This window comes from Photobacterium sp. R1, assembly GCF_054600795.1.
In genome coordinates this window covers 56,898-287,583 of the sequence record NZ_BAAHZP010000002.1, presented here as the reverse complement: position 1 = coordinate 287,583, position 230,686 = coordinate 56,898, and the positions used below count along the sequence as shown (strand labels likewise).

Genomic DNA, 230,686 nt, shown 5'->3' with positions numbered 1-230,686 from the left:
CGGGTGCATTGTATGGCGAGAGAAATCTGCGTCCGGTGAGAAATACTGACTGTCGATACCATTTTCAAGTGTTTTGATTTTCGGGTGACAGGCCGGTGGGACCAGAGCCGTGAACGCATTTTTCTCTGTTTCGGTGACAAAGCAACTGAAATCAAACTTGTCGCAGACTTGCTGTTCAAAGCGTGCCAGCGTCCGGTATTCCCGCTGAAAGACATAACTCGCCAGCCCGGTTTTTTTCTCGGCGTACTGGCGCCATTTTTCAGAATCGAGGTCGACGAAGTGCATCACTTTATGCAAGGCAGATGGGGTATCCATCAGGTATTGCGCCATACTGCTGGAAAACACCATGGCTTTGTCAATTTGCTTGCGTTTCAGGCAGGATTTCACCCAGGCTGACATGGCCGGATGGTGATAATAAGGCAGCGTCATGGGATGACGGCCCAGCAGGGCAGTCAGGGCTTTGATGCGGGCAACAGAGGGATGCAAGCGGACAAAGAAAGCCTCGTGGCACAGCGCTTTGACTTTATCCTGGTATTGCAGATCGTAAGGGTCATCCACAAAGCATCCCAGACAGACCTCATAGTGCTGATTGAGGTATTTCAGCAGATGATAGCTGGCAATTTTATCCCCTTTATTGGGCGGATACGGGATTCGGTGACACAGATACAGGATGAAAGGTTTCATGTGCTTGCTCCGATCAGCCCAGGTATTTGGATAACATCGGCCCGATGTGTTTGCTCAGACCTAAAGGCAGGTTCTGCCAGGCTCGAATAAAATAGCGATATTTGGGGTTATTGGGCGAGAGGTTCGGCGGCCTTTTGGCCTTCACCAGTGCGATGCGGTAATGCAGCGGCTGCTCTTCCATACCCCAGTGTTTTTTGTAGTGATAGGCGCCAGAATCAATTTTACTGCGGCCAAAGTCGAACATTTCAGCGCCGCGTTGCCTGGCCTGAACCATTAACTGGTAGTACATAAAATCGTTACTTTTCAGATCCCGGGCTGCTTGTGTTCCGCCGCCGTAATAAGGCAGTACCTGATTCTTATAGTAAAAACTGAGCACGCCGGAGACTGGCTTTCCATTTGTATCCCGTACCACCAGAGTTTCGCAGCTTTTGCCAAAAGTCTGTTTCAGTTTCTGAAACAGGCTGGGGTGAAATACCGGGGTACCCAGATTTCTCACACTCTCAGCATAGAGTTCAAAACAAAGGTCAGGATTGTCTTCCGTTTCCCAGCTCAGGTTATTTTTCTGGGCATGACGAATGACAGCGCGTTGCTTGCGTTTGATGCCGGAGAGAATGTCATCTTCTGAATCCGCCAGTTTGTTTTTGAACGTGGCATGATGGCAGTGCCTGATCCAGGGGGCCTGGCAATCTTGTTCCTGACGGTCACGCAGTTCGATGTAATCCACCTGAAGCTTGCAGCCTAATTCCAGAGCAGCGGCTTCCAGCTGATGCCGGATCGTGTCCTGATCAGCAATCACACCGCCATAGACACAGAAAGGCGTCGAAACTAATGCATGTCCAAACAGAACACTTTTTTGTTCAAACATAGGCAAAACGCCCACCACCTGACCTTCCCGCTGAGCCATCAGGTAGTGGGGCTGATGTCCAAAGACGTCATTGATGACATCCAGCCAGCCGGACAGATGAAAAAAACTGCCTTGCTGATGTGTATTAACGTACTGATCCCAGGCTGTGTAATCTTTCCGGGTTAGTTTGCGAATCGTCAGGTCCTGATTCATAGTCATACTCATTCAATTGATAGGCCTGGCTAATCGTGCTCCACCGGAAGTCTTCCAGCAGACTGTGGAGCCGTGCTGCCATATGTTCAAGGTTCAGGTAATGCCGGAAACGGGATTTAAATGGCGCCTGCGAAATTCGGGGTTGCCCGGCATCAATCTCCCACGGATGAAAATAAAAACAGAAGGGCTGGTCGTATCGTTCGGTGAAGCTGCGGATGAACCGTTTACTGAATGCGTAAGGATAAAAACGAAAATAGCCGCCGCCACCGATAGGAATATTCGTTCCCAGGGTCTGATAGGTCGGGATCGGTATTTCCATTAATCTTTCTGCCCGCTGGTGGATAAAGCGCGGCCAGTCCGGACAGCCATAATGATCGTGCCTGACCGGGTAAGTGCTGCTGCTGAAGGTAAACCCCAGTGACTGAAGAATATCGAATGCCCAAAGGTTACTCGGATCGATCGAGAAACTGGGTGCACGATAACCATGGACTTCTTTACCAGAAATGTCTTCGAGCAGATGTTTGCTCCTGCTGACATCCTGATAAAAGGCATCTCGGGTTTGCTGATTGGCTTTGATGTGCGCGTACCCATGGCAGGCAAGCTCATGGCCTTGTTCTGTAATGGCTCTGATCAGGGAAGGGCAGGCATCTGCGACCCAGCCTAAGACGAAAAAAGTGGCTTTGACATGATGCTGCGCAAAAATATCCAGGACTTCTCTTGTGCTGTAATCAACGCGTAAGGGGTAAGTTGTCCCCCAGTCTTGGCGGTGAATAACAGACGAAAATGCGGAGACATGGAAATAATCTTCAACATCGACCGTCATGGCATTTAATTTTGAAGAAAATTTTGGCGCGTTTAAAAAACTCATACTAACGCCCCTTGCCAAACAGAACGATTTCAGAAGTTCTGATCAAAATTAATATATCTAACATCAGGCTTCTGTGCTTAATGTAATAAAGGTCAAACTTCAGTTTTTCAATGGCATCTTCAATGCCTTCCCCATAAGGGTATTTTAATTGGGCCCATCCGGTCAGGCCGGGTTTCACATATAAGCGATGGTTGTAGTAAGGAATAGACTGTTCGAACTGACTGGTAAAAACTGGTCTTTCAGGACGGGGGCCAACAAAGTTCATATCGCCTTTCAGAACATTGATAAGTTGTGGCAGTTCATCGAGTCTGTATTTTCGGATGAACTGTCCTACCCGTGTGATACGGGGATCATCGCGGCTGGCCATTCGTGCTCCTGCCTTTTCCGCATCCAGATGCATGCTTCTGAATTTATAGATGGAGAACGGCTCGCCTTTCAGACCGGTACGTTCCTGCGAATACAGAACCGGTGCGTTGAGGCCGTCTTCCCATTTGATCATCAGGATGACCGCGATTATCAAGGGCCAGGTTGCCAGCAGAATCAATAAAGCGATACAGCAGTTAAACAGCCAGTAAAATTGTTGCCGGGTGCGATTGCGTGCAGACAGCGTGTTGAAGATAACCCAAGACGGATGAATGTGATCGACGGCAACCTGTCCGGACTCTCTCTCGATGAAATCGATGATCTCAATGATTTGAATCCCCTGCATTTTGCACCGGGACAGGCTTTCTATGGGGAGATTTCCCCGGCGTTCATCGGCAGCAATAACAATTTCTTTGATGTGATGTTGCCGGACGACATCTTCCAGCGGTTCATTCAGCGGGATGATCGGAGAAACACCGGTTGTTTCCAGATTATCACCCGGCATCGGGATATAGCCGACAATATCAATCCGAACGCGGTCGGACTGGCGTCGCATACAGCGATTGATCAGACTGGCACGCTCACCGGCCCCTAAAATCAGGACTTTTAGTCTGCCCAGCATTTGATAACGGGAACGGATGGCGATATAGCGCACGATGACCAGCGCAACGAGTGCCGTACTGTACATCCATTCTCTGCTGAACCCTTCCGGAAAGGACAGGGGTGTGATCAGGTACAGACTCGTCGAGAGCATATACGCCAAACTTATGGCGACTAATATTCTGGCGGCAATGCCACTGTAAGATTCTCTGATCTTTTCATTATAAAGGCCAACTGATAACAGAGTCAGCTGTAAGGGAAGTGTAAAATAAATGAGATGAACAACATTTATGACATTCCAGACATACAAAGACCCCGATGACTCGGGGTGGTTTGCAATCAGCTGAACACACCAGAATATGCCGGAAAGCACTAATATGTCTGAAAAAATGAGTACAGCGTTACTTAAATTTAAATCATGAAATTTTGCTTTTGTCATATTCACCACATCCGAGGTGTAATTTATTAATTAATCGCCTCTTATGTAATGAGTATCGGCAAGCATAAAAAATCTGCAAAATAAAAAAATCATATATAGTTAAATTAGTTCAATGAGGCATTCGCCGGCAGTCATTGCAACTTCACTGAACCCATCAAGCCTTAGAAAAAGGCATGTAAGACACGGACTTAAATGCAGGATGGATGCTGTTATGACAAGAAGCGGTCACCTATCGAAGATTACAAGTTTGACAGCTGCAACGCTGATGGTGCTTCTGGCTGGTTGTTCGTCGAACTCGTTGCCACCTTTACCTACGGCAACCCCGCAACCCTCTCTGACAAAAAATATCAATCAATACAAATACCTGATTGGTCCCGGCGATACCCTGAATATCTTTGTCTGGGGCAATCCTGAAATTTCTGGGACTTACGTTGTCCGTCCGGACGGCATGCTGACGACATCTCTGGTGGAGGATGTCCCGGCATCCGGCCGCACGCCGACTGAACTGGCCAACAGTTTAGAAGCACGTCTGGCAGAGTATGTCCGGGATCCGATTGTCAGCGTCATCGTGAATGGCTTTGTCGGACCTTACAGCGAGCAGGTCAGGGTGATTGGCGAAGCACAACAACCGATGGCAATCAATTACCGTGAAAATATGACATTGCTGGATGTGATGGTGGCTGCCGGTGGTCTGACAGATTTTGCCGATGGCAATGATGCACGGCTGATCCGTGTGGTTGGCGGTCAGCAGAAAGCCTATGCCTTGCAGTTAGGTGATCTGCTGAGAAGTGGTGATATCACCAGAAATGTCGACATTTTGCCCGGCGATATCATCATCATCCCTGAAGCCTGGTTCTAATTGGAGGTTTTATGCAGGAACAATTCCAGAACCTGATTGAATACTTGCATGGGGTTTGGGTACGGCGGCGCTGGATCATTATAGCCAGTTGGATCCTCTGTCCGCTGGGTTGGGCCGTTGTGACTCTGTGGCCCAATCAGTACACGGTTGAGGCGAGAGTGTATGCCGATACCCGCTCGATTCTTCAGCCGCTGTTAAAAGGTCTGGCTATTCCGAATGACTCCAATCAGGAACTGAGCCTGATGGTCAAAACACTGCTCAGCCGCAAAAACCTGGAGACGATTGCCCGGTATACCGATGCTGATCTGAAAGCGACAAATAATGAAGAGTATGAGGATATCCTCAAAGAGCTGAAAGACCACATTGTGATCAAGTCTGCTGGCCGGGAAAACCTTTTCACCATCAGTTACAGCGGAACAGACCCGGTGTTTGTGAAAAATGTCGTGCAGTCTGCCCTGGATGTTTTTGTTGAGAATACTTTGGGGAAAAACCGTCAGGATACGGATAAAGCGAATGAGTTCATCAACCGTCAGCTCTCTGATTACGAAAAGCGGCTCGCTGAAGCGGAAAGTAAGCTGGCAGATTTTAAGCGCAAGCATGCCGGTTATCTGCCGAGTTCCGAACAAGGGTTCCAGCGTCAGCTTGATGGGCTGAACAGTGAGATCGAAGGCACGCATCTTCAGTTGCAGGAACGCCGGACCCAGCTGGAGACGGCCAAAAATAAGCTGAATGAGGAGATGGACACAGCTGCCAGAAATCAGAGAGAGCAACCGACGGCGTATGACGACAGGCTGGAATCGCTCCGGACCCGTCTGGATGAGCTGTTGTTCCGCTTTACCGACAAGCATCCGGATGTGAAAGAAACCAAGCGTCAAATCAGTGAACTGGAACAGCAGAAACAAGAATTGCTGTCAGTTTCTGGGGGAGACAGAAACAGTGAGTTCAGAAATACCGAACTGTTTCAGAATCTGAAGCTTCTGATCAGTCAGCTTGAAAACGAGGTCGCGTCTTTACAGGTGCGTGAAAAAGCCCAGTTGGAAAAAGCGGCTGACCTCCGGGAAAAATTAGTGAAGATGCCTGAAGTTGAAGCGCAGCTGACAGGGCTGACCCGGAGTTATGACATTACCAAGAGCAAGTATGAAGAGCTGTTGTCCCGTCGGGAGTCTGCCCTGATTTCCCAAAAAGTGGGCGCAGCTTCTGATGATATTACGTTCCGGGTCGTTGACCCGCCGCGTGCGCCGATCAAACCATCCGGACCGTTTCGTCCGCTGCTGCTGGCTATCGTCCTGGTCTTCGGGGTCGGAGCAGGGCTCGGACTGGCTTTCTTTGTCAGTCAGCTTTATCCGACAACAACCTCCGCAAGACAGCTCTATCAGATGACAAGTTTACCGGTTCTTGGTGGCGTCTCTCCAACCCGGCAATCTGGCATCATGGCTGCAGTACGCAGGGAGCATTGGCGGTTTGTCTGGATGAGTACCGCATTAGTGGTGTGTTTTTTGGGTTTCATGGCGCTGAACCTTGATGCCTCAATTCATGCGCGAATTATGCAGGAGATGGGGTGGTTATGAGTATTATTCAAAAAGCAATGCAGCAGAAAACTGCGCAGGACAACAAACAGAAAGAGCCTCAAAATCCTGAACGAGACGGCAGTCCCGATTTGGTGCACACGGATCCTGTGCCGCATCCGGGTGATCAGCCGATTGTCGCCGATGGTTTCCCTTCGGTATGGCTTCCGCCTGCGACGATCGAGATTGATTTGGATCGTCTGATGCAGATGGGGATGGTGTCTCATACGGATGAGCAGGCGAACGCGACAATCACCAATGAATTCAGGGCGATTAAACAAAAACTCTTTCACAATGCCTTCAGCAGCGGGGCGCAGTACCATCAGCGGTCAAATCTGGTTATGGTGACCAGTGCCGGATATCAGGAGGGTAAAACCTTCACCTCGGTGAATCTGGCACTCAGCATGGCTTCAGAAAAAGATAAAACAGTCTTACTGGTGGATACTGATGTCCTGAAGCCCGGGGTCAGCGACATGCTGGGGATTGATGATCGCGTCGGACTCATTGATTACCTTCAGGGGAAAGTGAATCATCTGTCGGAGATTATTTATCCGACCTCAATTCCGAATCTGCGTATCATCCCTGCCGGTCAGCCGCATCACCTGAGCAATGAACTGCTCGCCAGTAACAAAATGGAGCGCGTGATGAACGAGCTGGCGCACCGGTATCCGGATCGGATGGTGATTTTTGACTGTCCGCCGGTTCTGGGCGTGGTTGAAACGATTACTTTGTCGAAATTGCTGGGACAGGCCGTGTTTGTCGTGGAGCAGGACAAGACGCGTCTTGATGACGTCGACGTCGCAGTGTCACAACTCAATAAGGATATGGCAATCGGATTTGTGATGAACAAAGCCGTACGCAGTGTATTTGGTCAATACAGACATGGATATGACTATGGCTCGACAGAGGATCAATCCTAGTGTTTATCTGCTGGGAAGTCTTTCTCTGATAGGGCACCCCAGCCAGGCGGCGGATGTGAAGTTAACGCCATATGTGGGCACTGAATTTACCTTTACGGACAATGTAAACAGAACAGATACCGATAAAAAGAGCAGTCTGATCACCACGCTGGAGGCTGGTATAGAAGCCACAGTGCAAGGGAGCCGGGGATATATTGGTCTGGATTATGCGCTGAACTATCTCTTTTACACGAATGCCGACGGAAATGATGAGTTTTATCAGAATCTGGACTTTAACGCCTTTAAGGGATTAGGCCGGAGCGGGTTTCAGATCGACGCCAGCGCTTCGATTGAGAATATTGCCACCGATATCGCTACGGATGCGAATGCGGATGTGATTAGTGGCGATACCATTCAGAGTAATCAGGCTGAGCTGGGGCTGAGCTATCAAACAAATCCTCTCAGCACCATGGACTTACGCTCCCGAATCTATGCCCGGGTGATCACGAATGAAGACGACATCGGAAATTACACCGGATGGGGGGGGAATGTAACCTACGCCAATGGCCGGTCAGTGAAAGATGTCTTTTGGCTGTTCAGCCTGAATTATGATGACCGCGAAGGCAAAGATGACGGTGTATCGACGCAGTTCACCCGGATCAGTGAAATATTTGGATTACAGACAATCGGTGGTTTCGCGCCCTTCATACGCCTGAATTACGAAAACTATGATGGTGTGACGGATTCTTCCGAGAATGAAATCTTCAACTGGGGAATCGGGACCCGTTACTTCTGGGATCGTTATTCATACTTCGATGTGAGCTATAACTTTTCAGAAGATGATGTGAACAGTGATTTCTGGGCGGGGGCATTGAATCTCAGTCCGAATGACAAAACACGGTTTTATTTTGAGTATGACAAGCGCTTGCGAGGGGATGCGTACACTGCGGAAATCCGGAACCGCTCCCGGCGCTGGACCAACATTTTTACCTATGACGAAAGGCCGGACAGCTACGAGCGTGATCGCTTTGTGGAGGGTGGACGTATTGATGAACTCTACCTGAGAAAAGAAGCGCGCTGGTTGTCTGAACTGGGCTTACGCCGGACGCGGTACAGCTTTTCGCTGTATCAGATTGACAGGGAGACCCTCGAGTCATTGTCTGATCTGACAGACGATTATTCTCGGGGTATTGCGCTGGACGTGAACCACCGCTTATCCCGGGCATTATCCGGCCATATCGGCTATGGCTATGAACGTTACGAGTTTACTTATGTCTCTCAGGGCAAAGACAGTGACGATTATCATCGGTTTAGTCTGGATGCGACCTATGCTTTCAGACCGGAGCTGACGACCAGAACCGGGGCAGAATATTACAACCGTTCATCATCGAATTCTTTGAGAGATTACGATGAAACCCGACTATTTCTTGATGTGAGGGTGGAGTTTTAACTATGTATGAAGCGCACTTTGGATTTACGGATAAACCGTTCAAATTAAGTCCCGACCCACGCTTTTTCTTTTCCAGTCCACATCATGAAAAAGCGTTGTCCTATCTGCAATACGGCATCTCTTTGGGGGAAGGATTTATTGTGGTTTCCGGACCGGTGGGAACCGGTAAAACGATTCTGGTACATCGGCTGTTATCCGGGATTGATGAGTCAATTGTGGCGGTGCAAATCTCCACAACCCGGTTATCTGCAGATGAGCTCGTGAAGCTGGTGGCGTCTAAATTCGGAATTGCCACGGAAGGGTTGTCGAAAGCCGATATTCTGAAACGGCTCGAACAATTTTTATACGGGCTGCGCCAGCAAGGGCGCAGGGCGGTACTGCTGGTGGATGAAGCTCAAAATTTACCTGCAGATACAGTTGAAGAGCTGAGAATGTTATCGAATTTTCAGTATAACGATAAACCGCTGCTGCAAAGTTTTCTGCTGGGACAGGAAGAACTCAAAAGCATTATTCGCTTGCCTGAAATGGAACAGTTAAGACAGCGAATCATTGCGTCCTGTAATCTGCAGCCTTTTAACGCTGATCAGGTGAAAGAATACATTTTACACCGCCTCAGCTGTGTTGGCTGGCGCGGTACGCCCTCCCTGAGTGACGGCGTGTTTGAGGTCATCACACGATATACGCACGGAGTACCGAGAAAAATTAATCTTCTTGCGGATCGAATTTTTCTGTACGCCTGTATGGAAGGACTCAGTGCCATTAATACGGTGAATGCTGAGAAAGTTGTTGCTGAAATGAATCTTGAGTTACCGGCAGAATCTTCCCGGGAAACAGCTCGCGATCCGGCCGAAGACAAAGCGCACAGATATGAATACTCAGCCCGGGAAGAATATGACAACTATCATAGTCAGTATGAATCACTCAAACCGTCCGGTTCGTCGAATGCATTTCAGGCTCTCAATGAGATTGAAAAAGTCCTGAACAATGTGATCGAACGGAAGATCGCAACGATCCGAAAACTGGATCAGTTGTTGATTATGAAGCGGAAGGTGTTGTTGCAAACCGGAGAAGAAGGCATTGATGATGAAATGATTCTCAATGAAGACTATCCGCCCGGTTTACGGGAAAAATACTGGGTGAAACAGTTGATGAAATTATCTGAGTAACCCGTTTCACGAAAAGCATCGAGCCAGTAAAGATTCACTGGCTTTTTTATTGAAACATTGGAGAAAAATGCAGCCTGCCCCGAACAATTCGGCGGCAGGCACTATTTGTTGGGGATGAGTGGAGTTGTACCAGTCCTTGATAGAGAAGCGGCAATTAATCATTCTTCACCATGTATTTGTCCATCAGTGAATAAAGGGTCGGACGGGTAATCCCTAATATATTGGCGGTATTGGACATATTCCCGTTACTCAGTGACAGGGCTTTGGTGATGGCCTGCTTTTCGGCAGTCTCACGAACCTGACGAAGATTCAGAGCGATGGGCGCTGATTCCTCTTCATCGGGTTGAAGAGCCAGATCGAGGGCACTGATCAGTTTGTTGTCTGACATGATCACAGCCGACTTCACCTTATTTTGCAGCTCCCGGATATTACCGGGCCATGGGTGGCGCAGCATAGCGCGTATGGCATCGTCGGTGAAGCCATTGATTTTGCGCTGGCCGTTCGGTTGAGTGGCTTGTTGCAGGAAATACCGGGCAAGTAAGAGGATATCCTGTTCGCGCTCGCGCAGGGGCGGATTCTGAATCGTAATTTCACTGATGCGATAGAAAAGGTCTTCCCGGAAGGTTTTTTCCAGCATCATCTGTTCAAGATTCTGATGTGTTGCACAGATGATTTTGACATCGACCGGAATTTCCTGGCGTCCGCCGACACGTTCAATCACCTTTTCTTGCAGAAAACGGAGAATCTTTGCCTGAAGGGGATAAGGCATATCCCCAATCTCATCCAGAAACAGGGTACCGCCGTCGGCGCATTCGATCTTACCTGCCGTCGTTTTATGAGCTCCGGTAAAAGCGCCTTTTTCGAACCCAAAAAGCTCACTTTCCAGCAGGTGCTCGGGAATGGACGCACAGTTGATTGCGATAAAGGGCTTTTCCGCTCTGGGGCCTTTGGCGTGAATCGCCCGGGCGATGACTTCCTTTCCGGTACCGCTTTCACCCAGAATAAGGGTTGTAATCTCGGTTGGCGCGATGCGATCAATCATGCGGCAGACCTGCTGAACTTGCGGGCTGTTACCGATGAATCCGTTCGCTTCCAGTGACGACTGGCGTAGATGCGTATTTTCTATTTCAATGTTGGCAACGATAAAGGCACGATCGATGATCACGGCCAGGATGTCGTCATCAATTGGTTTTTGATAAAAGTCGTGGGCGCCCAGTTCAATTGCTTTTAAAGCATTAACTTTGTCATCGTTGCCGGTGATGACAATGACTTTGATAAAAGGTGAAAGTGCCAGTATTTCCTGTAAAACGATCAGACCTTCTGAAGCATTGGCTTCATCCGGCGGTAAGCCAAGGTCGAGGGTCACCACTTTGGGCTCATGGCGGCGCAGGGCAGTGATGGCTGAGCGGCGATCATGTGCCATCACCACGTCATACTGCGGGAAGCACCACTTCAGTTGCTTTTGAATGCCTGGATCATCTTCTATGACAAGTAACGTATCCATATTCTCTTCCTTACTTGCAAATTTCATGGTTGCTGGCGGAGCGGGGTGCGGTATTGAATGGCAGATGAATCGATATTGTTGTGCCATTATCGGGTTCAGATTCAACATCAATATAGCCACCCAGCTGCTCAATCAGGTTTTTTGCGTCATAGGCCCCAATCCCCATGCCGGCATTGCCTTTTGTGGTGTCAAAGGGTTTGAAGAGCCGGTTCTCAACGAAATCACGGCTCATGCCGACACCGTTATCCGCGATCGTAATGAGGTAGTCATGCCCGCTTCTGGCCGTTGAGAGATAGACATACCCGGACTCATCTGTTGCCTCCTGTGCATTCTGCACCAGATGAGACAGGATGTTGGTGAATCGTTCTTTGTCTGCCCTGAGCTGAAAGGGCTCATTGGTCAGCTCAATGATCAGCGGAGAAGGCGCCTTCACTGAGCGGCTGTCGCAGACCTGCCGGATGAGTGCATGGATATCAATGAATTCCACAGATTGGGTCTCTGCAGACTGAGTCTCGACCCGCTTGTTGTTCAGTTGCGTTAACACTTTTGTCAGCCTGATGGCTGCGGAGTCAACGGTCTCAAAGGCATCATCGATGAACTCCGGATTATGTTTATGCCGAGCGGCATTTTTGGTCAGGAGTTGCAGTTGCGCCAGCACATTTTTCAGATCATGAACCAGAAAAGCAGACATGCGGTTGAAAGTATCAAATTGCTGGCTTTCAGCGAGTTTCCGGTTTGTTTCAAAAACATTGAGGTAAACCGAGAGCTGACGGCTGATGGCGTTCATTAAATCTCTGTCTTCCCAGTTGACCTTCTCGGTTGATGTGGGTCTGGACAGCAGGCACACCCCGCGGGTCCCGTTGCTGCTGGTCAGCGGGATGAGGTAAGCCATTTCAGACACCCGGGCTAAAGCCGCCGCATCGACTGGAAATGGTGCAGGTTCTTGTCCCTGTCTGGCCTGTTCAATATCGAGTATCCATTGATGTTCAATCGCAGGTAAGGCAACTGTGGCAAGCAAAAGCGCGATATCCGGGTGCTGGCTGTCTATTGACTGACAGGCACGGACTTTCAGTCTGGGGCCCTGCAGTGTGGCGAGCACACCCTGGTCACAGCCAAAGGGATGCATCATCGCCTGCAGAGCTGTGTCGTACTGTGTACCTTCAGGGTTTTCAAGGGCAGTGGCAAACTGCATCCACTCCTCACGGTACTCATATTTATTTGCGAAGAAGTGTTTGGTAATAAACACCATGATGTTTTTGCGAAAGGTGTCAGACAGAAACAAACTTGCCAGCACCAGACCACTGAGGGCAAAAAAGAGAATCTGGACAGTATCACTCCATGTTTCTCCCATCGACTTGATATAAAAACCGGCCAGCGACATCACCAGCAGGTAGCTTGCCGCGACCAGTAACAAACTGCTGTGATAAATGATGTCGCGCGAAACATATACCCGGCTTTGCCAGTGTTCTGCGCGCCGGGCTGTCAGTAAGATCAGAGGCAGGGAAATCAACGTGACCCAGCCGCGACTCAGCCAGAAACCTTGGGTGAGAATATTGGTCAGAAATGCATCGGCGTAGAGGGCAAAGTGATACGCAAAATACATCCCCAGCCCCAGACAGAGCGGTTTGATGGCCCGATGCTCTTCTCTGGCTGTGCGTCGGTAGCGCAGTTCGACAAACCACAGACCAATAATGGACTGACAAAGATGCAGGAACAGAAAAATTCGTTGCTCAAGGACCGGCCAGAAGAAGCGGACGGCCTCGGTCAAGGCAGCCACCAGAATCACAAGACACAAAATGGCCTGCGCTTTTTCCGAAAATATGCGGGTGAAATGATGAGAATCCGACAAACTGCTGGTGATGAGCAGACACCAGCCCAGGCTCAGCAGGCTTTCTGTGAAGAGAACGGACAGAATGGACAGCTGATACTGAATTTGAATAAATGACGCTGATGCCCAGACTGTGCCCAAGAGGCAGGTCATTTGCAGTAACCGTTTGGGCAAACTGCTTGCTTTTGTGGTCAGCAATAGCAGGAATACGAACAGAAAGCCCGCTGCGGCCGACAAATATCCAATCTTGCCAAGCAAAGTATCCAAATGCCACGTCCTTTATTGAAGCCGGGATCATCCGTTGTGTTGAGATGACTTTTTAGACGCGGGTCAACGCCGCGTTCTGGAACATTTTTGTGATCTCTATTGAGAGAATAGTCCAGAAAGTGTCAATTTGTTGGCAGGGGTTGCGAACTGAATAGCTCTGAAGCGGAAGTCGTACAGATCGATTGGAGTGTGGCCTCGGGTTTGTGATTCAGCCAGTTGATCAGACCTGCCATTGTATTTTCACAATGCTCGGGAAGCCAGGTCAGGGCCAGTAGCATAAACAGCAGCGGCACAAAATTAAGGACCAGGATCAGCATGATTTTTTTCATGGTAACTCATCCTCTTCTATTCGAAGCCCTCCTTCCTTAGTGAACATTTCTTCTCTGATGATGTCAAACATAGCCTGACCACAGGTACATTTTTGGCTTAATGTTAAGAATGTCAGACAGAATACGCTGACAGAGCAGACATTTCGTCTGACTTCATGAAACTGACGTATTTCTCTCATCATACTGCCGCACAACTGACACGGTTGAGTCACAAATCATTCTCATACTTGTCCCGAATACCTACTTCGGATGGAGATAGTATGGAAACCGTAAGTCCTTTTCGTTTGCCACGGAAAACCCCGTTTGGGGTTGGTGAAAAACTGACTGAATGGGCAACTGGTTTGCACAGATTGAGTCGCTTTTATGCAGAGCGCCCGGCGGGACAAGATACAGAAGCTTTCCTGCGGTATACCCTGGATGTGCTTGGCATCGATTACCAGGTTGTGAAGGGCGGATGTCAGCATATTCCCGGACAGGGGGCAACGGTCGTTGTCGCGAACCATCCTTTAGGCTGTGCAGAAGGCGTGATTCTGGCACAGATTCTGCGACAGATCCGTCCGGATGTAAAAATCCTTGCCAATCATTATCTGAAAAATGTCCCGGAGCTTGATGCACTGTTTATCGGTGTGGATGTGTTTGAAGGCCAGGGTGCCGTTCGTGCAAACGCCAGAGCTTTGCGTGAAGCCAACCGGCATTTATCGGCTGGTGGATTGCTGCTGATGTTTCCGGCCGGTGAGGTGTCTGTATACGACAGAAAATCCGGACAATTACGGGACAAAGTATGGAGTAAATCCGTCAGTCGTTTAATACATAAACATAAAGCGACGACAGTCCCTGTCTTTATCGGTGGACGGAACAGTCGTCAGTTCTATATGGCCGGCAAGGTTCATCCGATGTTGCGGACGCTGATGCTGGGCCGGGAAATGCTGAATAAGCGGGCAACCCAGATCCCGATTGCGATTGGCGAAAGTATTCGCTACAGCGAAGTCAAAAATATTCTGGATGACCAGCAACTGGTGAATTATCTGAAGTTCAACACTTATCTCCTGGGCAGTGAGGCCAGCAGGAGAGAGTCGTGCTTTGCTGCAAGCCAGGCTGCTGTCAGAACCATGCTGAATGCTGAACCGATTGAATCCCCTGTTGCCGCTGATTTGCTGGAACAAGATATTGTAAACCTGAGTGAATCGGAGCGGATGCTCAGCAGCGGCGAGTTTGATGTTTATTGTGCCGCTGCTGAGCGTATTCCATCGGTCCTGAAAGAACTTGGCCGTATTCGGGAAATCAATTTTCGCGCTGTGGGTGAGGGAACCGGGAAATCGACAGATCTGGATGCGTTTGATCAAACCTATCTGCACCTGTTTGTCTGGGACCGTCAGGCCAGAAAAATTGTCGGTGCTTATCGTTTAGGCCTGACGGATGAACTGATGGCAGCCAGGGGACTGGGCGGGCTGTATTCCCGTACACTGTTTCGCTATGATGAGCGGTTTATCCGACAGTATGGAGCATCAATTGAACTGGGACGATCAGTTGTAGCTGAAGAGTATCAACGCAGTTTGAGTGCACTGTTGTTACTGTGGAAAGGGATATCTGCATTTGTTAGCCGCCATCCCCGGTATACACATTTGTTCGGGCCGGTCAGTATCAGTGATGAATACAGCCAGGAAGCCAGACAGTTACTGGCAGCTTGTATGACAGTGCATCACTCTGATCAGGACAGCGCAAAATTGGTGGCTCCTACCTGTCCCCTGACGAGTGATAAACGTGTCTTCTGGCAGCCGGATATGCTGACTGCGCTGGCTGATGTACAGCTGCTGTCGCGGGTGATTTCCCGGATGGATACAGGGAAAAGCGTTCCTGTGCTGTTGCGTCAGTACCTTGGCCTGAACGGGAAGCTGGTTTGCTTTAACGTGGATCCGGATTTTAATGACGCGCTGGACGGGCTCATCGTGGTTGATTTAACCCGGGTTCCGGAAAAAACACTGGCTAAATATATGGAGCCGGAAAAGGCATCAGCCTATCTGGCATACCATGAAGTCAAGGCATAACACTTAAGGTTGACCCGCAGGCGGCATGTGCATTTCTTCCGGCACAAATGTCAGCACATGCTGCTCTGTGGTCAGTGTCAGCGTATTACTTTCCAGAGACGTGGTATTCCACTGCTGCAGAGAACTGACGATCACGGTTTCTATGGTCGCAATTTCATTTTGAATACAAGCCATTTTGGTTGAAACGAAAGACGTGATACGAAACTGGTTCCCATTTTTGAGTTCAGCCAACCCCATAAATTGATTACAGCCGCTGAACCCGGTTGCTTTGAACTGGCTGTCCAGAGTCAGGCCAATCGGTGACCGGCTCTCTGCCAGAGCAAAATCTCTGCCATCTATCTTGGTGAGCACCCAGTCTTGCTGCAAATCTTTGGCGGTGAAGCCAGCTTTAGGCGGCTGTTCACACCCGGTCAGGCTCAGCAAGACAGCAAATAGTAACCACTTTTTCATGTGAGCGTCACTCGCAGTGTGAAGGAGATGTCCCTATTAATAGTAGCAGTTTACGACTGCAGAAGCGGTAACCCGGAAAGGCAGGCCCGGCAAATACATTGGCCTTTCGGTAAACCACTGGTGTCACGTTTGGCCAGCTCAAAACACCAGCATTCCTGATGTCCGGCTTCAATACCGCAGTAAGCCGGTTGCCAGCATAAGGCGCAATTATGGGTCGTTGCCGTGCCCTGAATTTGAGCCATGGTCTGAGTATGCGTGTCATCATTCATCAGTCGCCACTCACTGATTTCTTTCATGGTTCTCAGGCAGCCGCTACAGATGCCTTCATTGTTCTTACATTTAGCAACGCAAGGGGTTTTCACGTGTCTGACTCGCCGCAGTTAAAAGCGGGCATTCTACCCCAGACCATGTGAAATGTATCGGTCCGGGGCAGAAGCAATTTTACCTCAGCGTTTCCGCCAGATCGTCATCTCTGAAACGGTATGCTGGAACTTGCGTTTGGTTTCACGAATCACAAACGGAATTTCCTTCACGGCAATCAGTTCAAAGTGTGGGATCAGCGTTTCGGTCAGACCATCTAAGGTTGTGAAATTCTCACCATTGACTTTGATTCCCCCCAGCCATTTATCTTTGGGCGTATATTCCTCAAGCCAGGTGTACGGTGAGGTCATCACCAGATAGCCCCCCTCAGTAATGCGATCGGCAATACTGGTCAGGAACACTTTGGGATCCGCTAAACGGTCCAGCAGATTCGAGGCGTAGACCAGATCATAGTTGCTGAACTGAGGCTTGAGGTTACAGGCATCTCCCTGACTGAAGTGAATTTTGTCCTTGAGATTCCGGTAACCAAGGTCATTGAGGGTGACACTTTTGAATTCAACCAAATCTCCTTCTGTGGGAATCGTGTAGCGCTTTTCTCCTTGTTCCAGCAGAGAATAGGCCTGTTGAATAAAACGGGCAGAAAAGTCGATTCCGTCCACATGATCAAAGATTTTCGCCAGCTCAAAGCTAGCTCGGCCCACGGAACAGCCAATATCCAGTGCTCGATGGGTATGGTGCAGGGAAATCTCCTGCATACATTGTGATACGCCATTCACACAGAAATTCGGGACATTGAAGTACTGGTTGCCGTAATGAAACTCCAGGTACTGGGCAATCAGCTCGTTGGTTTCGTAGATGTTCAGATGGGTCATGCTTTCCGGATCCTGTTTTGAAATGACATAACGGAATCCGGCGTGCTGATAAAAGTGGCGACGGAAAGCGTAGCGTGACTCTGGAATGGTTTCATTACCGGTTGAAATCCAGGAACCGCCTTTCATCAGGTTATGCTTGCCATCAAAGGTTGGAGTGGAGAAGTCATCATATAAAGGATGAACTTTGAATCCCTGAAATCCGTCAATCGCTGTTTCTGTCCATTGCCAGACATTGCCGATAATGTCGCACAGACCGTTATGTTCAAAACGATCGACCGGACATGACGAAGCAAAGTATGCCAGTTCAGTATTGCCCGGCACTTCCTGCCACGCTGGAGAAGCCGTATTCAGACACTGGCGCAGCAGAGACCATTCTGCTTCTGTCGGTAAGCGGACAGGGAGCTGTTCTTTGTCTGCTTTCCAGTTACAAAACGCTTTGGCTTCTAACTGGTTAATTTCAACTGGCCAATTGAGCGGCAGCGGCATTTCACTGCACAGGTTACGCTGTAACATAATGCCGTCCCGTTCAACCCAGAAACGCGGCATCTGCGCCTGTGTATACTGAAGCCAGGCAACACCTTCTTCAGACCAGTATCTTTCCTGCTGATAACCGCCATCTTTGACAAATTCCAGAAATTCCTGATTTGAGACCAGGTATTTGCTGGTTTTGAAATCATCGACCTTGTATTGCTGCACACCGTACTCATTATCCCAGCCATAGGTGTCTGCACCTTCCTGCTTACCCAGGGTGATTTTACGGCCTGAAATGGCAATCAGCTGATTTTCCGGAGCGTCTCCGGCTTCTTCGCAGGGAGCCCATTGCGGGGATGGCGTTAAGTCTGAGAGGGGAAGCTGGCGGATGATGACGGAGGTGGTTTCAAGGTGAATGCGTTCGTGTTCTATGCCCATCAAAATGACCCAGGCCGGATCGTCTTCTTTGATGGGTAACGACAGTGGCATGGTGTCAATGAACTGGCTGACGGTGGACTTCACTTGATCACGATAGTTGCGGACATCATCAACGCTGGGCCAATCGTAATGGGCATCGTTCAGATCATCCCAGGACATTTCATCGACACCAATGGCAAACATTGATTCAAAGTGAGCATTCAGCCTGCGATCAATGTATTTACCCAGTTTCAACTTATTGATATAGAAGACAGCCGTATGGCCAAAGTAGAAAATCAAGGGGTGGCGAAGAGGTTCAGCTTTCTTGTAAAAGGCCTGGTGATTGTTAATCAATGAGAAAAGAGATTCATACACTTCCCATGTCTGGTTGAATGCGGCTTTTAACGTTTGCCGTTTGGCCTGCTCGGAGCTTCCTGTAAGTAACACACTTCTTGTTGCTGCTGTTGGAAAATGAACCATAGCTGCTTACTCTCCTGTAATCGTAAATCCTTTTTGATATTGCGTATGTTGGGGCTCGCTCAGTTCAGTTGCACCGTTTCGCTGACGGTATGACTTATGGTGCAACCATACGTCCCCAAGAGCAAGCCGGTGTATTTATTTTTGATCGGTAAACTCAATATTAAGAAGCGTTTGGCTTCTGCATTCTGAGATTGTCTGAAAAACTAAAAGGCCCCCGGATGGGAGCCTTCAATCGGATAACTAAGTTCTGAGCTTAGTTTTTACGTGAGCCAGTAAATGCGTAACGTGATGATTTTTTACCGTTTTCAGTCGTTGCTTCAAACTTCACTGAACGAGAAGAGTTCAGTTGCAGTGGAATGAAGACTCGACCACGCTCATCTGTGGTATAAGTTTTGCGTTGTTGAGGTACGTTCGCAACAGAGACTGAAGCGTTTGCAGCGGGTTGGCCATTTTCGGTTACGGTGACCCAGGCGCCGTTGTTGGCATCGGTTACGCGGATGTCAGCAAGGGCTGATGTAGACATGATCAGTACAGCGGTTGCAGTGAGTACTTTAAAGCTAGTCATAATATTCACCTCATTTATCAGTGGCAAAGCCATTGATTAGGTTGCGCCTAAATTTCTTAGGGTTAATTGTTACAGGGCTCTCACATTTAGACCTACTTATTGCCAAGAAATTTCAATCCTGTGTTAAGTCTATCCCAATTTGGGTGGTCACTTCCTGTAGCCGCTTGGTTCGTATGTCTGCCCACTCATTACCCTAGTGAATATAGTGATTGATAACTTAATCATTGCTTAACCATCATCATTATTATAGTAACCCGCAAATCGAACGGATGATTATTTCATTTCAGGGTGTAAATGAAGTGAATAATTTTGTGGTATTTTTTTGAGGTGTGATATTTTTTTGCCTTAAGAGAAGCCTGAATCTCAAGCTTCTACCAGAGAGGATGACATTGCTTCATAGTAAGATAAATCTTCTGTGATTCTGTTGACCCGGATTGCATCTGTCTTAACACAGATAAATGAGAGGCCTGCTTTTTCAAGTACTTTGCCCGGTTTTGGGTCCAGCCGTCGGTGCTGAGCAAAAATTTTGGTGAGATGGAGATGAGTAAATCCGAAGTCTACGATGCGCCGGGCTGCCTCTGTACAGTACCCTTGTTGCCAGAAAGGGACACCCAGCCAAAAACCAAGCTGGGCTGTGTTGTCTTGGATATGATGCAAACCAATCGATCCGATGAGTTGCTCTGTATCTTTCAATGTAATTGCGAAGATAGCCAGTGTTCCCTGATCCCAGCCAGCCAAAGCTCTGCCGATCCACTGTCCAGCCATGCCAGAATCATAAGGATAGGGCACATTGGTTGTGCCTAATGCAATTTCAGGGGCGCCAGCCATTTTTTGGATTCGCCCGGCATCTGCAAGCTGTAACGGACGGAGTAACAAACGCTCTGTGGTTAAGGTTGGTTGCCTCATCTCATTCTCCTGGAAACCGGATAGATAAAATAAAGCCTATATTAAATATGTTTCATCTTGGTTGAACTGAATCTGGATCAAAAATACGAGCAATGAGGCCCGTAAACCAGTATCGTTTTTACGGGCTGTTACTTCAGGCCGTTGTTCAGTCCTGACCGGGTGGACCAAACAGGCGGTATAAACGGGATCTCACAGACTGTTCGGGGGCGAATGCGCGGCTGAAGATATGTTTCCAGTGGTGAAAGGTGGCTGTGACAGGATGCCAGCCGGCAAAATCTTCCTGGATCCCATAACGGATGAGTGTGTGTTCGTTTTCCGGGACGAAAGTGCCAAACATTTTATCCCAGATAATCAAGACACCTGCGAAGTTTTTATCAATGTATTCAGGGTTACGGGCGTGATGCACCCTGTGGTGTGACGGGGTGTTAAAGATCAGTTCCAGCCAGCCTAAGCGATGAATGACCCGGGTATGCACAAAGAACTGAAAGGCCAGATTGATTGCGACAACCAGAACGACTGTCTCTGGCGGATAACCAATCAGAATCAACGGTAACCAGAAGATCCACATGCCGGATAACGGGTAGGTCAGGCTTTGCCGGAAAGCAGTGGTGAAGTTCATGTGCTGTGAAGAGTGATGCACAATGTGAGAAGCCCACAGCCAGTTGATATGGTGCGACGCCCGGTGAAACCAGTAATAGCAAAAATCCTGAAGCAGGAAGGCAAGGGCGACCGTAGCCGGCGATAAGTGAATCTCAAATATTCTGTATTGATATAGCCAGAGAAAAAAAGGCATCAACAGCAGGGTCGCAATGACATCAGCTGTCTGGTGCAATCCAGCCAGGGTCAGGTTACAGGCGACTTCTTTCCAGTGATAGTCTTTGTTGTCATGAAGACGTAATCGACGGTATTCCCATACCATCGCAAGGAAGAACAGGGGACTGACGGCGAGTAAAATTAGCGCTTCCATGATGATTCACCGTGTCGTGCAACGTTGATGAGAGCTTTCTGGATACTTTTTTTCACTAAGAACTTGATTAGCCAGCCGGTACCTTTCACTTTGGGTGAAAAGCTGATTCGGTACTGAATTTTACTGGTATCTGCATTCAGGCTTTGCACTTGAATCCATCCGCCATGCTCTTGCACGGGGCCGCCATTCACGATTCTGTAGTGCAAGTGTTCATTCTCTTTATAGTCGATCACTTTTTCATCGAAAGTGAATGGTCCGGCAGATACACGGCGTATTGCGCCAATACCATTCGGTTTAGGTTTTCCAGGCTTCACCAAACGGTAAGTGCCGTTAAAGAATCGACCAAGGTTTTGATGATCTGTTAATAACTCGAACAAGATTTTTTTTGGAGCCTGGGCAGATTGTTCTAATAAGATAGTATGCACTGGCATGATGGATTCCTGTTAAGTTGTCAACAATATGTTAACAGTGAATTTTATGATGTCAAATTTGGTCAAAATGATACTTTTCTTATTTTACAAAGGCTTATTTGTGGTTGTGGTCATTTGGAGGTTTCTTCAGGCAAGAAATAATATGCAATTGGTTTGAATTTTGTGTGTTTATTTTGTTAACGCTTGTTAAGGTCTTGATTCACATTGCTTTGTAATCAGTCGGATCTGACGTTAACGAAAATGTGAGCAAAAACTCACAAAAAAGGTCAAAAATACGGTTGAAAAAATTGCCCGGGGCTCTTATATTGATTTGGTTGATGTGGACTAGATGGTGATAACACTGAAAAAAACTTGGATAACCTGAGCCCCACAAAGTGATCTGGCCCTGATAGCAGCATTTCCCCAAATGCAATGACAGGTCAGTGATTAAATCAGGAAGTTCAGTAAGCAAACCATCTCGCTTCATACTTATCTTACTTCCAGACTCTGAGTACCAAGGACACGACAGTCATCTGTTGATGGTGTAATTCAGATTTGTTTTGGAATAAGTCACGTTAACGATATCCAAATGTCATTCAACTGTCATCGGTATTTGGGTAAAGTGAAACGGATTAGGTAGCAAAGCTTTGAATAAAACTTAGCTTTTTATCTATGTTTTATCGAGAGGTGAATTATGACAAATAGAAGCCGTAGACAATGGTTTTATTATCAATCACAGTCTTCTAAGTCAAAACTAAGAAGTAAATAACGTGTTTCTCGCGGAAGCGAGAAATTAGAACGATCAGATTGATAATTGATTCCAACCATTGAAAGTAGCCAGAAACACCCATGAATTGTGTTTCTGGCTTAAGTCTTTTTTGGGGAATGGAAAATGAAAAGAATCGAAGTATGAAAAGATTTGAATACTGAGTGACTGGATTCCCGGTGAAAACGATGCCTGAATCTAAATTACCGGTAAATTTTTCCGCCAATCATCATGTTTTCAGGAATCGACTTTAGTTCAATTCCACCTAAATAAATATCTCCCTTCACTGTAATACTCGCCGGAAGTTCTGTGATTTTTGTATGTGCCAGATACAAGTTGCCGCCTACTTGCAAATAGGGAGGCAGCTGAGTGAGCGGCATGCCAATCAGGCTTAAATCACCCGGAACGCGTAAATGTGGGTTTAGCTGAGTCAGCCTGGTGTGCGCCAGATTCAGATATCCGCCAATCTCCAGTTTTCGGGGTAACATCGTAATGTCGCTATAGGCCAGATCCAGATTCCCATCCACACGAATTGTTTTGGGTAAAACTCGTATATCACTGTTTTCCAGATTCAAATTTCCTTTGACATGCAGAGGGTCGGGCAAACGGATCAATTTAGAATGCCTTAACGACACGTTGCCATAGCTGTCGGTATAGTTCAGTAGTTTTAATTCAGAAACAAACTGGCTGGCTGCCTGAGCCTGATGAAAAGACAAGGTTAGTGTAAATACACTGAAATGACAGAACTGGCGGAGTCTTTTCGACATTCTTCTCATGGATTGGCTTATTTTGTGCATTGATTACGTGGAATTGTAATCCGTAAATACAGAAAAGACAGCGCCATAAAACAAAATGGGAGTAGTATCACCGAATGCAGCCGACGGGAAACATTCTGGATTTTGCGCTGCCTGAAACACAGCGCAAAATTGGAATCAAGAATCAAACTGCTTAATTAAAACTGAGGTATCAGCCCGATTCAGACCTCTTTGCTGCAGCTTTTCATATTCAGCATCGACCTGATGAGTCAACGGAAGTGATACGTTTAATTTCTCTGCAGCTTCAAAACAAATTGCGAGATCTTTCCGCATCCAGTCGATGGCAAATCCGAAATCAAATTTGTCTTCAGCCATGGTGACAGCCCGGTTTTCCAGCTGCCAGGAGCCAGCAGCACCGTGTTTCAAAACATCGGTCATTTTCTGAATATCTAATCCGGCTGCTTTTGCCAACGTGATCGCTTCAGAGAGTCCCTGAAGTACGCCGGCAATACAGATCTGATTCGCCATTTTGGTGATCTGGCCAAAACCGATACTGCCCATCAGTGTTGAAGCTTTTGCGTAGGGCTGAAAGACAGCTTGAGCTTTGCTGAAATCTTCCTCACTCCCACCAACCATGATGGTCAGGCAGCCATTTACAGCTCCAGCTTCACCGCCTGACACGGGTGCATCCAGAAATGATGCTGAAACTTGTTGTGCTGCTTCAGCGATTTCACGGGCAACGTCGGCGGATGCAGTTGTGTGGTCAATCAGTAAGGTACCAGGGCGGACAGCGGAAAGGATACCTTCTTCCCCGCAGTAAACCTCGCGGACATCGTGATCATTACCGACACAGGTTAAGACGACATCAGCATTTTGTGCCGCTTCAGCGGGTGTCCGGGCCATTTTCCCTGCGTAGGTCTCAAGCCATTTCTCTGCCGTCGCAGTGGTGCGGTTAAAGACCACAACCTGAAACCCGGCATTTGCTAAATGTCCGGCCATAGGAAAACCCATGGTGCCCAAGCCGATGAAGGCGATCGTTTTATCTGTCATGATTGTGCATCCTATTGCGTTTCTATCCGGCAGGGATGATATCACAGCCCTGATGCGAAAGTGTTATCAGAGAAAAAGTGGCGGAGCAGGGGAAGCTGACATTGGATGTTATGGCGCGAAAAAATCAATCGGATGTGTTACAGGGTGGTGTATTGAAGACGAAGGTGTGAGACCTAGGCTTACATGCACAATGCGGCACAATGCAGCACAATCAATGCGCTGCATTGTGAAAGAAGACAGAGTTAACGCGCTGTAAGTGAACGGGATTTGAGGTCAAAAATTATCTTTTCTGCACTGCATTCAAATTGCAGGCGGGCAGTCATCTGCTTTCCGTCATCACTATAAATTGTCTGATGCTTAACATTACTGTTGACGCCTTGAGCCAGCGCCAGATAGGGGGCAAACTCCGATTCAATTGCTGCTTGACTCTCACCATCAAAGGCGAGCTCTGAAACTTCATCACCTTCACGAATCAAAAAGCCTATCTCGGCAACGACACCACAGGCTTCACAGGGTTCTTCGGTTTGATGCAGATCAGCCATAATCTATCCTTTAAACTCATACGACGTTTGAGTATGAGTGTATCTGCGGATTGGCAGATGCGCTATCAAAGTCAAAGCGAAAGGTTTGTCACAGATCAAAGCAAGCGGAAGTACTTTTAAAACAGCCAGGGCGAGGATAAACAAAGAAAAGGCTGACCTTCCAGGAAGGCCAGCTGTATCAGAAGAGATTACTTTTCCTCAAACCGCTTCGCCAGTGCTTCAAAGTCATCGACTTTGCCACTGAGTCCAGCGCTTGATTCTTCAACCAGCAGTAACTCTTTAAAGTTCTGCTCAGAGGCTGCAGCGATAGAGTGGATATGCTGACGGGTATGATCGGTGAGCTGCTCCTGATCTCCGGCCGCCTGCGCCATTTGCCCGATGAGCCTGTTCATTTCAATCATATTGGCTTCCATGCTCCTCAGGCTTTCTGAACCCTTGGCAGCAATTGAAACACATTCATTGGTTTGATCACGATTATGCTCTATCACCGAACGCCATTCGTCGATGGTGCTCAGCATGTGTTCAATACTGTTCTGGATTTGTTCTGTTGCCGTCTGAGTTCTTGAGGATAACGCCCGGACTTCATCTGCAACGACCGCGAAACCACGGCCATGCTCACCAGCACGCGCGGCTTCGATCGCAGCGTTCAGCGCCAGCAGGTTGGTTTGATCGGCGATCCCACGAATCTCTGTCATCACCGTACTGACTTTGGCGGCTTCATCACTGAGTTGCACTGTTGCTGCGGTTGCCTGTTCAGCCTGAGCAGAAAGAACCTGCAGGTTTTGCTGAGTTGCGTCTAACTGATGACGCGTTTGATCGCTGAAATTTTGCGTACTTTGCAGCAATTGTTCGGACTCTTCCGCGTGCTGGCTGACATGCTGCGCAGAGCCGGTCATGTCATCAAGTGCACTGGCAACATTCCGAATGTTATCGTTTTGATGGCGGATTGCCTGATTGACCCGGGTTGCTGTTTCACTCAGATTTTCTGCCAATACATGTAAAGGCTGGGCGGCATCTGTCATTCTGCCAAGAACCGTACGCATACGGGCCGATGCCATTTTCAGGTGGTAGTCGGCAATGGAGTACTGACCGTTTCCTGAATAAATCAGGCGGCTGATGCTGTCATAATTCTGTCTGAGCTGATGAAGCTGTTGTGGTGTATTGAACAGTTCCTCCCGGAACCAAAGCGCCAGCACCAGCAAAGGCATCATGGAAAATAAAACACTCCATGAGAAACCATCCTGCATGAGGCTGTATAAGCCGGGGAGCAGAGTCGCTGCACCAAGCAAGCTATAACGCACAGCTGAAGGCACTGTGAGATTCAGTGTACTTTTGCCTTCATTTCCCCGCAGGACTTTATAAGCCTGCGCTGCGGTTTTTACCATTTCCGGGGTTGGTTTTACCCGGACAGATTGATAACCGACCATTTTCCCGTGTTCATAGATCGGCGTCACGTAGGCATCAACCCAGTAGTAACCGCCATTTTTGGTTCGGTTTTTAACCACGCCGCGCCAGGCATTTCCTTTTTTCAGGTGACTCCACATATCCGCGAAAGCGGCTTTTGGCATATCGGCATGGCGAATAATATTGTGGGGTTTACCGAGTAATTCAGATTCAGCGTAGCCTGCAACCTGGCAGAAACATGGGTTGCAATAAGTAATGGTTCCTTTCAGATCAGTCGCAGATACAAGCTGTTCGCCAGCCGGAAATGTGACTTCACCGTCCTTCATGGTGTGAATGGAGATAGCAGACACGTATAACCCTTGTTTTAATATGATTTTTTATCGGGTGAATAAGAGCATAGATGCATCTGAGATTTCAATAGGAGGATAGCGAAATCATCTATAACCGCACGAAAATTAATGGCAAAGATGGTTGGTGGTGTGAGGTTGCGCTAAAAATCCGATACTCAATCCAACGCTTATGATCCGGCGAGGGGGAGAAGGTGAATCACTCGGATGACAGACCAGTGAGCGTTCAATGGAAATTATGCAATAAATTTGAGTGGTAGGGTTTATTTGACATCAAAGCATCGCTTGCTATGCTGTTGGGGTATCGAATTGATGTGCGTTTGAATTCATAAAGGTACTTATTCACATGATGGCTAATCAGAGATAAGGAGCATTTATGAAAATCGTTTATGGCAACATAGATAAAAATGGAAACATTGTATCTGGTAGTGGTGACTTTACAGTTGAAAATGTTGGTGCGGGCCATTACAAAGTTGGCTTTAAACAAGCTTTTCACTTAGCGCCAAGTGTTGTCGGGTCTCAAACTGACTACGATAGCTCTAATCAAAGCCCACTCGACAACATCGTTTTTCCTTTTGTTGAAACAACAGGGTTTTCAGCCAATGTTGGCGGTGCGAATGGGAGCTTTCAGAATAGAAGCTTCTCATTTATTGCAATTGGCGAATAAATTTTGTTTACGATGTCGTCATAAAATTGAAGCCTGCAAACGCAGGCTTCAGAGAAGTTTGTCTCCTCTTCTTGCAACCCTCTCTTCGAAGAAGATGATGTTTAACCAGCCTGATGGCATCCCGCGCTGAAGTCTGCTGTTCTTTATCCCCGTAATCCGGTTGATCTCAAACGCTAATTCAGTCGGAATCGATGGTTCAATTTCTTGTCTTCCACGTTACTGAAGTCAGTGCCCGCAGGAACGGTTCACCTGCGACTCGGGAAACGGTCAGAATTAGCTATATTTATATTGTTAAGAATCGTGATGAGGTGGAGAAGGGATTTCTATTCTTTATCCAAGCAGTGAGAGGATTTGATTATGGTTCTTTCTGAATGTCGCGAAATGTTCAACCAACATACACTGGTCGAGGCGAGGCTGGTGCATGACTTTCTGAGTGCCGGCTGGAGTGTGAACTTCAAGGATAATGATGGGAATGATTATCCGCTGACGGATGTGTACGGGATCCCCTGCAGCTATGATTCTCTGAAACAGGCAGAGGATATTGTTCACGAAATTGGCGACTGTCCGATTCAGGTCGACAGTCTGTTTCATTTCTCTGAACGCTAGCACTAACTCTTTGTTGTCCTGCTGAGATCGTGGATTTCAAGCGGACGGAAGAATTGAGTGGTCGGAAGTAACCATGCTGGTTCGACCACTCTTTCCTTGTCTGAAATAGAACGATCGTGCTTTACTTGGTCGGTCTGTTGATCACCATTGGCTGTCTGACAGCACGAATGGGTTCTTCGGCGAAGTTGGTGTCACCCGAGTGGCGTGTGCAGGCACAATCAGCAGACTCAGGGAATGAGAAAGGAAGTGCAATGAGTAAAGGGCGGGTCACTCGCGAACACATACTGAAAACGGCATTCGATCTGGCCAGCAAAGATGGACTGGACAGTCTGACCATTGGTCAGCTTGCCAAAGCATCCGGGATGTCGAAAAGCGGGCTGTTCGCACACTTTAATTCCAAGGAAAATCTGCAGGTATCAGTGTTGCAGTATGCGGGAGATTATTTTGCACTACATGTTATTCAGCCCGTCCGTCGGATTCAATTTGACTCGGTTGAACAAAAACTCAGGTCATTGCTGAGCCACTGGCTGGCCTGGAACCATTCTTTTCAGGGCCGGTGTATGTTTATTGATGCCTGGAAAGAACGACGGCACGGTGACGATTCTGTCCAGTTGGAGCTCGACATCATTACAAGGCGTTGGCTGGATTATCTCTGCCTCCAGGTGGAGAAAGGGAAGTTGTCAGGTGAGTTCAGAGCAGACTTAGATACCTGGCAGTCAGTTTTTCGGCTGTATGGCGCTTATCTGAGCAGTCAGCTCTTTCATTCTCTGGCGCTGGAAGACGATGAAAGTCGCCGGTTCTGGTGTGAAGTCGAAACCGTTTTTGCCGAGTGGCGAACACCATAATTTTTAAAAACTTAAAAAAGCACGACCGTTCTTTTTTGTGGAGGCAAGCAATGAGCAGCAAAATTTATTTCAATACAGCGGGTGGCCTGAATCTCAGACGCCGCGCAACGAATCTGATCACCCGTGCTTATCACAGAATGGCTCCATCTCATGCTGTAAATACGGCGCGGAAATTGTTACTGACGCCAGAAAAAATAATCAAGCAAGCGGAACAGCCTGACGGGATGCGCATTAAAGCGATTCAAAGCACTGAAGGCAGTCTGATGACTTATGCATTGGGGGATGGCCCGGTGTGGCTGCTGGGGCATGGCTGGTCAGGTTCAGCCAGTCAGTTTTTCCCGCTGATGGAAACAATTGCAGCGGCGGGGTTTACCGCATTGGCGTTTGATAATCCCGCTCATGGGAACAGTGAAGGGCAGTATGGCCACTTACCGGGATTCGTAAAGGGGCTGGAAGCTGTGATTGATCAGGAAGTGGAAGAGCTGGCGGGCGTCGTGGCTCACAGCATGGGCTGTACTATGGTCCTGGAAAGTAAACATCCGAAGCTGGCTGGAAAACCGATGTTTTTGATTGCCCCGGTACTGAACTACAGGGACAACCTTTATCGGATGGTTGATGTGTCCGGTTTTTCGCTTCGTTTATTCCGGGATGTGGTCGGGGAAATCGAGCAGCAATATCAGTATCCGATTGATACAGTCGATACTTTTGCCCGGTTGTCTGAACATCAGGGGAAGGTTCTGATCGTACATGACGTTTCAGATCGGTTTGCACAGATTGAGCAATCCCGGGATGCGAATGCCCTGAACCACGTCGAATTGATAGAAACCGAAGGGTTAGGGCATAGTCGGATCCTGAGCAGTCAGGTGGTCCTGGATGCATTTGATGTCATCAGTCCGTCCGCATTATCGCGGCACCGGATCAGCTCGATTTCGCTGCAACAGTTTCAGATTGAGCGGTAAGTGCAGCAACTTCTGCATCCAGTTTAGCAATATGATTCAGCATCATTTCATGGCAGTGGTCAGCCAGTGCTCTGGCGTCCTGGACGGTCATTGCTGAAGTGTCAATAGGGTCAAGATACTCAGCAATCACGGTCCCGTTGTCCCGGTTGCTGAGATCAATCTTGTTGTAAGTGCTGCTGACCACCATAGGCACAATGGGTACACCTGCCTCAATGGCCATTCTGAATGCACCAGTTTTAAAGGGCAGCAGACCTCGTCCTTTACTTCGGGTGCCTTCCGGATACATCCAGACCGACAGATTTCGCTCGTGAATAGCAGTGACAACCTGTTTGATGGTGTCTCGGGCTTTGGCTTTGTTTTCCCTGTCAATCAGGATATTACCGGTAATCCAGTAAAGCGGACCGAAAAAAGGGATCCAAAGCAGGCTTTTCTTGCCGATGGAAACTGTTCTGGGCCGAACCATTCCGGGGGAGGTGACGAAATCAAAAACGGTCTGGTGGTTTGAGATGTAGACTGCCTTGCCGATCCTGGTAACTTTTTCCTCCCCGCGCTCAATAATCTGCACGTTGACAATTTTTCTCAGCACTTTAAACCATTGGCTGAAAAAATAGACATGTTTCGGATCGCGCGGACTGAACAGACAGTAAATCAACGCGAACAGACAGGTGAACACAATAAAAACGGTAGCCAGTAAGAGGCGGATAAAAGCGAGCACAACAACTCCTTATATACACAAACTGCTTTTTCTTTAGCGTAATCCAGTACAGGAATTTCGCAAAAGAGGTCTGATGAGTTGTATGCAACAACTCACAAAATCGCATGCTAATTCACTGAAAATGAAAACAATTTCTTGCGTATCCTGCGCATTAATGAATTTGGACTGTTCTGTAGGGTGAAAATATCTTTGTCAGAAGTGCTTTAAGATTGTCCAGATGGCGGCGACATGAGTGCATCAGGACAGGGCTTCGTGCATAATCACTCCTTTGTGGTACTTTTTTGCGCTGAGGTTGAAATGGTCACGACGAAGCTGATTTCATTCTTCTGCTTCCGACAGAAACTGCTGAAAATGTTTGTCCTTGTCGCAATTCTTGTCCTGACGGGCTGCAGCAGTAAGCCTGATATAAACGATGAAGCCGCAGAAAAAACGCTGACTGCAAAGACGCCAACTCATGTTCCAGTAAGTCTTGCCATTCAACCACCTGCACCCAGTTTTCAGACCGTATACCAAAGCTGGAAAGGGACACCATACCGGTTGGGCGGAACCACCCGAAGCGGCATTGACTGTTCTGCATTCGTGCAACTGACTTATTCAGAGGTATATCAGCAAATGTTGCCCCGAACGACGTCGGAGCAATCCCGTTTAGGGAAGCCGGTGCCATTATCTCTGGCGAAAAAAGGTGATCTGATTTTTTTTCGGACGGGCCGAACCATGCGTCATGTTGGGATTTACATGGGAAACAATGAGTTCCTGCATGCTTCTACGTCACAGGGGGTTGTTGTTTCCAGCATGGATGCCCCCTATTGGCAGCGGGCATTTTGGCAGGTACGTCGGTTACAGTGATTCTTGGTCGCTGACCTTTACATATGCCACCAAAATTTCTGGGCCTCTGGCTCGCAAAATGGCCGGAGCCCCCTCATAATTTGTGTGGGACTGGATTTCCAGGAGGTGACCTATGGCGATGGCAATGACAGTCGGGCAATTCCTCAACAGCCATAATGTGGACTTCAGCCTGACACATCACAGACATACTGATACGTCTTTCAGCTCTGCAATCTCTGCACATGTGCCCACATCTCAAGTGGCAAAAGCGGTCTTACTGAAAGATCAGCAGGGAGACCATCTGATGGCGGTTGTCCCCTCAAACCGGCGGGTGATGATTGATAAAATCAACCGGATTATGGGCAAACAGTATTTTCTGGTGGGTGAGCATGAATTGTCCAAGATCTTCCAGGACTGTGAGCCGGGTGCGGTTCCTTCGCTGGGACAGGCATATCAGATCAATATGCTGGTGGATGATTTGCTGCTTGAACAAGATGAACTGTATATCGAATCAGGGGACCATGAAAACCTGATCCATCTGAACAACAAGCAGTTCCACAAAGTGATGCGGGATATTCCACACCGCAATATTTCAGGCTACCGGATGCTGTTTACACAGGAACATGACGGACGTCACTGGGAATGGGAATAGCAGACCGTAAGTGATCGGCCTGAATAAACAAAGACGAGATCCCCGGCGGGAATCTCGTCTTTTTTGTCTGTGATTCTTAATCAATGCAATTCAGCATGAAATTAATAATCGGATCCGTCTCTGTGTTCATCGACAGGGCCTTAGGCATGTACTGTGGGGGTAACAGTATCTCGCGTTCAATCAGCTCGTCTAACAACGGTTTGAATTCAAAGCCGGTTTTCCCGATAAACAGTGAAGTCAGATCGGTTTCTCTGTGTAAGCGGAGCGCATCTTTCAGACCTCGCAGATAGAGGAAGTCTTTTGTGAAGCCACCGCCCCGGTAAGCACGGGTGGTAATCGTAAACGCCGTATCGTCAGACAGCCCGTAGTCGAATTTCAGGGTGCTGAAGGTTTCATTGAAGCTGCGCTTATTTACCATCATATCCACGGCTACGACGCGAAGTGCCAATGTTTTCAGCCGGTGGAGCGGGAAGTTCCCTGACAGGTGCTCACACAAAATTGCCAGACCCTCCTGCGTATGCGTGTTGCCGGGCAGGCCCAGCTGCAGCACTTTCAGGGGTTGGGCTTCAGCATTTACGCTGGTGACCATGTGCACACCCATTTCGTGGTGAATCAGGGCATACAGGTCTGCAGGGGTGAAGCGGCTGTTCAGGTTCACCTTCACTGTGCGTCCGCTGACCATCGCGCGGGCGATCAGTTTGGTTGTGCCCTGGATTTTACAGCTGAAACCGTAGTCCTCGGCAGCCAGGTTGAAGGCATCAATCGCCTCTTCTGCGCTGATTGTAGCTGTTTCACGCTCTGCGTATTCACGGGCATGCAGGATGAACCGGGCATTGGCGATGTCGCTTTCATCCGGGCGACCGTAGTAACGCAATGAGTTATAAAGAAACTCTTCATGGCCCAGACTGGTCAGCAGGTCGATACGAACAGCCAGCTGGTCAATCACCTTGCGGTACATGGCCTGAATACCTGCGTCACGAATGTCTTCTACAGGCAAACGATAGAGCTGCTCACGGAATTTATACGGATCCAGATCCAACTGCCGGTACGTAAACTTAGGCTGGTACGCATCACGATTATGCAGGAAGCGTCTTTTTTCCTGCTTCAGGTTGATCGGGTTGATATAGCTGAGGGTATTCAGGCCACGGGCAAACCGGTATAACTGGCGATCAAGCTGCACAACTTCCTTTGGCAGTTTAGAGTCCAGTACGTGCGCTTTCTGACGTCGGCGCGTTGAAGGCTTCTTCATACGTGATTCAATCACATAAGCCGCATGGCCGGTCAGAGTGCTTTTCAGCTCGGTTTTGAGTTGCTCTATGACCAGAGGGTAACTTTCACCACCATTCTCATTCATATACACCTTCTTAATCTCAATCGGTAAGATCAGGGTGCGGGAGAAATGATCACGGACAAAGGTGGCCTGATATCCCATCCCCTGGAAGACCAGATTTTCACCGGCAGTCACTGCCAGGTTGGGCAGGTTCACCTGACCCAGACGCGTCAGTAAATCCTTAATTTCTGACTGCCACTCTTTACGATCAACCTGCGCCGTACCCAGGTTAAAGGTAGGGCACGGTGTGGTAATGCGTTCGTAATTATATGAGTGTACGTCATAGACGACACAGTAGCCGAACTTATGCTCCAGAGCCGTGATCAGCGCATGAAAAATCCGGTAGTAGCAACTGTGCTTTGCAAGGGATGCGAACCTTTCTGCATCGGTCAGCGGAGCGTGCCAGACATCTTTGCCCCAAGCCTGAGAGTAGATGCAGCTTTTCGGATCGCGATTGAGATCGTATTCATAGCGGGAATCTTCGCCCTGCAGCACAATCGGCATGGATGCGACGAATTCACCTGTATAAGGATCTTCTTCGAAATATCTTTCCTGTGCAGAAAGGTGGCACTTGGCCACCAGTTCAGGACGCATTCTGCTGCCGTGATGAATGGCTGTTGCCACAAACGGCTGGTACTCAGAAATACGGATGGTCAGACTGCCATCAGCCAGCTGAGCTTCAAAAGGTATATTTTGCTGGATTAGTGCCAGCACTTCATGCTCAGCTAGTTGCCGCATCTTCGATAACCTGTCTGAATTTATTTTTACGCGCGATGCTGACATCTTTCGCTTTCACAACGCTCTCGACAAAGTCGATTACTTCACGTTGCAGTTTTGTGCGGTTCAGTCGGTTGATACGGGTAATCCCGCCCGGGCTGAGTACATTGACTTCAACCAGTTTGCCGTTGATCACATCCAGACCGACGAAGTACAGGCCGTCACGGACCAGTTTCGGGCCTATATGACGACACAGGCGCAGTTCCTGTTTGGTCAGCGTGTGCTTCACTTCCTGACCACCGGCATGAATGTTCGAACGGACATCATCTTTTGCCGGAACACGCTTCATTGCACCAATAGGTTCACCATTCAGCATCATGATGCGCACGTCGCCTTGTTCAGCGCCTTCAATGTAATCCTGCAAAATCACATAGTTGTGGTCATCGCCGATATAGAAGTCGAGCAAAGAACGCACACTGGATTTAGCGCTTTTCTCAACCAGAATCACGCCTTTGCCGCCGTAACCGTTCAGCGGTTTCATGATCATGCGGTCATTCGGGTTTTCTTCCAGCACACGCTCGAGATATTCACGGTTTTTGGAAACGTGAGTGACCGGAATGAACTCACGGTTCGGGTCAGGCAGGGAAGCCGTGTAAAGTTTGTTATTGGCAACCCGCAGGCCGTCAATATCATTAAAAATGAAAGTATCGTCACGTACCGAGTCCAGGAAGTTCAGCGCCATCGTGTCCAGCGGCGGGTTAGCACGCATGATAATGGCGTCAAACCCTGCCAGAGGTAGTTCGGCTTTGCGGAATTCTGCTTTCCGGTAAAAGCTTGGAACATTGTTGGAAACGGTTGTCTTCTTCAGCACTCGGCAAAAGGCAATTGCCATACTGTCACGCATGGTCAGGTTACTAGGCGTTGTCAGAGCAACAGTATGGCCACGACTGGCAACTTCATGGATCAATCGTAGAGTAGAGTCGGTTTCCGGTTCTACTTTGTGCCAAGGGTACATCACGAAACAAATTTTCATTTCTATAAACCAGTTTATTGCCCGGTTGCATGGGGCAAAAAAGAAAAGAGCCACGCGCTATTAGGCGAATGGCTCGGTAAAGCATCTTGCTATGGCGATAGTCAACAGATTACTCAGTAATCCATATCCTCATCGCTACCGCCGCTATCATCGCTGTCATCTTCAAAGCTGTTCACCGAAGATTTGCGAGGAGAATTGCACAAGGTATAGCTACGTACCTTGGTGGATGTCTGTTTCAGGTACTTCATCCAGCACTTCGCGAAATCTGATGCAATTTCCTGCTGACCTGTAATTTCAGCAAAAAACTGCACTTCTTCCGGGTTTTCAGGCTGAAGCAAACCTTCCTGGATACCACGCATGGTACGTCCGTAACTTTCCAGAATATTGGCTTCGCTGAGTGTGAATACGCCTGAGCGGTTGAAGCCGCGTGGGAAATTTTTATCGTCGTAAAATTTGCCTACACTTCTCATCTGATCACCTGCCATGTGAGATTTGCGCTGATATTCTTTCAGGTTTGTCGAGTTGTAAATCAAAGGTTTTTCGTCGTCACGATAAAACTTTTTAATGATAAGTGCGGGTCGCTCAGTGTAGTATCGCCATGAGTCCCTTCTTCTATATATACGGGTTAACTTGTGGACACCGAATTACTGAAAACATTTCTTGAAGTCACCAAAACAAGGCACTTTGGCCGGGCTGCCGACAATTTATATCTGACGCAGTCGGCTGTCAGCTTTCGGATACGGCAGCTCGAATCACAACTGGGTAATGCTTTGTTTTCTCGCCAGCGTGGGAATGTTCACCTCACGGCAGCCGGTGAGCGGCTGCAGCCTTATGCTGAGGCGATTTTACAGACCTGGAGCCGAGCGAGGCAGGATGTTGCTTTATCAGACTCCTGTAATAATCAGATAACGCTGGGGGCTTCGGCACTGGTGTGGGAGTTTGATGGCATCTCAGACTGGATCAGCCGCATCTATGGCGCGATTCCGGACCTAGCTTTGCGACTCGAGACGGTTTCAAGACAGGGGCTGGCAAAACAGATTCTGAATAAAAGCATTGATGTGGTCATTACCAGTGAACCGCCCAAGATTGACAACCTGATTGTCAATAAAGTCAGGGAGTATCAGTTACAGCTAGTTTGTCATATGCCGGATTGTGATATGACAGGTGTCAAAGATATGCCTTTAGTTTATCTGGACTGGGGAACCCGTTTCGCGGTAGAGCATAGCCGCATATATGAGTTACAGAAAACACCGATACTGCATACCCATTCAAGCAAGATGGCGCTGGAGCATTTGCTGAATAATGGTGGTGTCGGTTATCTGCCATCGCCTGTGATTGCTCACAGTGTTGAAGCAGGGGAGCTTTATGTCGTCAAGAATGCACCCGTGATGGAGCAAACTTTGTATCTGATATGGCGCGATGACAACGAGAAAATTGAGTTGCTGGATCGCTTGCTGGACGTTGCGTTCAGCGAGATTAGTGAAAGTGTATAAGCACAGTTTTCTGAACAATATATTTTGTTGTCATGATTAAAATATCTTGTTGTACAGAGATTCAGGCTTTGCATTAGTCTCGCTGCTGGAAGGAGGGCGGTTCTGGTGAATTCAAGCTCTCGCTGTATTGGCTATGTGCAGCGAATGAACCGACTTTCTTGTCATACCGCTGAGCATTTGTGTTTTTTTGAATTGTTCCCCTATGCTTAGTGGTGATGGTCAGCCCGGTTTGGGGTGGCCCAACATCCTCAATGTTTTTATCTGGTTGTGTGTCAGGAAACAAGCATGGCAAAGTTAGATGAGAAGTTCCGCAAAGGGTCGAAGTCCAAACTCAAGAGTGATTTTGATGATGACTTTTTTGATTACAATCAGCAGGCGCGGAAGAAAAAACGCCGCCCATCGCGCCAGCGTCAGGACAGCGGTGAGTACATGGATTTCGACTACGAGTAATTAAAATTTCACGACATAGCCTCCAGTAAGTAACGATTCACGTTCAGCTGGAAACCAGACACGAGAAGCGCACCCCAGGGTGCGCTTTGTTATTTTTGGAATCTCTTCAGCACAATCTTTTGAATCAACACTGAATTTTACTGTACGTCTTTCAGTAAGAGTGAAGACAGCTCATCCAGGTGGCTGACGATATAACTCGGACGAATACCTTCCGGTGCCTCGTGATCGTGATGATTCAGCCAGCAGGTATCCATGCCTGCATTGATGCCCCCCAGAATGTCTGAATGCGGATTGTCACCGACCATGAGCACTTTGCTGCGTTCTGGGTTACCGATCGCATTCAGCGCGTAATCAAAAATCTCAGGGGCTGGTTTGGCTGCGCCGACCTGTTCTGAAATGATTAATGTAGAGAAGTAATCTGTGACCCCGGTCCGGCGTAAACGGACATCCTGAAGTTCAGTAAACCCGTTGGTAATAATGCCCATTTTTACGTGCGGATTCAGCCGTTCCAGCATTGAAGCCGCGCCTGGCAGTAATGAACAGGTGTCTGCCATCGCCTCAAGAAATGCGCTGTTCAGAGTGACTGTCGTGACATTGAGCTTGGAAGCCCAGTATTCAAAGCGCAGGTGTTTGATTTGCCCAGCGTTGATATCACCGTTTTGATAATCCACCCAAAGTGGTTTGTTGATACGTTGATATTCAGAGAAATGCTCAGGGGTAAAATCAACCTCAAAACGGGAAAACATCAGTTTGAGGCCGCTGTAAGCATCGAAATGGAAAAGTGTTTCGTCAGCATCAAACAATATCCACTGGTATTTCATAGAGTCAGCCTGTGAAGTTGAGGAAACCCACATCTTACTCTTTTCATCGCCCGGCAACAAAAGAAACCGGGCAACAGCGGAATTACATGATTGATACAGCAGCGGAAATGGCAGTGTGATGATTATGCTGCCAGATGGTCGGTCATCATCCCTGTGGGTTCATTGTAGAGCTTAATCACCAGGGTCAGCGTTTCTTTTTGTGTATCTTCTTTAATGGTGTCTATGGTGTAGAACTGGCCGGTTTTATTTTTTAAAGATTTCTTCACCAGCTGGGCAATGCTGTCGTCGATGTCACCTTTGACTTCAATCGTTTCGACTAATTGAAAGTAACCATGATTTGCTTCATCAGGGGCAAGCAGTTCAGGATTGGCTAAAGCTGAGCCGGAGGCGCTGAGAAGAATGGCACTGAAAATGATGCGCTGAAACATGTTGGTTCCGTCAATGAAAGATGAATATTGCTCATAGCGGCAACTGTGCCATAGCTGCCGCAGTGAATGTCAGCATTCTGTTAATTTGGATTATTCGACATAATTTTTTTGATCTTCAGTCAACACATTTTCCTGGTGCTGATGTGCACCTCTTAACATGGCATGAATCAGCTCATTCGCTTCGAATTTAGTCAGCGCTTCATGGGCACCCACCTGATGTGCCTGAGAGACACTGATTTCGCTCGACAGCGATGTGTGCAGGATTATATAGGTGCCACTCAGTTTGGCACTGTTCTGGACTTCAAATGCCAACTCGTAGCCGTCCAGTCCCGGCATTTCAATGTCACTGACCAGAATTTCAAAGGGGTGACCCGCGTCGGCAGCCTGATTCAGCATTCTGAGGGCGTCAGTCCCGGTAGTTGCAATATGATAAGGGATGCTCACGCTGTCCATTGCCTGACAAAGCTGGCGGCGGGCAACGGCAGAATCATCTACCAGCAGAATTTTCAGCGGGCGCAGAATTTCGCGCTGAACATCGGTCAGAACCGGATGAAGGCTTTCAGGAGAATCAGGAAACACTTTAGACAACAACAACTCAATATCTAATAACTGAACCAGCTGGTTCTCAATATTTGTCACACCGGTAACAAAGATGTTTCGGCCCAGCGATGGCGGCGGGGCGTCAATGTTATGCCAGTTACACTCTGTAATTTTGTTGATCCCACGAACCAGAAAACCAACCAGCCGGCGGCGGCAGTCGGTGATAATGATATAGCATTGCTTCAGTTCTTCCGGTGTGAGCGCAGGGTAACCGATGGCCTTAGCCATATCGATCACCGGCAAGGTGTCACCACGGAGGCTGGCTGCTCCTAAAACCGTTGGATGGGATTGCGGAATAGCAGTTAAAGGCGTAAAAGGAACGATTTCTTTCACTTTCAGTGTGCCAATGGCAAACAGTTGCCGGGAATTCAGCCGAAAAAGCAGCATCCCCTGAGATTGATTGGTTGCGGTTTTGAGCATTGCAGCTTCCCTTTTCCACCCGTCAAATTGTCTTCTGTTGCAACAGAAGAGGACAAGATTTTAATCCGATTATAGTAGCCTGTGGTTCTGGCAAAAGGAATTCATCGTATTGATTTTATTCTTAGTACTTGAACTTTGAGGCTGATCCAGCTTTTTCCCGGTTCAGGAGAAATCTGTTGTCCCAAATGACCTCGTGGCGCGGATTATGCGGGGGAAGATTGGGCTTTTATATAGCGGGTCATCTGGAGCTGAATGCGCTTGGAATGTCGCCGGAGTGCGTTGATTACAGCTATAGTTATAGTCAAAAGGCATACAGGGAAGGGGCTGTGAACCCGGTGCAGTGAAACGCATGGAATGCTGAGGACGTTGAACTCTGAGATAGGTGTGGTTATGGAATTACGGAATAGAACTGGCGATATTGCTCACCTGGCAGACAATCTTACGTTGAAAGAAATTGTCGATATGGGATTTTCAATTGATCTGTGTGACGAAAACTATGATCCCAATGAACACTGGACGATCAGGCAATCCCGTCAGAAAAAAGAAGGTGAGTATCCTTCGAATCAATGAATTGATGGCCAGAGCATTTTGCTCTGGCTTTTTTCTATTTCAGCATGGATTGATATTCGTGAAATAAACACGTTATGCTTTGTACTTCCTGTGGTGAAATGGGAGTCGTTTTTGTCTGTTTCAAATATTCATGGGAATCACATTGATGAATGGAGAATATAAATCATCTGTTTTCATCATTTCATTTCAGTCTTCATTCTGATTCGCGATAGAAAATTAAAGAACTCGGTTTTAAAAAGGATGTTATACGTATGCGTGGTCGCTTTATTTGTTATCAGCCAAACCCGACAGCGGAAGTGAATCTTGTTTGTTTTCCATTTGCGGGCGGAAGTGCAGCAATATTTCATCCATGGGTGGCGCAGTTGCCCCGCCATGTCCAGTTGTTAGCTTATCAGCCTCCCGGGCGGTCGCAGCGTATGGCTGAACCTGGCTGTATCACGATGCAGGAGTATATTGAGGATATCTGGGGTGGTTTACAGGGACACTTAGAAAAACCATTGATTCTCTTTGGCCATAGCATGGGTGCGCTTATTGCCTATGAAGTTGTCAGAAAATTGCATCTAGAGAACCCGCATGTGCCAGTGAAAGCATTTTTTTCTGCGGCAAAGTCACCCTGGAAAAAAAATCGGGCGAAACTCATCAGCCACCTCAATGATGATGAATTTATCAACGAGCTGAAAAGAAAAGGGGGCTTTCCGGAAGAGATTCTGAACAATCAGGAGTTGATGGCACTGTGTACGCCATTTATTAAATCTGATTATCAGCTTGTTGAACAATACTGCTCTGAAGAAACACGTCAATTGGCTGTCCCTGCGACTGTTCTTGCCGGTCTGGAGGATGAAATCTCAGAACAGGAACTGGCTGAGTGGGAAAATGGGTTTACTGAATCACCGGATATTCATCATTTTCCTGGAGGTCATTTCTTTCTCCATGAGCATGCGGTAATGAATGAGATGATTGCCTTAATCACCCGTTAACCGAACATTGAACATTGCAGACACCCGTGGATTTTAACGCCATCGGGTGTTTGCATGGCTGAACTGACGTCACTGATTCGTCTGCTTACTTTTCCAGCCATCCGGCGACAGTCTGTACCGGGACAAAACTGTTTTCTCTGGTGAGCCAGACAGCTACAGCATCTGCATTGAGTGGAATCTCAACCTGCGTGAAAGTCCAGGTGGATTCTGAGGCTTTACGGGAATCACTCAGGACAATATGGTCATACACAAGATTTTTTCCGGCATTTTCACCCCGCTTTATCTGAGTTTGCTCATCCATCGCCAGAATGACTAATTGAGCAATAAAGCGACCTTTGCCTTTGTAATCGAGCTGAAATGTATTTCCATTTCGGGTGAGTTTCAGAATTTCTGTAGCTCGGGAATTGTGCGCCGGTAACGGCTGCCTGCGAAAAAAGCCACGCCACTCCTTGCCGTCAATCACAAATCCCGGCGTATAGACGCCGCTTAAGATTCTGTACTGATGATAGAGCCGCTGCTTCAGGCTGTATTCTGGCTTTGAAAATGTATCTTTCCAACCCAGTGAATCCCAGTAATCAACATGATAGACGACTGGAAGGATCTCTTCCCAGAGCTGATATTTCTGTTTCAATGCGCTGGTGAAGTGATCGGCCGGCGGACAACTGGAGCAGCCTTGTGACGTAAACAACTCAATGACCTGCGCTGGGGGGCCAGAATGTTGCCAAGTTTGTGCAGGAGTAATTGGGCTGACAAGAAGTAAGCTGGCAGCGATGACTGTTTTCATTTCTCTTTTCCCACTGGACGTCTTATCTGAACAGACCTGGGTTGAGGCACTTGCATTTCAGACAGCATGCAATGATTTGAATCTGAAGGGCCAGGTGGATCATTGCGAACCCGGCAATCAGCAGAAAAACAATTAATGAACGGTTGCGTTTCATAATTATGGTGACTATATTTTCACCCTGATTGTTGACAAAGAATATCGTGATGAACACAGAAACTCGTAACGGTTTAGCCGGGCGGCCAGTTGATTCCCAAAAGACATTGCAGATTTTTTCAGCCATTGACGAAATACTGGCGGCTGAAGGAATCGCCCGTCTTTCCATTGAACGGATTGCAAGTACAGCCAAAGTGTCGAAAGTCACTTTATATCGGCGCTTTACTAACCTCGAAGGGGTGATCAGTGCTTATGTCGAAAGTTTCACACAAACTGCGCTTGAGCGTTCTCTCTCTGAAATGCAATCACTTGGGCAGTTCAGTCCTGAACAGAAACTGGTCCGGTTAGGGACACAAGTGATGGTGCTGCTCAGTCAGCCCAGTGTGATTGCATTTGATAACGCAATTGCCGCGGCAGGACCTAAATTTCAGGGGTTAAAGGAAGAATTGTTTCGTCACGGTCCCCAGCGTGTGGTCAGTGAAATCAGCGCTATTTTGTCGCAGTCAGGCGTGAATTCACTGTCGTTCACGCTTGCGCAACTGGCTGACATGCTGTTTCAGCTCTGGAAAAGTGATTTTTATGATGAACTGCGGTTCACGGGACACATGCCGTTGTCCCTGGCGCAGCTTGAACAACACGTGCTCATCAGAACACAATTTTTTCTCAACGCACTGGAGCGGGAGTCGGGTGCATGACAAGTTCTACGAAAATATTACTGGCCGGTGCAACGGGTTATCTTGGGATGCACCTGACAAAGCAATTACAACAGCACGGTTATGATTTCCAGGCGTTAGCACGGAGTCCTGAGAAGCTGAAAGCAATGGGGCTTCACGATGAACAGATCCGTATTGCACAAGTTACCGAACCAGCATCACTGAAAGGATGCTGTGAAGGTGTTGAGGTTGTGATTTCCTGCGTTGGGATCACCCGTCAGCGAGATGGACTGAGTTATATGGACGTTGATTATCAGGCCAATCTGAATTTGTTACTGGAAGCAGAACGCGCGGGTGTGAAGCGATTTATCTATATTTCAGCTTTCAATGCACCCAAATTTCAGACCGTTCGGTTATTGAAAGCAAAAGAGCAATTTGCAAATCGCCTGCTGATTTCCACTATCGCGAGTCCCTGTGTTATCCGTCCAAACGGATTTTTCTCGGATATGACAGAGTTCTACAAGATGGCCAAGCGGGGGCGTGTGTATCTTTTTGGAACCGGGCAACTGAAACTGAACCCGATTCATGGGGATGATCTGGCAAATTTTTGTATAGAAGCCATCAATTCCAATCATACAGAACTGGATGTTGGTGGACCGCAAATCCTCACCCACCGGGAAATTGGAAAAGTTGCATTTCGTGTATTGCAACAACCTGAAAAAATCACCTGCCTGCCCGACTGGTTACGGAAGGGGGTCCTGGCTGTCGCTCGCTTGTTGCCTGTGCAAGTTGCCGGCCCGGTTGAGTTTTTTGCGGCTGCGACCGCTCAGGATATGGTGGCTCCTGTGTATGGTCAGCATACGCTTGAAGCATTTTATACAAGTTACGCGCGTTCAACCGATCCAAATTAAGAAAGAGTGAATTCACAAAATAGGATGGGGTGATGACTTGCTTCTGATTCAGTCAACAGTCAGTATGAATGAAACAAAATGCATAAATAAGCATTCAGGGACAAATAATCAAGGAATCAGGCATGACCAGCAAACACAATACGATAAAAATCTGGGGAATTTCCATTGCCACCTTACTTGGCATTGCAGCCTGCGGCGGTGGCGGCGAAAAGGGGAATGCTCCGGCAGCATTTAATCTGACGGATGTTGCGATTGAGCAGGAAGGGGCCGGAAGGATCAGTTTTGCCTGGCAGCCATCAGAAAGAGCAGAGCGCTATCAGATCTGCATTGAAGAGCAGCGTCAGTGTACAGCCATTGGCGAAACCACGGGTCTTGAACGGATCCTCACCCTCCAAAACAGTAAGGCACTGACACAACCCCAGTATTTCATCCGCGCAATTAATTCAGACGGTTATACCGATTCCAACCTGATGGCACTTCCGGTTTCAGACCTGATTAAAACAGCCAGGGTCTATTTCCCATCTGACAGCCAAAAAAAATCGATCTTTGCAGCCAATGTTAGTATGAGTGCGGACGGCAACACCATTGCAGTTGCTGCGCCGTTTGACAATATCAGCGAGTCATTTTTTGAACAAAATGCGGGTGCCGTTTACATTTACAGACGTGATCAGGCTGGTTACTGGAAAGATCCGGTTCAGATTATTGCCAGCAATCGAGATGGCTACGATTGGTTTGGTATCGGTATCAGCTTGTCGGATGATGGAAAAACACTGGCAGTCGGGGCAAGTGGCGAACAGTCAACATTCGTTGACCAACCGACGCAAAATATGAATGATGCCGTTGGAGCTGTGTATATTTTCGAATCAAATGATGATGGTCAATGGCAGGAAGCAGCGTACATCAAAAGTTCTTCCAGCCTGGATTTATGGGATTACTTCGGTGGACAGGTTGAACTCAGTGGCAACGGAAAAACGCTTGCCATTGCCGCTATAGGTCACGATGCCGCGACAACCGATGATCCGTTTGATAACTCCAGAGCAGATACGGGAGGGGTGTATTTGTTCGAACGTCAATCCGATGGCAGCTGGATTGAAAACCAATATCTGAAAGCTGCAGGATTGGAAAGAGGGGCTGGCTATGGTTACGCGATGGCGATGGATGGCGCTGGAACGCAACTTGTCGTCGGAATGCCTTATTCTGGTGGCACATACCGCTATGGTGAAGTATTTACTTATTCAAAAGATGCAGAAGGTCACTGGCAGTTCAAAGGAATTCTGAAAGGAGAAAGGGAACCTGTTGCTGAATTCGGATCAGAAATTGATATGGACAGCCGTGGCGATACATTGGCGATTACGATGCCTGGCAGAAAAGGGGATGTAACAGGGGTAGTTCGGGTGTACAAACGAACGTCTTCGGGTTCTTGGATACTTAGTACAGAAATTTCTGATCCACAGCAGGATAAATACAGTGATTTTGGTCAACGGGGACTGAGTGTCAGCCAGAATGGTAAAGTGATTGCCATTGGAGCAATTACTACAGATGTGACTGATCCGGACAATCCGGGAACTCAAATCATCAAAGCAGGTACAACTTATATTTACAAGTCAGATGAACAGCAAAATTGGCAGCACAGTGTCACACTGCGTGCGACTGAAATAAAAAGTGATGCTTATTTTGGTCATGCGATTGATCTCAATCAGGATGGCAGTGCTGTTGCGATCGGGGCCAGTGGTTTAATGCTTAGAAATCCTCAGATGGCAACCACTGACGTTGACCTAAACAGCAGTGTGGTCATTTATTGATCTCTCTGTTTGCACATATAGCGGTAGAACAGGCAAGTACGGCCATGCAGCCGTGCTTGCAATCCATTGAGTATGCCGTTAGTGTGTTGAGCATGAACTCAAATATTCCTCAATTCACCTTATCAATTCGCTGGTGGCGCTCCTGAAGGAGCGGCACTGAATTTTTACGTTCATTTGCCGCCGGAATTGGCAGCCAATGAACGCAATGTCTCCGATCTGATGTTTCCTTTGGCTGCCGTAGACTGGCTTTATTCAAGGAAACTCAAGATGAAAGAACGCATTCTTACCGGTGACAGACCGACCGGTTCATTACATTTAGGGCACTTTATCGGCTCGCTTCAGCAACGGATCAAACTTCAGCATACCCATGAACAAACCATTTTGGTTGCAGATTTACAGGCGCTGACCGATAACGGTCAGAACCCGAAAAAAATCTCAGACAATATTCTGAATGTTGTCGCAGACTATCTGGCTGTGGGGATTGATCCCTGCAAAACAACGATCTGTCTTCAGTCTGCATTACCGGCTTTGTCTGAATTAACCATGTATTACTCGAACCTGGTGTCGATTGCCCGGCTGGAACGGAACCCAACGGTTAAGAACGAAATTCATTTTCGGGGATTCGGAAAAACTATACCTGCCGGATTTTTAACTTATCCAATCAGCCAGGCTGCTGACATTACAGCATTCCGTGCAACCCAAGTGCCGGTTGGTGATGATCAATTGCCCATGATAGAGCAGACCAATGAAATTGTTCGCCGGTTTAATTCAGTTGTTCACGAGCCGGTTCTTTATGAGTGTCGGGCGTTGTTGAGCCAGTTTCCAAGATTGCCCGGTGTTGATGGTAAAGCAAAGATGTCGAAATCGCTGGGGACGGCCATTCCATTGGGAGCGACAGCTGATGAAATAAGAACAGCGGTGAAAGCCATGTACACAGATCCGAATCATTTACGTATTGAAGATCCGGGGCAGGTTGAAGGAAATATCGTCTTTACATATCTGGATGCCTTTCACCCGGACAAAGCATTTGTTGAGGAACTGAAATCCCACTATCGTCAGGGGGGATTAGGTGACGGAAAAACAAAGCAAATTCTCGAAGACTGTTTGCAGTCTATGTTGACGCCTATCCGGGAAGAGCGCGAAAAGTTACTGGCAGATAAAACGATGCTGGTTGAGGTCCTCAGAGCCGGCACGGAGAAAGCCAATGAAGTCAGCCAAGGCGTGTTACTTGATGTGAAACGGGCATTAGGCATTGCCATGTTTTGAGTGAGCATGAAAAAATCCGGCTGTATAAGGCCGGATTTTTCAGCACTTGATATGGTGTCATATCAGGATTACAGACGAACACCCTCAACATGCAGTTCCATGTCCGCATAGCTTGACGTGCCCATGACCGGAATGCCGAAATCAGCCAGTTCAATGCGGGTTGTGCCTGTAAATCCTGCGCGGTAACCGCCCCATGGATCTTTACCTGCACCTACAAATTCTGCATCAATTGTGATTGGTTTGGTTTGGCCTCGCAGTGTCAGATCACCGTCAATCGCCAGTTTTCCATTGCCTTTGTCGGTCACTTTGGTGCTGGTGAACGTCGCTTTAGGGAATTTGCGGACTTCAAGAAAATCTTCACTGCGAACGTGTTTGTCACGGTCAGCCTGGTTTGAATCGAAGCTGGTGGTATCAATATTCACTTTAACTTTTGAAGCACTGATGTTCTCAGGGTCATAGCTGAAATTACCGTCAAAAGTATTAAAACGCGCTTTAATAAAGCTGTAGCCCAGGTGGCTGATTTTCAGGTTAACGGATGCATGCGCACCTTTGTTATCAATCATGTAATCTGCAGCATTGGCAATTCCCGGAACAACCAGGGCCGCAGCCAGACTTAAAGCGGTAAGATGCTTCTTCATTTTTCCTTCACTCCCAACATTTTTTTCAGGGTATTATCTTTATGAATAAAGTGGTGCTTGAATGCCGCCACTGCATGGAGCAGTGCCAGTCCAATCAGGGTGTAAGCCAGATATTCATGAATTTCTCCGGCAATATCGGATTGATCCAGGAACAATTCTCCCATCGACGGAACCGTCAGCCAGTTGAAAACTTCAATACCGCGACCATCAGAGGTCGAAATCAGGTAACCACTGATAAACAATCCGAACAGTAAAATATAGATGACGGCATGCGCTGATTTCGCGGAGATTTTTTCCAGTCCGGAACCAATAATTTCAGGTTGATTCTTGATGGTTTTCCAAAGAAGACGAAACAGCGTCGCAGCCATCAGACTCAGGCCGATAGATTTGTGCCAGTGTGGTGCAACGGTATACCAAGAAGAATAATAATTGAGATCGACCATCCATAGGCCAACCGCAAAGAGTCCGATAATGACGACAGCACTGAGCCAATGCAGGGTAATGGAGACCCAATCGTAATGCGTGACCTCTTTTTTCATGTATCCGGATATCCTGAATGAGAACTACTTCCCTATTCTAGAGGCAAATGTTTCAAAAATCAGTGCATTATGTTGAACAAGCTCTTCGAAGAAATTGAACAAGTCGGAAAAAGCCAATGAAATCGTGATGTAATCGGCCGAAGTCAAGAGTGATAAATTTGTAACCAGATATAACAACCCTCTCAGACGGAGGGCTGTTGAGCAATTTTGTGCTTTTTAATCATGCAATTAGCGCTGGATGTCATTTTCATGGCGCCAATTCATAATTGTCCACTCCTGCATTTGAGCATGCAGGGCTAAAGCTGGATCCGGATTGACTGCAAATGGGAAATCAACAGCCTGGAGAAGTGGGAGGTCGTTCATTGAATCAGTATAGCAATACAGGCTGTGAAACTGGGTTAACTGATCCTGCAGCCATGCCTTCAATCGCGTGACTTTCCCTTCACGATAGCTCAGCGTACCGGTGGTGCTGCCGGTATAAATGCCGTTAATGGTTTCAAGCCGAATCGCAAGCGCATCATCAACCTGGAGTAATTCAGCGATTGGTTTAACGAGATGTTCACTGGTCGCAGAGATAATAATGACAGTATCACCGCGCTTTTTGTGCCAGGTGATTCGTTCAGAGGCATCAGGAAAAATAGCGGGCTGAATGCGCTGTTCGACGAATTCACGAATCATTGGCGCCAGATCCAGTTCAGATTTACCTGAAATCGGCGCAAGCGTCGCAGTCATATAGGACTGCATATCCATCTTGCCTTTCGCATAATCCTGCATCAGTGCCTGCTCTTGTTCGAGCAGATGCTCAGATGCCAGTCCTTTGTCGACAAGGAATTTTACCCACAATGAAGCCGAATCTGCGGCAATCAGGGTTTCATCTAAATCGAAGATGGCAAGATTGGGTAATTTTGTGATGGGATGAATGTTGGATAACAACTTGTCTTTCCTTTCCTTCAGATTTAAGGGGTAAGATTATGTGCGAACCATGACACGAATGTTTCAGTGAAATGTCGGTTTGAAGTCATCTCGCGATAGATAAATCAGGAAAATTAACTTTTTTGTGACATTTTTCCCAGCATGAGCGCATAAACTTCACATGTCTCAATCTTGAGACAGTTTTTGGTCGCCACTCTCTATATAGTTCGGCGGTTTTACGTGAGTATGCAGGCAGGAGTGCAAGCTTTCATGAGCGTATGCCATTTCATTCATCGTGTGAAGAGATAAATGTGAGCAAAATTATCGCCACAATCAAAGACATTGATATGCACCTGAGAACGGAATCTGACGGTAGTATTAGTGCAGCGTACGATGCCTATCAAATCAAAACCGCATTTCAGCCGATTCATACCGTTCATGGTGAGTTTTTTGGCTATGAAGCACTGGCCCGGGTTTTTAATGAGGCTGGTGAAGAACTGAAAACTGAGCCTTTTTTTACTTCTGAATATCTCGACATGACAGACCAGGTCAACCTGGATCGGTTGGCACGAGCAATTCATGTGAAAAACTTTGCCAGTTTTTTTCCTGCCCATTTCCTCTTCATTAATATGATGCCTGATGTGCTGCTGGCTCATAACAGGCAAGCTTCTGCAGAAAAGTTTAATGACTTCGGTTTGATGTCCAGTCAGGTTTATGTCGAGTTACTTGAACACGATTGTTCATGTAATCATGAACTTCAATGTGTGCTGGGTCAGATGCGGGCACAGGGCTTGAAAATTGCAATTGATGACTATGGCGTGAAAGCTTCGTCAGAACGCCGGGCGCGTTTGTTAAACCCGGATATGATCAAAGTGGATCGCTCTTTGCTGGCCGGTTATCTGGCCGGAGACACGCAGCCGCTGATTCAGGTTGTGAAACTGGCTCAGGAACTCGGCGCAAAACTGTTGCTGGAAGGCGTAGAAAACGAGGAAGGGCGGGAAGTAGCGACGCAGCTGGGGGTTGACTATATGCAAGGATTCTATCTTGGCCGTCCGCAGTTATTGTCTGAGATGCTGGAATCAAGGGTTTACTGAGGTAAACCCTTGAGACTATGTTCTTAATGAGCGACGCCGCCCGTCGTGAGCTTCTGCGGATCCAGTAAACTTTCCAGTTCGCTGCGCGTCAGTTCAGTTTCCTCTTCAGCAACATCCAGAATATCCCGTTTCTCTTTGTAAGCCTTTTTAGCGATTTCAGCCGCTTTCAAATAGCCGATCACCGGATTCAGTGCCGTCACTAGAATTGGGTTTTTCGCCAGTGCTTCCTGAAGTTTATCCTCACGGACATGAAAACCGGCAATGGCTTTATCTGCCAGCAGGGTGAAGGCGTTTGCCAGCAGCTCAATGCTTTGCAACAGGTTATAAGCAATCACAGGCAACATCACATTCAGCTGGAAGTTCCCGGATTGTCCTGCCACTGTGATGGTTGAATCATTGCCGATGACTTGTGCAGAGACCATGGCTGCCGCCTCTGGAATCACCGGGTTGACTTTACCGGGCATGATGGATGATCCGGGTTGTAAGGCTTCCAGCTCTATTTCGCCTAAACCAGCCAGCGGTCCGGAGTTCATCCAGCGCAGATCATTGGCAATTTTCATCATGGCGACGGCAGCTGTTTTCAGCTGTCCGGATAAGGCCACAATGGCGTCCTGGCTGCTCAGGTTGTAGAAAAAGTTATCACTGCAGCTGAAAGGTATTTCAGCAGAAACGGACAAGTTGTTGGCAAAGGTTGCAGCAAATTTCGGATCTGCATTGATCCCGGTACCAACCGCGGTGCCGCCCTGGGCCAGCGCGGTGACGTTTTCAAGACTCTGAACAATGCCGTGGTGTGCTTTTTCAATTTGCGTCTTCCAGCCCTGCAGTTCTTGCGCCAGTGTCACCGGCATCGCATCCATTAAATGAGTGCGGCCAGTTTTGACGATATGACCGACTGCCGCCGATTTTTCATCCAGCGTTTTGCTGATATGTGCCATGGCCGGGAACAGGTGTTCATGACATGCAATAGCTGCACTGACCTGAATGGTTGTCGGAATAACGTCATTACTGCTTTGTCCCATGTTGACATGGTCATTTGGATTGACGGTCATACCTGACCGGTTTGATGCCAGCGTTGCAATGACCTCATTGGCATTCATGTTAGAGCTGGTGCCGGACCCTGTCTGGAAGACATCAATCGGGAACTGATCAAGATGATGGCCGTCAATGATCTCCTGACAGCTGTCGATAATGGCATGAGCGATATCATTGTCGAGCAGGCCCAGTTCAAGATTACTTCTCGCGGCAGCTTGTTTGACAAATGCAAGAGCCTGAATGAACCGGGCTGGCATGGTCAGGCCGCTGACAGGGAAGTTATTCACCGCGCGTTGGGTCTGTGCCTGATACAGCGCATTCTGGGGAACCTGTACTTCACCCATGCTGTCTTTTTCAATTCGGTAATCTTTCGTCATGTCAGCGGTTCCTTATAATCCGGACGAATGTTGTAACTGTAGAAGGTTTTGTTTCAGGGAAAGGAATTTGTCGGTGTGGCTGTCACCGTAGAATTTTTTCAGGGCCAGGAGCGGGCAGTGCAGATAATCCAGACAGATACGACGAAAAATTCTCGACTGATGCCGGTTATCGATCGTGTTCAGCAAATGGAAAAAGACCCGCCGGAGAAAAAGCTCCTGGAGTAAGGGGTTTCTGACGGGTGTCGGTTGTCCGTAATAAGCGGCCAGGTTCATGCCCGCCTGCGTCATGTCGATGATGACGTCCTGCTCATATCCCGGGATCAGAGGGTGGTTGAGAAAACGATCCTCAGCCAGGAAATATTGCCGGTACAGCTCTCTGGTTTTGTCCATAAAACGCTCCACACCCCAATAAAATAATGATAATTATTATCATTATCGTGGTTGGGTTTCAAGCCTGTTCCCTGAAGTTTATACGAGGTCGCAGGCTTGTCGGGGTTTTAGCGTCATGAACAAAACTGACTGTCATCAGTCTGGCGCTCGGTGGAGAATCATCATTGAATGCGGACGCACATAAGTGGCGGTTTGTCTTAAGATTTTCGTCAGAACGCGACTATCGGCAGTATCTGTCAGGCATCTCCAGTGTGAATCCGGCAGAGCAAAACGCACGGGCAATTCGCCTGAATTGAATATGTACATCAGACTTTCTTCGCACGGTATGCGGATCAGACAGGCAAAGGGGGAGTTTTCAGCCCAAGTCTGTTCTGAAAGTCTTGCTCCGCAGTGATTCAGCCATTGAATTTCGACGGACTGAGTTTGAGCCGATAGAGCTTGTGTGAATGCCGGCATGATTGTCTGTCGCAATGTCAGTAATGACTGACAGTACTGCCTGAAATCGCCCGACTGTGCTTCATCTTCCCAGTTCACCCAACTGATCGCGTTATCCTGGCAATATGCATTGTTATTTCCCAGCTGGCTGTGAGCGTGCAGATCGGCACCTAACAAGTGAGGGATGCCGAAGCTGAAGAGCAGACTGGTCATCAGGTTTCGTTTTTGCTGCTCGCGTTTTTTGATGATCGCCGGAGCGTTGCTTTGACCTTCAATGCCATGATTATTCGACCGGTTGTCCGGGTGCCCGTCCCGATTGTCTTCACCGTTGTCACGGTTATGTTTTTCGCCGTAGGAAACTAAGTCCTGAAGCGTAAAGCCGTCATGGTAGCAGATATAATTGACGCTCATCTTTTCCGGCCAGTTCCAGGCCGGGAACCTTTCTTGTGAACCAAGCAACAAGGATGCGATTTCTGCGTTGGTGGCACGGTGCAGCCAGTAACTGCGCCAGGTATCCCTGAATGTGTCATTGCACTCGTGCCAGTGACCCGGAAAATGGCCAAGTTGATAGCCATTCGGGCCAATATCCCAGGGCTCGGCAATCAGTTTGACCTGGCTGAGGACAGGATCATTGTTGATGGCTCTGAAAAATGCTGCGTTTTTACAAAACCTGTCGTCCTGCCGTCCCAGAGTTGCAGCCAGATCAAAACGAAAGCCATCAACCTGATAATTCAGAACCCAATGCCGTAATGATTGCAATACGGCTTCCAGTGCAGGCGGATGGCTGAGATCCACGGTATTGCCGCAGCCGGTGAAGTTTTTCATGCCGCCGTTCTGATGGTGCAGATACGTTTGCTGATCCAGTGCTTTGAAGTGATAAATCGGTCCGCCGTCGCCTTCCTCGGCGGTGTGGTTGTAAACCACATCCAGAATGACCTCGATTCCGTGGGCATGCAGGGTACGGATCATGGTTTTACACTCCTTAACCGGATCTGCAATGGCAAAACGTCTGTCCGGCGCTGACCATGCCAGCGGGTTGTATCCCCAGTAATTCGTCAGTGATTTTGTCTTAAGGTGACTTTCATCCGCTTTTGTTGCGATGGGCATGAGTTGCAGGCAGGTGATGTTGTTCTCTTTGAAATCGGCGAGTATGGCCGGGTGACACAGCCCCAGATAAGTGCCTCTTTGTTCAGGCGGAATCGCCGGGTGTTGTCTGGTATATCCTTTGACATGAATTTCACTGATGACAGTGTTGCTCAGCGGGGTTTCCGGATGTCTCCGGGTTTGCCAGTCGAAGTGATGACATGTTGTGAGTGAAACCCATTCCGGTGTGTCGTTTCCAGCGGTTATCTTCTCCGATGATGTTTGATGGTGTGAAAATTGGTGACGCTGTAACACATTGTGCGCATGTGGGTCCAACAGCCATTGGCGGGACTGAGTGGCCGGGTTGATCTGATAAAAACTGTAAGCTGAATCAGCCTGAAGCGACGGAATGTACAGATACCAGTCACCATTGGGCTGTCGTGACATCGGGAAAATCTCGATGATCTGACCGTTATCTCCGAACCGTGCTACAAATAATTGCTGGCTGTCCGGAGCATGTACACGAAAGTGGCAGCCTTGTTCCGTCAGTGTCGAGCCCAGGGGAACACCGGGGTCCAAAGTTATATCCTGTCCCAAAGTTGGTTCTGGAATAGAAATTTTCATGAAAAACCTTAAAGGGCTGAAAAAAGAACAGCCAGTCTTTGAAGACTGGCTGTTTTGTCACTCAATGCAATGGTGATTACCACCAGGCTTCAACCTGAGCACCGATGTTATATTCGGTGTCGTTGCCAGAGCCAAAGGCATTATCATTGTCGTAGTCAGACAGATAACTGGCGTAGAAGCGCAGTTCAGGACGCGCCCAGAAGCCTGGGCCAGCGGTAAATGCCTGAGCCAGAGTCAGCTTGCTGCCAGATTTGTCGACGCCAGAATCATCTTCATCATAATAACCGGCTTCAATGATGGTTTTCATGTTGTTGTTCCACTTGTACTCAGGACGAACAACTGCACTCAGAATGGTGTGATCATCTTTGCTGTCAAAACTGGTTTTTGCAAAAATCAGCTGATGGCCGATTTCCCAGGACGTTGAAGGCGCAATCACACCCCAGTTAATCAGGCGGTAGCCCAGTGCGTCATCATTCGAGGTCGCATTAAAGTAGTGCCCTGCGCCCAGACCGGCCATTTGTTCGCCATACCCGTTTGAACCGGCCTGAACGGTTGATTTGTTGAAGCCGCCAAAGAAGTTGCCGATAGTCAGTTCACCAGTGAACATCGCACCATCATTGAAGGTCTCTGCGGCTTTCTGTGCATCTGTCTCATTCACCAGACCATAGTTCAGACCCAGTTCCAGGCTCAGGTCGCGTGCCAGTTTGATTTCAGAATAACGCAGGTCGATGTTATTGACGTTGACTTCACCGGAGTCATCCCGAATGACGGCAAAGGACACCTTACCCGGGCCAAAACTCAGTTTCTCGATACCGGCACCGGCACCTGATGTATCCCAGTAGTAGAAGTCTGAGATGTGAATGTCGTGGCGCTGGTAGTAACGTTTACCGGCCCACAGTGTGGCGTCTGCATCACCCGCAATGAAACCTTTTGCCTGAACGTTGAACTGGCGCAGTGCGATGTTGTCTGAACCGTCGTCGTTCACACCCAGGCCTTCCCAGTCGTTCGAACCGTCAGTTGCAACTGCCAGCATGGAGTCGACATAGAATGATTTGCCATTCTCGTTGTAGACTTCTTTTCCTAAACCCAGCTCGCCGTAAACATCATTTTCGTTCCCTAAACGGCCAACTTTGTTTTTCTCATAGGCGACAGGCGCACCGTTTTCACCGCTGATTCCGACACCGGCACGCATATAACCGTGAAAGTCGACGTCTTCTGCGTAGGTTGCAGCAGACATCAGTGCAGCGGATACAGCTGCTGCAGTCAGACAAATTTTGTTCAGTTTCATTGCATAAACTCCTTGATGGATGCGCTTTTTATTATCTTGCTCCGTTCCGGCTATTACCGAATCAGGCAGTCAGAGTGACCTGGTACAGATCTTGTCACTCTGTTGATCGCGTCCCTCAGCTGAATGACGGCACCGGGTCCTGTGAATCCGAGTGCCTCTGCAAAGGGGCGTCCGCTTTGGATGGTTTCATTCTGCGCCTGTCATAGACCAGTAACATCCTCCTCAATAACCTTGATTGATGGAGGAGCAGGGGGGATGAGTGTGGAGATCACACTTTGTAGGGGGAAGGTGAATTTTTATGCTGAATTTGAACTTTTTTGATCACTGGATCACGAATTTTCCGTCCAGGAAGGGGAACGTGCTTGAAATAAGCCCTTCAGATCACGTTTTCGCTGGGATGAGAAGTAAGGTGTAAGCCTAAGGTACAGAGCAGGAACCAATCAACATTGTGCTCTGTCATGAATTTGATTGTGTCTGCCCCACAGCATTGAGTGCTAACTAGAGACACAATAAGAAACTGGTGGTATATATGTAACAAGATGTTTCTGTGGCTCGACTATGAATATTGAATATTTCCTTCAAAATCCATTTATTCCTTTTCCTGAAGGGTATCTTGTTGTCAAAAACAAAAAACACCAGATTGTCGCCTGCAATGAAGCTCACCAGAAGTTAACAGGGATCCGTGAACATGCTCAGATGCTTGGCCTGACGGACAATGACTTGCCTTGGCGAAGTTATGCCAGCCTTTATCAGATGTATGAGAAAGATATTATGAGCGGGCGGCAATATAGCTTACGTCTGCCACTGATTGATGTGTCAGGGTGCGTTCACCAGTTGTATATAAAGAAGCAAGTCATTCTGGATCAGCATGGCTTCATCGCCGGAACCGTGACACACGCACTATCCTTGAGCAGTCGTGAGAATGAGGGGATGTTCAATACACAATTTACTGCAATTGAGCAAATTTCCCGCCTGAGAGACTGGCGCTTATTTCAAGTGTGCAAGCGGTTGTTACTGAACCCGAAGTGCGATCTTCCGATTGAGCAATATGCTGCGGATGTAGGGATGGCATCAAGAAGTTTATCAAGACTGTTTAAATCAGAACTTGGCTTAGGCTTTTCGCAAATGCGCAAGCTGATCCGTGTCTACCTTTCGATTCCAGAATTGTTACATGGTCGCAGACCGAGCCAGGTTGCACTGGATTTTGGCTACCAGTCTCAAGCGAGTTATTCAACCGTCTTTAAACAAATCACCGGCTTTTCTCCCGTATGTTACGTCAAAGCTCATGCTTGTGAATGAACTTTGAGATGATCCGGCACGGATTGAATAACCAGCATTAGGCAGAAGAAGCCAAGTGCACCGTGTTCATCGGAGACACTTGGCCAAAGCGGTTCAATTAATGCAGCTTAATTGACCGATTCAATGATCATAGCAACACCTTGTCCTACGCCAACACACATAGAACATAATGCATAACGCCCGTTTGATTCTTTAAGTTGTCGCGTGGCTGTACCGACAATACGTGTGCCACTCATGCCGAGCGGGTGCCCAAGTGCAATCGCACCGCCATTCGGGTTAATGCGCGGATCGGTTGCATTCAAATTTAAGGCTTTTAATACCGCAAGTACCTGAGCAGAGAAGGCTTCGTTGATTTCAATCACGTCCATGTCTTTCAGCTGTAATCCTGAGAGCGACAGGACTTTCTGAATGGCGGGCGCAGGACCGATCCCCATCACACGCGGTTCGACGCCACTGGTCGCGTAAGCCACTACACGCGCCATTGGTGTGAGATGATGCAGGTCCAGTGCACTGCGACTTGCGAGTAAAAGAGCGGCTGCACCATCATTGACACCCGAAGCATTCCCCGCAGTAATCGTGCCATCGGAGCATACAACAGGACGCAGCTGGCTGAGCTTTTCTGGAAGCGTGAGTCTCGGATGTTCATCCAGGATGACAGTTTCAACCTGATGTTTACCCACTGAAACTTCAACGGGCACTATCTCGTGCTGATAGAAACCACGTTCCAGAGCGTCGCAGTATTTTCTCTGGCTGTCGAACGCAAAGTTGTCTTGAGCGGTTCTGGAGATCCCAAAGTTCTGAGCCAAATTTTCTGCCGTCTGAGGCATCGAATCCGCGCCGAACTGTGCGGCAAGTTTCGGGTTGATAAATCGCCAGCCGATTGTTGTGTCATACAGTTCAGCATGACGCGAAAAGGCCTGCTCAGGTTTGGGCATGACCAGTGGCGCCCGTGACATAGACTCGACACCACCGGCAATCATCAGCTGCGTTTCTTGAGCTTTAATGGCTCGGGTTGCAGTTGCGATTGCATCCATACCAGAAGCGCAAAGCCGATTGACAGTCATGCCCGGAACTTCGTGCGGCACTCCAGCCAGTAATGAGCTCATCCGTGCGACATTACGGTTATCTTCCCCGGCCTGATTAGCGCAACCCAGAACAATCTCATCAATCTCGCTTGCGTTTAGATGCGGATTTCGCTCAATCAATGTTCTCAAAGTCAGAGCGGCTAAATCATCAGGCCGACATTGTGCCAGTTTGCCTGCATATTTGCCGATAGGGGTTCTTATATAATCGCAGATATACGCTTCATTCATAACAAAGCTCCTGGCTTGTCAAAACTTCGCGTGCCTGAGATATTTCTTCGTCGGAAATGAAGTGTTCGCGACTGTCGAAGATCTTCACATCAACGTTGGCACCACAGGTTGTAAAGTATTGGGCAGTGTCCTGTACGCGCTGAGCGGGTACCCATGTATCTGTCTGACTCCCTGTAAGGTAGATTTTCACATCGTTCAGCGCAGCAGATCCTGTAATATTCAGTTCGAGCTCTGGTCCAAAAAGCCCCCCTGTAAAGCCGATGCAACAACGTACTGGTTTCATCGATTCTTTGAGATATTGCATTGCGATACATGCCCCTTGTGAGAAACCAACAAGAGAAATTTGGTTGAGTGGGATTCCAGACTCCACCAAGAAAACGATCAGGCTGTCGAGGTAGTTCAATGCATCATTGAGCTGAGGTTGATTGTCCGAGATTTCCCGCATGAAGCCCCGGGGATACCATGTATTTTCCGGCGCTATGGGCGTGAGGACTGTGCAGTTTGAGATATCCAGCTTTTCATACAATTTCTGCATGTCCTGCGTCGTTTGCCTTCTGCCATGCAAAAGGATAACGACCGGGTGTTTCGGAGAAATGGGCTGGCCAAATTGCTCTAACTGAAACAGGTTGGGATGAATTGAATTCTGACTATTGACTGACATTGTGACCTTCCTGTAACCATTGGGCGATGCGTCTGGCGAAGTAAGTCACCACGATATCTGCACCCGCACGTTTGAAGCCGAGCATGGTTTCCATAACCGACTGCCGTTCATCGACAAGACCAGCCTGTATCGCATGTTGCAGAATTGCGTACTCGCCGCTGACTTGGTACACGGCAACGGGCAGGTTGGTGTTTTCACGGATGCGGTGAACAATGTCGAGATAAGGTGTGCCGGGTTTGACCATTAAGATATCGGCACCTTCTTGTTCATCCAGTGAAGCTTCTGTCAGGGCTTCCCGGCCGTTTGCCGGATTGGCCTGATAGGCTTTGCGATCGCCGGTCAACTCACAATCCACCGCTTGGCGGAATGGGCCGTAAAATGCAGAAGCATATTTCATGGAATGGGCCAGGATGCCGACATGAGTGTATCCGGCCTTATCAAGAGCCTGACGAATCGCCTGTGTCTGGCCGTCCATCATGGTCGAAGGAGCCAGCATGTCAGCCCCGGCTTTTGCTGCGGTCACTGCTTGTTTGGCTAAATTATCCAGTGTGGCGTCATTATCGACATCGTCCTGATGAATCACACCACAGTGGCCGTGTGTCGTGTATTCACAAAAACAGATATCGGGGATCACAACCATGTCTGGACATGCCTGTTTAATCGTTCGGATCATACGCGCAAGCAAACCCTGATCATCCCACGTATCAGAGCCTTGGCTGTCTTTCGTATGCGAAATGCCAAATGGCATCACGTAACGGATACCGAGTTCGTACAACTCACGAACTTCCTGAGCGACATTCTGTTCTGCATAGCGCACTAATCCCGGCAGCGCATCGATCGGTTTATTTGTCGTAATCTGCTCTTCGATAAAAATAGGCTGGATTAAATCCTGAATCTCGATCTGGTGTTCCTGAACGAGTTTTCGAAGATGAGGCGTTGCTCTGAGGCGTCGCTGCCGACGGTACATTGTTGTCATCATGATTGTCCTTTCGTTAACCCAAGCATGGTTCTGGCATCATCAGGGGAGGCTATTTCCCGGCCCAGTTCACGGGATAAACGGACAATTCGCTCAACCAGCTGCGCATTGCCGTTGGCTAGTTCGCCACGATGGTAGTAGACGTTATCTTCCAATCCCGTTCTGACATGTCCGCCAAGTAATAAGGTATGCGCATTGATCGGCAACTGATGTTTCCCGATTGCAAGTGCACTCCAGGTACTGTTTTCCGGTAAGTTATCGATCAAATTTAAGAGGTTTTTTAATGTGGCAGGGGTACCGCCATGAATGCCCAGGGCAAGTGAGTACATGGTTGACTCTGGGATTAATCCGGCCGCTAGCAATGCGTTAGCCTCGGAAATGACGCCAGTGTGGTAAACCTCCACTTCGGGGAGAATCTGATGTGATTTCAGTGCTTCTGCGAGTTGAGTGTAATCCTGAGGAGCGTTGACAAATGGCTTACTGCCATGATTAACAGAACCGCAGTTAAAAGATGCAATTTCGGGTCGGAACTCTACGTGGTTCCATGCTGTTTCGATGGGCATCTCGTCAGGAAGGTTGTAGGACGAAGTGCTGAGGTTCAGCAAAATATCGCAACGTTCACGGACTTTGGCTACGATCTCTCCCCATATCCCTTTCTCATAACTCGGTTTTCCGTGGATATCCCTGGCATGAATATGCGCGATACAAGCACCGGCATTCCAGGCTTGATAGGCTGATTCAGCAATTTCGTCCGGCGTGTAGGGCACGCTGGGATGTTTCTGTCTTGAGGTGATACCGCCATTGATCGCTGCGGTGATCATTAACTTATTCATGACCGCACATTTTGTCCTGTATGATTGATTTGGATGCATTTTTATGGTTTTAGGACGAAAAGTATTTCGCGAATCGGACACATCTTTATTCAAATCGGACAAGGAAATGGTTGCAGGCGGTCGATTGATTGCTGCAACAGGCGAAGCGGATATTCAGGGCACAGCTGAACCCGGCGCGTTTAAGACAGGATGAAACGCTTTCCGTTATTGTCAGGCTCAAGATAAAGAGAAGCCCGGTCAGAGTAACTGACCGGGCGGAGGAATTGATGCTGGTGGCGCTATTCCCCATCATCAGGATAGAAGCGACCTTCCGGCGAGTACGGCTCCCTGTCGTCAACGATACTCTGGTGGCCGCGGATTTCTTTCAGCTGGTTTTCCAGCATTCGGACCTGCTGATAGTCCCCATCCTGATATGCGGCGGTGAGGCGTTGTTCGATGTCTTCAATGCGTTCTCGGATACTCATTGTGACCTCCGACTCATGTACAGTGTCGCAATCAGTGTCAGGTGGTGTCTTCCTGACACATCCCAATAACAATCATACTTGAAAATAGCGGTCCTGCTCATTCCGATCGCATTGGTTCATCCTGCGGGTTTATAAATAACAGGAATAAAAAAACGGGCACGTGAATCATGCCCGTTCAATGTGTCGCTAGGGGGAGGTTATACCCCTTGTTCCTGATGCAGACGACGGCACGCTTTGCCATCACGATGGAACAAATGACAACGGTAGGCCGGAATACCGACGCTGAGGGTCTCACCTGTGTCCACATCCAGCACATCCGGCTGACGGAAGATGAAATCGGCATCGACGCCTTTCAAGTTCAGGTAAACCTGAGTTTCATGCCCCAGCTTCTCGACGACCTGAATTTTTCCTTCAACGACGGCATCGCCTTGGTCTTCTGTCGTCAGATGTTCAGGGCGAATCCCCAGTGACATGCGGTCACCGCGGGTCACAGTTGTGCCGTCTACCGGAATCCAGAAGGTGGTTCCGTTGGCAAGCTGCACCATCACGCGATCCGCTTCCACCTGTTCGACGAATACACTCATGAAGTTCATTTTCGGGGAGCCGATAAAGCCTGCGACGAACCGGTTTTCCGGGTAGTGATAAAGTTCCAGTGGTTTGCCAACCTGAGAGACGGCGCCGCCATCCAGTACAACGATCTTATCGGCCATTGTCATGGCTTCGACCTGATCATGGGTGACATAAATCATGGTGCTGCCCAGTTGCTTGTGCAGCTTGGCGATTTCGATCCGCATCTGGACACGCAGTGCAGCGTCAAGGTTTGAAAGCGGCTCATCCAGCAGGAAGACATTTGGCTGAGCAACCAGCGTCCGGCCGATTGCGACGCGCTGACGCTGTCCGCCAGACAATGCTTTGGGTTTACGTTCCAGTAAATGACCCAGTTGCAGAATATCGGCTGCATGCGCAACGCGCTTCCGGATTTCTTCTTTGTCTGCCCGGGCGAGCTTCATCCCGAAAGACATGTTGTCAAACAGGTTCAGGTGCGGATACAGGGCATAAGACTGGAAAACCATACCCACGCCACGCTGAGCCGGCGGAATATCGTTCATCCGTTGCTCACCGATGTACAGATCGCCGGAAGTGATGTCTTCCAGGCCGGCAATACAGCGCAGCAGTGTTGATTTTCCGCAGCCCGAAGGCCCAACGAAGACCACGAATTCGCCTTCTGCAATATCCAGATCGACATTCTTTGATATCAGGTTTTCGCCATAAGCTTTGCAAACATTGCGTAAAGTGACACTCGCCATCCGGCTTACCTCTATATGTTGTTTCCAGCCCGCGTCGTGGTCATTGCCGGTCGGCGTGCCGATAAAAGTCGGTGAAGAAAAAACAGGGTAGCGCCACAATAAACGGCAGTTACTGATAAGGTCGCTACCCATAATCCACAGGAGAGACTTCCCCAAGCTTTCCCGTAGTGTGCTGATGCCAAGCAATGGACATCAAAGCTGCTGATGACAGCAACAGTCAACAATAAAAGACAGTGTTACAGTTGAACAAGCTCAAGCCATGTTGAGGGTGTTGTCATTGTGCGTAAAACTGACTCAGGCAACATCCTCCTTCAAGGATTCTTCCCGGGGGGATGAGGGGGGATGAGTGTTTGGATCACACTTTACAACCTGATGTACTGCCTGATGATTTCATTGCAAGTAGTATGTGCGTCCCGTCACGAATAGGGCTCGTTTTTAGATCAGGGTCACTGAACGTGATGATGATGATCACGCTTTTCACTATCCATGATGGGGGGCGTAGCGCTTAGGATGATGCCCTATAAGAATGACTGATAGATGATAGAGGCTGGAAAATGTGTTGTCAGTTCACGCTGCAACGATAACCATCTGGAAGGATATAACAATGAAGAAAGTCCTCAGTACTGTCGCACTCTGCACCCTTGCCGCACTTGGTTCTGTCTCAGCTCATGCAGCAATTGAGGAAGGCCAGCTGACCATTTGGATTAATGGTGATAAAGGCTACAACGGTCTGGCTGAAGTCGGTAAACAGTTTGAAGCTGACACTGGCATCAAAGTGACTGTTGAGCACCCGGATAAGCTGGAAGAGAAATTCCCTCAGCTTGCCTCAACGGGAGACGGTCCGGATATCGTATTCTGGGCACACGATCGCTTTGGCGGTTATGCGCAGGCGGGTTTGCTGACTGAAGTGAAACCATCTGACGAGTTCCGCGGCAAGTTCGCGGATTTTACCTGGGATGCCGTGTCTTATAACGGGAAGTACGTCGGCTATCCGGTCGCGGTTGAAGCATTGTCGCTTATCTACAACAAAGATTTACTGCCAACACCACCAAAGAACTGGGAAGACGTGGCTGCACTGGACGCCAAGCTGAAAAAACAGGGCAAACGCGCCATCATGTGGAACCTGCAGGAACCTTTCTTCACCTGGCCTCTGCTTGCAGCAGATGGTGGTTATGCCTTCAAATTTACCGCATCCGGTTATGATGCCAAAGATGTGGGTGTCAATAATGCCGGTGCGAAGCGTTCAATGAACTTCGTGAAGAGTCTGGTTGAAAAAGGTGTCATTGCTCCAGATGTGAACTACGCCATCGCCGAAGCTGGTTTCAACAAAGGTGAAGTGGCGATGACTATTAATGGTCCATGGTCCTGGGCAAACATTGATAAAGCCGGCATCAATTATGGTGTTGCGATGCTGCCGAAACTGAATGGCAATCCTTCCAAACCTTTTGTCGGTGTGTTGACTGCGGGTATCAGCTCTGCATCACCAAACAAAGACCTGGCGGTTGAGTTTCTGGAGAACTACCTGCTGACCAGCGACGGCTTGCGTAAAGTGAACAATGATACACCGCTGGGCGCGGTTGCGCTGAACGCTTTCCAGGAGGAACTGAGTTCAGATGCACGAATTGCTGCAACCATGGGGAATGCGATGAACGGCGAAATTATGCCGAATATCCCGCAAATGTCTTCTTTCTGGTATGCAGAAAAAGCAGCAATTAATAACGTTGTTAACGGTCGTCAGTCTGTGGATGAAGCATTGAATACTGTTGCTGACCGAATGACCAAGTAAACTTACCTATCGGAGCAGACAGTCGTCTGCTCCTTCCTCTGACGTACTGCGAGGAATGCTGATGCAGTCTCATCCTGTTGCCGAACTGGCGCTTGACGCTACCGATATGACAAAAAATTCAACAACCAAGCCTGCATTAAGAACCTGGTTCAAGTGGGCAGCGCTGGGGGGAATCAGCGCCATCAATGGTTACGCCATGATTCTGATGTATTCGCGTTCAGAGTATGCGTTTGCATTGCTGACGCTGATTCTGACCTCTCTGGGCGTGTATGTCTTTGCCCGTAAGCGGACCTATGCCCATCGCTACATTTTCCCGGGCATTGCCGGCATGATTTTATTCATCATTTTCCCGCTGACTTATACAGTGAGTCTGGCATTCACCAATTACAGCGGTACGAATCAGCTGAGTTTTGAGCGGGCACAGTCTGTTCTGATGGAGCAAAGTTTTCAGTCAGGACAAGGGTATAACTTTTCGTTGTACGGAAACGACGGTCAGTATCAGCTGGCACTGGAAACGGACGAAGGAATTTATCTCAGTGATGGCCTTGATCTGAACGCATTACCCGGTTCACTGAATCTTCACCCTGCGTCCGCGCCATCTGCCGGGAAAGCGCCTCTGAAAATGGTGATTCAGCATCGTCAGCAGCTCAGTGCACTGACAGTTGTCTTACCTGATGGCGAACAGCTGACGATGTCGGGGTTAAGGAAGTTTGCAGCCAGTGAGCCGCTTTATCAGCTGCAGAGTGATGGCGAAACGCTGGTGAATCAGAAAACCCAGGCTGTGTATCAGCCGAATTGGGAAATCGGTTTTTATCAGCAGGTTGATGAAGCAGGGCAGTTTATCGGCCAGCCGCTCTCTCCCGGGTTCATCGTGAATATTGGCTGGGATAATTTTACCCGTATCTTTACTGACCCCGGAATTCAGGGACCATTCATCAGTATCTTTGTCTGGACAGTCTTGTTCTCCGGACTGACGGTTGTTTTCACGCTGGCTGTGGGGGTGGTGCTGGCACAGGTCGTATCCTGGGAAGCGCTCAAGGGGCGTGGTGTTTACCGTGTGTTGCTCATTTTACCTTATGCGGTTCCGGCATTTATCTCGATTCTGATTTTTAAGGGCTTGTTTAATCAAAGCTTTGGTGAAATTAATCAGGTGTTAGAAGGGCTGTTCGGCCTGAGTCCGTCATGGTTTACCGATCCATTCCTGGCAAAGACAATGATCCTGATTGTAAATACCTGGCTGGGTTATCCTTACATGATGATTCTGGCCATGGGGCTGCTGAAAGCGATCCCGGATGACTTGTACGAGGCGTCCGCGATGGATGGCGCAGGGCCGCTGGATAATTTCTTCCGCATTACCTTACCAATGCTGGTGAAACCAATGATCCCACTGTTGATCGCGACCTTTGCCTTTAATTTCAATAACTTTGTTCTGATCCAGCTGCTGACGAACGGTGCGCCGGACATGCTGGGCACCAGTGTGCCGGCCGGGCATACAGACTTGCTGGTGAGCTATACCTACAGGATTGCCTTCGAAGGTTCCGGTGGTCAGGACTTTGGTCTGGCAGGGGCGATAGCAACACTGATCTTCTTGCTGGTCGGCGGTTTATCGCTGCTGAATATGAAATTCTCAAAACTGGATCTTGAGTAAGGGAAAAACACATGGCTATGGTACAAGCTAAATCTTTGAAATACAGGGTATGGGCGACACATATCGCAATGTGGTGTTTCCTTGCTCTCATCATGTTGCCGCTGCTGATGGTCGTCGCGATCTCGTTCCGGGAAGGGAACTACGCTTCAGGTGAGCTGATTCCGAGCGATCCATCCTTAGAACACTGGAAACTGGCGCTGGGTATTGCAATTGAACATGCCGACGGGAGCAAGACGCTGCCTCCGTTCCCGGTCCTGACCTGGCTGTGGAATTCGGTGAAAGTCGCGGGACTGACTGCCATTGGTATTGTGGCATTGTCCACAACCTGTGCTTACGCTTTTGCCCGTATGAAGTTTGCCGGAAAAAGCCATATTCTGCGTGCTATGCTGATATTGCAGATGTTTCCGCCAGTACTGGCACTGGTTGCGCTCTATGCATTGTTTGACCGGCTGGGTGCTTATGTCCCATTCCTTGGAATGAACACGCACGGCGGTGTGATCTTTGCTTATATGGGAGGTATTGCGCTGCACGTATGGACAATCAAAGGCTATTTTGAGTCGATTGATGCTTCACTTGAAGAAGCGGCGGCACTGGATGGCGCGACACCGTGGCAGGCTTTCAGGCTGGTTTTATTGCCGCTTTCTGTACCTATCCTTGCTGTCGTGTTTATTCTTTCATTCATTGCTGCAGTTACAGAAGTTCCTGTTGCATCCTTGTTGTTACGTGATGTAAATTCCTACACATTAGCTGTTGGAATGCAGCAATATTTGTATCCGCAGAATTACTTATGGGGTGACTTCGCGGCAGCCGCTGTGTTGTCTGCGATGCCAATCACCATCGTATTTTTGCTGGCCCAGAAGTTTCTTGTCGGTGGTTTAACTGCCGGCGGGGTAAAGGGATAAAAATAAGAAAATGGCCCATGTTCACTTAGGGTGGGCCAATCCCCCGGAGTTGAAGCCTTAACATTTGGTTTGGCCGCCGATCAGTTAAGTCACTTCACCCACATTATTGGCGTTGCTGCATAGCTGGACTTGCGCTTTGTTCTGAACAAAACAGCAGGTTGATTTGGTAACCAAAGCCCGGTGTTTTCACCGGGCTTTTTTATTATCTTGTTTTTTGTATCGGTAAAAGCAAGCTTCTCGCGCTGACGTACATCAAGCAAACCGTGGGTCTAAGTAACTTGAATGAAACGGCGGGGTTCCATCTGAAACATGTCCGGTCTCTGAATAGGGGATGAGGGGATGGATTGACAAAGAGAAAGGCAGCAAAGCTGACTAGTTAGACGTATTTCGGTGTGAACAATTTCTTGTGCACACCGAAAATAAAACACCACCTGTAAAGGTGGCACTTTGAAGATTTCAAATGCCCGGCATGGTTTCAGACGATCTGATTTCTGCCATTTTGCTTGGCTTTATACAGCGCTTTGTCCGCCACTTTCAGAACATTGGCCGTTCTGGAATCTTCCTGACTGTCGGCGACACCAATACTCACTGTAATTTGCACGGTTTCCTGATTTTTCGTAGTGCCGCGTTTCCTCTTGCCTTCGACATCATTCAACGGGCGTGTCTCAATATCCCGGATATGCATCGGATAGTTCGCGATAGCTTCACGTAATTCTTCCAAAGCCTCTAAACACTGGTTTTTACGCTTTCCTTTGAAAAGAATGGTGAATTCTTCTCCGCCATACCGATAGACATCGGCTTTGATGTTGATATTCAGCAAAAACTGCGCAACCAGCCGAAGGACATCATCCCCGGTTTTGTGGCCGTATTGATCATTAAACTGCTTGAAATGATCAACATCCAACATCGCAAGTGTATAGGTTCTGCCCAGATGCTTCAGTTCCGTTTCCATGGCCCGCCGGCCCGGAATCCCTGTCAGCGGATCAATAAATGCCAGCTCATGAGAACAGGACATCAGATTCAGCAAAAGCAGGCCGGACGCAACGGTAAAAGCAACACTGGAAATAAAAGGCTGCTGAAACTGGGCCAAGGTGAGCCCGGAAAACAGCAGACAGATAAATGTTGCCTGATCATAGCCCTGATTACGTTTCAGGATGATTGAAGCACTGGCACAGCTCAGCGACAGCAGCATTAAGATCAACACTAACGGTAAAGGTGAGAAGTCACCCAAAGTGTAGAAATAGGTTTGCCACATTTCTGTGTCCTGGTTGGGTTCAACATGCTTGACGAGCAGCCACCCCCAGGAGATCTGAAGGCCGAGTACGGCCAGATAAATCAACCCGAAACGTGAGAAAAGCCGTCGCTCGGGGATGAAATGAAGCTGAAACAGGTTCAAAGGCAGCAATATTGCCAGCAAGATATAAGTCAGCCCGGTTTTTGACTGAGCAAGCGGTGTTTGCAGATTCTGCTGGATCAGGTAATAGGCAAGCAGCATCAGCATCGCGCTGATTCCTGTTTTACTCTGATTGAACGGCTGGCACAGCATCATGACCAGGCTCAACAGGATGTAGGGAAGCAGCAGCAACACTTCTATATGCTGTGACATAAAAGCCACAATATCGCCGTGTACAGCAAACGTGCCTGTAACGAGTGCTAAAGGCATCGCGAAACGCATTTTAGCATTTCTAAATACTGAGAATGAAAATGGTTGCATTACAATATTCCCTGTCAAGGAGATATCATAGCTAACTTGATGCTTAATCCCAACAAATTTGAATGCCTGTATGAAATATGTCTGGTTAATATAAGGTACTGAATCATGGGCTATAGCTATAGAATGAAAAAGCCCTGCAAGATGCGGGGCTACAATATTAGTTTTTGCTAATTAAATAAGGGAAAAGGCGACGGATTTCTTCATCCGTGAGCGCGTTCATTTTTTCTATATTCCGCTCCGGTATAGCATCCGGATCGGGATAATGCGCCAGCACTTTTTCCATACTGTCTTCTCGAATTAAATGGAAGATTGGATAGGGTGCACGGTTAGTCAGGTTCTCAGCATCATCGGGTGCTGCACCATAGAAACAGTAATCAGGATGAAAACTTGCCACCTGATAGATACCTTCTTTTCCACACTGGCTGATTAGCGCCTCTACCATATCAAGAAACTGATTGTACTCGTCAAAATCCTGTAAAAGGTTCGGACAAACGACAAGGCTGGTATCAAGATCACATGCTGGGGTGTCATCCAGCCGTTTTATTTCTTGATAAATACCTTCCAGAAGTGCTTCCAGAGAATCAGTTTCATAAACAGCAATACGAATCTGTTCATTTCTTCGTGGCTTTGCTGCAAAAGGACACAAGTTTAGTCCAATGACAACATCATCAAGCCATTGTTCAACTTTGAGGAGATAAGACATGAGGCACCAGACTACTAACGTGTTACTCAGGTTGGATAGGGTATGATTTGAGCCAGAACGATATGGTTCGTCCTGGCTCTTGGTTTATCAGGCTTTTTCTGTTTCAGCCTGCTGATCTGCATTTTCCTGAGTAATAACTTCAGGGAACTGTTTGACTGGTTTTGCAACTAATTGACGGGTTGTTTCGCGAACTTCGGTCAGCACAATCTCAAAATGATCACCTAATTGGAATTCACGAACTTTATCAATGTTGATGATACCCAGATCACCGTTACACTCAATGCGTTGTTTATTATCCAGAACCAGCGGTGCAGGAATAAAGGCGGACGCGCCGTTCTCCAGGACACGTACACGCATACCAGCGCGGTTGATATCAAACACTTCTGCAGTGAATACCGTTTCTTCTTTCACGGCATCTTTCAGTAAGCGAACATACAGCCAGTCTGCAACATCACGCTCAGCCATGCGGTGACTGCGGCGATGTGTTGAAATTTCTTCACCAATCGTTTCATCTGGCGTCTGTACTGGTTCCAGGCCAGTGACAACAGCTTTCAGCATACGGTGGTTGATCATGTCACCGTATTTACGGATTGGAGACGTCCAGGTTGCATAGACATCCAGACCCATTGCAAAGTGTGCCGCAGGTTCGTTACCAACTTCACTGTACGCCTGGAACTTACGCAGACGGTTGTCCAGATAAGTTGTGTCCTGAGCGTTCAGCCAGCGGCGCAGCGCACTGAAACCGTCCAGTGAAAGCAGGGCTTCTTTTTCGAAAGGCGCATTTGCTTCTGTCAGGAATTCCATGGCGTTCTCCAGTTTTTCCGGATTGAAGCCGTTATGGAAGTTATAGACACCTTTCCCAAACTTCTCTTGCAGAATGCGGCCAGCACAGATGTTCGCTGTGATCATCGCTTCTTCGATCATCCGGTTCGCTGTACGGCGCGGATCGGTGTGAATCGCAATCACATCGTTATCTTCGCTCAGCTCGAAACGGTAGTCCGGACGGTCCGGGAAAACGACCGCATGTTTACTGCGCCAATCGCTGCGTGCGTTGGCAAAGGCTTTCAGTGCCTTGATTTGTGCTTCGATGACTGCATCCGGCGTCCAGTTTTCGGCTGCGCCATGTTCAAGATAATCAGAGACATTATCGTAGTTCAGACGTCCCTGCGAACGAACCCAGGCGGCAAAGAAGGTAATGTCATCACCAATCACACCATCTTTATCCACCGTGACACGGCAGCAAAGAGCAGGGCGTTTTTCATTTTCCATCAGTGAACACAGTTCATCACTCAGTTCACGTGGCAGCATCGGGATGTTGCGGCCTGGCAGATAGATAGTAAAGCCACGTTCACGGGCTTCTTTGTCCATGTCGCTGCCAACTTCAATATATGAAGTCGGATCTGCAATGGCGATGGTGATTTCAAAGCTGCCGTCATCTTTGGCAACGGTGTAAATGGCATCATCCATGTCTTTGGTGGATTCACCATCAATCGTGATGAACGGCAGATCGGTCAGATCTTCACGGACCAGACCTTCGTCCAGCATCGCCCAGCTGTCTTGCGGCGCTGGTTCTGCGTTTGGCAGATCGTGGCGGGCAAGGGTGACCCACCAAGGAGCAATTTTATCTTCGCTGTCTGTGATTTTTTCTTTAATTTCACAGAAGAAAGTTTTGTTTTCACCCACGAGCGGGTGACGCGTCATATGCGCAACAACCCAGTCACCTTCTTTCAGGGTTTCAGGGTTCAGACCTTTCACCGCCCGAGCTTTAATTGCATCTTTGAGTTGCGGATGATCAGGTACAACATTCAGACGATCTTTGATCAGTTTTACACGACCGATGAAACGGGTCAGATACTGTTCAACTAATTCTTGCGGTTCAGCAACGTCACGCTCTTTTTCCGTGCGGATGACAGCTACAACACGGTCACCGTGCATCACTTTTTTCATATAGTTAGGCGGAATGAAGACGCTGTCTTTGCCATCAACTTCCAGGAAGCCAAAACCGCGATCGGTTGCTTTAATCTGGCCTTCTTTCTTCGGAAGTGATTCTTGAATCTGTTTTTTCAGTTGTGCTAAAAGCGGATTATCTTGAAACATTATGCCTGGTCCCGGATTATGAACCGTCACACTATACGGATTAACAAGGCTAAAACCAAGGGTAATCCGATTTTTCAGCAGTCAGATCGGGTACTGAAACGCTAAAGCTGCCATCTTTTCCGCAACGCTGAATGTATCTTGAACGACTTGCCTGATGTCTGCGCCCGTGGAATAAATCTCATGTTTTGTTTACTGGTCAATAATATATGTATCAATAGTGGCAGAGAATTCTTTTTGACATGCAGACCTGAGCGAAACGTTTTCTTTAAATTATTGGTCACAAATATCGTAGAAAATCGTAATCATGATTTCGAAGTCCCTCATGAAGGTCGTTATTATCTTCGACTTGGAGTATTTTGTATTCTGTTTCACACCGATCAAATGAATGAAGACACATTGTCAAAGGAAAAGCATGCCGTTTAAACTCAACGATGAGTTGGATAAACTTGTTGATACGCTTGCCCGTCAGGCAAACATGGAGCGTTGGTGCCATCGTTTGCTGTCAGCATTGCATCATACACTGGACTTAACTTACCTGACTTTGTTAGTTGAGCAGGAAGGGCAGACCAGGGTACTGGCCAGCTGGATGGGGAATGAAGAGTTTAAGTATTATCTGCATCCTTTATCACTCTCCAATTATAATGGTGTCCCACCTGAACATCTGCTCGAAGTGAAACAGCTGAGGCAAGCCATCAGTACCGTTGCACAAAAACCGTTTAAGGCCATCTGGAACGACAAGCCAACAGAATGGCGGCGGGTACTTTTTCCGATCATTATGCATGAGAAGCCGGTCGCTTACCTGTATGCAGAAACTCAGTACCCTGAACGACTGGATGAAAACTTACAGGCTTTCGAACGGGTTCTGCTGCTGATTGCTTCTGATATCAGTGTACACATGCTCAGAGAAGAAGCGCTGACGCATAATATCAGCCGCCGGAGTGTGGAAGCTGAATTAGAAGTTCGGAATTACTCTTTGCGTGAATACCTCTCTTTATTAAAGCAGCTTCATGAAGTGACGCTGTCACTCGCGGAATCCTGCGATCTTGACAGCTTATATCGTACGGCAATTGAGTTAGGCAGAAAAAAACTGGGCATTGATCGTCTGGCAGTATTTCTGACAGATATTCAAAACTCCACTATGCAAGGAACATACGGCACCGATCCGGAAGGAAATCTGGTCTCCCGCTATTCTTTTGTCAGTGATATTCCAGATCATCCCTTGGTGCATGAGGCCCTGAGCCGGAAAGACGTTGTGGTCGTGAAGGAAAATGCGCCGCTTTATTTTGGCACACAACAGGTTGGCACGGGCTGGAATGCCATGATCTCGATGTGGAACGGTGATGATTGTATTGGCTGGGTTGCTGCAGATAATCTGATCAGCCAGCGCAGTCTGACAGAACATCAGAAAGAGATCATGAAGCTGTTTGGTGCTGCCCTGGGTCAGCAGATTGTGATCAAACGCAGTCATGAGGCGCTGACCCGGTTGAATGCTGAACTGGAACAGCGGGTCCAGTTGCGGACTCAGGAGCTGCAACAAACCAATAGAGCACTGGAAGAAGCGAATCGGCGACTGGAAGCCTGGTCGATGCAGGATGGATTAACCGGTGTCGCAAACCGGCGTTTCTTCGACCTGACCCTGAAACGTTACTGGCAGGTTGCAAGCCGGAAACAGCTGCCTCTGAGTATCATTATTCTCGATGTCGATCATTTTAAGGCTTTTAATGATACTTACGGTCATCAGCGTGGCGATGTATGCCTTAAACAGGTTGCAGTCACCCTGGAAAAGCTGGCGCATCATCATGAAAAAGCGATTTTCAGCCGTTATGGCGGTGAGGAGTTTGTTTGCCTGCTTCCGAATATGACCGCTGAAGCCGTTCGTGTGCTGGCTGATCAGATGCTGAACGCTGTTTTGCAACTGAGCATTCCTCACTCAGGAACACGGGAAGGGATCATCAGTATCAGTCTGGGATTGTATAGCCGGATCCCTTCGGAAGAGATACAGGAAGAAGTACTGCTTGCTGGGGCTGATCAAGGTTTATATCTGGCAAAACAACACGGAAGGAATCAATATTTTCAATGGGATGACACTATGAAGGCAGAGAAAGCTTACCAAGGTGTACATATCGCAGGCTGATTGAATAATAAATAAATGCTTAAGTTTTAATTTGTGACATCAATCAATTTTTTCTGGTAATTCAGCCCTGAATAGCGCACAATGCGCGCCTTAGTCGAGGCCCATGCTTGTGGATACAGTTGCTGAACCGTGTTAAAAGGCAAAGGGGCCCCGTTTTCGTTCGATCATCTATTGGGATCCCAATGCAAGAATCTGTTACAGAATTTCGCCAGTTAGAACTGGCCGACACTATTTTATCCGCACTTGACGCGATGGGCTTCGTAGCGCCGACTCCTATTCAGGCGGCTTCTATTCCACTTCTATTAACGGGTACTGATGCTCTGGGTCAGGCTCAGACAGGTACCGGTAAAACTGCAGCATTCTCACTGCCACTGCTGAACAAGATCAACCTGAAGCAACATAAGCCACAGGCAATCGTGATGGCTCCGACTCGTGAGCTGGCGATTCAGGTTGCTGCTGAGATCAAGAACCTGGGTCAGAACATCCAGGGCCTGAAAGTTCTGGAAATCTACGGTGGTGCATCTATCGTAGACCAGATGCGTGCTCTGAAATCAGGTGCTCACATTGTTGTTGGTACACCTGGTCGTGTAAAAGATCTGATCAGCCGTGACCGTCTGCACCTGGATGAGGTTCATACCTTCATTCTGGATGAAGCCGATGAAATGTTGAAAATGGGCTTTGTTGATGACGTGACCTGGATTCTGGAACAAGCACCAGAATCTGCTCAGCGCGTGCTGTTCTCTGCAACCATGCCACCAATGGTGAAGGAAATCGTTGATCGTTTCCTGCGTGAGCCTGCACGAATCGACGTTGCTGGTGAAAACCGTACAGTTGCCAAAGTAGAGCAGCAGTTCTGGGTAGTGAAAGGCGTAGAAAAAGACGAAGCAATGATTCGTCTGCTGGAAACTGAAGAAACTGACGCGTCAATCGTGTTCGTTCGTACCCGTCAGGATACTGAGCGTCTGGCTGACTGGCTGTCTTCCCGCGGTTTCAAAGCAGCTGCGCTGCACGGTGACATTCCGCAGTCTCTGCGTGAACGTACTGTTGATCACATCAAGCGTGGCGTCATTGACATTCTGGTTGCGACGGACGTTGTTGCCCGTGGTCTGGACGTGCCGCGTATTACGCACGTATTCAACTACGACATTCCGTTCGATGTTGAATCTTACATCCACCGTATCGGCCGTACAGGTCGTGCCGGACGTAAAGGTAAAGCAATCCTGCTGGTTCGTACAAACCAGATCCGTATGCTGCGCACGATTGAACGTGTGACCAAGTCACGTATGGAAGAAATTCAGCTTCCGATGCGTGATGATGTCGCTTTAGCGCGTCTGGATCGTCTGGGCAAAGAGCTGGAAGAGCAGAAAGAAAGCGCAAGTCTGGAAGCGTTTGTCGAGCTGGTTGAAAAGCTGCAGGAATCTGTTGAGGTTGATGCAACGACACTGGCTGCAATCCTGCTGAAACGTCAGCAAGGCAACCGTCCTCTGTTCTACAAAGGTCCGGATCCGATGATTGCTGCGATTGAGCGTGAGAAGCAACGTCGTGACCGTCGTGGCGAACGCGGTGAACGCGGTGAACGAGGCGAGCGTGGTGAACGCGGCGAGCGAGGCGAACGTCGTGAACGCCGTCAGTACAACGCTGCGGACTGGGATACCTATCAGCTGCATGTTGGTCGTGAGCAAGGTGTTCAGGTGAAAGATATCGTTGGTGCAATCGCAAACGAACTGGGCCTGAGCAAAGACTTCATCGGTGCGATTAAACTGGCACCTGAGCACACCTATGTTCAGCTGCCGAAGAAGATGAGTTCTGACGTTGTTGCACAACTGAAGAAACTTCGTATTCGCCAGAACGAAGCGAAAGCTGTCGTTGTTGAAGACAACGTTTTACGTGAACATCGCCGCGGTGGCCGTGAAGGCGGCAATCGTGAAGGTGGATTCCGTCGTGGTGGAAACCGCGAAGGTGGTCAGCGTGAAGGCGGCCAACGTGAAGGCGGCCAACGTGAAGGTGGTTTCCGTAATCGTCGTGAAGGCGAACGTCGTTTTGACCGCAACCGCGGTGGCGATCATCGTGGCAGCTTCCGTGGTGAACGTAACCACGGTCAGCGTCAGGAACGTAGCAAACCACGTTTCGACTGATTCACACCCATGTGAAACTTCAGAAATATCAAAGACCGGGGGATACCCCGGTTTTTTTATACCTTCATTTCGGTATACACCTCATCTGTTTTCAGGCTGTTCATTCCTGCGCTTTTAAATACTGCTGTTCAGAGAATCCTTATTGTTTTCTATGCTTATTGTCTGTGTCGTTATTTTGACATGACTACTTGCTGCTGCGACACCACAGCTTGTGTCACGGGGACTCGACGCAAACAGCAGCGACACATCATCCTCAATGACAAGTTCGTTCACTTAAAATAATTCTCATCAATGCACTGGCACCGGTTTAAATCTGTAATTCTTATTTTATTTTTAATTAAATTAGAATATCCCTGAAAACAGATGAATTCTTTATTTTAGAAAGTGCTTTTTTATAATAAACTTTAATTGTGATAATAATTTTATTAATTATTGATATTCACCTCAACTTATGAATAATAACTTGATTTTAAAATTTAAATTTAAACATGTTGTGAATAATGAATCATAAGGGTTGAAACTAATGCTGAAAGGAATATCCATTCGAAATCAGGTTCTTACTCCTGTAATCATATCAGCGATATTATTACTTACTTCTGTGGTTATATCCCAGAAGGTATTAGTTGATACTGTCAGTGAATTAAATTCCGCTTCTCAACAATCTTTATCTTTAAAAGATAATGTAGCGCAGCTGATTGAAAGTACATATGCAATGCGTGTTGGCGCGATTTATGCGCTTTATGATGAAACCCAGCTGAACACACTCCGGGATACACTGGCACAGCGGGAAACTGAAATTAAACAATTGCTGCCTGCACTCAAACATTTCCAGGGAGCTGCACCTGAGTTGGCTTCACTGGAAAATGCTGTGGATGATTATCTGATCTACAGCCGCCAAACCATGCTTGAGGTGCTGAAGCAGCGGCACAGTGGAGCCATGTCGGATCAGGCGTTCGACGCATACGTGGTGCCATATCGTAATAAAGGAAATGTGCTGATTCAGCGGATTGAGGCGCTGTCTCAAAAGCTGAATGATTTATCTTCGGCGTACATGAGCCAGCAGGTTGTACATCACGAGAATGTCCTGTTCTGGAGCTTACTGGCCAGCATTGGCACAATTATGATTGGATTATTTGCAGGCTGGTATTTGTCTGGTTTTATTGCGAAGCCGCTTTCTTCGCTCAGTAAAGAGATGCAGCAATTTGCAAAAGGTGAATTGGAAATCTGCGCTTATTTACCGGGGACGAACGAACTGAGCCGGCTTGGACAAAACATCGATTCAATGGCTGTAAACCTACGCTCAATTGTTTCTGGTCTGCGTCATATCGGAGACAATACTGCGGCATCAACCTCTGAACTGGCAACAGTGATGAAGGAATCTGAACACAATGCCGTGCGGCAGAGCCGTGAAATTGAGTCGATTGCTTCTGCAATCGAAGAATTGGCGACATCCGCCAGAGAAGTCTCCGGAATGGCATTTCTGGCGGATGAGGGAGCGAAATCAGCTGTCCAGATCACGGGAGAAGGTGAACAGATGTTCAGTCAGGTTTCTCAGGCAACGCTGCAGATGAGTCAGGGTGTCGGAGAAGCCGTTGTCGAAATTGGGGAGCTGGAGCAAGCATCCGCTCAGATCAGCGGAGTGCTCGAAGTCATTCATGCTATTTCTGAGCAGACAAATCTGCTGGCTTTGAATGCGGCCATTGAAGCGGCCAGAGCAGGAGAGAGCGGACGAGGCTTTGCGGTCGTTGCCGATGAAGTTCGTCAACTGGCAGCCAGAACGCAGCAGTCGACCGGCGATATTCAAAAAATCATTGAAGAGCTTCAGGTTCGTTCACAATCAGCGAGTCAGTCAATGAGCCGGATAGCTGAACTGCTGGAAAATAATATGCATCTTGAAGAAAGAGCATCGCAGGCATTGGGCAAGATTAAAGAAGCCATTACGCAAATTGGAGATTTGAACCATCAGGTTGCGGAGTCGTCCGATCAGCAAACGGAAGTGACACAGACAATCAACGAAAATCTGGCCAACATTCATGATATCGTTTCGACAAATGCGACTGGGATCAGTCAGTGTGCCTCTTCAAGCCGGGAGATCTCGCAATTGGCGGAGAATATGGCTCATCAGCTGCAGTTCTTTAAATTATCGAAGTAGTGCGTCTTTCTGAAAAGTAACGTGATGAGCGAATGAAGCCCTGGCGGATTACTCGGACACCACTTGTGCGGGTTCCTGTTGCACCAGGGCACTTTTGTTCTGCTGGTCGATTTCCTGAACGCGTCCGATTAAATAATCTTTAAAATTTACGCAACGGGCCGGCATATATTTACGTGGTTTGAAGTAAAGATTGAGTTCGAACTGGCTGCTGACATAATTTTTGAGAATTGCCTGCAGCCGGCCTTCCTTTAAATCATTGCTGACCAGGCTATAGGGCAGATAAGCAATGCCGCCCCCGGCAAGGGCAATATTTTTTAAGATTTCACTGTCATCTGCTTCGACCGTTTGTGCAATTTCAACAGAGTTATATTCTCCGTTCTGCTCGAATATCCATTTATTGCCGCCCACAAGAGTGGTCGCATACAGACAAAAGTGACTTTTCAGCTCATCAGGTAATACAGGTTCGCCGTGATGTGCAATGTATTGTGGTGAGCAGCAGGCAATTAACGGTTCACGGAGCAGGGAACGTTTGACCAGCAAACTGTCTTTATCCTGCAGACCCCGGTAGGTTGCATTGGCCCGAACAGCAAAATCGACATCATGGACATGATCAACTTCAAAAGCCGTCTCTATCACCACAAAATTGATAGACGGGTGAATCTGGACATATTCGCCAATGATCTGACTCAGGTAATATTTGGCGAATAAAGGCGTACTGGCGACCCGAATTAAGCCTTTATCCTCGTTGCTGAGGTTCTGAACTTCATTAAAGACATCATTGATCTGGCTGTTAATCAGACTGAATCTGTCATACAGGCGCTGCCCGGCCTGAGTCGGGGATATTTTTCGGGTGGTCCGTTTGAGTAAACTGACGCCCATGCTTTCTTCAAGCTCGGTCAGCCAACGGCTTCCGGCAGACGCAGAGATCCCGTACTGCTTTGCGGCTTCGCTCAGCGAACCACTTCGCACCACATGTAGAAAAAAAACTACTTTATCGAGCATGCTCTGCAACAGATCCTTGTTCAATTCCTTTCTTACATTTATAGCAAAGGCTTCGTTCAATACCAGTGAAGAGTTGATGAAGTCTTGGATGACAGTTGTAACTGATTGTTGAATAAGGAATCGGTAATGTTGACCTTGTGTCAGAAAATGATGTCATATCATGTTATTTCTATCTGTCATTTGATGATAATGAGGTGGGTTATCCTCGTATTAATCTATGTTTCAGCTGAATCTGGCTTGGCCCCATCCGGATGATCGCAAAGGTGAATTGCAGCTTTGAATGTAATCATTTGATTTATTTCATCTAAAATCAGGTATGAATGAAGTGAGCAGGGAAGCGGTGTGCCCGCACTGTATTCGATTTTCACTTCGGCATTTCGAAACAAGAGGGAAAGACTATGTTAGACAACAAGGTTTGCATTGTAACGGGAGGCGCGCAGGGCATTGGCCGTTGTATTGTGGAGACCTTTGCCAGGCATCAGGCTGCAGTCGTGTACGCCTGCGATATGAATGCAGCTGCAATGGCTGATTTGGAGAAAACTTACAAAAATGTGAAAGCCATTGAGTTGAATGTTTGCGATCGTGACGCGATTACCCGCTTCATTGATGCGATTCGCAATGAGTCTGGTCGTGTAGATGTACTGGTCAATAATGCCGGGATTACCCGGGATAACCTGATTGAGAAAATGTCGGTTGAAGAATGGGACATGGTCATTGACGTTAACCTGAAAGGGGTTTTCAACATGACGCAGGCGGTTGCGCCACTCATGATGGAACTAGGAAGCGGCTCAATTATCACGATGTCTTCCGTTGTGGGCACGGATGGTAATATTGGCCAGAGTAATTATGCCGCAACGAAGGGCGGTGTTATTGCAATGACGAAAGGCTGGGCGAAGGAATTTTCCCGCAAAGGTGCTCAGGTCAGAGCAAACTGTATTGCACCAGGATTTATTGAAACACCTTTGACAGTCGACCTGCCTGAGAAAATTCTGGATTATATGAAATCGAAAACCCCGCTTCAGCGAATGGGGCAGCCGCAAGATATTGCAAATGGTGCGTTATTTCTGGCAAGTGAACAGTCATCCTTTATTACCGGGCAGACACTGAAAATTGATGGCGGACTGGTGATTTAAGTCGCTGTAGTATTTATGCCTGTTGCACACAAAAGCCTTGAAAAATCGAGGCTTTTTTGTTTTTGAGTCAACGAATTGCGATCATGATTCAAGAGTCTGGAAATGGTCAACTGTCCTATTCAGACAAGGGATTACACAAAGTGTAAATATGCATAAATTTTCTTTAACTATGACCTTCAACACCGTATTATTTTGCCACTTTGCAGGTTTTTGAGGTTGTGAGAGTGCTTTCTGGTTTTGTTTCGCCAAGTCTGCTGTTGATTGTTGTGGTGTGCTTAATCACCCTGGCGATTGCGCTGCAAAAACAGTGGCTCTGGCTGACGCGATTCTCATTGGCCGGTCTGCTTATTGCTGCTGCGATGGTGGCGAAATATCAGTATCAGGACTTGCAGTCAGTTGGTTCTTGCCTGAATCGTCTGGAAAATCCCCGCTCAATTCAGCATGGTTGCATGCGCGTCGATTAAACGATATCTCGCAGAAGATATGTGACCTGATTTATACCCTTGTCATTTTTTTATCCCCCTCTGTCATTTTGTTGTTAACTCTTCGCTGCGATGCTGTTATTTGCATTTTGAATCGCTAAGCTTGCACAAAAAGCAAATGGAGCAGTTTCATGAAAAAGGTTTTGATCGCTGGGATGGCAAGTCTGGTGCTTGCTGGTTGTGGTTCCGGCTCTGACGATCAGGCGACAGGTAAAATTTCTCTTGGCATGTCTGATGCACCTGTTGATGGTCTGAAGAAGGTTTGTGTCGCTTTCGATAACATTACTGTGCACCACACAGGCGGGAGCGAATCATCCTGGAGTGCGACTTCTTTCGCAGCGGATCAGAGTTCAGCGACCTGTGTTCCTGATGGATTGAGCATTCCGGAAGATGAAAACGGTCAGCCAAAATTCATGGTTATCAATTTACTCGACTATCAGGGCAGTAAAGCACTGCAGGTGTTGAGTGATGAAGTGTTACTTGCTGGTCAGTATACGCAAATGCGTTTGTCTGTACTGGAGAAAGGCAGTTATACCGATGGCACACCGTATTCTCATGTGGTGACTGATACGGATGCTGTGGAAGGAATTCGCGTACCAAGCGGAGAATTGAAACTGGATGGTTTCACGGTGGAAGCGGATTCAACTCAGGCATATACGATTGAATTTGATCTGCGCAAGAGCATGGTCCTGAATGCAAATGGCTATCAGCTGAAGCCTCGCGGCGTACGTGTTGTTGAAAATACAGCGGTTGCGACGATTGGCGGCACTGTAGATACAGCGCTTTGCAGCAATGATTTGTCGAATGCCTTTGTTTATATTTATCCGTTATCGAATGGCGGTGAGTTCGGAGATCTGGGTTCTGAGCATGAACCACTGACTTCGGCAGCAGTTGATCCGGTCACAGGCCAGTACTCTGTGGGCTATCTGCCGCTGGATACTTATGACCTGAATCTGGTCTGTAATGGGAACGAAGACGATCCTGAGCAGGCCAATGATTTGCTGACGGTCGAAACGACCATTTATGATCAGATCTTAGGTACTGATGGCCTGACCGTAAACTTCTGACAGATCTCGATAAAAAAACCGCCGGAAGGCGGTTTTTTTATACCTGATTATTTCGCTGAGCCCAGCTGCCAAGTATCACAAAGGTACCCAGCACCACAGCTAACAGCCAAAGGTTGCTTAACCCTGCCAGTTTTGTGGCTAACCAGGGTGAAACGGCAACAATCAACAGGCCGTAGCCAAAAGCATTGACGAAAATAAAAGCACAGGTGCGGATGAGAAAGTTGGTTCCCGACAGGTAACGCCTCATGATCATGTTGATATCCGAACCGAATACAACAAGTAAACATGCCATCATCGCCATTGAAATATCATTGATCCAGGGACGCATCCACTGACCAGATTCAGCTAAATAATGTAGTACTGTATCCATAACTGATTGTTATCAAACAAAAGGAGCAATTGGTGCCGGACAGGATACGCTGAGTCAGAGGAACGATGAATGTCACTGTCAGTGAGATGCAAAGAAGATCACAGATTGAAATTGCTTTCGTCCTGACTTCAGGTTTGGTTTTGCTGGACATTTGCAGCTGAAATCAGAGAATAGGGAAAGCGTAATTACAGCGAAAGACAGTTATGTTACACATTTCGAATGCCGTTCAAATCGCGGACTGGGAAATTGAAATTTCAGCGATTCGTGCTCAGGGAGCCGGCGGTCAGAACGTCAACAAAGTTTCAAGTGCTATTCACCTGCGTTTTGATATCCATCGCTCCAGCTTGCCTGATATTTATAAAGAAAAACTCCTGAATTTGTCTGATCAGCGCATCACAAAAGACGGCGTGATCATTATCAAGGCGCAGCAGTTTCGGACGCAGGAGCAAAACAGGGAAGATGCTCTGCAAAGGCTGCAGCAATTGATTCAGTCGGCCATGAAACAGGAGAAGAAACGCAGAGCAACCAAGCCGACCCGGGCATCCAAGCAACGTCGAATGGATAAGAAATCACAACGCGGGCAGGTGAAGTCGATGCGAAGTAAAGTGAATTATTGATTGAAATAAAAAGTCTTTAAAAATGCTTGTTTATTCGCGTGGTGAAGGCTGGCATACTGAGGCCCTCTTCAAATTTTCTGATGATTCCAAGTGGTGATGACAAGGATGAAAAGTATTAATTCTGTCGCAGTCGTGGGCGGTACTCACGGCAATGAATTCAGCGGTATTTACCTGTTACGTCAATGGCAGCAAAATCCGCAGCGCATTACCCGGGACAGTTTCATAACGCAGACTCTGTTTGCGAACCCCAAGGCGCATGAAGAAAACAAACGTTACGTCGACAGTGATCTGAATCGTCAGTTTTCAGTGGAAGATCTGGCTAATCCTGAGCTGGCCAATTATGAGCAGAGCAGGGCAAAAGTGATGAATGAAATTCTGGGGCCAAAAGGTAACGCCAGAACAGACTTCATCATCGATTTACACAATACGACCAGTAACATGGGGCCAACACTGATTTTGCTTCAATCTGATGATTTCAACATCAAAATGGGCGCTTATGTGAAAGCCCGGATGCCAGAGGCCGTGGTTGTTTTTGAAGATCAGATCCCGCTGGCGGAACATAAGTTTGTCAGCTCTATCGCACAACAGGGCGTGATTGTTGAAATTGGTCCGCAGCCACAATCTGTGATTCGTCAGGATGTCCTGGACTGGATGGACGCCATGACCGGCCATATCCTCGATTACGTCGATTTATACAACAAAAACGAACTGCCAGCACTGCCTGAAACTTACGAAGCATACCGGTATACCGAAACGTTAAAACTGCCTGAAAATGCCAAAGGTGAACGGATCGGCATGGTGCATAAAAATGTGCAGGACAACGATTTCAAACCCCTGCATAACGGCGACCCGATTTTCACTTTATTCGATGGAACCGAGATTCACTGGGACGGAAGCTACGAAGCTTACCCGCATTTTATTAACGAAGCCGCGTATTACGACAACAATCTGGCTATGTCTCTGGCCGAAAAGATTACGGTTGCGCTGTAAAAATTCCGGTATGGATCGGCAACTGCTGACCTAACCAGCTCGCATTGACGGTATGATCAGCCAGTTCATTGGCAGAAACCGGATGGATCAGAACAGATAATCCCGCTCTGTTCTGGTCCAGCCATTCGACAAAACCAGTCCTGTTATCCGAAAAATGCATTTCAAACATGGGTTTATCATGGGGGCCCACCCGTCTTGGAACTAATGGAAAAATAGCCAGGATGTCATCAGCCCGTTCCCCGATAATTTTCTGACGAACCTGTTCAGCTAAGACTTGCTGAGATAAATCAAAATAGACGTGAGCGTGATACATAACTTTCTCCTTCAGTCGTTTATGCCTGCATGTTATCCCTCTGAGATATTATGACCAGCGCATGAAAGTGAAGCAATTATTCGAAAAATTCGATGGTTCAGTTTGCCGATTGCCGGGACAACCGCGCCGAGGTGGGCCATCATCTTACAGCGCTAATTCGAAAATGCCGGGTAGGATGTTCATCGCTATATGCGAAACCTGAACAAGGTCGCAAAAAGGGAGTTGAATCACAGGGAGCTCTGCTCAGAAACAAACGGATTCACTTCAAATTGCGCTCCCGGTAATTAGCTGATACAACACACATTTCACGCCAATACCAGACTTAATGTCAGGATTCAGAGTAAGGACACGTTATGAAAAAAGCCGTGCTTGTCATTGATGTACAGCGCATTTGTTTTGAGCCTGAGCCGCAGCCATTTGAAGCGGACGCGGTGGTTGCCCGGATCAACCAGCTGACTGCGTGGGCCAGAGATAATGCGTTGCCTGTGGTTTTTATTCAGCATGAAGAGCCAGGAACCGACATTGATTATCAGACCGATGGCTGGCAGCTGCATCGTGCGCTGGTGACCGCTGAAGGCGATCACTATGTCCGTAAAACAACGCCAGATTCTTTCCTGAATACGGAACTGAAAGCGACGCTGGATCAGCTTGGCGTGGATGAACTGGTGATCTGTGGCTACGCAACAGATTTTTGTGTCGATACCACTACGCGTCGGGCGGCTTGCTTAGGTTACGGTGTGGAACTGGTCTCAGATGCGCATACAACCCACGATAAGCCTTATGCGACGGGTGAACTGATCCGTAAACATCATACTTCTGTGTTGTCCTGGGCAGAGAGTTTCCCGAAACGGATTATAGCGGTGCCGACGGCTGAGCTGATTTCAGGCTGACTTGGCTTGAAAAAACAGGGATGAGAAAGGGGGAGGAGAGTCCTCCCCCGGTGACAGAGCAGACGGGGGACCGTTCAGGCGGAAGACCGGTCAGGCGGATTGATAACCCATCAGTCCCAGAAGTTCCTGAGCCGTTTCGATCGCCTCATTACGGTTAGCGATATTCAGTTTCTGATACAGATTTCGGATGTGAGTTTTGATGGTTGTCGCCGCCACATCCAGTTCCGATGCAATTTGCTCATTGCTGTATCCGGTGTAAATCAGTCCCAGGACCTGCCATTCCCGTTGTGTCAGCGGGCTGGTCCGCACAAGCTCTGGTAAGTCAGGCAGATTCAGAAGCTTCTCTACAAATGCTTCATCAAAGTGAACCAGACGATGTCTTTCTTTACTGCTCATATCACGAAGCAACTGACGGGCACGATGTAGTGACAGCTCATTCAGCATCTTGTCATCAACCAGTTCCTGCAGCAGATCCTGAATATCATTAGCCGCGATCAGGAAATTGCCCACCATGCCCGTGCTGTTGGTCAGACGGAGTGCTTCCGTCAGGTGTGCCAGTGCAGACGAACGATCGCCGGCATGTTTACTGATCACCGTCTGAAGAATCAGGTTTCGGTTGCGATCGGTCACCAGCTGATGCTTATCGCAGCTTTCGAGCAGCATTGTGAGGATGTTCTGAGCCTGTTCAATCTGGCCGGTGATCAGGTTGGCCAGCGCCAGATTTCGCCATTGTTGCTGTTGAAAGTGATTACAGGAGCCGTCCGGTTTAACAGCCTGACGCAGCCATTTGCCGACGCTGTCAATATCTTTGATTTGCTGCCAGTACAGCAGGTTGGCAATATCGGCATTCGCGCACCAGTCAATATGATATTCGGCACATTCCATCAGCTCATTACAGCGCTGCAGATAACGGGCTGCTTTGTCTTGCTCACCACGGGTAACGGCAATACGGGCAAGCATGGAATAGGCCTGTAATGATTTCGTATCGTCATATGGTGCGAGAACGTCCAGACTCTTGAATGCGGCTTCTTCAGCCTCATCAAGCCGGTTCCAGCACCAGAGAATTTGTGCTTTCAGCCGCAGCAGGAACTCATGCAGCGGCACCTGTTGAAGATGCTGATCTTTGACCAGTTTAAAGGCCTGCTCAAGCAGTTCAAAAGCGGGCTGAACGGCACCCTGCGCCAGCAGAATTTCACTCTGTTGCAGCAGTGCCCACAGGGCCTGATGGTATACGTGGTACTGCCGGGCCATCTTTTCCGTTTGCTGCATCATCGGCAGGGCGCGGCTGAGGTTCCCCAGACAGTGATGGACTTCACCCACGACAGACGTTGCGACAATCCGGCTGCGGTATGTTGTCGCCGGTAGTTGACCGAGTGCCTGTTCTGACAGCAGTAAGGCTTCTTCCGGTTGCCCCTGATTGATGGCAACCTGCGCCCGCAGTGCATTCAACTCCCCCTGAAGTGCATCGTCAAAAACGATGTTGTTCGCCAGCATTTCGGCTTCGGATTCCGCAATTAAGTCTCCGACTTCATGATAGCGGTGCTGACTCTGAACCAGCCAGAGTCTGAGCAGAATCAGGCGCGGGCTGCTGAACAGCATCGATTTGTCCAGCGAAGCAATGCATTCTTCCAGCAGTTTCAATTCGCCGTGGTGGAACATATTCCAGCCGTGATCCGACAGGATGGCCACCATCAGTTCATGATTGCTGCTCTTGCGGACATGATAGAGAGCCTGTTGCGGACTGTTCTGATTCAGCCAGGCCTGAGCCGCTTTGTTATGCAGCGCCATACGCTGTTCAGGGATATGTGCATGGCGTTTGTGACGCAAAAATTCAGCAAAAAGATGGTGGAAGCGGTACCAGTTATCTGCCCCTTCCAGCGGGCTGATAAAGAGTCCGTAGCGGTTCAGTAATTCCAGCTTCATCAGCGCATCGCTGCGCCCGGTTAAGTCCATTACCAGTTCGGCATTGAACATATCCAGCACAGAGCACTGAAGCAGGAAGGCGCGGGTGTCTTCATCGAGCAGGTCAAACACCTCTTCCGCAAGATAATCCCACAGATGGCTGCGGTTAAAATTTGCCAGCGACAAAGCTGACTCAGCCAGATGATTGGGGCGCTGCTGGGCATGAAGCGCGATGAGCTGAAGTGCAGAAGGCCAGCCTTCAACCTGAGCACGAAGGCTGCTGAGTGCGCTTGTTTCTAACTCGTTCGCCACACGTTTGCTGAAAAAACGGGTCGTTTCTTCTTCATCAAACGCCAGCCATTCGTGATCGACTTCGATCAGTAAATCCCGGACACGCAGGTTTGCAGTGCCCAGCGGAGGCAGGCTGCGGCTGGTAACGACCAGAGTCAGCTCATCCGGCATGTTTTTCAGAAAGAAACGCATCCCGTCGTGGATATCTTCGTTGTGGATGACGTGATAATCGTCGAGCACCAGAAAAGTCGGGTGAGGGTAATCCTGCAGTTCCGCGAAGAGTTCGCCGAACAGTGTGCTGAGGCAGGCAAACTGTCTGCGTTCTGCCATGGCTTTTGTTTTCAGGCAGGCATCATGCGTGGCCTTGTTCAGGGCCTGAAGCAGGTAATTGGCAAAACGAAACGTATCGTTGTCATTGTCATCGAGATTAAACCAGCCCGTATGCGGATGTTCGTTCAGCCACTGTGCCGCCATTGTCGTTTTGCCATATCCTGCCGGAGACCGGAAAAGCACCAGCCTGTATGCAGGGGCATGTTGCAGCAAATCCAGCAACCGTGGTCGTAAAATAGCGTTGTGCAGGCGTGCCGGGCGGGTCAGCTTTGAAGGTATCCACATAATTCTGATTATCTATATTGTGATGGTTCATGGTGTAAGCGCATTTTTATCATCACCTGACTTGCAGACTAAATCAGCATTTCTTGCTGTCTCATCCCTTAAAATAAGTGACTGGTCACACTTTAATAATCATGCGGCTATTTTTCGGGACAGCTTTGCACGAACGCAAAGAACCCGGGTTTTGTGATGTCAGTCAGTGTAAGTGGTTCTGAACGGATGAAAATTCAGGAAATTGTCACATATTTGGGTCTCCCTCGAGGACTACGCCCTGTTACTCCTCCCTCAGCCCCGGCTATTCAGGATGATGTTTTTCCCCAATGCCACAGGCAGCATTAGCATCAGATTTTTTCATTTTCGAAGCATTAACCCGACAGCGAGAAACCCATGATGCAGAAGCAAACTAAAGCGTCTTTTGATAAGGCCGCATTTCAGACTTCGGTTGAGCAACATCTCCTGACAACCTACGCACAGACACCAGCAACAGCAGCACCTCGTCACTGGTATATGGCCATGAGCCGTGCGCTGGCAGAAATCAGTACGGGCAACCTGATTGACACAGAGCATCAACTGGCTGCCGAATCTTGTCGCAGCGTGAATTACCTTTCGATGGAATTCCTGATTGGCCGTCTGACCGGGAACAACCTGATCAGCCTCGGTTTATATGAGCAGGTTTCAGAAGTGATGGCATCGTTTGGTCAAAACCTGACGGATCTGCTGGAAGAAGAGCGGGATCCGGCACTGGGTAACGGCGGATTGGGCCGGCTGGCAGCCTGCTTTATGGATTCACTGGCGGCGCAGGAGTTTCCGGCCGTGGGCTATGGCCTGCACTATGAGTACGGTTTGTTCCGTCAGTCATTTGAAGGCGGCCGTCAGATGGAAGCGCCGGATGCTTGGCGCGGACAGGAAGGATATCCGTGGGAAGTACAGCGTCCTGAACTGAACCAGACGGTGGGTTTCTTTGGTCAGGTGGAAGTTTATACCGATGAAACCGGCGCACAACGTCGCCGCTGGGTTCCGGGTCTGCAGGTAGATGGGATCGCCTGGGATCTGCCGGTAATCGGCTATCAGAATAACAGTGTTTACCCGCTGCGACTGTGGGAGTGCCGTGCACCGGCACCGTTTAATCTGGCCATGTTTAATGACGGCGACTATGTCGGTGCCCAGTATTCGGCCATTGAGGCCGGGAATATCACCAAGGTGCTGTACCCGAATGATAACCATGAGCAGGGTAAGACACTGCGCTTGATGCAGCAGTATTTCCACTGTGCCTGTTCTGTGGCTGATATTCTGCGTCGTCATCTGGCCGCAGGTCATGCGATTGAAACACTTGCAACGCTGGAATCGATTCAGCTGAATGATACACACCCGACGATTGCTATTCCGGAACTGATGCGCGTTCTGCTGGATGAGCACCACCTGAGCTGGGATGCGGCATGGACTATCTGTAATCAGGTATTTGCGTATACCAACCATACCTTACTGCCGGAAGCGCTGGAGACCTGGAGCGAATCGCTGATTGCTCATTTGTTACCGCGTCACCTGGAGATCATCTTTGAAATCAACCACCGGTTCCTGGAAGCCGTCAATGCCAAATGGCCGGGTCGCGATGACATCAAGCGGAAGCTTTCTGTGATTGAGGAAGGTGAGCAGCGCATGGTGCGGATGGCAAACCTGTGTGTGATCGGCAGCTATGCGGTGAACGGCGTAGCAGCGCTGCACTCCGAACTGGTGAAACGCGATCTGTTCCCTGAGTTTGATGCGATGTTCCCGGGTAAACTTCAGAATGTGACCAACGGGGTGACCCCGCGCCGCTGGCTGAAGTTCTGTAACCCGGCACTCAGTACGCTGATTGATGAAAAAATCGGAACCGATTGGCCGGCGCATCTGGAGCAGTTGTCAGCACTGGCAGATTTTGCGGATGATTCAGCCTTCCAGAAGCGCTACATGGCGGTGAAGAAAGCAAATAAACAACGTCTGGCTGACTGGGTCTCTGAAAATATGGGCATCACGCTGGATACGGATGCCATTTTTGATGTGCAGATTAAACGTCTTCACGAATATAAGCGTCAGCATCTGAACCTGATTCATATTCTTTCGCTGTATCACCGCTTACTCAATGATCCGGATTTCGACATGCATCCGCGTGTCTTCATCTTTGCAGCTAAAGCGGCACCGGGCTATGCGCTGGCGAAAGATATTATTTTTGCAATCAACAAAGTGGCCGATAAGGTTAATCACGATCCGCGTCTGGGCGGCAAGCTGAAAGTGGTCTTTATTCCGGATTATCGTGTCAGCCTGGCTGAGATCATTATTCCGGCAGCCGATGTGTCGGAGCAAATCTCAACAGCCGGTAAGGAAGCATCAGGCACGGGGAACATGAAACTGGCGCTGAACGGTGCGTTAACCATCGGCACCATGGATGGCGCGAATGTCGAGATTCGCGAGGAAGTGGGCGATGACAATATCTTCATCTTTGGCTTGCTGGTGGACGAAGTGCTTGAACTCAAGCAACAGGGTTATCAGCCGTACCGTTATTATGAGTCCGACAGTCTGCTGAAAGCGTCACTGGATCTGTTGCTGGGTGAGACGTTTACACCGGGTGAGCCGGAAGCGCTGGCCGGGATTCGTCATAACCTGCTGGAAGGCGGTGACCCGTATCTGGTGCTGGCTGACTTTGCAGATTATGTCTCTGCACATGAGCGAATCGATGAAGCTTACCGGGATCAGGCAGGCTGGGCCCGTAAAGCTATCCTGAATACTTCGCTGGTGGGTAAATTCAGTTCTGACCGGAGTATTCGTGATTATGTCGACAATATCTGGCAGTTGAAGCGTGTAAAACGCTGATATTTTTGCCGGGGCTGGTTTGGCCCCGGCTTTGTGATTTGTGGTGAACCAGGGCGTTCGAACACATTCGGGAGAGAGACCCCTGTGGTGTCACGGAGAAGAAAAATGAGAACAGAAAAGGTTGTGAAAGACATTGCCAGACAGGCTGGGCTGGCAGCCAGTTACATCAGTGCCTGGGGAGAAGAGACCGCAGTCAGTACGGATACGCTGACACGCTTGCTGGCGGCGCTGGGCTACGATGTCAGCAGCGATGAATCGCTGGAAGCGTCAGCAGCCAGATTGCAGCCAAGAGAAGTGTTGGCGCCGGTGAAGGTGATTCGTCGCGGTGAACCGGTCCGGGTGGAACTGACACTCGGCCGCAGTGCCCGTGTCAGCGATTTCAGCTGGAAACTCGAAACGGAGCAGGGCGAGGTGATGGAAGGCTGGCTGCAGTCACAGCTGGTTTCTGACGAAAGGGAGGAGGGCGGAGACATGCTGTTTGCGCTGCCGGATCTCCCTTTGGGTTATCACAAGCTGGAAATTTTCCGCAAGCGCCGTCAGTCACCTTATGAAATGACACTGATTGTCACGCCGGTTGCCTGTTATAAGCAGCCAGCGCTGGAAAAAGGAACCAAGCTCTGGGGCCCGAGTGTGCAGTTGTATTCCGTGCGTACCGGTCATAACTGGGGTATCGGCGATTTCGGCGATCTGAAGCAACTGGTTTCGGATATCGCTGCGCAGGGGGGGGATTTTGTCGGTCTGAACCCGATTCATTCTCTGTTTCCGGCAAACCCGGAAGGGGCAAGTCCTTACAGTCCGTCTTCCCGACGCTGGCTGAATATCATCTATATCGATGTGTGCTCCGTACCGGAGTTTGCACAATGTGATGACGCGCTTCAGCTGGTGGGCAGTGAGACTTTCCAGCAGCGTTTAGTTGCGGCGCGTGACAGTAACTGGGTGAATTACAGTGAAGTTGCCTGCCTGAAAATGGCGGTGTTGCCGATGCTGTTCGCGACGTTCAAACAACGTCATCTGAAAGCAGAAACAGCACGTGGCCGGGCTTTCCTTGATTTTGTTGAAGCCGGTGGTGAGAGCCTGATGCATCAGGCTGCCTTTGATGCCTTACATGCTGAGCTGAAACAGAAAGATGATCAAATCTGGGGCTGGCCGGTGTTCCCTGAACAATATCGCCATTTTGAAAATGCAGCGGTGAAACAGTTTATCAGTCAGCATCCGGAGCAGGTTCAGCTGTATATGTACCTGCAATGGCTTGCGGATACCCAACTGGCCGAAGCACAGCAGCTTGCTGAAGAAAAAGGCATGGTAATGGGTTTGTATCGCGATCTGGCCGTTGGCGTTTGCGATTCTGGCGCGGAAACCTGGGCGGATCAGGGGGTATTATGTCAGGACGTGAGTGTTGGCGCGCCGCCGGATATTCTGGGCCCGCTCGGACAAAACTGGGGCTTACCGCCGTTTAATCCGCAGCAGTTGCGTCATACAGCGTATCAGCCTTATATCGATCTGCTGCGTGCCAATATGCGTCACTGTGGCGCTCTGCGAATTGACCATGTTCTGGGCTTACTGCGTCTGTGGTGGATTCCGAAAGGCGAATCGGCTAAACAGGGTGCCTACATGTACTACCCGGTTGATGATCTGATGTCGATTCTGGCGCTGGAAAGTCATCGTCACCAATGTACTGTAATCGGTGAAGACCTGGGCACAGTACCGGATGAGATTGTAGAGAAGCTGGCAACGGCAGGGATTCATTCTTACAAGGTGTTCTTCTTCGAAACTGCGGAAGACGGCGGCTATTATTCACCGGCACATTATACCGAACAGTCGATGTCGGCCCTGTGTACACATGATATGCCGACACTGCGTGGCTTCTGGCATTGTGATGATCTGAAACTGGGCCGCGAGCTGGGGCTGTACCCGGATGAAGCACAGCTGAAAACCTTGTTCGACGGTCGCGCTGAGAGCAAGCAGCGTATTCTCGACAGCGTGAACTGGCACGGTTTCCTGCCGGAAAATGTGGGTCGGGATGCGTTGTACGTTCCGATGGATCGTGCCTTGAGTGAAGGCCTGCAATTGCATCTGGCTGCGGGTGCCAGTGCTTTGCTGAGTCTGCAGCTGGAAGACTGGCTGGAGATGGATAAACCCGTGAACATTCCGGGCACCGTAGATGAATACCCGAACTGGCGCCGTAAACTGTCTGCGAATCTGGAAGATCTGTTCAATCGTCAGAACATTGTGGATTTGACCAAACGCCTGACAGAATTTCGCGCCCGGGCATCACAAAAAGCGGAGTAGCCAGTGAAGACTGAACCCGTCGAAATCAAACACTGGCTGCCGGATATGGCTGAACTGGGTCATCCGTCGACCCAGTATCACCACATGGGGGCACAGCTCATGGAAATTGACTGCTCTGAAGGTGTGGTGACTGGCGTACGATTTCTGGTGTATGCGCCGAATGCAAGTGCAGTCAGCGTGGTGGGTGACTTTAATCAGTGGGACAGCCGACGTCATCCGCTGACCTCTCTGGAACAGGGTTATTGGGGGTGTTTTGTCGAAGCACTGTCAGCAGGAGTGCGGTATAAGTTCGAGCTGCGCGATTCATCTGGTCATCAGCTGCCGCATAAAGCGGATCCCTGGGGGTATCAGGCCGAGCAGTATCCGTCTTTTGCATCTCTGGTCTATGACCACAGTGCTTACCAGTGGCAGGATGAGGACTGGCAGCGACGTCCGGTTACCCCAAAGCATGAGCAACCGCTTTCGTTTTATGAACTGCATGCCGGTTCGTGGCGACGTCACGAAAATGGTGAGCACCTGAGCTACCGCGAGCTGGCGGCTGAACTGATCCCTTATCTGACTGAGATGGGCTATACCCATGTGGAATTGATGCCGGTTTCGGAGCATCCGTTTTACGGCTCCTGGGGTTATCAGCCCGTTGGCTTATTTGCTCCGACCAGCCGCTACGGCTCACCGGACGACTTTAAATTTTTCATTGATCAGTGCCATCAGGCAGGGTTAGGTGTGATTCTGGACTGGGTGCCGGCGCATTTTCCGGCGGATGATCATGGTCTGGCGTTTTTTGACGGCACGGCGCTGTTTCATGATCCGGATCCGCGCCGGGGCTGGCATCAGGACTGGCAGAGTTATATTTATGACTACGGGCGTGAGCATGTTCGCCGCTTTCTGGTTGCCAATGCACTTTCCTGGTTTGAGCATTTTCACATCGATGGACTGCGGGTCGATGCCGTTGCATCGATGCTTTATCTGGACTATTCCCGTCAGCCGGGCCAGTGGATTCCGAACGAAGATGGCGGCAACATCAATCACGATGCAGTCAGTTTACTGCGCTGGATGAATGAAGAAGTCTACAGCCGATATCCGAATGCAATGACGATTGCGGAAGAATCGACGACGTTTCCCGGCGTTTCCCGTCCGACGTATGAAGGCGGGCTGGGTTTTGGCTTCAAATGGAACATGGGCTGGATGCACGACAGCCTGACTTATATGCGTGAGGATCCGATTCATCGCCGTTATCATCACGACACACTGACCTTTCCGCTGGTGTATGCGTTCAGCGAAAACTATGTGCTGTCGCTCTCGCATGACGAAGTCGTTTACGGAAAAGGGGCCCTGCTGAATAAAATGCCGGGTGATGAATGGCAGCAGACAGCAAACCTCAGAGCATATCTGGGTTACATGTATGGTCAGCCTGGGAAGAAACTGAATTTTATGGGTTCAGAAATTGCTCAGAGTGCTGAGTGGAATCATGACGGCGTGCTGGAGTGGCATTATCTGCAATATGAGCGCCATGCCGGGGTGCAACGTCTGGTGAAGGCGCTGAATCAGCTGTATTGTCAGACGCCTGCGCTGTATGAACAGGATTGCGATCCGGCCGGATTTGCCTGGTGTACTCAGTCAAATGCAGAACAGAGTGTGATTGCCCATGAACGTTATGCCAAAAATGGGGAGAAGGTGCTGGTGGTCAGTAATTTCACGCCCGTTCCGCGTGAGAATTACGGTATCCCGGTACCGGCTGCCGGACACTATCAGGTGCTGCTGAATACGGATGATTCAGAGTTCTGGGGCAGCGGTCAAACTGTTCAGGCGCGTACCGGCACATTCTGGGATGAAACCCGTCAGACGCATCTGCTGGTGCTGAACCTGCCACCGCTTGCGACTGTATTTTTACGGTATGATGCAGACTGATTCATTTTGCCGGTGCGCTTAAGTCCACAGTTTCCAGCGGGTTTGGACAGAACTGACGGGTTTTGTCCAACACCTGTTTTTGCAGCGACTGATCTGCATTAATGCCGGGATATTTTTTTCGCAGTGCTTCCATACATGCTTCAGTTGCACTGAGCATCTGTGTCAGTTCACCCTTCGAACTCATCAGACGGCTCAGGTCATTGCCTTTCTCCGTTTTCATTGCCTGTAAGGCTTTTTCCAGGGCTGCATAGGGTTCAGCCAGACAACCACAAACGTCTTTTGCCGCCTGATCCAAGTCATCGGCCTGTACCGGGGCGGTCATGATGAGGGTTGCCAGGAACATCGGGGTCAGCTTTTTCATGTAGAACTCCGGCCAAGAAAAAAATTGAAGGTATAAATGTGTTGTACAATTTTGCGATGTCGAGGATGTGCTGATCATTAAGTCTTTCTCACATCAGGCAATCTGGATTTGTCCCCATAGCAGATAAATACAAATGCGGCATACTTTGGTTCGCAAAAAAATACTTGTATTATTTTTGCGACGTTGTTCAAAAAACGCCCACCCTATACTCAAGACTAGATGCACTTGTGACGATGTATTAGATGCGTCTAATAAAGGCGTACATAACATTATAAGCGTGTAGGTTTAGGGGGCGATATGGGAAGCGCATATCGGTGTCACGGTGTCTGGGTACCAGCAGTCTTGCTTGCAGTGTCAGTTCCGCAGTCTTCATGGGCGGACAGCAGTAAATCCAGTTTCGTCAGTTCAGTGTCAGATGAGGTCATGGATTCTCTGATGACTATTGCCAGCGATGTCCGGGTCGACAAACCCAGCCAGAAAGAATCGGTTCATCCGGCAGCCAGTATTTATTCTTCGTCAGTCGCGTTATATCCGGGAGATGTCAGTGCCCGGACCAGCAGTGTCCGTCAGGACAGCCGGGGTCGTGCGGTTTATGCGTCTTCGAACGAACCGGGTTCTGCAGCTTCATATTTTGACAATGCGAACGGCGGGCTTGGCACCTACATGCGAGTTGAACGTTCAACACCGCAACTGACGTTTAGCCAGTATCATTCCGGACGGAAGCAATCATCGGCCAGCCAGGAATATTCCGTCACCATGGGCGGGGATTATCTGCTGAACAACAATTATCTGTTTGGTTTAGCTCTGGGGATGCCAAGTTATAAATCAGCAGACTATGAAAATGAGACCGGCAGTGACATTGATGGTTTAGTCGCGTCGGGTTACTTCAGCTATTTCAAAGATGCATGGTTTCTTGATTTTACGGCCAGCTATGCCCTGATCGATACCGATATGAACCGTCAGGTGAATATGTATACCGATCCGGTGGTGAGCAGTATGGATGATGCAGATTCGGATGTTTGGGTGTTTACGCTCGGCGGCGGATATGTGGTGGATTATCCCTATGCCAAAATTGCCTTTGAAAGCTCAGTGCAATATACGCTTTCAGATCAGGACAGATATAACGAAAGATTGTCCAAAGGGAATTCGAACTACGTGATTTCCCGTGTTGATGACGTCAGTAAACTTGAAGGTACCACTTTTATCACCGGCGCCACCATTTCAAAGCCTTTCCGGACCAGCATCGGTATTTTTCAGCCTTATTTGAAAAGCTACCTGCATTACGATTATCAGTTCCATTCCGACCGTATTGTCAGTCAGTTCAAATCCAGTTATTCCAGCAGCAATCTTCCGGTGATCACACAGTCTGAAGATCAGTTTTACGGCCGTTTTCACGCCGGTGTTTCCGGTGCATTTAACGACAAGTGGGTTGCTTACGCCGAGGCCAGTACGCTGGTTGGTCTGGATGATATGACACCGTCACTCTACAGTGTCGGAGTGATTATTCCGTTTAAATAAGGCTTATCCAATTGATTCAGGATAAGCCTTACCCAGCTTTGTTAACCGCCGTAATACAGACAAATCCGCTGTCCGTCGATCTCCTTGATATCAAACGGGATTTCATACATAGCTTCCATGATGTTCTTTTCAATCACTTCATGGACTTTCCCGCTGGCGACCACTTCGCCGCGTTTCATCGCGATAATGTTATCTGAATAACAGGAGCTGAAATTGATGTCATGGATCACGATGACGACGGCTTTTTGCATGTCTCTTGCGAGTCGGCGAAGCGTCATCATGATGTCGACGGAATGGCGGATATCAAGATTGTTCAGTGGTTCATCCAGAAAGATGTAGTCAGTATCCTGCGCCACAACCATGGCGATGAAAGCCATTTGTCGCTGGCCGCCACTGAGCTCATCAATAAAACGGTCCTGAATCTCCCGGATGCCCAGGTGATCCAGCGCTTCATCAATGATGCGGTTATCTTCAGCCGTCAGTCGTCCCTGAGAATGCGGATAACGACCAAACGCAACCAGCTCGCGGACTTTAAACCGCATATTGATATTATTTGACTGCCGCAGTACAGCCAGTCGTTTCGACAGGGCTTTGCTGTCCCACTGGGATAGAGGCGTGCCGGCAATCACCACTTCACCGGCATCACTGTGGGTCAGTCGGCTGGCCATGGAGAGCAGGGTACTTTTTCCCGCGCCGTTCGGGCCGATAATAGAAGTCACTTCACCTTTGGGAAAAAGCGCCGAAGCATCTTTCACCACGGTGGTGTTGCCATAATGTTTGGTTAATCCGGTTAATTCGATCATAAGCTTCAGATTTTATTTCGGGTCAGCAGATACAGAAAATAACTGCCACCCACAAAGTTAATCAGGACGCTGACAGTGGTTTCAAATTTCAGTACTTTTTCAACGAAATACTGACCGCTGATCAGCAGCAATACTGCCATCAGGCTGGAAATCAGAATCAGATATCTGTGATGGTAAGTCCGGAAGATCTCCCGGGTCAGGCTGACGACAATCAGGCCAAAGAAAAGAACGGGGCCGACCAGCGCAGTCGAGATTGAAATCATCACGGAGACGACCAGCATGACTTGCAGGGTCAGCTTGCGGGTATCGATCCCCAGACTTTTTGCGTTGTCTTCTCCCAGCCACATCACATCTAGCTGCGGAGACAGGTGCAACAGATACAACAGGCAAATTGTGAGCATCGGAACACACCAGTAAACCAGTTCACTGTTCACATTGTTAAAACTGGCAAACATCGCATTCTGAACCACGGAGAACTCATTCGGGTCGATGAGCATGGCAAAGAAGTTTGAGATGTTGGAGAACAGACTGCCCAGCACAATGCCCAGCAACAGCAGCGTAAAGACATTGGTATTGCGGCGACGGAAATACAGACTGAACAGCAGGACAGACAAACCTGTCATCAGGAACACGCAAACAAAGAAATTGATTTTCTGATTGATAATCAAAATGCTGGCGCTGCCAAACAACACGACAATGATGGTTTGCAGCATGATGTAGAGAAAATCAAACCCCAGAATGGACGGTGTCAGAATCCGGTTATTGGTGATGGTTTGGAACACCATCGAAGATGCTGAAATGGCAATGGCTGCCAGACAAATCGCTAAGACTTTCGGGATGCGGCGGGACAGGAAAAAGCTGTAGTTATCCGGTGTCAGCCCCTGCCCGATGAAATAGCCAATGATCAGCACAGACAAAGCTGCCATCCAGATGACTTTCATGGAATCACGCATTGGTTTTGTCCTTCAGTACCAGATAGATGAACGCTGCACCGCCAAGCACGGAAACGATCATGGAGATTGGAATTTCATAAGGGAAGATGATCAGGCGGCCGAGAATGTCACAGGCCAGAACGACCACGACGCCCCAGAAGGCTGTCCAGGGCAGGTTTCGCTTCATGTTGTCGCCGAGGAACAAAGACACCAGATTCGGGATAATCAGGCCGACAAAATAAATCACACCCACGATCATCACGACCGACGCGGAAATCACGGCCACAATGATGACGCCAATCAGCACAATGTTCTGATAGTTCAGCCCGATATTTTTTGCGAAACTTTCGCCAACGCTGGCTGCACTGAACTGACTGGCAAAATGATAGGCAAGCACAGAAGCCGGAATCGCAAGATATAACAGCTCATACTGCCCCTGAAGTACCGAAGAGAAGTTGGCGATGGTCCAGGTTTCCATGGTCTGAACCAGATCATATTTGTAGGCAATGAACTGAGTAAAAGCGGAGACGACATTCCCGAACATCATCCCGATCAGAGGGACAAGCACGGTATTTTTGAACGTCAGCCGCTGCAGGAATTTGACGAACAGCAGGGTGCCACCGACTGCAAACGCAAAAATGACGGCTAGATCGACCCATTTGCTCAGACCGGAAAAAAACACCATGCTGGCCACATAACCAAGCAGGGCACAATCGATGGTTCCTGTGGTATCCGGGGCTGCAAATCGGTTCTGGCAGATTTGCTGCATGATCAGCCCGGCAATACTTAATCCGGCGCCGGCCAGACAAATAGCCAGCAAACGTGGAATACGGCTGGTGATCAGGATAGAGGTGGCTTCGATATCACCTTGCCAGAGGCTGCTGAGCTGAAGATCTGCAACACCGACGGACAAAGAAGCAGCGCTGAGGAACAGCAGCAACGTGCCGGATATGAAAATCCGGGAAAAATAAATGTTTGATGAATTCATAGTAAACCGAGACCTGCCGGAAGGCAGGCCTCACAACATGGATTAGAACAGGGCGTTTATATCGTCGATCATTAACTCGGTCGCTGTTGCGCCAGCCATGGTGATGTACCAGGCGTTCGGGTTCAGATAGACAATATGGTTATTCTGAAAAGCTGGCGTTGATTTCACCAGCGAGTTGTCGAAACGCGCTTTTGCTTTGCCGGAATCACGGCCAATGGCTTGTTCCCGGTCCAGAACCAGCATGGCATCTGGCTTGGCATCAGCAATGTATTCAAATGAAATCAGGTTGCCGTGCGGACCGCCTGCTGAAACTTTCTCGCTTCGGGCAGGGGAGAAGCCAAAATCATCGAAGACCATCGAAAAACGGCTGCCTTCATTGAACATGGCGAGCTTGTTGCCGTTGTTCATCAGCATCAGCGCATTCATCTTGCTGTCTTTTACCCGATGTTTGGTGGCATTCAGGTTTGTCTGAACGTCTGCGATGAGTTTTTCGGCTTCTGCTTGTTTGTTGAAAATTTCACCCAGCATGCGCCAGTTTTGTTGCGCATCCTGCCAGTACTGACCGTATTCAACGGAGTACATGATGGTCGGAGCGATTTCCTGAAGCTGATCCATCAGAGGTTTCATGCGTGCTTCAGCAATAATCAGATCAGGCTTGGCCATAAAAATGGCTTCGAAATCCGGCTCCACAACTGATCCTACGCCTGCATATTTTTCATCCTGATATTTGTTCAGGTACGCAGGCATCATAGATTTCACGACACCGACTGGTTCGACACCCAGGCGATCCAGTGTATCCAGGCTTCCCTGACCCAGAACAACAACCCGTTGTGGTACTTTGCTCAGCGTGATTTCGCCCAAAGCATGTTTGATCGTTTTCGGTGAATTGTTGTCAGCAAATACGGCTTGTGCAGTCAGCAAACTGGCAGCCAGCAGAACAATGCGTGACAGAAGGCCAAATGATTTCATTGTTTCTACGTCCTAAGGATGAAATAAGTCGCACAATGCTATTCAATTTGCAGTTTATTGTCACGAATAAAACTGATAATCGTTCTTTTTTGTATTTGATATTTGGTGTAAAAAGAATGCTGTATATTCTGAGTTTTTAGACAGAAATCACCTTAAAATCATAGGATTGCAGGTGATTCTGGTGTGGATGTCTGCCTTGCATGTAATTCCGGTCTTTACACTGATTTACCATTGGCGGGGCAGATTTTCCTTCAGATAGTCCAGAAACAGACTGAGTTTTCTGGAGCGTTTACTTTTTTCTGCTGAAACCAGCGCCACAATATTTGCCGGAGAAAGCGCATAATCGGTGAGCAGGGGAATCAGTCTGCCCGCATCGATTTCTTTTCTGACATCCCACTCAGAACGTTGAATCACGCCATGACCTGCCAGTGCCCATTGTTTGACGACCTGACCTACATTACTGGCCAGTTTAGGCTCAATCCGAATGCTGATGGACTGGCGGGATTGCGGATTGAACTTCCACATCGTGACATCTTCATTGTTTTCTTTCAGTGCAATACAGGCGTGTTTGTGCAGATCTTCCGGTGTGTTGAGCGGCGGCGCTGAAGCCAGATACGCTGGCGAGGCCAGTAAGAAACGACGATTGTTCGCCAGATGAATGCATTTCAGTGAGGAGTCCCGGAGCTGACCGATATAGATCATGACATCCGGTTCGAGGGTATGAGACCAGCTTGGGTTATCGGACAACGTCAGTTCGATCACCAGATTCGGATAATGCTGCTGAAACGCAGCGATCAGCGGTGCGATATAGGCAGAACCGAACCCCAGCGGTGCCAGCACATTCAGTTTACCTTCGATCATGGATTGATTACTGAGCAGATCATTCTGCAGGGCTTCCAGTGCCAGCAGAATACTGTGTCCTTCCCGGGCCAGCCGCTGACCTTCAGATGTAAGCCTGGTGGATCTCAGGTTACGGTCGACAAGGGTTACGTTCAGTTTTCGTTCCAGAGCTTGCAATCGCTGTGAAACACTCGGTGGCGTGACATTCAGTTTCCTCGCAGCTGCCGCCAATGACGGACTACCGGCAACAACCTGAAAGAATTCGATGTCCTGAGAATTAATCATTAAGTTCCATCTAAATGTGTGAATAAGTAATCGTTAATTTAACTTAATGTGCAACCTTGGTACAACTAGGCGCGTTTATGAATCCAAGGCATATTAAGCAGAGAGAATATCACGATGAACAGTCATGGCTTATCTTTGGCTTCTCTGGCAAGTGAAGCGAAGCCCCTGGCACCGAGTTTTGGTCTGGAATTTACCCATCAGTCTCTGGCAAATTTAGTCTCAAATCACTTCCATGAACTTTATCAGGCCCTGATCCGCCATAAACTTCTGATTTTCAGGAAGCAGGATACGTCACCAAAGCAACTCATCCAGATAGCAAAAGCAATGGGTGAGGTGCAGCGCTATCCATTTTCCAGCGGGATTGAGGATTACCCTGAAATCGTTGAAATTCGCAAAGAACCGACGCAGCAAAATGTTTTCAGTGGTGTCTGGCACATTGATTCGACGTACCTGGATTCGCCACCGGATTTCACTTTGCTTGCAGCAAAACAGACCCCCTTAGTTGGCGGAGATACCGTGTTTTCTGATGCTCAGAAGGCTTTTTCTGCGCTGTCTGAAGGGATGCAAAAATTTCTGTTAGCCGAAAAAGCAGAATATATTTCGAATAAATTTCAGGATGCCGGTAAGAAGGCGTCTCACCTGGTGAATTTCACCGATATTGCCATGGCAAACACATATTTCTCCGCCTCTCATTTTGCAGCAAAACGCCATGAAGAAACCGGCATTCCGGCCATTTATGTCAATGACGAGCACACGAGTCGTTTTTCATCAATGTCCGCAGAAGAAAGCGCCCCGATTCTGAATTACCTGTTCCGGCACCTGACGCGGGATGAATTTACAGCGCGTGTTCAATGGGAAAACGACACCATTGTGATCTGGGATAACCGGGGACTCCAGCATCATGCTGTGAATGATTATTTCGGGGAATTACGGGTGATGCACCGGCTCATTATTCGCTCCGGTCAGCGCTGATATCTCAACCTCAATGAAGTCAAAGGAAAATATATGCTGGAGTCTGTCACTTTTGTACCGTCGGATAGTGTTCTGCTGATATTGTTCGCCGCGGCCTTTCTCGCCGGGGTCGTAGATGCCATTGCCGGCGGAGGCGGGTTAATTACGGTTCCGAGTCTGCTGCTGGCCGGTGTTCCGCCGTTAACTGCCCTGGGTACAAATCGGCTGCAAGCCGTTGTTGGGGAACTAACGGCATTTCTGACGTATTTGTGGCATCAGCAAATGAATCTGAATGGTTTGTTGTCCGGCATGATTGCGACAGCGGTGGGCGCACTTGCGGGCTCTTATGCGGTCAGCCTTTTCCCGGCAGACGCATTAAGAATCTTGCTGCCTGTGCTCATGGTGGTCATCACCATCTATTCTGTGGTGTCTAAGCGGTTTAAAAGCAATGAAGCCGCCGAGCCGAAGATATCTGTACAATGGTTTATGATCTCCATGGGTCTGCTCATCGGTTTTTATAATGGCTTTTTTGGTCCGGGAACCGGCGCTATCTGGATGATCGCTTTTGCGATACTCCTCGGATATACCGCGAAGCAGGCTAGTATAGCAACCAAGCCGCTGAACTTGATGGGGAATCTTGTTTCACTGTTCTTTTTCATCATGATCAGCAGTGTGAACTACAAAATAGGACTGCTGATGGGGCTGGGCCAGATCCTGGGGTCTGTGTTAGGCAGTAAAATTGTGATTCGCAATGGTGACAAAGTGGTTCGGCCGGTCTTCATTACGGTGACCTTACTGATGACCGTCAAACTGATATATGAAACAGGAACCGGGCCTTTACTCGCGCTGCTTTAGGTATACGGGATTTTGGTGTGCAGCCCTGGCCCTGTGTATGATACTTCGATGTCTTCTTTCTCGGGGCAGGGCGGCTGTTGATATTCGGGTCTATTTGAGTCAGTACTACTCGAAGATGAGTGACATTTGTATTGAATCAAAAAACGTCTCATTAAATTTCATGGCATTTTTCTTGGTCACTTCAGTAACAAAACCTAATTTTTTATACAGGTTGATGGATGGGAAGTTATCTGCGCGAGTTTCTAATTCTATCCGGGAGATGCCTTTGGATCTGGCTTTCTTTAAACAGGTTCTGAGTAGTTGTTCACCAATGCCTTGGCCACGGTAAGCTGGATGAACGCCCATCCCCAAATTTCCTCTATGGGCTAATGTTGATGCCCAGTGTGGAAAAATATCTGCCCAACCGACGACTTGATTGTTGACTAGTGCAACATACTGGATGGCATCATTCTCAATACTATCTTTGACAAATGAAGTTATAATTTCCAGAGGCAATGCTTCTGTTTGTGCCAGGAAACGATTTTCTTTGGCGACAGTATCTAAGCATTCATGGAAACTCTCTACATGCTCCAACCTTATTTGAGTAACCAACATGACCTGAATCCTTTCAATTTGTTTGACGAATAACATCGCGTTCTATGAGTCAGCGTTTTCTGCCAGATGATGAAATTTTCAAAGACCAGCATTTTGTTTTAAAAATTGTATCTCTCTGTCAAAGTAAGAATCATCCAGCCAGTCTTGATCACTTGCTGTTTCAATATGTAACCCAATCAGCCAAATGTGACGGATAGAAATAAATATATCCACAAAGCTTAAATCATATTCAGATATTGGTCTTACCCTTCTATAGGCATTCAAAAATGGGACCCACCATTCATTTTCTTTATTTCTTAACCTTGCACTCCACTTAAACACAGCTAAATCATAAGCTCTCAGACCAAAACCACAGCAGTCAAAGTCATAGAATGTAATTTCTTCTCTGTGCTTATGGGCATTCCAACCATGGAAATCACCATGACAAAAACCATAGTCAAGTAAAACTGAATCAGATTCATTGATTTTCTTGGATAGTACAGACGCGTAGTTATTCAAAAATACCCAGTCATCCACTCGGTGTGAGAGGGAGAGTTTAATGCGTTTAAGAGGCTCTTCTACCAGATGCTTGAGGTCCAATTTATAGCGAGCATGATTTGAAATGAAATCATCTGATAATCGGTGAATCTTAGCGACGGCTTTTCCATATTGAGCCGCATCATCTATATTTTTATATTTTAATTCTTCACCCTCTGCAAAAGTTGTGATAATGGCATATCTTAAACCTTCAGGTGTATTTATTTCCGTGATGTATCCGCCCTGATTTTTTTCAATTGGGTAAGCAACATGAGCACCTTTCTCATGAAGATAATTTAATGCTTCAATTTCGAACTCAATATCGAGCAAAGATCTCCAGTTTTTTCGGTATATGCGGAGAAGGTGCTTTTTTCTCTCGCTTGTGACAATATAAGAATCATTGATTCCTTGATGCAAAATTTCACATGAAATCGGATTGGGTATTTTATACAGTGGGACGACATTTGATATCAGTTCTTTTGGGGAAAGAACAGGGTACACAGAACTGATATCTATTTGAGGATGACTCATTTGTTTTCCTTTTCCAATCAATCCAAAATTAAGAGCGCTCATAAATACTGACTTTCCCTTGTGATATGTACCAGCCTAGCTGAGTTGAAGTACGTGAAATCGATGTTTAAAACCAATGCTTTCATAAAAAGGGAGTGCTTGTTCATTACCTTCAGCTACATAAACTCTTATGTTCTCACATTGCTTTGCTTTTAACCATTCGGTAGAATGCTTCATTAGCTTCTGTCCGAATCCCTTTCCACGGTAGTTAATATCAACAAAAAGTGAATAGATTTCTCCAGCTTCAGAATTAACAGTTGCGATAGTGTAGCCCGCAATATCATTGCCATCCTTTATACCGAAAATTTTGACGTGCTCGTTGGAAAGTATCTTATTTGTTCGATCTTCAAACTTTAAATTTTGAAAGTGTGTCTTAAAGTGTGTTGAATGTTTAAAGTGTAAATCATTTAAATTTTTCCATAGTGATTCAATTTCATTTATCTCAAGTTCAACAATATTCACAGGCGTTTATCTCCTCTGTTTTTAAATGTTATATAAAATAATTAATATCGTGTTAAAAAGAGAAATGTACGTTATATGATAGGTGCTGAAATGACTTTTATATAAAAATATGATGCAATTTACATCAACAAAAAACTGATTGTCTTTACCATATTTCAATTGGAATCTTGGAATGTTCTCCTTTATATATTCACCTGAAAACCAAATGAAAATATCGGGTCATTCGTTATCGAATCCTTTAATTGGTTTTTGTTCGGGAAAGTTCCGGGAACCACAAAACGATATGAAATTTTGAATTTTGTAATTTGTGATCGCATATGAGGTTAAATTGTTTGGGGGTAGAGAAAAGAAACCAAGAAGGTAAATAAAACCAAGGCGGAAAAATAAAAAAAAAGGGGAAGACGCTCATCACCAGGCTGATAAAATTTATAATCCACAGAATCAATTTTTCGTATTGGTTGAATGGGCTTGCATAAATTGCAAAGCGGCTCAAATCCATTTCATTCTGTCTGCATTCGTGCCAACATTTAATCGGGCCAACACATATCCCAACTAACCCAAAAACAGCAATCAGCCTCCGAATTATTGGGATTGCGCCGTTTACGATTTCGACCGCCATTCAGCTTTTTCGATGCCCTCTGACATTCTTGAAAGCGTTGTTTAATCGCTACAGGTAACTTTCTGCATGGAAGCGTTTCGATGAACTCAACTATAGCTGCTGAACAACTTTTACCGCCATAGTAAGCTGTATGAGCACACCGGAAGCCTTTATGTGGTGATATCCATTTTTGATAACCACGGATTGACCAAATCGCCAATATTTTCAATTTATTGCCTGCCTCGTTTTGAACGCCATAAACGGGATTAGTATTGCCCTGCAATTATGATTTTATTACCTGATTTTTTGATGACAAAAGCGACCGTATGATTGCTGTTGCGAAAACCCACAGAGCAAATGGCCATTGAACCCAAACCGCATGTAATTTCCGGATACTGTTCATTCATTGACACTTCGTCTTCTTGTGTCGGTAAATATGTCCAACCTTTGGTGAGTAAATCATTTTTTACAAGGTCATATTCTTGTCCATCATATTGTGAGAAGTCTAATTCATCAGCATAAGTCGAATCAGTAAAACAGAAAAATAATACGACAAGAAAACTAGCTATAAGATTCAAAATACATCCTTTCAATAATCTGATTGATTCAATGAAATTTCTTGCTATAACCGTGGGGAACACACATCAATGAAAATTGTATTCATGCTTTCAAGCCATTGTTGAGCGATTTATTACGAAACGAATAGGGAGTGCCATTTTCTTTGGAAGGCACCTTCTTACCTGTGCTTTCAACAACCCATTTGAAGTCATCATCTGGATAATGTACTTCGTCTCCTGCGACTCGACTACCCACGACGATAAACTTTGCTTGCTCATTACTTCGGTTGATTAAGTGATGACCGTTATCGATCCCAGCTGGGAAACCGATACACATGCCAGACGTAAGAACTTGCTCCCCATCATCGGTAACCAGACACAATTCACCATCGAGTACATAAATGAACTCATCTGATTTGGTATGCCAGTGTCGAAGCGCCGATTGAGAATTTGGTTCCAATAATTCTAAATCCACACCGAATTGAGTCAGTCCAAAAGGATCACCTAAACTCTTGTATTCAGACTGACCAAGACGAGACTTGAATGGTTCTGGGAAAGGGTTAAATGTTTCGCCTTTTAAAGTCAGGGCTTCTTTTGCTTTTGTCATCATCTTTTTCCGTTCTGTTACTCAGCACTCGTTTAGGAGCAGGACTCGCAAAACGATTTTAAAGGATATGATTTAAATCACGACAACCAAGGTATATCAGTACTCAGCGGTCTAACGGATTCACGAACACGCTACCGCCCCTGGCAATCAAGCCACGCGTAGGATGAGTAATTCCATTTGGGGTCAATATAATAGGTGCATATCAGCAATGTTGCATTAAATGCTTGTTTTTGTGCTGCATATCTGTGGGTAAGTGCAAAGTGGCTCCTGCGATAGGGCGTTAGGCGAAAAGCCAAATGGTCTGACAGGCTGCTTTATCAATGGATACTGAGAATGCTCACAGAAGGAACTTGATTATGCGCGTGAATAGGTCAAAGTATTTGCAATATTGTTACCATGGTGCTGCGTTTGCTTAGAGTTTGTCCATGGTATGAAAGGAATGAAATTGATGTCAGTTGCTGATTACTTTGAAGGCTGTGAATTTCATACCGCGCGGTTGCGGGTGAGCCATATTTCGAAACTTCTGAATCAGAATCGGTCAACATTGGAAGACCTGTTGGCGCACGCAGCTTTGAATTTACTGACCCCGAAAGTAACACATTCGCTTCCACCTGAGTTTCAATCGGTTCAATGTGAGCATTCGGCCCGAGCGTGGGCGCGGAAAATGATGAAAGAAAGCCATGTTCTTGTGATTCAGGGGACAGTGACACAAGAAATCATCGGCTTTATATTTCTCTCTCAGTATGATGATGCGGGTTTACAAAAAGCACATGTGGGTTATCTGCTGGGTGAAGGGTATTGGGGGCAGGGTTATGCCAGTGAGTGTCTGGCTGGACTGATTGCCTGGTGTCAGGAAGCACAGATTGTTTCTGCTTTAGTAGCCGGGGTGGAAACGGAGAATTTCCAGTCAGTCAGACTGCTTCAAAAACATGGTTTTGATGAAGTCGCAACTGATGCTCCGGCTGGCGTGCTGTTCTTTGAGCGTGTTTTAACGTCATAGTCAAGTGCCGCTGAAAGTCATATATTCACGGTTTGGGAATACTGCGGTAGAGCCGGTTAAACCGTCTGTTTTTTGTGAAATACAGTTCTATCTCGGCCAGAAAACCTGGGTTAACTTTGTAGTCATATTCTTTCTGAAAATTCACAGACGGCGTCAGTTTCATATAGAGCCAATGTTTATGTAATCTGCGTTGCCAACTGAACGAAATCCAGGCGTTTTCAGTCGACAGGTTTGGCCTGCTGTTCGCACTCATGCCGATTGAGTAGGTGAGTAAATTGCGGTTGCTGATCCGGTCATAGATTTCGGCCAGATTGACGAACTGCCAGTTGTCATCGTCATCCAGAAACTGTGCACTGGTGCCGACTCTGAGAATTGTCAGTTCGGTTGGTTCAAGAGCATTATAAAAATCAGCTGAAGTCAGGCTACCGGGCCCTTTGCTGTGATAGTAAAAGAATTCCTGCCGGACCAGACTTGTCCAGCCGGCGCCTAATTTATCAACACGCCTGAACTGGGCCCGGGTAAAGGGATCTAAGGGCAGACGAAGTTTCAGACCAATATCAAAGTCGGCGTACCATTCACCAAACTTGCGGCTTTCGAGACGCACCCCTGCGATAGCGCCGCGATTTTCTGTACCGGTTGTATCCGCGATGCCCCGTTCTTTATTTTCCAGGCTCTCGTAATCTTCAGGATCGGTTTCAAAAATCAGTTTCCAGTCTTTTTCCGCATGGGGAAGATCCATTCTGAGCGCGATACTGGAGTCGAACTCAAAGTAGCCCCGATGCGTGTAATAGGGTTTTAGTCTGATTCGCAGATAGCTTTCGTTGACCATGGGTTCCTCTTCCTCATTGAAGCTGAGAAACTCATCGATACCTGAACTCATGTCGGTAATGGTATCAGAGACGGATGTCTGTGTTGTGTCTAACCAGGCAGGTAAAAGTTTGTCGTCATCATCTTCCGGGTATTGCCAGGGATCTGTGGTCGCTGTGTCAGCGGTACAAATTGCAGGTGTCCCGATCCAGCAGACCGTCGTTAAAAAAATGATACCGGTTCGGCGCAGACACTTCATAAAAGTCCTCGGATCGGGTGCTAACAATTTGATATCCCTGCATCTAGTATAGATAAAACTGAAGCAGGCTTGTTCCGGAATCCTCTGACTGAAAAGTTTGAATCATATCTAAAAATTGGAAGCAAGTTTTGAAATCGTTTACATGGGTGATTATGCGGGAATGAAAGAAATGGCTTTCGGCACTGAGAGTTAACCGCCATGAGAACAATTTGTCGAAAACTTTGCGCTTGTGGCTAAATTTTTGTGTCACAAATCTCGGCTACACTTTACCCGTAAAGAAAATCTATGCACCCCTGCATAGGTTAATGATGGTGAGGTGTAGGATGGATATGTCAGATTTTGATGGAATCAGAAGAGATATCTCACTGAAAGTTGAACACATTTTTGAAGCTTATGAAAAAGAAAATTACTGCATGCCGACGATGGAAGAATTCCGGGCCATGTTTAATGAACATATTGATGAATATGTTGGTCCGGACGATTCGCTGAGGGGAGCCGGACTGGGCATGCCATCAGACATCAAGCAACGACGTGAGCAGAAGGTATGGCGTGTTGTAAATGAGCTGGAAGCCGAGCAACGGTTCTTGCGTTCCGAGTAGCGGAACCACCAGCGCTTCAAGAGGAAAAAACGAGGTCAGTGTGAGGGCACTGGCCTCGTTTTTTCATGATGTCATTTGTGCCGGGCAGCCAGTAAAGCCAGAGTTGCATTTGAATTGGGTTGCTTGCCCAAACGCCGGCAAATTGCTGCTCCCGCTTCAGCCAGCTTCATGAGATTAATCCCGGTGCTGATACCTGACTGTTCACAGAGATACACCACATCTTCGGTTGCGACATTTCCGCTTGCACCGGGTGCGTAAGGACATCCGCCCAAACCGGCAACACTGGCGTCAATCGTTGAAATCCCCATTAACAGTGACTGGTAGATATTGGCCAGTGCCTGCCCCCAGGTATTGTGGCAGTGTACGGCCAGAGTCTGTACAGGCATGTCCTCCATACACGCTTCAAGCATGGCTGCAAACCGAAGGGGAGTGGCCTTGCCAATGGTGTCTCCCAGCGAGATTTCATAGCACCCCATGTTGAAGAGCGTTTGGGCAATACGGGCCGTTTGTGCCGGAAGCGTCGGGCCGTCATAAGGGCAGTCTGTCACGCAGGACAGGTAGCCACGCACCGCAATCCCGTTTTCTCTCGCGTGGTGAATCACGGGTTCAAAGCGTTTCAGGCTCTCTGCAATGCTGCAGTTGATATTATGCTGGCTGAACCCTTCTGATGCGGAAGCAAAAACAGCGATCTCATCGGCGCCCGCCTCAATTGCCAGCTCAAGGCCTTTCATATTTGGCGTTAGTGCCGCGTAGGTAATTCCCGAAACGCGGTTGATTTGTTGAAAGACTTCTGCAGAATCGGCCATTTGCGGCACCCATTTGGGTGAAACAAAGGAGCCCGTTTCAATATGGCGAAGTCCGGTCGCTGAAAGCTGATTGATCAAAGCGACTTTATCGGCCGTACTGACACTGAGCTCATTCTGCAAGCCGTCTCTCGGTCCGACTTCAACAATTTTGACCTCTTTGGGAACCTGCGCATGCAATGTGGCTGACGGCATCAACGTATCTTTGCTCATGCTGATTTCACTCCGTATGGCCCGGTTCTTCACCGGCGGCGCTGAGTTGTACCAGTTCCTGCCCATGCTGAACCTGATCGCCATTGCTGACCAGCACGGAGATAATCTGGCCATCATGTGGCGCACGGACGGTGTATTCCATCTTCATGGCTTCAATGACCACCAGCCCCTGATCTTTTTCGACCGTATCGCCGGGCTGACATAAAACTTCAGACACAATGCCGTTGAGTGGCGCGACAGGGCTGTCGTTTTGGTCTGAACGATGGTGGCTGAAGTTGGGACGCAACTGATACTGCTGTTGCTCACCATGGGTGAATGCCAGCAGCGCATCTGAATCGGCCAGCCGGACCAGGCGGATCTGATGACGAGCACCATGGATTTCAACTTTGCAGTCAATGACAGGTCCTTGCGAATCCAGCTCTAGCAAAGTGATATACACAGGTGTCAATTGCAGGGTGTCTGATCCGGACATCCATTGTTTCAGCCAGATCCGGCCGTCTGAAACGCTTTCAAATACGAAGAGACAGCTGTCATTCTGAGGATCGCAAAGCGTGATGTTGTGCAGACTGCGCTGGTTGAGTCGCCAGCCTGTCAGTTCGCGCTGAGCAGCTTGCTGAAAACACAGGGTGACGGCACACAGCAGCTGATTGAGCGGGAGGTGGACGGGCTCACTGGTGATTGATTTTATTTCCAACAGAGCAGCCGAGTCTGCGGATAAGGCGTCCTGATGATGTTCAATAAAATGGGTACTCAGCGAACCCTGAACAAAAGCCTCGTGACTGAGAATGCGCTGCAGATATTTCAGGTTTGTGGCAAGACCGCCGAGCTGATAATCAGATAAAAGTGTTTTCAATTGCTGAATGGCACTTTGTCGGTCTTCTGCCCAGGCAATGACTTTCGCCAGCATGGGGTCATAATGTGTCGTGACGGTGTCACCTTCAGCAATGCCGCTGTCGACGCGCGCCCGAACCTGATGTCCCGGGAGGGCCGCTGCATGCTCTGTAACCGGTTCCCTCAGGTACTGTATTAAGCCAGATGCGGGTAAAAAGTCCTGCTCGGTATCCTCTGCATAAAGCCTGGCTTCAACCGCATGGCCGCGATGCTGAATTTCATGCTGTGCGAGGGGAAGGCGATACCCTTCGGCAACCCGAATTTGCCACTGGACTAAATCCTGGCCGGTAATCAGCTCGGTGACCGGATGTTCAACCTGAAGCCGGGTGTTCATTTCCATGAAATAATACGCCTGACTCTGACTGTCATAGAGAAACTCAACAGTCCCAGCGCCGACATACTGAATGGCCAGCGCTGCCTGTACAGCAGCTTCACCCATCTCTTTTCTCAGGCGATCACTGAGGCCGGGAGCCGGGGCTTCTTCAATGATTTTCTGGTGACGTCGCTGAACAGAACAATCACGATCTGACAGATAAACGCAGTTGCCATGCTGATCGGCAAAAATCTGAACTTCAATGTGACGTGGCTGAGTCAGGTATTTTTCAAGCAACAGGGTCTGGTCCCCAAATGCGGATTTCGCTTCCCGCCGGGCAGACTGAACGGCTTCCGTCAGTTCACTTTCCCGGTGGACGATTTTCATCCCTTTACCACCACCGCCTAAAGCTGGTTTCAGAATCACCGGGTAGCCAATCTGAGCGGCTGTCTTTGTCAGATTCTCAAGGTTATCTTCGTCACCGTGATAGCCGGGTAAAAGCGGCACACCGGCTTTAGACATGATGGTTTTTGCATCGGATTTCGAGCTCATTGCGGCCATCGCTGAAGGGCCCGGGCCGATAAAAATAATTTGGTTGTGCTGGCAAGCTCTTGCGAATGCGACGTTCTCAGAGAGGAAGCCATAGCCGGGATGAATTGCATCAGCCTGGCTGTTTTTGGCGGCATCAATCAGTTTGTCGATGGCCAGATAGGAATCCAGAGCCGGGGCAGGCCCGATACAGAGTGCCTCGTCTGCCATACGGACGTGCCGGGCATGTCGGTCAGCTTCAGAGTAGACGGCAATCGTGGTGATGCCCATGCTTTTTGCAGTCTGAATGACGCGGCAGGCAATTTCGCCGCGGTTCGCGATGAGCAGGCGGCGAATGGCGGTATGTGTGTCGACAGATGCAGAAGATCCAAGTGCGCCTGTTATGGCAGGTTGTTCCTGGAGTGGCTGCAGCAGATCACCGGGTTTACTCATCATGCTCTCCTTGCATAGAGTGATTCTCTTGAATCCAGTTCGGGCGTCGCTTGTCAAAAAATGCAGATAAACCTTCCTGACCCTGTTCAGAGACACGGATGTCAGCAATCATTTCACTGGTCAGCTGAATCAGTTCATCATCGATTGGGGAGGTTTCACAGTGACGGCACAGCAATTTGACCTGATTCATGGCCAGAGGACTGTTCGCAAGCAGCGCATTGATCGTCTGTTGCAGCCGTGCCTCAAGTTGCGCTTCGGAACAGACTTCATGCAGGATGCCCATTTCCTGGGCGCGCTGTGCATCAAAGGCTTCCGCTGTCAGCATCAGACGCCGGGTCTGTCGTTGCCCGAGGGTGCGGCAGACATAAGGTCCGATCGTTGCGGGAATCAGGCCCAATTTGACTTCGCTTAAACAGAAACGCGTATTTTCTGTTCCCAGCGCGATGTCACTACAGCAAATCAGCCCCAATGCACCGCCGTATGCAGAGCCCTGAACGGAAACGATCGTCGGATGAGGGAAGGTATCGAGTTCATGCATCAGTAAAGCCAGCGCTTGTGCGTCATTCAGATTCTCGTGACGGCTTTTACTTGCCATCGATTTCATCCAGTTCAGATCAGCCCCGGCCGAGAAATGTTTGCCGGTAGCGTTCAGTAACAGGACGCGGACATCCGGGTGGCGGACCAGTTGCTTCAGATAGTGCCGCAGAGCCGCAATGAAGTGATCGTCAAAGGCATTATATTTTTCGGGCCGGTTGAGCGTCAGCGTCGCAACCCCCTGGCGATTAATCGTGCAAAGTACAGTGTCCCGGGCGGTTGCATGAAGAATCTCCGCAATATTACCGGGCTGAAAAACAGGCGTTCCTTGAAATGTCATGGTATGTCCTCGCTTGTGCGGACGGTTACATTCGGAAAATGCCAAACTGGCTGTCTTCTTTCGGCGCATGGCTAGCGGCTTTCAGGGCCATCGCCAGAACATCCCGGGTCTGAACCGGATCGATGATGCCGTCATCCCACAGGCGGGCGCTGGCAAAGTAGGGGGAGCCTTCTTTTTCGTAGCGTTCTCGGATGGGTTGTTTGAAGGTCTCTTCATCTTCTGCTGACCAGCTTTCACCTTTGCGCTGTTTTATATCCCGGGTGACCTGAGCCAGGACACCTGCAGCCTGCTCACCTCCCATGACAGATATACGGGCGTTGGGCCACATCCAGATCAGGGTGGGATCATAAGCCCGGCCACACATCCCGTAGTTTCCGGCGCCGTAAGAACCGCCGATGATTACGGTAAATTTCGGGACATTAGCACAGGCAACCGCCATCACCATTTTGGCACCATGCTTGGCAATGCCTTCTGCTTCGTATTTCCGGCCCACCATAAAACCAGTGATGTTCTGCAAAAACAGCAGCGGGATATTGCGCTGGGTACAAAGCTGAATGAAGTGCGCCCCTTTTTGTGCCGATTCCGAAAAAAGAATGCCGTTATTTGCCACGATGCCGACCGGATAACCGTGTAACCGGGCAAAGCCGCAAATCAGGGTTTCGCCGTAAAGGGCTTTAAATTCGTCAAATTCAGAACCGTCCACCAGCCGGGCAATCACCTCACGGGCGTCAATTTGTTTGCGCAGGTCGGTTCCGACAATACTGTATAAGTCGGTTGCCGGATAAAGCGGTGCTTTGACAGGGTCGGGTTGTACGGACAAGACGGATGCCTTCTGGCGATGACAGCTATCGACAGCCTGCCGGGCAAGTGCCAGTGCATGGGGCTCATCTTCAGCGTAATAGTCTGCGACGCCAGAGGTTTTACAGTGCACATCGGCTCCGCCTAATGCTTCTGCGCTGACATCTTCACCGGTTGCAGCTTTTACCAGAGGCGGACCGGCAAGAAAGATCGTGCCTTGATTTTTCACCATAATGGCAACATCGGCCATGGCAGGCACATACGCGCCACCTGCAGTACAGAGCCCCAGGACAATCGCAATTTGCGGAATTCCTTTGGCCGACATGCGGGCCTGATTAAAAAAGATCCGTCCGAAATGATCTTTATCCGGAAAAACTTCGGCTTGATGCGGCAGGTTGGCACCACCGGAATCGACCAGATAGAGGCAGGGCAGGTGACAGCGTTCCGCTATCTCCTGGGCTCTCAGATGTTTTTTGACGGTTAACGGGTAATAAGTCCCGCCTTTCACGGTCGGATCATTGGCAATGATCATCACATCGGTACCGGACACCTGACCAATCCCTGCAACGACCCCTGCACAGGGAATGTTCTCATCATAGACTTCCCAGGCGGCAAACTGGCCGATTTCCAGGAAAGGACTGCCGGCGTCCAGCAGCCGATCAATCCGCTCCCGGACGGGTAGTTTGCCTTTGGATCGCTGTCTGGCTTCTGCCTGTTCACCGCCGCCCTGAAGCTGGATGCTCAAACGGGTCTGCAGTTCATCAACCAGTGTGGCCATTTCCTGGTGGTTTTGCTGAAACTGTGTGTCATGAGGCTGAATGTGGCTCTCAAGTATCGCCATGATATCTGTCCCTGTTGTATTGATACTTATCGGCTTTGTTCGAACAGCTCGCGGCCAATCAGCATGCGGCGAATTTCAGAGGTGCCCGCACCGATTTCATAGAGCTTGGCATCACGGAGCAGTCGTCCGGTCGGAAATTCGTTGATGTAGCCGTTACCACCGAGGATCTGAATGGCGTCCAGTGCCATTTGCGTCGCCAGCTCCGCACAGTACAAAATCGCACCGGCTGCATCCTGACGAGTGGTCTCACCCCGATCACACGCGGCCGCAACGGTGTAGACATACGCGCGCGCCGCATTCATGCGGGTATACATGTCGGCAATTTTTGCCTGAATCAGTTGGAACTCACCGATGGACTTCCCGAATTGTTTGCGGTCGTGAATATAGGGCAGGCAAATATCCAGACAAGCGCGCATGATTCCCAGCGGACCGGCTGCAAGCACAACCCGTTCGTAGTCCAGACCGCTCATCAGTACTTCAACCCCCTGATTGAGTTTCCCCAGCAGGTTTTCAGCCGGAACTTCACAGTTGTTGAACACGAGTTCGCAGGTGTTTGATCCCCGCATGCCCAGTTTGTCGAGTTTTTGCGCCCGGGTGAAACCAGGGAAATCGCGTTCAATAATAAACGCACTGATCCCACGGGATTTTGCCTGCGAATCAGTTTTGGCATAGACCACAAAGGTATGGGCATCCGGTCCGTTGGTGATCCACATTTTGTTGCCATTCAGGACAAAGACTTCGCCTTGTTTTTCGGCTTTCAGCTGCATGCTGACGACATCTGAACCCGCATTGGCTTCGCTCATTGCGAGTGCGCCGATGTGCTCGCCGCTGATCAGTTTGGGAAGGTATTTTTCTTTCTGTGCCTGCGTACCGTTCCGGTAGATCTGGTTGACGCACAGGTTGGAATGAGCGCCATAGCTCAGCCCGACAGAAGCGGATGCCCGGCTGATTTCTTCCATGGCGACAACATGGGCCAGATAGCCCATACCCGCGCCACCGAACTCTTCACTGACGGTGACCCCAAGTAAACCCATGTTGCCCAGTTTTTCCCAGAGGTGAGCGGGGAAAAGGTTGTCTTTATCAATCTGTTCGGCGAGTGGTGCAATGGCATCGGCGGCAAAATGATTGACATGCTCACGGAGCATGTCCAGGGTTTCGCCCAAGCCAAAATTGAGCGGGGTAAACAGGTCTTTCATAGCATCTCCCTTGTATCCGAATATTCGGATGAGTCATGAGATACAACTAAATTCTCAGGATGATCAGTGATTGTCTCAGCCTTCAAATTTCGACTGACTGTGATTGTTTTTTCTGCGCTTGCTGGTGTTGCTTTTGTCGTCCAGCGCCTGCTGGCACCGTGCTTTTGCAGCATCCAGTTCCTGCATCAGGATATCGATATCATCTAACTGACGCTGGAGTTTTGATTGTTTCTCTTCGATGATTTTAATCATCTGGTGAAGCTGGCTATCACTCTGATTTGTATCATATAAATCAAAGAGTTCACGAATTTCAGCCAAAGACAATCCAAGCCGTTTCCCGCGAAGAATCAGCTTGAGCCGGATCTTATCCCGGCGTTGATAGACTCGGATTGTGCCGTCTCTTTCCGGCTGGAGCAGACCCACGTCTTCATAAAAACGAATACTGCGGGTGGTGATGCCAAATTCTTTTGCCAGCTCGCTGATCTTAAAGGTATCCACCACACTGCTGTCCTCCCGATGTTCGTAAATGCGGGACTGAAAAGCAACCTCGTCAGAGTGAGACCAGAACACGGCGGTTTATCCGGAAATGGCAACAATTCTGTACGCTGATCAATCAATATTGTTGTGCTGTTGTTTCTTAACGTTTACGTAAATGTTAGTGCTATGCTTACGTAAACGTCAAGAAAAGCGGAGCCTGGAAAATGGAAACCAGCACCAGTTCAACTGCAGTATCTTCATCTGAGAAAGAAGTGTGGATCGTCTCAGCCAAACGTACCCCTTTAGGCAGTTTTCAGGGGCAGTTTTCGTCGTTGTCCTCCCCGACATTAGGGGCTTATGCCATCAAAGGTGCCCTCGAGAGTATCGGGGTTTTTACCGATGAACTTTTCCCGGGCAAGGCCGATGGTCTCCGGATCGATGAAGTCCTGATGGGGTGTGTTCTGCCTGCCGGATGTGGTCAGGCGCCTGCACGTCAGGCAGCGCTCAACGCCGGACTGCCGATTTCGACCGGCTGCGTGACGGTAAATAAAGTTTGTGGTTCAGGAATGAAAACTGTGATGCTTGCCGCAGATATGATTCGTGCCGGCAGTATTCAGACGGCAATCGCCGGTGGGATGGAAAGTATGACCAACGCCCCTTATCTGCTGAAGCAGGCCAGGGGCGGTTTTCGTTTAGGGCACCAGACTACGCATGATCATCTGTTTCTGGATGGTTTGCAGGATGCCTATGAAGGAGAACTCATGGGGGTTTACGCCCAGCAGATTGCCGATGCCAAGCAATTCAGCCGGGAAACCATGGATGAATGGGCTGCGATGTCCGTACAGCGTGCCTGTCAGGCGATTGAATCCGGGGCGTTTGAGCAGGAAACCTGCCCTGTCGTGATCGCGGATCGAAAAGGTGAGCACCTGGTTAAAGTGGATGAGCATCCGGGAGAAGTTGATCCGGCCAAGATCCCCAAACTGAAGCCTGTTTTTGCCAAAGACGGCAGTGTGACTGCTGCAAACTCCAGTTCTATCGCCGATGGCGCGGCAGCCTTACTGCTGATGGACAGCGACACAGCCCAACAGCATGGGTTTGAGCCGCTGGCGATTATTCGCGGTCAGTCGACCCATGCCCGTCTCCCGTCTGAATTCACCGTTGCTCCGGTGGATGCCATCCGGCAGTTGCTTGAACAGCTGCAATGGCAAACGGATGACGTGGATCTCTGGGAGATCAATGAAGCTTTTGCCGTCGTCACGCAAATTGCGGTCCGTGAGCTGCAACTGGATGCCAGCAAAGTAAATATTCACGGCGGGGCCTGTGCTCTGGGTCATCCGATTGGTGCCAGCGGCGCCCGCATTATCGTCAGTTTGATTCATGCACTGCGCCGCAAGCAACAGGCGGGTGAACCGGTCAGCCGGGGCATCGCATCCTTATGTATCGGTGGTGGCGAAGCAACCGCCGTCGCGATTGAACTTCCGGCTCAGTAAATTCCAACTCAGTAATAAATTCGCACCTGGTCGCTGTATCACCAGCAATGGAAATGACAGTTTAGAGGACGTGAAAATGATTGAGAGAGTACCCCTGTTCATTGATGGCCAATTCCGTCAGTCACAGTCAGAAGAATGGATTGATGTGACCAACCCGGCTACCAATGAAGTGATTGCCCATTTGCCGTGTGCATTAACATCGGAAATGGATGAGGCGATTGCCAGCGCAAAAAGAACCTTCGAGAAGTGGAAAAATGTGCCGGTGCCTGAGCGTGCCAGGCTGATGCTGAGTTATCAGCAACTTCTCAAAGCACATCATGACGAACTGGCTTGTCTGCTTTCCAGCGAGACGGGCAAAATTCTTGCCGATGCCAAAGGCGATGTCTGGCGCGGCATTGAAGTGGTGGAACAGGCCGCCAATATTGCCAGCCTGATGATGGGTGAATCCAGTGAAAATGTTGCAAATAATATCGACACATACTCCCTGACTCAGCCGCTGGGTGTCTGCAGTGGGATTACTCCGTTTAACTTTCCGGCCATGATTCCGCTCTGGATGTTCCCGCTGGCGATCGCGGCTGGGAATACCTTTGTGCTGAAACCTTCTGAGCAGGTGCCGCTGACTTCGGTCAGACTGGCAGAGCTGTTTGAGCAGGCAGGGGCGCCTCCGGGCGTGCTGCAATTGGTTCACGGGCGTAAAGCACAGGTTGATCATTTGCTGGAGCATCCGGATATCCGCACGGTTTCATTTGTGGGTTCTGTGCCGGTGGCGCGCTATATCTACCAGACAGGAACACACCACCTGAAACGCGTTCAGGCATTTGCCGGGGCGAAAAACCATCTGGTGGTGATGCCGGATGCGAACAAACAACAGGTGATTAATAATCTGGTCGGTGCGTCAGTCGGTGCGGCGGGCCAACGCTGCATGGCGATTTCCGTTGCGGTTTTTGTCGATGGGGCCAAAGACTGGATTCCTGAACTGAAAGAAGCCATGGCGAAAATGAAACCCGGCGGATGGGATGAGGAAGACGCGGCTTACGGTCCGTTAATCAATCCGGAAGCCAAAGCCCGCGTGTTGCGACTGATTCAGGAAGGGAAAGCGCAGGGGGCCGTGTGTGAACTCGACGGCAGTGATTGCACGGTGAAAGATTATCCGGCAGGTAACTGGGTGGGACCAACGCTGTTCAGCGGTGTAACACCGGAAATGAGCATTTACCGTGAAGAGATCTTCGGACCGGTTCTGGTCTGTGTGGAAGTGAGTTCACTGGAAGAAGCCATCGCACTGATCAATGACAACCCGTACGGTAACGGGACCTCGATCTTTACGGCCAACGGTGCGGCAGCCCGGAAGTTCCAGCATGAAATTCAGGTCGGCCAGGTCGGGATTAACGTGCCGATTCCGGTGCCGCTGCCATTCTTCTCTTTTACCGGCTGGCGGGGCAGTTTTTATGGTGATCTGCATGCTTACGGGAAACAAGCTGTGCGTTTCTTCACTGAAACGAAAACGGTGACTGCACGTTGGTTTGATGACGATATTCCGAAAGGCCCGAACCTGACGATTAACATCGATCATTAAGACTGAACCGACGGAGTAAGGCGATGGATTTTGAACTGAATGATGATCAGCGCGCGTTTGCTGAGGTTGCAAGGCAGTTTTCTCAGGAACAATTGCTGCCGATGGCGGCGAGCTGGGATGAAAGCTCAACATTCCCGAAAGATGTGCTCAGACAGGCTGGAGAAATGGGGTTTCTCAGCCTCTATACCCCGGTAGAGTCCGGCGGAATGGGGCTGAGCCGGTTGGATGCTTCGATCATTTTCGAACAATTGGCAATGGGCTGCACTTCAACAACAGCTTTCATGACCATTCACAACATGGTGACCTGGATGATCGCGAGCTTTGCTTCCGGGCAGGCCCGTTCGGAATGTATTCCGAAATTAATCACAGGTGAGTGGCTGGGTTCTTATTGTCTGACGGAAGCCAACGCAGGTTCAGATGCGGCATCTTTGACGACCCGGGCAGAACGGAAAGGGGATCACTATGTGATTTCGGGGGCGAAAGCCTTCATTTCCGGGGCAGGTGATACCGATGTGCTGGTTGTGATGGCCCGTACGGGAGAGAACGGAGCCAATGGGATCTCTGCCTTTATTGTGCCAGCGGATGCCGAGGGCATCAGTTATGGCCGAAAAGAGCCAAAGCTTGGCTGGCATAGTCAGCCAACCCGTGCCGTCACATTCGACAGTGTGAAGGTTCCGGTCCATTACCGCTTGGGCGAGGAAGGCGAAGGTTTCCGATTCGCGATGAAAGGGCTGGATGGCGGACGGATCAATATCGCCACTTGCTCTGTCGGTACAGCGCAGCAGGCGCTCAATCTGGCCCGACAGTATATGACTGAGCGGAAGCAGTTTGGCAAACCTATCGCACAGTTTCAGGCGCTGCAGTTCAAACTGGCTGATATGGCGACTGAACTTGAAGCGGCGCGGCAGCTGGTCCGGTTTGCGGCATCCAAGCTGGATAAGGGCGATCCGGAAGCTACAGCGTACTGTGCGATGGCAAAACGCTTCGCGACGGATGTTGGGTTTACGGTCTGTGATCATGCCCTGCAGCTTTATGGTGGTTACGGGTACATTCAGGATTATCCGATTGAACGTCATTTCCGGGATGTCCGGGTGCATCAAATTCTGGAAGGAACAAACGAAATCATGCGCTTGATCATCGCGCGTCGTTTATTAAGTGAGGATACTGGACTGCTTTGAATAACTCTGATGTCTTCTCACGGCTGCCATGCTCGTTCTTCCGGGTGTGGCAGCCGTGCGAATGAAGGTTATCGGCACTCAGTCCAGTTGCCTTGCATGGATCTCAACCCAAAAAGGATGGGCGTTATGCACGCACTGACACAAACAAGTGTTCCGATTGAAGTTGAAATTGATGGCCATGTCGCGGTACTGACCATGAATAACCCGCCAGCCAATACCTGGACGGCGGACAGTCTGAATCAACTGAAGGCTCTGGTCAAAGCACTGAATGAAGACAAAAACATTTATGCCCTGGTGCTGACCGGCAAAGGAGAAAAGTTTTTCTCTGCCGGCGCAGATTTGAAACTGTTTGCCGAGGGCGATAAGGCGGTTGCAGCCGATATGGCGTTTTGTTTTGGTCAGGCTTTTGAAACTTTGTCTGATTTTCGCGGTGTATCTATCGCTGCCATCAATGGCTATGCCATGGGCGGCGGGCTGGAAGTTGCATTGGCGTGTGATATCCGTATTGCGGAAGCGCATGCGATCATGGCATTGCCGGAAGCGAGTGTTGGCTTGCTGCCTTGTGCGGGCGGGACACAGAACCTAGCCTGGCTGGTGGGCGAAGGCTGGGCCAAGCGGATGATTTTGTGTGGCGAGCGGGTTAGCGCCTCACAGGCACTGGATATCCGTCTGGTTGAAGAAGTCGTCGCGACGGGACAGTCTCTGGAGACGGCGAAAAAGTTGGCTGCCGAAGTCGCGCATCAATCGCCAACTGCCGTGACGGCATGTAAATCGCTGATTCAGAATGCCCGGTTTGCCCCATTACATCAGGGATTAATTCAGGAAAGGGAACGTTTTATCCGCCTGTTTGATACATTGGATCAACGGGAAGGGGTCCGGGCGTTTTTTGAAAAACGTCCTCCGGTATGGAAAAACGAATAATAACGGCAGATAAATGCTGATCAGCGAATGATGGACCATCCTGCCATTCGCGTGCATGGAGTGAACATGACTGGAACAATGACTTTTAGCGAACTTGAGTGTGGGCGCGGCAAGCGAATTGGTATTGCGGCAATTGATAACCCTTCCTCCTTAAATGCACTCACATTAGAGATGCTGCGACAGCTCAGTGCCCGTCTGGCTGAATGGGAAAAGGATGATCAGATTGCGTGTGTGTTTTTACACAGTGACCATGCGAAAGCATTCTGTGCAGGCGGGGATGTACGGGCCATTTACAAAGCGATGGTTGAAGCTGAATCGCATAAAGAAGCGGGTGAGGCTGGAGCGTCACCAGAGTCTTTCCTGACCGAATATTTCAGCGTCGAATACCGGTGTGATTATCAGATTCATCAGTTTAAAAAGCCGTTAATTGCCTGGGGTGAAGGGATCGTTATGGGCGGTGGGATCGGGCTGTATATCGGTGCTGGTCATCGGGTCGTGACCCCATCCAGCATGTTAGCCATGCCTGAAATTTCCATTGGTCTGTACCCTGATGTTGGCGGTACCTGGTTTCTGAATCAGTTGCCGGCAGGCGTCGGTCTGTTCTTAGGGTTGACGGGTGCACGGGTGAACGCAAGTGATGCGCTGGACTTGAAAATGGCCGATCATATTCTGCTGGCGGAACATAAGTCGGCTGTTTTAGAAGCGTTACAGGCAATTGACTGGCAAAGCGTGCCGGACGCGGATCAGGCTGTGTCTGATTGCCTTCGTGAATTTGCAGAATCGGCAAAACGCGACTGGCCGCCAAGCCAGATGATTCCTTACTTCCCTCAGATTCAGGCAGCTTCGGTTGGCCGTAATCTGGAAGAAATTTGCCAGCAGATCATGGCGATTGATGGCTTAGGCACCTGGCTTGAAACCGCGAAGTCAAACTTGAAACATGGCAGCCCGGTTTCTGCGCATATCTGTTACCGGCAACTAAAAGGGTATCGCGACCTGACGCTGGCCGATTGTTTCCGTCTGGAACTGGGTTTGTCGGTGAGATGCGGATTGCTGGGCGAGTTTCAGGAAGGCGTTCGCGCGCGTCTGATTGATAAGAGCGGAGAACCCACATGGCTCTTTTCTGCTGTTTCTGCAGTCGATGAAAGTGTGATTGATGATTTATTTGCGCCAATGTGGCAAGCCTCTGAACATCCATTGGCAGACTTAGGTGCGGAATCAATGTCCTGAGATTGTGAAATACTCAGGATGTTTCCGCCTGAATTGAAATTGCAGCGAGTTGTTGGGGGAGTATTGTTCGCCCCTTAGTTGTACCTGCATCACTGCACCACAGATTGAAGATCTGAAAAGGAGTGTGTTATGGCGACAACGATTGCGTTTATCGGGCTGGGCAATATGGGCAGCCCGATGGCGAGAAACTTATTAAAAGCGGGTTGTCATGTGAAGGTTTTTGACCTGAATATGGAAGCGGCCCGCAAGCTGGAAGCCGATGGTGCAGTTGCGGCAGCGAACCTGAAAGAGGTCGTCGCTGGTGCGGACACTGTCATTACGATGTTGCCGGCCGGGCAGCATGTTCACGATGTTTACCTGGGACCCAAAGGTCAACCTGAGCAAGGACTGTTCGCCATGGTTGCCCCGGGTACTTTTCTGATTGATTCCTCAACGATTGATCCGGCGACGGCAAAAGAAGTCGCAAAATATGCCGAGCAGCATCAGCTCGAATTTGTGGATGCGCCTGTGTCTGGCGGGGTGGCCGGGGCTGAAGCCGGTACGCTGACGTTTATTGTCGGCGGAACGGATTCTGCATTTCACCGGGCTGAAGCTGTCTTGCAATATGTCGGGAAGAATATCTTCCATGCGGGTCAGGCTGGTGACGGACAGATGGCAAAAATCTGTAATAATCTGATGCTGGCGGTGCAAATGGCGGGTGCCTGTGAAGCATTGAACTTAGGGATCGAAAACGGCCTGGATCCGAAGGTGCTGTCAGACATTATGTTACAAAGCTCGGGCCGTAACTGGGTGCTGGAACTTTATAACCCTTGTCCGGGTGTCATGGAAAATGCACCGGCCAGCAAAGGTTATCAGCCCGGATTTATGAGTAAGCTTATGCTCAAGGATCTGGGGCTTGGCATGGATGCTGCACTGCACAGCCAGTCCGCGGTCCCGATGGGGACACTGGCTCGGAACCTTTACGCTTTCCATAATGCGAACGGGAACGAGCTTCTGGATTTTTCGAGTTTGTTTGAGTTCTATCAGCGTCAGCAAAAATAAGTGTATGCAGCATTCAGGGAGTTCAATATGGATATTAAAAATTCTGTCATTGCAATCACTGGCGCAGGTCAGGGACTGGGACAAATGATGGCGATTACCCTGGCTCAGGCCGGGGCTGATCTGGCATTGATTGATATGAATCCGGAAGGTTTGGCACAGACCCGTTCACAGTGTCAGATGCTCAGCAGTAAAGCGTTAACGTATCGAGTGGATGTTACGCAGGAAGATCAGGTCGAGCGAGTTTTCGATCAGATCATTGAGGATTTTGGTCAGCTGGATGGGCTGGTGAATAACGCCGGGATTCTTCGTGACGGATTATTGGTCAAAATGAAAGATGGCGTGATCAGTAAAATGTCGCTGGAGCAGTTTAATGCGGTGATGACAGTGAATGCCACGGGGACATTTCTTTGTGGTCGCGAAGCAGCAGCCCGCATGATACAAACCAAACGGCCCGGTGCTATTATCAATATCTCCAGCGTTGCCCGTGCGGGTAATTTCGGACAGACCAACTATGCTGCTTCCAAAGCGGCCGTCGCAACGATGGCTGTTTGCTGGGCAAAAGAGCTGGGCCGTTATGGTATCCGGGCTGCGGCGATTGCACCAGGTGTCGTCCGGACTGCCATGGCTGATCAATTGCCTCAGGAAGCGATTGAGCGCTTAGAAAAAATGATTCCACTGGGCCGGGTGGGGCAATCAACAGATATCGCAAATGCTGTGAAATATATTCTGGAAAATGATTACTTTACCGGGCGAGTCCTTGAAGTGGACGGTGGTATGCGGATGTAAAAGCCATCCCATCCTGTTCAAGGAAGGTGAGTAAACGGGCCAGTTATGGCCCGTAAACGATCGCGTAGAGTGCTAAGCCCCCGCCAATGACCAGCATGAGCAAAGACAGGTAAACGGTGAATTGAGTCAGCACCGACAGCCATTTTTGTTTCGTTTTTTGCATCTTGAAGTTTGTCGTTCACAATCAATTGACACCGCGCACCATGCCATATTTCAGCCAGGCAGGCGAGTGCTATTCACATTTGATTGCAGTTTTCATGATGGTCAGATGTTTTCCGCCGGTGTTGTATTTTTTTTGCAATGCCGCGAGAAATGCATGACTGATTGTTCGCGCAATCTGAGTCGTGAGACCGGAATGTGACTGAGGTGCCAGCGCCAGCGCGATTTCAATTCCCGGCAATGGCGGCAGCCAGTCAGCCCGGAGTTCGACTAAATCCGGAGACATACTGCTTCTTGCCATGGCACCAATGGCCAGTCCTGCCCGCACCATGCCTCGTTGGGCGGTTGCACTACTGCTGCAACTGACTAAATCGAAACTGATTTCCTGTTTCATCAACCCATCCAGTGCTGCTGCATGAAATTTGCAATCTGCCTGAAACAGCGCAATGGGTAGCGGACGCAGGGATAATAAGTCAGTTTCAGGTGAGCCGTACCAGACGCCTTGATCCTGCATTAAAAAGTGGCCTTCATCTGAGCCGGGCTGCCGGGTGAGCATTGCAGCGTGGAGCTCACCTTTATCCATCAGCTGGCGCAGACGAACACTGGTGGCGCACATGACGTGGATCTGGACAGGTCCCAGATGTTGACGAATCAAAGACACCAGGCAGGGGAGCAAGGTTTCAGCATAGTCATCCGGACAGCCAAATAACAAGGGCTGGCTGTCGGCCTGCGTACGCAGACTGGAAACCGCTTCATCATGTAAGCTCAGTAAACGTCTGGCATAACTGGCCAGTTTCTGGCCTTCATGGGTCAACACCAGTTGTCTGCCTTCCCGCTGAAAGAGCGTTTGATCCAGTTCCTGCTCCAGTTTTTTCATCTGCATACTGATTGCAGACTGAGTCCTGAATGTCTGCTTTGCAGCCCGGGTAAAACTACCGGTATCGATGAATGCTAAAAAGCTTCGAAGCGCCTCTATATCCATAAGCAATCCTGATGAATATCCATTTGAATTGCTGATAAGCATACTGGAAATCACAGTGGCTTGAACAGATTGAAACGTGAAGCCGGAAAGAAAAAGGCAACTCAGGTTGCCTTCATGGAGTGAGCCAGATTTTGAAATCAGTCCTGAGGATGTTCAGGTTCGGCCGGGCTTGCTGGCTTGGCAGGACGATGAGGCTCTGCCTGAGGTTCAGCAGATTCGAAAAAAGCCAGATCACGGACATTTTTTTGTGTCACAACAGCACTGAATAAGCCTAAAGCGAATGTAATTGCGAAAAATCCCTTCTCATTTAACGCAAGAGTACTGGCATTCCAGAGTCCAATCAGCATTAAGGCACATGAAATGATGACACCGGCAATGACCATAGTTTTATACAATGCGGTGACATTGATACCTTCCATCTCATCCCGCACAGTTTTTTGTAACGTGATGACACTGAACAGGCCAAACAGCAGGACTACAAGATAGTAACCTTTTTCATTGAGCTGGAGGTTGGCATTGAGCAAACCGACACCATAAGCCAGCACAGCCAATGCAAGTGCACCCCAAGACGTGATGACAAAAGCCTTGGTTGGCTTTAATGATACGTTCATTGAATATTCCTGTAAGAAAATGGTGGAATGAGCAACAGGTAGAATATAAGAAGCCTTATTCTTCTCAAGGCGGCAGGTTGGTGACGTTTCTTTAGAGGCAACAGGGGGTTACAAAAGGCAGCTGGTTATTGGACTAGGGTTGATGCATTGGTCTGAGCCGGGTGAGACTCTTTTTAACTTGTGTTATGTCGGGGCAATTTGGAACTTCAGATAAATATCATTGCGTTGAGGTGATATTTCCTTGGTTTTTATGTGGTCTATTTCATTAATATTCATTGTTCATGAAGATATATATTATGAGGAAGTTGTGAGGCCTGTCGTGACTATTGTCTGGTGCCAGAACAAATCCAATCAATATTTATGAATCATTTTGGAACACTGCAATCAATTTCTTGTTTGCGACTTGATGACATGATGGTGAAATATTTAATTCTTATAGATGGATAGATTGAAAGGATATTTCCAATATCGATATATTATCATTCGCTGATGTTCAAATCGAAAGTATGGATTTGATCTCATTAAATTGTGGTCGTACTTTGTATTTCATATTGAATTTTCGAACCAATCGTCAGAAATAGGAATGTTACCTTCTTCTTGTATTTTTCCTGTGGACATAATTGATACTCAACTAGTTGAATAATAATTAATTTTGTTAATTTGAGGAAAACATGAAAAGGACTCACATTATTCAGCTGAGCGCTATCGCTTCAGCTTTGCTTAGTTGCGCGGTTACGGCCACACCAATGGACCCAAATGATGATAATGCTTACCGTCATTTTCCGGGCAGTGTATCGGCTGAATTAGAAAGTAAATACTACCTGTATAAAGATTCCCATAAAAAAGATCTGATGTGGTATGTGCCTAAATCTGGTTATGTTGCATACCGTGGTACCGGGGACAATACCCGACCAAACTTCAATGCCTCCAGCTACATCCCAAGGTTTGGTACCTGGGCTGCACTCCGTCCGGGAGAAGCTCAAATCCGGATGGGTGGTGCGTTCAATACGATGGGACGTGTTGAAGATGTCCAATTCTTGAAAACCGAAGCAGAAAAAGTGGGTTTCAGTGTCTCTCCTGCTGTGGTTACGCGAGGAACGGCGTTATTTGTTGTTGATGGTATTGATGCAAACGCGGATGGACGAATTGACGTTGAATGTGTGGATGAGCCGTTAACAGTGACGGATGCATTAGGTCAGACGATCAATGTCACGATAAATAACTGTTACGTGACAACGATTGATGGCAAACAGCAGCCTACAACGATCGTTGAAAAGGCATACGCGAAAGTACCAGGCGGAAGAACGAGTGCATCTGTGAATGTACCATTCCAGTTGGTGACATTACCTGATAATGACATGACGAATGCCATTGAGAATGATCTGGCGGTTGGGAACAGTCTATCGCCGTACTTCAGCCTGATTGTGGACTGGGAACTAGAGACGGAAAGAGAGACGCGTGCAGCTCGTATTACCGTGGACTGGAACCAGACATTTGAGCAAGCCCACACATTCGCTGCTTACCACAACTTTGCCTGTGTAGACATTGAAATCCAAACCTTCTTCAAGAAGTTAGTACAGGAAGGAAAAGGGGTTTATGTCGAGTATTACAACCCTGAAACGAAGCAGTACGAAGAGCAAGCGCCAAATCAGGCTGCATTTATTAAAGCTGTGGAAGGTATTCAGGCTGAATTGCAGGCAGAGCTGTTTGACCAGATTCAGGAATATAGTCAGTCGCAGTTAGGGAAGGTGGATACAAGCACCAACTCAATGTGGACGCTGCGTGCAAACTATGAAAAACAAGTGCTGAAACGCAACGAAACAAGAACCATCAACTGGAATCCAGGCATGTCAATGGAGACCGTTCAAACTGAAATGAGTGTCGATTGTGTTGTTGGCGGATTCGGAACACCTGTTGAGTGGAGTACAGATGTAGGTTGTCACGCGATTGTTGAAGATGCAACTCAACCGTAACTGAGATGATTCTGAAGTTACGGAATACACCGTAATGAAGCGTTATCTCATTGTGCTGCATAAATAGTATCTAGCCCACGTTGTTTGTGGGCTATTCCAAGGATTACCCATGATAAAATTCACTCATTTACTTGCGAGTGCCGCATTATTGACGGCAGCTTCAGCTCATTCGAGCGATTACCAATTGTCATTGTTAGATTTTAATTCCACGATCGACAATGGTGATATCGTGTTTGCACCATTTAAAAATACCACGCGTGGTACTGGTTATGTTTGGTTTCGTAATTATGAATATGATTACATTTTACCTGTCCCGGGAGCTTACAGAAATAAAACGCTGACAGTCAGCTTCGTTCCCAGCAGTATTCAAAGTGGTGAATTTACGGTATTTGCACAAGAAAATAATATTTCTCCAAACAGAAAAACGCTCGTTCCTGATGATGCGGTTCTTTGTCAACCGACCCAAGCGCTGACAGAATTGCTCACGACTTTTGAATATTCTTCAGTATCGACTCGTCCTCCGGGTTATCCGAAACTTTGCAGTCTGGTGATTCGTTACAATACAAGTGCCGAGAAAGAAGCAAAGTTGTTCGAACTCGTGGATACCAAACAGTTGATGCATGCGAAATTTGCGTTGTCTGATCCGAGTAGTCAGCCTGCGCCCGGTGTATACATTGAAGTGCCAGCCATAGTAAATCAGTTGGTGGACCAAAAAGTGTTAGAGCAGGATTTACCTCTGCCAGTTGACCCAACTGAGCCTGGTATCCCTCATGTAGATATTGGCTGGTATGGACTTGACCAGGGTATCAATTTTTATTCGTCTCATATCGATCCAAGTCTGTTTGGATTTGAAGGTGAGATCGTGGATAAATCTTTGTTGTTCCAGCGCTGGACACAGTTTATTGATCTGTTTCAGACCATCGAAGGTCAACCCGCGTATTGGGTTATTCCGGAAGAACTTGCAGCGAAGAAAATCGTTATTTCAGAACCTGTACCTTCAGCGCCATTCATAGAGGTCTCGTACTGATTTTCTATGAAGTGTTTGATGACCTACTGTCGCTGTATGTGGGGGCGTTGCGTGCTGGTGTTGCTGCTGGGCGCAACGTTTTTCATGTCTTTCGGTTTGCAAGCATTCGAATTCGATCAACGTTTATATAAAAATGCGATTGAGCAGGAGTGCCACGGTTGCCATTTTGAGAACCGAATGAAACCTGTTGGTACGATGCCGAATGGATCCCGAAAGTGGACCGATCAAAAATGTGTCGCCTGTCATACAGAAGTCGATGAAATTGCTCGTAATTACCGGAATCATATTCATGACCCGAGATATGTCGCACTGCCGGTGAAGGATGAGCGGCTACAGTCTATGGAGAAATATCCTCTTTCTTATCTGAATGCACCGGTTTGGCCAATATTCGAAAAGCAAACCGCAAGGGTAAACAGAAAAACACTCACGAAATTTTTAAATACTCCCCACGGAACCTGCAGTGAGGGGAAGTGTGCTGCACCCAAAATGATGGCTTATACCGGTATTCACGAAAATGACGTGATATCCCTGAGCAAGCACCTGGATGCCATTCCTGCAGAATCAGAGATGGAACGGCAGGGGGCGAAGTCGAAAGGTTTGAAGCTGTTTGAAAACAATTGTGTGATGTGCCATGGCTCAAGCCAGTTGACCGGTTATAACGCTGCTGCGATGAGTTTGTTTTCTGCGGATTGGATTTACCAGTATGCCAATGGGAAATCCGTTGAAGGGAGAACGATGCCGAAACTGTCTGTTTCTCGTCATGACGCATACGATCTCTATGCTTATTTTCAAGACGCTCGGGACAAAAACGAAAAGGATCTTGCTCAAGCAATTCAGCAAATAGATCTCAATTTCGATCAATTACCCCAAGGGACGATTCCACCCAAAGCACTGCATTTTATCTGGAATCGTTTATGGCGTGATGGGGGGTGTGTGCATTGTCATGGTATTGATGGTCGTGCCAAAGATGCTTTCAGCATGGCCAACAGGCGGGATATTGAACGTTGGTTGAGAGAAAAAGATGCAAAGACGTTATATCAGCGCTTGGCAATCCGGGAGCAAGAACAGAAGTTTGGAATGGGAGCGAACCCAGCAGGTATGCCAGCAACTGGCCGTCCGTTACCGAACCAACTGATTAAGTTATTGGGCATCTGGATAAAGTCGGGTTGCCCAAATGAAGAAGATGAAATGATTTGCAAGGATAAATGGATTTCCCATGAGCAATAATATTGTAAAAAACACACTCCATTCTTTGATATTGATATCGGCATCTATCAGTGCCGCGATTGCTGCACCAATTGATCCGTCAATCAGGAATGTTGAAGCAGAATTTACCAATGAGCTGGTGAGTAAGTTTTATCTGTATGGCGACACCGAAGATCCAAACCTGATTTGGTTTGTTCCCAAATTCGGGACGATTGCAAGAGACATTACCGGATTTAATCAGCCGGAATTTGATATTGGAAGTACGTATAGTGAGCACCCAGACTACTTCCCGGGTGAAGAGCTGGTGTGGTTCAGCGGAGCCTTCGATACCCGGGGGCTTGAAAATGACATGCAGTTGTTGTCACAGTATGCTTCTCAAAAGGGATACCGGATTTACGCAGCTAAGCCCAAAGCTGCAGAAACTTTCTTCGTGATTGATGGCGTTGATGTTCAAAGTTTGGATTTAGACTGCTCTGGGAGCATCAGTACGCCGAACGGAAATTTTCCTGTCTGTTATGTGTTTGATCAGCAGGGAAGAAAACATCCGGCGGAATTTGTCGCTAAATTAGAATCGAAGCTGCCAGAAAATACCATGAGCCACTACGTTGGATTCAGGGGCATAACGGTCCCTTACTGGAAACAAACGTTAAAAGAGTTAATGGGATATAATTTGCCTGTAAATGATCCGGCTGTGGGTCAGAACTGGGATGATAAAATTCAGGTCGTGACAGTGTGGGAGCTGGATACACATTACAACCGACCACGCGGGAGAATCAATATTAACTGGCCAGATTTAGTTCACCAATTTGTATTATTTCAAAATGCTCATCCCGCATTACTGACCGTCAGTGATATTCAGAGAAAAATTCGTGAGTGGGTGAAAACCGCGCTTGTGGCTCAGAATGCACCGTTTTACCTTCACACTTACAGCGCTGATAATGATGTCAATTTGATAACGGATGCGATTTATAAAGTATTAAGAGACAGGCAGTTGTTTGCTCCCCAATGGGTTTTTACTCGCAATCCAATACATACCAATGTTCCGGCTACCGCGAAGCGAAGTGAGCAGCGTATGATTCCTATCGCGAATGGCAGTATTACCTTCTTTGTGCCTGCGACTGTTGTTGCGAAGCCAGAATTGAGATTTGCGATCAATCGTTCAGCGGCTAACCTGCCCAGACAAGATATTGATTTGTACTTCGGGCCAAGCATTCTGACTGTAAACCCGCAAACCAATATGTCCATTGAATGCTTGCACGGAGGCTGGAATTTACCTGTGCGATGGGCTCAAAACCCGGCATGTCTGGATACGTATTCATTGAACATGCAACGACCTCGTATCAGCAGGGAAGCTTTGCAAAAGTTTATGTACCGGAAGCCTGGTGAACTGAGTCATTAATATTGGACGTTATATTTATGTCAGTGGCGTATTTGTCGCTGCGATGAGTCTGTGGCTGAGCATCTTTTGCTGAACGAGTCTTTTGCTGAACGAATCTATGGCAGAATTTGTATCGTGAGCTGAGTGAACCAGCTTTGCTTACAGGGTCAGAGAGCTGAATCTTCACGAGGTTCAGCTCTCTGTTTTGAGGCTCTGCGACCACCGTAAGTTTGCATTCATCATGTGGCTCAACTCAGCGATAAATTTTCTAATACATTACTGTCTGCCTCATCAATATTTATACTTTGCTTAGAAGTCCGGCATTCACTATTGGGGCACGGAGGGGAACTTTGCTGTCAGGCTGAATATGCAGCAGTCCGGGCATGATATAGCGTTGTCTGAACGTTCCCCAGACATTTCCGAAAGGGTAGGCCTTGCCGGTTTCAAACTCAGATAGTGGTGAAGGAATATCCTGCCGTTTGTGGACTGAACTGCTGCGTGGTGCTGAGACGCACAGCATGTCACCAATCTGAAGCCGGAGTGGGTTGTCATTGTATGCCGGATTCAAATCCAATAGTTGTTTGGCAGACAGGCCATGTTTTTGGGCAATTTCAGGCCAGCTCTCTCGTTGGCGGCTGTCTGGATCCATTTTAACTTTGTAGTAGGCAGACTTCCGGTCACTGCAGGCATGATGTGTTGTGATGTCGCGTGCCATGAACGCTTGTGTGCGGCTGGCAATGATACTTTTTAAATCAAGTGGCGTTGTATGTTCCTCCAGCCAACTCTGGGAGAGTTTTGAAAATTCATCACGCGATAGTTTTTGTTTTCGGTACAGAATGAATTGGCCGGTCATTGTCTTTCCTTCAATTTTGAAGGGCAGTAAGAGACTGGAGGAATGATGTTCTGAGGCCAGTTCATCGGTAAGTGTGTTAGCGTCTGAACCGGTCAGATAGAAACTCCAGCGGTCTTCGCCGGTCAGTTTGAATTCCTGGTAGAGCTTGTGATCAACAAAGTAATAAAAATACCCGGTTGTTGGCCATCCCAGCATATCTTCCTGCTGTACAGCCAGTTTCACAGGCAGAAATACAGCATTGATGTGTCCTCTGCCTTTGGGCTGTGGATGAATATCAAACTCTTTTGCAAAGCCGGCATGCTGGAAACGCTCATGGAGCAGTTTTTTTTCTTCTTGTTCCACACAAAGTGCAGTCAGTGTGGTTAACCCATGAGATGTTTGAGCGTGTTGCCAGTTGATGACTGTTTTTTCATTGTGAGTCCTTTTCAGTGACCAGAACCCTGTCTGCAATGAACTGAGTTCATCCGCTGTGCAATAGATCTGAATGTTGCACTCAAACTCAGCGGTTTGCTGCTGAGTTTCACTGAGTGTTTTTACCGGCATCGGAGAACTTCGGGGCACGGGCTCCAGTGGCTGATAACCCGCCGGAACATATTTTGCTGGTCGGTTGTGTATATAGGACATGTAAAATATGCAACAAGGTGAATTTTGCTGATTTTACGCCTGTAATCTACTGAATGAAATGCTAATTTATCAGTCAGGCTGTCATTTATAGCTGTTTTTCTCACTATATTTGCAGTGAAATTGATATTCGGGCTTTGAGTTGCATTTTTTTACTGCTTTTCGAATGGAGATCTAACTGAAATTTGTTTCAATGTTTTGCTGTAGATGTCGCCTGAGTAATTCGGGCCAGGCTGTTTTTCATTCCAGAGCAAAGTGTTACCGCTTGGTAGGCTGAGTCTGTATCGATAAACACCGCCATTGATTTTATGGGGGCGGAATTTCGCTTTCTGTGTTTCTTTAAAAACTCTTCCGGATATTAACCAATGAGCGAAGTTATCAATCAAAACCTTTTTTTAGTAAAAGAACATGTCGGCGTGCTGAAAGCAGCCAATAACTATGACATTCATGATCCGTCAACCGGCAATGTGATTATGGAATGCCGTGAACCGAACCTGGGCTTTTTTACCAAACTGTTTCGGTTTACCGATTATAAAATCATGACGCCTTTCGATATTCAAATCGTAACACCGGGTGGTGAGCCGATTGTGCGTGTACAGCGTGGCGTGTCATTGTTTCTGGGAAAAGTGACAGTTCGGGATAAAGACAATCAGGTGATTGGCGGCTTTAAGCCTAAGTTGTTCACGATTGGCGGTAAATTTGATGTGCTGGACAAAGATGACAATGTTATTTGTGAACTGAAAGGTAAGTGGACCGGCTGGGATTTCAAATTTAACCAGGGCGATAAAGAACTGGCGCATGTCTCGAAAGAATGGGCTGGTCTCGGGAAAGAGCTGTTCACCAGTGCAGACAACTATGTGCTGAAACTATCTGAAGATATTCCGGCTGGCGATAATATGCGGAAGCTGATTCTGGCTGCGGTCATGTGTATCGATATGGTTCTGAAAGAATAAGATTACCGGATTTCCAGGGGATTTGGTCTGTTGACAGATACCCATTCGATTTTCTGATGTGTGTTATCAAAATTATGCGTTAGTCATCATATTGTTGAGTGCGTAGAGTGAAGCGCAGGGACACAACGTGCATTCAAGATGAGGACGACACATGCAATTGATTATCGCCAATAAGAACTACTCCAGTTGGTCACTGCGCGGCTGGCTGATGCTGACTCAGAATGGCATTCAGTTTGAAGAAGAAAAGCTGGTGCTGTTCAAGGACAGTTTTTATCGCACGCTGGAAGTTTATACCCCGGCGGCGAAAGTACCGGTTCTGATTGATGGTGAGGTGACCGTCTGGGACTCGCTGGCGATTTGTGAATATGTAAATGAAGCGCACTGTGATGGACAAGCGTGGCCACAACATACAGTGGCGCGCGCAAAAGCCCGTGCACTCAGTTGTGAAATGCACTCCGGTTTTACAGCATTACGAAATGAAATGCCCATGAACTGTCGGGCGAAACGTCAGGTTGAGTTGTCGGAAGCCGCGAAAAAAGATATTGCCCGGATTGATCAGATTTGGCGCGAGCAGATGACGGAGTATGGCGATCAGGGGGGCTGGCTGTTTGGGCAGTGGAGTATTGCTGACTGTATGTTTGCGCCTGTTGTTTTGCGATTCATCACTTACGGTATTGAGGTTTCAGAACTCAGCCAGCGTTATATGACTCAGGTGCTGCAGTCTCCGGCGATTCGTCTCTGGCTGGAAGGCGCGTTTCAGGAAACGGATATCGTCCCTGAGGATGAAGCCGGTATCGAAATCGAGTCATGAATTCTTGAAAGAATGAAGATTGAATTGCCCCTTCTGAATATTCCGGTGGGGCGTTTTTGTAATATTTCATACCAGCTTCCTGAGTCCGTGATACACTCCCGCGTTCACGTAGAGCCAGCTCTACTTCAAGCGATCAGAACTACAGAGACGATACATGCCATTCTCTAAACTTGGACTCAGCAACGCACTCGTTCAGGCCGTAACTGAGTTAGGTTATACCAAACCGACCATGATTCAGAACAAAGCCATTCCGGTGATTTTGCAGGGACAGAACCTTATTGCTGCAGCCCAGACCGGTACCGGTAAAACGGCCAGTTTTGTGTTGCCAATTCTGGAAAAACTGAGCAAAGGTCAGACGCAACGGAAAAAACGTGTACGTGCGTTAATTCTGGCACCAACCCGTGAACTGGCAGTGCAGGTGGAAGAGAAGGTCAGAGACTACGGAAAGCATCTGGGGCTGACCTCGCTGGCAATGTACGGCGGCGTGGACGAACAGCAACAGAAAGCGCGTTTGATTGAAGGTGTGGATGTGCTGGTGGCGACACCAGGCCGGCTGATTGATCTCTATGGCCAGCGGGCTGTGTATTTCGAAGAAATCGAAATTGTGGTGCTGGACGAAGCCGACCGCATGCTCGACATGGGTTTCATCGATGCTATTAACAAGATTTTAGACCGACTGCCTGAACAGGTTCAGTTCTTGCTGTTTTCGGCAACTTTGTCGCATAAAGTTCGTGAACTGGCGAAATCTGCGGTCAGTGATCCGCACGAAATTACGATTGCTGCCAATCAGGCATCTAAATCAAATATTGAACAGTGGCTGATCACCGTCGACAAAGATCAGAAATCGGCACTGCTGAGCCATCTGATTCAAGAAAATCAGTGGGATCAGGCGCTGATCTTTATTGAAACCAAGCACGGTGCTGCCAAGCTGGCATCTCAGCTTGAGAAGCGTGGTATCCAGGCTGAAGCCTTCCACAGTGGCCGCAGTCAGACGATTCGTGCTCAACTGCTGGAAGATTTTAAATCCGGGAAGATTCAGTATCTGATTGCGACTGGCGTGGGTGCCCGAGGCATTGATATTGAAGAGCTGCCGCGCGTTGTGAACTATGATCTGCCTTTCCCGGCGGATGAGTATGTTCACCGGATCGGTCGTACTGGTCGTGCAGATGCATCAGGTGAAGCGATTTCTTTCGTTTCAAAAGACAATTTCAAGAACCTGTGCATGATTGAAAGTCGTCTGGGCCACCTGATTGAACGCCGCGAAGTGGAAGGGTTTACCCCGAAAAAACCGGTGCCGGTTTCAATTCTGAACTATGTCCCAAAGAATAAGGCGACCAAGGTTCAGACGCCCAAGGATAAGGCGGCTGTGAACAAAGCCTCTCAGAATAGAGCACCCGGGAATAAGCGTCCTAAAAAAGACTGATTGAACAATGAGCCATCAGAAACCCCGGTCAGATGACCGGGGTTTTTTATTGGGTGCGATTCAAAATGCCCCTGGTTCTCAATCGATTGATTGTCCACTCTGTGCATCACGCATGGATTCCAATGCTTTGACCCGACGGCGTTGGCTTGTCGTAAAAGTGTTGTTTCTCAGGGACTCGAGGGCGAATTGCTGTTCCGCTGAAGCCATTCCTGAATCTGCCTGAATCATTTCCCGTTGTTCAAAATACTCATCCAATTGTGTCTGAAATGCCGCTCGTTTTTGACTGAGCTGTGCCAGGCGATCTGCCGCTTCAGGTCCGACTAATGCCTGCTGGCTCAGGTAGCGCTCCTGCGGATCCATCGACTGGGTGGATTGTAACTGAGCCAGCAGGCTGGCGTTGCGATAGCTTTCCTGCATGACGGGGGGCAGGTTATCCAGTTCTTGTTGCCAGGCGTTGAGATAGGCTTCCTGATCCTGGGTTTGCTGTTTGAGTTCCAGCTTTCGCAGTGCCAGATCCCGCTGGAGATTTTCTTCGGCAAACAGCCGTTGCTGCTCTTCATATGAAAAGAACTGAAGTTGTGCCTGAATCAGCTGATCATTCAGTTGCCTCAGGGCATCGGCATCCAGCTGATTGGTATTGCCCGGGTCGAGATCCCGCAATGCGGCTCGGTATTGAATGAATCGTTCGAACAGATCTTCGTCGAATTGGTAGGCGGTTGCCTGCTGGGCATTATAGGAGCGGAAGTGTTCTCTGAGTGTATCGATGTCCGCCTCACCGAGACCCGACAGAAAATAGTCGAAGGTATCGCGGGCGGAATCGGTATCAATTTGGGTGTCCTGCTGAGAGGGCACCTGAGTCACAGTCGGTTCGGAGGTCTGTGAGTTGTAGGTATAGACCGCACCCGCAGTCAGAACAACACAGATGAGTGAAAGTACGGTCTTTTTCAAAACTTATAATCCTTGTAATTGCAGGCGGTTTGCGTGCTGGCGATAAAGCGTGGTCGGTGCCGTTTCGAACAGATGAGTAATGCCAAGCAAGCCGTTAATTTCATCCAGGTGATTCATTTTGTAATCATTCCGGATGACTTTACCCAAGTGCGTGCTGCATTGACCGACGAGGCCGTCATTCGGATTGTTGAATCCAAGCCCCAGGATTGTCATTGCGGCATCAATTGGATCCAACGCATTGGTGAAATTGCTGGTCCCGGTCCAGGAGTAGTAATACACACCATTGGCAGCAACATAATCACCCTCGCCACAGGCGGACTCCGGGATCCCTTCCGGGTACTTTTGATTGAATGCCAGCGACCCTTCAGTGGTCAGTGCGGCCAGAGAAGCCAGCGGATCCTGAGGCAGATCACTGCCACCGGATAACAGATTGATCATGCTGACCAGTCCTTCAGCCAGTTTGACTGCGATCCCTTCCGGAATTGAGCCTTCCGGGACGGCACCACGAACAATATCTGCAATCCGTGATCCCTTATTCACGCCACCGATACTGGTGACTGAAGCGACCATCTCCGGTGCTACAGAAGCCACGTAACGTGCAGTTGGTCCGCCATGACTGTGTCCGATCAGGTTAACTTTTTCCGCGCCGGTAATCGCGAGTACATCTTCCACCTGAGCCAGTAACTGCTCGCCACGAAGCTCTGTGCTGTTGGTTGCAGAGATCTGAGCAACGAATACTTTTGCACCATCTTTGTTGAGTGCATGCGGAATCCCGTAGAAATAATCAATTCCGGCAATGGAATCAAAACCAAACAAGCCATGAACCAGCACAATCGGATATTTGGTTGCAGTGTATCCCTTTTGGGATACGCCCGATGTACTGGTACTTGCCTGACTGGTAAAGCTTGCCATGCAGAAAATGAGCAGGGTAATGAATTGTTTCAATGTCTATCTCCTTGTCAGACCTCCGATGAGCAATAGGTTAATACTAAATTTGATGCATTGGAGAAAATGTTGCCATTTTGTGATCGGTGATCTGATTTGTTCACATGTGTGAAACATTTATTTATTTGAATGCTTCGGTAAACGAGTGAGGTCTGATGGCTCTTTTGGACAGCTGCAGTGTCGTCAGACCATCGTGAAGGCTCAAAATAGATACGGCTTGATATATCTTTATTTTTGAATAAATAAAAATATCATCAATTCAGAGATTGTATTTATGCGAACTGCTCATTCAGAGACAATATGATTTCAATATGAATTCGAAAATTTCATCATGGATTGAGTTGAATAATTTAACTGATATATCACATTCTTAATGCTGTACAAACCGTGATCCGAATACTTGAAAATATTTCTTTTATGACACCGAAGCAGATACGATTCACATCGTTTTAATCTGGTTAAAGCACTTTTGTGTCCTTTATCTACAGTGTTTGTGGCTTTTTGACAGGAAGCTGTGAAATAAAAAACTGAATGTACCTACAACCAAGAGATAAGGAAAAATAATGAAATTTAAAAAATATTTTCCTGCCGGGCTTCTATTCTGCAGTGGATTGCTGAGTGCCACACCGACGATGGCAGAGGTGGTGCCCAGAACGGCCTTCGTTCATCTGTTTGAGTGGCGTTGGGATGATGTCGCGACTGAATGTGAAACTTTTCTGGGCCCGAAAGGATTTTCGGCCGTGCAGGTGTCGCCACCCCAGAAAAGTGTGGATCATTCAGCCTGGTGGGCCCGGTATCAACCTATCAGTTACTCCTTTGAAGGCAGAAGTGGTACGCGTGCACAGTTTGTCGATATGGTGCAGCGCTGTAAAGCCGCTGGGGTTGATATTTATCTGGATGCGGTGATTAACCACATGGCTGCACAAGACAGATATTTTCCGGAAGTACCTTTTAATGCGAATGATTTCCATACCTGTACCGGTGACATCAACTACAGCGATCGCTGGTCAATTCAAAACTGCGATTTAGTTGGCCTGAATGATTTAAAAACTGAGTCTGACTATGTGCGCCAGAAAATTGCAGATTATATGAACGACGCTATCAGTATGGGCGTGGCGGGTTTCAGGATTGATGCGGCTAAACATATTCCAGCGGCTGATATTGCCGCAATTAAGAATAAACTGAATGGGAATCCATACATATTTCAGGAAGTGATCGGCTCAGCAGGAGAGCCCGTCAAAACCAGTGAATATACGTATATTGGTGACGTGACTGAGTTTAATTTTGCCCGGACGATTGGCCCGAAGTTTAAAAATGGCGGGATTAAAGATCTGAACGGCATCGGTTCATGGAGCGGTTGGCTGCCCAGTGACAGTGCTGTTACCTTTGTGACCAATCATGATGAAGAACGTCATAATCCTGGACAGGTCCTGAGCCATCAGGATTTCGGGAATCTGTATTTTCTCGGAAACGTGTTTACACTGGCCTATCCCTATGGCTACCCGAAAATTATGTCGGGTTACTATTTTAACGATTTTGATGCGGGCCCCCCTTCAACGGGTGTGCACTCAGGTAATGCCTGCGGTTTTGACGGCGGAGACTGGGTGTGTGAACACAAGTGGCGGGGGGTCGCAAATATGGTGGCTTTTCGTAATCATACGGCGGCTGAATTCCGCGTCACGAACTGGTGGGATGACGGGAATAACCAGATTGCCTTTGGCCGCGGTGGACTTGGGTTTGTCGTGATCAACCGGGATGACTCGAAAGGGATCAATCAGACCTTGCTGACCGGGATGCCGGCTGGTGAATATTGCGACATTATTGCGGGTAATTTTGATGAGCAGTCCGGCAGCTGTAGCGGCCCGACGGTGCAGGTTGACAGTCAGGGATATGCACATATTACCGTCAGCGCTCATGATGCAGCAGCGATTCATGTGGGTGCGAAAGTCGGGCAGGGATGTACCATCGGCTGTGGGGACACAGGTGGCAGTTCAAACACGAAAGTCTGTTTCGACAATCAGCAAAATTTCAGCCAGCCGACTCTGTATTACTGGAATGTTTCTGCTTCGGAACCAGTGGCAAATGCGTCTTGGCCGGGAGTCGCAATGTCCGCTGAAGGTGGTCGTTACTGTCATGATTTTGGTGTGAATCTGGTCAGTCTGAATGTTATTTTCAGCGATCAGGGAAACAATCAGAGCGCAGATCTGAGTCCATCGAATCCGAATCTTTGTTATCAGAGCGGGGTCTGGACGGCACTTACAAATTGTTTGTCTGCCCCCACTGGGGGAGAACAAATCTGGTATTTCCGGGGGACATCAAACGGCTGGGGACTGACACAAATGCAATATGATGCGCAGTCCGGGCTTTATCGTACGACCCAAAGCTTTAATGGTGAAGATTCGCCAGCCCGCTTTAAAATTGATGATGGTAACTGGTCTGAATCTTATCCGTCTGCGGATTATCAGGTGGGTGATCACGCAACTTATTTGATCACGTTTGACGGGAACACCAAGGCGATGTCGGTATCGCCGCAATAGCTTCTTCGTACAACTTCGTATAACAAATATTATCTTCATACAAAACGAAATCATCTCTCCCGGCCTAAGCATTGGCCGGGAGAATGTCTGTTAATCTGCGTCATTGCTGAGGTGCTCACAACACCACAGAGTACGACTTTGTTTTTTTTGCCTTCCCCTCTAGAATCGCTCAAAGCGCGATTTGTGAATCATTTTATATTGCTAAAGAGGGAACCAGCGATGACAAAGTTTGATATTCCAACCCTGACCACCCAGTTTCCTTTAGTCAGTCAATTGGTGGCATTGGAAGAGGTTTGCTGGTTCAACCCCCATATCACTTCTCTGAGTGAAGGTCTGCCTTTTGTCGGGTTGGATGCTGAGGATATTCAGGATGCCAGTGACCGGTTGTCTCGTTTCGCTCCATTTTTGATGAAAGCATTTCCGGATACAGCAAAAACACAGGGCATCATTGAATCTGAACTGGCTGAGATTCCAGCCATGAAAGTCAGCATGGAAGCGACATATGGAACAAAGATTCCGGGACGTCTGATGCTGAAAAAAGACAGCCATCTTCCGATCTCCGGTTCGATTAAAGCGCGTGGCGGGATCTATGAAGTGCTGACGCATGCGGAGAAACTGGCTGTGAATGCCGGGTTGCTCTCTGAATCAGATGATTACAGCCAGCTTTTGAGTGATGAATTCCGTCAATTCTTCAGCCAATACAGTATTGCAGTCGGTTCAACCGGAAATCTGGGGATGTCGATTGGCATCATCAGTGCAAAACTGGGCTTTTCCGTGACTGTACACATGTCGGCAGATGCCCGGGAATGGAAAAAAGCGAAGTTGCGATCTCATGGCGTGAATGTTGTGGAGTATGAACAGGATTACGGCGTCGCGGTGGAGCAGGGAAGGAAAGCGGCGGAGCAAGATGCCCGGTGTTTTTTTATTGATGATGAAAACTCACGCACGCTTTTTCTAGGGTACTCAGTTGCGGGCGAGCGCGTCAGAAAACAGTTTGATGAACTGGGGATTGCGGTTGATGCCAATCACCCGTTATTTGTTTATTTGCCGTGTGGCGTTGGCGGCGGACCTGGCGGTGTTGCGTTTGGTCTGAAGATGGCCTTCGGTAATCATGTACATTGTATTTTTGCTGAGCCGACGCACTCTCCTTGTATGTTGCTCGGGGTCCATACGGGATTACATGATGATATTTCTGTTCAGGAATTAGGAATCGATAATATCACCGCTGCAGATGGTCTCGCGGTTGGCAGGGCATCAGGATTTGTTGGCCGGGCGATGGAGCGTCTGATTGATGGTTATTACACACTGTCAGATAAACATATGTATCAGCTGTTGGGACAACTGAATCAAAGTGAAGGGATTCAGCTGGAGCCATCAGCCCTTGCGGGGATGTCCGGGCCGATGCATGTGTCTGAAGCAGTGGAATATCAAGAGAGGCTTCAACTGACACCAGAAAAACTCCGTCATGCCACACACCTGGTTTGGGCTACCGGTGGCGGTATGGTGCCGGCAGAGGAAATGGCCGCCTATCTGGCAAAATCTGCGTAAATATACTTTACCGGGCAAGTGCATGACTTGCCCGTTATGAAAACTGAAAAGAGAGCGGGGTCGATTCTGTACCAGGCTGACCGCCACACATGACGATATTCAGTTTTTTTTGCCCTGTAATCCTGAATGGTGTCAGACTGGCATTGATATTGTGCGTATGAATGACTGCGCCTTCTCTTACACGTAAATCGGTGCAAAGATAGAAGGTCTCTGAAAGCAGAAATGCCACCGGCGTATTGAATGCCAGCGGCTGTCGAGCAATCATTCTCCCATTTTTAAGCAGAACGACCTCCGTATATTTACTGGCCACTGTTTTCGTGAAAAACACCTGTTCCGTATGACAGCTGATACGCAAACCCTGATTTTCTGTTTCGGGGAGATGACGTGGGGGCAAAGGCATGGCAGCACTATAGTTACCATGAGGATCTGCCAGTTGATAGCTGTATCCCCATTCAATACAAAAAGGATGGTTCCATCGGTACTGGCACTGCTGAATGACGGTCCAGGCAATTAAATTTTCTGAATTTTCAACCTGAGTTTGTTGAAAAATCGTCACACTGGGCCTGTGAATATTCAGCGACAAATTCTTAAAACAGATATCGGTGTGCATGTTTGCCCCTTGAAGCAAGTTTTTAGTTGGTGCTTTCCAGTATGCTGTTGAATCCCATGATATAACCCAGCTCTTCTCTTTGGAAACGGTCAAGTCCGTACTTAATATTCACGCGCAGATGCACATAAGAAAAGTTTGTTTCCAGTGAGATCCAGCCACTTACAGTGAAATCTGAGCTTGGTTCGCTGCTGGCAGAGGTTAAATCATTGTTTGGCGACGTCGGATCTGCAATTGCTGAGGTAGAAACTTGCGTTGTCGTCTCAGTACTGGTGGCAGCTGTGTCTTTTTGTGACGTTGTCACTGTGTCAGGAGATTCGCTGTTTACTGTACTGATTGTATCTGATTGAGGGGCGGGGATATCCAGTTTCCCCTGCATAGCTGTCAATGCCGGGATCACATTGCTGATGCCTTTTTTATTTTTGGTGTAGTCGGTAATCGTCACGGCAGCAGAGACAAAAGTGCCGTTGTCGTCGTATTGAGGCAGCGCGGAAATTTCGATCCCGTTGTAAGGTGGAGTGCTGCTTGCTTGTGCTCTCCAGTCACCAGAATGCCAGGTTTGAGTTGTGGGTGTATCAGCCATGATGTTTTCCTTATGACAAAGTTAATGAGAAAAACAGGTGTTACCCGGATGGGTGAGTAACACCTGTACAGCTGTTGTTATTTGTTGATGTTTTCCAGATGGAATTCAAATGGTGATGCGGTCGGGCCGGAACCACCACCCGTCATCACCAGATCGGCACTTTGAACACCAAACAGGTTAATTTCTGTGTTCACCTGTTGAATAATAGCCGAATTCATCACTTCTCCCTCAACAACTTGAGAAACAACGCCGACAAAGATACTTGGATGAAATTGGAAGACACCTTTTTGACCCGGAGAGACATTGGTTTTTGCAGCCAGCAGTTTACCGTCACGGTAAATATTGGCATTAATGGCACCACTGGTCAGGTTATTCCGAACTTCGACTTCCTGTTGAGAAACGGATGGTGTGGATGCAAGACGAATGACATCACCTGAAGTGTCTTTCACCATTTCATAAGCCTGGCCATCGTAAGCCGTCATTTGCGGCGTGAAGTTGCCGTAGGAATCGCTGGCACAGACTTCAAATTTTAATGGGTAGACAAATGGGTGATTGTCATTTCGGCCACAGTTTTGAATTACACGCCATGCAATGGCAATTTCATCAAAACTTTCAGCAACGTTTTTCTGGAAAACAACCACTTCACTGTTATTGACATCGTTTGAACGGTTAATGAAATTCAGTTTGATTGAATCTTGTGACATAGTCTGTATCCTTATTGAAGTTTAACTGACGTTTTGTTGTACATTCAGTGTTTTGTATCACTGCTGAGGTACACACTTAAATTAGACGGTTTTATTGAATAAAACCTTTGTGAGCATATTGAAACGCTTTGATTTTTACACAGATTTTTTCATCTTTATCTTTTCCGGATTGTGGTCAGCCAGAGTGGTATCTCACATGATTTACAGCGATGGCAGGTAACATTATAGAGATACAGAATGAACGTCTGAATGAACGTTTGATTTGATGTGAGGAGATTATCGTGCTAAAAGGAGGAACAAGAAAATCCATCTGAATTACAAATGGATTTATCGTAGAATTAGAATCTTTGAAAGATCAGGTGATTAATTGAATGAGTTATTTCGACAACAATACCCATAACCCCGGCATTGTATAATTAGTGTTATTGAGTTTAATCGATGATTGTTTATTTAACTTATCATTTGCGACATCATATACAGTACCAGAAGCTGGGTCATAAATATTACAAGTGTCTAGTGTCTTGACGCAGACTGATAACCAGTGCATTCCACCAGGATGCTGAACTAATAGCAGGTGAACATCACTGTTTTCAGGAACAGCATAGTCCGAAGCCTCAGTGACTTTGATGTCATTATTAATGCCATTGATGAGTGATTTCTCTGTATCAAACAGATTGTCTTTGAACCCCTGGTTTGCAGATTGATTGATGCTGCTGAAGGTTTCGCTAGCAGCGCTGGTGTAATAAAAATTTATTTTTTTTCCATTTTGTCCGTTAAATTCATACGCAACCTTACACATTGCTGAGGGTGCATTCTGTTGACTGCTGTTGAAAGTGTAATATGTTGCAGTGTGTTGTTGGAAATCAATTGTTAAATTCCCGGTGACTTTGTATGTGTTCTCAGCCGCTGTTGTTTTATTAGAATCAGCGTTTAGGTCAACTTCTTGTGCGGTACTTGTATAACCATTCGCCAAATTATTTGAATCTAATGATTTGATGCTTTTTTTGCCGGTCAAACCTAATTGACATATACATGCATTCACCGCGAATGCACCACATGAATTGTTGGTTGTTTGTGAAATATTATTGTAATCTGTAAAGTTTGACATGTTTATTCTCCAACTATTGAGTTGTTTGGGTTTTTGATTTGTTTGATTAGTGTTTCTAATCATTTTTCATCATACATGCTCTTTAAATTCATTCCTTGGCATGACTCATTGATGTCTCTGATTGATGCAATGAGATGACAGATCTGTATTTCAGTTTCGTTATAAGCCCTCGATAGAGGGCTTATGAGTGTCATATTTTATGCTGGATGTTCAATTCAGACTCAGGTGATTCCCGCGTTTTATCCTATGTAACCTTTACTCTTGCCGAATTTTGGCAGATACAGATGTCTCAGGAGGAAGATGGTTGTCTGTGGCGCTCCGGTAATTCTGTCTGAATTGAGTCGGGCATGTTTGATAGATACGTTTAAAGGCGGTAGAGAAATTATTTGAGTCCATATAGCCAACTTGCTCAGAAATCTGAACAATATTGAGTGATGAAGTCTCAAGGAGTTCAGCAGCTTTACGCATCCTTTGTTTTCGAAGCCATTCAAAAACAGTCATCCCTAAGTACTCTTTGAAGACTTGATTCAGTTTATTTCTGTTTGTTCCAAGCTTTCTGCACAATGCATCCAGTTTTATCTCTTCTGAAAGTGTTTCATTTAAGTATGAGACACATTTCTCTATTAATAGGAAGCGCTTGTCCGTTTGGTGCATAGGTTCAGTTTTATTTAAAATCGCATTGGGCGGAGTCATGAGCTGTGGACTGGTTTCTTGTTTGAATGCTGAACTAAAAATATGAGTGATTCTGTAGCGGAGCTCTTTGTCGATGAATGGGCAGCTGATGTAATCAGCGATGCCTAAATCAAAGAGTTGTTTTTTATGCGGGTACTTGTTTTCTACGATGGCGATAAATTCAGGTGTTGTATTTTGCTCTTGCTGGCACAGTATTTCTAATGCATGCTTAGTACATTTGATGTGTTCAAACCCTGTATTCACAGTATCAATGATGATCAGTTCAGGTGTGTCATAAAATTGAATGGATGGCACTTCTGAGAAATAGTACTGTTTGAAATGGATGTTTTCTTTCACAAGAAAATCTTGAAGTTCTCGTGGTGCGTCAGCGTGCTCACTTAAGAACCATGCCGTTGTATAATATTTTTTTTATTGTGTGATGTTTTCATTTTTATATCCCTAGTGTATGTGATTAATTTAATCATCAATACTTCTGACGATGTTTTTTCCTTATTTCTTCTTACATTGTTTACTTTATTTCAAATGAATCGACACCTCCTTTGAAAGCGTCACGAACAGCTTTGAGGTGTGCACTATAATTTATTTATTGACTGAGTTCTTAATTTTGAATTGAGAATGCGATTGGCGTTAATAATTTTGATAACCAACTCTATTTGAATTTAAATTTCAGTGACGAGAGAAAGGTTTTATTCACGAGGATTAGATTGATTCAGTGGAGTACAGCGAGCCAGGCAAAACATCTGCGCCACAAAATGGCTTCAATAATATAGAATCCTGCTGATTCAGTGGAACAGGCTGTTACGCTGCTGATGTTTTCTCAGCTGCGGCCATGGCACCCGTAATGGAGGAGGGGAGACCGTTATTCAAATTTACGCTTTTTGTCGTGGCGGTATGATTTCGTGCTGTAACTTGAGGCCATGACCTGTGCGACTGAATTTTCAATGGATGTCTTTAATCCTTTCATCAACAATATTTCTGATGAGCGGTTCAGGTAATCGGTAATACCCTGAGCGAGCCGTTCGATGATTCCTTCCGCATGGCGAATTCGGAAACGGGGAGACTCTGCCAGTTTGAGCAGGTGGTGTTTGTCCGGAAAAACTTTACTATTGGCGAGCTTCAGCGCCATTTTGTTGTCAATCGTGTCATAAATCAGGGTATGGGTGATATCAAAAGGCGGGGAAACAAAGATATGGTCCATCTCCTGCGAGTATTGCAACGCAAAGTTTTTCAGATGCGCGTCTCCATTACCAATCAGACAGTTGAAGACGATGTACTGATACATTTTCTCCACTTCATCCAGGCTGTTGGTGTACAGGTGTGTTGCTTTCAGCAGCGTCTCATAGCTTCCGGTATATTTCGCATCCGGATGATTCGGTTTTTTGAGTAAGGTTGTGAAGTCTTCGTATCCCAGCAATTGACCTTCCGGTTTGTCAAACCGTTCTACGATGAAGGTTTCCAGATTGTCTGATAAATAGGTTTTTGGGGGTTTCAACCCACAATAGCGGGCCGCTTCCATGCAGACGTACTCATTGACAGTCAGTAAGTGAAACTCTTCATCGTAAGATTTAACAATCAGATCTTTCTGCTCTATTGTTCTGTCCGTTTTCGGGATACTGACTTTTGGCTGAACTCCTGCCAGTGCATTGCGCAGATAATACTTTTCCAGCAACTGCGGGAAAAGTGGTGTACTGCCCTGATAAGTCAGAATTTCAGAAAGGGATACAGAATCGGCTTCGGGAAGTTGCAGTGCGCTCTGATAAGCCAGCATGCCGATACTGTGCTTACCCTGTAATGCCAGTAAGTACATATCGTTCCCCCTTGCATACCGGGCCAGTTTTTCGGCAATAAAGCGCCGGTTAAAACCTTCCGGCAGATTCTGTGTAAAGATCGGGTGCAGTGCGCCTGAAGAATAACCATCTAGATTGGGCTTGGTCATGGTCAGGGAGACATGGTGCTGTGTTTGTGTCGGCTGATAGTGGTGCACTGAACCATGGGTCAGGATCCCCAGTTCTTTATCATCCAGGCAGACTGTGATTTTTTCGATTTTCGAAGGCAGTTGGTCAAGCGCCATGCTTAATCCTCATCAAACAGGTTTTCGATGTCATCCCAGTCTGGCAGTTGGTGTTGCTTCGGTATCACCTCAAGCTGCAGGTCGACTGCGTCAAGATAACGTTCGAAAATATCCAGTGATCCGGTAAAGCGTCCGTTCTCAATTTCAGACAATGTGGTTTTGTGAATACCGGTCCGTTCTGCCATTTGTTTTTGAGTTGCGCCCAGCGCTTTTCTTGCCTGAGCGACAGCTTTTCCGATCGTGTCTCTGCTCGCCATATCTAAAACCTGTTTGCTATATGGTGAATAGTATAGTCCAATACAATTAAGTTAGCCATATAGCTAATATGAGGGTTTTCCATGCAAGAGTTAGCCATATAGCTAATAATGAGTGTTGCCTTTTTAAGTTAATGGACTTACAGAGGTGGATTTCCGATTGTTATATGGAACTCCACGTGTGTATGGATGACGGGCGATTTGATGTCTGGCGTGACTCCCGCGAAGGCGGGAACCTGATAGCGTGTGCGGAGGAATTAAGGTTGTTTCAAAACACCCAAAACCTGCATTTTCAAAAACACAGCCAGCGTCTTGGCGTCCTGTATTTCATTATCGGCGATTTTTTCAAGGAAGGTTTCAACTGACATTGTGAGTACTTCAAGGACTTCATCAGTATCAAGTTCTCCTTCTGCGGGGGTCAGGCTTTTTGCCAGAAAGAGATGCTGAACTTCATCGCAGAAGCCGGGAACGGGGAGTAGCTCTCCTAAGGATTGCCAATGCGCTGCGGCCAGGTTCGCTTCTTCTGCCAGTTCACGTTGTGCACAAGCTTGAATCGCTTCGCCCTTTTCAAGAGTCCCGGCTGGAAATTCGAGGATCCAACGGCCAATTGCGGGACGGTATTGACGTAACAAAACCAGTTCACCCTTATCGGTTAATGGCGCGATGACTACAGCACCGGGATGACGCACGGTTGTGAATGTGATATCGCGTCCGTCCGGTAGCCGGTGATCGCTTTGCTCGACGGAAAAGCCTTTCCATTGACAGAGTGTTTGTGATTTCATAGCGCCTCACAACATGAACAGAATGTTTAAAATCCAAAATATCAGTTATTTATTCTGATTGATATGAAGGTCATGCAAAAGATTCTCTGGTGCCCATTCGGCATGAAAAATGACATTATGCTCATCGTTGTTTACAGCACTCTGATATACTCGACAGCAATAGCTATCACAATGAAATACCAAGCAAGGAGAATATTATGCGCGTTCTGGTAACGGGTGGTATGGGTTACATTGGCAGTCATACTTGCGTACAGATGATTGAAGCGGGGATGACACCAATTATCGTTGATAACCTGTACAACAGTAAAAAGACCGTACTGGAGCGAATTGAAAAGCTGACTGGGACCAGACCGGCATTTTATCAGGGAGATATTCGTGATCGCGCATTTCTGGATCAGGTCCTTCGTGAAAATGACGTTGAGTCAGTGATTCATTTTGCGGGGTTAAAAGCTGTCGGTGAGTCTGTAGAAAAGCCGCTGGAATATTACGATAACAATGTGCACGGCACACTGGTATTGGTTGAAGCGATGCATGCGGCTGGTGTAAATAGCCTGATTTTCAGTTCATCAGCGACCGTGTACGGTGACCCGGCCAGTGTGCCGATTCTGGAGTCTTTTCCGACCAGTGCCACCAATCCGTACGGCCGCAGCAAACTGATGGTGGAAGAGTGTCTGACTGACATTCAGCACGCCCATCCTGAAATGAGTATCACACTGCTGCGTTATTTTAACCCGGTTGGTGCGCATGAGTCGGGTGAAATGGGTGAGGACCCGCAAGGGATTCCGAATAACCTGATGCCATTTATTGCACAGGTTGCAGTTGGCCGTCGCGAACATTTATCTGTGTTTGGTAATGATTACCCGACCGTTGATGGGACGGGTGTCCGTGATTACATTCATGTGGTCGACCTGGCCGATGGTCACATTGCAGCGCTGAAACATAAAGGAAAAGCATCGGGTCTGCATATCTATAACCTGGGGACCGGAAACGGTTTGAGCGTATTGCAAATGGTTGCGGCCTTTGCTGAAGCCGCCGCGAAAGACATCCCTTATCAGATTGCAGCGCGTCGTCCGGGTGATATTGCAGAATGCTGGGCTGATCCAAGTAAAGCGCAACAGGAACTGCAATGGACAGCGTCACGAACGGTTGAGCAGATGACTGCAGATACCTGGCGCTGGCAGTCAAAAAACCCGCAGGGATATCCGGACAGTCAAGAATGACGGTCTGAACAGAACTGTATTGATGAAACGGCCCGTTTGGGCCGTTTTTTTATTCGGTGGAATTAACTCTCTGCTTTTCAATCGATTTTCATGATTCATACATACGAGTTTCATAAAAATGTCACTGTATGAACCTATGCTCCAGCTCTTATTAAAGAGCCTGTAAGTACGCAGGCAAAAATAAAAACTCAAGGAGCATAGCATGTGGAAGCGTGATGAGCAGGACTCGCAATTCACGAAGATGATTGAAGCGAGATTATCGCGCCGTCATTTTCTGAGTGGAACGGCTGCAGCCGGGGCCGGGGCTTTTCTGGCGGTGAACCCGGTGGCAAAAGCGGTTGCCGCAACACCGAAAACGTCTCTTCTTAATTTTGAAGCCGTTCCTGCTTCTACCGCAGACACAGTGGTTGTGCCAAAAGGGTATCGGGCCACGCCGCTGATTTCCTGGGGCGATCCTATCTTTGCGGGAGCCCCTGAATTTGATCAAAGCGGCAAGCAGGACTCACATACACAAGCACGTCAGTTTGGTGATAACACGGATGGCATGAGTTTTTTCCCCATCAGCGAAGCACGCGGTGTGATGGCGATCAATAACGAATACACCAATTATGAATATCTGTTCGATCACAAAGGCGAACAGATGACAGCAGATGATGTTCGCAAAGCACAGGCAGCGGTGGGTGTCACGATTGTTGAGGTGGTTCGTAAAGACGGGCAGTGGCAGGTTGACCGCAGTGGTCAGCGTAACCGCAGGATCACAGCGAATACGCCAATGATGTTCACCGGACCGGCAGCAGGCCATGCACTGCTGAAAACCAAAGCTGATCCGGCAGGCATCAAGCCATTAGGGACGTTCAATAACTGCTCAAATGGTCAGACGCCATGGGGCACATACCTGACTTGTGAAGAGAACTTTGATGATTTCTTTGGCAGCAGTCAAAAAGGTGAAGTCTCAGCAGATCAGGCCCGTTACGGGATTTCAGCTTCTCCCAGTGACTACAAATGGCATCAGCATGATGAGCGTTTTGATGTTTTGAAACACCCGAATGAGGCAAATCGCTTTGGCTGGATCGTTGAGATCGATCCGAATGATCCGAACTCAACGCCGGTAAAAAGGACCGCTCTTGGCCGATTCAAGCATGAAAATGCTGCGCTGACGCTGAATAAAGATGGTCATGCGGTGGTATATCTTGGGGACGATGAACGTGGCGAGCATTTGTATAAGTTTGTTTCCAAGCATCGCTATCAGGCTGGAAATGATGCGGCTAATCGCAGACTGCTGGAAGAAGGAACACTGTACGTTGCCAGATTTGATATGAATGCAGACCTGAAAGGTCAGGGAAAATGGATTGAACTGACCTTTGGCAAAAATGGTTTAACGCCGGAAAACGGGTTTCAGGATCAGGCTGAAGTTTTGATTTTTGCCCGTCGCGCCGCCACACAGGTGGGGGCTACAACGATGGACCGTCCGGAATGGGTTGCAGTGCATCCGGATAACAAGCATGTCTTCTGTACACTGACGAACAATAAGAACCGTGGAAAAGAAGGCCAGCCGGTTGGCGGACCAAATCCGCGGGCCAAGAACAATTACGGCCAGATCCTTCGCTGGATGCCGCTTCATGGTGATCATGCCAATGACAGCTTTGTCTGGGATTTATACCTGATTGCGGGGAATCCGGCGGTTCACAAAAGCGATTTATATGCGGGCAGTGACAATATCAATGCACAAAACATGTTTAACAGTCCGGATGGCCTTGGTTTCGATCAATCGGGTCGTTTATGGATTCTGACCGACGGGAATTACTCGAACAAAGGCGATTTTGCCGGACAAGGTAATAATCAGATGCTGTGTGGTGATCCGTTGACTGGAGAAATCCGTCGCTTCCTGACCGGCCCGATAGCCTGTGAAATCACCGGACTGGCATTTTCACCGGATTACAAAACCATGTTTGTGGGTGTGCAGCATCCGGGAGAAGAGGGGGCGCCGTCTCACTTCCCTGATGGCGGTGACACTAAACCGCGTTCAACGATCATGATGATCACCCGTGACGATGGCGGTGTGATCGGCGCTTAATGCGGATTGACTTTACTTTATACGAAGGCCCCGGTGTTTGCCGGGGCTTTTTTGATCGCAGATCATTATCGGACAAGTCATTCATGCTGGCTGGTCAGGTTGAGGTCTGCCACTGTGCAGGACGATGAGCCCTCAGTTTTTCCAGCAGCGCCTGAAGCTTGGCGGGTGGCCTGCCGGACGGGTAATAACAGGCGATACAGGCAGGTTCGGCCCGCCACTGAGGCAGACAAGGCACCAGGTTTCCCGGATGTGATAAGTTGTAACGATGCACAAACCAGGTTGGCAGTATGCCAATGCCGTGTCCTTTCACGATGGTGTCTGTCTGTAACACCACACTGTCGCTGATCAGCCGGGAAGTGGCAGCCGGTAATGTGACCACCTGGCTGCCATTGGTCAGCGAGATACCGTTTTCATCTGCCATGTTCAGATTTACCCACTGGTGTTTCAGTAAGTCGTGGGGATGTTCTGGCGTTCCGGCAAACTCAAGATATTTGGGAGACGCATAAAGACCGTATTGCCAGTAGCCTAACACTTCACGGCGAAAGGCATTTTGGGGTGGTTTTCCGACCCAAATCATGAGATCGACCTGATTTTCCATGTCCGGCAGATATTGATCATGTAACCGGATGTGAATATCCGGATAGCAATTGAGAAAATCGTCCAGCACCTGGCTCATCCAGCCTCGCACCAGACTTGCATGAACGGCGATGTTCAGCCGTCCATGAATGTTCTCATTGAATGCCTGCAAGGCTTCTTTACTTTGCGTGGCAAGTGCCAGCATCCGTTCGCTGAATTCAAAAAAGATTTTTCCGGCTGCAGTCGGCTGTAAACGGTTGCCCTGGCGGGCGATCAGGGTTTGTCCCAGCTCAGCTTCCAACTGGCTGATTCGTCGGCTGAAAGTGGATTTGGGCTGATTCAGAGCCTGTGCGGCGGCCGTCAGACTTCGGTGCTGACAAAGGGCATGAAAGGCTTTGATGGTTGCCAGATCTTGCATGGCTTTTTATTCCTCAGGTTCATTCGTTCCATATCCGGAACGAATGATTCACTCTTTGGTGCTTATATTCTCCATCCTAATCAATAGAATGCAGATGATTTTGAGATTTATTATCATTTAGGAGAGTATTGATGTCCAGTCGTATCCCTGTGTTTCTGCCCGTCAGTCTGGCTGTTGCAGCGGCAATCAGCGCATCAGCACAAGCGCAAGAGCAGAATGCGTACACAGAAACCATGGTCGTGACCGCTTCTGGTTTTGAGCAGGTTCAGACCGACGCCCCGGCAAGTATCAGTGTGATCACCCGTGATGATCTTGAAAAACGTTATTACCGGGACCTTACAGATGCATTGCGGGATGTACCGGGTGTGGTCGTGACTGGCGGTGGTGGCAATACTGACATCAGTATTCGGGGAATGGGGGCGAAATATACGCTCATTCTGGTGGACGGTAAGCGTCAGAGTTCACGTCAGACCCGCCCGAACAGTGACAGCTCTGGTATTGAACAGGGTTGGGTACCACCGCTTCAGGCCATTGAGCGTATTGAAGTGATTCGTGGCCCGATGTCGACGCTGTACGGTTCTGATGCCATCGGCGGTGTCATCAATATTATTACCCGTAAATTTGAACAAACATGGACGGGGAATGTTCAGCTCGACACGATCTTTCAGGAAAACCGGAAGTCCGGGGATCAGAACAGTGCAAACTTCTTTTTGAATGGTCCGTTAGGCAGCGACAAGCTGGGCATGCAGTTGTACGGTCAGGTGACACAACGTGATGAAGACGAAATCCCTCACGGTTTTGAAGACAAAGATCTGCGAAGCGTCACTTCCAAGCTGCTGTACAGCCTGAACGACAAACACGATCTGACGCTGGAGCTGGGTGCATCTGAGCAGAACCGCACCGGGACCGTCGGAAAATCTGTGCCAACAGAAGGCTGCCGCGGCGGATGTGAAGATTCCGAAGATGAGTATCGTCGCACGTATGCTGCTTTAACCCATCAGGGAAACTGGGGGTTTGCAACGTCGACCACGGATATCCAGCGTGAAATCAATAAAAACTACAGTCGTCAGATTGAGGAAGTGAATACACTGGCAAAAACCAGCTGGGTGATCCCGGTCAGCAATCATCTTCTGGTGACCGGGGCTGAGTTTAACTATGCAGAGCTGGATGACCAAACTACGAATCAGGTCTCGGACCGGACCCATATCAGCAATCAGCAATGGGCGGTGTTCCTGGAAGATGAATGGCGTCTGAGCGACAGTTTCTCATTGACATTAGGGGGACGGGTTGACGATGATGAGAATTTCGGCAGTCATTTCAGTCCGAGAGCTTATGGTGTCTGGCGTGCAACGGATGACTGGACGTTCAAAGGCGGTGTGTCAACGGGCTACCGTTCTCCCACGCTGCGTGATATTACGCCAGACTGGGGGCGTGTGAGCCGGGGCGGAAATATTTACGGGAACCCGGATCTGAAGCCGGAAACCTCCGTCAATACAGAACTGGCGATGATTTATTCCTCACTGGAGAACACGGTGTTCAGCCTGACGGTGTTCTATAACCAGTTTGAAGACAAAATTACCCGTGTGACTTGTCCGGCATCGATTTGTACTGACGGGCCAAACCAGTTTGGCGCTGATCCGACTTATCAGGTCAACATCGATGAAGCGACCACCCAAGGGGTTGAGCTGAGCTATGCGACGTATCTGACAGAAAGTCTGCGGGCGAATGCAAGCTATACGTATACCGATTCAGAACAGAAGTCTGGCGAGTACAAAGGCCGGCCACTGAACCAGTTGCCTGTTCATTTGGCAACGCTGGGCACAGACTGGCAGGCAACGGATAAATTGAGCCAATGGTTGAAAGTGACTTACCGTGGTAAGGAGAATGATCCGGTGACCACGCCGTCCAGTTCAACCATCACAGAGCCAGCTTATACTTTCGTGGATTTAGGTATTGGTTATCAGCTGACGGATCAGGCGAAGCTGAAGGCTGCGGTATACAACGTATTCGATAAAGAAGTGACTTATGAAGATCACGAATATATTGAAGACGGACGCCGTTACTGGCTGGGCCTGGATATCGCTTTCTGAGCCCATTGACGGGTTCTAATGCCTTGAAATCAAGTCATGGTCAAGCCTGAGAAGTATGGTATAATCCGCCGCTAAATTTCATCCCTGTTGTGAGCCATATCACAGGTGTGCAACGGGGATTTTCATTGTGTTAGAGCGTTTTACCGGAGCAATACTTTGCACTTTAAAGATCTTGGGCTTGACCAGCGACTGTTGAAAAAATTGAATCACATGGCCTTTGAGCGGGCGACGGAGATCCAGCAACAAGCGATTCCCGTAGCGATTGCAGGAAAGGACTTGCTGGCTTCCTCGAAGACCGGTTCCGGTAAAACACTGGCATTTCTGTTACCTGCGATGCAGCGCATGTATCGTGGCAAACCTTTCACCAAGCGTGATCCGCGTGTTGTGATCCTGGCGCCAACCCGTGAACTGGCCAAGCAGGTTTATGCACAACTGCGTATGCTGAATGCCGGTACACCTTACGATGGCGCATTAATTGTGGGTGGTGAAAACTTCAATGACCAGGTGAAAGCCTTGCGTAAAGACCCGATGTTCGTAGTGGCGACACCGGGACGTCTGGCTGATCATCTGGAGCATAAAAGTACTTATCTGAACGGTCTGGAAATGCTGATTCTGGATGAAGCAGACCGGATGCTGGATCTGGGGTTTGCACCTCAGCTGCGTAAAATTCATCAGGCCGCCGATCACCGCAGCCGTCAGACCATGATGTTCTCCGCGACGCTGGATGATCCGCAAGTGCTCGACATCGCTTCGGAAATGCTGAAAGACCCGAAACGTATCGCGGTTGGCCATGCGGCACAGGAACATGGTGATATTGAGCAGCGGTTTATGCTGTGTGATCACCTGGATCATAAGCAAGCGATCCTTGATCGTCTGCTGGAGCAGGAAAATTATGATCAGGTGATTATTTTTACGGCAACTCGGGAAGATACGGATCGCCTGACTGCTTTGCTGAACGAGCGCAAACTGAAAGCAGTTGCGCTGAGCGGGAATCTGACTCAGCCTCAGCGAAACAGCATCATGAGCCAGTTCGAACGCAATGTACATAAGATTCTGGTGACAACAGATGTTGCATCACGGGGTCTGGACATCAGCAAAGTCTCGCATGTGATTAACTTCGATATGCCGAAGCACGCTGAAGAATATGTTCACCGGATTGGCCGGACTGGTCGTGCGGGCAACAAGGGTGATGCGGTGTCTCTGGTAGGCCCGAAAGACTGGAAGAGTTTCAAGAGCGTTGAAGCTTTCCTGCAGAAAAAAATCACTTTCACGGCGCTTGAAGGGCTGGAAGGTAAGTTTAAAGGGCTGAAACCAGCGCCGAAAAAGAAATTTACGCCGAAGAAAAATACGAACGCTAAGCCCCAGCAAGCTGAACGTAAAGTGGCGGCGAAACCGAAGAAGAAACTGGATAAGCGCTTTTACGACAATATGGCCGTCGGCGATAACGTCTTCATGCCGAAGAAGAAAAAACCGGCCGTGCCTTCGGAAGATTAAGGTGCAAAACGCCGGTGATGGAATCGCAACAGGCCAGCAATTGCTGGCCTGTTTTTTTAGGGTACAAGCAGTGATTTAGCCGTGAGGTTTCGAGAGATGCTCCACGATTGCTTTGACAAACCGTGCCGCTTCACCGCCAGTACAGGCCCTGTGGTCGAACGTCACTGACAGTGGCATCGCTCTGGCAGAAACCGGTTTGTTGTTCACCAGAATCAACTTCTCAATGAGACGTCCGGCACCCACAATGGCAACCTGAGGCGGCGTCACCACCGGCGTGGCATAAATGCCGGCAATTGCCCCGAAATTAGATAGCGTAATGGTGGCGTGCTGGAATTCCTCCCGGCCGACCTTTCTGGACCGAACGCTTTCGGCCGTTTCGTTAATCCATTGGCGAATGGCTTTCGGATTCAGACTGCCGGCATCTTTCAGGACCGGCACATAGAGACCGTGCGAGCTGTCGACAGCAATCCCGATGTTGACTTTGTGATGGACGCAACGGGTCATGGTTTCAGCATCAAACCAGGCGTTCATTGCCGGTTCCTGTTCACAGGCACTGACCACAGCCTGAATCAAACGCGCTGTAATGTCTTCCCCTTTGGGCCACTTATCCAGCAAGGCTTCCTCTGTGATTGTGACCGCAGCGATTTGCTGGTGGGATTCCGTCATGCTGCCGACCATTGTGCGGCGGGCACCTTTCAGGACTTCCGTTCCGGGTAACTGTTGATCACAGGCATGATAGACATCAGCTTCAATAATGATGCCATCAGGACCACTGCCAGTGATTTTCTGGAGGTTTACACCGAGTTTCTGTGCCAGTGCGCGCGCAGAAGGCAGGGCACTGATATGCTCCCCGGAAGGTTTCACCTGGCTGCCTACCCAGAATTCATCCACATTCACACTATGTGACTGGTGAGAGACGCTCCCAACGACCGTGGCTGCATCGGCCCGCTGCTTGCTTTTGGCTTCTTGTTTTTCCTGATTCCCAGGATCGGCAGAATTGGTTTCGTCGATTTCCATCAGCAGGCTGCCGATAGAAATTACATCCCCTTCATTACCGTGCCGACTGACGATGGTGCCGCTGTACGGCGCAGGTACTTCGACCGTCGCTTTGGCTGTTTCGACCGTCAGGACAACCTGATCAACTTCGACAACGTCGCCGACTTTCACATGCCATTCGATAATTTCAGATTCAGCGAGTCCTTCACCAAGATCCGGTAAGGTAAAAGATTTCATTTCCACCCCTCCACAAGTTGTTTGGCCGCAATGACAATGTCGTCTTTATTAATCATGAAATAGTCTTCATTGCGGTAGTACGGCATGACTGTGTCCATTCCAGTGACGCGAACAGGCGGTGCTTTGAGCAGACACATTGCTTTTTCTGAGACTTGAGCAATCAGTTCAGCGCCAACCCCACAGGTTTTGCTGGCTTCATGAACGACCAGAAGCCGTCCGGTTTTTTCAAGTGAGGCCACAATGGTATTGATGTCAATCGGCTTGATAGATGCCAGATCAATCACTTCAGCTTCGATGCCCATTTTGGACAATTCATTGACAGCCTGAAGAGATTCAACGACGCATGCACCCCAGGTCACCAGGGTTAAATCACGGCCCTTGCGAAGCGTGAAACAGGTGTCCAGCGGCAGCGCTTCACCATTGTCGATCACCTCTGACTTCACCGTACGATAGATGCGTTTCGGCTCAAAAAACATCACGGGATCGTTACTGCGAATCGCAGCCAGCAGTAAGCCGTAGGCTCTTTTGGGGGAGGATGGAATCACGACTTTTAAACCCGGAGTATGCGCAAAAATTGCTTCAATACTCTCGGAGTGGTGCTCTGGTGCGTGAATACCGCCGCCAAAGGGGGCACGGAAAACTGCAGGGCACGAGAGACGTCCCCTTGTTCTGTTTCTCAGGCGGGCCGCATGGCAAATCAGATGCTCCAGGGCAGGGAAGACAAACCCCTGAAACTGGAACTCTGCCACAGGCCTTAAACCCTGACTGGCCATTCCGACAGCGACGCCACCAATCAATGCTTCAGCAAGCGGGGTATCGATGACACGTTTGAGGCCATACTTTTGTTTGAGACCAACGGTGGCGCGGAAAACACCGCCATTGTCGCCGACGTCTTCGCCCAGCACGATAACATTCGGGTCTTTTTCCATTTCATGATGCAGGGCTAAATTGACTGCTTCCAGCATGGTAATCTCAGCCATGGTGACCTCCCTGCATACGCATAGCTTTATTAATGATGGCATCTCGTTGCGGACGGATTTCCTCTGTCGGTTCTTCGTAAAGGAAATCAAACGCGGACTCAGGTGGCTGCGGCGTAATCGCAATATAACGTTCGACCGCTTTTTCGACTTCCTGACGGCAATGGGCCTGCCAGGCTTTTTCTTCTTCGTCTGACCATGCTCCCTGCGCCATTAAAAAGGTTTTCAGACGCTTAATGGGTTCATATTGCCAGGCTTGCTGAAGTTCATCTTCACTGCGATACCGGGTGGCATCATCGGCAGTTGTATGATCGCTCAGACGATAGCTGACGGCTTCGATCAGGGTTGCTCCTTTCCCTTTCCGGGCACGGTCCAGACTTTTCATGATGGCGTCGTACATAGCAATAATGTCGTTACCATCGACTGTGATACCGGGAATACCGGCACCTTTCGCTTTGTCGGAGAGGAACTCTGCACCACATTGCAATTTCCGGGGAACAGAAATGGCCCATTGGTTGTTGTTAATCACAAAGACCAGCGGGATGTTCCAGGCGCCGGCACAGTTGATCGACTCCAGAAAATCTCCTTTTGAGGTACCACCGTCACCACAGGTCACTAATGCAGCATGGTGATCGCCCTGAATTTTCAGGGCTGCTGCAACGCCAACTGCGTGCGTACATTGGGTTGCAATCGGCACACAGAAGGGCAGGTCGCGGCAGTGTCGGTCATCAAAGGCAAAATCACTGCCCCGTTCATCGCCGCCCCAGTATTGCAGGTTCTTTTCCATCGCTATCCCACGTGCCCACATGGCAGGCATATCCCGGTAATAGGGAATGAATACATCGTCTTTCTTCAGCGCGCGGCCCATCGCAATCCCAATGGCTTCAGAGCCCAGATGAGAAGGATAAGTGCCCAGTTTCCCGGTACGCTGAAGTGCGACTGCTTTGTTGTCATAAACCCTGGTCAGCACCATATCTCGGTAGAAACCCTGCAGAGTCACAATATCTGCCCAAGCCGGTAGCGGCGCAGTCAGTTGTCCCTGAAAGTCTAAATATCGGTGCATACTTAAGGCTTGAACATTCATATCAAGCTCCTTTTCCAGCTGCTCTGAATGATTGAGCAGCAAATTCATAGTGGTTGATAGCTAATTGCCGACGTTGCATAGTATGTGTTTGTAAATTCTTGGTTTGCTAAACACTTCTAATTGTAATCAAAGTGTTAAAACTTGCTTCAGAGGCAGGTGGTGAACTAAGTAAAGAATTCGGTACAGCCTGAATTTTGCTAGTGAATTGTGCTGGTATTTAGACAACGTAAGGGAGATTTTTGGATGAAGCTGATAGGAATTGCCAGACGAAAAGCGTCACGTGCTGCAATGGAAGAACTGGAACAAATTAATGTATCGCAGGAAAATGGGGTCAAAGGAGATTTTCGTGGTAAACCCGGGAAACGTCAGGTAACTGTGCTGAGTCTGGACTCCTGGCTGGATGCATGCAAAGAAGTCGGAGAGCGTTTGCCATGGACCATTCGCCGGGCAAATCTACTGGTGGAGGGGACGCGTTTTTCAGAGGCCAATGTTGGTGATGTGATCACGATTGGAACATTACGTTTGCAGATTACCCGGGAGACCGATCCTTGCCCGCGTATGGATGAACAGTTTCAGGGGATGACACAGGCGCTGATGCCGGAATGGCGTGGTGGCGTATGTTGCCGCGTGCTTTCCGCCGGGGATATCAAGCTGGGTGACGACGTTTTAGTTGAGGCTTCCGGCAGTTAAATTGCTGAATCATGTCAGCTTACTTTGTCTTAGTCCTGAGAAATCGCAGACTTTGAACATGATGTTATGTGTATTTCACTCATACTTTGGATAGTCGTACGGGAAGCAGATTCGGCACCGCAGCTTCCCGTGTTTTTTACTGCCGGAAGTGAGTGAAAATGAAGTTGTCACTGATTGTTTTTGTTGCCTGCTTTGCGGGCTCAGCCTGTTCTTCGCAGAACGCGAACATTTACGCGCAGCAGGAAAGGTACGTGCAGCAGACATGTTACAATCATTCAGTTGCTGATAATTATGCTAATAATTTCAATGTGTTTCTTGCTGAGCGTAAAAAAGAGCTGAAAGTGCTGAAGCCGGAACTGACAACAGAGAATTACCGGCAACTTGACAGCGCATTGAATCATTTTGCGGATTACTGGAAAACCCTGAACAAAGAACGGGATCTTGCATGTGAGCGGCAGGCAGCCTGTGAATTCATGCAAATGAAATCCCCTGAGATAAAACTCGCAGATGCTGAAATGTGTGATGGTTCTGAGTTCATGTATAGTGTCAGCAGAGCAAAAATTATCTCTTTCTTTAGTGATATCGAACGATTACAGCTTCAGCGGACGGATTTTTAACCGGAAAGGTAACAGGGCAGACGTGTGTTGAGCTATATATTCGATGCCGCCATATGTTCGATATCATGGTCTGGCCTTTTATTCAGGTGTGATATACTGCCGGAAAGTTTCCGCCTGAGGGGTTTACTAACCAACTGAAAATTGGTTTAGTATCAAGAAAAATGCCGAGTTTTATTGTGTGCTGTCCGCACTGTCAGCAAAAAGTGACTTTACAAACCACTTCTTTATCAAACACCGCCTCCTGTCCGCATTGTTCCAAAGCTGTTTTAGATGGCAGGCCGGTTGAAGCAGACAGTCACAACTTTGCAGCTTTGATTCAAAGTCCTAAGCCTGTTGTGGTGACATTTTGGGGTAATCACTGCGCTCCCTGTCAGGCATTTAAGCCTGTGGTCGAGCAAGTCGCCAAACAAAAGAAACAATACCGTTTTGCCCGTGTGAATGTGAATCAGCATCCTGAACTGGCAAAGCGATACCGGGTAAGAGGTGTTCCAACCGTTCTGGTTTTCAAAAAAGGAAAACAACAAGCGGCTTTGAACACTGCATTACGGAAACCAGCTTTTCTGAAGTGGCTGGAAGAGATACAGAACTGAACACAGTGTTTGTATATGCTGTTTAGGTTCATCAAGCCGTCATGCTGAAGTGGTTCACTACCCATCAGGCTGACAATTTATTTATGTTATACAAAGATATGAAAGGAGGAACTTATGGCTACTTGCCGTAAAGTTAGTAAGGAACGTCTGGCACTGAAAATGTCTCTTGCCGGTACGGTTCTCCTTGCCACCCTGGGTATTGGTTATGGGCTGTATGTCGGATCAAGTGCGATCCTTCTCGATGGTATGTTTTCTTTTCTGAGTATGGGTATGACAGGCCTGAGTCTGTATACCGCCTACCTGGTCTCAAGACCGGACGATGACCACTTCCAGTTTGGTTACGCCCACATCGAACCTTTGATCAATGTCGTCAATGGCTTGCTCATCTTGGTAACCTGTTTGTTTGCACTCGCCAGTGGTGTGCAAACCATTGTCAACGGTGGCCATGAAGTTGTGCTGGAACACGCAATGGTTTATGCAATTTTGTCGACCATTTGCTGTTTTGGTATTTATTTCACGGAAACCCACATTGCCCGTAAGGAAGACTCTGAACTTGTTCGGGTCGACTCGCAGGAATGGTTGGTCGATGGCATCTTGAGTGCTGCAATTTTAGTCGGTTTTATGCTGGTGATGGTGTTCGATGCATTAGGCTATTCTCACTGGAATGCCTATGTCGACCCGATTCTGGTATCAGCTATGGCAATTGCGGCTTCTGTACTCCCCATCAAGGTATTGCGCCGTAATATTCGGGAAGTGTTGCTGGTTGCACCTCATGATAAGGTACAGTCCAGCGTGAATCGTGTGATTGAAGATTTATCGAAGCAATATCATTTCGATGACTATACACACCATTTTGCCAAAACAGGGCGCCAGTACGATTTGGAGATCAATATCCTCGTGAAAGACGATCAGTACTGGACAACAAAACGTCAGGATAAAATTCGCCAGTTACTTTGGGATAAGCTGAAAGGAGAGTTAGGGGACGCTTGGTTGTCTGTGACTTTTACAGGTCAAAAGCGCTGGTTGTAACCTGGATTCCTTTGATTTACAGAATAAAATGCGGTCTTTGTGGCCGCATTTTTTATTAGTTTTTTTTATGCTGTTTCTCAAGAAACATAAGGCAAATAATGCTGGCAGTTCGTACAAAAAAAAAGCAAAATAACTCGGCTAAAAGATGGTCACCGGTGCAGTATCTGCAAAATGTAAGTTGGAAAGCAGTGTTTCATCATTTTACTCAGTAAGCTTTTGATACTGAGCTCCTTTATGAGAATGTTTTTCAACGAAGCGTTGCCCAACCGGAGGCTGATTGATCACGATTATAGTGATTTTTAGCAACTGTGAAGCGTTATGAAATGGCCGACAGGCACAAAGATTATCCGGATTGGGGAAGCGACATGTTTGAAACATTACTGGTGATGGCATTTATTATCGGCGGGTTAGTGACTGTGCTGAAAGAAAAGAAAACCTGTAAGAACATCAACTATTCGAGCGAGTCTCTGTAACCTTTACAGACAGTTTGAGAATTTAAGCAAAGGCGCCTGATGATGGCGCCTTTGTTGTTTTTAAATTGTATTACCAGAATAAGCAACCAGTTTCTTTTATCTGACGATCCTGCCGCGTCATGTTACCGCTCAGTCTGAGCACGCTACACTTTCACTGTTTACGAAACCTTTCCCACACTTTTATGCGCGTAATCGCATACGGCGTGTTGCACTGTGTGAGAATTGCTCAGTTTTTCGGTGGCGTATGAGATGTAATCGTAAGACATTTATATTGAACAAATATAAATCTATAAGATAAACCGCTCGTTTAGTTTATGTAACGAGAGGTTTCCGATATTATTGGCGTGAATGCAAACATTTACTTTTCATAAACATAAAGGATAGGTCGAGATGGCAGCTAGTTCTCGAAAAACAACAAAGGGAGAACTTACCCGACAAAAAATTATAGAAGCGACGCTGGCGTTGATTGCGAGTCGTGGCTTGAATAGTCTGTCACACCGGAATATCGCGAATGCAGCTCAGGTGCGGCTTTCGCTGACCAGTTATTATTTCGAAAGTATGGATCATCTCATTCTGTGTGCGTTTGACGAATTCGCCCGGCGTGAAGTGATGCAGATACAGTGGATCCAGCAACAGGTCGATCAGATTCTTGAACGCTATCCTGTTGAAGGCGAAGAGAGTAATCGCCCTCAATGCATACAGGAACTCACAGATTTACTGACTGAATACATTCTGACTGAACTGAGTGATGAAAGCCGAAGAAAACAATTGGCAATTCGATGCCATTTCTTATTTGCGTTGGGGCAATCACAGGCACTGATTCAAAGAGTCAGTGCGTATAAGTTACAGGTATTAAATCTGATCAAAGAGACGGCCATTAAAATCGGCAGTCCTTCACCGGAGGTCGATGCAAATCTGGTGGTTTTTGTGTTCCGGGAGTTTGAATTTTCTCTGGTGAGCGGAGATGAAAACTTCAATCAGGAGATTGTTTCTGAAACACTGAAACGGCTGTTGTCGACATTGATGACAACACCCTACCAGTAAGTGAATCTCAAGCTTTTGATTGTGTATACCGTTTAATGAGAATCGCCCGATAGAGTCGGGCGATTCTGTTCCACTATTTTTACAGGGGGATTACATGGTGTGTGATTTTTCTGACCATGCTTCTTGTAGCTTGCGAATGGTTTGAGCACGATTTTTCCATTCCGCTGTATTGATCATCTCCTGATAGCGGGCAAAAGGTTTTTTCAGAAGCGTTTCCAGCAACGGAACCTGAGTTTGCGGCAGTGCTTCAAGCGCTTCAATTGCACCTGCACGGTTGTTACATAACATGACCATGTCACAGCCAGCCTGAAGGGAAGCTTGTGCTCTTTTACCGTAGCTGCCCAGAACGTCTGCACCTTTCATGTTTAAATCATCTGAGAAAATGACTCCTTTGAATTGCAGCTGATTGCGGAGCATATCCTTTAACCAGTACTCAGAACCGCTGGCGGGTTTCGAGTCGAATTCCGGATAAATCACGTGGGCCGGCATCATGGCATCGAGCAGATTTTCGTCAATCAACGTCTTGAAGACTGACATGTCGTGACCGACAACATCGCTTCTTTCATCGATCGGAGTTTCCAGGTGAGAATCGGCAATCACGCCGCCATGACCGGGAAAGTGCTTTCCGGTTGCCGCCATGCCAGCGGCTTTCATTCCCTGAATAAATGCACCGGCGTACCGGGCGATTTCCGCTGGCTGATCTGAAAAGGCACGATCACCAATCGCTTTGCAGTCAAAGCCAATATCCAGCACTGGCGCCAGACTGAGATCAATATCCATCGCTAGTAATTCAGCGGCCATCAGCCAGCCACCTTCCCGGGCAAGGTGAAGGCCGTTTTCTGATGCTGCAAAGGCTTTGGCGGGGGGCAAAAGGGTGAAGCCATCTCTGAAGCGCTGAACGCGTCCGCCTTCCTGATCAACCGCAATCAGTAGTGGTCTTTTGGCTGCCTGGCGGATCGATTGGGTCAGGGCAAATAATTGCGCTCTGTCGTGATAATTTCGGGCGAAAAAAATAACACCACCGACAGTCGGGTGTTGAAGAATCTCACGCTCTTCGGCATCAAGTTCAAAACCTGATACATCTAGCATTAGTGGCCCCATTTTGGCACTCCGTATACTGGGAAAAACGTCGGTTACAGAAACAGAAGGCGATACGTTATCACAAGCCGGGATGAGCCCAAACTGCAAAGTCATTGACTTGGCGGAAAACTGACATCACTTAATTTGATCTGTATCACTTAATATCTATTTTTGTTTCATTTGTATCACTGATATCGTGATCTATGTCGATTTAATGTGTACGAACAATCTCTAAACTGCCTTTTTGATGGCGGATCATACCGCCAGTGGCAAATCGACAGAGAGGCATCATGTCAGTACTGATTGCTATCGCCATTACGACAGGCGTTTTATCGGGTGTATGGGGCTGGGTGGCTGTATCTTTTGGCCTGCTCAGCTGGGCTGGATTTCTTGGATGTACGACTTATTTCGCGGCCCCGAAAGATGGTATGAAAGGCGTTGGACTCAGTCTGGCAACCAACATGAGTGGTGTGGCCTGGGCCATGCTGATTATTCACGGCTCGGAGTGGATTGGGATTGATATCTTTGGCTATGTTGTCACGGCAATTGTGTCATTTTTGATGTGTGTTCAGGCCAAACGTGAGTGGCTGAGTTTTATTCCGGGTACATTTATTGGTTGTTGTGCGACCTTTGCTGCGGGTGGAAACTGGCAACTGGTGATTCCGTCACTGGTTTTAGGTGTGTTGTTTGGTTATGCCATGAAAACATCCGGCCTGTGGCTGAAATCTCTGGCAGAACAGCGATCCAAGCAAACAGCGGCGGATTCTGAACTGACGTCAGCCGCTGTCTCTTCGAAATAATTCAGGACAGAGCAGGAAGTACCAGACCGTTGTGCAGTACGCATAACTGGACCAGTGATTCAGGCGTACTTCCTTTTTCTGTTAAGACACAAACGCGAACCGATTTCTGAAGGAATGAATTGACCTTCTCTGCTATATCACCCAACTGACAGTGTGCTCTGTCGGCATCTCGCCGGCAAAGTTCAATAAATCCATCCTGTGCTTCTTCATTGGTGTATAGCACCATTTCTGCCTGTTGCATGAGTCGCAGGGCTTTTAAGGTCAGCATTTCGGTTTCTGTACCGGTTTCTATGACCCAGAGTGTTCCCTGGCTCTTGTCGGGGTGCGCAAGCAGGGATGTGAATGCGGTTTCCAGCGCTTCTTCTGTTTTTGCCGTTTCGACTTGAGGCAGACGGAAAAACTGCTCCCAGAAATGCCTGCGCTCATCGACGGTATTAAAGTGTTGCTTCAGCCGTTCTCTTTGCTTTCCCGCGTACCCTGCCAGCAATGAAAGATTGTGCGCCAGTTGCGTTTCCAGTTTTTCTCTGAGAAATCGCACCAGCACCGGCGAGGCACCACCACTTGAAATCGCGACTTGTATCGGCGAACGGTCAATCATAGACGGAGTGATGAAGTCGCAATGAGCGGGATCATCGACGGCATTGACCCAAATCCGTTTTTGCTGTGCATCACGAAAGATTCGAGTGTTCAGCTCGCGATCATCTGTGGTTGTCCAGACTTGATAGTAATCACCAAGCACCGACGATTTATATGTTTCTGCCAGCCAGCGCATTTTTTGCTGGGCGGCCAGTTTTTGCAGTGTCGGGTGGAGTCGGGGAGAAACCAGCGTGATATCAGCGCCGGCACGAAGCAGGAGATCTACTTTGCGGCAGGCGACTTCTCCGCCGCCGATAACGAGGACTGGCTTGTTGGTCAGTCGGGTGAAAACCGGGAAATAATCCATCATTGCATCCTTGCTGAAAACGGCCAGACGACATTAACCTGATGATCTGTGTGATTCAAGCAACTTTTAGGGGCTGCTCATGTCCGGAATTGTAAGAAAATAGTTTAGTCTTGAGGGGTTACCTGTTATCACTATGGGCAGCGCAAGTGCCTGCGACTGTGTTTTCTGAAAGTGAACCGCTCTGGTGTGAAAGGCATTTTCAAACAGATAAGTGTAGCGGGTTATTCTCAGAATAATCTCAAGTTTTCAAATGGTTAGGTGAGGGATATATGGCAAGTGGCAAGTTACCGTCTTCTGTCGTCAGTGTAGACTGGCTGCTGGAAAATCTGGAAGCAAAGGAGATTGTGATTCTGGATGCCAGCTGGTTTATGCCGGGCAGCGGACGTGATGCAAAATCAGAGTGGATGAATGAACGTATTCCCGGTGCAGTCTTTTTCGATTTCGATCAGGAAATCTGTGATAAAGAATCTCATCTGCCTCACATGTTGCCAAACGAAGCGCAATTCTCCCGACAGGTTTCTGAACTGGGTATTCATAACGACAAGCAAATTGTTGTGTATGACGCTCAGGGATTATTTTCAGCGCCGCGAGTCTGGTGGATGTTTAAAGCGATGGGACATGATGCTGTTGCTGTCCTGGATGGCGGGTTACCAGCCTGGAAACGCAGCCAGGGGCCTTTAATGTCCGGCGAGCCTGAAAAGCCGCAAATTGAGAACTTTGTTGCACGATTCAGACCCGAGTGGGTGACGGATGCGCAGTCACTGCTGACAAAACTTGATGATCCAAAGACTGTGGTTTTAGACGCACGCCCTGCAGCTCGTTTTTATGCGCAGCAACCTGAGCCCCGTGAAGGGATTCGAAGCGGCCATATGCCAAACGCAAAAAGCCTGCCGTTCGGGCAGCTTGTCAAAGACAATCAGCTGCTGTCGCCGCAGTTACTGAAACAACGGTTTGATGCAATTTCTGATGAGGATCAGCAATTGATCTTCAGCTGTGGTTCTGGTGTGACAGCTTGTATTCTGGCGCTTGCGGCTGAGGTGGCCGGCAGAGAAAAGCTGACCGTATATGATGGCTCCTGGACAGAGTGGGGCGCGGGACTGAAGTATCCGGTTGTCTCCTGAATGAAATCATCGTCTTGCCTGAGTGTTGTCAGGCAAGACGGTGAAAGGAATCAGTGATTCACTGGAATATAGCCGCGCTCATGCAGCAGCGTCTGACCTTCTTTGGACAGGATGTAATCCAGGAAACTACGGCCTTCAGAGGTTAACTTTGCGTCTTTATAGAGCATGATAAAAGGGCGTGAAATTTGATATTCCCCTGATTCAAGGTGCGTCAGTGTTGGTGTGACCCCTTCAAAAGACAGCGCCTTGACTGAATCATCCACCGAACCCAGCGAGAGGTAACCGAGTGCGTGGCGGTTACGTGCAATCAGGCTTTTCACCATGCCGTTCGTGTTAACGACCAGCGCTTTGGCATTGATGTCCGAAACACTTTTATCGCCGATGTTGCGGGTCAGTCCCATGAAATCTTCAAAGGAAAATCGTGAACCGGAAGCATTTTCCCGGCTGACAACTGCGATAGGCAGATCCGATCCGCCGACATCTTTCCAGTTCGTGATTTTGCCTTGGTAAATCGCGATGACCTGCGCTTTCGTCAGGGTATTCACCGGATTGTCTTTGTTGACCACCAGCGCAATGCCGTCATGCGCGATAATGGTGCTTTCAACATCAGGACGAATTTCATCATCTTTCAGAAAACGTGAACTCATGCCGAGTTCAGACGCGTTTTGTTTTACCGCGGTAATCCCAGCTGAAGATCCGGTTCCCTGAACGGCGATCAGGGTATCCGGATGTTGCGCCTGGTAGGTTTCTGCCAGGACTTCAAGGATATGGCTGACTGAAGTAGAACCAGAGACCGTGACCGTTTTGGCTTGGGCCTGCAGTGGAATCAGGGTAATAAAGGCCAGCAAAGCGGCCAGACGATACAGCATTTCGTGTCTCCGTAAAACTCGGGCGGTAAAGCCGCTATGGTATGACGAAGTTATGACAGAAATGTGAATCAAAAACTGCGCGATTTCTGCTCTTTGTCTTCGTACATCGCATGATCGGCTTTTGCCAGCAGCATATCCGGATCACTGAGGTTGCCTGGATGGTAGGGGGTGAGCCCGACACTGATACCTAGTTTGAACGTTTCTCTCAGATTCAGCGTCTGCTCATCAATCAGTTCCAGCCATTCCTGGCTTTGGGCTTGATCGGCGCTGGGAAGCAAAACAACAAATTCATCCCCGCCAATGCGGTAAATCTGGCTGCCGGTCGGCGAGTGTCTGAAAAGAATGTTTGCGATTTCGATCAGAACCAGATCGCCCTGATGGTGACCAAGGCGATCGTTGACTTGTTTGAAATTATCGATATCGATATAGGCCATGATGCCGCGATGCAGATGAATCGCCATGTGGTCAAAGCGTCTGAAAAGCGAACGGCGGTTTTGAAGTCCGGTCAGGTCGTCTTGCAGGGCCTGACGGCTCAGCTCCAGTTCCAGTTCTCTCGATTTTGCGACCTGTTCTTTTAGCCGAACAATCAACTCACGCCGTTGATGAAGAATTTTGATAAAACAAAAACACAGCAAAAAGACGCCGATGTTTGAGAAGACATTGTCTGCGCGAATGAGCAGCCAGTGTGTCGCTAACTCGGGGATCTCATCCAGCAGATCTGCAATCACACCCAACCCGTAGGTACAGGCAGACACAAGCAGTAAAAACTTCATTTCTTTGCTTGCGACTTCTCTGACCAAAAGAATGATGAGTGCCAGTGTCAGGCTGGAAGTGACGGCTTCCAGGTTACCCTTCATCGGGATAAAGGTCGTCGCCAGAACCCCTAAACACACAATTATTGTCAGCCCGGTAGGCAATTGAGAGATTTTCTTCATAATTGAGTAAAATGTTAACACGATGTCCTTGTCACGGGTAGCTCTATAGAAGCACTTTTGTGAGACGATCACCACATCCTGTTTTACGTGTGAAATCCATTACAAAATGTGATCTTGTACTAGTGAGTTAAACGTCATTAATGAAATCATTGATTACTGAGCGCTGGGTCGCGAAATAGTTTGATATATCTGTTTTGTAACAAAATATGTAGTTTAACAAGCTTGTAACAATGTGTTTTTTACAGCTATTCTCAGGCTAGAGCAGGTTAAACCGGACACAGCACTTACAAGCATCGAGGAACAGACATTTATGCTATCAATGGCGGCCAACTCCTTCCCAAACAAAGCGCTGCTTGCTGAGCGGGTAGATAAACTGATTCATGCGCTGTCGAACGGCGTTTATGAAAGAGAGCATACCATGCGTCTCTGTCTGCTATCCGCGCTGGCAGGGGAAAGTGTGTTTTTACTTGGCCCCCCCGGCATTGCCAAAAGTCTGATTGCAAAACGTCTGATTGAAGCTTTTGATGGCAGCCGATTTTTTGATTACCTGATGACACGGTTTTCAACGCCTGAAGAAGTGTTTGGGCCTTTGTCTATTCAAGAGCTGAAAGATCACGGTAAATATGTGCGGCTTGTTGATGGTTACCTGCCTACAGCTGAAGTTGTTTTTCTGGATGAGATCTGGAAAGCAGGTCCGGCAATTCTGAATACCCTCCTCACCGTCGTCAACGAGCGCACCTTCAAAAATGGTCAGGAGACACTCAAGGTCCCGATGCGTTTGCTGATTACAGCGTCCAATGAATTACCGGATGAAGACAGTGGACTGGAAGCGCTGTACGACCGGATGCTGGTCAGGGTCTTCGTCAACCGGATTCAGGAAAAACAGAACTTTAAAGCGATGCTGATGGGCGAAGGCCCTGAAATGGCAGCAATACCGGAAGCTTTGAAAATCAAAGCCGATGAGTATCAGCAATGGCAGACGCTGATTGATCATGTGTCTCTGGAAGAAGAAATTTTTGAGACCATTTATCAGCTAAAAAGAGTCATTGAAGAGAAAGTTGAAACCGGCGAAAGCAATGAACTCTATATTTCTGACCGCCGCTGGAAAAAGTCGTTACGGTTGCTCAAAGCCAGTGCATTTTTTAATGGCAGGGACAGCATTAATCCTCTGGATTTGCTCTTGTTGCAAGAATGCCTCTGGCACAGCCCTGAATCACGTCAGGACATTCGCGATATTCTGCGTGATTTTGCGTCCAATACGGTATTCGGACAGCAAGCCGCAACACAACAGGCGGATACAGCACAGCATCAGATTGAAGAGGTCCATCAGGAAGTCGCCAGCAAGCTCTGCATGACTTTCGGGCATGACACCCTGATGGGGAAAGAAAGATATAAGTACGATTTCTCCGGCGCCAAACGGTATACGGTCAACAATAACTCCCGGATGATCAAACTGGTCATGTTGCAGCACAACCCGTCTGTTTCCGAACAGGAAACCGGCGACAGTCGCTGGGTGTATGTTGATGGTGATGAATTTGAGAAAAAGATCAAAACAGGTCATTGCGATATCTATGGCTTTGTAAACAAGAATACGCACCTGTGCCGTTTGCACTTCGAGATTGATGCCAGCGACCGTCTGGTGATTAAAGATATTGCCAGCCGGAATGTGCTGGTCGGCATTGCCGGTGACTACGGTGTCAGCCAGGAACAATTGGCAGGCTGGCAGCAAAAAGTTCAGCAGGCCACCGACGCGATTCATGAAGCTGCGCATTTACTGAAGCTGGCCCGCAGCCGTTTTCACGGTGCATTACCGCATAACTTTGTTGATCCTGAATTTCCGGTGCTGATTGAGCAGAGCCTGACAACAGCCAGTGAGGAAATCGATACGATTCAGCGTCATCTGGACAAAAGTGCGATGCGTCTGACCCGTCTGACGGAATATTTCGCTTAAGGGGGCTCAGATGCCAGTTACGGAAGGGATCAATCTTGCCATGATGCTGTCTGAGTCCGGCATCATTGAAAATGCAGTGAATGAGCTGATGACACGTCCACAGCTGATGATGGCTGCAGATACGAGTCCGGGTATGAAATCTGCCATGAAGTTGCAGATTCAGAAATGGCGGGGTTATGTGCAGCATCGGATTGCCAAAGTCGATGTTGCTGAACGCTTTAGTCAGGAACTGGCTCTGTATCAGAAAGTGAGGCAATGGTCGTCTGATACCTTTGTTGAAAACGCTGAACAGGTGGTCAAAGAACTGGAAGAAACCTCGGGTTTCTATTTCAAGGCCCGCAAGCTTTTGGAGCATGAACAAAAAAAGCATAACCCCATGTTCCACAGCTATTTTTGCCATCAATGGCATGAACATTTGCAGGAAGCACTGAAAGCAGCGCAAGAGTCTGAACTGGAACACCACAAAGATGAGTTGCTGAAGGATCTGTATCAGCGCATCGAAACCATGCAGCAGATGGAAAAAGTGGATGAAGCCGGGGACGAAAAACGAGCCGGCCGGTTGTGGGATATGGCAAAAGCAAAACTGACCCGCACCGATGTTGAACGTTTAAAATCCATTACGAAATTCTTACAAAAAAGCAGTGAGTTACAGGAGATCGCGGACTCGCTTGGCCGGATGGCTAATGAAGTTGACGACCCCAATCAGGCTCGTGTGCAGAGTGAAGAGCTGAAAATGGTTGAGGAGAAGAGTGACAGCGTCACGGATGATATCGTCGGGGTTCATCCCAGCGATGATCTGGCCCGGCTCTTACCGAATGAAGCTATGTTTCTGGCATATCCGGAACTGGAAGTGGTGTTTTATAAGCATCTGGTCGATAAACGTCTGATGAATTACCGGATGCAGGGAGCACAACGTAAATTACGGAAAGTGAAGGCCTATAAAACGCAAAGTAAGCAAGTTGAGCAGGATAAGGGACCTTTTATTGTCTGTATTGATGCCTCGGGTTCCATGTCGGGTTACCCTGAACAGTGTGCGAAAGCCTTAGCCTACGGCCTGATGCAAATTGCGCTGGCCGATGAACGCGACTGTTACGTGATGCTGTTCTCCACGCAGCACATTACCTATGAGCTGACCAAGCAGGATGGTTTAAGTGAAGTCCTGAATTTTCTCTCGTATTCTTTCCACGGGGGAACCGATCTGGCGCCGGTACTGGCACAGTCGATTGAACTCATGAACAGTGAGAAGTACAAAAACGCGGATTTGATCGTTTTATCTGACTTTATTGCTCCGTCACAAACGCCGGAAATGCAGGAGAATATTGCCCGGCTGAAAGCGCAAAAAAACCGTTTTCATGCGGTTTGCCTGTCACGTTACGGCAACCCGGCGCTGATGGAGATGTTCGACACGCATTGGTCACATCATCCCTCGGCTTTTGAGCGGTTATTCTCACGTCAGGCATCCTGAGAACTTCCCGGAAATCTTTGTTCAAATCTCCTCTCCAGACTGCTGATGCAGGGCTGGACCACCAGCCCTGTGTCGTATTCAATACAGCAGTGTTTTTCTGTGCGCTATGCTTAAGGTGAAGAATTTCCTGATGTAAACCGCAGCGGGTTTTTCCATCTGTCTCAGTCAGGTACGCCAATGGGGAGCATGCGCCATGAAGCTGTTTTCCGTCTTTGTCTTTGTGCTGACGATGTTCTGTACATTCAGCTCAAGGGCTGATGATGTCTGGGTAGTGAATATCCAGGGTGGGATTGGTCCCGCTGTCAGTGATTTTGTCTCCAGAGAAATTGAAAGCGCACAAGAGAAACAGGCTAAACTGGTGATCCTGAAAATGGATACACCGGGCGGGCTGGATACCTCTATGCGTGAAATCATTCGCGCCATCACTACTTCTTCCGTGCCAGTCGCGACCTGGGTCGGTCCGGCAGGCTCAAGAGCCGCCAGTGCCGGAACCTATATTCTGTTTGCCAGCCATATCGCGGCTATGGCTCCCGGTACTAATCTCGGGGCGGCTACACCTGTATCTCTGACAGGCGGACCGGCTGGCGGAAAAAAAGATAATCCATTCGGCGGAAATGAAGATCCGGTGCCTGCAGCGAAAGATGAGTCGTCCGCGACGAGCTCAGAGAAAGGTTCTGCTTCTGATGAGGAAGTGAAGGCAGAGACCGCGATGGAGAAGAAAGTCATCAATGACGCTGCCGCATATATCACCAGCCTTGCAAAACTCCACGGGCGAAATGAAGTCTGGGCGCAGAAAGCTGTCCGTGAGGCTGCCAGTCTGGATGCGGAAGAAGCTTTGAAAGAGAACGTCATCGATTTTCTGGCCACTGATCTCGACGATTTGATTCGTCAGTCTGACGGGCGCAGCGTCCTCATCAACGGTATTCAGCAAACCCTCAGTTTGCAGAACGTTGCTTACGTGGAACGGGAGCAGGACTGGCGATTTAAACTGCTGGCTGTGATTACGAATCCGAACGTGGCTTATATTCTGATGCTCATCGGGATCTATGGCTTATTACTGGAGTTTTATAACCCGGGTGTCGGTCTGCCCGGCGTGCTGGGCGGAATCTGCCTGTTACTGGCAATGTACTCGCTACAGTTGTTACCGGTCAGTTACGCCGGGCTTGGATTGATCATTCTGGGGATCGTTCTGATGGTTGCAGAAGCGTTCAGTCCCAGCTTCGGGATCCTCGGCTTTGGCGGTATTGCTTCTTTCGTCATTGGTTCAGTGATGCTGATGGATACGCAGGAGCCCGGTTATCAGATAGCTTTGCCATTGATCATCGGGCTGACCGTCACCTCTGCTTTATTTACTTTTGTGATTCTGGCGTTGTTGCTGAAAACCCGTCGTAAACCGGTCACAACGGGGGCAGAGATGCTCGCCAATGATGAAGGGAAAGTCGTGAGCGGATTTCCCGGAGAAGGGCGGGTTCTGGTTGAAGGTGAAATCTGGCAGGCGAGATGCGATACGGCGCTTCGTATCGGTCAGTCAATTGTTGTCAAACGTGTGGACGGGCTTTGTTTGCATGTCGAAGCCAAAGAGAAGGAATAAATTATGATTACTTACTCCCTGGCAACCATTATTGTGTTTGTTATCGCGCTGATTATCAGCATGTTCAGAGTGCTGCGCGAATATGAACGTGCAGTTGTTTTTCTGTTGGGCCGGTTTTATGAAGTGAAAGGGCCGGGTCTGATCATTATTATCCCGATTATTCAGCAAATGGTTCGGGTCGATTTGCGTACGATTGTATTAGATGTTCCGACCCAGGATTTAATTACGCGTGATAACGTGTCAGTAAAAGTGAATGCTGTGGTGTATTTCCGGGTGATTGATCCCAAAATGGCAATTAATAATGTAGAAAATTATCTTGAAGCCACCAGTCAGCTCTCCCAGACGACACTGCGATCTGTATTAGGGCAGCATGAACTTGATGAATTGCTCTCAGCTCGTGATGAGCTGAATAAAGATTTGCAGGGCATTCTCGATATGCATACCGATAATTGGGGAATCAAAGTCGCGAACGTTGAGATTAAACATGTGGATTTGGATGACAGTATGGTTCGTGCGCTCGCTCGCCAGGCTGAGGCAGAGCGTTCCCGTCGTGCAAAAGTTATTCACGCAACCGGTGAACTTGAAGCGTCTAAAAAGCTGATGGAAGCGGCTGAAGTGCTGAATAAAGCACCGAATGCCGTTCAACTGCGTTATTTACAGACATTGACTGAAATTGCCAATGACAGAACGACGACGATTGTTTTTCCACTGCCGATTGATTTGATCGATAAAATGAGTACATGGATGGGGAATAAAGATAAAGGCTGATTTGAAGGGAATGGATGCAATCAACTATTCAGGAATTATGCCAGAAATAAATGAATGGATGAAAATGTTACACTTTTTTCAGTTTAATTCGCTGTTTTCTGGGGTTGAGCTAAAAAGTACTGAATTAACGGATTCATGCATTGATAAAAATTGAAATTAGACTTCAGGTTGTTATGATTTGCGACGCATAGAGTTAATGCAACAATATTGTATTAAAATAAAGCGTAAGGAATAACAATGAAAAAAGTAATTGCAGCGGCAGTACTCGCAGGTTTGATGCCACTTTCTCAAGCTATGGCAGACCAGGATATTGGTTGTGGTCTGGGTTCCATGGTATTTGCCGGTAAAGAAGGCAAAGTATTTAAAGTTCTGGGTGCTACAACCAACGGTACTTCTGGTAACCAGACTTTCGGTATCACTTTCGGTACTCTGGGCTGTGAAGGCGACGGTGTAATCAGCTCTAAAGAGAAGCTGGCAATGTTCATCGACGGCAACATGGACAACCTGGCTCGTGACATCGCTCGCGGCGAAGGTGAGACTCTGGCAACTCTGACTGATGTTTGGGGCATGAGCGACGAAGCAAAAGCTGAATTCAATACTCAGGCTCGTAACAACTATGCAGCTATCTTTGCATCAGAGAACGTAACTTCTGCAGACGTTCTGGCAAACCTGAACACTATGGTTGCTGATCAAAATACGCTGGCGGCATACGCACTGTAATTTGAATTACTTTCGTGATCTGCCTGGATGCAGCGCCTCAGGGCGCTGTATCTTTTTCAATCTCTTTTCAGGAAATATACCCGTCCGAATACGTGTTGGTGCGATTGCCTCATGAATCAGCTGACCAATGCGAGATTCCAATTGGTATAAAGCATGGAAGTACGTTTGTTTGTATCCATCTGACCCCCATCGATTTCACATGAAGACCTGGTTAACTCTGCTTCCTCTCACCCTATTCAGCAGTTCTGCACTGGCATTCTCTTCGCAGGACATACAGCAGCTGTCTGACTCGAAATACTGGCATACGCTGGGTCATTATCAGCCGGGTATAACAGGCTCTTACAAGAGTCTGGTCGACTCCCGGACGTTTTTTATCAGTGAGCAGGGTAAATCTGCCCCTTTTGCTGAGCTGAACGCGACAGTGAATGCTTTTGAAAAGGAAGCGGGCGCATTTACCGGCGAACCAGCCGATGACAGTTACAGTTGCCGCTATCCGGCGCGTTTTCACTGGCTGAAAGAAAAATTACAGGCAGACTGGCCACAGCCGGTTTGTCCTCAGCAAGAACTTTGGAAACAGGCACTGAACCCGAAAGGTTTAACCCTGGTGTTTCCGACGGCATTCATGAACAGCCCATCTTCAATGTTCGGACATACATTACTGCGGGTTGATGCCAAAGATCAGAACCGGCATCGTGAGCTGGTTGCATTTGCGGTGAACTTTGCGGCTACCCCTGAATCAGATGACAACGCATTCCTGTATGCGGTGAAGGGGCTGATTGGTGAGTATCCGGGTAACTTCACCGTCATGCCTTATTACCGAAAAGTCCGTGAATATAATGACTTAGAATCCCGGGATATTTGGGAGTACTCCATTGATTTCAACGAGCAGGAAGTTCAGCAGGTGTTGCGTCATCTCTGGGAAATGAATGGTGTCGAGTTTGATTACTACTTTATCGATGAAAATTGCTCTTATCAGTTGCTGGCATTACTGGAAGCGGGCAGGGAAGATCTGGATCTGACTTCCGGTTTTGACTTGCAGGCCATTCCGTCTGATACCGTTAAAATACTCAGGGATAAAGGACTGATTCAGGCGCCGGAGTACCGGGCTTCGTTCGGAACAAAGCTGATGTATTATGCGGAACAGTTGTCTGATGAACAGCTTCAGTCTGCACGGAATGCAATGAATGGACAGTATCCGACTGACGGTACGCCGTCCGAGCGAGCGGCAACGCTGGAGATGGCCTATGAGTGGCTGAACTTCGAGTTTTATGATCAGGCATTGCCCCGTGAAACCTATGCTCCGAAGCTGCAGAAGCTGTTACTGGCGCGAAGCCAGCTGGATACTCCGTCTCCGTTCTCAGAGCCACCAAGACCGGCGATGTCACCTGATGAGGGACATCACTCTTCTCGTTTGGGGCTTGGATATCGTTACAGCAAGCATCAGGATGATCAGGCGCTGCTGGAGTGGCGTGTGGCTTATCATGACTTGCTGGATAATGCGGGTGGTTACATTCCGGGTGCTCAGATCAGCTTCTTTGATCTTCAGCTCGGTGTGGATCAGCAAGGTGGTCTCGATCTGAATCAGCTATATCTGGTGGATGCGATGTCTCTGGCACCGGATTACAGAGTGTTCGATTCACTGTCCTGGAATATCCGGGCCGGTTATGACAGGCAGCCGGATGAAAACGGTCAGACTGGCCGGTACTTCATGCAGGGTGGCTATGGTAAATCCTGGGGAGATGCGAATTCTCTGCACGCCTATACCTTGATGTCATCTGAGCTGAATTATTTTGATGCACAGGGAGAAAACCTCAACCTGGGATTTGGAGCTGAGGCTGGGATGGTCTGGCAGGCAAGTGAAGCACATAAGCTGGCCTTGTCGGCACAAGGGCTTTATCAATGGGATGCCATGCGCTGGCGAACCGATGTAAAAGCAAGCTGGCACTGGGCGCTGACACAACACCTCGGTCTGAGAACACAGGTGCAGTATCAGCAATGGCAGCGAGATGATTTGTCATCTTCTGTTCGTTTGTACGCTTATTTCTGATTGTGACAGGCGGGTTATTGAAGTCTCTTCAGGTGTCTGAAGGGACTTCTGATCAGGTCTGTTTCTTCCGCTACCACAAAGGAATGGATACCGGAAAATAAGATGTAAGATTTCGTTGTATGAAGAATAATTTTGCTACCACTCAACAGGTAAAACCTATATCCTTGGCGCCCCAACGCTGATGTTTATCGAACGTTCGACCTTTTCAAAATGCCACATTTTTTGAACGTTATTTTGTTAAACATTGGGATGTACTACTTATGATGATTGCATCATTAGCCATATTGCTGGGATTTGCGTTGCTAGTCTGGAGCGCAGATCGGTTTGTTGACGGTGCGGCAGCCAGTGCTGGCCATGTGGGGATGCCCCCCTTATTAATCGGCATGGTAATTGTGGGGTTCGGTACCTCCGCGCCTGAAATGGTGGTGTCAGCCATGGCCTCACTTGACGGAAACCCTGAGCTGGCGCTGGGCAATGCCCTGGGGTCCAACATTATCAATATTGGCTTAATTCTGGGCATTACAGCGATCATCGCGCCGATTGCGGTTCAGTCAAACATCCTCCGAAAAGAGTTACCATTACTAATTTTGATTGGTCTGTTGGCTGGCGGGTTATTGTGGGACGGACAGCTGACACGCATCGAAGCCATTGTGCTGTTGTCCGGCTTTTTCATTCTGATTGGCTGGTCAATCTATTCCGGTCTGAGGAATAAAGGGGATGCACTGGCCACAGAAACAGAAAATGAGCTGCAGAATCAGGACATGCCGTTGAAGAAGGCACTGATTTGGCTGGTTGTTGGTCTGGTTCTTCTGGTGGTCAGTTCCCGGATTCTGGTCTGGGGTGCAGTGACTATCGCACAGTCTCTGGGCGTCAGTGATCTGATCATCGGCCTGACAATTGTCGCATTGGGGACCTCTCTGCCGGAGCTGGCAGCATCCGTTGCAGCGGCGCGGAAAGGGGAACATGACATCGCGATCGGAAACGTGGTCGGCTCAAATATGTTCAATATACTGGCAGTGATCGGGATTGCCGGAGTGATCTCGCCGATGACCAGTATCGGAGTCGAAGTCTTTGCCCGTGACTGGCTGGTGATGATGGCGCTGACAGTCGCACTGGTATTGATGTGTTTGGGTATCCGTGGTCCGGGTCGTATCAACCGGTTTGAAGGGTTTCTCCTGCTGGTTGCGATATTTGCTTATAACTTATTTTTAATCAGTACGATTGCTGCTTAAATATTTTTTGAATTGAAACAGGATGGTCAGACTGACCATCCTGATGATTTCCTGCCAATTTATCTTGTCCATTTCCTACTTTAAATCGTGATCTTAATTCCTGATGCATTGTCGGTAGACGATCAGTTTTCGCTTAAAACTGAGAGCTGACTGAGGAATAGTTAAATATAAATTTGTCTTATTTATCATAATGCAGAAAGTCGTCCATTATGACTACGGATAATTTGCTCATCAAATGAAGCAAATATCTTTTTTGGGAATATTTCCGTTTGAGAGAATAGGACGTTCATTATGCGTAAAACCCTTATTCATACAGCTGTTGTGGTTGGGCTCGGAAGCCCGTTGTCCGCATTTGCTGTGGATTGTACCTCTTTAACATTATGGGCCAGTGATACGGCATATAACGGTGGTGCTCAGGTGCAGCACATGGAGAATGCTTATCAGGCCAATTGGTGGAATCAGGGTAAGGATCCTGTCCAGTATTCGGATCCTTATGAAGAATGGTCGCTGATTGGTGCCTGTGATGCAGCCGGAGGAAATCAGCCTCCAACAGTGGCGATCACATCTCCCCTGAACAATGCTCAGTTCGGGGTGAATCAGACGATCACGCTGACCGCAGATGCATCAGACTCTGATGGCCAGGTAACCGATGTTACTTTCCAGGTTGATGGCAGTGTCGTCGGGATTGATGATACAGCGCCTTACTCCGTTTCTTGGAATACGGTTGAAGGCAACCATACGGTGACGGCTGTGGTCACTGATAATCAGGGAGCCAGCCGGACAGATGCCGTGTCTGTCATTGTCAAGGCGGAAGGGAACAATCAGCCGCCAAGTGTGGCACTGACAAATCCGACAGCGTCATCGCAGATTGCAGAAAGTGACGTGGTCACGCTAAGTGCAAATGCAACCGATCAGGATGGTACCGTCACTGCGGTTGAGTTTTATGTGGATGACCAGCTGGTGGGTTCAGCAAATGCAGCACCTTTTCAGGTGAACTGGACAGCAACTGCCGGTACCCATGAATTCAAGTCCAAAGCCATCGATGATGCAGGAGCGGTCACCTGGAGCGCTGTGGTGACCGTGGCTGTTTCCGGTGCTTCGTCCGGTGGATGTGCCGGGGTACCAGTCTATAAAGCAGGGACCAGCTATCAGGCTGGCGATATCGTTCAGAACGTTAATTACAAATACCGCTGTGATGTTGCCGGCTGGTGTTCATCTGACTCTGCATGGGCCTATGAGCCGGGCACTGGTTTGTATTGGTCTGATGCCTGGACAGCGCAGGGGATATGTGCAGTTGTGCCAACAGTGACATTTACGGCTCCGGCTGACAATGCAACTGTCCTTCAGGGTGACGTTGTCACTCTATCGGTGGATGCCACCGATGCTGATGGTTCAGTGACCCAAGTTGAGTTCTTCGCTGGCGGTCAGAGTCTGGGCGCAGACATTTCAGCACCATTTGAAATGTCGTGGACAGCGGTCGGTGCAGGTGCGGTCAATCTTTCTGCTATCGCCACAGATAATGAGGGGAATACAGGTCACGCAGGTGTGCTGGTCAATGTCAGTGATGCGCCTTTGGTGGTCACGCTGACGTCTCCGGCATCCGGAACATCTGTTGGTTTAGGCAAATCAGTCGCGGTTTCAGCCGATGCTGCGTCGCTGAACAGTACGGTCAGTCAGGTCGATTTTCTGGTGAACGGTACCGTCATTGCCACTGATATGACGTTACCTTACAGCACCAACTGGACGCCGGGTGCAGTGGGGAATTATACCGTGTCCGCCAAAGTAACCGATGCGAGCGGATTGAGTGTGATTTCTTCGGCTGCCACAGTGAAAGTTTTGTCACAATCGGTGAAGAAACATAAGCTGATTGGTTACTGGCACAATTTTGTGAATGGCGCGGGATGTCCGATAAACCTGAGCGATATGTCAGATGCCTGGGATGTCATTGACATTGCCTTTGCCGAGAATGATCGTGGCAGTAACGGAACAGTGCATTTCAATTTGTACAGTGGTGATATTCACAGCAGTTGTCCGGCACTTGATCCGCAAAAGTTTAAGCAGGATATGGCCGCGTTGCAGGCGCAAGGGAAAAAGTTTGTGCTGTCTCTGGGGGGGGCAGAAGGAACGATCACGCTCAATACCGATGCCGACGAAGCCCACTTCGTTTCAAGTCTGACGGCGATTATCAACGAATGGGGATTTGACGGACTGGATATTGATCTGGAAAGCGGTTCGAACATGGTTCACGGTTCTCAGATTCAGGCGCGATTGCCTCGTGCCCTGAAGCAGATTGAAGCCAATATTGGCGGAGATATGTATCTGACCATGGCGCCGGAGCATCCTTATGTTCAGGGCGGTATGGTGGCCTACTCAGGGATTTGGGGCGCTTATATTCCGCTCATTAACGAGCTGCGCGGAACCTTGGATTTGCTGCACGTGCAGTTGTATAACAACGGCGGTTTGCCAAATCCCTACACCACAGGGGCAGCACCAGAAGGCTCGGTGGATATGATGGTGGCTCAGTCGAAGATGCTGATTGAAGGTTTTACGCTGGCAAATGGGGAGCAGTTTGCACCACTGCGCGATGATCAGGTTGCAATTGGTCTGCCATCAGGCCCGAGTTCAGCTAACTCCGGTCAGGCACCGAAGCAGAATATTCTGAATGCGCTGGATTGTCTGACGGCCGGAACTCACTGTGGTTCTGTTGTCCCGACCTTCAATTACCCGAACTATGGCGGTGTGATGACCTGGTCAATTAACTGGGACAAGCACGATGGGTACAATTTCTCTGGTCCCGTCGGGGCTAAACTGGATGCCATGAACGCTCAGTAAGACAATGTTGAAACAATCATAAGCGGGCTGTAGAGCAGCCCGTTTTTTTTCATTCTGCTATCTGCCGGATAAGCTGAGTTAATAGGCTTTAATGTCGGTGACAAATCCTTTGGGTTTCAGTGCCAGAATTGAACACCGGGTGTTTTGTACAATGTCTTCTGCAGTATTGCCCATGATAAATCCGGGAATCCCTGTTCTTGCCACAGTCCCCATCACCAGCAATTCAATTTGTTCCTGTTCAATCATGTCCGGAATACATTGCTGTGGCATCCCTTTGAGATGGCATACTTTCATCGGCCCATGGATTCCTGAGAGCGCAACCAGTGCATTGAATTTCTCAAGGTGCTTTGCTTCTGTTCGCTGAATGGAATGTTCGAGTTCAGATTCAGGGACGTGGATAAACGGGTTACTGGAAATCTCTTCGTACGGAAAATCCCAGCAGGAAATGACAATCAGACTTCCGTCACAGTCATTTGCCAGGTCACGAGCCGTTTGAAGCAGTGCCACGTCGAGATCTGTTTCTGCCTGACTGTCGCTGTCGGCATCAATCGCAACAGCGACATGGACCTGATGTTGCGGGTGAGTTATAGGACGGCAAAGCCAGACCGGGCAGGGACACTGACGCAGAAGCTCCATATCCAGTGCTTTCAGGCCACTGTCTGGCTGCATGCGTGCTGCGGTTTTAATCACCAGATCGAAATCGTCGCGCAGGACACTCTGAATAATCAGGGTGGCCGGTATTTTGCTGCTTTGGGCAACGATTGCAGGCATGATGCTTTGTTGCGGGGTGGATAATCTGGTCCTGGCTTGTTTCACGAAATTTTTGGTTTTTTCGATGAGTGCTTGTTCCCAGTTTGCCTGATAGCTTTCCAGTGTTTCCGGTAAGTCCGGGTAAATGATGAATATGGTCAGCTTCCCCTGAAAGGCATCAGCCAGACTGAGCGCCTGTTGAAGGCCCTGTGTTTCATCCTGAATGCCATCGCTGATGTAAAGAATGTTTTCAAATCGCCGCATGACAGAACGCTCCTCAGACAGTGAATCAGCTCCTTTTATCCTAGACGAAAGTCTGAAGTTATCGGGTCAGCACGTCGAGACGGTTTAATTGAAATAAGAAAACTGCCTTAACTACTTTTGGTTATAACAAATCCTGCTTTCTTAGTGTGAAAGGGTATTTTCCCGCTGGAGTACACATCAACAATAATGTGTTGATGTAATAAGGCAATTGAAGTGACGCAGATGGATAAGAAAGTGAAATGGGTGGTGGCTGTACTAGTGCTGACGGTGGGATCGCTGATGACGTCAGGGATATGGAGTGCATTGCTGAGTCTGACCGCTTTTTCACTGCTTTTTACTCTGGTTGCCAGAAACGCATGGCGTAAGGACAACCAGAGTCAGGACAGCACCCCGCAACCTTTTGATCTCGATTGACTGCTGGTGATCTTGATTAACTACCGGCAAAGCCAGACAGTATTGCCAGCAGTGATCCGCTCCCTATCGTGAACCAGAGCAGAACACCAAGCACGAGTGGTTTCGCTCCTGCAGCGCGCAGTTTCTGCACCGTAATTCCCGCCCCGATCAAAAACAGACAAACCACAAGCACACGCTTGGAAAGTGAAAAGATTGCCTGGTACAGTTCACTGAATTGCGGCAGCCAGTGTGCGAACAAGATGGCAACACAGTAGTACAGGATAAACATGGGGACTGAGATTTTCTTTTCGTTTCCCCGAAATAATAAAGCGCTCAGAAAAGCCAAAGGAATAATCCACAGAGCCCGGGCGAGTTTGAGTGTGGTTGCGGTGATCAACGCTTCATCGCCGTAGGCGCCCGCCGCCCCGACAACAGAGGATGTATCATGAATGGCAATGGCGGCCCACATTCCGAATTCATGCTGAGACATATTCAGCAAATGACCGATGGTCGGGAAGATAAACAGGGCAACTGAATTGAGAATAAACACCGTGGCCAATGCGAGTGATGTCTGGTGACTGTTCGCCTGAATGGCAGGGGAGACCGCTGCAATAGCACTGCCGCCACAGATAGCGGTTCCAGAAGCAATCAGGTGCCCTGTTTTCCTGTCCAGTCTGAACAGGCGGGTCAGTAACGCCCCCATAAGCAATGTGAGCACAATTGAAGCCAGAATTAACCCAAGGCCGGACCGGCTGGCTTCAATGGCAACATCCAGCTGAATCCCGAATCCCAGACCAATAATTGCAGCAGAAAGAAGTTTCTTGGTGAGAGACGCAACCGGAATATCCGTTGGCACAAAACCTAAGGTTGCGAGCGAAAATCCAAGGATCAGTGCAACCGGTGAATTGATGACGGGCATCAGACAAACCAGCGCACACAGCCAGAATATCGGATGACGGGTGATCTGTTGTTTAATGAGAGCGGGTTGGAACAACATGTTTAAACAGCACACGAATAAGGGTGGCTGGAGTATACCTTGTTCTGACGCTGAAATTCACTGTAAGATCTGAGTGTTGAAAGGTTGACTGCAAAAAAATTGGTTCCACCGAAACTTGTCGGTGTCGCCGGGGACTATTTTTTCACCCAGAGTCCGCTGGCGTTCTGGTAGAAATGTCCCGGCTCGGTTCTGTCGATTGCTTTCTTATAGGCGAGTCGCGTGACTTCAGACAGCGTCAGACCGTGAGATACGGCAATACGCTGATAACTCTCTTTCCGTTCTTTGTTGACTTCCAGGATCAGTTGGCGAATCTCTGTGGTGGGTGACAGTGTCACGGCTGCAACGTATCCGGTATTGGCTTCACCGACGAGTCCCTGCGCTTTGGCTTGCTGTAAATCAATGGCAAGCACATTGGCGCAAAAGAAAAGAATGGCAAAATAAGTCAGCATACGTTTCATGACTGGCTCCCCGCCTTGTCAGAAGACTTCGTCATCACTGAATAGGTCATCAATTTCCTTATCAACTTTAATGCGAATTTCATGCTCTATTTTGACATTCAGATTCACTTCAATCGGCTTATCCGATGCAGCAACCTGAACCGTTGGTGTACAACCAGTTACCCCGAAAGCTGAGAGGACGAGTATTGCTGCCAAACAGCCTGTCATGCAGTAATACTTTAACTGAATATCCATGGGCTTCGACCTTTTCAAGTCATTTGCAACAAATTTCAGCGCAAAATCTATTTTTCGAGACCAAGTTGCTTCACAAACATGCGCTCGAACTCAGAGGCATTAATTGTATTCAGCGTTTTGATCAGGGCCGGGATGTCATCTTGTATGTTCAGGTTGATGTTGACCGGTCTGCCATGCAGGAAGTCTGGGTTGTGGCCTTTGAACCTTGAACTGGCATTTAATTGACCATCCTTTGAATAGTCTATATCAATGGCAAGAGAGTCGTATTGATAATTTCTGAGAATCCCGGCGATGACTTTGAGGCTGTTGGTATTGCCCGATTCGATATTTTTGCCAATCGATGACTCTTGTTTATAGCGTAGAATACCGCCGGGACTTCTTGAAAATAAAGTACCTTTTTTGATGACGGGTTTGCCGTCTTCAATTTGGATGGGCAGCATACCGTCCAGCAATCCGGTGAGTTCGACATCTTTTGCGTTAAATAAATCCATTAATTTCTTAAGACTGAGACGCTGGATCCGCAAGGGAATCACATCAATATTCGTCAAAGAATGACTGGTCACCCCCTGGGTACTGAGATAGCCGCCCAATACTCTCGCACTTGCCCTGTGAAGGGCATAATCAGGTTTACGGGTATCAAACTCACCGTTCAGGGTAATGTCCTGAAATAAGGTTCCGGCAAAGAGCCAGCCGTTATGCACCGTCAGGGGATGACGACTCCGGATGGTGTTGTTGTAAATCAGGCTGGTAAACGACAGATTCAGATCCGCAAAATGGACATCCTTAAAACGACCATTCAGGTGCTCAGTGAAGACATCCAGTGAGCCGGACCATAATTGATTATCGAGAGTCAGATCTGCAATGACAGTCAGATTGCCGTTATTGAGATCCAGCCGGGCGGGAAGTTGAGGCAAATAAAATTTCTGGAGACTTTGTTTTCCGGAGAAGGTTAAACGCTGGGGGAAAATCTGAAAGCGGGTTTTCCCCGTTGGTATGGCTGATGTGATTCTGAAGTGAAGAATCGGAGAACTTTTCGCTGTGCTGAAACGGCCTGTGACTCCTATTTGGTCAGGACTCGCGGTCAGTGAACCATGACTCCTGACGGCCGGGAAGGGTTGGGCATTCAGGCTGAAGGTCAGACCGGCTTCATATTCACTGTTGAATGCCCACTGGTCTCGGGTCAGTTCTGCCCGGAGTCGATTCAGAGTGAGCGTCAGGTTTCCTGTGGCATGCTGAACTGGCTGACGTGTGCGTCGGGTCGTCTGTTTAGGCTCGACAGGGTGAGTACTGCTGAAGTCTGCATTCAGCTCAAGGGGAAGCTGTTCAGTTTCAATGTGCCATGACGTCAGCGGTGCCTGTTCTGTCAGGGGAGAAGTCAGTCTGATTTCCGAAGCACTGAATTCAGGCTGGTTCAGAATGTTGTTCTGATGCTCAGCTGTGTCAGGCAAGGTGATACGCTCTGCGTGGGCTTTCAGATCAGAAATCGTCATTTGCAGAACATTCGTTTTTATCTGTGCCTGAATCCTTTGCGACATTTCAATGGATTGTGCCGTGACTGGCCCGATTTGCAGAAGCGGTGTAGTCGCCGTAACCGTGCTGCCTGCCTCACAATTGAGGGTATTCAGCCAGTTGTTTGACGGTTCCGGATAGGGGATGTGGCAAGTCAGCGCAGTCAGATCAATTTGAGTTTGAACGTCAGGACTTTTGCTTGAGAGAGCCAGTTGTTCCTGTGCCGCAAGACTCATCAGTGCTTGTTCGGAATTCAACTGCAGCTCCCAGCGCCATGTCCCGTCATGCGTCATGTCTATCCGGGCAGGATCTTGTTCGCGACGATTGGCTTTTTTCGAAGGGGTGCCGTCGGGCCATGTAAAGGCAATGTGTTCAGGTCCCTGTACTTCAATCTGATAATGCCAGTCAAACGGCTCTGATGTCTGAGTGGCTTGGGTTTGTGTGTGTTCTGAATGGATGCGCTCTGCTTTGACGGAAAGCGTCTGTGTTTTTGAATCCTCAACATGAATATCACTGATATTGAACTTGTGCATGATTTTAGTGACATTGTCACTTGTGCATGCGATTTGCTGGGGAATATCCGAGGAAAATTGCCAATTGGCATCGCAGGCCAGTAGTGGGGGCTGTGTCTTATCCGCTCCGGATGCATCCAGAAGCCGAAGTGAAAAAGAAGCGGCCTGATTGGCAGATGCCAGGAAACGTATATCAAAAGGCAATGCATTGGTTACACCCGCGTTCAGCATTCCTTTCAGTGAAAAATGCGTGCCTTCCTGCGCTTTGTTCAAAGAGAGCTGAGCGTGTGACAGGTAACCCCGGATGGTCAGCAGATCAACATCAATTTTTTGCGCCGGAAGCTGATAGAGCAGCACGGCGAGTTGCCCGAGCCGAGGCTGAAACGGTGTCTCAGAAGCAGGTTGGCGGCTGAGCAGGAAAGACGGATTCCAGTCGATTCGTTTGGCATTGGCGGTAAGGCTGTTCGCGGGCGATGCGAGATCCAGCGTGATGCTCAACTGATCAATGCCCTCATCTGTTGTCTCCTGATTCTCGGTTTGTCCCGGTGTTATCTGCTTGACGGACATGTGGAAAGGCTGCGTTGTCTCTGTTTTTTGATAAGAAAAATTCAGGTCTTGAAAGTCAGCCGGATACTTTTCAGTCTGGTTGGCTGCAGGAACCGGCAGGTTCATTACACCGCGACCCAGATGACCGCTGATCCGAAAGTCGGGCGACGTTGCGACTTCAATCTGGATATCCTGAAGACGTTGTCGGTAACCGGTGTCAGACGTCAGGGTGTGAAACTGGGTTTCGGCACTGTTTGCATGAAAGAGAAAACGCCCCTGAGTCAGCGCGCCCTGGCTGACGAATGAGACCTGCTCCAGCATGGCATCTTTACCGTTCAGATTCATTTGTCGCAGTTGGGTTCTGAATTGAGGTGAAGGCCTCAGTTTCATTTGCTTGGCTTCAATCCGCCAGCGTTCTTGAGCCGAGTCCGAGAGCGTTCTGTCCTCCCGGGAAGGGTTTTGTTTTGAAAGGAGAACGTGGCTGAGCTCAATTTTCGTTTCATGGATGTTGATCGTCAGCAGTTTGACCGACAGACCGTGCTGGGATACACCAATGCCAGAAATGGCATGTAACTGAATGCCCTGTGCGGTCAGCCAGAATGTGGTCAGCAGGGCGATGACGGTGATGAGGCAAGCACTGATGGTGACCGTCAGTAAGAACCCCCGCCGGATACGACGCAGGTACAATCTTGTTCGGATTTGCTTGCCAGCAGCATGGTTGTCAGAGGACATATCGGCTCAAGCGTTGAAGACAGACTTATGGTGCTTTCTTTACAAGCATAATCCGAAGCTCAGATGAATGTGGAAATTTGAACGGTGTCATGACGATTTGGCACGTGAATTGGCGGGAATCAGAGGGCCGGGATTCTTATCATGCAATCAATCATTTACACCGATATTTTTTATCGTTTTTTTACGGCTTTCTTCGGTAGGAACTGATGCATACTGATCTCAAACCAGAATTATGTGCTTTATGTTGTTTATGGTTAGTGAATCGTATTGATTGAGGCCGGGTGCGGGGATTGCATAAATAATTTAAACCTGCGACAAATAAGTTCATTACTATAAAAAACTACAAAGGACGTATTTGAATGTCAGACACAACATCAAACCCGCCACAGGCCCGTCCGGGCAATGGCATCAAGCAACTGATTCGATCTTTGGGTCCCGGAATCATGATGGCTTCAGCAGCCGTCGGTGGTTCTCACCTGGTAGCATCAACCAAAGCCGGTGCGATATACGGCTGGCAACTGGCTGCAATCATTCTGCTCGTTAATCTTTTTAAATATCCTTTCTTCCGAGCCGGCATTCAATACACCATGGGAACCGGTAAAAGCCTTGTGGAAGGATATGATGATATGGGACGTGGTTACCTGCTGGTTTTCTTCGTCCTCAACCTGATTTCAAGTATCGTCAATACTGCGGCGTTGCTCCTGTTCAGCGCCAGTCTGCTGGGCTACTTCATGCCGGGCGAGCTGCCTTTGTCTGTTTTATCTGCGATGGTACTGGCCGCTTGTCTGATCATTCTGATGGCTGGGCACTATAAGGCGCTGGATGGCTTATCGAAAGTGATCATGTCAGTTCTGGTGATTGCGACCATTTCCGCTGTGGTGATTGCGGCCGGGAATGGCAGCGTTGCGCCTGCCGACTATGAGGGCCCGTCAGCCTGGACGCTAGCGTCTTTTGGATTCATTGTCGTCATGATGGGCTGGATGCCGGCACCTATAGAGATTTCCTGTTTGACTTCACTCTGGCTGAAGAGTCAGCGTCAAGAACAGACAGTCACGACGCGTTCGGCATTGTTTGATTTCAACGTGGGCTACATTGGCACTGCGATTCTGGCAATTGTATTCCTTTCACTGGGTGCGCTGGTGCTCTATGGCTCAGGCACGGAGCTGAAAGCATCAGGTATTGGCTTCTCGCATCAGCTGGTCAGCATGTATGCGTCTACCATCGGTGAGTGGTCCCGTTATCTGATTGCGGTTATTGCGTTCTTCTGTATTTTCGGCAGCACGATTACTGTGATTGACGGTTATTCACGGGCTCTGGCGGAAGCTCAGCTGCTGATTCAGAAAAAGCCTTTGGCACAAAATCGTTACATTAATGGCTGGATGATCATCGTGAGCGTGCTGGCAATGGCCATTATTCTGTTCTTTACTTCAGCACTTATGCCCATGATGAACTTTGCGATGGTGCTGGCGTTTATGACGACGCCTGTATTTGCGTACCTGAACTATCGTTTGCTGACCGGTGCCTCTTTACCTGCAGAAATGAAGTTAAGTCTGGGGATGAAATATCTCTCCTGGGCGGGGCTGGTTTATTTGTATGGTTTTCTTGTCGCCTTTATCTGGTGGAAATGGTTTATGTAATCATTTTTTCAATGATTGATGAAAGCCCTCTTGTGAGGGCTTTTTCGTTTGATATGCTTTAAAAACAGTATGTTGTGACATCACGTGAAAGAAATATGTGTGTGACGCTTGTGTTATAGAGTAATAACTCTAAAATGAAAGCTGCCGTTCTTGAGGTATGAAGGATAAAAAAATGATAGTCAGCCCGCCCAAGGCTAAACCCTTTTCCCTTGCGTTACTGATCAGTGCTCTGTGTTTTCAGGCACAAGCCGCTACCGTGAGTTTTGATGATGCCTGGCAGCTCGTACGAAACCATAACGATGAACTGGCAGCTGAAAAGAGTAATGTTGAAAAAGCTGAACATTTGCAGGAAGCGTCTCGTGCATTGTCATTACCACGAGTCACGGTTTCGGCGAATTATACCTACCTGGATGCTCCGGTTGAGATTGCTCCTTCCGATATCATTGCCAGTACGCCTGCAGGCAAAAGTCAGGTGGCAAGCATGCTTCTGCAACAGAAACTGGGCTTGTCATCGGCACAGCTTGATGAATTGTTCACGTCCCGCGTAACGAACAGAGACATTCTGACCAGCTCTGTCCGTGCGGTCTGGCCGGTATTTCTTGGCGGACGGATTATGGCTGCTCAGGACATTGCCAAAGGAAAGACGCAGGAAGCGAAGTATATGCTCGAAATGAAAGAGCATGCCAAGTTTGAAGATTTATCAAACTATTACTTTGGCGTGGTACTCGCTCAGCAAGTGATGGAAACACGGCAGGAAGCGGAAAAAGGGCTTGAAAGACATTACAAAAATGCGCTGAAAATGGAAGCACAAGGTCAGATTGCGAAAGTTGAACGTCTTCAGGCTCAGTCTTCTTATGACAAAGCCCGTGTAGAACGTCTGAAAGCACAACGGAATCTGGAAATTGCGCAGGTTGCTTTAACCAAGATGCTGAAATTGCAGACCCCGGCAACGCCCACCACTGCATTATTTGTGAATGAAAGTTTACCGGACATGATGACCTTCCTGAATCAAACGCTGAGTGATTATCCGGGGCTGCATATCCTGGATGCCAAGAAGCGTCAGGCTAACGGGGCATTGGATGCCGAGAAAGGAAAGTATTATCCGGAAGTTTTTGTTTACGGTAATTACAACCTTTATGAAGAAGATACGCTTGCCGCCAAAACCGCACCTGACTGGGCCATTGGTGTTGGTGTGAGTATTCCGTTGCTGGACTCGTCGGGCCGGTCAGACAAAGTGAAAGCCGCTCACAGTGCGATGACTCAGGTCAATTACCTGAGAGCCCAGGCAGAGCAGGACTTAACAGTGCTGGTGGAGAAAACCTATCGCGAGGCATCACAGGCGCTTGAGGAATATGAAGGTCTGGCTTCAAGTGTTGCACTGGCAGAAGAAAGTGTCTTCTTACGTGAAAAAGCCTTCAGTCAGGGACTGTCAACGTCTCTGGATGTCGTTGATGCTGAACTGTATCTGGCAAGTGTGAAAACCCAGCGTTTGTCCGCGGCTTATCATTATGTCACAGCGTTATCACGACTTCTGGCCGTCAGCGGCGGTATCAATACCTTCGACGAATATGAAAATTACAAAGGATTAAAGGTTAACTGAGATGAGCAAGTTGAAAATTCTTGCAGTGGTTCTGCCCGCTGTAGCACTGACTGGTTGGTTAGGTTACCGCTTTTGGGACGCTTATCAGCCGCAAGCTGAACGTCTGCAGGGACAAATTGAGGCCCAGCAGTACAATATTTCTTCAAAAGTCGCCGGCAGAATTGATCAGGTTCTGGTGCGTAAAGGCGATAAAGTGAGTGAAGGTCAGCTGATCTTTACCATTCTCAGCCCGGAAATTGATGCAAAACTGGAACAGGCGAAAGCCAGCCAGCAAGCGGCAGGTGCTATGGCTGAGCAGGCAGAGAATGGCGCTCGTGCTCAGGAAGTTGCGGCAGCTCAGGATCAGTGGCAGAAAGCGAAAGCAGCCTCAGCACTCAGCGAGAAGACTTATCGTCGTGTGAATAATTTGTACCGTGACGGGGTTGTTGCCGAGCAGAAACGTGATGAAGCCTATACACAATGGCAGGCTGCCCGTTATACCGAACAGGCGGCTTATCAGATGTATCAAATGGCGAAAGAAGGTGCCCGGGAGGAAACCAAGCGGGCAGCTCAGGAACAGGAACGTATGGCCGCAGGTGCTGTTGCAGAAGTGGAAGCCTATGCAGCCGATACCAAGATTTCAAGCTGGCATAACGGGGAAGTCAGCCAGATCTTACTGCATGACGGCGAACTCGCTCCGCAGGGTTTCCCGGTTGTGAATATCGTCGATCTGGATGATGCATGGGCTGTATTCCATGTGCGTGAGGATCGTCTGAAAGATTTTGCCAAGGGCAAAACGTTTGAAGCTCGCATTCCGGCTCTGGGTGAGAGCCGGTACGAGTTTCAGGTGACGCATTTATCTGTAATGGGTGATTTTGCAACCTGGCGGACCACAGATGCCCGCCAGGGGTTTGACATGCGTACATTTGAAGTTGAAGCCAGACCAATCCAGCCTGTGGATGGTTTGCGTGTCGGTATGAGCGTACTGGTAGACTGATATGTTGCTGACTGCTTTTAAAAGAGAATGCCGCATCATTCAGCAGGAGTCCTGGCTGAAAACAATGTTGTTTGTTTTGCCGGTATGCCTGTCTGTGCTGGTTTGGTGGATCTTTTCTCAGGGGATTGCCAGAGATCTGCCGGTTGGTGTGGTGGATCTGGATCAAAGCCGTCTGTCTCGCGGACTGGTGCGATATTACGACGCCAGTCCGACGTTGGCTGTTACAAAGCAGTTTGCCAGTGTGGAAGAAGGCTCAGCTATGCTGCGCAACGGTGATATCTATGCGCTGGCGGTGATCCCTGAATCGATGGAAAAAGACACACTCCGCGGTGCTTCACCGTCCGTGACTGTGTTTAATAACGCTCAATTTATTCTCATTGCCAAACTGGTGAACAGTGCTTTTGTTTCGGCTCAGGCAACTTATACCGCTGGCATTGATACGATGAAGAAAATGGCTGGCGGGACAACGGTACCGGTTCAGGCTCTCGGACAGGCATTGCCGGTTCGTAATCAGATCATCCCGTTGTTTAACAGTAACTCGCACTATGGTCAGTTTCTGGTATCCGGAATCATTCCGGCGCTGTGGCAGATTTTTATCATCGCGACAACGGTGATGGCGCTGGCGGTTGAACAACGTCGCCAGGGATTGCTGCCCTGGCTGGCTCAAAAGCCAGTCACGCTTCTGCTGGGTAAATTGTTACCTTATGGGCTGGTTTTCATGGCTCAGGGCATGCTATTTCTCTGGGGGCTGTATGTGCTGATTGGCTGGCCGATGCATGGCAGCTGGAGCATCTTGCTGCTGGCACAAGCGCTCATGGTCATTGCCTGTCTGAGCATGGCAACGTTATTCTTTTTTGTGGCAATGGATGTGACCCGGGCGATGAGCTTTGTTGCCGGTTTTACGGCGCCGGCTTTTGCTTTCATGGGGATTACTTTTCCGGCGACAGACATGCAGACGATTGCTGCTGCCTGGCGAGCATTGCTGCCTGTCAGTCATTACATTGAGATTCAGGTTCAGCAGGTCGATTATGGCACGGGCCTTCAGCAGGCGATGCCACAGCTTCTGATTTTAACCACATTCATTCTGGCTTTTGGACTGGCGGTATTACGTATGTTGTCCTGGCGTAAAGGCCAACTGGAGGCAAGGGCATGAGCTGGCGTCACATCTTACGACTTGAACTCAAGGCAATTTTTACGAATCCGGCGATCATCTTCACTGTTTTCGGAGGCGTACTGATTTATTCGCTGCTTTATCCGCTGCCTTATGCCAAACAATTGCCGCGAGAGCAGCAAATCGCAGTCGTGAACCTCGATAACAGCGCAATCAGCCGTAAATTGGTACGGATGGTAGACGCCACACCACAAGTGCAGGTGATGAGAACTGCATCGGGCCTTGAGGAAGCAAAGCGTTGGCTGCTGAATCGGGACGTGAAGGGAATATTGCTGATTCCGGAACATTTTCAACGTGATCTTTTGCTGGGAAGCAGTCCGACTGTTTCTTTCTCCGGCGATGCGGCACTCTTCTTAGTCTATGGAACAGTCGTTGAAGGTTTGGCAACTGCGACAGGCACTCTGAGCGCCAAAGCAAAAGTTGCACGCATGGTTGTCGAGGGGGACAGTATTGCTCTGGCAGCAGAACAATATTCCTCCGTGAAGCTGAGTATGCAGCCTGTATTTAATCCGACGATGGGATACATCAACTATATTGTTCCCGCAGTATTCGTTTTCATTTTGCATCAGACCCTGATTATTGGCTCCGGACTGGTCAGTGCGACGCAGAATGAAGCAAGGGCACGCGGTGAGCATGGCTACTGGGACTCGTTGCCTGCCTGGAAAATTCTGTTTGTCCGTGTGTCGTTATTTTCCCTCATCTATATTCCGCTGTGCGCCTATTATTTTGGTCTGAGTTTTGACACCTATGGCATCAGCCGCCTGGCATCCATAGGGGATATGGTTGCCATGACTTTGCCGTTTCTGATTTCAGTTGCAGCTTTTGGCGTTGTGGTTGGTGAACTATTACCGCGGAAAGAACTGGTCACTGTTGTGGTGGTATTGAGTTCTCTGCCGCTCGTTTTCTCCATGGGGTTTGTCTGGCCTGTTTCTGCACTGCCGGCTCCCGTGCACTGGCTGGTTCAGTTGGTTCCGGCGACGCCAGCAATCAATGGATTTTTGCGGTTAAATCAAATGGGTGCCAGTTTTGAGCAGATCAGTGGCTGGTGGCTTCAGTTATGGGGGCTGGCGGTATTCTATGTGCTCATCGCTTTTGGGTTGATGCTGAAGAAACGCCGACAATTGATGCAACCTTTGAAATCCATGCATTAAAGAAATGAGCTGATAGGTATTTTCTGGCGAGTGTGTTACAACAGCCTGTAATTCACAGCTGTCATGGCACAGGGAAAACAAATTGAGCCGGTTATTATCATTTGAAGCATTAATGGTTCTGGATGCCATTGAACGTCGCGGCAGCTTTGCTGCGGCCTCTGAAGAACTGGGCCGTGCGCCGTCTTCACTCAGCTATCAGGTTCAAAAGCTGGAGCAGGATTTGGATCTGGTGATCTTTGATCGCTCGGGCCATAAAGCTGTGTTCACTAAAGCGGGACGGCTATTACTGGAAAGAGGCCGGTTACTGCTTTCTGCAGCGGATGAAATGGTATCGGACGCGACAGCATTGGCACATGGCTGGGAACTTGAGCTGACAATTGCCTATGATGGTCTGGTGCGTCTGGATCTGATGTTCCCGCTTGTAGAAGGTCTGGCGAAGAAAAGTAAAACCCGTCTGAAGTTTCGGGAGGAAATTCTGGCTGGTTGCTGGGAAGCGCTGGCACAAGACAGGGCTGACATTCTGATCGCGCCACCGCCAAGCGTTGCTCCGCCGGAAGTGAAAATTCAGCCGTTAGGCAAGATGGATATTGTCTGGGTTGCTCACCCTGATCATCCGATTCATCAGCATAAGGATCCGTTGGCTCCTGTGGTCCGCCAGCAGTATCGCGGTATCGCTGTCGCGGACACCGCCAGAAATTTACCACCGATTACACACAATATTCTGGAAGAACAGCCACTGCTGACGGTATCCAGCATGTACGATAAGCTCAATGCGCTTCGTGCCGGGCTGGGTATTGCGACGATACCGGCCTGTTTTATTCAGGAAGATCTGGCAGCCGGAACGTTGGTGACCATTGGAGATAATCCTGTCCGGGAGTTTGAACTGGTGCTTGCCTGGAACCGCAGCCGGATGGGGAAAGCGAAAACCTGGGCAATTCAGCAGCTTGAACAATTGTGGAAAAAGAACCTGAATTGATCATATCTGTAAAAGGCTGACCTGAATTTCAGGTCAGCACTGTCTTCAGTCGCTGGCGGCATTCAAATTTTCTGGTTGCAGCGGCAACAACAGCTCGGCTGTTTTATCTTCAAAATGAATCTCAACCTGGAATCCACTTTTTCTGGCCAGCGCCAGCATGCCATGGTTTGTCGGCATGGTGATTCCGGTCATTCGCAGAGTTCCTCTTTGTTTGCAGTATTGAATAATGGTATTGAGCAAAATGCTGCCTAAACCTTGTCCTTTCAAATCGGAACGAATCAGTACGGCAAATTCAGCTTCTTCATTGCTGGGATCGGATACCGCCCGGCTGACCCCGAGTATTTCCTGCTCCTCATGAGAGTCAGGGTCAAGACTCACGGCAATGAAAGCCATCTCGCGGTCGTAGTCAATCTGAGTCAGATTGGCTAAAGCTTCATGATTAAATTCACCCACTTCCGAGAAGAAGCGGTTGTATAAGTCATCATGAGAGACCCTGGCAATAAAGGCTTTATGGCCGGGCTCATCTTCCGGCCGGATTGGGCGCAGCAAGACGGGGGTTTGATCTTTCAGGGCTGTGAACATCTCCAGCTCTTTCGGGTAGGGTCGGATCGCAAGCCGCTCCTGAGTATCTCCGGTAAACGGCCGGATCGTCATTGACGCATCAATAACGGTCATGTCTTCCCCTGCAGCCAGCAGCGGGTGAATATCAAGCTCCGTGATTTCCGGGCAATCGATAATTAATTGCGAGAGCTTCACCAGCAACTTACACAGTGCAGGAATATCCAGCCGGTCAGGCAGGCTGCGTTGTTTGATTTTGCCTGTTTTCAGCGCATTGATGACCAGATATCTTGCAAGCGCCATATTGAGCGGGGGAATCGCGACGGCAGCATCGCGATGAATGTCCCATTCCGCTGCTTCATCGCCAATCAGAATGACGGGGCCGAATACCGGATCGGGATGAACGGCAATACGAAGCTCCTGGGCGCCGGCACGATTGGCCATACGCTGGACCAGTAATCCTTCTATCCGCGCTATCGGATAGTTGAGCGAAACCCGATCAAGAATGGCCTGTGATGCATTGGCGACTTCTGCCGCAGTTCTCAGGTGCAGCATGACCCCATGTACTTCTGATTTGTGGCGGATATCCGGGGAGCGCAGTTTGACTGCAACCGGGTAACCAATCTGCTCCGCTATGTGTGCTGCTTCTGCCGGATCTAAGGCAATCCAGGTCGGCAGGGTATGAAAACCATAACTTTCCAGAAGCGGCCTGACTTCATGGGTTTCCAGATGATCAATCTTCTCTTCGAGCAGTTGGTCAAGTAACTGGTGAACATGGCCCGGATTGCTTTGTGTCTCACCGAATGAGGACGGCGTTTCCATCAGCTGTTTCTGGTTTCGGCGGTACTCCACCAAATGCATGAAAGCGGTCACTGCACTTTCCGGCGTTCGGTAGGCCGGAAATCCTGCCTGCGTAAAGACTTGACGGGCTTTCTGAGCCTGTGTTTCGCCCGCCCAGTTACTGAGAATATTGAAGTGCGCAGTACGTGGGTGTTGCCGCAGCACTCTGATCATGTGCTCAGCCGTTTCTTTACTCGGAGCAATGGCTGAAGGGGAATGCATGATTAGCAACGCATCAAAGTCATCACTATCGAGCAAAATGCGTGTTGCGGCTTCGTAACGCATGATGTCGGCATCGCCAACGATATCAATCGGGTTCGACTGTGACCAGCTGGCAGGCAGAACTGCAGAAAGTTTATCGATGGTTTCCGGACTCAGGGTTGCCAGCTTACCGCCTCGCTCTGTCAGCGCATCCACAGCCATAATAGCCGGACCGCCGCCATTGGTCAGGATTGCCAGGCGCTCCCCCCGTAATGGGACAGCATGGGCCAGCGTTTCGACTGCAGCGAACAAGTCGTGTGTATTGTGAACCCGAAGCATCCCGGAACGTTTTATCGCAGCGTCATATACGGCATCCAGGCCAATTTCACCTCCGGTGTGAAGGTGTGCCGCAGCGCTGCCGATTTTGGTTCTGCCGCTTTTCAGGACCAGGATCCGCCGATTCCTTGCCGCCGCCCGTGCCGCCGACATAAACCGGCGGGCATCCCGAATGGAATCGATATACAACAAAATTGCTTGTGTTTTGCTGTCGCGACAGAGGGTATCCAGCAGCTCAGCGAAGCTGATATCACAGGTATCGCCTAGTGAGATAAAAGTCGAAAATCCGATATTCTTATTTTTGGCCCAGTCCAGAATGGTGGTGCAGACAGCGGCCGACTGAGAAATAAAAGCGATGTTTCCTTTGTTGGCGGCGATGGGGGAGAACGATGCATTCAGGTTGTGCCAGGGCAGGATCATCCCCATACTGTTCGGACCGATCAGGCGCATACCGTATTCTTTCGCAACCTCATGCATCCGGACATCTTCCGTGACACCGTCACCATCTAAGTCAACGTTCATCCCTGCGGCCAGCACGACGGCCATTCTCACACCTTTTCGGCCCAATTGCTCGATGATGTCAACGTTCCGGTGACCCTGGGTGCAAAGGATGGCAAGGTCCGGCACCCGAGGCAAGCTATCAATGTCCGGATAAGCAAGCACGCCCGCGACCGCGTCATATTTGGGTGTGACGGGCATGATGGGGCCATGAAAATTTCCGGACAACAGGTTTTTGATCACGACATACCCGGCACGTTTCGGGTTGTCAGAAGCGCCGATGACGGCAACTGAACGTGGTTTCAGCAGAGATTCAAGTCCTTTCATTGCAAAAAATTCTCTCCGGTTGCCAAAAGCTGTGAATCCGTCAGTACAGACAAATATGCGTTCAATAACGGCTGGCAGATGATCCGCTGCTGTGAGTGTAATGGAATCTGGTTAACATTGTCTGTGGCTGATGCGTGAGTTGTGAAACGCCTTTGCCATTTTTTGTTTGTACATATTTATGAAAAGGTGGAAATTCAATAAAAAATCAACCTATTATTTAGGAAGCTTTGAACCTGTGATATAACGCCAATAATACAGCTCCCTGTATGGAGCGGGCTTGATTGGTATCAGGTCGGGGTGCAGAATCTTTTCAAGACAATAAATCAGGCACGATGATAATGAAAAAAATTGCCTTAATGGTTGCTATTACTTCAGCTTTAGCAGGCTGTGCGCTAGACAATGAACGTCAAACTATCAATGGCACTGTGGTACCGACGCTGGAAGAACAGGAACAGGCTGCATTGGCACAGCAGCCAGTAAATGATGAACCCGTGGCTGTGGAGCAGATGAATGGTCCGATTGAACCACTAACTTCAGGTGATATCGCCTTGAACGATGAGGTAGTGCCAATGGAGCAAGAAATCGCGCCGATGGCCGAACCTGCTGCGATGACGGCTCAGACTATGCCTGCTGTCAGTAATGAAACAAAAGCTCAAAATGAAACAATGACCGAAGCGGCAACAGCGGCTCCGGCAGCGACTGTAACCCTGGTGGACAGCAGCAAGGCTTCTCAGGCCAATTATGAATTTGCTGCCGCGCCTGAGACGGGTTTCACTGTTCAGGTGCTGGGGTTAAGTCAGAACAGTGGTTTTGCACCTTATGTGGCTAAACTACCAGGTCAGCAGCCTGTGTGGATCAACCAGAAAACTTATCGTGAGAAACCTTGGTATACCTTGCTGTACGGTCATTTTAAAACCGTAGAGGAAGCGCAAGCAGCCATTCAGCAACTGCCAGGCGATATTCAGTCTTTCGGTCCATTTGTTCGAAGTCTGGCAAAAATCCATCAGTCTCCGGAACCTAAGCTGACAAAAGTTCACTGAAAATTGACAATCCAGAGCTCCTCCGCACGAGGAGCTTATTTTTTGTATCTTTAGCCCTTTTTGCGCAGAGGAATCCTGCCGATCGCTTGATGCCTGATGGATAAGATGCAATAGTTGATGCCCTGAATGCTGTTGAAGTTTTTTGTGAAATCAGTGTCTGTGAAGTCTGGTTTCAACGGCAATAATAAATTGATCGTCTGGCGGTTCCTCATGTGCCGGCAGGCAGCGATTGATAAGGGATCAAGATGAATCCAATTCATGTTTTATTACTTTGTGGTGGCGGTAGTGCCGAACACGAAGTGTCTTTAGTTTCGGCTAACTTTATTGAACAGAACCTCCAGTCGATTGATGGCATTCGCTATATACGCATTGAAATGAAGTCTGACGGATGGTTTGACAAAGATAACCAACGCTGGCAATTGAACCTTGATCGCAGCATTCAATCGGATTCTGGCGAAAAGCTGTCTGTGGATTATGTGATTCCCTGTGTGCATGGGTATCCGGGCGAAACCGGTGATCTTCAGTCTTTATTAGAGCTGGTTGGTCTGCCGTATTTCGGGTGTGGCCCACAGGCAAGTACCAACTGTTTTAACAAGATTACCTCAAAATTATGGTTCGATGCGCTTGGCATCCCGAACACGCCATATGTCTTCCTGAGTGAACAGACAGAAGAAGCGTTCCAAAGTGCGGCAGAAGCACTTGAGCGCTGGGGAAGTGTGTTTGTGAAAGCCGCTTGTCAGGGGTCATCTGTCGGCTGCTACCGCGCGACAGATCAAGACAGTTTGAGAGAAGCGATCAAAAATGCATTCACCTTCTCTGATCAGGTTCTGGTTGAAAAAACAATTCGTCCCCGGGAGCTTGAAGTTGCTGCATACCAGTATGGTGATGAGCTGATCATAACCAAGCCGGGTGAAGTGACTTGTCCGGATGGCAAGTTTTACACTTATGAAGAAAAATACAGTGCAGATAGCCATTCAACGACTGTGGTTGAAGCGACGAATATCAGCGAAGAACAGGTTGAGTTAATCAGAGCCTATGCCCGAAAAGCATTTGTGCATCTGAAGTTGGAAGACCTGTCCCGAATTGACTTCTTCCTGAGTGAAGAGAATGAAATATTGCTCAATGAAATCAATACTTTTCCTGGAATGACACCAATTTCCATGTTCCCGCAAATGCTGGCTCATTATGGTCATCAATTTGCGGACTACCTGGAAAAAGCCATCAGGAAAGGCGTTCAGGAATCTGCTCTGCAATTTGTTCAGCGTTCTGAAGTGTAATCCTTAATCCCATGAACCTGCATTGATACGAACGCCAGTCTGACTGGCGTTTTTTTCATGGGCTGTAATACTCACTGAAAGACACCTTAAGCACTGTATGTTGACGACAAAAGTAAAAGCGGAGCGATTCAGGGCAATGCGCAGGCGCAACTACCGGGCCAGTTTAAAGTTAGAGGGGTTTGAGTTGGATGCGCTGTCTGTGACAGAACAAGCATCAGAGGTTGCGCTGACTGAAGAAGCGTTGATCGCGAAGCTGAAAAAAGCCTATGCGAGATAAGTATGGCGTTCAGCAGGATCCGGATTGTTATCCTGATTCTGTTGTGCTGATTAATTTGCTGAATATAGAAGATGAAGATGAACTGGCGCGTGCGGAGCGTGATTTTACCCGTGTGCGTGCAGAACATTTTGAGCCTGAATTCGGCTGTTTCCAACTGTCCTACCTGAAAAAAATTCACTTTATCCTGTTTCAGGATCTTTATGCATGGGCGGGACAGATTCGCCGTGTAGACATCACGAAAGGACAAACGCGGTTTTGTCACGCGAACAACATTGCAAGAGAAGCTGAACGTCTTTTTGATGCCTTGGCAGAAGAAGATTATCTTTGCCATCTGAATTTCGATGATTTTATTCGCCGGACAGCTCACTATTACTGTGAACTGAATGTGATCCATCCCTTCCGTGAGGGAAACGGCAGAGTTCAGCGCATTTTCTTTGAAATTCTGGCCTTAAATGCCGGCTATGAGATTTGTTGGGAAGGCATTAACCTGAAAGAGTGGGTGGAAGCGAATCAGGCTGGTTATTTTGGTGATCTGAAGCCGCTTGAAAGATTGTTCGAGCGTATCACTCAGCCAATTCAGGACCTTGCGCAGCCACAGTGGACTTCCGGACCAAGCTGACTGAGCGTATTTTCAATACATCACTTTTCCCAAGGCTTATTTTTTACATATTTTGCGATTTCAGTATCGTGCTTATCTTTGTTCCCAGCATACTGCGCCGGCATTGCCGGGCTCTTCCAACGTCCTTGTGCCTGAATATCATGAATTGATACACCGGCATCAGATAAATCTTTCACGGCCCCGACACGAGGCGACTGGCCAGAAAATATGGTGTCGTGGCTGACACCCAGTTCATCTCCGGCACGTCTGAATACGCGGTAAATTGAGGAATGGTCTAGCGGCTGATCGCCAATATTTCCGTGACGATCGATACGCCGGAAGACGTTTCCGGCTTCAATGATTCCGATGGTTAACCAACGTTGAAGCGCTTGAGAGGCGAGTGTGCTCAAGGCAATGGCGTGTTCTTTTACATTCAGGGTAATTAAGCCGGATGGGGCGATGTCCAGATGATCTACCGTCAACGCTGCCAGTTCACTCCGTTTCAGCATGGCTTCAAACATGATGGACCAAATCGCGAAATCACGGACATCTTTCGGTTTGGTTGCGAGTGAGAAATTCTCGGCAAGCCGCTGCAGATGGTCGTCCCGAAAAGCGGCTGCATTCTTATAGTCATCTTGTTTTTCGAGCCTGTACTTGTTCAGTACCAGGCGAACTTCAGTATGCCGGCAAGGGTCTGGGAGCGCGTGGCAACGATGAACCAATCCAATAGTGACGATGTAACGTTTCAAACTGGCCAGTTTTCGTTTCTGTGCCATGCGGTCTATGAATTCATGAACAATTTTGACGGTGGCTGGTAAGGGAGATGCGTGCCTCTCCAAGCAAAAGCTCAGGAAATGGTTCCAATCGTTCTTGAATGCAAGCAAAGTATTCGCTGAATACTGCTGATGAGTCAGAACTTTCCACACCTCAACATCTTCTATCGGTAAAGAGAAAGTTTGAATACTGCGCTGTTTTTCAGATTCGTTGGTTACCACAGGAATTTTTTTCATTCTGGCGCACTATAACTAAACATTGAGAATAAAATTACTATAAACAATACCGACCTGGAATCAAGTCGGTAAGTTAAAATTTTTATTAGCGAATCAAATGGTAGGGGGTTAATCGTCTTCGTCAGATTTCTCAACATCGACCAGATAGTCGCCCATTAACCAATTTCTGCCAATCAGTAATTTATATTCCAGCTTACTGCGGTTTCTTAAGTTCACGGATACGCGTTTATGTTCACCATTCCAGCTTAAATCCATTTTGACCGCGTAACGACGTTCAACGCCCTGCGCGTTCCTGATTTTACTGACTTTGACGATCTTCCCTTTGTAGGTTGCTTTTTCGCCTTTTTCATTCTCAGTGGTGAATTCGACCATGCTGCCAAGGTTTTCTCGCATGTCGTCACTTTTTTCACCTAGTACCCGAATGTTGGAAGCATTGATTGATGTTGTATTGGCGCCAGTATCAATACGAGCAAGGAACTCCATGTCTAAATCAGGAATCTTGATGGTTTCAACTTGCCCGACGATAGATTTCTTTTCCTGAGGTCTGCTTTTTCCTTCTTCAGCCAGAGAGAAAGGGCTGCTCAAAGTACATACAATTAACATGAGTGGAATCAATGCTTTATTCACAAAACCTCCAGAGAACACATGATCACATCTATGGGTACTATAGACATAAGCAGTCATGCTTAGTTCAGCTCAATGTTAAAGAGATAACTCAGTAAGCATAGATTCAGTTAACTTATCTTCAGTCTCAAAGCTGAGCGGATTTCTTGATAACAACTCGGGGTTGCTGAAAAATGAATCGCGTTGATCCCCAGTTCTCTGGCAGCCAGAACATTCAGTTCATTATCATCGATAAAATACGTCTCTTCCGGTATTAAGTCGTATCGATTCATAAGAAGCTGAAATATCTCAGGTTCCGGCTTTAAAAGAAGCTCTCTTGCAGACAGCAGCCCGCCATCAAACAAAGTTGAAAGGTCGTGCTTTTCGTTCAGAGTTTCGAAGAAAGCTGTGCACATATTACTGAGAAAATAAAGGTGAAACTCTTGCTCAATGAGCTCATCAAGTAATGTTTTGGATGCCTGGATAAGTCTTAGGCTGCTCTGGATATGATCAATAAAATCTTCCATTCGAGCTTCCGGAAAGCCAGTCCGGGCTGCAAACTTAGGTATGACTTCTGCCATCAGCATTGTTCCGCGATCCAATGCGAGCCAATCGGGATGTTGCAACACATTCTTGAGCAAAACTTCCTGCTCATAGTGAGAGTGAGTGAAGGTTTCGACCACTCTGTGTGGATTCCATTCGAACAGCACGCCACCAAAGTCAAAGATTACGTTACGAATCATATGAGTTTCCGTTAGAAGCCTATTTATTGATATTATTCGGGCTGGCACCGGTCGCAAACATCTGTATTCAACCTGATGACCGGGTCACATTTTTCAAGCAGTTATTGGGATCGAGTTCAATGAGTGACAACAGCCGATTAGTTTTTTCTACCGAAACAGGCCGAATCAAAGAAGAAAAAGCAGCACCTGAGCGCCCGAAAGGAGACGGTGTTGTTCGTATTCAGCGCCAGACAAAGGGAAGGAAAGGGAAGGGTGTTTGCATCGTTACCGGGTTGGATATGAATGACACAGAACTGAAGCTTCTGGCAGCCGAACTGAAAAAGGTCTGCGGCTGCGGCGGCTCAGTGAAAGATGGAACGATTGAAATTCAGGGAGATAAACGCGATTTGTTAAAAGCGACCCTGGAGAAAAAAGGGCATACCGTTAAACTTGCCGGCGGTTAATGCCTGAGTGAGATTGTGTTTTTGCTGGGACACTAAGTTTACATATTTCGTTTGGGTTCAGATGTTGAATTTGTCTGCTTTTCATGGCGGAAAGGTAGAGTTCTCGCTGAACCTGACTAATCTCTAATGGGTTGAAGACACTTCACTGAGGGAGATAACAATGAAAATTCTGATGGTGCTGACATCACATGATCAACTTGGAGAGACTGGGCACAAAACGGGTTTTTGGCTGGAAGAGTTTGCATCTCCTTATTACGTTTTTAAAGATGCGGGAGCCATATTGACGCTGGCATCTCCAAACGGTGGACAGCCGCCGATCGATCCTAAAAGTAACCAGCCGGATGCGCAGACAGATGCTACTCGCCGTTTTGGACGGGACGAGGATGCGAAGCAATGTTTGGCAAATACATTGAAATTAAACCAAGTGAATGCTGAGGATTTTAATGCCATTTTCTATCCGGGAGGGCACGGACCGCTTTGGGACTTGGCAGAAGATCCTGCTTCAATCGCCTTAATTGAAGCTTTTATTTCTCAGGGAAAGCCTGTTGGTGCTGTTTGCCACGCGCCAGCCGTTTTCCGCCATACTCAGTCTGAAAGCGGTAACTCTCTGGTTTCTGGTCGTAAAGTCACTGGTTTTTCTAATTCTGAAGAATCTGCTGTAGGACTCACGGAGGTCGTTCCATTTCTTGTTGAAGACATGCTCAAAGCAAATGGCGGTCATTATCAAAAATCTGAAGATTGGCAAAGTCATGTTGAAACTGATGGCTTGCTGGTTACAGGACAAAACCCGGCATCTTCTGATGCTTGTGCAGTAGCTTTAATGATTTTACTGAAATCAGGTCATTGATGGTTTTGAATAGGTCATTCATATGAGATTGAAGTACCAGGCAAACTGACATTTGCAGCAGAACTAAAATCACAGTGTGAATTACCTATTTTATGGTAAATCAGCGTTATGGTTAAATTGATGAGCCTCGAAATTCGGGGCTTTTTTATATCAAAAATATGAACATTCAGCTTTGAACACTGTTTTATTTGATTATAATGGCCGCGTATTTGTGTTGATATGCAAAATGGAGAATACGCATGAAAGGGTATATTGCTGCAAGCATTCTATCAACTTTGATTCTGACTGCTTGTGGGGGAGGTGGCAGTAGCGAGGAGTCATCTGCGACATCTAAATCAGGAACATTTAACTATGATGGAATTTACGTTCATCCGACAAATTTTTCCCTGATGATGGTTGATTCTAAGCGATCGGATACAAACATTATCATCAACGATATTGATAAATTTTGGATTTTGCTTTCTGATTCTGCAAAGACAATCAATAATACAATGATAACAACAGGTTATACTATTGCGGCATTATGGGATGGCTCAGATTTAGACCATAATGCAGATGTAGAGATGAAAGCTACATTTAACAACTCATCCGTCACCTGGAAATCTCCTTACACTGATGTAAATGATGACAGTAATGCAATTATTTATACAATGCAGAAAGTTGATGATTCATTATCTTTAACTGACATTGTCGGTACGCATACAAATTCAACAGATGGGAGCACCTGGACGATTAACGCAGATGGTTCTTTTATTGTGAATGATTCCTGCACTATTTCCGGCAATATTACACGAAACAACAGTTATTTTTCTGTGACTACGGCAGAAGCTACGCAATGCGCTGAACCTGCTTTGAATGGAACCTATAACAACGGTGTCTTGCTAACAGTTCCACATGATGGCCAGACTTACATTGTTGCCACTATGATCAGAAAAACTTCAGTAATTGGGGGATATGCCCCAATTAATTAGATCATTAAGCCGGGTATCCCCCGGCTTTATCAGTGTTATTCTCATTCTGGCAATACGCAATTTAACATAATGTACATAATGCGTACTTGAGGGTTGGAGTATTGAGGGCTATGAATCCAGTCATACCAAGGGCTAAGCCCTTAATCCCTTGGTTCCTTAACTTTGCCGTGATGTCCTGCCATATGCGCTGTGCTTTGAAGTCTTTGGCTCGGTCTGCTGCAATGAATATCAAAACTTCCTCAGGATTGATATTTGATGCTTCAGCTAGGAAAATTGCTTGTGAATCAGATAGATATCTTTTCCCGCTGCGAAATTCGGAGATTCTAGACGCTCCAACACCTAAATCGTGAGCGATTTGTTTGTCTTGGATGTAGTTTTTCGCCTGTTTGTATGCATCTAACAATGTATTCGCGTACATAAAAAATCCTCCGTTTTGCCCATTGTAGTTCCTTAATTCCCAGAATTGGTATCTTGTAATTACCAGATGCGGTAATTACGATTACCGGAACTGGTAATTAATACGCAATAAATACCTTATGACTCAGCCCCTTTATTACGAACAAAACGCCGACGGCTCAGGCCATGCCTTCATTGCTGGTGAGCCTGAGTATTTTCGTTCGCTGGCTGAGTTACACCAAATTGGCGCTGAATTTTTTCCTCAGGGTTATGAGCTGTATCTCGTTACCGCTGAGAACTGGCAGGAACTGTATGACATGGGAGTCTTCGACAATGAAAACGATTATTGACTACCTGTCATTCACGTGGACGCCGGAGGAACTCTCCCACGTGCTGGAGCTTGCCAAGATGGGCGCTTCAATCAAAGCGATTCGCCATTTTGATTATGTCGAGTCCGGTAAGCGAATCGATAACTTCGCACTGGATACAGGCAAAATTGATTACAAAGTCGAAGTTCAGCGCGTTCTGAAAAGCACTGATTTTGTCATCGGCGGTGACTCTCGCCGCTTCCATGAAGTCAAAGCCGACCTGCTGGACCACTTTGGTCTGAACACCATGGACTGCCTGTGCCGTGGTGAAGTTGACCGTTTCGTCAATCGCCTCAATCACGGTCTCGGTAAATTCGGCAACGTCTGGGAATTCTCACTGCGTCCGGGTGGATTCGCGGGCTATCCGCACTCGGCCAGTCTGCTGGTCAACGGCCAACAAGCGGGTCTGTGTGCTTGGGGTGCCAAGCAACACGGCTGTTATGTGTCGTTTTCCGGGACGGGCTGTGTGGCACTGGACATGACCGAAGTCCATGACGCTATTTGCCATCTACCGGGGGCCAAAATTACCCGGGCGGATGTCGCATACGACTGTTTCAGCGGTGAATTCGGGGTCAATGAAGCCCGCAAGATGGCCAAAGAAGGTGCGTTTATCACCCGTGGCCGTCCGTGCTCTTACACCTATATCGAGTCCGGCCATATGGCGAAATCCTGTGAGTACCAGACACAGGCGGGCACGTCTCAGACTATGAAAAAACGTTACGGGCTGATTCCTGAGCTGGGCCGTTCGTTTTACGTCGGTAGCCGTGAGGCGGGCAAAATGCTGCGGGTTTATGAGAAAGGCAAGCAAACGAAATCGACTCAGAATCCGAACTGGGTCCGCTGGGAGCTGGAACTGCGGTCAAAAGACCGGGTCATTCCATTCGATATTCTGACCGACGGCGACAAGTATTTTGCAGGTGCATACCCTGCCCTTGGCCGCGTCTGTGAGGCTGAGCAATGCGCCATTGCCACGCACAAACGTCAATACATGACCTCGGTTGAGAACGCCGTCAAACATGGCGCAACCCAGTGCGGCAAGCTGGTCAACTACATGCGTCAGGTGCTGAATCTGTCTCCTGAGCAGGTGGTCAAGCAACTGACCAGCCATTTGGAAGCTTACGAAATTCCTGACCGTCTCAATGCGCCTGTCACGGGCGATTCGGACGCGGCAGAAAAAGTCCCGCTTGCGGATTTGCTGGCTTTCCGTCAGCAGTCCCATCGAGCGCAAATCTATCAACGCCTAGCGATGGCGTAATTCAACGGAGAGATGTCATGTCTGGTTTAACTGTTTTAGTTTCTGGCGTCACCATGGGTAAAGGGATTTCCAAAAAGTCCGGCCAACCAAAACCGTATTCATTTGCGCAGGTGCATTATTTGGTGCCGGCTAAATCCTTCCTCAACGATGATAACAACATCAACAAGCTGGGACTGGAAGAAAAAACCATTTCCATGGTTGAGAATTCGTCTTTGTTCGCCAAGTTTGCAGAGCATGCCTTCCCGCTCCAGCTCAAGCTGACCTTGGATGCTGACCCGGAAAATCCATCACGGAACATTGTTGTCGATTACGTCAAGGCGTAACGGAGGCCTCATGAAACTGATGAACTTGCACAATGCAGTCATTCTGGATACTGAAACTACGGGATTGGGATTGAAAGACGAGATTGTCGAAGTGTCAGTGATTAATGCTTTAGATGGCACAGTGTTGTTTGATTCGTTGGTTAATCCTCAGCGTCCCATCCCATGGGATGCCATTGCGATTCATGGGATTGGTAACCATATGGTTGCTGACTCGCCTGACTTTGGTCAGATATGGCCTCAGCTGTTTAATGCTTTGAATGGTCGTAATTTGCTGGTTTATAACGCAGATTTTGATACACGAATGATTATTCAATCATTGAAAGCATCTACGGGTGAGTCCTGTGATTTACCCGTCCTGAGCACGACCTGTGTGATGGAATGGTATGCAGAGTTTTGGGGTGACTGGGATGATGCTCGCGAAAGCTACCGTTGGCAAAAGTTGACCGATGCTGCCAAGCAGCAGCAACTTGATATTTCAGGCTTAAGTGCACATCGGGCATTGGCAGACTGTGCAATTACTCGTCGTTTGATTAATGAAGTCAATTATCAGTTGGCTCTGCGGTATTAAGAATTCGGGGCGGCATCATGGCAGATACATGCGTACTGGCGAACGAGCAAGGCTTTCTGTATGCCGTACCCACACCAATAACGGACTGTGCTGGTTTTGTCCTGATTAGCAAGTCCAGTTATGACAGCTATTTGGCTGGCTCACAAATCACGCCGGAGGATGTTGGCTCGGCGTTTTCATTTGGCTTTGCGGTCATTCTGGTGACTTGCTATTTCGCAGCTTACCCGGTCGGCATTGCCAAGCGTTTAATCAACAAAATGTAAGGAAAACTGATATGGATGGTGTTTTTGGCGCAATCAACATGGGTGACGTTGCAGCTTCGGTCACGGCGATTGGTGTCGCGATTGTCGGGATTGCCATGGTGATGAAAGGTATCACGCTGGCGAAACGGGCTGTTAACAAGGCGTAATGCTGCTCCTCCTGCATGACCTGACGCTGACGCTCTGGTCACTGATAGGTGCCCTCTCGGCGTTGGCGGTTTTGCGGGGGTGGCACTAAGTTCTGACTCTTTGGGCGGCTTCGGCTGCCCTTTTTTATGGTTGCTGGGATGAAGAAATCTGATTTGGGGTGCTGGCTGTTTGCTTTGGCTTGCTGGCTGCCGGTGATTTACTTTGCGCTGTTTCCGGGTTCGGCCCATGCGGTGGCTTATTTTTTTTCCGATGGTCTGCCGCCCTATGGCGCGGATAAAGCAGCCTGCTTATCTGCGGATTCGGTCGTTGACGATTCGAGTTTTTCCGAACTGGCCTCTTGTGTGGAAGGTAAACGTCAGTCTGGTTCGGGGGTATTTAGTAATTGTCGGGCAGCCTCTGCGGGGGTTCTGTGTGGATTTAATGAACGTATGGACGGGGCTTATACTAAACTTCCATCCCCTGAAAACTACTGTGATTCCCCCCATGTTCCCAAGCTCATTCAGAGCAAGATTGACCAGTGTCTGAACAGTGTCGACCCGGCACAGTTCAATGCCAGGGCAAGTGTGACTTGTAACCGGGAGCATGAGTTTATTGAATACCGCTGTGACACATGGCCGCGAGACCAACCGGAACCACCTGAGCCGGAACCTGAGCCAGACCCTGACCCACAGCCAGACCCCGACCCTGAGCCGGAACCAGATCCGGATACTGGCGGCGGTGATTCTGGTGGTGATTCCGGCGGTACCTCTGGTGGTGATTCAGGCGGTACCTCTGGCGGTGATTCCGGCGGTACCTCTGGCGGTGATTCCGGTGGCACTCCTGGCGGTGATTCAGGCGGTACCTCTGGCGGTGATTCCGGTGGTACCTCTGGCGGCACGTCCGGTGGCACATCTGGCGGCACGTCCGGTGGCACATCTGGCGGTACGTCCGGTGGTACGTCCGGTGGCACTTCTGGTGGTACGTCCGGTGGCACTTCTGGTGGTACGTCCGGTGGTACTTCGGGCGGTACTTCCGGCGGTGGTGAAAGTCCGGATATGGGCGGCGTGATTCGGGCGATTAACAGCAATGGCTCCACCCTGCATAAAGATTTAAACCGACTGCTGGATATGGATGTGAACCGAAATGCCACCTTAGAGCAGCAACTGGCATTAGCGAATCGCTATCATGAGACGCTGCAAAAATCACACACCCAGTTAGAGCACATGGCGAATTTCTCTGAGGAGGAGCTGTCGGTCTTAAAAGGCATGCAGGGACAATTTCTGACCCATTTCGATGAGCAATACAGTCAGATGGGCGGTATTTCCGGCAAGCTGGCCGACTTGAATCAGGATATCAACTCCAATCTGGATGAAAACAATCAGCAGCTGTTATCCAAACAGGATGAACTCATTGCGGCGGTACAGGAATCTCAGACGGACAATGACGAAACCAATCAAAAGCTCGATGCCATCAATGACAATATTGATACGTCCAATGAGAAACTGGCCGAAATCAACCAGACGATTCTGGACGGCCAGACCAAAGACGATGAACAACACTCCGAGCTGCTGGGCAAACTGGATGAGCTGAAGGACGGTCAGACTCTGACCGGGGAAAAACTCGATGGTATCGGTGAATCTCTTGACCATCTGGCTGACAATTCCGATGCGCTGGCGAACCTCAACACCTCCGGTGCCGGGACGGTGTCCTGTTTTCAGTCCAATACCTGCACCGGGTATTACCACTCGAAATATCCCAACGGCATGGGCGGGATTATGGACAATTACATGAAAGACATGATGTCCGGTGAGCGCTTCAAATTTCTGAATCAGTTTCAGGTCGGTACCGATGGCGCTCAAGGGCCGGATACGGGGCTGAGCTTTGACTTTGGTGCGATGGGGAATTTCGGTCGGTTTGATTTAGATATTGGCTATGGCGTCTGGGGCTTTATTCGGGCCTGTATTTTGTTCTCGGCGGCCTTGCTTTGCCGTCGTCTGGTCTTCGGGGGTTAATATGTACGATTGGATTGTTGAGCTGTTTAATATCTTGCTGAACTTCCTCTATAACTTGGTGGTGTCTCTGGTCAATATGCTCAAAGACCTGATGTACTTTCTGTTTGAGCAGGTGTTGGAGCTGTCCAAGGGACTGGTTGCGATGATATCCAAGCTGCTGACCCCGATAGACCTCTCGCAGTATTTTACGTCCCTGCCGGACTCCGTGGCTTGGGTGTTCGGTCAGGTCGGATTGCCTCAGGCGGTGGTCATGATCATCACGGCCATCACCATTCGCCTGATATTGCAGTTGATACCGTTCACGCGTCTGGGGTCGTAACATGATAAACCTGCTGATTGGCCGCCCCGGTGGCGGCAAGTCCTATGAGGCGGTGGTCTATCACATCATCCCGGCGATTCAGGCCGGGCGTAAGGTCATTACCAACCTGCCCCTGAATCTGGACAAGTTCCGGATGGTTTTTGGTGACGGTGTCACCGAGCTGATAAAAATCATTGAAACCAACTTCGACGACCACGGCAACATCAACCGTCCCTTTTCGACCCCGGCGGATTACAAGGATGACTGGCGCAATGATAGTGGTCAGGGGCCGTTAGTCGTGGTGGATGAGGCGCATTTAGTCTTGCCCATTGGCCGGGCATCGGTGGAGGTTCTGGAGTTCCTCAGCCTGCACCGCCATCACGGCATTGATGTGCTGCTGATTACTCAGTCTGACAGGAAGATTCACAAAGATGTCCGAGACATGGTTCAGGTGCAGTATCGCTGCTCGAAAAATACGGCGCTCGGCAGTGAGAAGACCTACACCCGCAAGGTTCAGGATGGCTGCCGGGGAGAAGTGCTCAATGTCGAACAGAGACGCTACAAACCGTCCTACTTCGGCTTTTATAAATCGCATACGGCGTCCAATCAGGCGGTCTCAGAAGCTGCGGCGTCTGACCTCAAACCCATATGGATGCACTGGTCTTTTATTGGCGGAGCGATTTGCCTGCTTGTTGTGGTTGTGCTCTTTGTGTTTGGTGGTGTTAAGAATCCGCTGACCGCTGGCGTGACCTCAGAGCCCGTTCCGAAATCAGAGCCGATTCCCATCCCTGCACAGCCAGGCAATTCACCTGCCCCAGTCCCCGGCTCTCCTGCGCCGACACGGCCAAAGGCCAAGCATCCGCTGGCCGAGTTTGACTTGTATGTAACGGGCAGTGCTCGCCAGATTGCAGTCAGGCCGGACAGCAGTTTTGACTTAGACCTGTCCTTTGATGTGATTTACCTTGAGGCGTACAAGGATGACCTGATGCAGTTCGCGGTGAACTCAAAGGAGCTGCGCAAACTGGGTTACAGCATTCATGCGATTGGTAATTGCGTCTATTCACTGGAGTATCATGAATTTGATTCAATCGTGGTGTGCAATGAGAGTCGCGGTATTGTTCAGGATGGCCCGCTGACGACTGTGACATCCTTCTGATGGAAAGCTAAGGAGGGGCCCCGCCGTCGCGGGGAGGTGCCTTAGCTTTACAGCGTGCAGATGCCTTCAGGCATATAAGGCCACCCCACACCACTCAATACGGCCCCTCAGCCAACTGGCCGAAGCCCGCGCCCTTGCGCGGCACTCCCATCGATCATCGCTCAAAACTCCCCATCCTGTCAGGCCAGAGCGCAGCGATCTCCTGCCCGGAAATCTTCGTGTTTCTCTGTGGTCGAAAACTTTGTTGGCGGGACTGAAACGCTCCCCCCGTCTAGTAATACGGGGGGAAAGTCTACGTCGGGCACTGCACTGTCAGCGCGGTGCGTTGCCAAGGGTTGCATAATTTTCTGGATGTGATCTCATAGGCCAAAGACTCACAGTGCCAGGGGGATGCCATGAGCAGAAATTCAGAGTACGAACAACGGAAAAAAGAGCAAGGTTTCAAGAAAGTCACGGTTTGGTTGCCTGAAGACAGAGAGTCCGATATCAAGCAGGCCATCAACGAGCTATGCGAAAACGAAAACCTGACCATTAATGTCCTGCGTGATTTGAAGACTGGTCGACTGGTGTCAATGAACCGAACCTAGGCCATGTCACTGGTGACATTTCTAGACTACTATTTGGGACGTGTAATTTAGTGTTCATTGGAGATTTGAATATGCGGCCAGACACAGCAAAAGAAGCTATCAAGCGTTTTCTTCTTGAAAAATATAAATTAGAACTATCAAATGCGCCAGAATCTTTAGATGAAAAATTCCAATATTATATGAACTTCATTAATGATGAATACCAGTTTTCATTCCCTGCTGTGTGGTCAGGTTTTTCATATGAAGAACAGATTCTAGAAAGGGTTGAAAATTCGATGAGTAATATTGATGAACCATTTCAGCCAAATACACATTATGTTTTTGATTTTGATTGTGACTTAGTGGATGTTTTTTGATATCAATAAATAGATGTTGTTTTATTGAAAAGCCCCTTTTTGGGGCTGACTTACCTTTACAGCTTCTTTGCAATTATTACAATTAATGATGTAATTTTGACTCTAAGATAATTGACAACAAAACCTAAAGCAGCACCCCATAAAAAATAGTATCCACCTAGTAACAGAATTGCTTTTATACTCCACTCATCACACTTGTTCGTTTCTTTGTTAATGAAGTCACAAAGAGCTGTTGGTTCAAGATAATTCATCGCACTTAGGACATACACCGTAAAAGCTAGTGCAGTTAATAGGATGGTGATTATTTTTCCCACAATCTTTCCTCATAAATTTTTTGTACTCTAGCTCCATAGTCCCGTACATTCTCAGCACCTGCAAAGTTATAGATGGTAGCAACTTTTTCAAGTGTCGGGTCTATAATTCTATCACTAATTCTTTTAATGATTAAGGCTGCAATTTCGACATTGCATTCAACTCTGTATTGTACTTGCCATTCACTGAAACCAAGTTCATCAGCAATAGGTTTCCACGTGTCGTATTGTACATTCATTGGTCTATATGACGGTGGTTGACCCCTTAGGACTTCATTCGCTAACTGAGCGAAAGGTATTGCGTCATAGGGACCATGTGTATTCTCCAAGTACGCTATAGCTTTTAACCAGTCAGGATCAACTCCGTATTTATTTCCAATTTTATTGTAAACTTCACCAGTGTCGATAGGATTTAGTATTGAAATTTCTGTAAGTGGTTTTGAACCATCAGCATTTGGGTTACTTTTAATTTCAAAAATTGCTGGTGTATTCTCAATAATACTCTTTTGACGGTCCTTAGACATATTGATAATTGGCGGGCTGTTGTCTACTGAAATTTTCAATGGAGGTTTTGGAGTTACAACCCGTTCAACCGGAAGTGGTTCTTGACTGCTATCAAACATGTTCGTCAAAGGATCAAATGGTGCGTAGTATGCCTTAACGTATCGACGTTTTTTTCCACTGGCATACAATGAGAAAATTTTACTTTTTAAAGATGTCGGCAAACCCATTTTTAATTGGCCGCCCACACTAAAAATGCTGTGATACTTTGCTTCAAAAGCATCAAGCATGACCAAGCTTCCATCTTTTATCTGATTTATAATATGAGATCTATCAGTATTTTTTCGCCCATTTGCAAGGCCAAATCTTTCTAGTGATGCAAGGTGTTTATTATTTTTTATCACCCAAGCTGCGTAATCAGGGTCAACAATTTTTTCTATATCATCAGCATAAATTTCATCGAATTTTACTATGTCAAAGCTCATAGCTATGGATCCCGCATCGGTCAATATGGCGTCAGAAAACATCATCACATTACCATAAGTGCTTGAGTTCAGGGAGATGTCAATACGCAGGATATTGATGTGTTTTTGACTTTTTTCACACTCAAAATAACTAAAAAGCCCCGATATTGGGGGCCTGAATTTTATCTATATGAAGGTATTTTTCTTAGTTGTCGCGCTGCCTTAAGTATCCTAGCCTTCGTTCGGCGGTCACTCTCAGCATCTATCTCCATCAAAGCATTTCCGGTGATGATACGTTCAGGAGTCATACTCCAGCCTCCGGGTGTGATTAGCTTATCGCGAATAAATCGCCAGCCTCTCCATGCATCATCTATCGTTTCAAGATCACATCCAGTGTACATTTTCATGAGTCGCCTACACTCTGGCGGTATCTCTTGACCTGCGTCCCAACGCGTGATGGTTCTCACAGATTTGAAACATAATTTCGCAGTTTCTGCCCTGCTCAATCCGCACTTAAATTTTCTAAAAATGTAGTTATCTGTAATTTTTCTGGTCATGGTGTCACTTACTGCAATACTCTTTTGGTGAGTAGTTGCATAGTAACGCCTGCGCATATTAGGGTTTACTAAAAAAACTTGCTTAGGCTTGTTTAACATAACGTGACCATAATGCGAACTTTCGGTTTATTTTATAGTTAAGACTCAGCCCACATTGAATTTACATCATGGTTCATAAAAGCCCGTCACACGGGCTTTTATGCGATCAGCTGTTGTGGCAAGGATTACAACAATAATAACAGCCATCAACATTTGAATAGATATGACTTGCTTCTGAAACCGCCTCGGCACAATTATCAAACACGCCGAGGTATGTTCTGTTTTCCAGCTTTGGTAAATGAGAGCAACCATCTTGATGGACTTCATGCTCACCAGAGTTTTGCGCATGATCGTTCACATAGTAATTTTTCATCATTTGCTTCCTTTGACTCGGGTTGGATTGTACTGATGATTTTTCGTTGCAATACAAATAAGAAGCTATGTTAACGGTTCAGGAACTGACAAATTTCATGGCTTGATTTGTTGAGTTTGATCACTCTTGTTAAAACAACTCAGCACTTAGCCACTTGCAATTCATCCAGTCGCGTTGTCCATCGATTAGATCGAAAAGCCTGTCTCATGTGCCAGTTACTGGTTGCAATCACAGAGGCTGGTTTTAAACCGTTTCTGTAACGGGTATTCAGGTTGTCCGTAATATTCATTAAATCCCGGCGTTTGGCTTCTTCAAGCGCATCGCCATTGAACATATCTAATTGAAGTTTGTTTTGGCTGACCGGACTCAGCTCGTCCAGCATTACGCCAATTTTCTGGTATGCATAGCCCGGCCGATACATTTGTGAAAGCTGCGTTTGAGCTGCAGTAATCAGTTTTTGTGTGTCCTGAGTCGGACATATAAGTGGCAAAGCGCTGCTTTTATTATGTTGCGGTAGTTGTTTATAGCGGTTCGTTCGGATGTAAATACCGACAATTGATGCCTGACTCCCCTGTTTTCTCAGCTTTTCGCCGGCACGGTGACAGTGAAATGCCAGCGCAGACTGTAATTCCTGCAAGTCAGTGATACCGACGCCAAAACTCCGTGTCGACATGATCTGTTTTTTTACTTCGTCGATATCGCCGGGATCAATGCAGCTCACTCCCTGTAGCTCCATCACTGTTCGGGCTAACCCGACATTCCATAAACGACGCATTGCAGTTACATCCTGAACCGCCAGTTGCCAGGCTGTACTAACCCCAGCCGTTCTCAGGCGAGTTGCCAGTCTCGCACCAATGCCCCAGATATCCTGTACGTCTGTCTTTTCAAGTAACCAGCGCCGTTGTTGCTCGGTTTGAATATGAATCACACTATTGACTCGTTTTTCGTAATGCTTTGCAGCGGAATTTGCGAGTTTCGCGAGTGTCGGAGATGTGCCGATCCCGACACGAACAGGCAGCCCGAGACGTTGCTTGATGGTTTCAACGATATTCTTTCCGTATTGAGAAAGTGTTTCAGGTGGTAATCCGTCGAGCCGGATGAAGGCTTCATCAATGGAATATTGTTCAACTTGCGGAGAAAATTCTGCCAGTTCATCAATAAAACGCCTGCTCATATCAGCGTAAAGGCAATAATTTGAGCTACGTACTTCCACACCAATACGTTTGGCTTCACGTTCAATTTTGTACCACACTGCCCCACGTTTAATCCCTGCGGCTTTGGCCAGTTCATTGATTGCCACACAACACCCATCATTGTTGGACAGAACAACAACGGGTTTATTGGCAAGTTTCGGATCAAAGATTTGTTCACAGGAGGTATAAAAGCTTTTGGCATCAACCAGAGCCCAAATCTGACCTGTGTTACCTGGTTTCATTGAATCCATCACCGCTCCAGCAGGTTATGTATATTTCGGGTAACAACCCCAAATATTTCAGAGTCTTCCGGCATAGGAAAAGACGCCATATTGGGATTCTCGGCTTTCAGCCACCAGGTGTTATTTTTCCGAATCAGCCGCTTGCAGGTGAACTCATCATAGATACGTGCAATCACAATCCGTCCTGGTAAGACCGCTTCTGCACGGTCAACAACCAGCAGATCGCCATCATAAATACCGGCACCTGTCATTGAATCGCCAGCCGCTTTGAGTACAAAGGTGGCATTCGGGTGGCGCACGAGATAATCCATCAGCTCCAGCGATTCTTCATGTCCTTCTGCCGGAGAAGGAAATCCGCACCGGACTGATTCAATATAAAAAGGGAATACAGCCATGGTTACCCTCTCAACGATACTGTATATACAGACAGTATAATGGTAACCCGGCATCAGGAATAGTCAAAAAATGTGAGGAGCAGTTGAGAAAGAGAGAACAGACCGATTCAGGTAAATATGATGATTTAAATCAGTAAGGTCACCACATTGTTGTCCAGAATGCGAAACTGAACATCATAACGTGGTCGAAAAGTCACCGAATCAAGATGACGTATCATTCGTAGGCTGAGCGTTTGCGCCTCTGAGTTGAAATCGACGATCTCTGAATCAAGGAATTCCAGATACTGACGTACCTCCGGGTAAATGGCTTTAAACAGGCTCTCTTTGGCTGAGAAAACCAAAGTAAACAATGTCGGCCAAGGAAGTTCTTGTTGTTTCAGCAAAGTGCACTCAGCATCATTTAGCAGCATTGACTGCAGCTGTTCGCATTGTTCTTCCGGAATGATAACTTCCATATCCAGTCCGACCTGAACGTTTTTCTGTTGCCACTTGGCCAGAGCGATTGCAGCTGTGCCTGTGTGAGAAATGGCGCCAATCACACCTTCCGGCCATACCGGTGCACGATGCTCTCCGATCGGAATCTGGCACGCATCATGCTGAATGGCACACAATGCATCCCGAGCGACAATCCGGCCCGCTAAAAATTCTGCCTGACGTTTGGCAACCGAACGTTTGATGCTATCCGGCATCATGATGTTCTGAGCCGTAAACTCAGCCTCAAGAAAGTATGTGCTGTCGTACTCCCTCAGAATCACTTGTTCGGTTCCAATATTAAGAATTTCGGCCGGAGCAATAAATCGCATGAATTTATCCTTTGAATACAGTCTCTTATGTATGACACATCTTGCCAGTCTCTGTGCTGGATTACCACATCCCAGACATTTAAATCATTCAATACGTTCAATCAGGCAATAAACCTCAAGGCCTGTACATAAACACAGTGGTGTGTTAGCTTTCAGCCTGATGAATCACTGGGAATTTCATCTCAAATCAGGACCTTCGAATAGCAATTGGCGCAAATTGTTTTAAAAAACATCAAATCCGTCGCTAATTTAGGGATTTATCCGATTTGCTGTTTATCTTCCCGCTAGACTGGCCGCCTGTTGGAGACAGGGACTGGAATTGGAGAATTAGAATGCGAAAAATCATGATGATTTTAGCGCTGTCTGTGCTGAGTGGTTGTGCCTTGCAGCCCGGCCCGCAGTATCAAACCGGGCAGTGTGTGGGGAAAATGACAACTGAAGAAGCCTACGGGCATTTGGATCCAAACCGATATACCATTCAGGTACTCGCTTTAAGTGAAGAACGTGATATTCGCGGTTACTTACGTGAAATTCCGGGTCAAGATCCTATCTGGGTGAACTGGAAACATAGCCTTGGTAAAAGCTGGTATGCCGTCATTTACGGTGATTTTGCAACCAAGCAGGAAGCGAAGCAGCGTATTCAGATGCTGTCTCCTCGTATCTTAGCGCAAGGACCTTTTGTTCGGAGTTTTGCTGAGGTGCAGAACGATAAGCAAACTGAAGTCTTCCGGATGCGATAAAAAGAATGCGCTCAGTCTAGCTGAGCGCATTTTCAGTTCAGTTTCGTGCTTCAGAGTGAATCAATCAGCTCTGGCAGAATTTCAAATAAATCTCCCACCAAGCCGTAGTCGGCAACTTCGAAAATCGGCGCCTCAGGATCCTTGTTGATCGCGACGATCACTTTTGCATCTTTCATACCGGCTAAGTGCTGAATTGCTCCCGATATCCCGACTGCAATATATAGCTCAGGCGCAACGATTTTACCTGTCTGACCAACTTGTAAATCATTGGATACAAACCCTGCATCGACAGCTGCACGGGATGCTCCGACTGCACCACCAAGTTTGTCTGCTAATTGTTCAATTAACGCAAAGTGCGCTTTATCTCCCAATCCTCGCCCACCGGATACCACCACCCGGGCTACAGGTAACTCCGGACGATCACTTTCTGTTACTTCACTGGAGATATATGCCGACAAAGATGATTCAATCGCTTTATCCAGCGGAGTGATTGTGGAGCGCGCGCCTGCCTCAGGTGCAGCCTCAAAAGAAGACGTTCTGATTGTCATCAGAATTTTACTGTCTGTTGATTTCACTCTCGCCAGCGCATTCCCGGCGTACACGGGACGAATAACGGTATCTGCAGATTCGATACTGATCACATCAGCAAACATCCCAACACTCAGTAATCCTGCGACTCTTGGTAATATATTTTTCCCGGTCGTTGTTGCCGCCATCAGGATATGAGAATAATCACCAGAAAGTTCAGCGATCAACGCGGACATGTTTTCAGCCAACCAGTGTTCATAGACCTGATGATCAACGAGTAACACTTCACTTACACCATTGATACCAGCAACAGCTTCTGCAACCGAACCACACTGATGACCGGCGACCAGCACTTTGCACTCTGCATAAATGGCCTGACTCGCCTGAATCACTTTTGCTGTCTCAGGAGCCAGCACCTGGTTATTGTGTTCAGCAACAATAAGTACACTCATGAGATCACCTTGGCTTCATTTTTTAGTTTGTCGACAAGCTCTGCAACTGAGCCGACTTTCTCTCCGCCTTTTCGGGCAGCAGGTGTCATGACTTCTAAAACTTCATGATGCTGTGACAGTGTCACACCAAGTGTTTCTAAAGAAATCACCTCAAGCGGTTTCTGTTTCGCTTTCATAATATTCGGCAACGAGGCATAGCGAGGTTCATTGAGACGGAGATCTGTGCTGATGACAGCTGGCAAGTTCAGCTTCACGGTCTCAAGACCTCCATCAACTTCCCTTGTCACATTCACCTGACGATCCGTGACTTCAATATGAGAGGCAAAAGTCCCTTGTGGCAAATTTGCGATGGCTGCCAGCATTTGGGCGACCTGATTATTGTCGGAATCAATCGACTGTTTACCCAAAATCACCAGATCTGGTGATTCATTTTTCATGACGGCGTGGATAATCCCGGCAACATTCAGTGGCTCAATCTGGGCTGGCGCCTCAATATGAATTGCCCGGTCTGCTCCTAATGCCAGTGCGGCACGTAACTGTTCCTGACAGACAGTTTCACCGGCCGACATCACAATCACTTCATTGGCAATACCCGCCTCTTTCAGCCGAACTGCTTCTTCAACAGCAATTTCGCAAAATGGGTTCATCGCCATTTTTACGTTATTTTGTTCAACGCCAGAACCATCAGATTTCACTCGAATCTTCACGTAAGGGTCTATTACCCTTTTTATTGCAACCAATACTTTCACAAGCTGCTCCTTTGCAAATCAATAAGATAGAAAAAGAAACACGGCCTGCTGCTTATTCGCCCAACAACTTAAACAGGCTTATCAGCCGATGAGGTGTGTTTCATAAAGTGTGGTTCGGGTTTACGTTTACGTCAACTGGACTACAGTTAGTCTTAGACAAATGGGATTGGAGTAATAGGATTGGGCATGGAACGGGAAAGTATGGCATTCGATGTGGTGATAGTTGGTGCCGGGCCGGCAGGACTAACCGCGGCGTGCAAGCTGATGCAGCTTGCGAATGAACACGGGCGAGAATTATCTGTTTGTGTGATCGAGAAAGGAGCAGAAGTTGGATCTCATATCATCTCAGGTGCGTTGTTTGAACCCCGGGCTCTGGATGAACTCTTCCCGGACTGGTCTGAACGAGACGCATCGCTCGGTACACAGGTAAAGGATGATCAGGTTTATTGGCTCACAAATCAGTATAACCAGCTCAGAATGCCTTCACTTCTCATTCCGTCTCCGCTGCATAATGAAGGTAACTATATCATTAGTTTAGGAGAGCTCTGCCGTTGGCTCGCCCAACAAGCGGAGGAACTCGGTGTTGCAATCTTTCCGGGCTTTGCAGCGGCGGAGTTACATCTGAATGATTCCGGCGCCGTCGCGGGCATCATCACCACTGATATGGGGCGTGATAAGCAAGGGGCTGAAAAACAAGGCTTTCAGCCCGGAATTATTCTGGAGGCGAAATACACAATATTTGCTGAAGGTTCCCGCGGTCATCTGGGTAAACAATTAATTCAACGTTTTGACTTAGATGAGGGAAAGCAGCCACAACATTTCGCCATTGGTTTTAAAGAGCTCTGGCAAATTCCGTCAAAACAGCATCAGTCGGGACTTGTGGTGCATTCAACAGGCTGGCCGCTCAGTACGACCGGGACCTCAGGCGGCGGTTTTATGTATCACCTGGGTGACAATCTTGTTTCTGTCGGCCTCGTTGCTGATCTTAATTACAGCCACCCTTACCTCAGTCCATTTGATGAGTTTCAGCAAATGAAACATCATCCTTTGTTTGCCGGTTATTTAGAAGGCGGCGAGCGTATTTCTTATGGCGCGAGGGCAATCACCAAAGGTGGTTACTTATCACTGCCCAAGCAAAGTTTTCCGGGGGGATTACTGATTGGGTGTGATGCCGGCACACTGAATGGTGCGAAAATTAAAGGGTCACATACGGCAATGAAATCCGGCCTGTTGGCTGCAGAAGCGACTTTTACTGAGCTTATGTCAGACAACATGCACACTGCGCCTGACTATCAGACGTTGTTTGAAGCTTCCTGGCTGAAAGAAGAGCTTTATCAGGCGAAGAATTTCAGTGCCGGTATTCATCGTTTCGGTCCGTTACTTGGCGGTGCACTGGCGGCGCTTGAGTTTAATGTGATGAAAAAGCCGCTGTGGTCAGTTCAGGACAATAAACCCGATCATGAAACGCTGAAAACAATCCAACAGGTGAAGCCGCTGATCTACCCTAAACCTGACGGTAAACTGAGTTTTGATCGCTCTTCTTCAGTTTTTTTATCGACCATCAAACACGAAGAGAACCAGCCGTGTCATTTACGGCTGGCTGATCAGAACATTCCGATTGAAACGCATTTATCGCTCTATGATGAGCCGAGTCAGCGTTACTGCCCGGCTGGAGTCTATGAAGTTGTTGAGAAAGCGGGTAAGCCAGTCTTCCAGATTAATGCCGGAAATTGTATCCACTGTAAAACCTGCGATATTAAAGACCCATCGCAAAATATTCAGTGGACGCCGCCTGAGGGAGGCAGCGGTCCAAACTATCGTTCTATGTGATTAACGAGATAAGGACTGGGTTTCTTCCCGAATCCAGTTCAGATATGTACGATATCCGTCTCTTATAGGTAAACAGATAATTTCTGGCGTCTCATAATTATGATTCGCCAGAATATCCGCTTCTACTGCCTGATAAAGATCGGTTGTCGTTTTAATGATCACCAGTTTTTCTTGATCCGACTGGATTTGTCCCTTCCAGTGGTAGTAACTATCAATAGACTGAACCTGCACACAAGCAGCCAGCTTTTGGTTCAGCAGAGAGTGGATGAGCTTCTCACCCACGCTTTCATCTGAGAATGTGGTCATAACGACACAAAACGTTTCATTTGACACCGGTACTCTCCATTTATCGTTGAGTCATCGCGATCTTGGCACTCAGGGCGACCAGTAATCCGCCGGAAACACCTTCGATGGCTTTCGCATAACCTGTCATTTTCGGGTTACCAAATACAAAATTACCCAGCATGGCATACATCAGATTAATGACTGTGGCTAATACACTGAATACAACACCCAAAACCAGCAACTGTGTAGTGACATCACCCGCTGCGACATCAACGAACTGCGGCAAGAAAGAGAGAAAAAACAGCGCGACTTTTGGGTTTAGAACACTGACGATGACACCCTGCTTGAAAACGTTTGATGTGTTTTCTAATGTTGATGAGTCAATGAGCTGACTTTTTCCCTTGATGCAGTTTCTGATTGATGAAATACCCAAGTAAAGAAGATAAGCGGCACCTAAATATTTCACGATACTGAATAAAAGAGCTGAATTCAGTATCAGCGCGGACAAACCCAGGACTGCCGCCATCGTATGTCCTAAATAGCCGACACCTAAACCCAGTGCTGCCTGAATGCCAGATCGCATTTTTCCGCGCATTGTATTGGATACAATATAAATAACATCAGGCCCCGGCACTAAGTTAAGGCTTATTGATGCAAATGAAAATAATAACAATGTTTGCAATTCCATTTGTCCCTCACAACTGTTCAGACTATTGTTTGATAAACAAGTGTTTCATTTGTAATGGTGCATGACCTCAAAATTAAATGGTCAAATTCTTTTAAATATCTGAACTATAAAGCATCATTTGCTATAAAAAATCAACCTCAAAGTAGCTCATGCCGAATGTTGGATGATACATAAAAAATTCGAACCTCAAAAAATATTCCATATAAGAACAAAGGTGTGACTTTTCTGCCCCCCTAATAACAAATAAATATACCTTTCAGGCAACTTTGTGCTTCCTGTGAATAGCTTGTGAACCGTCTGTGTGTTAGTGTTTTATGGTACTGCAATAAAAACACCAAAATTAGTAAGCTTGCTCTAACCTTGTAGAGGGGACCAGATATGGATGTCAATACACAGGAATTAAGTAGCTTTGATACCGATGTGATTCATTTGTATTTGCAGGAGATTTCTCACAAATCTTTATTATCTAAAGAAGAGGAAATTCATTACAGCCGAAAGAGTTTAGCGGGTGACCCACAGGCCAAATCAGTCATGATTGAAAGTAACCTGCGTTTGGTTGTCAGCATTGCAAAAAAATATCGTGGCAGCACCATGCAATTGAGCGATTTAATTGATGAAGGAAATATCGGTTTGATTACCGCAGTAGAAAAGTTTGATCCGGAAAGAGGGTTCCGTTTCTCAACTTATGCGACGTGGTGGATTAAACAGACAATTGAACGAGCAATTCACAATCAAGCCAGAACAATTCGCCTGCCTGTGCATGTTTCAAAAGAAATTAACACCATATTGCGAACGCACAAGCAGTTGATGAAAAACAGCAATCAAGAGCCGACACACGAACAGGTTGCTGAAAAAATGCAAAAAACTGTTGAAGAAATTTCGGAAGTGCTGTCTTACGACACCCCTGTCGTTTCTATCGATCAATCTTTATCGGACGACAGCAATTCCAATTCGATCGCATCTTTTATAGCTGACACCAACATTACATCGCCAGATACCTCTCTTGATCAATCTGATATTCATGCACTGGCAGTTACCATGCTGAAAACGCTGAATGAAAGAGACAGAGAGATTCTGTGTCGCCGTTTTGGGTTACTTGGTTATGAAGCACAAACCCTTCAGGAGGTCGCTGAAGAAGTCGGGCTCACACGAGAACGAATTCGTCAGCTGCAAGTCAGTTCTCTGAACAAGCTGAAGAATGCACTTCAGCGCGAAAATTACAGCCTTGAAGTGTTGTTTTCTGAAACCGCTTAAGATTGTATCTGTCTGAAGTAAAAGCCTGACCATCTGTCAGGCTTTTTTAATTGGTCATTTTTAACACGATGCTGACATGCTAACTGCTTGGCAGGCTTTAGTATCTTCACCATAATTGGGGTTATCCCTTTCACAGCGAAGCAGTATTGAGATCATGATTTTTAGAAAACTGTGTTTTATCACATCTGTCATCTTTTTGACGTCATGCGCCAGTTACAGCATTACGGAACAAGATGTTCAGGGCTATCTGGATAAGCAAGCAAAAGTAGAGCAAAAAGTTAATGTGGGCAGCTTTGTCCAGGCACATGTCCTTTTCAACGATATCAAAGTGGGGATTGGCCGTGCCGCATCGGATCGCATCAATCTTGAAGCCAAATCTAAAGCAGATATCAGTATCAAAGGTCAGCCTCAGCAAAAAGTCGCAATCAATGTTAACTTTAGTGCAATCCCCTACTACGACAAAAGCGAAGGCGCAGTCTATCTGAACAATCTGAAGGTTGAATCGCTGGATATCTCACCAAATACTTTAGGGCCGTTTGCCAGCAGTCAGGTGCTTTCACCATTGATTGAGATTGTTGGGCAATATCTGCTTAAAATCCCAGTTTATAAGCTTCAGGAAGAAGATTTTAAACAATCACTTCTGAAGACCGCTCGTCCGGAGCTGAAAATCAAAAATCACGCTTTAATCATTCAGATCTGAGTAGACTTAGCTGAAAGAGGTCTCTGAAACAATTCTGTTCTCAGGACTTCTTTCTTTTTTCTCTTATCATATAAAGTTATAGTGCGTTAAGGCGAAAAGCAACGCACCGTGCGCTGCTGATATTCTACGACATTGCACTGACAAACACAGACCCAATCAGTAATAAAGCCAATAGCCAAACCGGCATATTACGAAACTTCAGTAAATAAAAGCCGCTGCAAACTACAATCACATCCCAGAGACTGTTGATTGATGTTGAGAGCACAGGGTCAATCCAGGCACCAATTAAGAGCCCGACAACAGCAGCAGTAATCGTTTTGATGGAGAGCTGTAACCGCTGATACTGTAAAAGCCGTTGCCAGGCCGGAAGAAATGCAAACAATAACAGGCTACCCGGCAAAAAAATGGCAATTGTGGCCAGCACACTTCCCCATAATGGCGTTTCAGGCATTGACGCAGCACCAAGAAAACTAGCCATGGTAAACATGGGTCCGGGCACGAGCTGTGCCGAAGCATAAGCGCTGATAAAGGTATCTGCATCAATCCAATGCTGAACCAAAGGTTCGAGTAACGGCAGTACTACATGCCCGCCACCAAAGACAAAACTCCCCGCCTGATAAAAGCTGTTGAAGATATCCCAGGCTTTGGCATACCCACTCAGCAATGGTAACCCGATGAGCATCACAACAAACATCATCAGCGGGAGCCAGTTCAGCCTCATCATTTCATTTCCTGCATGCTGAACCATCCGCTTCACGGGCGTTTTGAACGAAAGTACATAACCCAGACACGCAGCAATCAGAATCGGCAATAATTGACCACTTAATCCTGAAGAAAAAAAGACACTGACTGCAGTGCAGACAGTAATGACAAACATCAGTACATTCGTCAGATTTTTCCTGACCATCCCCAGCAAAGCATCTGCAACCACAATCACGGCCAGGAGTTTTGCTGCCTGAATGACGTGATATACCCATGCCGCCTGCGTGTTTTGACTGTCAAGAATTGCAAGAACGGTCAGCAAAATGGCTGATGGCAATGTAAACCCCATGAATGCCGCAACAGCACCCCAGTAGCCGGCCTTTCTGAACCCGATCAACATGCCAAGCTGACTGCTCGCTGGTCCGGGTAAAAATTGGCATAAAGCCATCGCCTGAGAAAAGTCACTATCATTCAGCCACTGTTTCTGCTGAACAAATGTTCGTTGAAAGTAACCCATATGGGCTGCAGGCCCGCCAAAACTACCCAGGCCTAAAACCAGGAAAGACCAAAACACCTGCAAAACGGGTTCTAGTGATGAATAGCACTTTTTAATCACTGAATCTCTGATCATAGCTACCGAAATACACCTTGATTGATTACACTAGAAAACAATGTAAAGCGCGATACACGCCCTTTACCGTAAAAATGACAATTCTATGTCTGATGTATGTATGAAATATTTCAGGTAATTCCTTCATGCTGGAAAATTTGCAACAAATGGTGATCCTGGCTTCAGTCAGTCATGAGCAGAACTTTACCCGGGCCGCAGAACACCTGGGTATTTCCAAATCCCAGGTCAGTAAACAGATTCGCTTTCTGGAAGAAAGATTAGGTTGTCAGCTGGTTCAACGCAGCACACGCACCGTGGCACTGACTGACATCGGCCTACAATATGCTGAATTTGGGCAACAACTTCTGGATACAGTCAAAGAAGCCGAAGCCATGGTGGCAGGATACCGGAATGAAATAAAAGGTGTGTTGCGTATCGGTGTCGCGCAGTCATTCGGAAACACCAATATCACCCCTGCGATGGTGGCTTTCCAGCGTGAAAATCCGGAGCTTGAACTGGAGATCAGTCTCTTCGATCACCGCCCCAACCTGCTCGAGGAAGGTTTTGATTGCTGGCTGGCAATACACGAACATCCTCCTGAAGGCATGGTTGCGAAAAAGCTGGTTGACTGTGAATTTATGGTTGTCGCCTCTCCTGACTATATTGCCCGGTACGGTCAACCCACCTCACCGGCTGATCTCAGGAAACATAACTGTATTACCTATGAAAGCCGTGAGCGAAAATATGTTCAGTGGGAGTTCGCCAGAGAAGGCGTGAAAGAGTCAGTTCGCGTTACCGGCAGTTACCGAATCAACAATGCGCCCGCTGTTTTGGAAGCAACCAAAGCCGGCGCCGGCATTGCTTATCTGGCCACTTACCTCATTCATGATGAACTGAAAACACAGCAGCTGGTTCAGCTGTTACCTGAATGGAAACCCGAGTTGGCATTACCCATGTATGCGGTTTACCCCAGACATAAGTATCTTGCACCTAAGGTGCGTGCATTTATTGACTTTATGGCTGAGTGGATGAACACCCATCCATTTCAGCCAGACTGACACCGAAAAATTTCGTCTTAGAACTGCAGTTGAGGAACCGGGCGGACTGTTCTACACCTATAAGAAGTTCAGACAGGTGCCCGGTCATGTTACTTAACTTCAGACACATTTCAGGAAACTCTCCATATTTCATGATGTTGTCCGCAGTCCTCTTTTTTTCTGGTTGCGCAACACAGGAAGAAAAGACGCCTGCTGTCACCACTTCAGCCCCCTCAGCAGAAGTTCAAACGACAGAACCACCGCCGGCCCCAAAAGTCATTCTGACGGAAATCCCGGAAGTTCGGGAAACAGTCTACTTTGACCCTGGCAGTTTTGAATTATCACAACAGGAACAGTTGAAAATTGACCCGATTGCTGTTCGTCTCAGACGACACCCGGACAGCAATGTGATTGTGATTGGACACAGTTCTGAAAGCGATAATGAAGAAGATAATATGGCCCTGTCTTACGAACGGGCCTTCAGTGTCGCAATCTATATTGCTTCAGTGTATGGCATTGAAGAAGAACGAATCCAGGTGGTTGCACAAGGACAAGGTGACCCGGTCACTTCTGGTTCGAACAGCCGGGTCGAATTGATCTCACCAGAAACTGTGGTCAGAACTTTAGAAACATCCACAGATGACAAAGAGTTCTGAACCACACTCCTGTGATATATATCAGTCAGATGAGCACTGATTTTTCTTGCGCGCCGGAAAGGCATACATTTGCTTCATAATCTCGGCAACACTGTCGGGTTGTGCGGCCAGCTTTGCTGCAAATTTCGCTTTTTCATCTTCAGTGACTGATGCATCATCCATATCAGCTGCAATCAGATTTGCAGGGAAAAGATGATAGATGTTGGTGATCTGACGGTCAATTTCATCCGCCAATGCTTCCGGTGATTCAAAAGGTTCCGTAATAACATCACCAAAGCTGACATGTACCCGACGCTTTTCACCAACAATCCCCTGCACAATGCTTTCGATGTCTTCGAACTCACCTTTCTCATAAGTACCGGTGGTACGCTTCGCATCCAGCTCTACCGCTTTGGCTAGGTCACACGG

General features: G+C 48.1%; 219 protein-coding genes (2 of these 219 only partly in view). 109 read left to right on the top strand and 110 right to left on the bottom strand.

Annotated features, from left to right (window positions below; genetic code table 11):
* The 4 genes in view from ACYP03_RS04295 to ACYP03_RS04280 are tightly spaced (at most 13 nt apart) and all read right to left on the bottom strand, a layout consistent with a single transcriptional unit that may run on beyond the window.
* A protein-coding gene (locus tag ACYP03_RS04295) for a TIGR03087 family PEP-CTERM/XrtA system glycosyltransferase (protein ID WP_459778620.1) crosses the window boundary here: on the bottom strand, window positions 1-684 show its 5' portion. 555 nt of this gene lie to the left of the window's left edge; the window shows 684 of its 1,239 coding nt (coding positions 1-684); it begins with the start codon at window positions 682-684; its stop codon lies off the left edge, out of view.
* A 13-nt stretch (window positions 685-697) separates the two neighbouring features.
* Window positions 698-1,741 (bottom strand): FemAB family XrtA/PEP-CTERM system-associated protein, encoded by a 1,044-nt coding sequence (locus tag ACYP03_RS04290; protein WP_459778618.1) that lies wholly within the window; start codon window positions 1,739-1,741, stop codon window positions 698-700.
* Window positions 1,674-2,609 carry an XrtA system polysaccharide deacetylase gene (locus ACYP03_RS04285; RefSeq protein WP_459778616.1) on the bottom strand — a complete coding sequence of 312 codons (936 nt, stop codon included), beginning with the start codon at window positions 2,607-2,609 and terminating at the stop codon, window positions 1,674-1,676. The genes ACYP03_RS04290 and ACYP03_RS04285 overlap by 68 nt, the downstream gene beginning before the upstream one ends.
* Before the next feature lies 1 nt (window position 2,610).
* Window positions 2,611-4,011 (bottom strand): TIGR03013 family XrtA/PEP-CTERM system glycosyltransferase, encoded by a 1,401-nt coding sequence (locus ACYP03_RS04280; protein WP_459778615.1) that lies wholly within the window; start codon window positions 4,009-4,011, stop codon window positions 2,611-2,613.
* A 247-nt stretch (window positions 4,012-4,258) separates the two neighbouring features.
* On the opposite strand from ACYP03_RS04280, the gene ACYP03_RS04275 reads away from it, so the two are divergent.
* From ACYP03_RS04275 to ACYP03_RS04255, 5 genes are read left to right on the top strand one after another with little or no spacing between them, the layout of a single operon-like run.
* Complete coding sequence (locus tag ACYP03_RS04275) at window positions 4,259-4,870, top strand: XrtA/PEP-CTERM system exopolysaccharide export protein (protein ID WP_248142546.1); 612 nt, start codon at window positions 4,259-4,261, stop codon at window positions 4,868-4,870.
* 11 nt (window positions 4,871-4,881) lie between these two features.
* On the top strand, window positions 4,882-6,438 hold the full coding sequence (locus ACYP03_RS04270; protein WP_459778613.1) for an XrtA system polysaccharide chain length determinant: 1,557 nt from the start codon (window positions 4,882-4,884) through the stop codon (window positions 6,436-6,438).
* Entirely contained in the window at window positions 6,435-7,355 is a 921-nt protein-coding gene (locus tag ACYP03_RS04265) for an XrtA-associated tyrosine autokinase (RefSeq protein ID WP_459778611.1), read from the top strand. Before ACYP03_RS04270 ends, ACYP03_RS04265 begins: the two co-directional genes overlap by 4 nt.
* Entirely contained in the window at window positions 7,330-8,784 is a 1,455-nt protein-coding gene (locus tag ACYP03_RS04260) for an outer membrane beta-barrel protein (protein ID WP_459778610.1), read from the top strand. The genes ACYP03_RS04265 and ACYP03_RS04260 overlap by 26 nt, the downstream gene beginning before the upstream one ends.
* Window positions 8,785-8,786: 2 nt before the next feature.
* Window positions 8,787-9,950 carry an XrtA/PEP-CTERM system-associated ATPase gene (locus ACYP03_RS04255; RefSeq protein ID WP_248142542.1) on the top strand — a complete coding sequence of 388 codons (1,164 nt, stop codon included), beginning with the start codon at window positions 8,787-8,789 and terminating at the stop codon, window positions 9,948-9,950.
* A 154-nt stretch (window positions 9,951-10,104) separates the two neighbouring features.
* Here the strand turns inward: ACYP03_RS04255 and prsR are convergent, their stop codons facing one another.
* The 3 genes from prsR to ACYP03_RS04240 form a co-directional block, all read right to left on the bottom strand.
* Complete coding sequence (gene prsR / locus ACYP03_RS04250; RefSeq protein WP_459778608.1) at window positions 10,105-11,454, bottom strand: PEP-CTERM-box response regulator transcription factor; 1,350 nt, start codon at window positions 11,452-11,454, stop codon at window positions 10,105-10,107.
* 10 nt (window positions 11,455-11,464) lie between these two features.
* Complete coding sequence (prsK, locus tag ACYP03_RS04245) at window positions 11,465-13,549, bottom strand: XrtA/PEP-CTERM system histidine kinase PrsK (protein WP_459778607.1); 2,085 nt, start codon at window positions 13,547-13,549, stop codon at window positions 11,465-11,467.
* Window positions 13,550-13,671: 122 nt separating this feature from the next.
* Window positions 13,672-13,878 (bottom strand): hypothetical protein, encoded by a 207-nt coding sequence (locus ACYP03_RS04240; RefSeq protein ID WP_459778606.1) that lies wholly within the window; start codon window positions 13,876-13,878, stop codon window positions 13,672-13,674.
* 260 nt (window positions 13,879-14,138) lie between these two features.
* On the opposite strand from ACYP03_RS04240, the gene ACYP03_RS04235 reads away from it, so the two are divergent.
* A complete protein-coding gene (locus ACYP03_RS04235) occupies window positions 14,139-15,923 on the top strand; it encodes a lysophospholipid acyltransferase family protein (protein WP_459778605.1) in 1,785 nt (594 codons plus the stop codon).
* 3 nt (window positions 15,924-15,926) lie between these two features.
* On the opposite strand, the gene ACYP03_RS04230 is transcribed toward ACYP03_RS04235, so the two are convergent.
* The 11 genes from ACYP03_RS04230 to ACYP03_RS04180 form a co-directional block, all read right to left on the bottom strand.
* On the bottom strand, window positions 15,927-16,373 hold the full coding sequence (locus ACYP03_RS04230) for an META domain-containing protein (RefSeq protein WP_330959891.1): 447 nt from the start codon (window positions 16,371-16,373) through the stop codon (window positions 15,927-15,929).
* A 50-nt stretch (window positions 16,374-16,423) separates the two neighbouring features.
* Window positions 16,424-16,735 carry a cysteine-rich CWC family protein gene (locus ACYP03_RS04225; protein WP_459778604.1) on the bottom strand — a complete coding sequence of 104 codons (312 nt, stop codon included), beginning with the start codon at window positions 16,733-16,735 and terminating at the stop codon, window positions 16,424-16,426.
* A gap of 84 nt (window positions 16,736-16,819) precedes the next feature.
* The gene (ovoA, locus tag ACYP03_RS04220; protein ID WP_459778602.1) at window positions 16,820-18,934 is read right to left on the bottom strand and encodes a 5-histidylcysteine sulfoxide synthase; all 2,115 of its coding nucleotides are present in this window, start codon (window positions 18,932-18,934) and stop codon (window positions 16,820-16,822) included.
* Window positions 18,935-19,187: 253 nt separating this feature from the next.
* Window positions 19,188-19,532, bottom strand: coding sequence for a hypothetical protein (locus ACYP03_RS04215; RefSeq protein ID WP_459778601.1), 345 nt, complete (start codon window positions 19,530-19,532; stop codon window positions 19,188-19,190).
* 330 nt (window positions 19,533-19,862) lie between these two features.
* Complete coding sequence (locus tag ACYP03_RS04210) at window positions 19,863-20,405, bottom strand: GNAT family N-acetyltransferase (protein WP_248142533.1); 543 nt, start codon at window positions 20,403-20,405, stop codon at window positions 19,863-19,865.
* 145 nt (window positions 20,406-20,550) lie between these two features.
* Window positions 20,551-21,372: a sterol desaturase family protein gene (locus tag ACYP03_RS04205; protein ID WP_459778599.1), complete on the bottom strand. Its 822-nt coding sequence runs from the start codon at window positions 21,370-21,372 to the stop codon at window positions 20,551-20,553.
* Window positions 21,360-21,803, bottom strand: coding sequence for an SRPBCC family protein (locus ACYP03_RS04200; protein WP_330959894.1), 444 nt, complete (start codon window positions 21,801-21,803; stop codon window positions 21,360-21,362). Before ACYP03_RS04200 ends, ACYP03_RS04205 begins: the two co-directional genes overlap by 13 nt.
* Before the next feature lie 948 nt (window positions 21,804-22,751).
* On the bottom strand, window positions 22,752-23,315 hold the full coding sequence (locus tag ACYP03_RS04195; protein ID WP_330959895.1) for a hypothetical protein: 564 nt from the start codon (window positions 23,313-23,315) through the stop codon (window positions 22,752-22,754).
* Between the two features lie 165 nt (window positions 23,316-23,480).
* On the bottom strand, window positions 23,481-24,353 hold the full coding sequence (locus ACYP03_RS04190) for an NAD(P)-dependent oxidoreductase (protein ID WP_459778597.1): 873 nt from the start codon (window positions 24,351-24,353) through the stop codon (window positions 23,481-23,483).
* A gap of 242 nt (window positions 24,354-24,595) precedes the next feature.
* On the bottom strand, window positions 24,596-24,895 hold the full coding sequence (locus ACYP03_RS04185; RefSeq protein WP_330959897.1) for a DUF406 family protein: 300 nt from the start codon (window positions 24,893-24,895) through the stop codon (window positions 24,596-24,598).
* A 188-nt stretch (window positions 24,896-25,083) separates the two neighbouring features.
* The gene (locus ACYP03_RS04180; protein ID WP_459778818.1) at window positions 25,084-26,625 is read right to left on the bottom strand and encodes a methyl-accepting chemotaxis protein; all 1,542 of its coding nucleotides are present in this window, start codon (window positions 26,623-26,625) and stop codon (window positions 25,084-25,086) included.
* A gap of 397 nt (window positions 26,626-27,022) precedes the next feature.
* Here ACYP03_RS04180 and ACYP03_RS04175 point away from each other — a divergent pair, with 397 nt between their 5' ends.
* The 4 genes from ACYP03_RS04175 to ACYP03_RS04160 all read left to right on the top strand — a co-directional run bounded on the left by ACYP03_RS04175 (window position 27,023) and on the right by ACYP03_RS04160 (window position 29,723).
* A complete protein-coding gene (locus ACYP03_RS04175) occupies window positions 27,023-27,313 on the top strand; it encodes a hypothetical protein (RefSeq protein WP_459778595.1) in 291 nt (96 codons plus the stop codon).
* Between the two features lie 357 nt (window positions 27,314-27,670).
* Complete coding sequence (locus ACYP03_RS04170; protein WP_248142526.1) at window positions 27,671-27,919, top strand: hypothetical protein; 249 nt, start codon at window positions 27,671-27,673, stop codon at window positions 27,917-27,919.
* 251 nt (window positions 27,920-28,170) lie between these two features.
* Complete coding sequence (locus ACYP03_RS04165; RefSeq protein WP_248143334.1) at window positions 28,171-28,764, top strand: TetR/AcrR family transcriptional regulator; 594 nt, start codon at window positions 28,171-28,173, stop codon at window positions 28,762-28,764.
* A 50-nt stretch (window positions 28,765-28,814) separates the two neighbouring features.
* Window positions 28,815-29,723 (top strand): alpha/beta hydrolase, encoded by a 909-nt coding sequence (locus ACYP03_RS04160; protein ID WP_459778592.1) that lies wholly within the window; start codon window positions 28,815-28,817, stop codon window positions 29,721-29,723.
* On the opposite strand, the gene ACYP03_RS04155 is transcribed toward ACYP03_RS04160, so the two are convergent.
* On the bottom strand, window positions 29,683-30,438 hold the full coding sequence (locus ACYP03_RS04155; protein ID WP_459778591.1) for a 1-acylglycerol-3-phosphate O-acyltransferase: 756 nt from the start codon (window positions 30,436-30,438) through the stop codon (window positions 29,683-29,685). The genes ACYP03_RS04160 and ACYP03_RS04155 overlap by 41 nt on opposite strands.
* Before the next feature lie 297 nt (window positions 30,439-30,735).
* Here ACYP03_RS04155 and ACYP03_RS04150 point away from each other — a divergent pair, with 297 nt between their 5' ends.
* Window positions 30,736-31,284 (top strand): NlpC/P60 family protein, encoded by a 549-nt coding sequence (locus tag ACYP03_RS04150; protein ID WP_459778590.1) that lies wholly within the window; start codon window positions 30,736-30,738, stop codon window positions 31,282-31,284.
* Between the two features lie 112 nt (window positions 31,285-31,396).
* Entirely contained in the window at window positions 31,397-31,915 is a 519-nt protein-coding gene (locus ACYP03_RS04145; RefSeq protein WP_248142522.1) for an aminoacyl-tRNA deacylase, read from the top strand.
* A gap of 76 nt (window positions 31,916-31,991) precedes the next feature.
* Here the strand turns inward: ACYP03_RS04145 and ACYP03_RS04140 are convergent, their stop codons facing one another.
* From ACYP03_RS04140 to ACYP03_RS04130, 3 genes are all read right to left on the bottom strand, one after another.
* Window positions 31,992-33,983 (bottom strand): flavohemoglobin expression-modulating QEGLA motif protein, encoded by a 1,992-nt coding sequence (locus tag ACYP03_RS04140; protein ID WP_459778589.1) that lies wholly within the window; start codon window positions 33,981-33,983, stop codon window positions 31,992-31,994.
* The gene (gene gshB, locus ACYP03_RS04135; RefSeq protein WP_330959902.1) at window positions 33,967-34,995 is read right to left on the bottom strand and encodes a glutathione synthase; all 1,029 of its coding nucleotides are present in this window, start codon (window positions 34,993-34,995) and stop codon (window positions 33,967-33,969) included. Before gshB ends, ACYP03_RS04140 begins: the two co-directional genes overlap by 17 nt.
* A 113-nt stretch (window positions 34,996-35,108) precedes the next feature.
* Window positions 35,109-35,465 carry a MaoP family protein gene (locus tag ACYP03_RS04130; protein WP_459778588.1) on the bottom strand — a complete coding sequence of 119 codons (357 nt, stop codon included), beginning with the start codon at window positions 35,463-35,465 and terminating at the stop codon, window positions 35,109-35,111.
* Window positions 35,466-35,627: 162 nt separating this feature from the next.
* Here ACYP03_RS04130 and hdfR point away from each other — a divergent pair, with 162 nt between their 5' ends.
* Window positions 35,628-36,488: an HTH-type transcriptional regulator HdfR gene (gene hdfR, locus ACYP03_RS04125; RefSeq protein ID WP_248142518.1), complete on the top strand. Its 861-nt coding sequence runs from the start codon at window positions 35,628-35,630 to the stop codon at window positions 36,486-36,488.
* A gap of 285 nt (window positions 36,489-36,773) precedes the next feature.
* Window positions 36,774-36,938, top strand: a complete 165-nt coding sequence (locus ACYP03_RS04120; RefSeq protein WP_248142517.1) for a hypothetical protein — start codon at window positions 36,774-36,776, stop codon at window positions 36,936-36,938.
* A 137-nt stretch (window positions 36,939-37,075) separates the two neighbouring features.
* On the opposite strand, the gene yjjG is transcribed toward ACYP03_RS04120, so the two are convergent.
* The 3 genes from yjjG to ACYP03_RS04105 form a co-directional block, all read right to left on the bottom strand.
* The gene (yjjG, locus tag ACYP03_RS04115; protein WP_459778587.1) at window positions 37,076-37,759 is read right to left on the bottom strand and encodes a pyrimidine 5'-nucleotidase; all 684 of its coding nucleotides are present in this window, start codon (window positions 37,757-37,759) and stop codon (window positions 37,076-37,078) included.
* 122 nt (window positions 37,760-37,881) lie between these two features.
* Window positions 37,882-38,187, bottom strand: coding sequence for a hypothetical protein (locus ACYP03_RS04110; RefSeq protein WP_248142516.1), 306 nt, complete (start codon window positions 38,185-38,187; stop codon window positions 37,882-37,884).
* 90 nt (window positions 38,188-38,277) lie between these two features.
* A complete protein-coding gene (locus tag ACYP03_RS04105) occupies window positions 38,278-39,207 on the bottom strand; it encodes a chemotaxis protein (RefSeq protein ID WP_248142515.1) in 930 nt (309 codons plus the stop codon).
* A gap of 390 nt (window positions 39,208-39,597) precedes the next feature.
* On the opposite strand from ACYP03_RS04105, the gene ACYP03_RS04100 reads away from it, so the two are divergent.
* Together ACYP03_RS04100 and ACYP03_RS04095 are read left to right on the top strand one after the other, a co-directional pair.
* Entirely contained in the window at window positions 39,598-39,777 is a 180-nt protein-coding gene (locus ACYP03_RS04100) for a hypothetical protein (protein ID WP_036754379.1), read from the top strand.
* A gap of 296 nt (window positions 39,778-40,073) precedes the next feature.
* The gene (locus tag ACYP03_RS04095; protein ID WP_459778586.1) at window positions 40,074-40,754 is read left to right on the top strand and encodes a thioesterase II family protein; all 681 of its coding nucleotides are present in this window, start codon (window positions 40,074-40,076) and stop codon (window positions 40,752-40,754) included.
* 85 nt (window positions 40,755-40,839) lie between these two features.
* On the opposite strand, the gene ACYP03_RS04090 is transcribed toward ACYP03_RS04095, so the two are convergent.
* The gene (locus tag ACYP03_RS04090) at window positions 40,840-41,538 is read right to left on the bottom strand and encodes a DUF1223 domain-containing protein (protein ID WP_248142513.1); all 699 of its coding nucleotides are present in this window, start codon (window positions 41,536-41,538) and stop codon (window positions 40,840-40,842) included.
* Window positions 41,539-41,741: 203 nt separating this feature from the next.
* On the opposite strand from ACYP03_RS04090, the gene ACYP03_RS04085 reads away from it, so the two are divergent.
* From ACYP03_RS04085 to trpS, 4 genes are all read left to right on the top strand, one after another.
* Window positions 41,742-42,386 carry a TetR/AcrR family transcriptional regulator gene (locus ACYP03_RS04085; RefSeq protein WP_459778585.1) on the top strand — a complete coding sequence of 215 codons (645 nt, stop codon included), beginning with the start codon at window positions 41,742-41,744 and terminating at the stop codon, window positions 42,384-42,386.
* Entirely contained in the window at window positions 42,383-43,255 is an 873-nt protein-coding gene (locus ACYP03_RS04080; protein ID WP_459778584.1) for an SDR family oxidoreductase, read from the top strand. Before ACYP03_RS04085 ends, ACYP03_RS04080 begins: the two co-directional genes overlap by 4 nt.
* Window positions 43,256-43,377: 122 nt before the next feature.
* Window positions 43,378-45,057, top strand: a complete 1,680-nt coding sequence (locus ACYP03_RS04075; protein ID WP_459778583.1) for a hypothetical protein — start codon at window positions 43,378-43,380, stop codon at window positions 45,055-45,057.
* A 267-nt stretch (window positions 45,058-45,324) separates the two neighbouring features.
* The gene (gene trpS / locus ACYP03_RS04070; RefSeq protein WP_459778582.1) at window positions 45,325-46,323 is read left to right on the top strand and encodes a tryptophan--tRNA ligase; all 999 of its coding nucleotides are present in this window, start codon (window positions 45,325-45,327) and stop codon (window positions 46,321-46,323) included.
* A gap of 68 nt (window positions 46,324-46,391) precedes the next feature.
* Here trpS and ACYP03_RS04065 read toward each other — a convergent pair whose 3' ends face one another.
* The 3 genes from ACYP03_RS04065 to ACYP03_RS04055 all read right to left on the bottom strand — a co-directional run bounded on the left by ACYP03_RS04065 (window position 46,392) and on the right by ACYP03_RS04055 (window position 48,433).
* Window positions 46,392-46,961, bottom strand: coding sequence for a YceI family protein (locus ACYP03_RS04065; RefSeq protein WP_248142509.1), 570 nt, complete (start codon window positions 46,959-46,961; stop codon window positions 46,392-46,394).
* The gene (locus tag ACYP03_RS04060) at window positions 46,958-47,500 is read right to left on the bottom strand and encodes a cytochrome b (protein ID WP_248142508.1); all 543 of its coding nucleotides are present in this window, start codon (window positions 47,498-47,500) and stop codon (window positions 46,958-46,960) included. The genes ACYP03_RS04065 and ACYP03_RS04060 overlap by 4 nt, the downstream gene beginning before the upstream one ends.
* Before the next feature lie 228 nt (window positions 47,501-47,728).
* Complete coding sequence (locus tag ACYP03_RS04055) at window positions 47,729-48,433, bottom strand: HAD family hydrolase (protein WP_459778581.1); 705 nt, start codon at window positions 48,431-48,433, stop codon at window positions 47,729-47,731.
* 290 nt (window positions 48,434-48,723) lie between these two features.
* On the opposite strand from ACYP03_RS04055, the gene ACYP03_RS04050 reads away from it, so the two are divergent.
* Window positions 48,724-49,506 (top strand): EAL domain-containing protein, encoded by a 783-nt coding sequence (locus tag ACYP03_RS04050; RefSeq protein ID WP_330959910.1) that lies wholly within the window; start codon window positions 48,724-48,726, stop codon window positions 49,504-49,506.
* A 23-nt stretch (window positions 49,507-49,529) separates the two neighbouring features.
* Here the strand turns inward: ACYP03_RS04050 and ACYP03_RS04045 are convergent, their stop codons facing one another.
* From ACYP03_RS04045 to ACYP03_RS04030, 4 genes are all read right to left on the bottom strand, one after another.
* Window positions 49,530-50,915 carry a class II fumarate hydratase gene (locus ACYP03_RS04045; protein WP_459778580.1) on the bottom strand — a complete coding sequence of 462 codons (1,386 nt, stop codon included), beginning with the start codon at window positions 50,913-50,915 and terminating at the stop codon, window positions 49,530-49,532.
* Window positions 50,916-50,927: 12 nt separating this feature from the next.
* Complete coding sequence (locus ACYP03_RS04040) at window positions 50,928-51,305, bottom strand: hypothetical protein (RefSeq protein ID WP_248142504.1); 378 nt, start codon at window positions 51,303-51,305, stop codon at window positions 50,928-50,930.
* Window positions 51,306-51,440: 135 nt separating this feature from the next.
* Window positions 51,441-53,402: a glycogen debranching protein gene (locus ACYP03_RS04035; protein ID WP_459778579.1), complete on the bottom strand. Its 1,962-nt coding sequence runs from the start codon at window positions 53,400-53,402 to the stop codon at window positions 51,441-51,443.
* A 121-nt stretch (window positions 53,403-53,523) separates the two neighbouring features.
* The gene (locus ACYP03_RS04030) at window positions 53,524-54,729 is read right to left on the bottom strand and encodes a maltoporin (protein WP_248143330.1); all 1,206 of its coding nucleotides are present in this window, start codon (window positions 54,727-54,729) and stop codon (window positions 53,524-53,526) included.
* A 564-nt stretch (window positions 54,730-55,293) separates the two neighbouring features.
* On the opposite strand from ACYP03_RS04030, the gene ACYP03_RS04025 reads away from it, so the two are divergent.
* On the top strand, window positions 55,294-56,034 hold the full coding sequence (locus tag ACYP03_RS04025) for a helix-turn-helix domain-containing protein (protein ID WP_330959913.1): 741 nt from the start codon (window positions 55,294-55,296) through the stop codon (window positions 56,032-56,034).
* A 107-nt stretch (window positions 56,035-56,141) separates the two neighbouring features.
* Here ACYP03_RS04025 and pcaF read toward each other — a convergent pair whose 3' ends face one another.
* The 4 genes from pcaF to ACYP03_RS04005 are packed head-to-tail and all read right to left on the bottom strand — an operon-like array spanning window position 56,142 to window position 59,817.
* Window positions 56,142-57,347 carry a 3-oxoadipyl-CoA thiolase gene (gene pcaF / locus ACYP03_RS04020; protein WP_459778578.1) on the bottom strand — a complete coding sequence of 402 codons (1,206 nt, stop codon included), beginning with the start codon at window positions 57,345-57,347 and terminating at the stop codon, window positions 56,142-56,144.
* Entirely contained in the window at window positions 57,340-58,008 is a 669-nt protein-coding gene (locus tag ACYP03_RS04015; protein ID WP_459778577.1) for an alpha/beta hydrolase, read from the bottom strand. Before ACYP03_RS04015 ends, pcaF begins: the two co-directional genes overlap by 8 nt.
* Entirely contained in the window at window positions 57,995-58,984 is a 990-nt protein-coding gene (gene hemB / locus ACYP03_RS04010) for a porphobilinogen synthase (protein ID WP_248143328.1), read from the bottom strand. The genes ACYP03_RS04015 and hemB overlap by 14 nt, the downstream gene beginning before the upstream one ends.
* Window positions 58,984-59,817, bottom strand: coding sequence for a beta-keto acid cleavage family enzyme (locus ACYP03_RS04005; RefSeq protein WP_459778576.1), 834 nt, complete (start codon window positions 59,815-59,817; stop codon window positions 58,984-58,986). The genes hemB and ACYP03_RS04005 overlap by 1 nt, the downstream gene beginning before the upstream one ends.
* A 43-nt stretch (window positions 59,818-59,860) precedes the next feature.
* Here ACYP03_RS04005 and ACYP03_RS04000 point away from each other — a divergent pair, with 43 nt between their 5' ends.
* Window positions 59,861-60,010, top strand: a complete 150-nt coding sequence (locus ACYP03_RS04000) for a hypothetical protein (RefSeq protein WP_459778575.1) — start codon at window positions 59,861-59,863, stop codon at window positions 60,008-60,010.
* A gap of 85 nt (window positions 60,011-60,095) precedes the next feature.
* Here the strand turns inward: ACYP03_RS04000 and ACYP03_RS03995 are convergent, their stop codons facing one another.
* A complete protein-coding gene (locus tag ACYP03_RS03995; protein WP_248142498.1) occupies window positions 60,096-60,281 on the bottom strand; it encodes a hypothetical protein in 186 nt (61 codons plus the stop codon).
* Between the two features lie 197 nt (window positions 60,282-60,478).
* A complete protein-coding gene (gene malK, locus ACYP03_RS03990) occupies window positions 60,479-61,588 on the bottom strand; it encodes a maltose/maltodextrin ABC transporter ATP-binding protein MalK (protein ID WP_459778817.1) in 1,110 nt (369 codons plus the stop codon).
* A gap of 604 nt (window positions 61,589-62,192) precedes the next feature.
* On the opposite strand from malK, the gene malE reads away from it, so the two are divergent.
* The 3 genes from malE to malG all read left to right on the top strand — a co-directional run bounded on the left by malE (window position 62,193) and on the right by malG (window position 65,924).
* Window positions 62,193-63,374: a maltose/maltodextrin ABC transporter substrate-binding protein MalE gene (malE, locus tag ACYP03_RS03985; RefSeq protein ID WP_459778574.1), complete on the top strand. Its 1,182-nt coding sequence runs from the start codon at window positions 62,193-62,195 to the stop codon at window positions 63,372-63,374.
* A gap of 106 nt (window positions 63,375-63,480) precedes the next feature.
* Window positions 63,481-65,022: a maltose ABC transporter permease MalF gene (malF, locus tag ACYP03_RS03980; RefSeq protein ID WP_459778816.1), complete on the top strand. Its 1,542-nt coding sequence runs from the start codon at window positions 63,481-63,483 to the stop codon at window positions 65,020-65,022.
* A gap of 11 nt (window positions 65,023-65,033) precedes the next feature.
* Window positions 65,034-65,924, top strand: coding sequence for a maltose ABC transporter permease MalG (malG, locus tag ACYP03_RS03975; protein ID WP_459778573.1), 891 nt, complete (start codon window positions 65,034-65,036; stop codon window positions 65,922-65,924).
* 475 nt (window positions 65,925-66,399) lie between these two features.
* On the opposite strand, the gene ACYP03_RS03970 is transcribed toward malG, so the two are convergent.
* The 3 genes from ACYP03_RS03970 to ACYP03_RS03960 all read right to left on the bottom strand — a co-directional run bounded on the left by ACYP03_RS03970 (window position 66,400) and on the right by ACYP03_RS03960 (window position 70,438).
* Entirely contained in the window at window positions 66,400-67,587 is a 1,188-nt protein-coding gene (locus tag ACYP03_RS03970; protein WP_248142494.1) for a GGDEF domain-containing protein, read from the bottom strand.
* 208 nt (window positions 67,588-67,795) lie between these two features.
* Window positions 67,796-68,341: a DUF1415 domain-containing protein gene (locus tag ACYP03_RS03965; RefSeq protein ID WP_330959918.1), complete on the bottom strand. Its 546-nt coding sequence runs from the start codon at window positions 68,339-68,341 to the stop codon at window positions 67,796-67,798.
* Window positions 68,342-68,428: 87 nt separating this feature from the next.
* Window positions 68,429-70,438, bottom strand: coding sequence for an exoribonuclease II (locus tag ACYP03_RS03960; RefSeq protein ID WP_330959919.1), 2,010 nt, complete (start codon window positions 70,436-70,438; stop codon window positions 68,429-68,431).
* Window positions 70,439-70,850: 412 nt separating this feature from the next.
* Here ACYP03_RS03960 and ACYP03_RS03955 point away from each other — a divergent pair, with 412 nt between their 5' ends.
* The 3 genes from ACYP03_RS03955 to ACYP03_RS03945 all read left to right on the top strand — a co-directional run bounded on the left by ACYP03_RS03955 (window position 70,851) and on the right by ACYP03_RS03945 (window position 76,859).
* Window positions 70,851-72,572 carry a sensor domain-containing diguanylate cyclase gene (locus tag ACYP03_RS03955; protein WP_330959920.1) on the top strand — a complete coding sequence of 574 codons (1,722 nt, stop codon included), beginning with the start codon at window positions 70,851-70,853 and terminating at the stop codon, window positions 72,570-72,572.
* 182 nt (window positions 72,573-72,754) lie between these two features.
* A complete protein-coding gene (locus ACYP03_RS03950) occupies window positions 72,755-74,707 on the top strand; it encodes a DEAD/DEAH box helicase (RefSeq protein WP_459778571.1) in 1,953 nt (650 codons plus the stop codon).
* A 712-nt stretch (window positions 74,708-75,419) separates the two neighbouring features.
* Window positions 75,420-76,859, top strand: coding sequence for a methyl-accepting chemotaxis protein (locus tag ACYP03_RS03945; protein WP_459778570.1), 1,440 nt, complete (start codon window positions 75,420-75,422; stop codon window positions 76,857-76,859).
* Between the two features lie 48 nt (window positions 76,860-76,907).
* Here ACYP03_RS03945 and ACYP03_RS03940 read toward each other — a convergent pair whose 3' ends face one another.
* Window positions 76,908-77,861: a LysR family transcriptional regulator gene (locus ACYP03_RS03940; RefSeq protein WP_248142488.1), complete on the bottom strand. Its 954-nt coding sequence runs from the start codon at window positions 77,859-77,861 to the stop codon at window positions 76,908-76,910.
* A gap of 398 nt (window positions 77,862-78,259) precedes the next feature.
* On the opposite strand from ACYP03_RS03940, the gene fabG reads away from it, so the two are divergent.
* From fabG to ACYP03_RS03925, 3 genes are all read left to right on the top strand, one after another.
* A complete protein-coding gene (fabG, locus tag ACYP03_RS03935; RefSeq protein WP_330959923.1) occupies window positions 78,260-78,994 on the top strand; it encodes a 3-oxoacyl-ACP reductase FabG in 735 nt (244 codons plus the stop codon).
* A 224-nt stretch (window positions 78,995-79,218) separates the two neighbouring features.
* Window positions 79,219-79,458 (top strand): hypothetical protein, encoded by a 240-nt coding sequence (locus tag ACYP03_RS03930; RefSeq protein WP_459778569.1) that lies wholly within the window; start codon window positions 79,219-79,221, stop codon window positions 79,456-79,458.
* Between the two features lie 149 nt (window positions 79,459-79,607).
* A complete protein-coding gene (locus ACYP03_RS03925; protein WP_459778568.1) occupies window positions 79,608-80,543 on the top strand; it encodes a DUF4382 domain-containing protein in 936 nt (311 codons plus the stop codon).
* A 37-nt stretch (window positions 80,544-80,580) separates the two neighbouring features.
* On the opposite strand, the gene ACYP03_RS03920 is transcribed toward ACYP03_RS03925, so the two are convergent.
* Window positions 80,581-80,913: a DUF3392 domain-containing protein gene (locus tag ACYP03_RS03920; protein ID WP_248142484.1), complete on the bottom strand. Its 333-nt coding sequence runs from the start codon at window positions 80,911-80,913 to the stop codon at window positions 80,581-80,583.
* A gap of 203 nt (window positions 80,914-81,116) precedes the next feature.
* Here ACYP03_RS03920 and arfB point away from each other — a divergent pair, with 203 nt between their 5' ends.
* Together arfB and ACYP03_RS03910 are read left to right on the top strand one after the other, a co-directional pair.
* A complete protein-coding gene (gene arfB / locus ACYP03_RS03915; protein ID WP_248142483.1) occupies window positions 81,117-81,530 on the top strand; it encodes an alternative ribosome rescue aminoacyl-tRNA hydrolase ArfB in 414 nt (137 codons plus the stop codon).
* A gap of 105 nt (window positions 81,531-81,635) precedes the next feature.
* Window positions 81,636-82,520, top strand: coding sequence for an aspartoacylase (locus tag ACYP03_RS03910; RefSeq protein WP_459778566.1), 885 nt, complete (start codon window positions 81,636-81,638; stop codon window positions 82,518-82,520).
* On the opposite strand, the gene ACYP03_RS03905 is transcribed toward ACYP03_RS03910, so the two are convergent.
* Window positions 82,504-82,833, bottom strand: a complete 330-nt coding sequence (locus tag ACYP03_RS03905) for a DOPA 4,5-dioxygenase family protein (RefSeq protein WP_248142481.1) — start codon at window positions 82,831-82,833, stop codon at window positions 82,504-82,506. The genes ACYP03_RS03910 and ACYP03_RS03905 overlap by 17 nt on opposite strands.
* A gap of 353 nt (window positions 82,834-83,186) precedes the next feature.
* On the opposite strand from ACYP03_RS03905, the gene ACYP03_RS03900 reads away from it, so the two are divergent.
* The gene (locus ACYP03_RS03900) at window positions 83,187-83,723 is read left to right on the top strand and encodes a cysteine hydrolase family protein (RefSeq protein WP_459778564.1); all 537 of its coding nucleotides are present in this window, start codon (window positions 83,187-83,189) and stop codon (window positions 83,721-83,723) included.
* A gap of 90 nt (window positions 83,724-83,813) precedes the next feature.
* On the opposite strand, the gene malT is transcribed toward ACYP03_RS03900, so the two are convergent.
* Window positions 83,814-86,531 (bottom strand): HTH-type transcriptional regulator MalT, encoded by a 2,718-nt coding sequence (gene malT / locus ACYP03_RS03895; RefSeq protein WP_459778563.1) that lies wholly within the window; start codon window positions 86,529-86,531, stop codon window positions 83,814-83,816.
* 384 nt (window positions 86,532-86,915) lie between these two features.
* On the opposite strand from malT, the gene ACYP03_RS03890 reads away from it, so the two are divergent.
* The 3 genes from ACYP03_RS03890 (at window position 86,916) to glgB (ending at window position 93,572) form a co-directional block, all read left to right on the top strand.
* Window positions 86,916-89,375 (top strand): glycogen/starch/alpha-glucan phosphorylase, encoded by a 2,460-nt coding sequence (locus tag ACYP03_RS03890; protein WP_459778562.1) that lies wholly within the window; start codon window positions 86,916-86,918, stop codon window positions 89,373-89,375.
* 105 nt (window positions 89,376-89,480) lie between these two features.
* Entirely contained in the window at window positions 89,481-91,664 is a 2,184-nt protein-coding gene (malQ, locus tag ACYP03_RS03885; RefSeq protein ID WP_459778561.1) for a 4-alpha-glucanotransferase, read from the top strand.
* Window positions 91,665-91,709: 45 nt separating this feature from the next.
* Window positions 91,710-93,572 (top strand): 1,4-alpha-glucan branching protein GlgB, encoded by a 1,863-nt coding sequence (gene glgB / locus ACYP03_RS03880; RefSeq protein ID WP_459778815.1) that lies wholly within the window; start codon window positions 91,710-91,712, stop codon window positions 93,570-93,572.
* Window position 93,573: 1 nt separating this feature from the next.
* Here the strand turns inward: glgB and ACYP03_RS03875 are convergent, their stop codons facing one another.
* A complete protein-coding gene (locus tag ACYP03_RS03875) occupies window positions 93,574-93,933 on the bottom strand; it encodes a hypothetical protein (RefSeq protein ID WP_248142477.1) in 360 nt (119 codons plus the stop codon).
* 435 nt (window positions 93,934-94,368) lie between these two features.
* Between ACYP03_RS03875 and ACYP03_RS03870 the strand changes: the two genes are divergently transcribed.
* Entirely contained in the window at window positions 94,369-95,451 is a 1,083-nt protein-coding gene (locus ACYP03_RS03870; protein WP_248142476.1) for an autotransporter outer membrane beta-barrel domain-containing protein, read from the top strand.
* A gap of 41 nt (window positions 95,452-95,492) precedes the next feature.
* Here the strand turns inward: ACYP03_RS03870 and ACYP03_RS03865 are convergent, their stop codons facing one another.
* From ACYP03_RS03865 to ACYP03_RS03845, 5 genes are all read right to left on the bottom strand, one after another.
* A complete protein-coding gene (locus ACYP03_RS03865; RefSeq protein ID WP_248142475.1) occupies window positions 95,493-96,254 on the bottom strand; it encodes an iron ABC transporter ATP-binding protein in 762 nt (253 codons plus the stop codon).
* A gap of 5 nt (window positions 96,255-96,259) precedes the next feature.
* Window positions 96,260-97,207 carry an iron chelate uptake ABC transporter family permease subunit gene (locus ACYP03_RS03860; RefSeq protein WP_248142474.1) on the bottom strand — a complete coding sequence of 316 codons (948 nt, stop codon included), beginning with the start codon at window positions 97,205-97,207 and terminating at the stop codon, window positions 96,260-96,262.
* Entirely contained in the window at window positions 97,200-98,174 is a 975-nt protein-coding gene (locus ACYP03_RS03855; RefSeq protein ID WP_330959933.1) for an ABC transporter permease, read from the bottom strand. Before ACYP03_RS03855 ends, ACYP03_RS03860 begins: the two co-directional genes overlap by 8 nt.
* 42 nt (window positions 98,175-98,216) lie before the next feature.
* The gene (locus tag ACYP03_RS03850; protein ID WP_459778560.1) at window positions 98,217-99,143 is read right to left on the bottom strand and encodes a siderophore ABC transporter substrate-binding protein; all 927 of its coding nucleotides are present in this window, start codon (window positions 99,141-99,143) and stop codon (window positions 98,217-98,219) included.
* A 225-nt stretch (window positions 99,144-99,368) separates the two neighbouring features.
* Window positions 99,369-100,268, bottom strand: coding sequence for a LysR family transcriptional regulator (locus tag ACYP03_RS03845; RefSeq protein WP_459778559.1), 900 nt, complete (start codon window positions 100,266-100,268; stop codon window positions 99,369-99,371).
* Between the two features lie 114 nt (window positions 100,269-100,382).
* Between ACYP03_RS03845 and ACYP03_RS03840 the strand changes: the two genes are divergently transcribed.
* Window positions 100,383-101,240 (top strand): TauD/TfdA dioxygenase family protein, encoded by an 858-nt coding sequence (locus tag ACYP03_RS03840; protein WP_459778558.1) that lies wholly within the window; start codon window positions 100,383-100,385, stop codon window positions 101,238-101,240.
* A 33-nt stretch (window positions 101,241-101,273) separates the two neighbouring features.
* Entirely contained in the window at window positions 101,274-102,074 is an 801-nt protein-coding gene (locus ACYP03_RS03835) for a TSUP family transporter (RefSeq protein WP_459778557.1), read from the top strand.
* A 105-nt stretch (window positions 102,075-102,179) separates the two neighbouring features.
* On the opposite strand, the gene ACYP03_RS03830 is transcribed toward ACYP03_RS03835, so the two are convergent.
* The 6 genes from ACYP03_RS03830 to ACYP03_RS03805 all read right to left on the bottom strand — a co-directional run bounded on the left by ACYP03_RS03830 (window position 102,180) and on the right by ACYP03_RS03805 (window position 105,978).
* Window positions 102,180-102,668, bottom strand: a complete 489-nt coding sequence (locus ACYP03_RS03830; protein ID WP_330959937.1) for a GNAT family N-acetyltransferase — start codon at window positions 102,666-102,668, stop codon at window positions 102,180-102,182.
* 78 nt (window positions 102,669-102,746) lie between these two features.
* Entirely contained in the window at window positions 102,747-103,757 is a 1,011-nt protein-coding gene (locus ACYP03_RS03825) for a phosphotransferase enzyme family protein (RefSeq protein ID WP_459778556.1), read from the bottom strand.
* A 33-nt stretch (window positions 103,758-103,790) separates the two neighbouring features.
* Window positions 103,791-104,216, bottom strand: a complete 426-nt coding sequence (locus tag ACYP03_RS03820) for a GNAT family N-acetyltransferase (RefSeq protein WP_459778555.1) — start codon at window positions 104,214-104,216, stop codon at window positions 103,791-103,793.
* 527 nt (window positions 104,217-104,743) lie between these two features.
* Window positions 104,744-105,034, bottom strand: coding sequence for a membrane protein insertion efficiency factor YidD (yidD, locus tag ACYP03_RS03815; protein ID WP_459778814.1), 291 nt, complete (start codon window positions 105,032-105,034; stop codon window positions 104,744-104,746).
* A gap of 46 nt (window positions 105,035-105,080) precedes the next feature.
* Entirely contained in the window at window positions 105,081-105,392 is a 312-nt protein-coding gene (locus ACYP03_RS03810; protein ID WP_459778554.1) for a hypothetical protein, read from the bottom strand.
* Window positions 105,393-105,474: 82 nt separating this feature from the next.
* Entirely contained in the window at window positions 105,475-105,978 is a 504-nt protein-coding gene (locus tag ACYP03_RS03805) for a cupin domain-containing protein (RefSeq protein WP_459778553.1), read from the bottom strand.
* 430 nt (window positions 105,979-106,408) lie between these two features.
* On the opposite strand from ACYP03_RS03805, the gene ACYP03_RS03800 reads away from it, so the two are divergent.
* Window positions 106,409-106,978 (top strand): GNAT family N-acetyltransferase, encoded by a 570-nt coding sequence (locus ACYP03_RS03800; RefSeq protein WP_459778552.1) that lies wholly within the window; start codon window positions 106,409-106,411, stop codon window positions 106,976-106,978.
* Window positions 106,979-107,003: 25 nt separating this feature from the next.
* On the opposite strand, the gene ACYP03_RS03795 is transcribed toward ACYP03_RS03800, so the two are convergent.
* Window positions 107,004-108,044: a hypothetical protein gene (locus tag ACYP03_RS03795; protein WP_330959942.1), complete on the bottom strand. Its 1,041-nt coding sequence runs from the start codon at window positions 108,042-108,044 to the stop codon at window positions 107,004-107,006.
* Window positions 108,045-108,373: 329 nt separating this feature from the next.
* On the opposite strand from ACYP03_RS03795, the gene ACYP03_RS03790 reads away from it, so the two are divergent.
* A complete protein-coding gene (locus tag ACYP03_RS03790; protein WP_248142460.1) occupies window positions 108,374-108,643 on the top strand; it encodes a hypothetical protein in 270 nt (89 codons plus the stop codon).
* A 71-nt stretch (window positions 108,644-108,714) separates the two neighbouring features.
* Here the strand turns inward: ACYP03_RS03790 and ACYP03_RS03785 are convergent, their stop codons facing one another.
* From ACYP03_RS03785 to ACYP03_RS03760, 6 genes are all read right to left on the bottom strand, one after another.
* Complete coding sequence (locus ACYP03_RS03785; protein ID WP_459778551.1) at window positions 108,715-109,659, bottom strand: hydroxymethylglutaryl-CoA lyase; 945 nt, start codon at window positions 109,657-109,659, stop codon at window positions 108,715-108,717.
* Between the two features lie 7 nt (window positions 109,660-109,666).
* Window positions 109,667-111,844 (bottom strand): acetyl/propionyl/methylcrotonyl-CoA carboxylase subunit alpha, encoded by a 2,178-nt coding sequence (locus ACYP03_RS03780; RefSeq protein WP_459778550.1) that lies wholly within the window; start codon window positions 111,842-111,844, stop codon window positions 109,667-109,669.
* On the bottom strand, window positions 111,837-112,718 hold the full coding sequence (locus ACYP03_RS03775) for an enoyl-CoA hydratase-related protein (RefSeq protein WP_459778549.1): 882 nt from the start codon (window positions 112,716-112,718) through the stop codon (window positions 111,837-111,839). The genes ACYP03_RS03780 and ACYP03_RS03775 overlap by 8 nt, the downstream gene beginning before the upstream one ends.
* 25 nt (window positions 112,719-112,743) lie before the next feature.
* Complete coding sequence (locus tag ACYP03_RS03770) at window positions 112,744-114,357, bottom strand: carboxyl transferase domain-containing protein (protein WP_459778548.1); 1,614 nt, start codon at window positions 114,355-114,357, stop codon at window positions 112,744-112,746.
* A gap of 26 nt (window positions 114,358-114,383) precedes the next feature.
* Entirely contained in the window at window positions 114,384-115,553 is a 1,170-nt protein-coding gene (locus tag ACYP03_RS03765; RefSeq protein ID WP_330959947.1) for an isovaleryl-CoA dehydrogenase, read from the bottom strand.
* A 75-nt stretch (window positions 115,554-115,628) separates the two neighbouring features.
* Window positions 115,629-116,051, bottom strand: coding sequence for a MerR family transcriptional regulator (locus tag ACYP03_RS03760; protein ID WP_330960358.1), 423 nt, complete (start codon window positions 116,049-116,051; stop codon window positions 115,629-115,631).
* A gap of 203 nt (window positions 116,052-116,254) precedes the next feature.
* Here ACYP03_RS03760 and ACYP03_RS03755 point away from each other — a divergent pair, with 203 nt between their 5' ends.
* The 7 genes from ACYP03_RS03755 to ACYP03_RS03725 all read left to right on the top strand — a co-directional run bounded on the left by ACYP03_RS03755 (window position 116,255) and on the right by ACYP03_RS03725 (window position 124,246).
* Window positions 116,255-117,520, top strand: a complete 1,266-nt coding sequence (locus ACYP03_RS03755) for a thiolase family protein (RefSeq protein WP_459778547.1) — start codon at window positions 116,255-116,257, stop codon at window positions 117,518-117,520.
* 76 nt (window positions 117,521-117,596) lie between these two features.
* On the top strand, window positions 117,597-119,093 hold the full coding sequence (locus ACYP03_RS03750) for a CoA-acylating methylmalonate-semialdehyde dehydrogenase (RefSeq protein ID WP_248142453.1): 1,497 nt from the start codon (window positions 117,597-117,599) through the stop codon (window positions 119,091-119,093).
* 23 nt (window positions 119,094-119,116) lie between these two features.
* On the top strand, window positions 119,117-120,271 hold the full coding sequence (locus ACYP03_RS03745) for an acyl-CoA dehydrogenase family protein (protein ID WP_459778546.1): 1,155 nt from the start codon (window positions 119,117-119,119) through the stop codon (window positions 120,269-120,271).
* A gap of 126 nt (window positions 120,272-120,397) precedes the next feature.
* Entirely contained in the window at window positions 120,398-121,192 is a 795-nt protein-coding gene (locus ACYP03_RS03740; protein ID WP_459778545.1) for an enoyl-CoA hydratase, read from the top strand.
* A gap of 66 nt (window positions 121,193-121,258) precedes the next feature.
* Window positions 121,259-122,419, top strand: a complete 1,161-nt coding sequence (locus ACYP03_RS03735; RefSeq protein WP_459778544.1) for an enoyl-CoA hydratase/isomerase family protein — start codon at window positions 121,259-121,261, stop codon at window positions 122,417-122,419.
* A 129-nt stretch (window positions 122,420-122,548) separates the two neighbouring features.
* Window positions 122,549-123,460, top strand: coding sequence for a 3-hydroxyisobutyrate dehydrogenase (gene mmsB, locus ACYP03_RS03730; protein ID WP_459778543.1), 912 nt, complete (start codon window positions 122,549-122,551; stop codon window positions 123,458-123,460).
* Window positions 123,461-123,487: 27 nt separating this feature from the next.
* Window positions 123,488-124,246, top strand: coding sequence for an SDR family oxidoreductase (locus ACYP03_RS03725; RefSeq protein ID WP_459778542.1), 759 nt, complete (start codon window positions 123,488-123,490; stop codon window positions 124,244-124,246).
* A gap of 43 nt (window positions 124,247-124,289) precedes the next feature.
* Here the strand turns inward: ACYP03_RS03725 and ACYP03_RS03720 are convergent, their stop codons facing one another.
* The 3 genes from ACYP03_RS03720 to yiaA all read right to left on the bottom strand — a co-directional run bounded on the left by ACYP03_RS03720 (window position 124,290) and on the right by yiaA (window position 125,998).
* Complete coding sequence (locus ACYP03_RS03720; protein WP_248142447.1) at window positions 124,290-124,409, bottom strand: 3-ketoacyl-ACP reductase; 120 nt, start codon at window positions 124,407-124,409, stop codon at window positions 124,290-124,292.
* A 69-nt stretch (window positions 124,410-124,478) separates the two neighbouring features.
* Window positions 124,479-125,387: a LysR family transcriptional regulator gene (locus ACYP03_RS03715; protein WP_459778541.1), complete on the bottom strand. Its 909-nt coding sequence runs from the start codon at window positions 125,385-125,387 to the stop codon at window positions 124,479-124,481.
* Window positions 125,388-125,524: 137 nt separating this feature from the next.
* Window positions 125,525-125,998 (bottom strand): inner membrane protein YiaA, encoded by a 474-nt coding sequence (yiaA, locus tag ACYP03_RS03710; protein WP_459778540.1) that lies wholly within the window; start codon window positions 125,996-125,998, stop codon window positions 125,525-125,527.
* Between the two features lie 746 nt (window positions 125,999-126,744).
* Between yiaA and ACYP03_RS03705 the strand changes: the two genes are divergently transcribed.
* The 4 genes from ACYP03_RS03705 to ACYP03_RS03690 all read left to right on the top strand — a co-directional run bounded on the left by ACYP03_RS03705 (window position 126,745) and on the right by ACYP03_RS03690 (window position 131,603).
* Window positions 126,745-127,971 carry a hypothetical protein gene (locus ACYP03_RS03705; protein WP_459778539.1) on the top strand — a complete coding sequence of 409 codons (1,227 nt, stop codon included), beginning with the start codon at window positions 126,745-126,747 and terminating at the stop codon, window positions 127,969-127,971.
* A 109-nt stretch (window positions 127,972-128,080) separates the two neighbouring features.
* Window positions 128,081-128,998 (top strand): hypothetical protein, encoded by a 918-nt coding sequence (locus ACYP03_RS03700; protein WP_330959957.1) that lies wholly within the window; start codon window positions 128,081-128,083, stop codon window positions 128,996-128,998.
* Between the two features lie 18 nt (window positions 128,999-129,016).
* A complete protein-coding gene (locus tag ACYP03_RS03695) occupies window positions 129,017-130,225 on the top strand; it encodes a cytochrome c family protein (protein ID WP_459778538.1) in 1,209 nt (402 codons plus the stop codon).
* A complete protein-coding gene (locus ACYP03_RS03690) occupies window positions 130,215-131,603 on the top strand; it encodes a hypothetical protein (protein ID WP_459778537.1) in 1,389 nt (462 codons plus the stop codon). The genes ACYP03_RS03695 and ACYP03_RS03690 overlap by 11 nt, the downstream gene beginning before the upstream one ends.
* 277 nt (window positions 131,604-131,880) lie before the next feature.
* On the opposite strand, the gene ACYP03_RS03685 is transcribed toward ACYP03_RS03690, so the two are convergent.
* The gene (locus tag ACYP03_RS03685; protein WP_459778536.1) at window positions 131,881-133,059 is read right to left on the bottom strand and encodes a LysM peptidoglycan-binding domain-containing protein; all 1,179 of its coding nucleotides are present in this window, start codon (window positions 133,057-133,059) and stop codon (window positions 131,881-131,883) included.
* Window positions 133,060-133,421: 362 nt separating this feature from the next.
* Here ACYP03_RS03685 and ACYP03_RS03680 point away from each other — a divergent pair, with 362 nt between their 5' ends.
* From ACYP03_RS03680 to ACYP03_RS03670, 3 genes are all read left to right on the top strand, one after another.
* The gene (locus ACYP03_RS03680) at window positions 133,422-134,009 is read left to right on the top strand and encodes a phospholipid scramblase family protein (protein WP_248142439.1); all 588 of its coding nucleotides are present in this window, start codon (window positions 133,422-133,424) and stop codon (window positions 134,007-134,009) included.
* Window positions 134,010-134,160: 151 nt separating this feature from the next.
* Window positions 134,161-134,820: a glutathione S-transferase family protein gene (locus ACYP03_RS03675; RefSeq protein ID WP_459778534.1), complete on the top strand. Its 660-nt coding sequence runs from the start codon at window positions 134,161-134,163 to the stop codon at window positions 134,818-134,820.
* Window positions 134,821-134,974: 154 nt separating this feature from the next.
* Window positions 134,975-136,243 (top strand): DEAD/DEAH box helicase, encoded by a 1,269-nt coding sequence (locus ACYP03_RS03670; RefSeq protein WP_459778532.1) that lies wholly within the window; start codon window positions 134,975-134,977, stop codon window positions 136,241-136,243.
* 78 nt (window positions 136,244-136,321) lie between these two features.
* On the opposite strand, the gene ACYP03_RS03665 is transcribed toward ACYP03_RS03670, so the two are convergent.
* Together ACYP03_RS03665 and ACYP03_RS03660 are read right to left on the bottom strand one after the other, a co-directional pair.
* Window positions 136,322-137,191, bottom strand: a complete 870-nt coding sequence (locus tag ACYP03_RS03665) for a lipase secretion chaperone (protein WP_459778531.1) — start codon at window positions 137,189-137,191, stop codon at window positions 136,322-136,324.
* A gap of 3 nt (window positions 137,192-137,194) precedes the next feature.
* The gene (locus ACYP03_RS03660) at window positions 137,195-138,103 is read right to left on the bottom strand and encodes an esterase/lipase family protein (protein WP_459778813.1); all 909 of its coding nucleotides are present in this window, start codon (window positions 138,101-138,103) and stop codon (window positions 137,195-137,197) included.
* Between the two features lie 596 nt (window positions 138,104-138,699).
* Here ACYP03_RS03660 and ACYP03_RS03655 point away from each other — a divergent pair.
* Both ACYP03_RS03655 and ACYP03_RS03650 read left to right on the top strand, forming a co-directional pair.
* The gene (locus ACYP03_RS03655) at window positions 138,700-140,673 is read left to right on the top strand and encodes a starch-binding protein (protein WP_459778530.1); all 1,974 of its coding nucleotides are present in this window, start codon (window positions 138,700-138,702) and stop codon (window positions 140,671-140,673) included.
* A 219-nt stretch (window positions 140,674-140,892) separates the two neighbouring features.
* Window positions 140,893-142,221, top strand: a complete 1,329-nt coding sequence (locus tag ACYP03_RS03650) for a D-serine ammonia-lyase (protein WP_459778529.1) — start codon at window positions 140,893-140,895, stop codon at window positions 142,219-142,221.
* Between the two features lie 34 nt (window positions 142,222-142,255).
* On the opposite strand, the gene ACYP03_RS03645 is transcribed toward ACYP03_RS03650, so the two are convergent.
* From ACYP03_RS03645 to ACYP03_RS03610, 8 genes are all read right to left on the bottom strand, one after another.
* The gene (locus ACYP03_RS03645; protein WP_459778528.1) at window positions 142,256-142,924 is read right to left on the bottom strand and encodes a hypothetical protein; all 669 of its coding nucleotides are present in this window, start codon (window positions 142,922-142,924) and stop codon (window positions 142,256-142,258) included.
* On the bottom strand, window positions 142,854-143,411 hold the full coding sequence (locus tag ACYP03_RS03640; protein WP_459778527.1) for a hypothetical protein: 558 nt from the start codon (window positions 143,409-143,411) through the stop codon (window positions 142,854-142,856). Before ACYP03_RS03640 ends, ACYP03_RS03645 begins: the two co-directional genes overlap by 71 nt.
* A 77-nt stretch (window positions 143,412-143,488) precedes the next feature.
* Window positions 143,489-144,115 carry a hypothetical protein gene (locus ACYP03_RS03635; RefSeq protein ID WP_248142430.1) on the bottom strand — a complete coding sequence of 209 codons (627 nt, stop codon included), beginning with the start codon at window positions 144,113-144,115 and terminating at the stop codon, window positions 143,489-143,491.
* 376 nt (window positions 144,116-144,491) lie between these two features.
* Window positions 144,492-145,223, bottom strand: coding sequence for a hypothetical protein (locus ACYP03_RS03630; protein WP_459778526.1), 732 nt, complete (start codon window positions 145,221-145,223; stop codon window positions 144,492-144,494).
* Between the two features lie 255 nt (window positions 145,224-145,478).
* Window positions 145,479-146,252 (bottom strand): helix-turn-helix domain-containing protein, encoded by a 774-nt coding sequence (locus tag ACYP03_RS03625; protein ID WP_459778525.1) that lies wholly within the window; start codon window positions 146,250-146,252, stop codon window positions 145,479-145,481.
* A 523-nt stretch (window positions 146,253-146,775) separates the two neighbouring features.
* Window positions 146,776-147,987 (bottom strand): type II toxin-antitoxin system HipA family toxin, encoded by a 1,212-nt coding sequence (locus ACYP03_RS03620; protein WP_459778524.1) that lies wholly within the window; start codon window positions 147,985-147,987, stop codon window positions 146,776-146,778.
* 2 nt (window positions 147,988-147,989) lie between these two features.
* Window positions 147,990-148,244 (bottom strand): helix-turn-helix transcriptional regulator, encoded by a 255-nt coding sequence (locus tag ACYP03_RS03615; protein WP_330959971.1) that lies wholly within the window; start codon window positions 148,242-148,244, stop codon window positions 147,990-147,992.
* Window positions 148,245-148,498: 254 nt separating this feature from the next.
* Entirely contained in the window at window positions 148,499-149,023 is a 525-nt protein-coding gene (locus tag ACYP03_RS03610) for an NUDIX hydrolase (RefSeq protein WP_459778523.1), read from the bottom strand.
* A 197-nt stretch (window positions 149,024-149,220) separates the two neighbouring features.
* Between ACYP03_RS03610 and galE the strand changes: the two genes are divergently transcribed.
* Both galE and ACYP03_RS03600 read left to right on the top strand, forming a co-directional pair.
* Window positions 149,221-150,243 carry a UDP-glucose 4-epimerase GalE gene (gene galE / locus ACYP03_RS03605; RefSeq protein ID WP_248142424.1) on the top strand — a complete coding sequence of 341 codons (1,023 nt, stop codon included), beginning with the start codon at window positions 149,221-149,223 and terminating at the stop codon, window positions 150,241-150,243.
* Between the two features lie 202 nt (window positions 150,244-150,445).
* A complete protein-coding gene (locus ACYP03_RS03600) occupies window positions 150,446-152,317 on the top strand; it encodes a PhoX family protein (protein WP_459778522.1) in 1,872 nt (623 codons plus the stop codon).
* Window positions 152,318-152,411: 94 nt separating this feature from the next.
* Here the strand turns inward: ACYP03_RS03600 and ACYP03_RS03595 are convergent, their stop codons facing one another.
* Complete coding sequence (locus ACYP03_RS03595) at window positions 152,412-153,311, bottom strand: LysR family transcriptional regulator (RefSeq protein ID WP_459778521.1); 900 nt, start codon at window positions 153,309-153,311, stop codon at window positions 152,412-152,414.
* A 131-nt stretch (window positions 153,312-153,442) separates the two neighbouring features.
* Between ACYP03_RS03595 and ACYP03_RS03590 the strand changes: the two genes are divergently transcribed.
* Entirely contained in the window at window positions 153,443-155,401 is a 1,959-nt protein-coding gene (locus ACYP03_RS03590) for a ligand-gated channel protein (RefSeq protein ID WP_459778520.1), read from the top strand.
* 210 nt (window positions 155,402-155,611) lie between these two features.
* Window positions 155,612-156,895, top strand: a complete 1,284-nt coding sequence (locus ACYP03_RS03585) for a DEAD/DEAH box helicase (protein ID WP_459778812.1) — start codon at window positions 155,612-155,614, stop codon at window positions 156,893-156,895.
* A gap of 75 nt (window positions 156,896-156,970) precedes the next feature.
* On the opposite strand, the gene ACYP03_RS03580 is transcribed toward ACYP03_RS03585, so the two are convergent.
* Genes ACYP03_RS03580 through pdhA form a run of 3 tightly spaced genes read right to left on the bottom strand, consistent with a single transcriptional unit; the run spans window position 156,971 to window position 160,189 of the window.
* Entirely contained in the window at window positions 156,971-158,128 is a 1,158-nt protein-coding gene (locus ACYP03_RS03580) for a dihydrolipoamide acetyltransferase family protein (protein ID WP_459778519.1), read from the bottom strand.
* Complete coding sequence (locus tag ACYP03_RS03575; protein WP_248142418.1) at window positions 158,125-159,108, bottom strand: alpha-ketoacid dehydrogenase subunit beta; 984 nt, start codon at window positions 159,106-159,108, stop codon at window positions 158,125-158,127. The genes ACYP03_RS03580 and ACYP03_RS03575 overlap by 4 nt, the downstream gene beginning before the upstream one ends.
* Window positions 159,101-160,189: a pyruvate dehydrogenase (acetyl-transferring) E1 component subunit alpha gene (gene pdhA / locus ACYP03_RS03570; RefSeq protein WP_248142417.1), complete on the bottom strand. Its 1,089-nt coding sequence runs from the start codon at window positions 160,187-160,189 to the stop codon at window positions 159,101-159,103. Before pdhA ends, ACYP03_RS03575 begins: the two co-directional genes overlap by 8 nt.
* Window positions 160,190-160,432: 243 nt before the next feature.
* On the opposite strand from pdhA, the gene ACYP03_RS03565 reads away from it, so the two are divergent.
* The 5 genes from ACYP03_RS03565 (at window position 160,433) to ACYP03_RS03545 (ending at window position 164,632) form a co-directional block, all read left to right on the top strand.
* Window positions 160,433-160,879, top strand: a complete 447-nt coding sequence (locus ACYP03_RS03565; RefSeq protein WP_248142416.1) for an MOSC domain-containing protein — start codon at window positions 160,433-160,435, stop codon at window positions 160,877-160,879.
* 251 nt (window positions 160,880-161,130) lie between these two features.
* Window positions 161,131-161,496: a hypothetical protein gene (locus ACYP03_RS03560; protein WP_459778518.1), complete on the top strand. Its 366-nt coding sequence runs from the start codon at window positions 161,131-161,133 to the stop codon at window positions 161,494-161,496.
* A 161-nt stretch (window positions 161,497-161,657) separates the two neighbouring features.
* Window positions 161,658-162,086: a thioredoxin TrxC gene (gene trxC / locus ACYP03_RS03555; protein WP_459778517.1), complete on the top strand. Its 429-nt coding sequence runs from the start codon at window positions 161,658-161,660 to the stop codon at window positions 162,084-162,086.
* Between the two features lie 114 nt (window positions 162,087-162,200).
* On the top strand, window positions 162,201-163,115 hold the full coding sequence (locus tag ACYP03_RS03550; protein WP_248142413.1) for a cation diffusion facilitator family transporter: 915 nt from the start codon (window positions 162,201-162,203) through the stop codon (window positions 163,113-163,115).
* A gap of 863 nt (window positions 163,116-163,978) precedes the next feature.
* Window positions 163,979-164,632, top strand: a complete 654-nt coding sequence (locus ACYP03_RS03545) for a TetR/AcrR family transcriptional regulator (protein WP_330959981.1) — start codon at window positions 163,979-163,981, stop codon at window positions 164,630-164,632.
* A 90-nt stretch (window positions 164,633-164,722) separates the two neighbouring features.
* Here the strand turns inward: ACYP03_RS03545 and nagZ are convergent, their stop codons facing one another.
* Window positions 164,723-165,733, bottom strand: a complete 1,011-nt coding sequence (gene nagZ, locus ACYP03_RS03540) for a beta-N-acetylhexosaminidase (protein ID WP_459778516.1) — start codon at window positions 165,731-165,733, stop codon at window positions 164,723-164,725.
* Window positions 165,734-166,002: 269 nt separating this feature from the next.
* On the opposite strand from nagZ, the gene ACYP03_RS03535 reads away from it, so the two are divergent.
* Window positions 166,003-166,512, top strand: coding sequence for a DUF1097 domain-containing protein (locus ACYP03_RS03535; RefSeq protein WP_248142410.1), 510 nt, complete (start codon window positions 166,003-166,005; stop codon window positions 166,510-166,512).
* A 1-nt stretch (window position 166,513) separates the two neighbouring features.
* Here ACYP03_RS03535 and ACYP03_RS03530 read toward each other — a convergent pair whose 3' ends face one another.
* On the bottom strand, window positions 166,514-167,455 hold the full coding sequence (locus ACYP03_RS03530; RefSeq protein WP_459778515.1) for a precorrin-2 dehydrogenase/sirohydrochlorin ferrochelatase family protein: 942 nt from the start codon (window positions 167,453-167,455) through the stop codon (window positions 166,514-166,516).
* A gap of 269 nt (window positions 167,456-167,724) precedes the next feature.
* Here ACYP03_RS03530 and sseA point away from each other — a divergent pair, with 269 nt between their 5' ends.
* Window positions 167,725-168,576, top strand: coding sequence for a 3-mercaptopyruvate sulfurtransferase (sseA, locus tag ACYP03_RS03525; protein WP_248142409.1), 852 nt, complete (start codon window positions 167,725-167,727; stop codon window positions 168,574-168,576).
* Between the two features lie 50 nt (window positions 168,577-168,626).
* Here sseA and ACYP03_RS03520 read toward each other — a convergent pair whose 3' ends face one another.
* Together ACYP03_RS03520 and ACYP03_RS03515 are read right to left on the bottom strand one after the other, a co-directional pair.
* Entirely contained in the window at window positions 168,627-169,445 is an 819-nt protein-coding gene (locus tag ACYP03_RS03520; protein ID WP_248142408.1) for a phosphate ABC transporter substrate-binding protein, read from the bottom strand.
* 68 nt (window positions 169,446-169,513) lie between these two features.
* The gene (locus ACYP03_RS03515; protein WP_330959984.1) at window positions 169,514-170,401 is read right to left on the bottom strand and encodes a GGDEF domain-containing protein; all 888 of its coding nucleotides are present in this window, start codon (window positions 170,399-170,401) and stop codon (window positions 169,514-169,516) included.
* Window positions 170,402-170,690: 289 nt separating this feature from the next.
* On the opposite strand from ACYP03_RS03515, the gene ACYP03_RS03510 reads away from it, so the two are divergent.
* The 8 genes from ACYP03_RS03510 to ACYP03_RS03475 all read left to right on the top strand — a co-directional run bounded on the left by ACYP03_RS03510 (window position 170,691) and on the right by ACYP03_RS03475 (window position 182,986).
* Window positions 170,691-172,331 (top strand): ATPase RavA domain-containing protein, encoded by a 1,641-nt coding sequence (locus ACYP03_RS03510; RefSeq protein ID WP_459778514.1) that lies wholly within the window; start codon window positions 170,691-170,693, stop codon window positions 172,329-172,331.
* 10 nt (window positions 172,332-172,341) lie between these two features.
* On the top strand, window positions 172,342-173,796 hold the full coding sequence (gene viaA / locus ACYP03_RS03505; protein ID WP_459778512.1) for an ATPase RavA stimulator ViaA: 1,455 nt from the start codon (window positions 172,342-172,344) through the stop codon (window positions 173,794-173,796).
* Window positions 173,797-173,989: 193 nt separating this feature from the next.
* A complete protein-coding gene (locus tag ACYP03_RS03500) occupies window positions 173,990-175,387 on the top strand; it encodes an NfeD family protein (RefSeq protein WP_459778511.1) in 1,398 nt (465 codons plus the stop codon).
* 3 nt (window positions 175,388-175,390) lie between these two features.
* Complete coding sequence (locus ACYP03_RS03495) at window positions 175,391-176,155, top strand: slipin family protein (protein ID WP_248142403.1); 765 nt, start codon at window positions 175,391-175,393, stop codon at window positions 176,153-176,155.
* 237 nt (window positions 176,156-176,392) lie between these two features.
* Window positions 176,393-176,875 (top strand): DUF3015 family protein, encoded by a 483-nt coding sequence (locus tag ACYP03_RS03490; RefSeq protein ID WP_248142402.1) that lies wholly within the window; start codon window positions 176,393-176,395, stop codon window positions 176,873-176,875.
* Between the two features lie 199 nt (window positions 176,876-177,074).
* Window positions 177,075-178,922 carry an Lnb N-terminal periplasmic domain-containing protein gene (locus ACYP03_RS03485; RefSeq protein WP_248142401.1) on the top strand — a complete coding sequence of 616 codons (1,848 nt, stop codon included), beginning with the start codon at window positions 177,075-177,077 and terminating at the stop codon, window positions 178,920-178,922.
* 260 nt (window positions 178,923-179,182) lie between these two features.
* Complete coding sequence (locus ACYP03_RS03480; protein WP_248142400.1) at window positions 179,183-180,154, top strand: calcium/sodium antiporter; 972 nt, start codon at window positions 179,183-179,185, stop codon at window positions 180,152-180,154.
* A gap of 291 nt (window positions 180,155-180,445) precedes the next feature.
* Window positions 180,446-182,986 carry an Ig-like domain-containing protein gene (locus tag ACYP03_RS03475; protein WP_459778509.1) on the top strand — a complete coding sequence of 847 codons (2,541 nt, stop codon included), beginning with the start codon at window positions 180,446-180,448 and terminating at the stop codon, window positions 182,984-182,986.
* Window positions 182,987-183,064: 78 nt separating this feature from the next.
* On the opposite strand, the gene ACYP03_RS03470 is transcribed toward ACYP03_RS03475, so the two are convergent.
* Window positions 183,065-184,000, bottom strand: coding sequence for a universal stress protein (locus ACYP03_RS03470; protein ID WP_248142398.1), 936 nt, complete (start codon window positions 183,998-184,000; stop codon window positions 183,065-183,067).
* A 213-nt stretch (window positions 184,001-184,213) separates the two neighbouring features.
* Here ACYP03_RS03470 and ACYP03_RS03465 point away from each other — a divergent pair, with 213 nt between their 5' ends.
* Entirely contained in the window at window positions 184,214-184,414 is a 201-nt protein-coding gene (locus ACYP03_RS03465) for a hypothetical protein (RefSeq protein WP_459778508.1), read from the top strand.
* A 16-nt stretch (window positions 184,415-184,430) separates the two neighbouring features.
* On the opposite strand, the gene ACYP03_RS03460 is transcribed toward ACYP03_RS03465, so the two are convergent.
* The 4 genes from ACYP03_RS03460 to ACYP03_RS03445 form a co-directional block, all read right to left on the bottom strand.
* Window positions 184,431-185,390 carry a YeiH family protein gene (locus tag ACYP03_RS03460; protein WP_459778507.1) on the bottom strand — a complete coding sequence of 320 codons (960 nt, stop codon included), beginning with the start codon at window positions 185,388-185,390 and terminating at the stop codon, window positions 184,431-184,433.
* Window positions 185,391-185,524: 134 nt separating this feature from the next.
* Window positions 185,525-185,848 (bottom strand): YdbL family probable chaperone protein, encoded by a 324-nt coding sequence (locus ACYP03_RS03455; RefSeq protein WP_248142395.1) that lies wholly within the window; start codon window positions 185,846-185,848, stop codon window positions 185,525-185,527.
* Window positions 185,849-185,866: 18 nt separating this feature from the next.
* Complete coding sequence (locus ACYP03_RS03450; protein WP_459778506.1) at window positions 185,867-186,082, bottom strand: YnbE family lipoprotein; 216 nt, start codon at window positions 186,080-186,082, stop codon at window positions 185,867-185,869.
* A gap of 47 nt (window positions 186,083-186,129) precedes the next feature.
* Complete coding sequence (locus ACYP03_RS03445) at window positions 186,130-189,381, bottom strand: YdbH domain-containing protein (protein WP_459778505.1); 3,252 nt, start codon at window positions 189,379-189,381, stop codon at window positions 186,130-186,132.
* 359 nt (window positions 189,382-189,740) lie between these two features.
* Between ACYP03_RS03445 and ACYP03_RS03440 the strand changes: the two genes are divergently transcribed.
* From ACYP03_RS03440 to ACYP03_RS03415, 6 genes are all read left to right on the top strand, one after another.
* Entirely contained in the window at window positions 189,741-191,018 is a 1,278-nt protein-coding gene (locus ACYP03_RS03440; protein WP_248142392.1) for an NRAMP family divalent metal transporter, read from the top strand.
* A gap of 172 nt (window positions 191,019-191,190) precedes the next feature.
* Window positions 191,191-192,618, top strand: a complete 1,428-nt coding sequence (locus ACYP03_RS03435) for a TolC family protein (protein ID WP_248142391.1) — start codon at window positions 191,191-191,193, stop codon at window positions 192,616-192,618.
* Window position 192,619: 1 nt separating this feature from the next.
* A complete protein-coding gene (locus ACYP03_RS03430) occupies window positions 192,620-193,594 on the top strand; it encodes an HlyD family secretion protein (RefSeq protein WP_459778504.1) in 975 nt (324 codons plus the stop codon).
* 4 nt (window positions 193,595-193,598) lie between these two features.
* Window positions 193,599-194,747: an ABC transporter permease gene (locus tag ACYP03_RS03425; RefSeq protein ID WP_459778811.1), complete on the top strand. Its 1,149-nt coding sequence runs from the start codon at window positions 193,599-193,601 to the stop codon at window positions 194,745-194,747.
* A complete protein-coding gene (locus ACYP03_RS03420; RefSeq protein WP_459778503.1) occupies window positions 194,744-195,916 on the top strand; it encodes an ABC transporter permease in 1,173 nt (390 codons plus the stop codon). The genes ACYP03_RS03425 and ACYP03_RS03420 overlap by 4 nt, the downstream gene beginning before the upstream one ends.
* A gap of 82 nt (window positions 195,917-195,998) precedes the next feature.
* Window positions 195,999-196,892: a LysR family transcriptional regulator gene (locus tag ACYP03_RS03415; RefSeq protein ID WP_459778502.1), complete on the top strand. Its 894-nt coding sequence runs from the start codon at window positions 195,999-196,001 to the stop codon at window positions 196,890-196,892.
* 45 nt (window positions 196,893-196,937) lie between these two features.
* Here ACYP03_RS03415 and ACYP03_RS03410 read toward each other — a convergent pair whose 3' ends face one another.
* On the bottom strand, window positions 196,938-199,652 hold the full coding sequence (locus tag ACYP03_RS03410) for a bifunctional acetate--CoA ligase family protein/GNAT family N-acetyltransferase (RefSeq protein ID WP_459778501.1): 2,715 nt from the start codon (window positions 199,650-199,652) through the stop codon (window positions 196,938-196,940).
* Window positions 199,653-199,990: 338 nt separating this feature from the next.
* Here ACYP03_RS03410 and ACYP03_RS03405 point away from each other — a divergent pair, with 338 nt between their 5' ends.
* The 4 genes from ACYP03_RS03405 (at window position 199,991) to ACYP03_RS03390 (ending at window position 202,865) form a co-directional block, all read left to right on the top strand.
* Complete coding sequence (locus ACYP03_RS03405; RefSeq protein ID WP_459778500.1) at window positions 199,991-200,692, top strand: SPOR domain-containing protein; 702 nt, start codon at window positions 199,991-199,993, stop codon at window positions 200,690-200,692.
* 245 nt (window positions 200,693-200,937) lie between these two features.
* The gene (locus ACYP03_RS03400) at window positions 200,938-201,969 is read left to right on the top strand and encodes a D-alanine--D-alanine ligase (RefSeq protein WP_330959999.1); all 1,032 of its coding nucleotides are present in this window, start codon (window positions 200,938-200,940) and stop codon (window positions 201,967-201,969) included.
* Window positions 201,970-202,069: 100 nt separating this feature from the next.
* Window positions 202,070-202,246, top strand: coding sequence for a YhfG family protein (locus ACYP03_RS03395; RefSeq protein WP_459778499.1), 177 nt, complete (start codon window positions 202,070-202,072; stop codon window positions 202,244-202,246).
* Window positions 202,236-202,865 carry a putative adenosine monophosphate-protein transferase Fic gene (locus ACYP03_RS03390; RefSeq protein WP_330960001.1) on the top strand — a complete coding sequence of 210 codons (630 nt, stop codon included), beginning with the start codon at window positions 202,236-202,238 and terminating at the stop codon, window positions 202,863-202,865. Before ACYP03_RS03395 ends, ACYP03_RS03390 begins: the two co-directional genes overlap by 11 nt.
* Before the next feature lie 20 nt (window positions 202,866-202,885).
* On the opposite strand, the gene ACYP03_RS03385 is transcribed toward ACYP03_RS03390, so the two are convergent.
* From ACYP03_RS03385 to ACYP03_RS03375, 3 genes are all read right to left on the bottom strand, one after another.
* A complete protein-coding gene (locus ACYP03_RS03385; protein WP_248142382.1) occupies window positions 202,886-203,854 on the bottom strand; it encodes a tyrosine-type recombinase/integrase in 969 nt (322 codons plus the stop codon).
* A 108-nt stretch (window positions 203,855-203,962) separates the two neighbouring features.
* Complete coding sequence (locus tag ACYP03_RS03380; RefSeq protein ID WP_248142381.1) at window positions 203,963-204,481, bottom strand: ATP-dependent zinc protease family protein; 519 nt, start codon at window positions 204,479-204,481, stop codon at window positions 203,963-203,965.
* A 107-nt stretch (window positions 204,482-204,588) separates the two neighbouring features.
* A complete protein-coding gene (locus tag ACYP03_RS03375; protein WP_459778498.1) occupies window positions 204,589-205,200 on the bottom strand; it encodes an HAD family hydrolase in 612 nt (203 codons plus the stop codon).
* Window positions 205,201-205,319: 119 nt separating this feature from the next.
* Between ACYP03_RS03375 and yciH the strand changes: the two genes are divergently transcribed.
* The 3 genes from yciH to ACYP03_RS03360 all read left to right on the top strand — a co-directional run bounded on the left by yciH (window position 205,320) and on the right by ACYP03_RS03360 (window position 207,461).
* The gene (gene yciH / locus ACYP03_RS03370) at window positions 205,320-205,643 is read left to right on the top strand and encodes a stress response translation initiation inhibitor YciH (protein WP_330960003.1); all 324 of its coding nucleotides are present in this window, start codon (window positions 205,320-205,322) and stop codon (window positions 205,641-205,643) included.
* A 160-nt stretch (window positions 205,644-205,803) separates the two neighbouring features.
* Window positions 205,804-206,490: a type 1 glutamine amidotransferase domain-containing protein gene (locus ACYP03_RS03365; RefSeq protein WP_459778497.1), complete on the top strand. Its 687-nt coding sequence runs from the start codon at window positions 205,804-205,806 to the stop codon at window positions 206,488-206,490.
* Between the two features lie 239 nt (window positions 206,491-206,729).
* Window positions 206,730-207,461: a hypothetical protein gene (locus ACYP03_RS03360; RefSeq protein WP_330960005.1), complete on the top strand. Its 732-nt coding sequence runs from the start codon at window positions 206,730-206,732 to the stop codon at window positions 207,459-207,461.
* A gap of 61 nt (window positions 207,462-207,522) precedes the next feature.
* Here ACYP03_RS03360 and ACYP03_RS03355 read toward each other — a convergent pair whose 3' ends face one another.
* Window positions 207,523-207,879, bottom strand: coding sequence for a DUF3693 domain-containing protein (locus ACYP03_RS03355; protein WP_459778496.1), 357 nt, complete (start codon window positions 207,877-207,879; stop codon window positions 207,523-207,525).
* A gap of 118 nt (window positions 207,880-207,997) precedes the next feature.
* Here ACYP03_RS03355 and ACYP03_RS03350 point away from each other — a divergent pair, with 118 nt between their 5' ends.
* From ACYP03_RS03350 to ACYP03_RS03300, 11 genes are all read left to right on the top strand, one after another.
* Window positions 207,998-208,207 carry a hypothetical protein gene (locus ACYP03_RS03350; RefSeq protein ID WP_459778495.1) on the top strand — a complete coding sequence of 70 codons (210 nt, stop codon included), beginning with the start codon at window positions 207,998-208,000 and terminating at the stop codon, window positions 208,205-208,207.
* On the top strand, window positions 208,191-209,480 hold the full coding sequence (locus tag ACYP03_RS03345) for a replication initiation factor domain-containing protein (protein WP_459778494.1): 1,290 nt from the start codon (window positions 208,191-208,193) through the stop codon (window positions 209,478-209,480). Before ACYP03_RS03350 ends, ACYP03_RS03345 begins: the two co-directional genes overlap by 17 nt.
* 17 nt (window positions 209,481-209,497) lie before the next feature.
* On the top strand, window positions 209,498-209,803 hold the full coding sequence (locus tag ACYP03_RS03340) for a hypothetical protein (protein ID WP_459778493.1): 306 nt from the start codon (window positions 209,498-209,500) through the stop codon (window positions 209,801-209,803).
* Between the two features lie 10 nt (window positions 209,804-209,813).
* Window positions 209,814-210,371, top strand: a complete 558-nt coding sequence (locus ACYP03_RS03335; protein ID WP_459778492.1) for a 3'-5' exonuclease — start codon at window positions 209,814-209,816, stop codon at window positions 210,369-210,371.
* 17 nt (window positions 210,372-210,388) lie between these two features.
* Entirely contained in the window at window positions 210,389-210,634 is a 246-nt protein-coding gene (locus ACYP03_RS03330) for a single-stranded DNA-binding protein (protein WP_459778491.1), read from the top strand.
* An 11-nt stretch (window positions 210,635-210,645) separates the two neighbouring features.
* A complete protein-coding gene (locus ACYP03_RS03325; protein ID WP_256549387.1) occupies window positions 210,646-210,780 on the top strand; it encodes a hypothetical protein in 135 nt (44 codons plus the stop codon).
* 138 nt (window positions 210,781-210,918) lie between these two features.
* Window positions 210,919-212,772, top strand: a complete 1,854-nt coding sequence (locus ACYP03_RS03320) for a hypothetical protein (RefSeq protein ID WP_459778489.1) — start codon at window positions 210,919-210,921, stop codon at window positions 212,770-212,772.
* Between the two features lies 1 nt (window position 212,773).
* Window positions 212,774-213,091: a DUF2523 family protein gene (locus tag ACYP03_RS03315; RefSeq protein WP_248142370.1), complete on the top strand. Its 318-nt coding sequence runs from the start codon at window positions 212,774-212,776 to the stop codon at window positions 213,089-213,091.
* A 1-nt stretch (window position 213,092) separates the two neighbouring features.
* Window positions 213,093-214,226, top strand: a complete 1,134-nt coding sequence (locus ACYP03_RS03310) for a zonular occludens toxin domain-containing protein (protein ID WP_459778488.1) — start codon at window positions 213,093-213,095, stop codon at window positions 214,224-214,226.
* Between the two features lie 395 nt (window positions 214,227-214,621).
* The gene (locus ACYP03_RS03305) at window positions 214,622-214,813 is read left to right on the top strand and encodes a hypothetical protein (RefSeq protein WP_459778487.1); all 192 of its coding nucleotides are present in this window, start codon (window positions 214,622-214,624) and stop codon (window positions 214,811-214,813) included.
* A 71-nt stretch (window positions 214,814-214,884) separates the two neighbouring features.
* Complete coding sequence (locus ACYP03_RS03300; RefSeq protein WP_459778486.1) at window positions 214,885-215,169, top strand: hypothetical protein; 285 nt, start codon at window positions 214,885-214,887, stop codon at window positions 215,167-215,169.
* 56 nt (window positions 215,170-215,225) lie between these two features.
* Here ACYP03_RS03300 and ACYP03_RS03295 read toward each other — a convergent pair whose 3' ends face one another.
* The 7 genes from ACYP03_RS03295 to ACYP03_RS03265 all read right to left on the bottom strand — a co-directional run bounded on the left by ACYP03_RS03295 (window position 215,226) and on the right by ACYP03_RS03265 (window position 220,047).
* The gene (locus ACYP03_RS03295) at window positions 215,226-215,483 is read right to left on the bottom strand and encodes a hypothetical protein (RefSeq protein ID WP_459778485.1); all 258 of its coding nucleotides are present in this window, start codon (window positions 215,481-215,483) and stop codon (window positions 215,226-215,228) included.
* Complete coding sequence (locus ACYP03_RS03290) at window positions 215,471-216,511, bottom strand: hypothetical protein (RefSeq protein WP_459778484.1); 1,041 nt, start codon at window positions 216,509-216,511, stop codon at window positions 215,471-215,473. Before ACYP03_RS03290 ends, ACYP03_RS03295 begins: the two co-directional genes overlap by 13 nt.
* A gap of 116 nt (window positions 216,512-216,627) precedes the next feature.
* Window positions 216,628-216,846 carry a DUF3653 domain-containing protein gene (locus ACYP03_RS03285; RefSeq protein WP_459778810.1) on the bottom strand — a complete coding sequence of 73 codons (219 nt, stop codon included), beginning with the start codon at window positions 216,844-216,846 and terminating at the stop codon, window positions 216,628-216,630.
* Window positions 216,847-217,207: 361 nt separating this feature from the next.
* A complete protein-coding gene (locus ACYP03_RS03280; RefSeq protein ID WP_459778483.1) occupies window positions 217,208-217,414 on the bottom strand; it encodes a hypothetical protein in 207 nt (68 codons plus the stop codon).
* A 139-nt stretch (window positions 217,415-217,553) separates the two neighbouring features.
* Window positions 217,554-218,858: a Y-family DNA polymerase gene (locus ACYP03_RS03275; protein WP_459778482.1), complete on the bottom strand. Its 1,305-nt coding sequence runs from the start codon at window positions 218,856-218,858 to the stop codon at window positions 217,554-217,556.
* Window positions 218,858-219,244 carry a LexA family protein gene (locus tag ACYP03_RS03270; protein WP_459778481.1) on the bottom strand — a complete coding sequence of 129 codons (387 nt, stop codon included), beginning with the start codon at window positions 219,242-219,244 and terminating at the stop codon, window positions 218,858-218,860. Before ACYP03_RS03270 ends, ACYP03_RS03275 begins: the two co-directional genes overlap by 1 nt.
* A gap of 125 nt (window positions 219,245-219,369) precedes the next feature.
* Window positions 219,370-220,047, bottom strand: a complete 678-nt coding sequence (locus tag ACYP03_RS03265; protein WP_459778480.1) for a 4'-phosphopantetheinyl transferase family protein — start codon at window positions 220,045-220,047, stop codon at window positions 219,370-219,372.
* Between the two features lie 332 nt (window positions 220,048-220,379).
* Here ACYP03_RS03265 and ACYP03_RS03260 point away from each other — a divergent pair, with 332 nt between their 5' ends.
* A complete protein-coding gene (locus ACYP03_RS03260; protein WP_248142359.1) occupies window positions 220,380-220,787 on the top strand; it encodes an SPOR domain-containing protein in 408 nt (135 codons plus the stop codon).
* Between the two features lie 50 nt (window positions 220,788-220,837).
* On the opposite strand, the gene ACYP03_RS03255 is transcribed toward ACYP03_RS03260, so the two are convergent.
* Window positions 220,838-221,767 carry an electron transfer flavoprotein subunit alpha/FixB family protein gene (locus ACYP03_RS03255; RefSeq protein WP_459778479.1) on the bottom strand — a complete coding sequence of 310 codons (930 nt, stop codon included), beginning with the start codon at window positions 221,765-221,767 and terminating at the stop codon, window positions 220,838-220,840.
* Window positions 221,764-222,516: an electron transfer flavoprotein subunit beta/FixA family protein gene (locus ACYP03_RS03250; protein ID WP_459778478.1), complete on the bottom strand. Its 753-nt coding sequence runs from the start codon at window positions 222,514-222,516 to the stop codon at window positions 221,764-221,766. Before ACYP03_RS03250 ends, ACYP03_RS03255 begins: the two co-directional genes overlap by 4 nt.
* A gap of 186 nt (window positions 222,517-222,702) precedes the next feature.
* Here ACYP03_RS03250 and ACYP03_RS03245 point away from each other — a divergent pair, with 186 nt between their 5' ends.
* A complete protein-coding gene (locus ACYP03_RS03245) occupies window positions 222,703-224,346 on the top strand; it encodes an electron transfer flavoprotein-ubiquinone oxidoreductase (protein ID WP_459778477.1) in 1,644 nt (547 codons plus the stop codon).
* Here the strand turns inward: ACYP03_RS03245 and cutA are convergent, their stop codons facing one another.
* Both cutA and ACYP03_RS03235 read right to left on the bottom strand, forming a co-directional pair.
* Window positions 224,347-224,679 (bottom strand): divalent-cation tolerance protein CutA, encoded by a 333-nt coding sequence (cutA, locus tag ACYP03_RS03240; RefSeq protein WP_459778476.1) that lies wholly within the window; start codon window positions 224,677-224,679, stop codon window positions 224,347-224,349.
* A gap of 13 nt (window positions 224,680-224,692) precedes the next feature.
* On the bottom strand, window positions 224,693-225,319 hold the full coding sequence (locus tag ACYP03_RS03235; RefSeq protein ID WP_459778475.1) for a LysE family translocator: 627 nt from the start codon (window positions 225,317-225,319) through the stop codon (window positions 224,693-224,695).
* Window positions 225,320-225,697: 378 nt separating this feature from the next.
* Between ACYP03_RS03235 and rpoS the strand changes: the two genes are divergently transcribed.
* Complete coding sequence (rpoS, locus tag ACYP03_RS03230; protein WP_248142351.1) at window positions 225,698-226,573, top strand: RNA polymerase sigma factor RpoS; 876 nt, start codon at window positions 225,698-225,700, stop codon at window positions 226,571-226,573.
* Between the two features lie 154 nt (window positions 226,574-226,727).
* Window positions 226,728-227,273, top strand: a complete 546-nt coding sequence (locus ACYP03_RS03225; RefSeq protein ID WP_248142349.1) for a DUF1439 domain-containing protein — start codon at window positions 226,728-226,730, stop codon at window positions 227,271-227,273.
* Between the two features lie 124 nt (window positions 227,274-227,397).
* On the opposite strand, the gene chrA is transcribed toward ACYP03_RS03225, so the two are convergent.
* Entirely contained in the window at window positions 227,398-228,606 is a 1,209-nt protein-coding gene (chrA, locus tag ACYP03_RS03220; RefSeq protein ID WP_459778474.1) for a chromate efflux transporter, read from the bottom strand.
* Window positions 228,607-228,731: 125 nt separating this feature from the next.
* Here chrA and ACYP03_RS03215 point away from each other — a divergent pair, with 125 nt between their 5' ends.
* On the top strand, window positions 228,732-229,643 hold the full coding sequence (locus tag ACYP03_RS03215; RefSeq protein ID WP_459778472.1) for a LysR family transcriptional regulator: 912 nt from the start codon (window positions 228,732-228,734) through the stop codon (window positions 229,641-229,643).
* Between the two features lie 131 nt (window positions 229,644-229,774).
* Window positions 229,775-230,278 (top strand): OmpA family protein, encoded by a 504-nt coding sequence (locus ACYP03_RS03210; protein ID WP_330960034.1) that lies wholly within the window; start codon window positions 229,775-229,777, stop codon window positions 230,276-230,278.
* A gap of 21 nt (window positions 230,279-230,299) precedes the next feature.
* Here the strand turns inward: ACYP03_RS03210 and ACYP03_RS03205 are convergent, their stop codons facing one another.
* On the bottom strand, window positions 230,300-230,686 hold the 3' end of the coding sequence (locus ACYP03_RS03205) for a 1-acyl-sn-glycerol-3-phosphate acyltransferase (protein ID WP_459778471.1). It continues 735 nt past the right edge of the window; 387 of the gene's 1,122 nt are visible here — the last part of the coding sequence; the start codon falls outside the window, past its right edge; the stop codon is at window positions 230,300-230,302.

What these genes read in the sequence shown, in the direction of transcription:
- ACYP03_RS04290 (WP_459778618.1), bottom strand. Translation starts at nt 1,741, where the DNA reads ATGAATCAGGACCTGACGATTCGCAAACTAACCCGGAAAGATTACACA.
- ACYP03_RS04285 (WP_459778616.1), bottom strand. Translation starts at nt 2,609, where the DNA reads ATGAGTTTTTTAAACGCGCCAAAATTTTCTTCAAAATTAAATGCCATG.
- ACYP03_RS04280 (WP_459778615.1), bottom strand. Translation starts at nt 4,011, where the DNA reads ATGACAAAAGCAAAATTTCATGATTTAAATTTAAGTAACGCTGTACTC.
- ACYP03_RS04270 (WP_459778613.1), top strand. Translation starts at nt 4,882, where the DNA reads ATGCAGGAACAATTCCAGAACCTGATTGAATACTTGCATGGGGTTTGG.
- ACYP03_RS04265 (WP_459778611.1), top strand. Translation starts at nt 6,435, where the DNA reads ATGAGTATTATTCAAAAAGCAATGCAGCAGAAAACTGCGCAGGACAAC.
- ACYP03_RS04260 (WP_459778610.1), top strand. Translation starts at nt 7,330, where the DNA reads ATGGCTCGACAGAGGATCAATCCTAGTGTTTATCTGCTGGGAAGTCTT.
- ACYP03_RS04255 (WP_248142542.1), top strand. Translation starts at nt 8,787, where the DNA reads ATGTATGAAGCGCACTTTGGATTTACGGATAAACCGTTCAAATTAAGT.
- prsR (WP_459778608.1), bottom strand. Translation starts at nt 11,454, where the DNA reads ATGGATACGTTACTTGTCATAGAAGATGATCCAGGCATTCAAAAGCAA.
- ACYP03_RS04240 (WP_459778606.1), bottom strand. Translation starts at nt 13,878, where the DNA reads ATGAAAAAAATCATGCTGATCCTGGTCCTTAATTTTGTGCCGCTGCTG.
- ACYP03_RS04235 (WP_459778605.1), top strand. Translation starts at nt 14,139, where the DNA reads ATGGAAACCGTAAGTCCTTTTCGTTTGCCACGGAAAACCCCGTTTGGG.
- ACYP03_RS04230 (WP_330959891.1), bottom strand. Translation starts at nt 16,373, where the DNA reads ATGAAAAAGTGGTTACTATTTGCTGTCTTGCTGAGCCTGACCGGGTGT.
- ovoA (WP_459778602.1), bottom strand. Translation starts at nt 18,934, where the DNA reads ATGGTTCATTTTCCAACAGCAGCAACAAGAAGTGTGTTACTTACAGGA.
- ACYP03_RS04215 (WP_459778601.1), bottom strand. Translation starts at nt 19,532, where the DNA reads ATGGCTTTGCCACTGATAAATGAGGTGAATATTATGACTAGCTTTAAA.
- ACYP03_RS04210 (WP_248142533.1), bottom strand. Translation starts at nt 20,405, where the DNA reads ATGAGGCAACCAACCTTAACCACAGAGCGTTTGTTACTCCGTCCGTTA.
- ACYP03_RS04205 (WP_459778599.1), bottom strand. Translation starts at nt 21,372, where the DNA reads ATGGAAGCGCTAATTTTACTCGCCGTCAGTCCCCTGTTCTTCCTTGCG.
- ACYP03_RS04200 (WP_330959894.1), bottom strand. Translation starts at nt 21,803, where the DNA reads ATGCCAGTGCATACTATCTTATTAGAACAATCTGCCCAGGCTCCAAAA.
- ACYP03_RS04195 (WP_330959895.1), bottom strand. Translation starts at nt 23,315, where the DNA reads ATGTCGAAAAGACTCCGCCAGTTCTGTCATTTCAGTGTATTTACACTA.
- ACYP03_RS04190 (WP_459778597.1), bottom strand. Translation starts at nt 24,353, where the DNA reads ATGACAGATAAAACGATCGCCTTCATCGGCTTGGGCACCATGGGTTTT.
- ACYP03_RS04185 (WP_330959897.1), bottom strand. Translation starts at nt 24,895, where the DNA reads ATGGCTGATCTGCATCAAACCGAAGAACCCTGTGAAGCCTGTGGTGTC.
- ACYP03_RS04180 (WP_459778818.1), bottom strand. Translation starts at nt 26,625, where the DNA reads ATGAAGGACGGTGAAGTCACATTTCCGGCTGGCGAACAGCTTGTATCT.
- ACYP03_RS04175 (WP_459778595.1), top strand. Translation starts at nt 27,023, where the DNA reads ATGAAAATCGTTTATGGCAACATAGATAAAAATGGAAACATTGTATCT.
- ACYP03_RS04170 (WP_248142526.1), top strand. Translation starts at nt 27,671, where the DNA reads ATGGTTCTTTCTGAATGTCGCGAAATGTTCAACCAACATACACTGGTC.
- ACYP03_RS04165 (WP_248143334.1), top strand. Translation starts at nt 28,171, where the DNA reads ATGAGTAAAGGGCGGGTCACTCGCGAACACATACTGAAAACGGCATTC.
- ACYP03_RS04160 (WP_459778592.1), top strand. Translation starts at nt 28,815, where the DNA reads ATGAGCAGCAAAATTTATTTCAATACAGCGGGTGGCCTGAATCTCAGA.
- ACYP03_RS04150 (WP_459778590.1), top strand. Translation starts at nt 30,736, where the DNA reads ATGGTCACGACGAAGCTGATTTCATTCTTCTGCTTCCGACAGAAACTG.
- ACYP03_RS04145 (WP_248142522.1), top strand. Translation starts at nt 31,397, where the DNA reads ATGGCGATGGCAATGACAGTCGGGCAATTCCTCAACAGCCATAATGTG.
- ACYP03_RS04140 (WP_459778589.1), bottom strand. Translation starts at nt 33,983, where the DNA reads ATGCGGCAACTAGCTGAGCATGAAGTGCTGGCACTAATCCAGCAAAAT.
- gshB (WP_330959902.1), bottom strand. Translation starts at nt 34,995, where the DNA reads ATGAAAATTTGTTTCGTGATGTACCCTTGGCACAAAGTAGAACCGGAA.
- ACYP03_RS04130 (WP_459778588.1), bottom strand. Translation starts at nt 35,465, where the DNA reads ATGAGAAGTGTAGGCAAATTTTACGACGATAAAAATTTCCCACGCGGC.
- ACYP03_RS04120 (WP_248142517.1), top strand. Translation starts at nt 36,774, where the DNA reads ATGGCAAAGTTAGATGAGAAGTTCCGCAAAGGGTCGAAGTCCAAACTC.
- yjjG (WP_459778587.1), bottom strand. Translation starts at nt 37,759, where the DNA reads ATGAAATACCAGTGGATATTGTTTGATGCTGACGAAACACTTTTCCAT.
- ACYP03_RS04110 (WP_248142516.1), bottom strand. Translation starts at nt 38,187, where the DNA reads ATGTTTCAGCGCATCATTTTCAGTGCCATTCTTCTCAGCGCCTCCGGC.
- ACYP03_RS04105 (WP_248142515.1), bottom strand. Translation starts at nt 39,207, where the DNA reads ATGCTCAAAACCGCAACCAATCAATCTCAGGGGATGCTGCTTTTTCGG.
- ACYP03_RS04100 (WP_036754379.1), top strand. Translation starts at nt 39,598, where the DNA reads ATGGAATTACGGAATAGAACTGGCGATATTGCTCACCTGGCAGACAAT.
- ACYP03_RS04090 (WP_248142513.1), bottom strand. Translation starts at nt 41,538, where the DNA reads ATGAAAACAGTCATCGCTGCCAGCTTACTTCTTGTCAGCCCAATTACT.
- ACYP03_RS04085 (WP_459778585.1), top strand. Translation starts at nt 41,742, where the DNA reads ATGAACACAGAAACTCGTAACGGTTTAGCCGGGCGGCCAGTTGATTCC.
- ACYP03_RS04080 (WP_459778584.1), top strand. Translation starts at nt 42,383, where the DNA reads ATGACAAGTTCTACGAAAATATTACTGGCCGGTGCAACGGGTTATCTT.
- ACYP03_RS04075 (WP_459778583.1), top strand. Translation starts at nt 43,378, where the DNA reads ATGACCAGCAAACACAATACGATAAAAATCTGGGGAATTTCCATTGCC.
- trpS (WP_459778582.1), top strand. Translation starts at nt 45,325, where the DNA reads ATGAAAGAACGCATTCTTACCGGTGACAGACCGACCGGTTCATTACAT.
- ACYP03_RS04065 (WP_248142509.1), bottom strand. Translation starts at nt 46,961, where the DNA reads ATGAAGAAGCATCTTACCGCTTTAAGTCTGGCTGCGGCCCTGGTTGTT.
- ACYP03_RS04060 (WP_248142508.1), bottom strand. Translation starts at nt 47,500, where the DNA reads ATGAAAAAAGAGGTCACGCATTACGATTGGGTCTCCATTACCCTGCAT.
- ACYP03_RS04045 (WP_459778580.1), bottom strand. Translation starts at nt 50,915, where the DNA reads ATGACGAAAGATTACCGAATTGAAAAAGACAGCATGGGTGAAGTACAG.
- ACYP03_RS04040 (WP_248142504.1), bottom strand. Translation starts at nt 51,305, where the DNA reads ATGGACAAAACCAGAGAGCTGTACCGGCAATATTTCCTGGCTGAGGAT.
- ACYP03_RS04025 (WP_330959913.1), top strand. Translation starts at nt 55,294, where the DNA reads ATGAATATTGAATATTTCCTTCAAAATCCATTTATTCCTTTTCCTGAA.
- pcaF (WP_459778578.1), bottom strand. Translation starts at nt 57,347, where the DNA reads ATGAATGAAGCGTATATCTGCGATTATATAAGAACCCCTATCGGCAAA.
- ACYP03_RS04015 (WP_459778577.1), bottom strand. Translation starts at nt 58,008, where the DNA reads ATGTCAGTCAATAGTCAGAATTCAATTCATCCCAACCTGTTTCAGTTA.
- hemB (WP_248143328.1), bottom strand. Translation starts at nt 58,984, where the DNA reads ATGACAACAATGTACCGTCGGCAGCGACGCCTCAGAGCAACGCCTCAT.
- ACYP03_RS04005 (WP_459778576.1), bottom strand. Translation starts at nt 59,817, where the DNA reads ATGAATAAGTTAATGATCACCGCAGCGATCAATGGCGGTATCACCTCA.
- ACYP03_RS04000 (WP_459778575.1), top strand. Translation starts at nt 59,861, where the DNA reads ATGGTTTTAGGACGAAAAGTATTTCGCGAATCGGACACATCTTTATTC.
- ACYP03_RS03995 (WP_248142498.1), bottom strand. Translation starts at nt 60,281, where the DNA reads ATGAGTATCCGAGAACGCATTGAAGACATCGAACAACGCCTCACCGCC.
- malK (WP_459778817.1), bottom strand. Translation starts at nt 61,588, where the DNA reads ATGGCGAGTGTCACTTTACGCAATGTTTGCAAAGCTTATGGCGAAAAC.
- malE (WP_459778574.1), top strand. Translation starts at nt 62,193, where the DNA reads ATGAAGAAAGTCCTCAGTACTGTCGCACTCTGCACCCTTGCCGCACTT.
- malF (WP_459778816.1), top strand. Translation starts at nt 63,481, where the DNA reads ATGACAAAAAATTCAACAACCAAGCCTGCATTAAGAACCTGGTTCAAG.
- malG (WP_459778573.1), top strand. Translation starts at nt 65,034, where the DNA reads ATGGCTATGGTACAAGCTAAATCTTTGAAATACAGGGTATGGGCGACA.
- ACYP03_RS03970 (WP_248142494.1), bottom strand. Translation starts at nt 67,587, where the DNA reads ATGCCTTTAGCACTCGTTACAGGCACGTTTGCTGTACACGGCGATATT.
- ACYP03_RS03965 (WP_330959918.1), bottom strand. Translation starts at nt 68,341, where the DNA reads ATGTCTTATCTCCTCAAAGTTGAACAATGGCTTGATGATGTTGTCATT.
- ACYP03_RS03960 (WP_330959919.1), bottom strand. Translation starts at nt 70,438, where the DNA reads ATGTTTCAAGATAATCCGCTTTTAGCACAACTGAAAAAACAGATTCAA.
- ACYP03_RS03955 (WP_330959920.1), top strand. Translation starts at nt 70,851, where the DNA reads ATGCCGTTTAAACTCAACGATGAGTTGGATAAACTTGTTGATACGCTT.
- ACYP03_RS03950 (WP_459778571.1), top strand. Translation starts at nt 72,755, where the DNA reads ATGCAAGAATCTGTTACAGAATTTCGCCAGTTAGAACTGGCCGACACT.
- ACYP03_RS03945 (WP_459778570.1), top strand. Translation starts at nt 75,420, where the DNA reads ATGCGTGTTGGCGCGATTTATGCGCTTTATGATGAAACCCAGCTGAAC.
- ACYP03_RS03940 (WP_248142488.1), bottom strand. Translation starts at nt 77,861, where the DNA reads ATGCTCGATAAAGTAGTTTTTTTTCTACATGTGGTGCGAAGTGGTTCG.
- fabG (WP_330959923.1), top strand. Translation starts at nt 78,260, where the DNA reads ATGTTAGACAACAAGGTTTGCATTGTAACGGGAGGCGCGCAGGGCATT.
- ACYP03_RS03925 (WP_459778568.1), top strand. Translation starts at nt 79,608, where the DNA reads ATGAAAAAGGTTTTGATCGCTGGGATGGCAAGTCTGGTGCTTGCTGGT.
- ACYP03_RS03920 (WP_248142484.1), bottom strand. Translation starts at nt 80,913, where the DNA reads ATGGATACAGTACTACATTATTTAGCTGAATCTGGTCAGTGGATGCGT.
- arfB (WP_248142483.1), top strand. Translation starts at nt 81,117, where the DNA reads ATGTTACACATTTCGAATGCCGTTCAAATCGCGGACTGGGAAATTGAA.
- ACYP03_RS03910 (WP_459778566.1), top strand. Translation starts at nt 81,636, where the DNA reads ATGAAAAGTATTAATTCTGTCGCAGTCGTGGGCGGTACTCACGGCAAT.
- ACYP03_RS03905 (WP_248142481.1), bottom strand. Translation starts at nt 82,833, where the DNA reads ATGTATCACGCTCACGTCTATTTTGATTTATCTCAGCAAGTCTTAGCT.
- ACYP03_RS03900 (WP_459778564.1), top strand. Translation starts at nt 83,187, where the DNA reads ATGAAAAAAGCCGTGCTTGTCATTGATGTACAGCGCATTTGTTTTGAG.
- malT (WP_459778563.1), bottom strand. Translation starts at nt 86,531, where the DNA reads ATGTGGATACCTTCAAAGCTGACCCGCCCGGCACGCCTGCACAACGCT.
- ACYP03_RS03890 (WP_459778562.1), top strand. Translation starts at nt 86,916, where the DNA reads ATGATGCAGAAGCAAACTAAAGCGTCTTTTGATAAGGCCGCATTTCAG.
- malQ (WP_459778561.1), top strand. Translation starts at nt 89,481, where the DNA reads ATGAGAACAGAAAAGGTTGTGAAAGACATTGCCAGACAGGCTGGGCTG.
- glgB (WP_459778815.1), top strand. Translation starts at nt 91,710, where the DNA reads ATGGCTGAACTGGGTCATCCGTCGACCCAGTATCACCACATGGGGGCA.
- ACYP03_RS03875 (WP_248142477.1), bottom strand. Translation starts at nt 93,933, where the DNA reads ATGAAAAAGCTGACCCCGATGTTCCTGGCAACCCTCATCATGACCGCC.
- ACYP03_RS03870 (WP_248142476.1), top strand. Translation starts at nt 94,369, where the DNA reads ATGACTATTGCCAGCGATGTCCGGGTCGACAAACCCAGCCAGAAAGAA.
- ACYP03_RS03865 (WP_248142475.1), bottom strand. Translation starts at nt 96,254, where the DNA reads ATGATCGAATTAACCGGATTAACCAAACATTATGGCAACACCACCGTG.
- ACYP03_RS03860 (WP_248142474.1), bottom strand. Translation starts at nt 97,207, where the DNA reads ATGCGTGATTCCATGAAAGTCATCTGGATGGCAGCTTTGTCTGTGCTG.
- ACYP03_RS03855 (WP_330959933.1), bottom strand. Translation starts at nt 98,174, where the DNA reads ATGAATTCATCAAACATTTATTTTTCCCGGATTTTCATATCCGGCACG.
- ACYP03_RS03850 (WP_459778560.1), bottom strand. Translation starts at nt 99,143, where the DNA reads ATGAAATCATTTGGCCTTCTGTCACGCATTGTTCTGCTGGCTGCCAGT.
- ACYP03_RS03845 (WP_459778559.1), bottom strand. Translation starts at nt 100,268, where the DNA reads ATGATTAATTCTCAGGACATCGAATTCTTTCAGGTTGTTGCCGGTAGT.
- ACYP03_RS03840 (WP_459778558.1), top strand. Translation starts at nt 100,383, where the DNA reads ATGAACAGTCATGGCTTATCTTTGGCTTCTCTGGCAAGTGAAGCGAAG.
- ACYP03_RS03835 (WP_459778557.1), top strand. Translation starts at nt 101,274, where the DNA reads ATGCTGGAGTCTGTCACTTTTGTACCGTCGGATAGTGTTCTGCTGATA.
- ACYP03_RS03830 (WP_330959937.1), bottom strand. Translation starts at nt 102,668, where the DNA reads ATGTTGGTTACTCAAATAAGGTTGGAGCATGTAGAGAGTTTCCATGAA.
- ACYP03_RS03825 (WP_459778556.1), bottom strand. Translation starts at nt 103,757, where the DNA reads ATGAGCGCTCTTAATTTTGGATTGATTGGAAAAGGAAAACAAATGAGT.
- ACYP03_RS03805 (WP_459778553.1), bottom strand. Translation starts at nt 105,978, where the DNA reads ATGACAAAAGCAAAAGAAGCCCTGACTTTAAAAGGCGAAACATTTAAC.
- ACYP03_RS03800 (WP_459778552.1), top strand. Translation starts at nt 106,409, where the DNA reads ATGAAAGGAATGAAATTGATGTCAGTTGCTGATTACTTTGAAGGCTGT.
- ACYP03_RS03795 (WP_330959942.1), bottom strand. Translation starts at nt 108,044, where the DNA reads ATGAAGTGTCTGCGCCGAACCGGTATCATTTTTTTAACGACGGTCTGC.
- ACYP03_RS03790 (WP_248142460.1), top strand. Translation starts at nt 108,374, where the DNA reads ATGTCAGATTTTGATGGAATCAGAAGAGATATCTCACTGAAAGTTGAA.
- ACYP03_RS03785 (WP_459778551.1), bottom strand. Translation starts at nt 109,659, where the DNA reads ATGAGCAAAGATACGTTGATGCCGTCAGCCACATTGCATGCGCAGGTT.
- ACYP03_RS03780 (WP_459778550.1), bottom strand. Translation starts at nt 111,844, where the DNA reads ATGAGTAAACCCGGTGATCTGCTGCAGCCACTCCAGGAACAACCTGCC.
- ACYP03_RS03775 (WP_459778549.1), bottom strand. Translation starts at nt 112,718, where the DNA reads ATGACATTTCAAGGAACGCCTGTTTTTCAGCCCGGTAATATTGCGGAG.
- ACYP03_RS03770 (WP_459778548.1), bottom strand. Translation starts at nt 114,357, where the DNA reads ATGGCGATACTTGAGAGCCACATTCAGCCTCATGACACACAGTTTCAG.
- ACYP03_RS03765 (WP_330959947.1), bottom strand. Translation starts at nt 115,553, where the DNA reads ATGAAAGACCTGTTTACCCCGCTCAATTTTGGCTTGGGCGAAACCCTG.
- ACYP03_RS03755 (WP_459778547.1), top strand. Translation starts at nt 116,255, where the DNA reads ATGGAAACCAGCACCAGTTCAACTGCAGTATCTTCATCTGAGAAAGAA.
- ACYP03_RS03750 (WP_248142453.1), top strand. Translation starts at nt 117,597, where the DNA reads ATGATTGAGAGAGTACCCCTGTTCATTGATGGCCAATTCCGTCAGTCA.
- ACYP03_RS03745 (WP_459778546.1), top strand. Translation starts at nt 119,117, where the DNA reads ATGGATTTTGAACTGAATGATGATCAGCGCGCGTTTGCTGAGGTTGCA.
- ACYP03_RS03740 (WP_459778545.1), top strand. Translation starts at nt 120,398, where the DNA reads ATGCACGCACTGACACAAACAAGTGTTCCGATTGAAGTTGAAATTGAT.
- ACYP03_RS03735 (WP_459778544.1), top strand. Translation starts at nt 121,259, where the DNA reads ATGACTGGAACAATGACTTTTAGCGAACTTGAGTGTGGGCGCGGCAAG.
- mmsB (WP_459778543.1), top strand. Translation starts at nt 122,549, where the DNA reads ATGGCGACAACGATTGCGTTTATCGGGCTGGGCAATATGGGCAGCCCG.
- ACYP03_RS03725 (WP_459778542.1), top strand. Translation starts at nt 123,488, where the DNA reads ATGGATATTAAAAATTCTGTCATTGCAATCACTGGCGCAGGTCAGGGA.
- ACYP03_RS03720 (WP_248142447.1), bottom strand. Translation starts at nt 124,409, where the DNA reads ATGCAAAAAACGAAACAAAAATGGCTGTCGGTGCTGACTCAATTCACC.
- ACYP03_RS03715 (WP_459778541.1), bottom strand. Translation starts at nt 125,387, where the DNA reads ATGGATATAGAGGCGCTTCGAAGCTTTTTAGCATTCATCGATACCGGT.
- yiaA (WP_459778540.1), bottom strand. Translation starts at nt 125,998, where the DNA reads ATGAACGTATCATTAAAGCCAACCAAGGCTTTTGTCATCACGTCTTGG.
- ACYP03_RS03705 (WP_459778539.1), top strand. Translation starts at nt 126,745, where the DNA reads ATGGACCCAAATGATGATAATGCTTACCGTCATTTTCCGGGCAGTGTA.
- ACYP03_RS03700 (WP_330959957.1), top strand. Translation starts at nt 128,081, where the DNA reads ATGATAAAATTCACTCATTTACTTGCGAGTGCCGCATTATTGACGGCA.
- ACYP03_RS03695 (WP_459778538.1), top strand. Translation starts at nt 129,017, where the DNA reads ATGACCTACTGTCGCTGTATGTGGGGGCGTTGCGTGCTGGTGTTGCTG.
- ACYP03_RS03690 (WP_459778537.1), top strand. Translation starts at nt 130,215, where the DNA reads ATGAGCAATAATATTGTAAAAAACACACTCCATTCTTTGATATTGATA.
- ACYP03_RS03685 (WP_459778536.1), bottom strand. Translation starts at nt 133,059, where the DNA reads ATGTCCTATATACACAACCGACCAGCAAAATATGTTCCGGCGGGTTAT.
- ACYP03_RS03680 (WP_248142439.1), top strand. Translation starts at nt 133,422, where the DNA reads ATGAGCGAAGTTATCAATCAAAACCTTTTTTTAGTAAAAGAACATGTC.
- ACYP03_RS03675 (WP_459778534.1), top strand. Translation starts at nt 134,161, where the DNA reads ATGCAATTGATTATCGCCAATAAGAACTACTCCAGTTGGTCACTGCGC.
- ACYP03_RS03670 (WP_459778532.1), top strand. Translation starts at nt 134,975, where the DNA reads ATGCCATTCTCTAAACTTGGACTCAGCAACGCACTCGTTCAGGCCGTA.
- ACYP03_RS03660 (WP_459778813.1), bottom strand. Translation starts at nt 138,103, where the DNA reads ATGGCAAGCTTTACCAGTCAGGCAAGTACCAGTACATCGGGCGTATCC.
- ACYP03_RS03655 (WP_459778530.1), top strand. Translation starts at nt 138,700, where the DNA reads ATGAAATTTAAAAAATATTTTCCTGCCGGGCTTCTATTCTGCAGTGGA.
- ACYP03_RS03650 (WP_459778529.1), top strand. Translation starts at nt 140,893, where the DNA reads ATGACAAAGTTTGATATTCCAACCCTGACCACCCAGTTTCCTTTAGTC.
- ACYP03_RS03640 (WP_459778527.1), bottom strand. Translation starts at nt 143,411, where the DNA reads ATGGCTGATACACCCACAACTCAAACCTGGCATTCTGGTGACTGGAGA.
- ACYP03_RS03635 (WP_248142430.1), bottom strand. Translation starts at nt 144,115, where the DNA reads ATGTCACAAGATTCAATCAAACTGAATTTCATTAACCGTTCAAACGAT.
- ACYP03_RS03630 (WP_459778526.1), bottom strand. Translation starts at nt 145,223, where the DNA reads ATGTCAAACTTTACAGATTACAATAATATTTCACAAACAACCAACAAT.
- ACYP03_RS03620 (WP_459778524.1), bottom strand. Translation starts at nt 147,987, where the DNA reads ATGGCGCTTGACCAACTGCCTTCGAAAATCGAAAAAATCACAGTCTGC.
- ACYP03_RS03615 (WP_330959971.1), bottom strand. Translation starts at nt 148,244, where the DNA reads ATGGCGAGCAGAGACACGATCGGAAAAGCTGTCGCTCAGGCAAGAAAA.
- ACYP03_RS03610 (WP_459778523.1), bottom strand. Translation starts at nt 149,023, where the DNA reads ATGAAATCACAAACACTCTGTCAATGGAAAGGCTTTTCCGTCGAGCAA.
- galE (WP_248142424.1), top strand. Translation starts at nt 149,221, where the DNA reads ATGCGCGTTCTGGTAACGGGTGGTATGGGTTACATTGGCAGTCATACT.
- ACYP03_RS03600 (WP_459778522.1), top strand. Translation starts at nt 150,446, where the DNA reads ATGTGGAAGCGTGATGAGCAGGACTCGCAATTCACGAAGATGATTGAA.
- ACYP03_RS03595 (WP_459778521.1), bottom strand. Translation starts at nt 153,311, where the DNA reads ATGCAAGATCTGGCAACCATCAAAGCCTTTCATGCCCTTTGTCAGCAC.
- ACYP03_RS03590 (WP_459778520.1), top strand. Translation starts at nt 153,443, where the DNA reads ATGTCCAGTCGTATCCCTGTGTTTCTGCCCGTCAGTCTGGCTGTTGCA.
- ACYP03_RS03585 (WP_459778812.1), top strand. Translation starts at nt 155,612, where the DNA reads ATGGCCTTTGAGCGGGCGACGGAGATCCAGCAACAAGCGATTCCCGTA.
- ACYP03_RS03580 (WP_459778519.1), bottom strand. Translation starts at nt 158,128, where the DNA reads ATGAAATCTTTTACCTTACCGGATCTTGGTGAAGGACTCGCTGAATCT.
- ACYP03_RS03575 (WP_248142418.1), bottom strand. Translation starts at nt 159,108, where the DNA reads ATGGCTGAGATTACCATGCTGGAAGCAGTCAATTTAGCCCTGCATCAT.
- pdhA (WP_248142417.1), bottom strand. Translation starts at nt 160,189, where the DNA reads ATGAATGTTCAAGCCTTAAGTATGCACCGATATTTAGACTTTCAGGGA.
- ACYP03_RS03565 (WP_248142416.1), top strand. Translation starts at nt 160,433, where the DNA reads ATGAAGCTGATAGGAATTGCCAGACGAAAAGCGTCACGTGCTGCAATG.
- trxC (WP_459778517.1), top strand. Translation starts at nt 161,658, where the DNA reads ATGCCGAGTTTTATTGTGTGCTGTCCGCACTGTCAGCAAAAAGTGACT.
- ACYP03_RS03550 (WP_248142413.1), top strand. Translation starts at nt 162,201, where the DNA reads ATGGCTACTTGCCGTAAAGTTAGTAAGGAACGTCTGGCACTGAAAATG.
- ACYP03_RS03545 (WP_330959981.1), top strand. Translation starts at nt 163,979, where the DNA reads ATGGCAGCTAGTTCTCGAAAAACAACAAAGGGAGAACTTACCCGACAA.
- nagZ (WP_459778516.1), bottom strand. Translation starts at nt 165,733, where the DNA reads ATGGGGCCACTAATGCTAGATGTATCAGGTTTTGAACTTGATGCCGAA.
- ACYP03_RS03535 (WP_248142410.1), top strand. Translation starts at nt 166,003, where the DNA reads ATGTCAGTACTGATTGCTATCGCCATTACGACAGGCGTTTTATCGGGT.
- ACYP03_RS03530 (WP_459778515.1), bottom strand. Translation starts at nt 167,455, where the DNA reads ATGGATTATTTCCCGGTTTTCACCCGACTGACCAACAAGCCAGTCCTC.
- sseA (WP_248142409.1), top strand. Translation starts at nt 167,725, where the DNA reads ATGGCAAGTGGCAAGTTACCGTCTTCTGTCGTCAGTGTAGACTGGCTG.
- ACYP03_RS03520 (WP_248142408.1), bottom strand. Translation starts at nt 169,445, where the DNA reads ATGCTGTATCGTCTGGCCGCTTTGCTGGCCTTTATTACCCTGATTCCA.
- ACYP03_RS03510 (WP_459778514.1), top strand. Translation starts at nt 170,691, where the DNA reads ATGCTATCAATGGCGGCCAACTCCTTCCCAAACAAAGCGCTGCTTGCT.
- viaA (WP_459778512.1), top strand. Translation starts at nt 172,342, where the DNA reads ATGCCAGTTACGGAAGGGATCAATCTTGCCATGATGCTGTCTGAGTCC.
- ACYP03_RS03500 (WP_459778511.1), top strand. Translation starts at nt 173,990, where the DNA reads ATGAAGCTGTTTTCCGTCTTTGTCTTTGTGCTGACGATGTTCTGTACA.
- ACYP03_RS03495 (WP_248142403.1), top strand. Translation starts at nt 175,391, where the DNA reads ATGATTACTTACTCCCTGGCAACCATTATTGTGTTTGTTATCGCGCTG.
- ACYP03_RS03490 (WP_248142402.1), top strand. Translation starts at nt 176,393, where the DNA reads ATGAAAAAAGTAATTGCAGCGGCAGTACTCGCAGGTTTGATGCCACTT.
- ACYP03_RS03485 (WP_248142401.1), top strand. Translation starts at nt 177,075, where the DNA reads ATGAAGACCTGGTTAACTCTGCTTCCTCTCACCCTATTCAGCAGTTCT.
- ACYP03_RS03480 (WP_248142400.1), top strand. Translation starts at nt 179,183, where the DNA reads ATGATGATTGCATCATTAGCCATATTGCTGGGATTTGCGTTGCTAGTC.
- ACYP03_RS03475 (WP_459778509.1), top strand. Translation starts at nt 180,446, where the DNA reads ATGCGTAAAACCCTTATTCATACAGCTGTTGTGGTTGGGCTCGGAAGC.
- ACYP03_RS03470 (WP_248142398.1), bottom strand. Translation starts at nt 184,000, where the DNA reads ATGCGGCGATTTGAAAACATTCTTTACATCAGCGATGGCATTCAGGAT.
- ACYP03_RS03460 (WP_459778507.1), bottom strand. Translation starts at nt 185,390, where the DNA reads ATGTTGTTCCAACCCGCTCTCATTAAACAACAGATCACCCGTCATCCG.
- ACYP03_RS03455 (WP_248142395.1), bottom strand. Translation starts at nt 185,848, where the DNA reads ATGAAACGTATGCTGACTTATTTTGCCATTCTTTTCTTTTGCGCCAAT.
- ACYP03_RS03450 (WP_459778506.1), bottom strand. Translation starts at nt 186,082, where the DNA reads ATGGATATTCAGTTAAAGTATTACTGCATGACAGGCTGTTTGGCAGCA.
- ACYP03_RS03445 (WP_459778505.1), bottom strand. Translation starts at nt 189,381, where the DNA reads ATGTCCTCTGACAACCATGCTGCTGGCAAGCAAATCCGAACAAGATTG.
- ACYP03_RS03440 (WP_248142392.1), top strand. Translation starts at nt 189,741, where the DNA reads ATGTCAGACACAACATCAAACCCGCCACAGGCCCGTCCGGGCAATGGC.
- ACYP03_RS03435 (WP_248142391.1), top strand. Translation starts at nt 191,191, where the DNA reads ATGATAGTCAGCCCGCCCAAGGCTAAACCCTTTTCCCTTGCGTTACTG.
- ACYP03_RS03430 (WP_459778504.1), top strand. Translation starts at nt 192,620, where the DNA reads ATGAGCAAGTTGAAAATTCTTGCAGTGGTTCTGCCCGCTGTAGCACTG.
- ACYP03_RS03420 (WP_459778503.1), top strand. Translation starts at nt 194,744, where the DNA reads ATGAGCTGGCGTCACATCTTACGACTTGAACTCAAGGCAATTTTTACG.
- ACYP03_RS03410 (WP_459778501.1), bottom strand. Translation starts at nt 199,652, where the DNA reads ATGAAAGGACTTGAATCTCTGCTGAAACCACGTTCAGTTGCCGTCATC.
- ACYP03_RS03405 (WP_459778500.1), top strand. Translation starts at nt 199,991, where the DNA reads ATGAAAAAAATTGCCTTAATGGTTGCTATTACTTCAGCTTTAGCAGGC.
- ACYP03_RS03400 (WP_330959999.1), top strand. Translation starts at nt 200,938, where the DNA reads ATGAATCCAATTCATGTTTTATTACTTTGTGGTGGCGGTAGTGCCGAA.
- ACYP03_RS03390 (WP_330960001.1), top strand. Translation starts at nt 202,236, where the DNA reads ATGCGAGATAAGTATGGCGTTCAGCAGGATCCGGATTGTTATCCTGAT.
- ACYP03_RS03385 (WP_248142382.1), bottom strand. Translation starts at nt 203,854, where the DNA reads ATGAAAAAAATTCCTGTGGTAACCAACGAATCTGAAAAACAGCGCAGT.
- ACYP03_RS03375 (WP_459778498.1), bottom strand. Translation starts at nt 205,200, where the DNA reads ATGATTCGTAACGTAATCTTTGACTTTGGTGGCGTGCTGTTCGAATGG.
- yciH (WP_330960003.1), top strand. Translation starts at nt 205,320, where the DNA reads ATGAGTGACAACAGCCGATTAGTTTTTTCTACCGAAACAGGCCGAATC.
- ACYP03_RS03365 (WP_459778497.1), top strand. Translation starts at nt 205,804, where the DNA reads ATGAAAATTCTGATGGTGCTGACATCACATGATCAACTTGGAGAGACT.
- ACYP03_RS03360 (WP_330960005.1), top strand. Translation starts at nt 206,730, where the DNA reads ATGAAAGGGTATATTGCTGCAAGCATTCTATCAACTTTGATTCTGACT.
- ACYP03_RS03355 (WP_459778496.1), bottom strand. Translation starts at nt 207,879, where the DNA reads ATGTACGCGAATACATTGTTAGATGCATACAAACAGGCGAAAAACTAC.
- ACYP03_RS03350 (WP_459778495.1), top strand. Translation starts at nt 207,998, where the DNA reads ATGACTCAGCCCCTTTATTACGAACAAAACGCCGACGGCTCAGGCCAT.
- ACYP03_RS03345 (WP_459778494.1), top strand. Translation starts at nt 208,191, where the DNA reads ATGAAAACGATTATTGACTACCTGTCATTCACGTGGACGCCGGAGGAA.
- ACYP03_RS03340 (WP_459778493.1), top strand. Translation starts at nt 209,498, where the DNA reads ATGTCTGGTTTAACTGTTTTAGTTTCTGGCGTCACCATGGGTAAAGGG.
- ACYP03_RS03335 (WP_459778492.1), top strand. Translation starts at nt 209,814, where the DNA reads ATGAAACTGATGAACTTGCACAATGCAGTCATTCTGGATACTGAAACT.
- ACYP03_RS03330 (WP_459778491.1), top strand. Translation starts at nt 210,389, where the DNA reads ATGGCAGATACATGCGTACTGGCGAACGAGCAAGGCTTTCTGTATGCC.
- ACYP03_RS03325 (WP_256549387.1), top strand. Translation starts at nt 210,646, where the DNA reads ATGGATGGTGTTTTTGGCGCAATCAACATGGGTGACGTTGCAGCTTCG.
- ACYP03_RS03320 (WP_459778489.1), top strand. Translation starts at nt 210,919, where the DNA reads ATGAAGAAATCTGATTTGGGGTGCTGGCTGTTTGCTTTGGCTTGCTGG.
- ACYP03_RS03315 (WP_248142370.1), top strand. Translation starts at nt 212,774, where the DNA reads ATGTACGATTGGATTGTTGAGCTGTTTAATATCTTGCTGAACTTCCTC.
- ACYP03_RS03310 (WP_459778488.1), top strand. Translation starts at nt 213,093, where the DNA reads ATGATAAACCTGCTGATTGGCCGCCCCGGTGGCGGCAAGTCCTATGAG.
- ACYP03_RS03305 (WP_459778487.1), top strand. Translation starts at nt 214,622, where the DNA reads ATGAGCAGAAATTCAGAGTACGAACAACGGAAAAAAGAGCAAGGTTTC.
- ACYP03_RS03300 (WP_459778486.1), top strand. Translation starts at nt 214,885, where the DNA reads ATGCGGCCAGACACAGCAAAAGAAGCTATCAAGCGTTTTCTTCTTGAA.
- ACYP03_RS03290 (WP_459778484.1), bottom strand. Translation starts at nt 216,511, where the DNA reads ATGATGTTTTCTGACGCCATATTGACCGATGCGGGATCCATAGCTATG.
- ACYP03_RS03285 (WP_459778810.1), bottom strand. Translation starts at nt 216,846, where the DNA reads ATGTACACTGGATGTGATCTTGAAACGATAGATGATGCATGGAGAGGC.
- ACYP03_RS03280 (WP_459778483.1), bottom strand. Translation starts at nt 217,414, where the DNA reads ATGAAAAATTACTATGTGAACGATCATGCGCAAAACTCTGGTGAGCAT.
- ACYP03_RS03275 (WP_459778482.1), bottom strand. Translation starts at nt 218,858, where the DNA reads ATGGATTCAATGAAACCAGGTAACACAGGTCAGATTTGGGCTCTGGTT.
- ACYP03_RS03270 (WP_459778481.1), bottom strand. Translation starts at nt 219,244, where the DNA reads ATGGCTGTATTCCCTTTTTATATTGAATCAGTCCGGTGCGGATTTCCT.
- ACYP03_RS03265 (WP_459778480.1), bottom strand. Translation starts at nt 220,047, where the DNA reads ATGCGATTTATTGCTCCGGCCGAAATTCTTAATATTGGAACCGAACAA.
- ACYP03_RS03260 (WP_248142359.1), top strand. Translation starts at nt 220,380, where the DNA reads ATGCGAAAAATCATGATGATTTTAGCGCTGTCTGTGCTGAGTGGTTGT.
- ACYP03_RS03255 (WP_459778479.1), bottom strand. Translation starts at nt 221,767, where the DNA reads ATGAGTGTACTTATTGTTGCTGAACACAATAACCAGGTGCTGGCTCCT.
- ACYP03_RS03245 (WP_459778477.1), top strand. Translation starts at nt 222,703, where the DNA reads ATGGAACGGGAAAGTATGGCATTCGATGTGGTGATAGTTGGTGCCGGG.
- ACYP03_RS03235 (WP_459778475.1), bottom strand. Translation starts at nt 225,319, where the DNA reads ATGGAATTGCAAACATTGTTATTATTTTCATTTGCATCAATAAGCCTT.
- rpoS (WP_248142351.1), top strand. Translation starts at nt 225,698, where the DNA reads ATGGATGTCAATACACAGGAATTAAGTAGCTTTGATACCGATGTGATT.
- ACYP03_RS03225 (WP_248142349.1), top strand. Translation starts at nt 226,728, where the DNA reads ATGATTTTTAGAAAACTGTGTTTTATCACATCTGTCATCTTTTTGACG.
- chrA (WP_459778474.1), bottom strand. Translation starts at nt 228,606, where the DNA reads ATGATCAGAGATTCAGTGATTAAAAAGTGCTATTCATCACTAGAACCC.
- ACYP03_RS03215 (WP_459778472.1), top strand. Translation starts at nt 228,732, where the DNA reads ATGCTGGAAAATTTGCAACAAATGGTGATCCTGGCTTCAGTCAGTCAT.
- ACYP03_RS03210 (WP_330960034.1), top strand. Translation starts at nt 229,775, where the DNA reads ATGATGTTGTCCGCAGTCCTCTTTTTTTCTGGTTGCGCAACACAGGAA.